Genomic DNA, 227797 nt, shown 5'->3' with positions numbered 1-227797 from the left:
CCGCGCTCGCTCTTTCGCGTTTTCAGTACATAGGGGCCATCGCCAACCTTGTGCACCATGGCGCGACCATCGCGGCCATTAAACGCCGAAAATGTCGATGGCACTTCAATGCCTGCTTTCGCCAAAAACTGGTAGCTCCACAATTTGTCGCGCGCAGCCGCAATTGATGATGCGCCGTTTAGCACATAGCTGCCAAGCAACTCGCATTGACGCACTACTGCCAACCCATGCTGGGTGATCGGCGCGCCAATACGCGGAATAATCGCGTCATAACGCGGCAAAGGCTCACCGCGCAAAAAAAGCCCCGGATTTTGTGCATCCACTTGCAACGTACAGCGTGCAATATCGATCAGATCAACTGAATGGCCTTTTTGCTCGACCGCCTCGACCAGTCTTTGGGTAGAATATGCATTTGGAGCGCAGGTCAAAATGCCGATGCTCAGCTCTTTGCTGGCGCTTTCTTCCAAATGGTGGCCATAAAAATCGCCTTCTGGCACGCCGTTGATGCAAGCGCCAAACGGATCAACCACAATGCGGCCTTCCATGGCAGTGCGACCCAGCAACATGCGATAATTCATGGTTTCACGGTTCGTGAGGCTCAGCTCAATCGGCCAGCTTTGACCCGCCAAATGCAGCTCAACCTGCACGAAGGGGCGCATTTCCGCCATGCCGTTTGAGGAGATAACTTCGCGATAATCAATTAGCGGCGCATTGCACCATACATGTAGCTTTGGATCGTCCGCTGTTGGTTGCACGCCAAAGTGGATGTGCGTCACCCCATCGATCTCGATTTCCTCAAACGCAAAACTGTGCAACGCAGAGGTGCGTGCGCCCGTATCAACCTTAGCCAGAATCGCAGGCAAGCCAATATCGGGCATGCCGATCCATTCTTCCCAACCAACAGCAATTTTGGGTTTCGCGGCTTCCGCCATATACGCGCCTCATCAATGAGTTATCAAAAATGGTCGCTTGCAAAGATGCAGCGTCAGTCCACTAGATCAAACTTAGCGCGCTTCTACAATCCGATAAGTGCAACGCCGCGCACCACTCACAATATGGCTTTCGCGCACCACATCCACCTCTTCGCCCAAAACCTGCTGAAACAGGTTCAATTCCGAGCGACAAAAGCCTTGGCATTTGGTGGCAGCAACGCAAATTGGGCAGTGATTTTCATGTAGAAAATATCCGCCTTCGCATGGCTCAACCTCGGTCATATAGCCTTCGCGCTCGCGCAATTCTGCCAATGCGTTCACTTTGCCCTGCAAATTAGATTCGGCGGCAATTCGGTCCTGATATTGGGCATAGGCACGCTCCTCGCGCACGGCGATCAATTTGTCGATGCCCTCTTTGCCATAGATATCTTCGATCGAACCCAGCAATTCTGTTGTTAAATCAGAGTGACGATCTGGAAATCGGCTATGTCCTTTTTCGGTCAGCTTCCAATATTTCTTCGGGCGGCCCACCGATTCGCGGCGGTCTTCGCCAGCCACTAGGCCCTGCTCCAACAGTTTTTCCATATGCTGCCGCACAGCAACCGGCGTGGTGCCAACGTTTTCAGCCAGATTGACCGCAGTTTGGTCGCCCCTAGATTTCAGCAAATAGAGCAACCGCTCAATCGTTTTGTCTTCGCTTTGTTTCATGCGCTTCCCAATTCGTTCCCGCGATTTAATAAAAAAAGATTTGACTTGTCAAATCACCATTCTAATATAAGAAAAGATTTTACTTATTAAATAGGGCGCGGGCAAATAATGACCAACCAATCTGCCGCAATTCAACATGATAAAGTACGCTTCAGAGACGTACTGACCGAGGGCCGTGCTTTGCTTACGCTCACTTTGGTGGTGGCCATTGGATCTCATGCGGTCAATATGTTTGCGGTGCGCACCGTGTTGCCCACAATTGTGGAAGATATTGGCGGCGCAAAAATCCTTTTTTGGTCAGCAGCGCTGTTTTCGCTTATGGCGATTTTGGGCGGCATGCTCACCATCAACCTCAAATCGCGCATTGGTGCGCGCCTCAGCTTTTATTTGGCCGCTGCGCTGCTGATCATCGGATCGGCCTTTGGCGGCTTCGCCCCCACTTTTGAAATTGTGATTTTAGGCCGTGGCATTCAGGGCTTTGCCAAAGGCATTCTGGTGTCGCTCTCCTATATGGTGCTGGCCGAAACATATAAGGGTAATTTGATGACCCGCATGATCGGCATTTTGGCCATTGTGTGGGCCGTTGCCGCCGCCATTGGCCCTATGGCTGCAGGAATTTTGGAACATTTCTTCACATGGCGCGGCACATTTCTCGTCAATTTTGTCGTCGGCTTAGCCATTGCCATTCAGGCCTATTTCGCTGTGCCCAACGCCGCTAAAGTGCAAAAATCCGCCAAGCCTGATTTCCGCGTATTGCTCCCGCTCATCACCGCCGTCACCATACTCTGCTTCATCGGGCAACTCACGCACCCGCTTGCGATTGCGGGCCTGCTAATCGCCGCCGCTTTTCTGATCTTCATCGGTTTACGCGCTGAACGGCACAGCAAAAGCCGCATGTTGCCCGTGCGCTTGTTTGACCCGCGCAGTCCCGTCGCCGTCGCTTATATGGTCACCATCATGCTCAGCACCTTCGTCACCGCGCACACGCTTTATAACGTGGCCTATGTGCAAACCCTTTGGCAGATCGATTTGACCCTTGCAGGTTATATGACTGCCCTGCCCGCTGCTTTTTGGTCCGTCGGCTCCTGGTCTGTGGCAAGCGTTTCGACTTACCGCGCACAACGCTTATGGATTATGGCAGGGCTTTACGCCATTTGGCTCAGCGTGGCTCTTTCCGCTGCGGCCCTCCACTTTGCCAGCCTGCCCCTATTCCTGCTTTCCCTGACCCTTTTGGGTCTGGGGTTGGGCTGGCAGAACATCTTCATCGAAAAGATCTCCGTGCAATTTGTGCGCGGGCGAGAGCGCGACCGGGCCGCCGCCATGCTGCCCCCTATGGATAATGCTGCGTCTGCCTTTGGCGCTGCATTGGCTGGCTTGGTCGCTCTCAATCTTTCATTGATCAATCCTGATGCGCCCAATGGCCTGTTTTCCGCAAATGAGGTACAATCCTATGCACCATTGATGTCGGCGTTGTTCTTTGTATTGCTCACGCCAATTCTGGTCCTGCCGCATATCTTGCCGAAAACACCACCGCGCAAAATCACTTAGGTTTAGTCTTATGCTCACCACCGCTGAAACAGATTCAAAAGCTGGCATTTTCTCAGCCGCATTTTTGCCCATCACATTGATGAACATTCTGGTGGTCACCTCCCACGCGGTAAATGGCTTCATCACCTCGGTCATCGCCCCCTCCATCGTGGTGGATTTGGGCGGTCGCGAATTGATGTTTTGGCTGTTCGCCCTGTTTCAGGTTGGGTCCATTTGCGCGGGCGTTATGGCGGGCAATTTCAAAATTCGATTTGGGGCAAAACCCATCTTCCTCAGCTCCGCGCTGCTTCTGGCTTTTGGCTCAGTGCTCGGCGGCATTGCCAACAATCTCGCCTTGGTCATCCTCGCCCGCGGCCTGCAAGGCATTGCCGAAGGCATGCTGATCTCGCTAGTCTATGTGGTGATTGCCGACCATTTGCCCTCACGCCTCCTGCCCCGCATCTTTGCGCTGTCCTCAACATTGTGGGCGCTCGCCGCGGCTGCCACCCCGCTCTTTGCTGGGCTGCTGACAGAGTTCGTATCGTGGCGCATCGCGTTTTTGTTCAATCTGCCACTCGTCGTCATTTTGATTTTTTTGTCTTATTTCGCCTTGCCCAAAACCGAACCACAAGGTGAAGCGAAGCCCTTCCCGCTCAAGCGCCTATTGCTGCTGGTCACCGCCTTGTTGATCACCGGCTTTGCCGGGCAAATCACGAACATTGCATGGTTGGGCCTGATCATCCTCGCCTCCACTACTTTGCTGGTGGGCTTTGGCGCGCTCGATCAAAAAGCTGTTGAACGGTTTATGCCGCCAAACCTGTTTTCGTTGAAAACCAATATGGGCCGCAGCTTTGCAATGCTCGGCCTGTTCACCATCGGCGCATCTGGCCGCACCGTCTATATGGTCGCATTGCTCCAATCGATCTGGCTGATGTCACCCATGATGGCGGGCTACGCCACCGCCACTTTGGCCATGACATGGACAATTGCCGCGTGGATCGCCAACCGCATCGAAGATGTAAAACGTCGTGTTGCTTTCATCCGCATGGGCGCCAGCTTCATCTTTGTTGGTGGCGTAATCTCTGCTTATGGCGTTTGGGTGATGAACTTGCCGCTGGCCATTGGTGGGATGATGCTCACTGGCGCTGGCTATGGCTCTTCCAGCCCGCTCATTCGACAAACCATCATCACTCAAGCACCCACCGAACACCGCACGATCGCTTCTGGTGCGATGGCACCTGTTCAATTCACAGGAGCTGTGTTTGGTGCGGCCATTGCTGGATTTTGTGCACTCGCCTTTGGGCTGTTCGATGGCGCAATTGGCGACACGGTGCTCACCGCTCAAGCTGCACAACAAGGCGGCGCGGCTTTATTGTTCGCCTTCACCTTGTTCCCAGCGCTATGCATCCTGATCAGCCTTGGCCTCTCCACAATTCCAGATCATGAAGAGTCCGAAGCATCGGAAAAATCAGAGGCGCTTGCCTAAAAAGTCAGCCACAACCGTCGCGGCAAAAAAGATCACCATAAATGAAAGGATCGTGCCGGGGTTAAATCGGCCATCAATAAAAAACACAAGCAGTCCAAAAATCGCTGCCGCAATCACTGCGTAAAACAGCCGATTCAAAACATGGTGTTTGAAACTTCTTTTTTCTGGCCCACCACTCGGGTCAGACATTTTCGCCCCCATCAAACAGCGTCTTGCCGCGCTCATTGATGATTTGCTCACCCTTGGCAAGGGTTGCTGATTCTGCCAAATCGGCGCTGGTAAGTTTGTCCGCCCGAATAAATTGCACCGCGTCCATATCGCCATTTTCATGGGTGCGTTCAATACGTCCACAAAGCTGATACTCCTGCCCAGCCTTCATCTCGATGGCAACAATGCGCAGCCCTTCATAGGTCCGTTCACCCAATACCTTGGGGCCAGTTCCAGCCTTATCACCACCGCCAAACAGCTTTTTCAAAAAGGACATATTGCACTCCGAAACTTGATTTGACCCTGCTTATAGCACGGCTTTTCCCATGGCCAAACCGTCACATACGCAACATTAACCCGACGCTAATTTTTAACCGTTAGGACTTGCCACACAGTCATTCGACTGCGCCTCATGATCTGATTCAAGAAATTACTGCAACTCATTGGAATTAGATTCAAAATTGCACTTCGGTTCAACTTTGGCCAAGCAAACGCAATCTTCCCAATCAAACTTTTCCTATTTGGTTTCACCATGTCGACCCAATTAACAAAATGATTCAATAAAATCGCGCAACCCACTTCAGCCAAACCATTTTTGAACGTTTGGCATTCAAATCTTGCTCACCTCAAAAAGTGATTCCGTTAAATTCGCAGCACAGAATCTTCGTGAGTCATTTCAAAATCTTACGTTGAAACATCCCTTTTTCCTGCTGTCCTGCGGCGGCTTTTATCGCTCTCGGGCAGCAATGATCAAAGCGAACGCAGCATATGAACATGCCGCTCCACCGCTTTCACACTCAGTTTAAATCCGTGCCCTACGTGAAATTGCTTACTCCCCATATCCAGCAACTCTTCCAGCGCTTTGGCCACTTCAAGTGGCTCTTCCTCAAATGGTGGCCGTTGTGGTCGATCAACTGGCAACAGCCCGCCAAGCGCATAGCCGCTTGCCAACAAGTCGCTAACAAACGCTTGCCCATCGTCCAGCAAAACGGAAATCGAACCAGGTGTATGCCCCGGCGTAAATATCACGCGCCCCTCTAGTCCATAAGGTCGCAGGTCCATTTCGTCATGGTCATGCATCACAATGTCGGGCGAGAAATAAGTATATGGCTCTAACGGCAATCCTCGACGATAAAGATAGCGCCCCACCCATCCGGTTGGGCACAATTTCATTTTCGCCTCTCCGGCACAATATTTGGCTTCCGCTTGGTGGATCACAACAGGTGCACCACTAAGCTCTCGCAGTTTGGCCGCGTTGCCCGCATGGTCAACATGCCCATGGGTAACGATGATAAGTTTCAAATCATCCCACCCCAAACCCATTTTCTTAAGCTGTCCGCCCACCTTACCTTCAGTGCCCGTCATCCCGGTATCCACCAGCACTGCGCCCTTTTGGGTTTGCAGCAAAAAAGCGTTGATCATACCCAATGGCAAAATCGGCACACGTTGTATTTTATAAATCATATCCATCTCCATTTGCTGCCATTTAAGCAGTCAAAAATGGGCTGACAATCCGTTACAAAATTGTGCCCTATAGCCTTTGCACTCAACTCGCATTAAGTTATCGCTCAATGATCAAAGGCGAGACGTGACCATGAAAATCGATCCCCCAGAGCTTTATGCAGATGATGTGCTCAACTGTCCCGTGGCAGCTGCTGTGCAAACATTCTCCGGCAAATGGAAACCGATTTTGCTACACATGCTGGCAGAGCGCAAAATGCACTTCGCACAGATTTCCCGCACTTTGCCCAAAGCCAGCAAAAAGGTTCTCACCGAGCAATTGCGTGAACTCGAGGCCGATGGATTAATCACCCGCACCCCGACAGAAGAACGTCGTGTGCGCGTATTTTATGACCTGTCAGAAAATGGCAAACAGCTCGCGCCCATCCTGTTGCAACTCTACAGTTGGGAAAAATTGCGGCGAATGGCAGAGCTGCACACAGCAGCCTAATCGTGCTCCTCGCACTAACTGGCAAACGCAATCTCAAATTGAAAAGCCACGTTATCGGGGGATCAGCGGACATTCATGGAAGCCGATAGCTTGCCAAACGGCATAAATCTGGCTACGAATAAGACATTACAAATTATTTTTGGGGGAGCTGAAATGCGAAGCATCTTCAGACTAATGTCTTTAATCGTTATGTTGCTGATCCCGGCAACAGCATTCGCCGGAACAGCTCCGCCGACTTATGGTCCCGTAACGGATACAACTGTTTCGATTGGCCTGAGATTTGAGTTTGGTGACGTCGTTAAACCTAGCGTCGTTGGCGCAGTCCGCACCACCAACACAAGCGAAGATAACGTTGTGACCGGCGCCCTTTTTGATGTCGCTGTCCCCTTCGGTCCAGACCAAAACTTTTTGCCGACCATTCGCCTGATGGGCGTATTCGGTAATCCCGATGTTCAAGGTTTGGCTGGCGTTGGTTTCGAATTTGGCGAAAATCAAGGCATCCTGGCAGTTGGCGCCCAAATCAAACATCTTGAAGGTGGCGTACATGTCGGCTTTGATGGAAGCTTCGCCCCCTATGCTGGTGCATCAACCTATGGTGGACCTCCGGAACGCAGCATGACGACCCTTCCACCACCAGGCTAGAAATCGAATTCCGTTGGGCGCACAAGAGTGCGCCCAACTCACCTTCAAGGTTTGAAAATTGAGCGAATTTGGCCAACAAATTCTATATTATCTCTCGCTAGATCAAACGCATTGGATTCTCATAATCGCGTTGATCCTCTTCTTTCTCCCCTTGGAAAGATTTTTCCCCAAAGTTACCCGAAATGTTGCGCTTTCACGCCTTTTTGCCGTTTTAAGTTTGGCCGTTTGCACCCAGCTTACAATTTGGCTTTTCAAGACATATTTTTATGTCGACCTCATAACTTTGTTTCTAAATCTGCAAATATATAGCATTTCAAGAGCTGAGATTCCGACAGCTGCCATCTATTTGATATGCTTTTTGGTGCTCGACCTCACAGTCTATGTGTATCATGTCCTGTCGCACAAGATCTTGCCGCTTTGGAAACTACATTCCATTCATCATGCGGACGAAACTGTGGATGCGTCCACAGGCGTGTTGCACCATCCGTTCGAAACGATTGGCAGCTTTCTTCTCACGCTTGCAATCGCCATCGCATTCGGATTTCCAGTGCTCTCACTGATCATTTATGCGGGCGTCGGCACACTGCACAACATGTTTGCCCACGCCAACATCACCCTGCCTTCCGCATTAGATCGCGTCTTGCGTTTGGTCATCGTCACGCCTGATATGCATCGCACACATCATTCCATTGATATGCGTGAGGGCAACTCCAATTTCGGACAGGTCTTTTCATTTTGGGATCGATTGTTCGGCACTTATATCGCTGTCCCGAAATCCGGCGAAGCAAACCTGATCATGGGGCTACCTGATAGCGAAAAACCTAAATCCTTCACCCTTCATGGATTGCTGCTTCATCCCTTTGCTGGACTGTTCGACGCGAAGAAAAAGCGATCGCAAGCTGGTGGCAAGCGCGCCTAGCTCAATGCTCTCGGTCACGCCTAAAACATGTGGTGCCCGCAAATGCGGGCAGCCAATTTTCTCGCCGTTCCGTCCATAATTCATACTCAGGCACAAACTGGCTGGGTGCATCTAGTGCGCCCAAATGCACTTCAACTTCATCGCCCGTTTGTGCAAAGACAGAGGAGCCGCATTTGGGGCAAAAATGCCGTCCCTCGAATTGGTTACTGCCCCCCGTAATGGTAACCAAGTTCTCTGGATAAACCGCCGCTGCGTAAAATAAGGCCCCGTGATGTTTGCGGCAATCCATGCAATGGCAAATGCCCACCCGATCTGGCTGACCTTGCGCCACAAACCGTACATTGCCACACGCACATCCGCCTTCATACTGGTTCATATGCCATCTCCATTTGCCTGCTTGACCCTCACGCAACGTGATAGTGCATCAACACCATCTCAAACTGAATAGGAGATGTAAAATGCACCCCACTTTGCCAGATGTACCACAAGAATTTATGGGCGAGCCGGAACAGCTTGGTCAATTCAACCAATTCGATCTCTATCCCATGCCCTCATATATTCAGTTGGCCACACCTAACCCCGAGCAACTAGCCAACTGGTTCGTCAAAACCCTAGGATTCGGCATCATGTTCGCCAATCAACCAGATCCTAAAGCTCCCCCAATGTTGGTCCATCTACGCCGACGAAAATATCAAGATATATTGTTGGTCCCCGGTGAGCCGCACCCTACTACCATCATCTATGATGCATCAGGCGAACTCAACGCCCTAGCGCAGCGCATCGAAAAGCACTGGCAACATAGCGGCATCACAACCGAAGGCATGGCACCGCCCATGCTTGAAGTCATCGATCCCGACGGCAACAGATTCACCTTCTTCGACAAACCAAGCGAAGAAGCACAACAGCGCTTCCAAAACCTGTTTGATCAGCCATAGACCCAACCAAACAAAGCCGAGACGCCCCCCGCGCCTCGGCTTAATTGTCACGATCTGGCAACAATACTCGCATTTCTCCACAGCATACGGCTTTCAAGATGACAAAACTGATCATGCTTTTTAGGCTCGGTAAAAACGGAGCACACACAATTGGCATTCACAATTGACGATAAACTGGTCTGCCGCCTGATTGCAGAACAATTTCCGCAACTTAAACACCTGCCAATTCAACCCGTTGAGAGACAAGGGTGGGATAATCGCACCTTCAGACTGGGCGAGGAACTTTCAATACGACTGCCGAGCGAAGAGGGTTACGCTGCCGCCGTTGAAAAAGAGGCTATTGCCCTCACTGCACTTGCGCCACATCTATCTGTTCCCTTGCCCCAAATTTACGCTTTAGGCGAACCGACAGAGTTCTATCCACTTCCTTGGTCTATTCGATATTGGCAAAGTGGCGACACTTTAGACATCGCGCCACCGCAAGACAAAAGTGCATTTGCCGTTCAACTGGCAAATCTGCTGATCGAGCTGCGAAACGCCCCGGCCACTACAACGCTTGAAGCAGGCGCTCATTCATTTTATCGCGGTTGCCACCCGACCATTTATGAAAATGAAGTACACCAAAGCCTAATCCTACTTGAAAGCCAAATTGATACAACAAGTTGCCTTGCCATATGGCAATCATCTACTGGGAGTAAATGGTCACACTCGCCTGTCTGGTTTCATGGTGACATTGCCGTTGGCAATATTTTGATGCGAGATAGCGAGATAAGTGCTCTTATTGATTTCGGCACCTGCGGCGTAGGCGATCCTGCTTGCGACTATGCCATCGCATGGACCTATTTCTCCGAACCAGAGCGCACGCAATTCCAATCCACACTTCAAATTGATCAAGATACATGGCAACGCGCCAAAGCATGGGCTTTATGGAAAAGCCTTGTCACATTGGCAGGCCTATCCAGCCCTGACCAAAACGGTGTCCAAGCGCGCACCTTGAAAGAAATCCTAGACGAGCAAGTCTAAACTTTTGACAATTGCACCGGCTTACTCGGTGCCCGCACGATGATCTTTTTGGCTTCCAGATCAAGCTGAACCGCTTTCAGCCACCAGCCAGCTGTCTTTCCCTCGGGGAATAATGTATCCGGCAGCAATGGCAGCAAAGCTTGCTTTGCATCTGGCACTTTCATGCCGGGCATTTCTGCGGGCAAAACAGCCAACAAAGCGTCGCGCATCGCCATGTATTTTTCTCGATTAACCCGCTCCGTGTAACCGGGCTTGTTCACATTCTCAATTTCAATATTATCATCAGACATCAAGTGCACCTCCGGTTTCAAATTTAGGCGTTTTGAACCCCATCGCCACCCAAGCGGCCAGCAATTTGCCGTAAAATTTCACAGAATGGGTTTTAAGGTTCGGCACATCATTTGGCACGGCGGAGGCATCATCCAAATCGCCAACCATGGTGCGCAGCTCCACCTGTGGGCGCGCATTTTCGGGCCACAAATCCAAATAGATGCTCAACCAGTGCCCGCCTTTCATTTCCATAAAGATTGGCGTATTGCAGCAGCTTGCCACCACCCGGCGAGTGCCGGCTTCGGCGCTTAGCCGAAAGTCTTTCAGCTGATCCGCGCCCGCCAAGATGCGCACGCGATCTTTCCGAAAATCAGCGCAGCCAGTTGCACCATAGCTGGTCAACATATCAGTGAGCCCAGGCAATTTCTGCAAGCGCAGCGCCGCTGCGCGACAACTGGTGCATAAACATTCAGACACGAGAAATGGCTCGCCCTTCACCTCCAATTTCACTTGCCCGCATTTACAATTCAATTGCGTCGAATTGGACATATCGCCTCCCATTATGCCTGATAAAAAAGTCGTTTGATGTAACGTGAAAGGTGATCGAGCGCCTCACGCGCAAGCGCGGGGTCATTGCCTGCTTTTGCCAAAACAAAACCACCTTGAATAACGGTCTGCGTGTGCCGCGCCAAACTTGCAGCAGTCCAATCATCTGCAATGCCATATTGCTCTATGGCTGCTTCAATATCCGCCTCAAGTGTCGCCGCATGGCCGAAAATACTTTTGCCGCAGGCATCGCGAATATCGGGGCAAACATCGTGCACCTCCTGCGCCATGGTGCCCACAAAGCAGGTGAAAGCCCAAAGCTCTCCCTCTATGATCGACTTGCGAAAGTCGACATAAGCCAACACCCGTTCCAACGGGTCTTTATGCTGATGATAAGGCGCAGTTTCAAAAAAGGTGGACGTGGTTTCTGCCCAAAATTCCGCCGCCGCAACACCGAGCGCATCCTTATTCTCAAAGTGATGGAAAAACGCGCCCTTGGTCACGTCCGCAGCTTTGCATACATCCGCCACCGTCGTCGCAGCAAATCCCTTAGCGCGGATCACATCCCGCGCGGCTTCTAACAATCGAGTGCGCGCTTCCCCGCGCTCAGGTGCAAACTTGGTTGGGCGTGGCATTCAAAATACATACCACGCGGTATGTATTTGTCAAATCCCACCTTCCGTGCGTAAAGCCCCCATCCTTCGCCCCAGCCATATGTGACTCAGATCAATGCGTGCTTTATGATGGGATGTAGCATTGCCTGACAGACTCCCACTGCCCCGCAAAACGGTTCAGTGACGAAGCAATGGCCGTTTTCATGGGCTGTTCGGTGTCTGGCAAGACGAAAGGAGCATGAATATGTTCAACAAAATCATCACACCAGTAGACTTGGCGCACATCGATAAACTGGGCCGCGCACTGGATTGCGCAGCGGATTTGGCCAAGCATTATGGCCTGCCCATTATTTATGTGGGCGTAACGTCCTCAGCTCCGGGTGCTATTGCCCACAATCCTGAAGAATATAGCCAAAAGCTGCAAAACTTCGCTGATGGTGAAGTGGAAAAATATGGCGTTGATGCCAGCGCGCATATGGAAAAAGCAAACGATCCATCCATTGAAATTGAAGCAGCGCTGATCAAAGCAATTGATAAAACCGGCGCAGATCTTGTCGTGATGGCAAGCCATGTGCCCGGCGCAGTCGAATATGTTTGGCCGTCAAATGGGGGCAAAGTCGCACAACACGCGAAGTGCTCAGTGATGCTCGTTCGCCCCTGACATGATGGAGCCTATCGTCCGTGGCTGCGATCATAGCCGCTGGGCGAAGGGCTTTGCCAATCCGCGAGCGCGTCAGCCGGTGTTTCATACACTTCGACCAAAAGCGGAAAACATGCGGCTTGGTCTGAGGAATGCTCAGCCGAACAATCGCCGCCCGGACATGTCGAAAGCGCGCCGAGCAGCGGCATTTCGGCAAAAAACTCTAGATAATCGCCGGGCCGCACGGGGCTGGCTTTCATAAAATATTGTCCCGTGTCGCGGGTAAAGCCTGTGCACATAAACACATTAAGCACATCATGCACATGCGCTTCAGCTTCGCGCAGCGGCAAGCCTGTGGCGTCCGCCAATGCACGAGTCAGGTTGGAATGGCAACAATGGTGATATTGGCCGCCTGAAAGCAAATTGTTGGTGTAGGGATCACATCGTGTACCAATCACATCATGAACGGAACCGCCAAATTCGTCCTTGCCATACCAATCAAGCGTATCCGCAACAATTGTTGCCATCGGGCGCAAAGTTGGAAAACTGGACCAAAGCCGATGCCCATCGGTCACATGGGTGCTGTGCAACGCCCGCGTTTTACCTGAATAAAAACGTTCTGTTAGGTCGTTGGCATTCCACAAATTGAGATCGCCGACCTGCGGCCCCTCAACCGACGTAATGCGGAAAAAGCCGCCCGCGGGCACATTAAAGCTCAATGCATCACGCGGCGGTACCACCACTTCATCAATTTTTGTTGCTTGCGCTCTGAACCCTTTATATGCAGCCATGTCAGGCTGCGGCAGAGTTTCAATCGGGTAGCAAATGACCGGTTCAACGGCGCGGCGTGCGGCGGCATCATTCGGCTCTACCATGCTCACTCTCCAATATCGGCAAGAAGACTAAATCGACCATTTACACATAAACAAAAGGCGCCCCTATGGAAATGGAGCGCCTTAAATTCTTTGGTTTGCGATAGCCTAGCCTAGCTATCCAAGAAGCTACGCAGCTTGCGGCTGCGGCTTGGGTGCTTCAGCTTACGTAATGCCTTCGCCTCGATCTGACGAATACGTTCACGCGTCACGCTGAACTGCTGGCCCACTTCTTCAAGCGTGTGGTCAGTGTTCATGCCGATGCCGAAACGCATACGCAACACGCGCTCTTCACGCGGCGTAAGCGAGGCCAAAACCCGTGTTGTGGTTTCACGCAGGTTAGATTGGATCGCAGAATCAATCGGCTGTACCGCATTTGAATCCGGAATAAAGTCGCCCAAATTGCTGTCTTCTTCGTCGCCAATTGGCGTTTCCAAAGAAATCGGCTCTTTCGCGATTTTCAGCACTTTGCGCACCTTATCCAAAGGCATTTGCAGCTTTTCGCTCAACTCCTCTGGTGTTGGCTCCCGGCCAATCTCGTGCAACATCTGACGCGATGTCCGAACGATCTTGTTGATCGTCTCGATCATATGCACCGGAATACGGATCGTGCGCGCCTGGTCAGCAATAGACCGTGTGATCGCCTGACGAATCCACCATGTGGCATAAGTCGAGAATTTATAGCCCCGGCGATATTCAAACTTATCAACCGCCTTCATCAAGCCGATATTGCCCTCTTGAATAAGATCCAAGAATTGCAAACCACGGTTGGTGTATTTCTTCGCAATCGAAATCACGAGGCGCAGGTTCGCCTCAACCATTTCTTTCTTCGCAATGGCAGCTTCGCGCTCACCTTTTTGCACCTTATGAACAATCTTGCGATATTCAGAAATATCCATGCCTGTTTCAGTGGCAAGGTTTTTGATTTCTTCACGCAACTCTTCAATCATGTCGCGCTCAGCCACAGCAAAATTGGTCCAGCCCGGCTTTGGCAAGGTGGAAATAGTATCCACCCAATCAGGGGCCAGTTCATTGCCGTGATATTCGCTCAAAAAGTCTTCGCGCTGAATGCCATAGCTTTCCGCCAAACGCAGCAAGCGGCCTTCAATGCGCACCAAACCTTTATTGATGTCATAAAGTTGCTCAACCAGCGCTTCGATACGGCCATTGTGCAAAGAAAGTGACTTCACTTCCGCAATCACTTCAGCTTTCAGCGTATCTAGCTTTTTCAGTTGCTTGTCTGAAAGGGTGCTTGAAGCCAGTTTTTGCTCAACTTGCTCATCGTGCAACTTGCGCAATTTTGCGTAAGTACTGGCGATAAGATCAAAAGTTTCAACAACTTGTGGCTTTAGCTCAGCTTCCATGGCTGACAATGACAGATTGTTTTCAAACTCATCATCATCGTCATCATCGTCGCCTTCACCATCTTCACCAGACTGGTCTTCAGACTTAGTTTCCTCTTCCGCGGGCTTGTTGTTTTCGCCTTCGCCCGGAATAGTCGGCTCTTCTTTTGCGTCTGGCCCAGCATAGGTCGCTTCAAGGTCGATAATGTCACGCAGCAAAATTTCGCCTTCAGCCAATTGCTCGCGCCAAATAATAATCGCTTGGAAAGTCAAAGGGCTTTCGCACAGCCCTTCGATCATGGTCTCACGACCAGCTTCAATCCGCTTCGCAATCGCAATCTCGCCTTCACGAGACAGCAACTCCACCGTGCCCATTTCGCGCAAATACATGCGCACCGGGTCGTCGGTCCGGTCGGAACCTTCACGCGCATTGGACTTGGACGCAACAGCTGTGCCCGTCGCAACGGTCAATTCCGTGCTGCTGGACTCTTTTTCAGCTTCGCGCTCTTCGGCTTCATCTTCTTCGATCACTGAGATGCCCATCTCAGAAAGCATCGCCATCACGTCTTCAATCTGTTCTGATGAGACCTGATCTGAAGGCAAAACTTCATTCAGCACTTCATAAGTCACATAGCCGCGCTTTTTCGCGGCGCGAATCATTTTTTTGACGGATGATGCTGAAAGATCGAGGAGCGGGCCGTCTTGACCTTCGGCGCTGCCTTCCTGCTTCTCGTTTTCTTTCTTAGCCTTTGTCGCCATTCATTGTTCTCCTGAACGCGGGGATGACAGAATTGCCTGCGTTTATCTCGCTCCGAACAAGGTACGGATATTTGCTCTGCCCTAGCGAATACCCAAATCTCATTTCACATTCGTTACCTTGGAGAGTATTTGAACGTCAAATACGCGAAAACCGCCGAGCGACCCCTCTGCTTTTAAAAAATAAAGCTTAAAGGTTCCGCGTCGAGCGCCCAGATAACGAACCAAACCCTTCGATCAAAGCTTCCGTGCCATCAACACTGGATATTTGGTTCTGTATGTCGCGTAGCCGTTCATAAGATTCTTCACTTGGGTCATTTCCAAGTGCCAATTCGGCCGCTTTCAGTTCTTTATTTAATCGAACTGATTTATAATGCAAGGCCAAAGCGTGATTTAAGCCGATTTCGGCATCACTTTTGTCCGCTTTTTGGTCCACTTGCCAAATGCCCTGGCGGCGCACTTGATCGGTAATGGTGTTCAACACGTCCAACATGCCGCGTTGTTCAATCTGCCCACGCAATGTCTCCGCCAATATGCCGGGATCCATCGCCACGGCATTCATCAGCAAGTCCAGCATTTGGCTGGCTGCCTGGCTGGTCAGCTCCAAATTGGCCAAATCTTCCATGTGATGTTCGGCCAATTCCGGATGGTTGATCAGCCCCAACAAAATCACCGCCTCGCGCGGATGGATGGAGCCAATGCTTGTGCTTTTCAGCCGCTGCATAAGGCTAGAACTTGGGGCGTAGCTTTTGCGGCCATTGGTTTTGATCGAACCATATTCGGAACGGCCAGCATTGTTGTTCCGCCGAAATTGCTGCTTTCCCTGCGGCCGAAAATAGCGATAGAGCATGTCGTTGAAGGCTTGCCCGTAATGTTTCTTTACGGATTGGTCGACAATCTCATTCGCCAAGCCGCGGATGCGCGCTTCAAGCTCAGCCCGCGCCTCCGGCGTCTCCACATTGGCATTCTGTGTTTCACGGTTCCAAATCGCCTGCGAAAGCGGCACAGCACTCGCCAACAAATCCTCAAAACCTTTGCGCCCCTCACTTTTGATCAGATCATCCGGGTCAACACCTTCAGGCAAAGTTACAATTTTTGCGCTCTGCCCCGGCTTCAACATGGGCAACATCACATCCATAGATCGCGCTGCCGCGCGTTGCCCCGCACTATCCCCGTCAAAACACAATATGGGCGTTTGCGTCATTTTCCACAAAAGTCCCAAATGCTCATCGGTCAACGCGGTGCCCAAGGGCGCCACCGCACCATGAAATCCTGCCTGCACACAGGCGATCACATCCATATAGCCTTCAACCACCACAAGCGGCTTGCCATCATGTGCCGCCTGCCGCGCCATTTGGCCGTTATAAAGCGTGCGGCGTTTGTGGAAGAGCTCTGTTTCTGGTGAGTTGAGATATTTCGCCCGCGCTTCCGGCGACATAGCCCGCCCACCAAACGCAACCACGCGGCCACGAAAGTCCTCAATAGGAAACATCAGCCGATTGCGAAATCTGTCAAATGGCACGGCGATATCGTCACCAGCAACCAGCAAGCCACACGCAATCATTTGCTGCGCGGTTACTTGGTTTTGTGCCAAAAACTCCTTAAGCCCGTTCCGGCTGTCCGGTGCAAAACCCAAACGAAACTGTTCTTGGATTTTCGGCGCGACGCCACGCTCATTCAAATAGCCACGCGCCCGCGCGCCGACATTTGCTGCCAGCGCCTGCTCAAAATATTGAGTCGCCAGTTCCATCACATCATAAAGGCTGTTGCGCTTTTTCTGCTGTGCCTCCTGTTGCGGGTCACGTGCGGGCATTTGTACGCCCGCCTGCCCTGCTAAACGCTCCACCGCTTCAGGAAAGCTTAGGCCGCCCTTTTCCACCAGAAAGCGGAAATGGTCACCCGTTACCCCACAGCCAAAGCAGTGATAAATGCCTTTACGATCATCCGCGTGAAAACTAGGTGTCTTTTCTCCATGGAAGGGACAGCAGGCCCAAAAGTCCCCCCGCCCCGGTTGCGACTTGCGCTTGTCCCAGGTTACAAATTCGCCCACCACCTGAGAAATATTCAGGCGTTCGCGAATTTCATCCAAAAACTGATCACTAAAGCGCATATCGACCTATCAATTAAACCACAGGGCAAACATGCCCCCTTGGCCACCCGTCAATTCAGAAAAGCGTTCCAACACATCAATATCAACCACGCGACCCTTTTCCATATAAGGCGCAAACGCAGCCCCATGCACCATCAAAAACAGGTCCAGATCACCCGGCGCAGTCAAAAACTTATTGATATTAATGCCAACTGACGCAGCATTGTGCCCCTCAACTCGCCAAAATGGCACCAACGCATCGCCCGCCAACACAGATTCCAGCTCGTCCAAAACATCTTGCCAGCCTGCAGCCACTTCTGCTGTCACAGGCACACCAAACGCTGACTGTTGGCTCGGGTTGGGCAACCATTCTGCCTGATCATCTTCCTCCAATGCCACTAAGCGCCAAAACTCTTTATTGGCCGCGATCATGGCTTGGAAATGCCCCAATGCCTTTTGCGTCCTCGTCTGATCGGCAGGGCCGTGCAACGCGTTGATGATCACCGCAATCGTATCGATAATATTGTCATCACCAAAAATCGGATCGCGTTTCACTATGCCCAGTTCACGCATGTGCGCCACGCCGTCGGTCACCTTGGTCATCGCTGGCGTGGGATCAACGGAAAGCACCATTTCTGCCATGCCTTGCAACACATGGGTGTAGGCCAACAACCAGCGGCCATCAGCACGGTCAAATTGCACAATCGGCATTTGCCCTTCTTCTGGTGCAGGCACGTTCAGCGCTGCCCCGAGGAAAGCCCTAAGCCCCTCATCATCCGCACGTTGCCCATCTGCGTCTACATCAAACCAGATGTCATCAAGATTGATCACCAATGCAAACTCGTCTTCGCCAAGATCTTCTAAATGACCCTGCGCCGTGGCCAATGCGTCGGCTGCACCAACCAGTGCATTTTCGATAAAGGCAGGATCAAACTTGGCATTCGGGTTCAACCGCAATTGGGTTGTGCCACCCGGCACCAGTGGCAAACGGCCAGAATAATTATTGTAGCGCACCTGCAAAATATGTTCGACAGCCTGCAAAGTGTACAGCGCCCCCAATGCAAATTGTTTGCGATCACCATCTGGCTGCTGTTCAGCAAACGCAACGCCGGCAGATAAGCCGTCAGCTTTGATCACACCGCTCAGCGGGGAAGGTGAGATTTCCTGCGCATAAAGCGGTGAACCGGCCAAACCAAGACTGAGAACTATACCCAAAACAATGTGTCGCATTACTGTCTCCCTGCGGGTCGAAACCGCTCGTACAAAAAATATAAATATTGAAAAAACTATCTAAAGCCCAATGGCGCAGAAAAGCAATTGCCGCGCGTAGCCATGCACAATCAGTTTTGGTCGACCAAAAGCACTTGCTCAAAATGCACAACATCACCCTCAAAGCCGAAAGCCTGTCCGCCATCTTGATCAACGCGGCTCACACCAAATCCGCATTTTTCCAGCACACGAACTGACCCCGGATTGCTCGACAAAGCGTGGGCTGTCACCACATCGAACCCATCATCTTTCAGCTTATCCAGTGCGTGTTGTACCATTTGTGTGGCCAAGCCTTTTCCAACATGACCTTCACCAACGCGATAACCAATGTCAGCCCGCTCGCCATCATATGTGAGATTGAGCCGAGCGATCACCTCGTCTTGCTCGAGCACGACAAAATAGGCGCCTTGCCCCGATTGGGCCTCCTCACAAAGCGCGTTTACCGCATCCAACATGCCTTTATCCGTCAGCATTTTCAGCGGACGCGGCGGCACAAATTGCTCAAAATAATCAGCATTGCTACGTTCAAACCGCAACAATGCTGGCACATGATCTAAATGGATTGGGGTCAACTGAACCGCAAACACCATGTTTTACCCGTTCAGCTTGGCTTTCACTGCTTTTGACGCTTGGCCAAAATCAATCCGTCCCGGATATTTGGCCTTCAACACACCGACAACTTTGCCCATATCTTTAAGGCTCTGTGCACCCGTTTCTTCGATGGCCGCATCGATAGCCGCCTCAACTTCGTCGTCGCTCAAAGGTTTAGGCAAAAAGTCTTGAATCACTTCAATCTCAGCGCGCTCCTGTGCAGCCAATTCTTCACGGTCATTTTCCGCATAAACAGCCGCAGATTCTTCGCGCTGCTTCACCATTTTTTGCAAAATCTGCAAAATTTCAGCGTCGTCTACAGCCTCCTTGCCTTTGCCCCGCGCCTCAATATCCCGATCTTTAATCGCAGCATTAATCAGGCGTAATGTGCCCATCCGTCGTGTTTCGCGGTTTTTCAAGGCATGTTTGAGGGCTTGGTTGATTTGGTCTCGCATGAAGCATCATCTTTAGCTGTTGGAACAAGGCTTGAGTTATACCTAAGGCTAACCTTTATGCCAATGCCTGTTTATAAAAACATCTAAGTCATTGAATTTGTGCGATTAAATCTTTCACGGAATCAGTTGATTTTCTGCGCCTGCTCCCTTAGTGTCCATCCGATCCAGACCAAAAAGGTGCCCATGCGCGCAGCCACGTCTCAGCTGCCCTAAAGTCGCACCCAAAAGGTGGATCGGTTACATTCATAGATCAAAGGGAATGGCCGAAATGTCGGGTTGGCAAGAAACCAAAGCAACAGCGCTGCTTATCTTTCAAGATGGAACAATTGTCGAAGGCCATGGCCTTGGCGCAACGGGTCATGCCGTGGGCGAAGTGTGTTTTAACACCGCCATCACTGGCTACCAGGAAATTCTGACAGATTTGTCCTATGCTGGGCAAATCATCACCTTCACCTTCCCGCACATCGGCAATATCGGTGCCAATGCGGAAGATGTGGAAACAGTGAAAATGGCGTCAGCGCCCGGCGCACGCGGTTGCGTGCTTAAAGCCGACATCACCAACCCATCAAACTATCGTTCTGCCGAACATTTGAATGAGTGGCTCAAAGCCAACAACATTATCGGCATTTCTGGGGTCGACACCCGCGCCCTCACCGCCATGATCCGCGATAAAGGTTTTGCCAACGCCATCATCGCGCATGACCCTGAAGGCAATTTCGACATTGATGTGCTTAAGGCTGAAGCGGCAAAATTCGCTGGCTTGGAACATCTCGACTTGGCCAAAACCGTATCCACAGCCCAAACCTATAAATGGAATGAAAAGACTTGGCAGTGGGACGAAGGCGTTTCTGCTTTGGAAGATGCTGAACATCACATCGTTGCCATCGACTATGGTGCCAAATCAAACATTCTGCGCTGCTTGGTGGATCAAAATGCTGCGGTGACCGTGGTCAACGCGCAAACACCAGCCAAAGACATTCTCGCGCTCAATCCTGACGGCATTTTCCTCTCCAACGGCCCCGGTGATCCGGCGGCCACTGGCGAATATGCTGTGCCCATCATCCAAGAACTGATCGAAAGCGGCTTGCCAATTTTCGGCATCTGCCTTGGCCACCAATTGCTGGGCCTCGCTTTGGGCGCAAAAACGAAAAAAATGCACCAGGGCCACCACGGCGCCAACCACCCGGTTCAAGATTTGACCACCACCAAAGTGGAAATCACCTCTATGAACCACGGCTTCGCTGTGGATGCAGATACATTGCCAGCCAACGTCACAGAAACCCACAAATCTTTGTTTGACGGGTCAAACTGCGGCTTGATGGTCAATGATAAGCCGATCTTCTCCGTGCAATATCACCCAGAAGCATCTCCGGGCCCACACGACAGCCACTATCTGTTCGGCCGCTTTATGGACAATGTGAAATCACACAAAAAAGAAGCAGCCTAACCGCTGCTTCAAAGCCACCCCACGGGCGGCAACACAATTCTAGGCGAGCTGGATTTAAGCCATCCCCTCGCCTATTTTTTTCGGCAAAAGCGCAGCTATGCGCGTCAAAATACTTTCGGCAAACCATTCCGCCGCTTTGCGGAACCGCCATTCAAAGGCCCAAGAGAAGATAAACGCAGCCGCACCCGTTGTCACAATGGCTATCATAAGGCTCGCTGCATACCCCACTTGAGGCGTCAAAGCATTCAGCAGCAAATATCCTAGATTTTCGTGCAGCAAATACCATGAGTAGCTGACCAGCCCAATTTGCGTCAGGCTCGGCGTCACTAGTGGTATATATGGCAATCGCCATCCTTCAGCGTAAGAGCGAAATAGTACGATCAACCAAAATGTAATCAGCACAGGCATCAAAGTTTCCGGGCCGAATAAATAGGGTGAAGTCTCCACTGCCTGGCTAAACACCACCAAACTGGCCACCAGAATTTGCTGCTTAAACGCTCTCGAAAGATACCAACGCCCCTTCGCCAATTGTGCGCCCAAAACGCCAAGGGCAAAGAACGGCAAATATGGTGCAATTAACACCAAGCGCAGCGCGGTGGCTGCTTTGGCGGCAGGGTCAAATGCCAAGCCCAACCAAAAGGCCGCCAACCAGCAAATAGCCAAAATCAAGCTCGCCCGATGGAAAAACTGCAACATCTGGCCGCTATGTTTGATTGCCATCGCACAAAAACCAATCAGCGCATAAAATTGCAACTCTACAGTGATGGACCAGAACGAGCCATTGACCCATTCAAACAAGCCCCCCAGAAACAGCAAATTACCGAGCAAATCGATCCCATCGGGCGCAACGGGCCGAAAATCAAATTGCGGCAACAACGGCAATGGTACGACTTGATCCAGCGCGAACAGCAATATCGCCGCGGCGGCAAAGGCCGGATAGATCCGCGAAAACCGCTTCGCGAAAAACCGCCAAATTGTCGGCGAGCGCTCTAGGGTGTAAAAAATGCAAAATCCAGAAAGGATGAAGAAAAAGTAGACGCCAATCCAGCCAAAAACGATCGGCAAAGCCAAAGGCTCCGTTGCACCAAATGCAGTAACCGGCAAACGCGCTGTGTACTGATATAGGATCACAAGCAAGATGGCCACGGCGCGGAAAATATCCAACGTGACATCGCGTTCGGTGCCACTTGGCAGCGCATTTTGCAAAGGGGAAGCAGGCATTGTCGGTTCCTTCTCAGTCACCGCATATTATCGCCCGCTTCGCCTCCGCTCGCCATCTTTAGCTTTTATTAAGCTTAATCCTTAAACTTTTATCAACCAATGGTATCACAGGCCTGCACATTCCCGGTTTCATAACCGCGCGAGAACCATTCCATCCGCTGGGCAGATGTGCCGTGGCTAAATGTCTTGGGCACCGCAAAGCCTTGGGTGCGTTTTTGCAGCGTATCATCACCAATTTGCTCAGCCGCATTCAGCGCCTCGCGAATGTCGCCACGTTCCAGCAAGTTCTGCTCACCTACATAATTGGCCCAAATCCCCGCATAGCAATCAGCTTGCAGCTCAATCCGCACGGAATAGGCATTCACATCTTCTTGCGCCAACGCCCCCCGCAGGCGGTTAAACTCCGGCAAGGTGCCAATCAATTGCTGCACATGGTGGCCAACTTCGTGCGCCAAAACATAGGCTTGGGCAAAATCGCCCCCCGCACCAAATTGGTCACGCAGCTGTCGGTAAAAATCTGGGTCGAGATAAATCTTCTGGTCCGCCGGGCAATAAAACGGCCCGGTGCGGGCGCTGGCAACGCCACAAGGTGAGCTGGTTTGTCCATCAAACAACACCAGCTTTGGCGCCACATAAGTCAGGTCATTCTGTTCAAAAACGAGCGTCCAAAGATCTTCGGTTTCTGCCAGATTTACCGCCACAAAGTCGAGCAAATCGTCCTGTCCAGCATTGGGCATTGGCAAATTATCGCTTGGCCGCTGACTATAGGTGCTCCCTCCCGAAACATCGCCACTCAACAGGCTGAGCGGGTTGATGCCCATCATCCAGGCGATGCCAAGCACCACCAGCAGCATCACAAGGCCACCACCACCGCCCTTCGCAGCGCGACCGCGTGGCATTGGAATGCGCATACGCGAGCCAGAACGTCCACGACTTCTGCCAGAACGCCCACGCCGATCTTCAACATTGCTGCTTCGCCGCCGACCACGCCATTTCATAATTTTTATCCCCTGATTAACCGGTTCATTTAATTGCCACTTTTTCTCTGCCCTGTCCACTTATCCACCGGGCCAGAATAAATTTTTGACCAAATTGTCAAAAATCATACATCATTCCGTCATCGAAACGTCAAAGGTGCCCGGCAAGAAGGCGCCAGTTTCGATGTGTTTACTTCGCTATTCCATGGAGGGAATAATGTCACACTTTAACTCAATTTCTCGCCGCGCGTTTCTAGCAGGCGCGGCAGGTGCCGGCACCATGATTGCTATGCACCCATTCTCAGCAATGGCCAACAATGCGCAAGCCCATTTGCGTTTGATGGAAACGACAGATATTCACGTCGCCATTCATCCTTACGATTATTATGCTGACCGCCCCAACGACACGATGGGTTTGGCCCGCACAGCAAAACTGATTGAAGACATTCGCGCCGAAGCCACCAACTCCATGTTGGTTGACAATGGCGATTTGATCCAAGGCAACCCGATGGGCGACTATGTGGCCTATGAGCGGGGCTTTAAAGAGGGTGATTTGCACCCAATGATCGCCGCCATGAACACATTGGGCTATGATGTGGCCACCGTCGGCAATCACGAATTTAACTATGGCCTGCCATTCCTTGAAAAAGCATTGGCCGGATCAAGCTTCCCATTCGTCTGTGCCAACGTTGTGATGGGCACCGTGTTGGGCGAAGACCCAACCAAAGACAAAACATTGCTGTCGCCATTCAAAATTCTTGAAAAAGAAGTGATGGATGGCGCAGGTGAAAAGCACACCATCAAAGTCGGCTTTATCGGCTTCTTGCCACCGCAAATTATGGTGTGGGACTTCCAGCACCTGAACGGCAAAGTGATGACCCGCGACATCGTAAAAACGGCCGAAGCTTATGTGCCTTTGATGAAAGAAAAAGGCGCTGACTTGATCGTTGCCCTGTCCCACTCTGGCATTAATGGCGAGCCGCAAACCGACATGATGGGCAACGCCTCGCTTTATCTCGCTGGCGTTGAAGGCATCGATGTTGTGTTCACAGGGCACCACCACAATGTGTTCCCCAGCTCACAATATGATGGCATCGATGGCGTAGACACCGCCAAAGGCACCCTTCAAGGCAAACCTTCTGTGATGCCCGGTTTCTGGGGTTCACACATGGGCTTGATCGATTTGTTAATCGAGAAAAGCGGCAATGAGTGGAAGATCATTTCTCACACGTCAGAAGCACGTCCGATCTATGAGCGTGTTGAGCGCGAAGTGAAACCATTGGTCGAATCTGTGCCTGCCGTTCTGGCATCTGTGCAAAAAACCCATGACGATACGCTTGAATATGTACGGACCGCTGTGGGCGAAACCGAAGCAAAATTGCATTCCTATTTTGCACTGGTTGCCGATGATCCATCTGTGCAAATCGTCTCTCAAGCCCAGCTTTGGTACACCGAGCAAATGATGCGTGGCACTGAGTGGGAAGGCTTGCCGATCCTCTCCGCAGCCGCACCATTTAAAGCTGGCGGTCGTGGCGGCCCGGATTATTACACTGACGTGCCAGTTGGCCCAGTCGCCATCAAAAACGTAGCTGACCTTTATCTCTATCCAAACACCGTGCGTGCGGTGTTGATTGATGGCCGTGGCGTTAAAGAATGGCTTGAGCGTTCGGCGGGCATCTTCAATCAGGTGGAAAAAGGTTCCGCTGATCAACAGCTCATCAATTTGGATTTCCCATCCTACAACTTTGATGTGATCGATGGCGTGACCTACAAAATCGATATTTCACAGCCATCGAAATATCCACCACGTGGCGGCGATGCAATCAATCCTGATGCCTCACGCATTGTCGACCTGCGCTATAATGGCGAACCGATCGATATGGATCAGAAGTTCGTAGTGGCCACCAACAATTACCGCGCATCAGGCGGCGGCAGCTTCCCAGGCTTGGGCGACGATGTGATCATCTTCGTTGGTCCAGATACCAACCGCGACGTGATTGTGCGTTATATTGTTGAAAAAGGCACCATCAATCCAAAGGCCGACAATAACTGGTCTTTGGCACCTTTGGAAAACACCACTGTGCTGTTCGAAACTGGGCCGAAAGCCAAAGAACATGTGGCTGATGTAACCGAGGTGAAAGTGGATTATGTAGGCGAAGCTGAAAACGGTTTCGGCACTTACCGCATCACACTATAAGCAAACTCCCAGACCTTGCTTATGGGCGGCGCTTGTCGGGCGCCGCCTTTTCCTCACAAAATGTTGAACTGAGCCACCCTCCCCGCGCCCATCCAATCGCCATATTTCTACGTAACAATGGCATCATTGCTAGGGAGGCAAACATGACATTTTCTAGACGAGACTTTTTACGCACCGGCGCTGTCGTCGCGGGCGGCATCACATTTATTCCACTCACCGCTTTGGCCGATGGGCACAGCATGCATGAATTCAAAACTGCAAATGGCATGGTCAAAGTGCACCCTGTCAGCCACGCATCTGTGGTGCTGGAAACCCCAGAAGGCGTTATCTATGTGGATACAGTGGGTGACCCCGCACAATATGCAGATTTGCCAAAACCTGACCTTATTTTGATTACCCATGAGCATGGCGACCACTACAACGCGGAAACGCTGGCTGCCCTTAAAGGTGACGAAACACCCTTGATCACCAACCCCGCAGTGTTTGATATGTTGCCAGAAAATCTAAAGTCGAACGCCACACAAATTGGCAATGGCGGCACCACAAGCTTTAAGGCCGTGAACATTGAAGCCATCCCGGCCTACAACACCACAGAAGAGCGGAAAAACTTCCACCCCAAAGGCCGCGACAACGGCTATGTGCTCACAGTAGATGATTTCCGCATCTATATTTCAGGCGACACGGAAGACATTCCCGAAATGCGCGCACTTGAAGAGATTGATCTGGCCTTCATCTGCATGAACTTGCCGTTCACCATGGACGCAAAAGCAGCAGCGTCCGCCGTGGCAGAGTTCAAACCCAAAGTGGTTTATCCTTACCATTATCGTGGCCGCGACAACGGCACTCAAGACCCAGTTGATTTTGCCAACATGGTTGGCGCAGTTGCTGAAGTCAAAATGGGCGATTGGTACTAAACTAATCGAAATCTCTTGCTCCTTGAAACCGCATCCCAAAACATTGGGGTGCGGCTTTTCGTCTATTTTCCGCTCCCAATCTGTCCAACATTATTCCCATAGATTTGCCATACCCGACATTGACGCACCTTATATGTTCACGTATTGTTCCCGCAAAATTTGATTTACTCGTCACAAAAAACCAAATAGAAGGAATGTGTTATGATCGAAGGAAGCTGCTGTTGCGGCGCGGTGAAGTTTGAGCTGAAAAACAAACCGTCCATGCTGGGCACCTGCCATTGCTCCCGCTGCCGCAAGGTTGGGGCTAGCGCCATCATCTTTGTCAAAAAAGAAGATTTGGTATGGGTGCAAGGCAAAGACCAAGTGGCAACCTACACGCCAGAAGCGCCTTATAAATATGAGCGCAATTTCTGCAAAAATTGCGGCACCTCACTGGGCGAAATTCTTTCAAATGACGATAGCTTCCCTATCGCCGCCAATGCAATCGACAGCGAGCTTGATCTGAAAAACCAAATGCACGAATTCGTCGCCGAAAAACCATCATGGTATGAAATTTGCGATGAAGCCGCGCAAAATATGGAGCACCCTGCTTAAGCAGCGTGCCCCAACATCTAAAGGCTGATTTGCGCCACCACCGGATAATGGTCCGATATTTGATAATATTTCGGGCCATCATCACCAATTTGGCGCAAAATATCCGCATCCTTCACCCATTGGCCATGGCCATTTCGGCTATAAAGAATGTGGTCAATCCACACCCGATGATAGGTGTGATTGAAAATCGGATCAGCAAAAGAAGTCGTTGAATTGTCCTCAAAGTTCAATCGCTTCTTGTCTTTCTCGCTCAACCGATCAAACAACGCATTGCCCAACGCCAAATCCGGGTGCCACACAGACCCCATCAGCGTTTCAATCCCACTGGCTTTCAGCTTCATTTCGCTTGTGTCAAATCCCGGCCCATCATTGATGTCGCCACACACAATCAGCGGAATATCTTTGGTTTCATCGTCCCGCAGATAACCGTCCAAAAATTCCATGCGAAATTGCCGACATTGCGCCAACAGCCGCTCGCGATTGGCATCTGCCATCGCCCACCAGCGCGACCATTCATGCGCCGAGAATATCCCCTTGCTTTTAAGGTGCAGCCCCACCAGGCGGAAAATCTCGCCATCGGCCAGCTTGATCTCAGCATAGGCGGGCCGCCGTTCAAACCGGAACCATTCGGGGATTTTGTCGGTGCCAATATCCATCCAAAAGGGTTCACTTGCCTCAAAGATCGCCTCATTATTTTCATCCATGCTGTCAAAAATCCGCATGGGCGTTTGGGCGTCAAATTTATTGCCATCCAACCGCATGGCAATGCCAACACATTGTGATGAACTCCACATATCCGTGCGACCCGGTCCGTTGATCGATTTTGAGCTTTGGATAAAACATTGCCACTCGCCCAATGCCAATTCATCAAACAAAAGCTGCAATTCTTCCGTTTTGTTGGGCCCTTCAACGATCACCATCAAATCCGGATCAATATGCGCAAGCCCCAAGGCAATATCGGCCTTGCGTTTGGCGATGGTCACTTTCTTATCGCGATCAGCAAAATCATCATCATCTTTAAAAACGCTCGGGGCACCATTGCTGCCACCCGTAAAAAGATTATTCAGCCACTCCATATTCCATACGGCAAATTTAATCTCAGCCATGAGATCCCTCCCTGCCAAAGTAAAAATAAAAAACGCACACTAAAATAAAGGCGCATCTTACCAGAAAAATGACGGGGTTAAATAAGGTCCGATGCGGAGGGCGCACCGGACCTTTACGCTCAAACTCTAGGAAGGAGAGTGAAATCTAAAGTGAGCAAATCTCAGAACGGGTGAGAAACCGCTTTTCGCGGCCATTATCAAGCGAGAACATGCCGCCACGGCCGGGCACCACATCGATGATCAAATTTGTGTGCTTCCATGCCTCATATTGATCGCCACCAATATAGAATGGTGCACCACCAATTTCGCCCAACAGCACATCATTATCGCTGATCATCAGATCACCTTGCGCATAGCACATGGGCGATGATCCATCGCAACACCCGCCCGATTGATGAAACATAATCGGGCCGTGATCGCGTTTAATTTCTTCAATCAGCTCCAGCGCTTCAGCTGTTGCCGTCACTTTCTGCTCTGCCATCTTGCACCTCGCAAAAAGGGGGCTGATCTCTCAGCCCCACTTTGTTCGATCAAAAGAAGCCAAGCTTTTGTGGTGCGTAGCTCACCAGCATATTTTTGGTCTGCTGATAATGATCAAGCATTTTGAGATGGTTCTCACGACCAATGCCAGATTGCTTATAGCCACCAAACGCCGCATGAGCTGGGTATGCGTGGTAACAGTTGGTCCACACACGACCCGCCTGAATGGCGCGACCAAAGCGATAGCAAGTGTTCGCATCGCGGCTCCACACGCCAGCACCAAGGCCATAAAGCGTGTCATTGGCAATGGAAAGCGCCTCATCATTGTCCTTAAAGGTCGTCACAGACACAACAGGCCCAAAAATCTCTTCTTGGAAAATGCGCATCTTATTGTCGCCTTTAAACACCGTCGGCTGAACGTAATAACCGTTCTCAAGATCACCGCCCAAATGCGCCTGCGCGCCACCAGCCAACACTTCCGCGCCTTCTTGGCGGCCAATATCGAGATAAGACAAGATCTTCTCAAGCTGTTCAGAAGACGCCTGCGCGCCAATCATGGTGGCCGAATCCAGCGGATTGCCCTGCACAATTGCGTTCACCCGCTTCAAAGCCCGCTCCATAAATTCATCATAAATGTCTTCATGGATCAGCGCACGGCTTGGGCAGGTGCACACTTCGCCTTGGTTCAGCGCAAACATCACAAAGCCTTCAATCGCCTTGTCGAAATAATCATCGTCTTCACGCGTTACGTCTTTAAAGAAGATATTTGGTGATTTGCCGCCCAATTCCAGCGTCACGGGAATAAGGTTCTGGCTGGCATATTGCATGATCAAGCGGCCAGTTGTGGTTTCACCCGTAAAGGCGATCTTGGCGATCCGCTTGCTGGTGGCCAATGGTTTACCGGCTTCAAGGCCAAACCCGTTCACCACATTCACCACGCCTTTAGGCAACACATCCGCAATCAATTCCATCAAGATCAAAATGGACGCCGGGGTTTGCTCGGCCGGTTTCAGCACCACGCAGTTACCCGCCGCCAAAGCTGGCGCCAATTTCCATGTCGCCATCAAAATCGGGAAGTTCCACGGAATGATCTGGCCCACAACGCCCAATGGCTCGTGGAAGTGATAGGCAATCGTATCATTGTCAATTTCAGCAATCGAGCCTTCTTGCGCCCGGATCACACCGCCAAAATAGCGGAAATGGTCAATCGCCAAAGGCAAATCAGCTGCTGTTGTTTCGCGGATCGGCTTGCCATTGTCCCAAGTTTCAGCTTCGGCCAACAGGTCAAGATTTGCTTCCATAATGTCGGCAATCTTGTTCAACATCACGGCGCGCTCAGCTTGGCTTGTGCGACCCCAGGCGTCCTTTGCCGCATGGGCAGCATCCAGCGCAGCTTCAACATCTGCCTCGTTAGACCGGGCAACTTCACACAGCAATTGGCCATTCACTGGCGATGTGTTCTCAAAATATTTGCCAGATTTTGGCTCAACAAATTCACCATTGATGAAGTTGCCATATTTCGCCTTGTAAATACGCGATGCAGACTTGGAAATATCAATCTTGTTCATTCTATCCTCCTCTATGCCCTTTCTCCCAAAAGGGGTGAGGGCCAGCATGTATCGCCCGCAAATAAAGGTCAGCCCATCCGCAACAATGCGCGCCCTTAATCTGTCTCACTTTCGCGACAGATCGGGCCGCAAATCGCCCTAAACGGCACGACACGGCATTTACCCCCCTATTGCGGGTCACACTCTTCTGCTAATCTTCCCGTGGGAGGACTTTGGTAATGGCAACATCGCGTTCACATGCGGAATATGTCCGTTCAATTGTCGAAAAAGATCATAACGCCACACAATCCAGCTTGGCTGCATCTTGGCGTCGGTCCATGCTGCATTATGGCCTAACGCCAGAACAAAGATTGCGTGCTGAGCAAGTCTCCAGCACCCAATTGGGCGAAGCCCTTGGCCAGCTCGACTTTCTGATGCATGTGGCCCGTCCTACCCTTGAAAAGCTGTTTCAAACCGTCAGCCAATCAGGCTGCTGCGTTGTTCTGTCAGATATGGATGGGGTTATCCTCAATGCCCACTCCCAAGCAGGCGACGATATGATGTTCAACCAGTGGGGGCTCACCAAAGGCGCCATTTGGAGCGAAGCCAACCAAGGCACCAACGGCATCGGCACCTGCGCGGCAGAGCAACGCCCGGTGGTTATCCACCGCGACCAACATTTCAAAAGCCAAAACACCATGATGAGCTGCATGGGTGCGCCTGTCTTTGACAATGAAGGCAAAATGATCGCGGTGCTCGACATCTCAAGCTGCCGCAACGACATGACAAGCGGCATCGCCCATGTATTCGGCAAAGTGGTGGCCGACACGGCCCAACGCATCGAGCAAGACTATTTCCGCGCCACCTATAAAGACGCCCGCGTCATCATCGCCCCAACCGAAGATTTGTCCGCCACAGCGCTGTTCGCGGTCGATCAGGACGATCTCGTCATCGGCGCCAACCGTCACGCCCGCCGCGCCTTCGGCGTTGATCAGGCCATGCTGGCCGACCCAACGCCCATTAGCGACATTGTGCACACCAGCGACGCCCGCACCAATCTGCAAAGCGCCGAAAAGTCAGAATTCCGCCGCGCCCTCGCCCGTACCAAAGGCAACGTCTCCCTCGCCGCCAAAGACCTAGGCATCAGCCGCGCCACCATGTACCGCCGCATGCAAAAGTTGGGGCTAACGAGTAATTAAGTAGCACTCGGATGTCTACTTTGAGCCCTTAGTGCCGGTTGCTTCGTTGCGCATTAATGTCTGGCACTAAAGGGCGGACAAATCCTTGGTATAACCAAACTGTGTTATGCCAAGGGTTTGTAGCACAATATTTTTCAACGGTTTCCGTGAAGCGATCGATCGAGCCAAAAACGACCGTTTTGATCAGGGGGGTATCAATGGCGTTTTTGCCATACGCCTTGCAAGATGCTTGCGAAGCTTTCCATGCATTTGAGATTCGGCTATATTCAGCTCGTCCGCGCCATAATTGTAACTATTCGATCTGGGGGCCACAAATGTCTCTTCAAATATTGGTAAAGGAAATCCCCTCCATAGGGGCGTTTTTTGAAAAGCCTTACATGGAGTTTGAATACAAGGGTGAAATGTACCGGCTTGAGGAACTGAGTGGTGGCCACAATGGGTCATCTACCCCACACGAAGCAGCTGTTGGGTGCGATGTCAATCATCCGGTCTGGGATGAGGAGCGTGGCGTTTGGGTTATTCCGCTAGAAAACCACGTAATCAACATAGATATTTCTGTTCAGAAAAGTCTTAAAAGCAATCTACCCGACAGCTCTCCTTTCAGAGAGATGAAAATTTCATCACCAAGGCAAGGCAATAGGGTAACTAAAGGGCTTCTCATTAGCTCTGGTCGCAACAAAGACGGTGGGCCAGTATTCCCGGTTGACTGCGAGTTTCAAGCGTTCATAGATGTGAAGGTCCCAAACCGCCCACTGTTACGGAATGTGAAACCATTTCGTCTTTTGGCTAGAGGATTGGATCAATGGCCTCCCCTCGCAGGCACAACATATGAAAATCTAGACGACGTAGAGCTTTTTCCTGCATTGGTTCCGTTCGCGGATAGGATCATGAAGCCACTAGTGCGAATTCCAAAGGGCGACAAGACTGTTCTGACTGAGGTGTTTGAATTTCGCAATAACGACCGTGTCACTCTGTCAAAAATCGACCGCATTTAACCATTCGTCTGAAAGCGGTCATAGATTTTTCGAAAGCGAACGGCAGCTTTATCCGCAAAGCTGCCATTGCTCTCACCTCTACACCAAAACCTGCTTTTCCACCCCCCGAGTCTCAAATCTGAGACAGTCTGAGGCATAAATTTCACTCCACACCAATCTGCAGCTCAATATCGTTAGTGTCGGCATCTGGTCCGTCCCAACGATGATATACTTCGCGGCAATCATCGATCATGGTGAGGCCATTTTGTTTGATATAGCCCATCATCGGGTCATACCCCTTCGCGGACAAATCTTTAATCGGTCCCGTATAATGGCTGGTCACTGCCGAAATCTGTTCATAGGTATGAATGGTCAGATCACCTTCATAGGCTTCCGCATTGGCGATCGGCAATGCAATGGTCAGGGTGAAAGGTATGCTCATATCTTGAGACATATTTGTATATTGAAACACGGTCGGCCCAACCACTTGCAGTCCAAACCGCGCCACTGCATCCGCGATCAACGCATTTGCCTGTTCCGCTTTTTCCGGAATGGTTGAAATGGTCGCCTCGTTCACCGCGCAAATAGCTTTAAATGCCTCAATCTTTTGCACCTTCATGCCGCCGCTCCTGTTCAATGCAAAATGGCCATATCCATTGCGATTGCCCGCAACTTCGATTACCACTTTATTGAACTCAACCCTGCCCACAAGCCAATTCAGGTCTTTCCATGCCGCAGCTATCCATTCGCCCCGCCATTCGTGACGATATTACAACAATTTTGGCCCTCTCCATCGGCGGCAATGCCCCCGGGCGCACCAATATTGATGATGCAGAGGACGCCCAGAATGATGACTATCAGCGCGCATTCGACCTGATAGAGCAAGACCCGAACAATCTGTTTTTCATCGCAGAATTGGCAGGTGAAAAAGTGGGCTGTATGCAGATCAATTTGTTGCAAGGCTTGGCGGGCCGCGGTCGCATGCGTGCCCAGTTGGAAGGGGTGCACATCCGCGCAGATCATCGTGGCAAAGGCTTAGGCGGTGAAATGATCGAATGGGCCATCGCCTTCGCCAAATCAAAAGGCGCTGGCATGGTGCAGCTCACCTCGTCAAAAAATCGCCCAGATGCCCACCGCTTTTATGAACGCTTGGGCTTTGATCGCTCGCATGAAGGTTTTAAATTGTCGCTCTGATTGCGCTTTATTTTAAAGGATTGAGTTGATGAAACTTTTGGTCTCCCACGCTTCACCCTATGCCCGCAAATGCCGCGTCACAGCGCTTGAAAAAGGGATTATGGGCATCGAAGAAGTGCATGTTAGCCCGCTTGATGAGCCAGAAAAGCTGAATCATCTCAATCCACTAGGCAAAATTCCCTGCTTGATCTACGGCGAAAACAAAACCTTGTTCGACAGCCCGGTGATCTGTGCCTATTTCGATGAATTGGGCGAAGGCCCACGCCTCATGCCGAAAGAAGGCGAAGTCCATTGGGCCATGCGCCGCCATGAGGCATTGTTCGATGGCCTATTGGATAGCGCCCTCAACATTGTGGTAGATTTGCGCAAACCAGAACAGCAACATTCAGAGCAATGGCAGCAACGCTGGGGCTGCGCCATTGATCGGGCCTTGTCCCAAGGTCAAAACGAGCTGGACAAAATTGAAGGCGACATCTCTGCCGCGCAAATCGCATTGAGCTGCGCCATCGGCTATTTAGAGTTTCGCCTCAGCAAACATGATTGGCTCGCACCTTATCCTTATCTGCGCGAATGGTATGAAGCGTTCAATCAACGCCCCTCCATGCAAGCCACCTTGCCGAAGTAAACGCGATGACCCGCAATCAGGCGACATTGATTGGTGCGACATCCATTTTGAACTGGTCATTTTTGGCCCTGTTCACCGCTGCCAGCGGACAAGTCCCGCCCTTTCAATTGTCAGCCATGGCCTTTGCCATCGGCGCGCTGGTGGGCATGGTGCGATGGGTCAAACATCCCCAAGCCGTCCAACAGCTTAAACAACCCGCTTTGGTGTGGCTGCTCGGCATTGGCGGACTGTTTGGCTATCACTTTTTCTATTTCACTTCGCTGCGCAACGCCCCACCTGTAGATGCGGGCCTAATCAATTATCTATGGCCCCTGCTAATCGTCCTGTTTTCTGCGCTGTTGCCGGGCGAAAAGCTTAAACCGCATCATATATTAGGGGCATTGTTGGGCCTCGGCGGCGCGGTGCTTATCGTCACCAAAGGCCGTGGCATCGAAGTCGACCCGCAATATGCCTTTGGCTACGCCATCGGCATTTGCGGCGCGCTCACTTGGTCGAGCTATTCTGTATTGTCTCGACGGGTGGCGCACGTGCCCACAAATGCCGTTTCTGGCTTTTGCTCCGCCACAGCTTTCCTCGCGCTGATCTGCCATCTCTTATGGGAGCAAACCGTTTGGCCCGCCGATCTTGGACAATGGCTTGCTGTGCTCGCCCTTGGCGTGGGCCCTTTGGGCATCGCGTTTTACACCTGGGATTTGGGCATGAAGAAAGGCGACATTCAATTGCTTGGCGCTGGCGCCTATCTCGCCCCGCTCCTTTCAACCCTGATCCTGATTGGCTTTGGCATGGGCGAATTTTCGTGGGCCATCGGTGGTGCATGTGTGCTGATCACCGTCGGCGCCTTGATTGCATCAAAGGATATGATCCTGCGTAAAAAGCCGATTGCACCACCACCGACAGCGGGTCCCCGCCCAAGCTAAATTGTGGCAAGCTGGTCAAAAGTTAAATTATTTAGATTTTTCTCGGCTATAGGGGTTTCCCTTTTGTAATTTTGCGCCTAAAACGCCCGCTTAGCCACATATTTATGAATCGCAACCCGGCGCTTTGGACCCTTGCAAGCCAAAGCGCTGCATGATGCCGAGTGATGCTATGCCAAAACGTGAAGATATCTCCTCCATTCTTATTGTCGGTGCCGGACCCATTATTATTGGTCAGGCCTGCGAATTTGACTATTCAGGCACACAGGCCTGTAAGGCCCTAAAGGCGGAGGGATACCGCATTATTTTGGTCAACTCCAACCCAGCCACCATCATGACCGATCCGGACATGGCAGATGCCACCTATATGGAGCCAATCACCCCCGAAGTGGTGGCCAAAATCATCGAGAAAGAACGCCCCGATGCGATTCTGCCAACGATGGGTGGCCAAACTGCACTGAACTGCGCCTTGTCTTTGCGCAAAATGGGCGTGTTAGAAAAATATAATGTGGAGATGATCGGCGCGACGGCTGAAGCCATCGACAAAGCGGAAGACCGCGAATTGTTCCGCGCCGCTATGGATAAAATTGGGTTGGAAACAGCCAAATCTATGTTGGCCCACAACATCACAGAAGCGTTGGAAGCGCTCGAATTTGTTGGCTTGCCAGCAATTATTCGCCCATCCTTCACCATGGGCGGCACAGGCGGCGGTGTGGCTTATAACCGCGAAGAATATCTCTCCATCATTGAAGCGGGTATTGACGCCTCCCCAACCAACGAAGTGTTGGTGGAAGAAAGCATCATCGGCTGGAAAGAATATGAGATGGAAGTTGTCCGCGATAAAAAGGACAATTGCATCATCATCTGTTCGATCGAAAACATCGACCCAATGGGCGTGCACACAGGCGATAGCATCACCGTGGCCCCGGCGCTCACATTGACAGATAAAGAATACCAAATCATGCGCGACGCCTCATTGGCCGTCCTGCGCGAAATTGGTGTGGAAACTGGCGGCTCAAATGTGCAGTTTGCGGTGAACCCTGCCGATGGCCGTTTGATCGTGATCGAAATGAACCCACGCGTGTCGCGTTCATCTGCTTTGGCATCGAAAGCAACTGGCTTCCCCATCGCGAAAGTCGCCGCACGTTTGGCGGTTGGCTACACGTTGGACGAGCTTGAAAACGACATTACAGGCGGCGCAACCCCGGCCAGCTTCGAACCAAGCATCGATTATGTGGTCACCAAAATTCCACGCTTCGCATTCGAAAAATTCCCTGGTTCAGACCGTCGCCTCACCACAGCCATGAAATCTGTGGGTGAAGCCATGGCCATTGGCCGCACCTTCCAAGAAAGCTTCCAAAAAGCATTGCGCTCTTTGGAAACTGGCCTATCTGGCTTCAACGAAATCGACATTAAAGGCCTAGGCTCTGGCGACGACAAAAACGCCGTGCGTGCCGCTTTGGGCACCCCAACACCAGATCGTATTTTGGTGGTGGCACAAGCCATGCGCTTGGGCTTTGACGATGAGTTTATCTTCCGCGCCTGCGCCATCGACCCATGGGTGCTTGAGCAAATTCGCGGCATCGTTGAGATGGAAGAAAAGGTCAAAGCATACGGGCTGCCCGAATCTGCGACCTTAATGCGCAAGCTGAAAAGCATGGGCTTCTCAGATGCGCGCTTGGCAGACCTATCTGGCAAAAAGCCACGCGAAATCAAAGCCATCCGCGACGAAATGGATATCCACCCGGTTTACAAGCGCATCGACACATGCGCCGCCGAATTCGCTTCGCCGACCGCCTATATGTACTCTACATATGAGACACCTTTTGCAGGCGAATTGGTGAACGAAGCCGAGCCAAGCGACCGCAAAAAGATCGTCATTCTGGGCGGTGGCCCAAACCGGATCGGCCAAGGCATCGAGTTTGACTATTGTTGCTGTCATGCCTCATTCGCTTGTGCGGATGCGGGCTACGAAACCATCATGGTCAATTGTAACCCGGAAACGGTTTCCACCGACTATGACACATCTGACCGCCTCTACTTTGAGCCGCTGACCAAAGAAGATGTGCTGGAAATTCTCCGCACTGAACAATCTAAAGGCACTTTGGCTGGCGTGATCGTTCAATTTGGTGGCCAAACGCCGCTGGGCCTCGCGAACGACATTAAACGCGCAGGCTTCCCAATTCTTGGCACTCAGCCTGAAATGATTGATTTGGCGGAAGATCGGGACCAGTTCAAAAAACTATTGAATGACCTCGAATTGACCCAACCTTCAAACGGCATTGCCCACTCGCTGGAGCAAGCGCGGATCGTGGCGGAAAACATTTCTTATCCGCTGGTTATTCGCCCATCCAACGTGTTGGGTGGCCGGGCCATGGTCATTGCGCACAATTCAGATGAATTTGAAGATTATGTGCAAGGCACCCTAACTGAGTTGGTGCCCCCGCATATTCGCCAAAAATATCCAAACGACAAAACCGGCCAAATCAACTCTGTGTTGGCAGAAGGCCCCTTGTTGTTTGATAGCTATTTGGGCGGCGCCATCGAAATTGATGTGGATGCGCTTTGCGACGGCAAAGATGTGTTTGTTGCAGGCATCATGGAGCATATTGAAGAAGCTGGCGTTCACTCTGGCGACAGTGCTTGCACCTTGCCGCCGCGCTCGCTGGACGAGAAAACCATTGCCGAAATCAAACGCCAAACCAAAGATCTGGCACTGGCGCTTGGCGTGGGTGGCTTGATGAACGTGCAATACGCCCTCAAAGACGGCCAGCTTTATGTGTTGGAAGTAAACCCACGCGCCTCGCGCACGGTGCCTTTTGTGGCGAAAGTGATCGGCTATCCTGTTGCAGCCATCGCGTCACGCATCATGGCTGGCGAAAGCCTCGCCAGCTTCAACCTGACAGAGCGCAAGCTCAAGCATATCGCTGTAAAAGAAGCGGTATTCCCATTTGCACGCTTCCCGGGTGTGGACACAGTGTTGGGCCCAGAAATGCGCTCAACAGGTGAAGTCATCGGCATGGACAATGATTACGCCATCGCCTTCGCGAAAAGCCAGCTCGGCGGCGGCACAAAGGTGCCCAAGTCTGGCACCGTGTTCGTTTCCGTTCGCGATCAAGACAAAGCAGCAATTCTTAGCTCCATCAAAAAGCTTGAAGAAGTTGGCTTTAAAGTCATCGCCACCAGCGGCACCAAGCGGTTCCTCACCGAAAACGGCATTGGCTGTGAAAAGGTCAACAAGGTGCTTGAAGGCCGTCCGCATATTGTCGACGCCATGAAAAATGGTGAAGTGCAATTGGTGATCAACACGACAGAGGGCGCACAGGCATTGCGTGACAGCCGAGATCTGCGCCGGACAGCCCTACTCAATAAGATCCCCTATTACACAACAATTGCAGGGGCGATTGCAGCGGTTGAAGGCATCGTCGCCTATTCAACTGACAATGTGAAGGTCACTTCCGTGCAGGACTTTTTTGCAGCTTAACGCGTTTAACTGCACCGAAAATGTGAGTGGGCAGCCCGACCAATAGGCTGCCCACTTTTTTGCGCGCACAAAACCAACGGCGTGAGATCTTGGGGCTAAGCCCCTTGTAGGGCGCCTGTCAGTGCTATCCATGCCCAAATATAGAGCGGCATGGGCGCAAATCCCCATAGCAACAGCCATGGAGCCAAGAGGAGAAAACGGTGAAATAGTGATTGGCTTTTCATCCGAATACTCCAAAAATGTAAAGCAGTGTGACCACCACCAAAATAGCTTTCCAAAACCAGAATCCAGTTTTTGCAGCCAGAATAAACTGTCGACCAACAGGGTCGCGGCTTAGCGCAATTTGTGGCTCAGCAAAGTGTTTGCGTTCCGAAAACACCACAACAATAAAAATGCCCATCATTAAAACCGTAAGCCCCATAAAGGCATAAACGACATACATCATGACTTCGCTCCCAACTCCGCTTCTGGGTCAAAAAACATGCCCATCATCAAGCTGCGGGCAATGTTGCGGGCGCGGTCTTGAAAAAAGGCTTTTGCTTCCGGGCTTGGTGCCACTTCTTCCAAATTTTCATCAAACAACCGCAACCAAATATCGAAGTGCTGTTTGGTAACGTTTTTCAGCTTGAGATGTGCCGGCATAGGCCGACCATGATATTCGCCTGTTTTTAGCGCAATTGCGCGCCAAAACTGCTTCATCTTCACCAAGTGGGGCCCCCATTGATCTTGAATCACCTGATCAAAAATCGGTCCCAATTCAGAATCATTGCGCACCTTGGTGTAAAATCCATCCACCATTTCAGAGACGAAATCCGCATCAATGCCGTAAGCCTGCACCTGTCGGCGATAATTTTCCCGGTGCACTTCCGCAAAACTCATTTGAAACGCCTTTTCAAAAGATGTATATTAAATGCATCTTTACAACATCAGGCCAAAAACGCAACCTAGAAATTGGCCAAATCGACAAAGTGAGACAATTTGTGCATCTAACGTCGCAAACTGATTATAGCCTTCGCCTGCTTATGTTGCTGGGCATGGTCGCCCCCAATAAGATGACGATATCGCAAGTGGCCGCAATCTTGCGGATCAAGCGAAACCACCTCACCAAAATCGTACATCATCTGGCGAAAAACGAAATTTTGCACACTTCGCGCGGCAAATCTGGCGGCATCAGCTTAAGTGAAGACGCGCACGAAAAAACAATTGCAGAATTGATCCGCATCTCTGAACCAAATTTCTCGCTGGTCGAATGTCTTGATCGAGGGAATTGCGCTTGCGAATTCGCAGGTTATTGTGAGTTGACTGGGCTATTTACTTCCGCCCGAAGTGCGTTTTTCGATGTGCTAAACGATAAAACGCTTGGCGATATTTTGAAAAACAAAAATCAATCATCACCATTACTTAAGAATAGGATTATATCCGAAAGCTTGTAAAATTTTATTCGCATACCCATTCTATTTTGACTTGAAAATGTCACAAATAAATCTTAACGTTCAAAAATCGACTATTGGCCGAACGACCTGGCCGGAGCTACCTCCGCGAACAACACCGTTTCTACCAACATCGATTACAGCCCTGGTGCAATCGATGCATTGGGGAAACTGGCACTAAATTCGCGAAAGGAATACAATATGCCTCAAGGTACCGTTAAATGGTTCAACACCCAAAAAGGCTATGGCTTCATTCAACCTGACGATGGCGGCAACGATGTGTTTGTACACATTTCAGCTGTTCAAAAAGCAGGTATGGCCCAGTTGGACGAAGGCCAAAAAATCTCTTACGAGATTTTGCAGGACAAGCGTTCAGGCAAATCATCAGCTGGTGAGCTAGCTGCTGTATAATTTGGCAATTTGCCAGATTTGTGCCACCATTGACTGATTAGGGTGGCAACACCAAATATGGTCGCGACTTGCCAAAAGCCAGTCGCGATTATAAATCATGATTATGTAATGCGGCTCCACATGAAGGGGCCGATTTTTCGTTTAGCGACCGTTTGCAACAGACCAGTTTGGTCGGGCTTGCCCGGCCAGAACAAGTTTTGTGTAAGCGCAACTAAAAGGATGTGAGCTTTATGGACAAAATCCCCATGACCGTTTCCGGTCACCAGGCCTTGCGCGAAGAACTGGACAATCGTTTGTCAGTTGAACGCCCGCGCATCATCCAAGATATTTCTGAAGCGCGCGCCCATGGTGACTTGTCAGAAAACGCCGAATATCACGCGGCCAAAGAACAACAAAGCCTCAATGAGGGACGCATTCAGGAGCTTGAGAGCATCCTAACGCTTGCAGATGTCATTGATGTGTCAAAGCTGGGCGGCGACACGATTAAATTCGGTGCTACCGTTCTATTGATCGACGAAGACACAGAAGAAGAAAAAACCTACCAGATTGTGGGCGATCCGGAAGCGGATGCCAGCGCTGGGCGAATCTCAATCTCCTCTCCTATCTCCCGTGCCCTGATCGGCAAGGAAGTAGGCGACAGCATTGAAGTGACAGCCCCTGGTGGATCGCGCGCCTATGAGATTCTTGAAGTGAAATACATCTAATCTTTCACGCATCGTGAGACATATTGCCCCGGCTTTCCCGAAAGCCGGGGTTTTCTTTTCTCTTTTTGTGCATGCTGCCTCGCCGCTGCTTGCAACTGGCCACGCCGATACCTAAACTATAACCAACATTAATTCGCGAAGAGAAGGTTGCGCATATGCACGCTCCCGTCATGATCATCGGCTCCGGCCCAGCAGGCTATTCTGCAGCTATTTATGCGGCCCGCGCCATGCTTGAACCCGTTGTGATTCAGGGCATCCAGCCCGGTGGCCAGCTCACCATCACGACTGAAGTTGAAAACTATCCCGGTTTTGCTGAAATGATCCAAGGCCCTTGGCTGATGGAACAAATGAAAGCTCAAGCCGAAGCGATGGGCACAAAAAATGTCACCGACACAATCGTGAATGTGGATCTGGAAAAGCCCCCCTTCACCCTCACCGGTGATAGCGGCACCATTTACACTTGTGATTCATTGATCATCGCCACAGGCGCACAAGCCAAATGGCTGGGCATTCCGTCCGAACAAGCCTTCCAAGGCTTTGGCGTTTCAGCTTGCGCCACCTGCGATGGCTTTTTCTACCGCGACAAACATGTGATCGTGGTTGGCGGCGGCAACACTGCTGTTGAAGAGGCGCTCTTCCTCACCAACTTTGCATCTAAGGTAACCGTTGTACACCGCCGCGATTCTTTCCGCGCGGAAAAGATTTTGCAGCAACGCTTGTTCAAGAACGAGAAAATTGAAGTCCTTTGGGACAGCGAGCTTGAAGAAGTGACAGGCACTGAGGGCATTCCAAAGTCCGTAACGGGTGCCCGCATCAAAAATCGTAACACTGGCGAAGTCACTGAAATGGATGTTGATGGCGTCTTTATTGCCATTGGCCACGCCCCAGCCACCAACTTGTTTGAAGGCAAGTTGGAGATGAAACACGGCGGCTATTTGGTCACCGCACCAGACAGCACAGCCACCAACATTCCCGGCGTTTATGCTGCTGGCGACGTAACCGACGACATCTATCGTCAAGCCGTTACCGCTGCAGGCATGGGCTGCATGGCCGCCTTGGAAGCCGAGAAATTCTTGGCAGAGCAGGAAGTTGCCGAGGCCGCTGAATAATGGCTATTGATTGGGACCGCCTACGGGTTTTTCATGTCGTCGCCGAAGCAGGCAGCTTCACCCATGCGGGGGAGCGTTTGGGCATGAGCCAGTCGGCGGTATCCCGTCAAATCTCCTCCTTGGAGGATAGCCTTGGCCTTAAGCTGTTTATTCGTCATGCCCGCGGGCTGGTGATGACAGAGGTGGGCGAGCAATTGTTCCGCACCGCCCACCGTATGGCTTGGGAATTGCAATCCGTTGAAGCGCAGATGACCGAAAGTCAGGACATGCCGTCCGGCCCACTTTTGGTCACCACCACCGTGGGCTTCGGCTCCACATGGCTCACCTCGCGTATTGACGAATTTTTGGATCGCTATCCAACCATCCAGCTTGAAATCAAATTGAATGATTCCGAATTGGACTTAGCTATGCGTGAGGCGGATGTCGCCATTCGCCTGCACCGTCCAAATCAATCTGAACTCATTCAGCGCAAATTGTTCACGGTGCACTTCCACCTTTATGCCTCCACATCCTATTTGGAAAAGTTTGGCATCCCAAAATGTGTTGAGGACTTGGACAATCACCGCATTGTGACCTTTGGGAATCCCAGCCCGGAATATTTAGGCGACGTGAATTATCTGGAACGTTTGGGTCGACCAGAGAACAATCCGCGCCAACCCATTTTGCGCGTCAACGCGATTTACGGCATGATGCAAGCTGCCCGCGAAGGCATCGGCATCGCCATGCTGCCAGACTATATCACCGAGGGCGAACCGAGCCTGGTACAAGTGCTCGATGATGTAGAAACCCCTGAATTTGAAACATATTTTGTTTATCCACCGGCTTTGAAAGCATCAAAACGCGTCGGCGTATTCCGCGACTTTTTGGTGTCCAAAGCGCGCGACTGGGCCTTCTAATGCAGCCCTCAAATTAACATATGCGCGAAACGCATAGCTGATATGCGCAATTAACAATTGCTAAACAAACGCGCTCTGTGCATAACGCGCCTCAAGAAAAGCGACACACAAAGTTGTTCCTCCTCCCTCAACTTTGTCGCTATTCCCTCCTTGTAAGAGGTTTCCTCTTGAATTCTTTAGCCCCATCTTCGGATGGGGCTTTTTTTTGCCAAAATCACGCCCGCGAGCAGCCATGCATTTTGCGCATACCCCATATGCGCCGAACCCTATTGGCAAAATCAGTCCTATGCGCCATATAGGGGTCATAACGTGATGACAACGTCCTCCTCCTCCCAAGTTGTCAGATCGTTTTTAGGCAGACACCGTCCCTCCTCCCTCGATGTCTGCCCAACTTATTCAAAGACCTCGCCACCTCCTCCCGGCGAGGTCTTTTTTTTGCCCAGTCGCACCCATGCGAAAAGCGCACGGCTCATATGCGCGTTCGCCTCTTGTAAATCGGCCCACGATGGAACATATCCTCACCATAAGAGTTGAGCACGTACCTCCTCCCAACGGGTGAAACTCTTCAGAGCAAGCAAACATTGTCCCTCCTCCCTCGATGTTTGCTGAAAACTTTTAAGGCCTCGTCATTGCGACGGGGCCTTTTTTTGTGCCGCACTTGGCGCACAGACAAACTGCATGCTATGTCCAATGATAATCATAAGAGGGGTGAAGCCGATGCTGTGGTCTGAGATTCTAACCTTTGCGTTTGTCGCAAGCCTGCTTGTTATCTCCCCCGGCCCAAACGGTGTGCTAATCGCCAAAACCGTACCCACCTCGGGTCGCGCTGCGGGCTTTGCCAATGTACTAGGTTTTCTGGTCGCCTTCTATTTGCATGGCGCACTGTCCATACTCGGCATTTCGATCATTTTGGTGAATTCAGCCGTGGCTTTCACAATCATCAAATATGTTGGCGCAGCCTATCTGTGTTGGATCGGCATAAAAGCCCTCTGGGCGGCCTATAAGGGCGTCCAGCCTACACCCGAAGTGAACCCGGCAAAACGCAAGCGCACGCTGTTCAAGGCATTTTGGGAAGGTGTGCTCACCAATGCACTAAACCCCAAAGTGTCCATGTTCTATTTGGCGGCCTTCCCGCAATTTATAAGCCCGGGAGAAACCGCCATCGCCACATCATTTTTGTTGGTCTTCATTCATTCCATGATCAACGCCATCTGGTTCAGCGCCATGGTCCTGCTCTTTTCCGGCCTGTCAAAATTCGCCCGCGGCGGCAATGTGCAACGCTGGCTAAAAGGCATAACCGGCATCGTCTTTGTCGGCTTCGGCCTAAAACTCGCCAGCTTCCGGCCCACTGCATAAGGCCAGCTGCATTAATTCGCAAAAACAATCTGACGCTGCCGAAAGTCCGCCATTCTGAATTTGTTGCAATTGTCTCTAGCTCTCTTGACAGAGACAATCTATTTAGCGACGTCTTCCTTTGGGATTTCGGATGAATCTAGGCATTTCACCGGCCATAATTGACCCAACCGGGTCAATCCAATCAACAACTTCAGCCAAACCGAATTCTTGGATCTGCTGAGTTACTGTCGCGGCCGATTTATAACTGGACGGCAATTCGGAAGCATCAACTTTACCGCCGTGAAAACGGATATCAAGTCCCTGCGTCTCCTCTTCAAGGGCCTGCACAGCCGTCTTAGATCCAAGACGGCGCAAATGCTCTGTACGCGACCAGTTTCTGCCCGCACCATGTGGGCTAAACCCGAGGGAACGATCTGCATCCGTACCACGCACGATCAACACAGGCTCAGCCATATTCATTGGAATAATCGTACGACCACCAGGATCTGCATCGTTCGCAAAATCAAACCATGCAGGCGTGGCACCTTTCCCATGCAAGTACAAATCATCACGCTTAAAGACAAAGTTATGTTCATTCCAAAACCTTTCTCCGGCGTTGCCCCCCGCAGCGTCAATTGTCGCTTGGTGGATGGAGTTATGATTGGATTTTGTCCACTTGCGGATCAGCTGCAGCGCCTCCCAATAGGCTTGCCCTTCTTCAGTGTCCGCAGGAATCCAAGCGTTTTGTTTCAAGGTTTGAGGTGATAATTTGCACCTAAATTTTTCTGCAACAAACATCCCTGCCTTATACAGTTTCGCCCCTGGCCCCCGAGATCCGTGATGTGTGATCAACGCAGTTCTCCCAGTTACCCGAGAGCGACCGACAAATAGGAAGTGATTACCATCACCCTGTGTACCCATATGCTCCTGCGCAGCGCGCACGATTTTCGCATTTTTTAAGAAATGGTTAGTCCGAAACGCGTCTAGCAAGTCTAGTGAAACGGTGAACCGTTGTCCTTGAGCCCGCCCACCGGCGCCGAAGTGCGTAATAGCGGAAGCAGCGTCCAACACTTTTATTGGATCGATATCTCCAAGATCGCTCATCATCAACGAGCAACATATATCAGCGGAGTGCATACCAGGGTGAATGGCATTGCGCGCTGCGACGACGCCACCGACAGGGATGGTACCAACTGGTCCTGCCGGGCAAGCATCTGGCAAAATCGCGCCGCTCACCACTGTGGGCGTGCGCAAAACAGCGCGCATGGTTTCTCGCACCTTCTCAAGATTATTTTGCTCGTCTTCGTCCGTGGGCGTCAAACTTTCAAAAAGCTCAATCGCACCCTCATCATGCAACTCCATCACTCTTGGACTTGCGGGAATCTCAGCATGCAGAGCAGCTTTAATAGCATCCATGTCCATACCATCGTCGCGCATTGTGTTTGCTTGTGCCAAAAGCTTAGGAAATTGTGGCCCGGGGTTATGCCCCCACAATTTCAAATCCTCACCGGTTACCGATGCCATCGCTAAGTTTTTCATTTCGCTTTTCCTATCAATGCTCCCCGTTTTGGGGTGACGTGCAGTATCAATTTCAATAAAGCTGCGGCGCAAACATGTATGCGCCGCAGCTCCTTCCGGGTGCGGATTCACCCGTTTCCTTCTTTCTTGCTCTCTTTTGCCCCACTAGCCTCACATCCATGCCGACAAGATTCCAGATAATTAAAAAAATCAGACAACCAATTGATTTCATAAATAAAAATTGAAAATTGCAATTTTTAACGCCCTAATTTATGATATAAAAATATCAAAAAATATAAAATTAGATCGCATATGAAAAATGTTGTAATTGGCTTCTTGGGCACAAATCTTGACGCTGGCAAACGTAGTCGCTGGAAACCTAGTGTCAGCCTATGCCAGGTAGACGAGTTCCATGTTGATCGGTTTGAGTTGCTACATGACAAAAAGCACTCTCGCTTAGCCAATAGCGTCAAGCGAGAGATCGAAACAGTCTCGCCTGAAACAGAAGTCCTATTGCGTCAAATGGACATGGAAGATCCTTGGGATTTTGAAGAGGTATATGCAAAGCTATACGACTTCGCTCAAGACTATGGATTTGATGAAGACCGCGAACGCTATAGCATCCATCTCACTACGGGGACACACGTTGGGCAGATTTGCTGGTTTCTTCTTTCTGAGTCACGGCATATTCCAGCCGCACTAATCCAAACTGGCCCGCCACGGTCGGATGAACCGCACGGCACCTTCCATCTCATTGATCTAGACCTCAGCCAATATGACGCCCTACAACAACGTTTTGATCAAAAAACTCGTGAATATGGTCAACATCTAAAGGGCGGCATCGAAACCCAAAATGCAGCCTATAATGAGCTTATCGATCGCATTGAACAGATTGCCCCACTTTCAGACGCACCAATTTTACTACAAGGAGAGCCAGGAACTGGCAAAACGGAACTGGCCAGACGCATCTATGCGCTCAAGCTTGAGCGAAGACGAGTAAAGGGCAGCTTCGTTCATGTAAATTGCGCGACCCTAAATGATGGATCAACAATGGCGACTTTGTTTGGACAAAGTCGGAATTTCACGGGACAAGCAGGCACTGAACGATCAGGACTCCTACGCAAAGCCCACAGTGGCGTACTATTTTTGGATAAGATCGATGAACTCAATCTAGAGGGACAAGCTTTATTGCTTCACGCTATAGAATCCGGTCAGTTTTATCCACTGGGATCTGACAGCCTAGTGTCTAGCCAGTTTCACGTCATCGCCAGCGCCTCCAAGTCACTTGCTAACTTGGTGGCCGATGGAGCGTTTCGCTCCGATTTACTGTCCAGATTGAATTTTTGGACATTTTTGCTTCCACCACTGCGCAGTCGGCGCGATGATATAAACGCAAATCTACAATATGAGCTCGTCCGGGCAGAGCAGAAACTTGGCATTCGCGTCGGTTTCAACGCAGACGCATTGGAAGCATGGCTCCGATTTGCCAAGTCGCCAGACGCCCAATGGTCAGGAAACTTTCGTGACTTTGGCGGCGCCATCCTTCGGCTTTGCACACTCGCCCCAAGGGGAAGGATAACCCGCGCACAAGTTGACGACGAGATCGCAGCATTAAGGGACAAATGGAAACGCAGCATCAAAGACAAAAACGCTGAAATCGTTGCTCAGTTCATTGAATATCCAATTGACCCGTTTGATATCCCCCAACTTGCACATGTTATCCAGACCTGTCGCACGTCCCCCACAATGAGCGAAGCAGGGCGAAACTTGTTTTCAGTTTCACGAGAAGATCGATCGACCCGAAATGACTCAGACCGACTTCGCAAATATTTGGCACGTTTTGATCTTACCTGGAAGGACATCGTAGAACGGCAATTATGATTGCGGGATCATTTTGATCGCCGTTCTACGGAGTTAAGTATCTCTATCCCGCTAAACAATCTGACGCTGCCGAAAGTCCGCCATGGCATCCAAAATTGGCTTTGGCCCAAAGCTGATCCGCCGCACCCCAAGTGCCGCCATTTTGGCCATATCGATATTGGGGTCGAGGCTCATAATATTGAGCGGCATATCCACTTCTTGGCAGAGCGTGGCGATCATCGCTTCATCGTCCAAATTGGGCACAAAGAATCCATCCGCACCCGCGCGTTGATAGAGTATGGCGCGGGCAATCGCTTGCTCGGCCAAATGCTCCAAATCATCAGTCGGTTTGGCCTGCATAAATATGTCGGTGCGCGCATTGATAAAGAGAGGAATGCCTAAATCATCCGCCACCTGCCGCACGGTTTGAATGCGGGATGCCTGGTCCTCCAAGCCATAAAGCCCGTCACCGCCGATGACTTGATCTTCAAAATTCACCCCAACAATGCCCGCACGCAAAAGGCGCTCGGTGTTGGCCCGGAGGTTTGGCAGATTCGTCGCATATCCAGCCTCAAAATCTGCCGTTACCGGCACATCCACATGTGCTGCGATACGCCCGACAATCTGCGCCGCAAATGCCAAGGGCATCTCTTCCCCATCGTTAAAGCCATGCGCTTTTGCAATGGCCCAACTGCTGGTGCCCACCGCTGGCGCGCCCGCATCAGCCAAGCTGCCTGCGCCCATAGCGTCCCAAACATTATAAAGCACCAATGGCGCTTCAGCGTGGTGCAAGTCCCGAAATTGTTCTGCTTTATGTTTCTGGCTCATTCTCTGCTCCGGCAAATTGAATGTAATGGCCAAATCACTAGGGCAGAATCAACCTGCTCGCCGCCTCATTTCGGGCGTCTATTCTAAAAACAAGTACCCATGCAAAAACTGCATCCCTCCTATGCACATTAAGGTCTTGTAAATCATAGGGGTCAGGGGCATATACACAGACATAAGAGTTGAGAACGTTACCTCCTCCCAACGAACTCAACTCTCATAAGAACAGCAAACACGTCCCTCCTCCCTCGATGTTTGCTGTACCGATTAAGGCTTCGCATCGCGGGGCCTTTTTTGGTTTTAGGGGAAGATTTTTGTCTGCATTGCACAAAAAAAGGGCCTGCATTTATGCAAGCCCCTTCCCCGTTATCTTTTGCCTTTAATCAGCGATAAAGCGCGTCACCCAAATCATCCATGCCCGTATAAAGGCTGGCCACCTGCTCGGCATAACCATTGAACAATTGTGTCGGCACGCGGTCACCTGTGTGCAACACCCGCTCTGTCGCCTGGCTCCAACGTGGGTGCGGCACTTCCGGGTTCACATTGGCCCAAAAGCCATATTCGCGCGCCTGCAATTGCTCCCAAAAGCTCACAGGCCGCTCATCAGTGAAGGTAAATTTCACAATCGATTTGATGGATTTAAAGCCATATTTCCACGGCAGCGCCAAGCGCAACGGCGCGCCCATCTGATCGGCCACCACTTTACCATAAGCGCCCACCACCAAAAACGCCAAATCATTATTGGCTTCTTCCATGGTTACGCCTTCAACATAAGGCCATGGATACCATGGCTGGGTCTTAATGCCCCGCGCCACCTCTGGGTCATTGAACGTTTCCATCCGCACATATTTGGCATCAGATGTGGGCGCAGCCATCTCCACCAGCTTGCGCAACGGAAAACCGATCCATGGCACAGTCATTGACCAAGCTTCCACACAGCGGTGGCGATAGAGCCGCTCTTCCAGCGTCATCTTGGCCATCAGCTCATCAATATCGATCTTGATCGGTTTTTCCACCATGCCATCAATGGTGATTTCCCATGGCCGTGGCTCCAGCGCTTGTGCGGCGCTGGCAATTTCTTTGTGCGAGCCAAATTCATAGAAATTATTGTAATTGAGATTCACATCTTCTGGCGTCAGGTCGCGGTCCAGTGTAAAGGCCTCATTCTTCGCCGCCTCCAACGCAGCGCGACCTTCCTGCGCAAAGGCCTTAGAAATGCTTAAGCCACCGCTTGCCGCAATCGCGCCAGCAGCTAAGCCCCCAGCCATGATTTGCCGCCGATTGAGAAACACCGCCTCCGGAGTGGCATCAGCTTCCTTGAGTTGCCAGCTTGGCGTTTTGCGAATATGCATAATTCAGTCTCCCATTTGCGCTTTTGCCAGTTAAAACTGGTTTGCGCTCACGGGCAAATGATCAAATGTAAAATCCCCGTGAGGTTGATTGAAATAATTTTTGACCATTTGGTTAAATTATATATGATCGGCCAAAAAGATAAGGTTGGATATGAGCATCATCAATTTCGGGTCAATCAATATTGACTATGTGCACCGCGTGCCCCACTTCCCCCAACCGGGCGAAACATTGGCGGCCACCTCATTTGAAAAAGGCTTGGGCGGCAAAGGTGCCAACCAATCCATCGCCATCGCTCGTGCCAATGGCAGCGTCAAACATTTCGGCGCCATCGGTCAGGATGATGGTTGGGTGCTTGAATTGTTGAAGGATGCTGGTGTCGACATTGAAAAAGTCGCCGTCACCGAAACCCCAACCGGCCATGCCATCATCTATGTAGATGATAGCGGCGAAAACAATATTGTCTTGAATGGCGGAGCCAACCAAAACTTTACTGACGCGGCAATCGACGATGCACTAGCCGATGCTACCTCAAGCGATTGGCTGCTCTTTCAAAACGAAACCAACAATGTCGATCACGCCCTGAAAGTTGCACAGCAGCACGGCATGAAAATCGCTTACGCCGCCGCCCCATTTGACGCCCAACGCGCCGCAAGCATCATCCCCCATGTGGATTTGATCGCGGTCAATGAAATTGAGGCCCAACAATTGGCGCAAGCGTCTGGCAAGCCCATCGATCAGCTTGAGTGCGACTATATTCTGGTCACCAAAGGCGAAAAGGGCGCAGAACTGCGCACGCCATCCGGCACCTTCACCAGCACCAGCTTTAAGGTCGACGCCATCGACACAACCGGCGCGGGCGACACGTTCCTCGGCTTTTTCTTGGCTGAGTTGGATAAAGGCACCGACCCGGAAAAAGCTCTCAAAATCGCAAGCGCTGCCAGCGCCATCCAAGTCACCCGCTTGGGCGCCGCCAACGCCATTCCCACCTATGACGAAGTTCAAAACTTTTTGGAGACCCATTCATGAGCCAACATAAAATCATTCTTGATACGGACCCGGGCATCGACGATGCGATGGCCATCCACCACATCTATGCCGACCCGCGCCTAGAATTGCTGGGCATGACCACCATTTTCGGCAACGTGCCGGTCACCACCGCCACGCGCAACGCTTTGCATTTGGCTGAAATGGTGGGCGCAAAAACCCCTGTGGCTGAGGGCGCAAAAGTGCCGTTGGTGCAAACACCAAACCCACATGCTGATTTTGTGCACGGCGTTGAAGGTTTCGGCGATTACCCGCGCACCAATCCAAAAACAGAAAAAGACCCGCGCAGCGCCGCAGAGTTTCTATGTGAAATGACTGCCGCACAGCCAGGTGAAATCACCATTTGCGCCGTAGGCCCGCTCACCAATTTGGCCCTCGCATTGGAGCATGATCCTGCCATCGCCAAAAATGTGAAAAATGTAGTGATCATGGGCGGCGCAGTTGATGCCCCCGGCAATGTGACCGAATTTGCCGAAGCCAACATTTGGAACGACCCACACGCTGCCCAAAAAGTATTTGACGCTGAGTGGGACGTCACCCTTGTCGGCCTTGATGTAACGCAAAAAATCGTCTGCACTTTGGACGATTTTGCAAAAGTCAGCGAAAGCTCACCAGAAATCGGCAAATTTTTGAGCCAGATTTCCACCTATTACATCAATTTCTATGTGAACAATGTTGGCCTCCAAGGCTGTGCCCTGCACGATCCGGCCGCCATCATCGCATTGACGGACCCTGAACTGTTCACCACCAAACATGTGCCGCTCAACACCATCCCCGATGGCAATGAAGTGGGCAACACCGTGGAATTGGCCGATGGCAACCGCCGCGTACATGTGTGCTCCGCTGCAGACAGCGAAGGCGTGCGCAAAGTGTTCCTCGACACCCTCGCCAACGCCGACGCCCGCAAAGCGGCGCGCCAATAACCAAACAAAAACCCCTCCCCAGATTGGGGAGGGGTTTAAAGATCAATCCACTTGATCGACCAACCTTATTTCAGACCCTTGCAATAGGCTTCAATCCGGTTGCAGGCCTGCTCAAGCTCCGGTAGCGACAAAGCATATGACGCGCGGAAGTGCGGCGACAGGCCATAAGCCCCGCCATGCACGCTGGCCACATTCTGCTCTGCCAAAAGCCCCATCACAAAGTCCTCGTCATTTTCGATCACTTTGCCATCCGAACGGGTTTTGCCGATAAATGCCCCGCATGACGGATAAACGTAAAACGCACCGTCCGGTGTCAGGCAGTCAATGCCGTCGATCTGGTTCAAACGCTCAACAACAAAGTCGCGCCGCGCATTAAACGCCTCGCGCCATTCCGCCAAAAAGCTCTGATCCCCTTCCAGCGCTTCCACGCTGGCCCACTGTGCAATCGAACACGCATTAGAGGTGGATTGCCCCTGCAGCTTGTTCATCGCTTTGATCAACCAGCTCGGCCCAGTGCAATAACCAATCCGCCAGCCGGTCATGGCATAGGCTTTGGAAACGCCATTCATGGTCACCACACGGTCCTGCAAATCCGGCGCAACTTCCGCCATGGTCACAAATTTGGTGTCGCCATAAACAAGGTGCTCATAAATATCATCCATCAACACCAGCACATGCGGATATTTCCGCAACACGTCAGCCAGAGCTTTCATTTCATCTGCGCTATAAACCGCACCGGTCGGGTTGGACGGGCTGTTCAGCAAAAGCCAAACCGTTTTGTCGGTGATCGCATCTTCCAATTGCTGCGGCGTAATTTTAAAGCCCTGTGAGGCGTCCGCCTGCACGATGATCGGCGTTGCCCCGGCCAGGCTGATGATCTCCGGGTAAGATACCCAGAACGGCGCTGGCACAATTGCCTCATCGCCCTCGTCCAATGTCGCCATCAGTGCATTATAAATGATCTGCTTGCCGCCTGTGGCCACAAAGCAATCAGCCGGATCGGTCTTGATATTATTGTCGCGCTCAAATTTGCGAGCAATTGCCGCCTTCAATTCTGGAATACCACTTGCTGCGGTGTAACGGGTCTTGCCCTCATCCATCGCACGGGCAGCTGCATCACGAATCGGCTTAGGCGTATCAAAATCGGGCTCACCAGCGCTCAAAGCGATCACATCATCGCCGGCTGCTTTCTTTTCCAGCGCCAATTGCGAAATCGCCATAGAGGCGGAAGGTTTGATACGACGCAATGCAGCAGAGATTTTTTCCATCTTTTGTGGGCCTTTTATAGATCTTATTTATTTAAGTTACGCCAGAATAAAGCTTTTTAGCTTTGGCGCGAAGTGAGGAGAACTCGCGTTCCGTTCGGGATTGAACCAATTTCGTTGCAGTTTGGCAACGCATATTTTGTTAAGCTTTGTGGCGGTCACAAATAAGTCTAAATTTTTGCCGGAATTTTTCTTATTTCACTCAAAATTCACCCGCACTTCACGCTCATATTCGGTCCTGTTCAAAGGAGCGATGACATGAAGAAGCAATCAAAAATCCTCACTGCCCTTACCGTAGGATTTTCAATTTTCTTGGGTGCAGGTGCAGTTGCCAGTCCAGCCCTAGCGGCATCTGATCATCCTGCTGATCAAGTTGCCCTCGGCATCATCATACCAGCACTCGTGATTTGTCTCGCCATCATCGTTGAACTGTGGCGGACCACTACGGGCCCCAAGCGGCGCACCTCCCCCGTGCGCTCGCATGAAAACAAGAACCGATCCAGCGAATAACTCCCCCTCCAAAGCGGTTTTTGTTTTGGCCAGTCCTTTCGTAAAAGGGCTGGCTTTTTAATGCCTTATCGCCATTTTAGCCCCTTCATTACCAATCTTACCAATTTGTCATCTAATGGAAAACTTCCCGCAAGTTGCAGTTTCTTATCTTCAATCTCGATCAGACGGACACACCGATCGAAAGGAAGATCATCATGAAAAAATTCTCAACTCTCGCCCTCGCTACAGCATTGGTTGGCACCCTCTCTGTTTCTGCTATGGCTCCGGTTGCCGCCTATGCCGACAATCACGGCGACGGCAAACGCGCCGAACAAAAACATAAAGGCAAACATAGCGGCCAACACCGCATGGTTCGCGGCGGCCACGGCTTTTTGGGTATGGTTTGCGCTCCTCAAGGCGCCGAAAAAGCTGGCGAGCGCTTAGACAAAATGGCCGAACGTTTGCAAATCACTGCCGATCAAACAGAAGCGTTCAACGCGCTGAAAGCAGCGGTAACGGAAGCGCAAACCGAAGCGTCGGAAGCATGTGCACCGTTGAAAGAGACCAAGCCAGCCACCCCGGTGGAAGGCATGGAAAAACGCCAGGCCATGATTCAGTTGCAACTTGATGCCATGAGCCAAATCACCCCAGCCTTCGCTGAATTTTACGACAGTTTGAGCGACGAGCAAAAAGCAGAGCTCAACAAAAAGGGCCCAAAAGGCGAGCGTGGCGAACATGGCCCGAAACATCGCGGTGATCAGAACAATGATGATGACGAGGATGACAGCGACGCATAATTACCCGTAAGTAGCGCTGTCGCTGGCGGCCCTAACGTGCCCCTGGGCTGCCAGCACCTCTCCCGCATAATCTCACCCCGGCAGCGCACTTTCTCTCCCATGGGTCGACCACATAAATATTTGTGGGCGACCCATCAATATTTTCAATGGCCCACAGGGCATGTTTCCGGCTTGCCAATCATCCAATCCCCCGATACCAATTTGGTACAACCAAAAGGGGGACGATCATGAATCTGCCAATCAATCCAGCAACATTTCGAGCACACTTTCCTGCATTTGAAGAGGAAAGCCTCAATGGCTGGGCATTTTTCGAAAATGCCGGTGGCTCCTATATGTGCCAGCAGGTGATTGATCGTTACAATCATTATTACACCGCCCATAAATTGCAGCCTTATGGCCAATATCCAGCCTCAAAAGAAGCAGGCAATGAAATGGATGAAGGCCATGATGCCTTGGCCCGTTTGCTCAATGTCGATGTAAGCTGGATTCACTTCGGCCCCTCCACAACCGCCAACACCTACACATTGGCCCATGCATTTGGCCAAATGCTCAAGGCTGGCGATGCGATCATCGTCACCAATCAGGACCATGAAGCCAACACTGGCGCGGTCCGCCGCATGGCTGCCGAAAAAGGGTTGGAAGTGCGCGAGTGGAAGGTCAACCCATCCACAGGGTCGCTCGAATTTGCGACCTTCGAAAATCTGCTCGACGACAAAGTGAAACTCATCACGTTCCCGCACGCCTCCAACATTGTGGGCGAAATCAATCCCGTCGCAGAAGTATGCGCTGCCGCCAAAAAAGTTGGCGCCAAAACCATTGTGGATGGCGTTGCCTATGCACCCCACTCCATGCCTGATCTTTCCGCTTTAGGCGCAGATATTTATCTGTTCTCCACTTACAAAACATTCGGCCCGCACCAAGGCCTGATGGCTGTTGATCCTGCCTTGGCAGAGCAATTGCCCAACCAAGGCCATTTCTTCAATGATGGTTTGCCGCGCAAACGCTTGGTGCCTGCCGGGCCAGACCACGCGCAAATCGCCGCCAGCGCAGGCATCGCCGCCTATTTCGACGACATTGCTGAAGAACTAAATATCGCAGCGCCCAACAAAAATGAGCGCAAATTGTTCAGCGCCCTGCGCGAACAGGAAACAGCCTTGCTGGCTCCATTGATGGATTATCTGAAATCCTCCAATAAAGTGCGCCTTGTCGGCACCGATGATTTGGATGCACGGGTGCCCACCATTTCTATGATTTGCGAAAAGCCGGGCTTGGAACTGGCCCGCGATTTGGCCGAGCATAAAGTCATGGCCGCTGGCGGTCATTTCTATGTATATCGCCTGATGGAAGGCATGGATATCGACCCGAACCATGGCGTCTTGCGCACATCGTTCGTTCATTATACCAATGAGGCCGAAATCCAACAATTGATCAGCGCCCTCGATCAGGTGCTCTAACGAAACTTTCCAAAAAGTAGGACCTTGCTATGCCCCGCTCCTTGGCGACTGTCATTATGCTTATTGCCACCATGGTGTGGGGCTTTGCGTTCATCGCGCAAAAGTCCGCAATGGATTCCATGGGACCACTCACCTTTTTGGCCTCACGCTATTTGCTGGGCGGTATTGTTATTCTGCCTTTGGCGTGGTTCGAGCATAAGCGCCAAGCCGAGCCCATTTCCAAACGCGCCTGGGGATTGATCTTCATCCTAAGCGCCGCCTTCTTCTTGGGCTCTTGGTTGCAGCAAGCGGGCTTGCTCACCGCCACAGTCACCAATGCGGGCTTCCTCACTGGCCTTTATGTGTTCTTCGTGCCGTTCATTCTGACGCTCTTTTTCCGTCAAAAACTGCACTATATCGTGTGGGTTTGCGCCCCGCTGGCCCTCCTCGGCCTGTACTTATTGAATGGTGCCCGCCTCGACAATTTTGTGGTCGGTGATTTCCTAGTGATGAGCAGTGCCATTTTCTGGGCTGTGCATGTGATGCTGCTGGGCTACACTGCGGCCCTCACCAAGCGCCCGATCACCGTGTCCGCTGTCGTCTTTATCCTTGCGGGTCTCTATAGCCTTGGCGGCGGCTTCGCGCTCGAAACCGTTAGCCTTGAAGTGCTGCAATTGGGTTGGAAAGAGATCGTTTATGCGGGTCTGCTCTCAACCGCAGTGGGCTTTACCTTGCAAGCCATCGGCCAGCAACATGTGCCTGCGGCCAATGCCGCCATCATCTTGTCAGGGGAAAGTCTTTTCGCCGCCATTGGCGCCGCCCTTGTATTGGGCGAACGCCTGAGCATGGTCGGCTATATGGGCGCATTTTTGATTTTCCTGGCCATCGTACTGGTGGAAACTGTGCCCATCATACAGGCCAAACGGGAAAAGAAGCACCCGATCGACCCGGTCACCAATCTCGAATTATAGATCAGAAAACTTATCGAGGGTCACTTCCTCGCACCAGATCAGCACACATGCGTCCACTTTCAACTTATCTGGTGAAAGCTGGGTGACGTTGCCGCGAATAGTGTGGCCGCGCAAAGTGATCTTGCCGCGCCATTTGTTTTTCGCGCGCATGGGCAGTTCTGAGAACAAATATGTGCCCAATAGTTGAGTGTTTTCAGCATTCTGATGCTCTGGCTGAATCCAATGCACCAGCCCACACAGTTTGGTGTTGTCATCACCGCAATAGGTGATTTTGTAGCGTGACTCTTTGTTGGCTGGCTGCCAAATGCCCTCAGGCGACATATCCTGAGCTGTGGCCGCACCAGCTGAAAATAGACCAAAAAGGCCAGCAAAAATAACTGTCTTTAAATTGCGCATTGAATGCTCCTTGTTCATGCGCCGCCCGCATAATGTTCAATACATAGGGAACATGGCGCGAATGTGAATAGCCAACGCAAATTTAAAACACTTGTTCCATCAAATAGTGGTTCACAGGTTCCATCTGCTTGCAAATCTCTACCAAGTGCGCGCGTAACTTCTTCTCGTCATTGAAGATTGCTTCATCATATGGCTTTCGTTCATTGCGCACCACCAATCCCTTCAGTTTCAGCCACTCGGCATAAGGCGCCTCGGCATCAAAGCCACGCGGCACTCTTTTCAGCGTTGGCGCGTTCAGCGGCACATTATGCTTCGCCGCCGCCGCAACCGCATCCGCAATCTTCGCGCCATCATCGCTCACAATCTGCGCGCGCATCCGGGCCAACTGGTCCTTATCCAGCGCCCAAAACCCAGCGCCATATCCATAGCCATCTTGATGCAAGGCAATGTGCGTGCCGGGTGATTTGGTTGGATGGTCCCCGGCCCAAAACACCAAATGAATATGCACATTATAAGGTGTCTTATCTTTCGAAAACCGCGTATCGCGATAGATGCGCCGCAGGGAACCATTGATCTTTGGCACGGCTTTTAAGGCTGGGTTCAACGCCGCCAAGTCATCCTGCATCGCCTCGACCATGTCCAACAAAGGCGTCACAATCAGCGATTGATAGTCTTTTTTATGCGCATCAAACCATGCTTTTTCATTGTTTCGCTCTAGATCGCGCAAAAATGTTTGAACCTTTTCAATATTCACCGATCTGTTCCTCCCTGCCGATGCCGTTAAATTATGCTCTAAGACAGGTCGATTGGGAATGTCGGATTTCGACATCAAAGAGGAAATAGGACGGCGCATTTGCCCGGTCACTTTTTCCACACCCTTGTGGATGGACATAAAAGCGTCACATTGCAGACACCAAAATGTAAAAAGCGGCTCTTAAGTTGGTCGCTGTTGGAGATGTACATTCCCGTTTCCAACATAACTGTTGCAATAGCCCCAAAAATTGCAACCGGCGTGCGCCCCCGAAAAGCATGCCATGGGCCGCTCCGCCAGCGGCCTTCTTTTTTGGCCAACCGAAATGTGTCTGGATGGCTTTCCCGGAAATCTGTGGCGAACTGACATTTTCTCGCTGCCGCTGCTTCAAATTCAGCCATTCTGCGTCATAATAAATCTATCGAATCTCAACCGCGCGCCAAAATGGGACCAAGGGCATGGCCAAACTCTATTTTTCTTACGCAGCAATGAATGCGGGTAAATCCACCATTTTGTTGCAGGCCGCCCATAACTACCAAGAGCGCGGCATGAATGCGCGGCTCTACACGTCTGCCCTTTATGCAGAAGGCGGCGTGGGCAAAATCTCTTCCCGCATTGGCTTAGACGTTGAAGCAAATCTTTATCGTGCAGAAGATAATCTGCTTGACCAGATCATCGCTGCCAACAAAGAGAAAAAGGTCGATTGCATCTTTGTCGACGAAGCTCAATTCCTCACTGCTCAGCAAGTTTGGCAATTGGCACGCGTGGCCGACCATATGAACATCCCTGTCATGTGTTATGGCCTGCGTACCGACTTTCAGGGCAAATTGTTCGAGGGTTCTGGCGAGCTTTTGGCCATCGCCGATATTCTGCGCGAGATCCGTACCATTTGCGAATGCGGGCGCAAGGCAACCATGGTGGTGCGTTTTGATGAACATGGCCAGCCGATGCGCGAAGGCGATCAAGTCGCCATCGGCAAGGAGATTTATGTTTCCATGTGCCGCAAGCACTGGGAAGAAAAAATGCGCGATCCAGCCGTGGTGACCGCTTTTCGGCTTGAGCCAAACCCGGCAACGCCGATAACCTTGGATGAAGATGAAGACGATTCCTTGGCCCAATTAGGATAGGTTGCCCCAATGCCTCATCAGGAAGAGCCGAAAGGCGAATTAACGTTGCGCACGGTCGCCATGCCGGCCGATACAAACCCCGCTGGTGATATTTTTGGTGGCTGGGTGTTGAGCCAAATGGATATCGCTGGAGGCATCGCCGCTTCTGAACGCGCCAATTCGCGCGTCGTTACGGTGGCGATTGAGGCCATGACCTTCATTGCGCCTGTCAAAATTGGCGATGTGCTGTGTGTCTATACCGACATCGAAAAAACAGGCACCACATCCATCACTGTCTATATGGAAGCTTGGGCCCGCCGCAACCGCGCGACCGACCGGGTAAAAGTGACGGATGGCACCTTTGTCTATGTCGCATTGGATGCCACAGGCAAACCCAATTCAGTCGACAAATAATCGCGCCACACAGCCCCGGATATCGCCTAGATAAAGCCCTTTTCGGCGGCCTTAGAAGCTTTCAATTTGCCCCCCAACCAACAGTGCCAATACGGTAATTTCAGTATTTTCAGGAAATTTCTGCAAATTTTGGCTTTTATTTCCGCCTCGTCGCCAATCAAAATAAAATCATACAAAACAATACCTTACCTTCCTATCTAGTTCGAATTCCGTCAAAATTAAAAGCGCGAGAGCACCTAAATTCCAAACATGAACGGAATATTAACAGCGCTGTTCAGCAACCATTCAGGCGCCATATCGTTTTATCTCCCATATCAACAAGAAAACCGGATCATTTACGGGAGAGAAAAAATGAGCCTAAGTAAATTTATCAAAACAACAAGCATGGCCCTTGTTGGCGTTACAGTATTTACAAGCGCTGCAATGGCTTTCCCTGCAACTTCAAAAACAGCACTTAATGTGCGTTCTGGCCCTGGCACCAACTACCGCGTAGTTGACGCTCTTTATTCTGGCGAGCGCGTAAATGTAGAGCGCTGCACAAGTTCTCGCTCATGGTGTTATGTCACGCACAGCGGCCCGGATGGCTGGGTTTCTGCTAAATATCTGCAACGCCGCGCTGGTGGCGGTGGCAACCATGGTGGCAACAACAGCAGCGATCCAAACTTCTCAATCGAATTTGGCAGCAACGGCACCTTTACCTTTAGCTTTGGTAATCGTCCGCACCGCCCTCACCGCCCGCAATCAAAGGCATGTTTCTATGAACATACAAGATATCGCGGCCGCAGCTTCTGCTTAAAAGAAGGTGAAAGCGTACGTCGTTTGCGCCACCGCTGGAACGACCAGATCAGCTCAATGCGCGTATTTGGCGATGCAGAAGTGACCGTGTGTAAACATGCTGGCTACCGTGGCCTATGCCGCACAGTTAGCCGCGACATCCCACGTATCGGTCGCCGGTTGAACGACGAAATCTCATCTATCAAAGTCCGGTAAAGGCTTTGAAGATAGCGTGAGCGCTAAGACACCCCCGGTCCGCAAACCGGGGGTGTTTTGTCTAAATTCCGCCCTTTTTTCAGCGTGAGATGAGGAAACCCTTGGAGGGAATAATTATGCGTATTTCAATTTTGCTGGGCGCCCTGCTTTTAGCGCTCGGTGTTTCTGGTGCCGGCTGGCTTGCTGGCCAATCGCTTGAACGCTCGCGCGAACCGGTGCGCACGGTCACCGTTAAGGGCTTGGCGGAACAGCAGGTCAAAGCAGATTTGGGCTTCTGGCCCATCAAATTTGTGGCTACTGGCCCCACGCTAGACGCGGCCCGCGCCGAACTGGAACAAGCAGAACAATCTGTTCGTGGCTTCCTTGGCGAAAACGGCTTTGGCACCGACGATATTCAAGTTCAAAACATCAAAGTGGAAGATCGGTTCACCGGCTATAATGGCGGCAACTATCCTGCTGAAGCCCGCTTTACCCTCACAGAAGATTTGCTGGTCACCACAAATGAAGTAGATCAACTGGCAGATGCCGCCCGAAACATTACAGATTTGTTGCGCGCAGGCGTTGTCTTTTCATCTGATGCATGGTCCGGCGGCCCCTCCTTTGTCTTTACGGGCCTAAACGACCTTAAAGGCGACATGCTAACCGAAGCGACACAAAGAGCACGTGAGTCAGCGCAGCAATTTGCAGTGCAGTCAGAATCCAAAGTTGGCAACATCCAAACCGCCAATCAGGGCGTGTTCCAAATCTTGCCAGCGGTGGACATTCCCAACGATCGACCAGATCGTCAGATCGAGAAAAAAGTGCGCGTGGTCACCACCATCACCTATTTCTTGATCGACTAAATACCAAATTTTCCGGGCGGCGGGCATAGCCCGCCCCTATCCCCAAAACACCTGACTTGCCAAAATGTCGCCCCCGGTGCAAAATTTTAGCGCTGAATGGGGGGCGTCAGCAGGCAATTTGCCATATCTGCCCCTATGTTCTGGGGGACATTATGGACGAAATCACTACAAATATCAGTTGGGTTGCCATTATCGTTGGGGCGGTATTGGCCTTTATCGCGGGCTGGCTTTGGTACTCGCCAATCCTGTTTGGCAAGAAATGGGCAGAAGGCAGCGGCGTTGAATTGAATGATGCGTCAAGCATGCCCATGGGGGCGATGGCCGCGCAAATTATCGGGCTGATTATTGTGGCCTGGTTTGTAGCCGCAATGGCGGCGCAAAACCTGCTGCTCACCACCATCCTGGCCGTTATTAGCTTCACCATTTTGCAATGGTCAGGCAATTCATTTTCCGGCAAATCCAGCTATGCGAAATTGGTAGACGCAGGCTATTGGTTGGTCAGCGTCATCATCATGATCGCTGTGCAAGCAGTGCTATAAAAAAGGGCCCAGTGCTGGGCCCTCTCCAATTCAATCATGTGGCTGCCAACTAATGTTTGGCAGCCGCAGCAGACTCTTTTGCATCAGCGGGCCGGCGTACAAAGAATGCGGCAACCACCGCAAACATATAAATCACCGCGCCACACATGAAGGCCCAGCGAATACCGCTGGTCAAAGCGGGCACCGCTTCCATGCCTGCCTCGCCTGCTATACGGGTTTGGATCGACATTACAGCCACAAACAGGGCCACCCCGGCGGCGCCCGACACTTGTTGAATGCTGCCCAACATGGCGCTACCGTGCGAATATAGCTTCGCAGGAACAGAGCCGAGACCCGAGGTAAATAGCGGCGTAAACACAAGCGCCAAACCAAGGCTCAACACCATATGGCCAATCAAAATGTTATACATGCTTGTTGTTTCGCCAACCTGCGTTAGCGCCCATAGCACTACAGACACCAGCAATGTGCCCGGAATAACCAGCGGGCGCGGGCCATAGCGGTCGTAAAGCCGACCAACGGTGGGGGCCAATAGGCCCATCAACAACCCGCCCGGCATCAGCAACAGTCCGGTTTGCAACGCATCAATGCCCAACACATTTTGAGTATAGATCGGCAACAAGATCACTGTGCCCAACAACACCGCCATGCTGATGGCCAACATGCCAACGCAGATGGCGTAAAGCCGAGATTGGAAAGTTCTGAAATCCAGCAACGCCGCATCTTTTTTCTGCAAAGACAATTGCCGCATGATGAACACCACCATCACGACGACGCCAACAACCAATGGCACCCAGCTTGGCAATCCTGCAATGTCACTGGTGCCTTCGCCGCTCAAGCCAGACAAGCCATAAACAAGGCCGCCAAAGGCGAAAGCAGACAAAATCACCGACAAAATGTCCAGCGGCGCATAGCGCGGCTCAGTCACATTTTTCATATATTTTGAACCAGCCGCCAGAGCCAACAAGGCAATCGGCAGCACCAAAATAAATAACCAACGCCATTCCATATAATTCAGCACAAAGCCCGAAATGGTCGGCCCGATGGCAGGCGCCACTGAGATCACGATCGAAATGTTACCCATGGTTTTGCCTCGGCCTTCAGGCGGCACCAAGGTCATGACGGTTGTCATCAATAAGGGCATCATAATCGCCGTGCCAACCGCCTGGATCACACGACCCGCAATCAACAATTCAAGGCCGGGCGACACCGCGCAAATAAATGTACCCACGCTAAAAATGCTCATCGCCATGATGAAGATGGGTCGCGTATTCATCCGCTGGATCAAAAAGCCCGTCACCGGAATAACCACGGCCATGGTCAGCAAAAATGCGGTGGTCAGCCATTGCACGGCACCAGCCGTTACATCCAGCGCCAGCATGAGGCGTGGGAGTGCAACAGTCATGATGGTTTCATTGAGAAACACCACGAATGTGGACACCAGCAAAAGCGCAATCACCAGCCTATTGCGACCAGAATGGTCAGGCGCAGCGTCAGTTTGGGACATTGCCCCAACATCAGATTGATCAATATCGGTCATGATAGCCTTCTTCGCATACAATGCGTAATGAGGAAAAAGAGTCGGCGGGGCAGCATAAATGCACCCAGCTGCGACATTCTGTCAACCATTGATATGACGAACCAGCATATCAATCGCCGCAATTTTGTCTTTTCAGCTACACAAAAAGCCCTCCAACCGCCGCAAACTCGCCAGCGCCGAGGCAATTTTTTACAATTCTTGCCCTTCTGCTTCGATCGCGCCTTGTTCTCTTTACGTTCCAACTTACATTCCCTATACTGATCCCAACAGACTCGCGGTCCGTATCATCAGCACATCCGCACCAAGGTAGTTTTCATGAGCGACGATAAAAAATCTCAACGGCCCGCCAAGGCCGACTTTTCCATCGATGATTTCATCTCAGAGATTGAAAAAGCAGAAGACATCGAAGCCTCAAAACCCCTGCCCCAGCAGCGCTTGCGAAACAAGCGTGCGCTAGACCGCGCGGATGCAGCAGAGGCGAAGCGAAAAACCACCAAAACATCAAATCCAGATACCAAGACGGGCATGTCGAAACGGTCGCCTAAGTCCAAGGCGAACGCGGTGGAGCGCCCAACAAATTTGGATGGTTTCGCTGAAGCGCCACAGGCGGGCTTCAACCATATCCCTGAGGCGAAGGCTAAAAGCAAAGCCAACGCGAAATCACTCACGGGTTCCACAGGCGGCGTCACCGCCACCGTGCAAGCCCTACAAGATTTGATCGAGCATGGCCGGAAAGAAGTTGAAGGCACAGAAGCGTGGCAGCCCCACCGCCCCACACGCCCGCCAAAGTTAGAAGGCGGCCTACGCTTTGAGTTGGACACAGAGTTTGAAGCGCGAGGCGATCAGCCGACTGCTATCGCAGAGCTTGGCGAAGGCATCATGAATGGCGAAACCGATCAGGTGCTTTTGGGGGTTACAGGTTCAGGCAAAACCTTCACCGTGGCTTCGCTCATCGAGAAGACACAACGCCCGGCGCTGATCCTCGCCCCAAACAAAACCCTCGCCGCACAGCTTTATGGGGAGTTTAAAAGCTTCTTCCCCAACAATGCGGTCGAATATTTTGTGTCCTATTACGATTATTACCAGCCGGAAGCCTATGTGCCACGGACGGACACTTATATCGAAAAAGAATCCACCATCAATGAGCAGATCGACCGAATGCGCCACTCGGCCACCCGCGCCGTGTTGGAACGAGACGATGTGATCATCGTCGCCTCTGTATCTTGCATTTACGGTATTGGCTCGGTGGAGGGCTATACCTCGATGATTGTCGATTTGTCCGAAGGGCAAAAGATCGACCAGCGTGAATTGCTCGCCGAGCTGGTGGCCTTGCAATATAAGCGCAATGAAGCTGCCTTCACCCGCGGCACCTTCCGCGTGCGCGGCGACACCATCGAGATTTTCCCCGCCCACTACGACACTGCCGCATGGCGTGTCACTTTGTGGGGCGACGAAATTGAAGAGATTGTCGAATTTGATCCGCTGACGGGCAAGAAAGGCGCGAAGCTCAAGCACATCCGGCTTTACGCGAACTCTCACTATGTGACGCCGCGTCCAACCCTGACCCAAGCGATCAAGCACATCAAAACAGAACTGCAAGGCCGCCTGCAAGAATTGAACGGCGCTGGCCGTTTTCTTGAAGCGCAGCGCTTAGAGCAGCGGACCCTGTTCGATCTGGAGATGATGGAGGCCACAGGCTCCTGCGCTGGCATTGAAAACTATTCGCGCTATCTGACGGGTCGTAAGCCGGGCGAGCCGCCCCCAACCTTGTTTGAATATCTGCCCGACAACGCCATGCTGTTCGTAGACGAAAGCCACGTCACCGTCGGCCAGCTGGGGGCCATGTATCGTGGCGACTTCCGTCGTAAAGCCACACTGGCCGAATATGGCTTCCGCTTGCCTTCTGCCATGGACAACCGTCCATTGCGCTTTGAAGAATGGAACGCCATGCGGCCACAATCGGTCTATGTGTCAGCTACTCCGGGCAATTGGGAAATGGATCAAACAGGCGGCGTGTTCGCCGAACAGGTCATTCGCCCGACAGGCCTAATTGATCCGCCAGTCGAAATCCGCCCGGCCTCCAATCAGGTTGATGATGTGATCGACGAGGTGAAGAAAGTCGCCAAACAGGGCTACCGCACTTTGCTGACCACACTGACCAAAAAGATGGCCGAAGACCTCACCGAATATATGCATGAGCAAGGCATCAAAGTCCGCTACATGCACTCGGATGTGGACACGGTGGAACGGATTGAAATCATCCGCGACCTGCGCCTTGGCGCTTTCGACGTGTTGGTGGGCATCAACCTGCTGCGTGAGGGCCTCGATATTCCTGAATGTGCGCTGGTCGCTATTCTCGATGCCGATAAGGAAGGCTTCTTGCGGTCCGAAACCTCATTGATCCAAACCATCGGCCGCGCCGCGCGGAATGCCGAAGGCCGCGTTGTGCTTTACGCGGACCGCATCACAGGTTCGATGGAACGGGCGATGGCCGAGACAAATCGTCGGCGCGACAAGCAGTTGGCCTATAATGAAGAGCATGGCATCACGCCACAAACGGTCAAATCGAACATCAAGAACATCATGGAATCTGTCTATGAAGGCGACCGCGTCACCGTGGCCACCGGCAAAGACAAATTCTCCAAAGGTGATGTGCATGTGGGGGACAACCTCGCCGCGACGATTAAAGACCTCGAAGCCAAAATGCGCGACGCCGCCACCAACCTCGAGTTCGAAGAAGCCGCCCGCCTCCGCGATGAGGTCAAGCGCCTGAAAGAAATGGAACTCGACGTCATGGACGACGCTCTAGGCGATTAGGCTTTTAAGGCACCACATAACTGGCCGCCCCGGACTTGATCCGGGGCCAACTGCAAATCGTGCACGGTGAATATTGGCCCCGCATCAAGTGCGGGACTGCACCGGGGTGTGGCCAACGCACACCCGCACCGATCTCCCCCGTCATTGCAAGACTTGATCTTGCAATCCATTTGTGGCCAACGACATGGCAAACTACTGTCATTTTCTCACCCTTCAATCGCGAAGAATAAAAGACCCTGTAACAGCGTCCGCCTCCCAGAACATTGACCACCACACCCCTATAGGCTACTGATTTTATTGAAACTTTTCACAGGAGCCTTTATGCGTTTTCTCGCCACCATCTTACTTGCAAGTCTGGGTCTCGCGACGCCTGCCATCGCCCAAACCTACAGCAGTGGCGACTGGGCCGCCGCCAAAATTGGCCAGGTTTGTTATGTCTTCACCACCCGCTCTGCCCGCGACACATCCGGCGCGTTGGTTTTCCGATTTGAAGACAAAGGCTACAACGCAGGCTTCAGCTATGAATATGCACCTTGGCCCGGCGAAACCGGAGCACCATGGGGCGAAGACGACTATGTCGTGCTAGAGATTGACGGGGAAGCAACATGGCTCGGCGATGAAATGTTCACCGATCTTGGCCCCACCGGCTATAATGCCTCGATGACCAGCGGTTTCGTGTCCGAAATGATCACCGAAATCAACAAAGCGTCAAACTCCGTTGGCTTCGCCATGGAACGCCAATCAGATGGTGAAACCGTTCTTTACGGCCTGTTCTCCGCCGCGGGCTTCGCTGAAAGCATGGCAAATGCTGGCGAAATGTGCCAGTTCAGCCCGAGCGCTTTGCCCACAAGCTAATCATCTAAATCCGGACGGCCCCGCAAATCGTGGGGCCGCCATCTCCATCGCGACAAAACAGTTGACGGCCACACCGTCGCATATCAATTAGGCTCAATCTACATTACAGTAATTCACGAATCCAAGACCACAATTTCTGCTGCCTATTGAGTCCATGACAATTACGCCCCTCTCCATTCTGCGCGACTATTACGGCTATGACGCGTTTCGAGGGCAGCAGGAAGCTGTCATCAATCATGTGGTGGATGGTGGCAACGCCTTTGTGCTCATGCCAACGGGCGCGGGCAAATCGCTGTGCTATCAAATCCCAGCCCTTTGCCGCGACGGCGTGGCGATTGTCGTGTCGCCCTTGATTGCCTTGATGCAAGACCAGATCAACGCCCTTGCACAGATGAACATCAAGGCCGCTGCGATCAACTCAACCATGAGTTTCGAAGAGGTCAGCGCCGTTCGGCAGCAGGTACGCAAGGGCGAAATCGATCTGCTCTATGTTGCCCCCGAACGGCTGATGATGCCCGACTTCTTATCATTTTTGGATAAGTGCAACATCGCCCTGTTCGCCATTGATGAGGCCCACTGCGTCTCCGAATGGGGTCACGATTTCCGCCCGGACTATGCCGCCTTGTCCATGTTGGCCGAACGTTTCCCCAATGTCCCCCGCGTCGCGCTCACCGCAACGGCAGACGCCCAAACGCGTACTGATATTGTAAATCGCTTGTCGCTAGATGACGGGCGCAGCTTTATCGGTGGCTTTGATCGACCGAACATCAATTATGCGATTGCTTTGCGCAATTCCCCCCGCAATCAAATCCTGCGGTTCATTCAAGAAAAGCACCCCGAAGATAGCGGCATCATATATTGCCTTTCCCGCAAGAATGTTGAGGAAATGGCTGCATGGCTTTGCGATCAGGGCATAGAAGCATTGCCCTATCATGCCGGATTGCCCACCGAAGTACGCGCGCAAAATCAGCAAGCCTTTTTGCAGGGCGAACGGATCATTATGGTCGCCACCATCGCCTTCGGCATGGGCATCGACAAACCCGATGTGCGCTTTGTCGTGCACATGAACACTCCGAAAAATATCGAGGCCTATTATCAGGAAACAGGCCGCGCCGGACGCGATGGACAGCCCTCAAATGCGCTGATGCTTTATGGCTTAGAAGATGCGGCCCAGCAGCGCCAATGGATCGAAGCTTCAACCGCGCCCACGGAGCAAAAACGCATTCAGCACCAGAAGCTTGGTGCCTTGTTTGGCCTTTGCGAAACCGCCAAATGCCGCCGCCAGGTGCTGCTTAATTACTTCGACGACAATTGCGATCCCTGCGGCAATTGCGACACCTGCGAACAGCCCCCCGAAACCTTCGATGCGTCCATCCCGGCGCAAAAAGCCATCTCCTGCGTTTATCGCACAGGCGAACGCTTCGGCATCGCCTATCTGATTGATGTGCTGCTCGGCACCGAAAATGACCGCATCACTCAATTTGGCCACGACCAAATCCCCACCTTCGGCATTGGTCAGGATTTGACCAAACCTGAATGGCAAAACGTCTTCCGCCAATTGATCGCCAGCAACCTGCTTTGCCTCAACCCCGAAGGCCATGGCGGCTTTATGATCACCCGCGCCGGACGCGCCTTCATCAAAGAAAAGCCCGCCCTGCCCATGCGGCATTACGTAAAACCCCTGCGCCCCAAACGCACAAGCCGCAACAACGCCGCCGCAAACACCTCTCTCAACACTGAAGATCAATCCCTGCTCAAAACACTAAGGTCCGTGCGCAGCGAGTTGGCCAAAACCAACAAGGTTCCCGCCTACGTCATATTCCACGACCGTACTCTCGTTGAACTGGCCCAAGCCAAACCCACCAACCTCGACGCCATGCTCGAGATAAGCGGCATCGGCAAATCCAAACTCGACCGCTATGGGCAAGTGTTTCTCGATGTAATCGCAAATGAGGGAAGCTCAGCCTAACCACGGCACTGCCTAGTCTCCTCCCCTCGATGGTGAGGGATTAAGGCAGGGTGCTACCGCCAGCGAAATGCAAAGCCGAAAACTCAAATGGATTACCGGATCAAGTCCGGTAATGACGGTAGAGTGTTAAACACATCCAAAGCGTACCGAACCATTTCCTTAAGCACGCAACTCCCCACATGGGCCGCCCCGGACCTGATCCGGGGCCAACAACAGCTTTCGCGATGGCTATTTTGGTCCCGCATCAAGTGCGGGACGGCCCCGAGGAAACATCCGCCGCCCCTCCACGCTCCCCACGTCATTGCAAAACTTGATCTTGCAATCCATTTGCGCTCGGCCAGTTGGCGATTCACCAGCATATTTCTCCGCTGCCGCCTCACCCCGCACCCGTCACCCTCGGGCTTGCCCCGGGGATCTAGGCAAGCACAACTCAAGAAGCGTAACGCCGATAATCTACCTTACCGAACGTCCCATCTGGATTCCCGCCTACGCGGGAATGACGGTCGTGTATTATGACAAACGCTCACCCCAAACGCCGTCACCCTCGGGCCTGACCCGAGGGTCCATGCAGTGCATAGCTCGGTCACGCGCGCCGCAACACGTGTTACGGCATTTCTGCCCCTTCACAAGTTTCGAGTTGATAGTTCCAACGCCCACCCACCTCGACACATCTGACATTAGGTTGCTCCAACCAGAGCCAAAACCTTATTATCATGGCCAAAAACGCCAAAAGTACCAAACACGCAATAAACGGAAACATCCATCGACGAATGAATTTAATCAATATTTTAAATTCCCATTTAAAAAAATAAATCAAGCGCAAATACTCTTTGCACGCAGACGCATTCATCACGATGTGTAATGTAGCGATTGCGCATTATGCTGAAGCGTTGTCGATCCCCCGCCCAATCACCTCAACCGCCCGCTCAATATCTGCATCAGTCGTGCGCCAGGACGAAACCGACAGGCGAAACACGCTTTCGCCCTGCCATTTTGACGGGCCAAACCAAACGTCACCTTCTTCGGTAACGCGTTTCAGCAGTGCTTCATTTTTCGCCGCATCGCCCAGCGTGCACAGCACTTGGTTCAGCACAACGCGATTAAGCACCGTCACACCCTTTGCCCGCAGCCCGTCGGTCAGCATTTGCGCTTGGTTACAATGGCGGGTCACCATCTCGTCCACGCCCTCGCGGCCCAAGCTGCGCAGCGCCGCCCAAATGGGCATGCCCCGGCCCCGACGTGAAAACTCAAGTACGAGGTTCTTCTGCGCATAAGGTTCAGCGGTGGAGTAAACAGCGTCTGAATTCAACGCCGCGGCCAGTTCATCCGCATGGCGGCAAATGGCCATGGCGCCGTCATAAGGCGTGTTCAGCCATTTATGGCCATCGGTGGTCCAGCTATCGGCGAGTTCAATACCTTCGGTCAGCGCCTTTTTGGATGTGCTGGCGCGCGCCCAAAGCCCGAAGGCCCCATCCACGTGCACCCAAGCACCTGCTCTTTGGGCAATGGGGATTATCTCCGCAAAGCGGTCAAATTCACCCGTATTTACTTCACCCGCCTGCAGCACAAGGATGGTTTTGTCGTCTAGCGTCGGCAATTGTTCCGGGATCACCCGGCCAAATTCATCGCAAGGCGCTTCGATCAAACGGTTCAAGCCAAAGCCAAGCAACCGCGCCGCTTTCTTGACGGTGATATGCACCGTCTGCGGCACAACCAATTTGATCTCAGGCGCGCCCATCAGTCCATCTTCATCCACATCCCAGCCCTGCCGCGCCAAAAGCGTTCGGCGCGCAGTCGCCAATACGGACAGACCGCACGCGGTGGCGCTGGTGCCAAAACCAATTTGGCTTTCGCGTGGCAAGTCTAAAATGTCCAACACCCATCTGGTCGCCACCTCTTCAATTTTCGCCATCACGGGCGAGTTCACATAGGAAGAGGCACATTGATCCCAGGCCTGCGCCAGCCGTTCCGCGGCGGCCGCTTCCGGCAGGCTTGCGCCGATCACAAAACCAAAATAGCGACCGCCATTGCTGGTGACACTGGCCGGATCACCATAACGTTGCAACATATTCAGCGTTTCGCCGCTCGCACTCGGCGCCGCGGGCAGTTCTTCATCAAATGCAGCCAAATCATCCAGCGCCTGCTGGGTCGGAAACACCCGCCGTTCTGCAACTGAACGCAAATAATCTGCCGCAAGCCGATCCGCTTCGGCCAAAAGTGCCAATTCTTCTGACATTTCTCTTCCCTGATTTATGCTTTTAAAGTTCGTTTTTAATCCGCTTGGCAATGGCAGCGATGGCCGCTTCCTCGCGCTTATAAAATGTGAATTTTTTGATCCGCGTAGCCTTGATCAGCCCAGCATCGCGCAACAGCGCCAAATGCTGCGACGCAGTGGGCGGGCTCACCCCCAATTTGTCGGCAATATACATCGAGCAAACCCCGTCTTTAATCAGGTCGCCATCAACCTGTGGTGGAAAATTCCCCACCGGGTCTTTCAACCACTCCAAAACTTTCAGTCGCTTCTCATGGGCTAAAGCGTTCGCCACAAACACAAAATCTTCTTCCATAATTCATCAATTAGCAAATTGACTAATTGAGTCAACAAAAAACTTATCCCCGCCCCGCTGGCAGGTGGTATAATGGCCCCACTTTTCGCACCAACGCTTTCCAGCGGCTTGTTGACGGGCAAGGGGGAAGATGAGGTTCGCCTCATGTGGGAAAAGAGCAAGGCACACTTTCGGACGCGAAGGCGTGGCCAACCCAATGAACCTCGCCTGCCACCAAGGGCGTCACTGCAATTGTGATGGAGATAACAGGGTCAGCACTCTGAAGGTTTTTGGGTTTTGGAAAAATCCCTGCTGCGCGAGGTGATGTTTGCCTCACACATAAAACATTGATGACGAGTTGAACATCACCTCGTGCGCCGTAAATGCCCATAATCCGGTGGTTTTCGCCAGCCGGACTTTTGCGGCTGCCATGAATAATTTGTGACAAAGTCGAAGCGCAAATGGGGGGAGTTCCTTTTGCACAAATTCGGCAATTTTGTGCAAACCAATTGATTTATATCAAATTGGCACCCCAAGCCATCAGTTAGATTAAGGGCAAGAGGACGAAGAAGTGCTTCAAAAGCCCTTACTTTTACTAGAACTACAACTGGCAAAACAGTTGGTTTTATTATGGGTTTGGTCAGTCATTGGTGGGCTGGTGCTTGGTGCCTTTATGAGTTTCCTTGCCACCCGGTTTGGAGGGGAAGGCAAAGAAACTGTCGGTCGATAACGGAGTAGATATTGGCTGACAGAACAGACGCAATCCCGGCATAGGCTGGGCGGCATTCATCTCATGCCTCGCAAGGGCCCAGAATATCCGGGTTGCGTCTTTATAAATCGGACAGGTGGTGGGCATGACCTCGCGATCATCCCCTATCTGATCTCTCCGCGAATGCTTCCGCCTGTCCGTATTTTTTTCTGCCGTTCACGCCACCATACGGTGAGCCCCGCCCCCACAGTAATCGTCGCCCCGATTAGGCTGATACCATCGATCAAATCGCCAAAAGCGATAAAGCTGAACACAATCGCCACCGGAAGCATCAAGAAGTTGAAGGGCTGCAAAATGCTCGCGGGCGCTTCGCGCAATGCCATGGTGAACAGCGTATGCGCAATATTGGCGGTGATGATGATAAGCCCCATCAGCAACATGGCGTTTGTGGTCATGATTTCAAAGCTGCGGAAACCCACCGCCGTTGAAAGCACAATGCCCACCAGTGCCATATAGGCCAACGAGGTTGAGGTGCGGTCTTTAGACGAAACCATGCGCGTCAAAATCGTATAGCCGGCAAAGCTGAACACAGCACCCAGCTGGAAGATCACGCCCAAATTGATTTCTTGGAATCCCGGGCGGATCACAATCATGGTGCCGATAAAGCCGGCAACAATCGCGGCCCAACGCACAAACCCCACTTGCTCTCCGAGCAAAGGAATTGCCAACAGGGTCGTCACAATTGGAAACAGCATGAAAATCGCCTGCAAATCGGCCAAGGGCATCAGGCTCAATGCAGCGGAGAAACACCAAATGTCCACAACCAAAAGGGTGGCGCGCGTCAATTGTAGAAATGGTGCTTTGCTTTTTAATGCGGTGCGCAGCGTACCCTCGCGCCATAGCCAAGCGAGAATAAACAACCCAACGCCCCAAAAGCGGATCATCACCACTTGGGTGAAAGGATAGTCAGTCACCAGCATTTTCACCGCCACATCTTGCACACCAAACACAAGAATAGCGATCAATGTAAGGCTAATACCCTTCGCCACATTGGCGTCATTTGGCACCTGAAATACCGACATGTTGAAATTCCTATTCACGACGAGCTTATCCGCGATATAGTCGCGGCGCTCACACTAAGGCAGGACGTTCACGCTAGCAGCGAATTCTCAAAATGCCTATGCCAAATACACATCCGGGGATGACATTTTCAAATGACCCCATCACAAAAGGAAATCTTTTATGCCGCACATTATTGTAGAACATTCGCAAAATTTGGCAGGCGATCAGGACATTGAATCTCTATGTCAGGAGATTTTTGACATGATGGCGGCACACCCAACATTTCCCAACCCAAGCGCAATCAAGGTGCGGGCACTCGGGTACAATCATCGGGTGCAAGCGCTCGAAAATGACCATTTTGTCCACGCCACGATTAAGCTGTTGCCGGGCCGCGACGACGAGACGAAAAAACAATTATCGCAAAATCTGTTGGATTTGTTGATGGAGCGTTTGGGCAACGCTTCCAGCTTTTCCGTTGATGTTGAGGATCTGTCCAGCGCCTACGTAAAAGCAGCGCGCTAGCCGCCGCACCATGATGCGACGGCAAAACTCATTTTATGATGGCTTAGCTGGCCATTTTGTTTTTCACAAAACCAGCGATAGCGGTCAAAACACCACCGCCAACAAGCCCTGCGATGCCGTCGCCTGCAAGGCCCATGCCCGCAAGTGAGTCCAAACCAGGCACTGCGCCAGCAAGTGCAGTGCCGCCTACACCGCCGATCGCCCCGGCGATTGTGTTGCCAATCGGTCCCAGATTCACTTGCTTAAGTGCCTGCGCAATCCCGTTGCCACCAACGCCACCAGCGATAAGTTGAATAATAATAGGTAATAAAGCTTCCATTTTCCCATCCCTCCAATAGAGTTACGGGAGAAGCTTAGCGGCATTTTAAATTAATTAACAGACTGTTAATTGAAAGAAGAAGGACCACTGCACATGCGCCCATTCAAAGCTCTTCTCATCGCCTGTGCCTGCACAATCATCTTCGCAAACTTGGCCTCTGCACAACCCTTTGGGGAAAAGCGCGCCTATTTTAAGGACTGGCTGGCCGCCTGCCGCCCCACAACGGGCTATTGCTCGGCAACAACTTACATCAATCCAAATCCGCCAAGCGGCGCAGTCGCCGATTACATTTTGCGCGTCAGCCGCGAGAAATCGGCCGACAATTGGGAGATTTCACTTTCCACAGTGATCACCCTCCCCACCGACACTAGTTTTGTGGTGATTGAGGATGAGCCCAATATGCTCTATTTCAATCGTCCAGGCAGCTTTGCTGCTTTCGGGGCAATCAATGATTTCTATTTCCTAGGCAATGAAGCCCGGCATCTGCTCAACAAAATGTTGGCAAACAAAACGCTGACCCTCACATTTGATGCGGAGTCGGGTCGCGAAACGCTCGACTTTTCCCTCCGTGGCCTCACAGCCTCCATGCTCTGGATTGATGAGCAGCAGGAAAAAGTGGGCAGCAAGCGCGATGCGGGCTATGGCCCACGCGCAGAGCGGTTGGCTATAGAATTGGCGCCGCCGCCAAAAGACATTCCACAAGCCATTTTGGATATGCATCTTGTCGAGAATGGTTGCGATTTCGCGCCCGACAGCAGCATGTTTTCCTCTTGGGAGAGTATGGCATTAAATCAAAATTTCAGCCTTTTCATGCTGCCCTGCTCCGCTGGCGCCTATAATCTGATTTCGCGCTTCTATGTTTGGAATAGTGCCCAACAAACTGCTGAACAACAATATTTCGTCGACTATAGCGACACGAATGGATGGACATCGACCCCCGACCTCGTAAATGCGTTTCTGGACCCGCATAGCCGCACGGTTACCTCCTTTTCAAAAGGCCGGGGCTTGGGCGACTGCGGCACGGCAGGCACATGGCAATGGGCAGGCTATGGCGTGCAGTTGCGCCAATATTATTATCAACCTATCTGCGGTCTTGATTATGATGAAGATGCAGACCTCACCTTCCCGCAAATCTTTCCAAAGGCTGAGTAATGCGACTATTTCTTCTCACCAGCTTGGCCATGTTGGCCTTCGCTGCCAACTCCTTGCTCAACCGCGCCGCATTGGCTGAGCAAGCGATTGACCCGTATAATTTTACACTGATGCGTCTCGGCTCTGGCGCCATCGCATTGGTGTTGATTGCCATGCTGATGAACCGCAAGTCGGTGAAAGAAATTGCGACGGCAGGAACATGGCGCAGCGCCGCCGCGCTGTTTATCTATGCAATTGGCTTTTCGATTGCCTATCTCTGGCTTGGCGCTGGCATGGGTGCGCTGATCTTGTTTGCCATGGTGCAATTCACCATGCTGGGCGTTGCCATCGTTAAAGGCGACCGCCCTTCCGCCATGGAAATGATCGGGCTTTTATTGGCGTTGGTGGGGTTCGTCGCGTTGGCCAGCCCAGGATTTGACCAAGCGCCAAACTTGCAAGCTGTTAGCCTTATGGCCTGTGCGGGTATCGCATGGGGCGCCTATTCGCTGTGGGGGCGCGGTTCCACCACGCCAACATTGGACACAGCTGGCAATTTCTGGCGAGCATTTCTCATGGGATCAATCATTATTGTGCCCATTCTCATGCTGCAGCTCAGCACCAGTTTGATCAGCGCCAAGGGTATGATATTGGCCATCGCCTCCGGCGCACTCGCATCTGGTGTGGGCTATGCCATTTGGTACACCGCATTACCCGGCCTCAGCCGTACCCGCGCTGGCATCGTACAATTGAGCGTGCCTGCCCTCGCCGCAATAGCTGGCGTTGTGTTTTTGGGTGAACCCCTCACATTTAAATTCGCGGCGCTTACCGTAATGATCTTGGCTGGCGTCGGTTTGGCCACAGTGGCGAAACCAAAAGCTAGTGCACAAAATTCCGGAAAATGAAGCCAAGCGAGATAAAATAGGGTGCGAGCAAAGCGATGATGAAAATTCGCGCCCATAAATTTTTGAAGCGCCACAGCAATAGCCCGGCCAGCAGAATCCCGACGACCAGCTCTACTGCACCAACAATATCGCCATAATGGGCACTTTGGTAATATGAAACTGGAGAATGGAACCGCCAACCAGTGAATGGCCAAAAATGCACATGCGCATCATCTGTATGCACCGGAAAGTCGGCAACAACATGCAACAATGCCCCTGCACCAAACACGCTGACCAAACGCCAGTTCTCAATTTGTTGCGGCATTCGTTTTGCCATCAACCACCCCAAAAGCAGCAAAGCGGCGTAAAGCGGGATCGAGTTTGAAATGGCGGAAAAAGTTTGCCACGGTTCTTGCCAATAAAGCCCATCCGGGCTGCGCCACATATTGCCACGGCCCATGCCCGTAAGCGCCGAAAAAGCCACCATTGCAAACACAGAAAGATCAGGAAAAAAGCCTGCAAAGAAGGCCAGTATATTTTGTCGCTTAGGGGCATCCCGCCGGGACAAAACTGCGCCAGCAATTAACACATGTGTGGTCGTGATCATATCGGCTCAGTTCCGCGCTTGCTCATAAAATTACAATATGCGGAAAACCAAACCGGGGGCCAGTCCGTTAACATAATTGTGAGAAACAAAACGAGGTAATAGCCAAATCAAACAAATTTTGATGAAAAGGTTGGAAACTCGATCCAATACCTTTAAATCTCTTCCACACATACCATATCAAGTGCTCTTGTGTTTTGCGGCACATCTTGTATCTAGCAGTCGCAAATAGTCGTTCAAAAAGGTTGCAATGCCCTATTTTCTGCTCATCTTAGGATTGGCCACGCTGGTTGTAACCGGCGACTTGTTGGTACGTGGCGCCGTTGGTGTTTCAAACCGAATGGGCATCCCCCCATTGGTCATCGGCCTCACGGTTGTGGCGTTCGGTACATCGGCACCGGAATTGGTGGTTTCTATTTCCGCCGCATTGGATGGCGCCTCGGGCCTATCCATTGGTAATGTGGTTGGGTCAAACATCACCAATATTTTGTTGGTTCTTGGCTTTCCAGCGCTGTTTTTCGCAATCGACTGCAAGCAAACAGGTTTGCGACGCTCCACCAGCTTTATGATTTTGGTCTCAGTGCTATTGATCCTGTTGAGCATCGATGGCGTGATCAACCATGTGGATGGCCTCATTTTCCTCGCTCTTTTGGCGGGCTACCTGCTTTATAATGGCTTCGAAGCCAATAAAATGCGCAAGCGCGGCCAAAACATCGAAGAATTGATGGAAGAGATTGACGATGCGCCAGAAGATCCAAAAAAGATCGCGATCTATCTGATTATCGGCATTATCGGCCTGCCCCTTGGCGGCAAGCTCACCACCGATAGCGCATTGGACATTGCGGCCATTATGGGCGTTGCGGACAGTGCCGTTGGTCTGACCATTGTTGCGCTGGGCACATCCTTGCCCGAATTCGCAGCTGGCATGGCAGCCGCACTGCGGCGTCAATCTGCTGTGGCCATCGGCAACGCAGTGGGCTCTAACATTTTCAACATCTTGTCAATCTTGGGCATCACATCATTGATTGTGCCGCTCAAGGTGGGTCCAAACTTCATGGCCTTTGATTATTGGGTCATGCTGTTTATCGCCATTGCTTTGGCGCCGATTGTGTTTATGCATCGGTCCATCGGCAAAATTGAAGGCGGGGTGATGAGCATTGCCTATATTGTTTATCTTGTGGTTGTTTTTCAAATTGGACACCAACTGGCTGAAGGGCTACCCATTGGATAATGCAAAAACAAACCTTTCTGATTACGGGCGCGGCTAACCGCATTGGTGCGGCAATAGCTGAAGGCTTGGCCGTGGACGGTCATAACGTGGTTATCCATTATAACCACTCGGATGATGATGCAGCAGCACTGGCCGAAAAGCTAAATGCGCGGGGCTTAAAAGCCGCCATCGAAGGCGCAGACCTTACGGACCAAGCGCAATATGACACGCTGATCGAACGGGCAAGCAAACATTTCGGCCCACTGACCGGGCTAATCAACAATGCAAGCCTGTTCAAACCAGACAGCATTGACGATTTAATCCACGACCTTTGGCACAAGCATTTTAGCGTGCACGCAGAAGCGGCCATGTTTCTGGCGAAAGATTTCGCGGGACAATTGCCCAAAGATAAGCATGGCTTGATCGTCAACATGATTGATCAACGCGTATGGGCGCTAAAGCCGAGCTTTTTCAGCTATACCTTGTCAAAATCAGTTTTGTGGACCGCAACGCGTACATTGGCACAGGCCTTTGCCCCGCACATTCGGGTGAACGCCATTGGCCCTGGCCCCACTTTGCAGAATGAGCATCAGACCGAAGCCGAGTTCAAAGAAGAGCTGGAAAGCTTGCCGCTCAAAACTGGTCCGGCACTTGATGAAATTGTCGATACAATCCGATATTTCCTCACAGCAAAATCCGTGACAGGGCAAATGATTGCCATGGATGGGGGACAACATCTGATTTGGACCGATATTGGTGAAACAAATTAGAATTTGCGCTATATTTGAGTCGCAATGAACGAAGCTACCGCATCTCCCGGCCCCGACATTATTAAGCGCTTTGTGAAAACCCTGCCCACCGGGCCAGGGGTTTATCGCATGTTGGATGACCAGCAAAATGTGATTTATGTCGGCAAGGCCCGAAACCTGAAAGCGCGCGTGACCAACTACACGCGCTATGAGGGCAATTCGGTGCGCATTGGGCGCATGATCGCCGCCACGCGCTCCATGGAGTTTGTCACCACAAACACCGAGAGTGAGGCGCTGCTTCTCGAAGCCAACATGATCAAGCGCTTGCGGCCGCGTTACAATGTATTGTTACGCGACGACAAAAGCTTTCCCTATATATTGCTGGCTACCGAACATGAGGCCGCTGAGCTGACCAAGCACCGCGGCGTGCGGCGCAAAAAGGGACATTATTTCGGCCCGTTCGCATCGGTAACCGCGGTGAACCGCACCATTACCTCGTTGCAAAAAGCATTCCTGCTGCGCAACTGCTCCGACAGCTATTATCAAGGCCGCACCCGCCCCTGCCTGCAACATCAGATCAAACGCTGCGCCGCCCCTTGCACAGGCGAAATCTCGATCAAAGATTATCAACAACTGGTGCAGGACGCGGTGGATTTCCTATCTGGCAAATCCAAAAGCGTGCAGGCGCAATTGTCAAAAGAGATGCAAATTGCTTCTGAAAATCTGGACTTTGAACGCGCGGCGCTGCTCCGCGACCGGATTTCGGCTTTGGCGCTGATCCAATCGCAAGGTGACATGAGCGCACAAAGCTTTGCGGAAGGCGATATTTTCGCCATTCACCAAGAAGCAGGTCGGTTCTGCATTCAAGTCTTCTTCTTCCGTGCCCACCAAAACTGGGGCAACCGTGCCTATTATCCCCGGGCGGACAAGAGCCTTGAGGAGGCGGAAGTGCTGGAAGCCTTTGTGGCGCAATTCTATGAAAGCCGCACGCCGCCTAAAGCTGTGCTTTTGTCTCACCCAGTTGAGAACCCTAAACTGCTGCAAGAAGCGCTGAGCATCCGGGCTGACCGCAAGATTGATGTGCAAACCCCACAGCGCGGCGAAAAACGGCAGCTGGTGGAACATGCCCTCGACAATGCGCGGCAGGCTTTGGGCAGGCAATTGGCCGAAAGCGCGTCGCAAACCAGCCTCCTTGACGGCATGGCTAAAACCTTTGGTTTGGATGAGCCGCCTAAACGCATTGAAACTTATGATAACTCGCATATTCAAGGTGCACACGCCGTTGGCGCGATGGTTGTGGCCGGTCGCGAAGGCCTATCCAAAAAGCACTACCGCACCTTCAACATCAAATCCGAAGAGCTGACGCCCGGCGACGATTTCGGCATGATGAATGAAGTACTGACCCGCCGCTTCAAACGGCTGGTGAGTGAATATGAAAAACCAGACGAAGATTTGCTGAAAGATCCAAGCAACATGCCGGATTGGCCAGACGTGCTGCTGATCGACGGCGGCAAGGGCCAATTGAGCGCAGTGCGCAAGGTGTTAGAGCAATTCGATTTGCCGCAAAAAGTGACGCTGATCGGCATCGCCAAAGGCGAGGAACGCAATGCTGGCCGCGAAACCTTTTTCATTGAAGGGCGCGAACCCTTTATGCTGCCAGCGCGCGATCCGGTACTCTATTATGTGCAGCGCCTGCGCGATGAAGCGCACCGCTTTGCCATCGGCACCCACCGCGCCAAACGCTCCAAAGCCATCGTCAAAAATCCGCTGGATGAGATTGAAGGCATTGGCCCGAGCCGCAAACGCAATTTGCTCAATCATTTTGGGTCAGCCAAGTCTGTCGGCCGCGCTGCGCTTTCCGATTTGCAGTCGGTGCCCGGCATTTCAAAACAAATGGCGCAAACCATTTACGATCATTTCAATAGGTCATAAACTCGGCCAAAATCTCGGCATAAAGGCGATAATATGAATTTGCCCAATCTCTTGACCATATCCCGCATTGTCGCAATCCCTGCGATTATCTGGCTGGTCTTTATCGATCACTATATTGCCCGCCAAGTGGCCTTTATCCTTTATGTTGTTGCTTGCCTCACCGACTATCTTGACGGCTATCTGGCCCGCAAAATGAACATTGTGTCGGACCTTGGGCGCATGCTCGACCCAATTGCCGACAAGCTGCTGGTCGGCACACTGCTGATCGCTTTCGCCTATACAGGCGAGTTCGACCAACAACAAACATGGCTCGCCATTGCTATTATGTTCCGTGAAATCGCTGTGGCGGGTTTGCGCGAATATTTGGGCAATGCGCAAATCACCGTGCATGTCTCCAAGCTGGCCAAATATAAGACCACCGTGCAACTCGTCGCGCTGGCGACTTTCATGGTGGTGCCGCTGGTGCCCAATGTTGATTCCGCTGCAAACGGCCTTATGTGGCTGGCGGCCCTGTTGACCGTTTATACAGGCTATGAATATTTCGCAGGCGCCTGGCCAAAGCTAACCGACAAAACGGTGATGAAATGATCATCCGATATTTTGCCTGGATTCGCGAACGGTTGAACCGAGACACGCAAGAAATCGACTTGCCGAACGAGGTAAAAACTGTCGAGGATTTGCTGCAGCATCTGCGCAAAACTGACGAAGATTTTGCAGCAGTCGTGACACCGGAAACAACCATCCGCATCGCACTTGATGACGAGCTTGTGGAGCTGGATACGCGAATAGGTGCTACCAAAGAAGCCTCGATTTTCCCACCCATGACAGGTGGCTAATGTCAGTCAAAGTCACCATTCAAGCCGAAATGTTTGATGCAGGCGCGCTGATCAATCAATTCACACACAATCTGCCCGAGGCAGGCGCGGTGGCGACCTTTACGGGCTTGGTGCGTTCCACGCCAGACAAGCCGATTGAGGCGCTGATTTTGGAACACCATCCCAACATGGCGCAGAAACAGATTGAACGTTTTGCGCGGGACGCGAAGACGCGTTTCGACCTGCTGGCCATTGATGTTGTGCACCGTTTTGGCGAAATGGAGGTGGGCGAACCTATTGTGCAAGTGATGGCAGCAAGCCATCACCGCCAAGCCGCGTTTGACGGAGCCAATTATGTGATGGATTGGCTGAAAACCGACGCGCCTTTTTGGAAAAAGGAAGTGGGGCCGCATGGCACCGATTGGGTAGATGCCCGCGAGACGGACGAAACCGCCAAAGAAAAATGGACAAAATAAAACGCCGCCTCAAATGAAGCGGCGTTTTGCAATTTGATAAAGGCTGACTTATTCAGCAGCTGCCTTTTTCGGCTGCACCGCGTCGGCATAAGCCTCAATCATTTTTTGGCAGATGTCGCGCTTTTCAAAAATTGTGCCTTCGATCTCGGCAACAGGGGTAACCTCTGCTGCGGAACCAGTGAGGAAGCACTCTTCAAAATCACCAATTTCTTCTGGCTTGATGATGCGCTCAATCACATTGATGCCCTGCTCTTTCGCAAGTGCAATCACGGTGCGACGGGTAATGCCGTCCAAGAAGCAATCTGGAATTGGCGTGTGGATTTCACCATCTTTGATGAAGAACACATTGGCACCAGTCGCTTCAGCCACATAGCCGCGATAGTCGCGCATCAATGCGTCTGAATAGCCTTTGGCTTCCGCTGCGTGCTTTGACAAGGTGCAGATCATATAAAGACCCGCTGCCTTTGAAGCGAAAGGCGCTGAATCTGGTGCCGGGCGCTGCCAGTCTGACCAAGCCAGACGAACGCCTTTCAGCTTCTCTTCCATTGAGAACAGGCTCGGCCATTCCCAAGCGGCGATGGCCAAGTGAACTGGGTTGCTGTGCGCGCCAAGGCCAAGCTCGTGCGAGCCGCGCCATGCAACAGGGCGCATATAAGCGTTGGTGAGATTGTTCTTTTCCAACACTTCGCGACAAGCCGCATCAATCTCGTCAGCAGAATATGGAATTTCGAAATCCAAAATATTGGCTGACTTGCGCAAACGCTCTGAGTGCTCATGCAATTTGAACACTTCGCCATTATACGCCCGCTGTCCTTCAAACACGCTCGAAGCGTAGTGCAAAGCATGTGTCAACACATGCACCTTGCACTCTTTCCATTCGCGCATTTCCCCATCAAACCAGATCCAACCATCGCGTTGGTCTAAAGGTACACCGGCCATTTTCTTCTCCCTAACATCGGCTTTTGGCCCGAAATTTTGTCTGATTGTACATCTGCCCGGCCATAAGAAGGCGTTTTTTGCATTTGGCAAGCTGCCGATCTTGGCAAATGGCCCAAGCTTTGGGATAAGTGTAAATCAAACTGTGAACAGGGTGAAGCATGACAGCCAACAAAATAAATGTCAACAAGGCTGACATAAATTCCGCTATGGAAAATGCGTCTAAAGATAAAATGGATGCCATGCCCCTTGATTTAATGGGGCTTTTATTCTTCGCCTATCGCGATTTTGTGCATGAAGCAGACGAGCTTTTGTCGCGCCAAGGCTTCGGCCGTGCCCATCACCGTGTGCTATATTTTGTAAATTTGCGCCCTGGGATGACCGTCGCTGATCTGCTCGATCTTCTCAAAATCACAAAGCAAAGCCTCGCGCGTGTGCTGCGCCAATTGATCGACAATGGCTATATCGAGCAACGCACCGGGAAAAAGGATCGGCGCAAACGATTGCTCTATCCAACCGATCAAGGCGCGGAGTTTTTCACCACCCTTTCCGCCAACCAATCCCACCGGATGCGCGAAGCGCTAGACAAGCTACCGCCAGAAACCAAAGAGACCGTGGCGCAATTTTTTGTTGAAATGATTGATCCGGAAGATCACGGAAAGCTGAAAAATCTGAACATCATCCAGAATTAGATCAGGCGACTTTTCCCTTTGGCCGATAGACTTGGTGCTGCCCGCGCCCGGCGCGTTTCGCGCCATAAAGGGCCAAATCAGCTTCGGCACGCAAGCGTTCAACATCAATGCCTTTGCCGTGGCCCAAGGTGATGCCAATGCTTACATCACAACAGATCGGCTGCCCGCCATAATAGAACGGCACTCGCAAAGAGGTATTCAAATTTTCCGCCAGCTTCTCGGCTTGAGTCAAACTGGAAAAGCGTGTTGAAACAATGGCAAACTCGTCGCCACCCAAACGCGCCACAAAGTCACTATCATCAATATTTTCACGAATAGATTGACCAATATGCCGCAACGCCGCATCGCCCGCATTGTGTCCCACATTGTCGTTGATCTGCTTGAAATAATCGAGATCAACAAAAAACAAGGTCAAAGGCTTACGCGCGTCATGTGGTGCATCAAGGCGTGACTTAAGCTCCTCATCAAAATAGCGGCGATTGGGCAGACCAGTCAGCGGATCGTGACGAGATTCATAAGCGAGCCCCTTCTCCAAGGCTCGCATTTCAGTAATATCTTCATGGGTGCCAATCCAACCACCAAGCGGCGTAGGTGAATGAACCGATTTGATGATGCGACCATCACTCATTTCAGTTTCGGAGACAAACTCCTCCCCGGCCCGCACATGTTGCATAATATGGTGGAGCAAATTATCTGCCTTATCATGGAAATCGCCATTATTTTTCTGGATCGTCAACAAATTCCCAAAGGACGCGCCCTCATAAACTTGCGCGTGCTCCATGCCAAACATGTTCACATATTTGTCGTTCCAAACGGTCAATTTGTAATCTTTGTTGAAACAAGAAACGCCTTGGTTCATATGAGCCAGCGTTACGGACAACCGCATATTGCTGTTTTCGATCTGCCGCCGCGATTGCGCAAGATTACAAATGGCGACAGAAATGGCATAGGACGGCAACACCGCAAGTAAGGTGAGGAACTGAGCTTCAAACACCTGCTCACGAATGCGCAAGCCCGTGCTGCTCGCCGGTAGCCATCCAAAGATTGCCGTGAGTGACACAACGACAACCAAAACCGACCCTACTGCCGCAACTTTGAATGGCTTGCCTTGCAACGCCAATAAACAGCTTGGCGCCATAAAGGCCAAAGCCACGGGCAGCTGGAGTGCATAAAGCCCAATGAGACCAAATATCGTGCAGGACAACAATATAGCCAGATATTTCAAAGAGGGCAGAAGGGTGTTGCGATCAAAGGATATGCGAAACTTTTGCGGCCAGCCAGCAGACAACAATGGCAGCAAAACAATGATGGAGCTAACCATGTCACCAGCCCACCAGTAGGTCAGGCTTTTGAAGAACGGCAGCCCAATGCCCAAGTGTATTGTCGTTGCGCCGATCAATGCGCCGGGCAACCCCAATAGGACCAATACAGCAAGAAACTGCATAAAACTCTTTGGGGTATCAATTGGCGTCTGATCCAGATTCAGCGCCCACAATCCGAAAGTGACCAGCAAAATTTCGATACTGTTCGCAAGCGGCAATCCAAACATGATCGCCATCGGATCGCCAAACGCCAGTTGCATGGTTATGTTGGCCAGAAACCCACCCAACAAGACCGCAGGCAAATTGCTCAAACCATAAATCAGACACAGCGAAACCATCGCTGCATTGGCGGGCCAAAACACAGCGACATCATGTGATAGGCGCGCAAGGCTGATGCCTGCGGTCGCCAACACTGAAAACAATAAAAACGAAGCGAAGAACATTTTTCCGCTTCTTACTGTCTGCAATGCGATCAAATCTCGCTCCTCTAGCTCGCCGACTTGCAGTTTGCCTACAAGACACAAGCTAAAGTAGTGACGAAAAGATTGATCACAGGTTACCAAAACCCTAGAAAACACGGCATTTTAGTCAAATTATTATGAAAAATGACAAAAATTGCAGGTCTGATGTTCAAAGCGTTTTGGTATGTATCAGTTTTTTGGGATACAAATGTGTGCGACGGTTTACATCAAGCGTTGGCCGTTTGGGACCTTTTTATCAGTCGCAGCCAGCACAATATCACCGTTTTCGTCCGCAAACCCCAAGGTCAGCACTTCAGACTTTAGCGGCCCGATTTGACGTGGCGGGAAATTGACAACAGCCATGACCTGACGGCCCACCAAATCATCAGCATTGTAATGCACGGTGATCTGCGCAGATGATTTTTTCACGCCCAATTCATCACCAAAATCAATCAGCATAATATGAGCTGGTTTGCGCGCCTCTGGAAAGGGACGCACCTCGACAATAGTGCCAGTGCGAATGTCCACTTTCATAAAATCGTCAAAGCCGATTTCATCTGCAATCTTACTCATCTTCCCCCAACTCCCTCGCACGCGCGGTCGCGGCTTTAACTGTTTTTTCCATCAGCGGCACAAGGCCGTCCTCGGCCATCAACACCTGCAGCCCGGCATATGTGGTGCCATTGGGCGAAGTCACATTCTCCCGCAACTGTGCAGCACTGGTTTGTGAATCATAGTCCAACAGACTTGCCGCGCCGACAATTGTTTGCCGCGCAAAGCGCATGGCCATTTCAGGCGTCATGCCATTGGCTTCCGCCGCTTCGGCCAACGCTTCAACCATATGGAACACATAAGCAGGGCCAGACCCGGCAACGCCCGTGACTTTATTGATGTCATCTTCTTCATTCAACCAGACGACATCACCAGATGCTTCCAGCAAATTGTCGGCCACCATACGGTCTTGTGGATCGACAGCCTTGTTGGAAAACACACCTGTAATGCCTTTGCCGATTTGTGCAGGTGTGTTCGGCATCGCGCGTATGACTTTGGCACAGCCAGACAGTTTCTCCATTTTGGCAATGGAAATGCCCGCCATCACTGAAATCAGCACGGTCTGATCGCCTATCGCAGGCTTGATGGAGGCCAAAACCTCGTCAGCCACCTGTGGCTTTACGGCGAGCAAGATAACTTGCGCATCCTTGTCCGGTACGGATTGATAAACCGTCAGCCCAACTGTTGAAGCCTTGTTGCGCACCGCAGAAGAGGGATTGGGATCGACCAGAATGAGACGATCAGGCGAAAGGCCAGCGTCAAGCCAGCCATCTGCCATAGCCATACCCATCTTGCCAGCGCCAACAAGAACAACCGGACCGACTTCAGACAACATTTATGCTTCACCCACTGTTTCAAAAATGACATGCGAGAGCGCTTCAGCAGCAGGCTTGCCGGCCCACACAACAAATTGAAACGCCTGATAATATTGATCACAGCTTTCGATGGCGGAGTTGAGCAAAGCTTCGCACTGGGATGGTGACACTTCAGCTCCGCCGCTCAAAAGATGCGCGTTACGGAACAACACCATATTTTCTTTGCTCCAAATGTCAAAGTGGCCGATCCACAATTGCTCGTTAATCTGCGTGATCAACTGCTTCACCTCAGCGCGCCGCGCCTCGGGCACCTTCAAATCAAAAGCGCATGCAATGTGGAGTGATTCCAGATTTTCCATCCAGGAGAATGAGACGTGATAATCCGTCCAACTGCCTTTGACTGAGATCGAAATCTCGTCAGCATCTTGTCGTTCAAACACCCAATCATTGATGCCAGCAATGTGCTCAATAATATCCACCGGGTGCACCACCCGGTCGTGTTCCATCTCTAATAGCGACATAATGCGCCTCGCAAAAAGCTCGTGTTGCAGGGGGCAAACGCAGCGTCCACCCAATTTAGATACGCAAAGATACTCAAGATATTTGGGTCGTTTTCTGGACCCACGCGCTGGTTAGGTGCGTCGCTTTTGCGAATCTACCGCGTTACAACAAAGCCTAGCACCGACCATCAAATGCGAAACCCGACAATTGGAGAATCCCACATCATTCTTTGTTGATGATCGGCCCGAGATGGTTAATGAGACGTTAATATGCGTCACTTATCCACCGGAAACCCGGTTCAAATTGACACAAATCTGTTACTTTTTGAGGGCGTCAATATCCTTACGAAGCTGCTCAATTTCTTCGTTTTGCGCGGCCAATTGGGCTTTCACGGCCTCAAATTCCTCGCGCTTGACCAAATCCAGGTCATTCACAACGCGCTCCATTTGAGACTTCACTGCTGTTTCGATTTCCCGCCGCACACCGTCGGCCACACCTGCTGCATCATTCATCAATTTGCTCAAATCGTCGAAAAATTTATTGCCTTCACGCATATTTGTACCTGCCTTTCAAAAAGGGTACGTCAGTTCTATATACCGTCTATGTAAGCACGCAATCGCTGCTTGACCAGCCCCCAAAGGGGCGGCAAGCTGTCGCCAATCGCTGATTTGGGCTTATGCCACAACATTGAAACAAAAATAGGAACGTGAACGAACGTGCCCTTCCCCAATATTGATCCCATCGCTTTTTCAATCGGCCCGCTGGCCATCCGCTGGTATGCCCTCGCCTATCTCGTCGGCATCGGCTTTGCTTTCTTTTATGGCCGACAATTGATCAAACAAAAGCCAATTTGGCATCAATCAACACCGCCGATGACCGCCACACAACTCACAGACTTTGTGTTTTGGGCCATCATCGGCGTGATTCTGGGTGGCCGCATTGCCTATGTCTTGTTCTATTCGATCCTGGTGGGCGGCGATTATTATTTGCAAAACCCATTGTCCATCTTCGCCGTTTGGGAAGGCGGCATGTCCTTCCATGGCGGCCTGATCGGCGTCGCCCTCGCCGCAGTTTTCTTTGCGCGACATATCAAGCAAAACCCATTGTCGGCGCTGGATTTGATGGCGGCCATTGCACCAATCGGCCTTTTGCTGGGACGCATCGCCAACTTTATCAATGGCGAACTTTATGGCCGCGTCACCACCATGCCCTGGGGCGTGGTGTTTCCGGATGGGGGCCCCAATCCCCGTCATCCCAGCCAACTTTATGAAGGACTTCTGGAAGGACTGCTGTGCTTCATCATCCTGCGCATCGCGACCCACAATCTCACCGCCTTGCGCAAACCCGGCTTGGTGGCCGGACTGTTTGCAGTGATCTACGCGCTGTCGCGCATTCTGGTGGAATTTGTCCGCGAACCTGACGCGCATATCGGCCTTTTGCCTTATGGGTTAACCATGGGCATGGCGCTGTCCATCCCCGTAGGGTTGATTGGCCTTGCCCTTATGATAAATGCGGGCCGGACCAAAAAAGGAGGCCGCGCCATATGAATGATCACCTCAGCCTATCCGACCTGATCAATGTGCAAATCAAAGCACAAGGCCCCATGTCGCTATCGACCTATATGAATTTATGCCTCACCCACCCCACGATGGGATATTACCGCAAAAGCGATCCGCTCGGTCGCAGCGGCGACTTCATCACGGCGCCAGAGATCAGCCAAATGTTTGGCGAAATGCTGGGCGTGTGGGTGGCGCAAATTTGGCAACAACTCGACAAGCCCAACAAAATGACCTTGGTGGAGCTTGGCCCCGGTCGCGGAACGTTGATGGCCGACATGGTTCGCATTTTTAATAGCGTGCCCGGCCTAATGGATGCGCTGAACATTCAATTGCTGGAAACCAATCCGGTACTGAAACAACAACAGGCCGAAAACATCAAAGGCGCAAACCTCAATTGGGTGGAGGAAATCCACCACTTGAAAGATGCCGCGGGACCAATGGTGGTGATCGCCAATGAGTTTTTTGATGCCCTGCCCATCAAACAATTCCAGTTCACCAATGGCAATTGGTTTGAACGGTTGGTTGGGCTTCAAGATGGCGATCGCGTTTGGGGCCTGTCCCCCACCCCCATGCCTGCAGAAGCTTTTCCACAAAAACTGGGGCGGCCAGCAGAAAATGCCATTTGGGAAATGGCCTACCCTGCTCAAAAGAATATGGAAGAGCTGGGCGCGCTGGTCGCCGACAAAACAGGCGCCATCCTTGCCATCGATTATGGCTATGCTGAAACACAAACGGGCGAAACCCTGCAAGCGCTAGAGAAACACCAAATGGTCAACCCGCTTTCCCATCCCGGCGATGCTGACCTGACCAGTCATGTCGATTTCGAAGCGCTGACAGAAAAACTGGACCGCGAGACGCTCAATATTTGCCCCCTCATCACCCAAGGCGAGTTTTTGAAATCTATGGGGATCGAAATGCGGGCAAAGGCGATTATGGATCACATTCCTGATGCAAAACAGAAGGTAGAAAATGATCTGGACCGTCTTATTGGCGACAAACAAATGGGCCAACTTTTCAAGGTGCAAGCCATAGGATCCAAAAATATGGTACCCTACCCCTTCGCGGCTAGCTAAAGACAAGTGAGGCAGGCTGATGACCAAATTTGCGCTTGAAGCAGACCATTTAAGTTTCGATGGCATTTCCCATGGCTTTTTCGGCCGTGCGGGCGGCGTGTCACCCGCACCGTTCGACAGCCTAAACGTCTCCGTCATGCAAGGCGATAGCGCCGAGAACGTGACGCAAAACCTAGAAATCATCGCCAAGGAACTGAATGTTGAACCCACCCGCTTCGGCCTGCTGAAACAAGTCCATTCCATCGATGTCGTGAATTTCGATGGCGACGCCGATTGGACCAATCGTCCGGTTGCGGATGGCATCGTCAGCAATGTGCCCGGCACCGCCATCGGCATTCAAACAGCGGACTGCGGACCGGTGCTGTTCTGCGACCCTGACAACAAGGTGATCGGCGCTTGCCATGCGGGCTGGAAAGGCGCTGTGGGCGGCATTGTGCACCGCACGCTAGACGCGATGGAAGAATTGGGCGCCAACCGCCACAAAATCCACGCTGTGCTCGGCCCCTGCATCCACCCGGAAAACTATGAGGTGGGCGATGAATTCAAGCAAACTGTGCTGAAAGATTGGCCGGAGCTTGAAGGACACTTTCCCTACCCGCCCGGCGCGGTGAAACCACACTTTGATCTGCCCGGCACCATCATGCATCAGCTCGAATCGGCCCACCTGCACACAGCCGCACATCTGGACATTTGCACATATGCGAACAATGAGGCCTACTTCTCCCACCGTAAGGCCACCCATATGAGCACAAAAACCGGACGCCAACTCTCTGCCATTGCAATTTTGTGACAAAAATTAAGCAAAACGCACGATTCAACTTTCGACTGTGTTGAACCCATCGCCAAAGGGGGATAAGCAAAGTTGTGTAACGGGCGTGGATCAGAATTATCTCAAAGGGCATGGGCAAATGAAACTGGTAACAGGGAACTCCAACCTTCCGCTGGCCAAGGCAGTCTCCGAATATTTAGAGACGCCTTTAACCGATTGTGTGGTCACCAAATTCGCTGACAAAGAAATCTTTGTTGAAGTCAACGAAAATGTGCGGGGGGAGGATGTTTTCGTCATCCAATCTACTTCCTATCCCGCAAATGACAATTTGATGGAATTGCTGATTGTGATGGACGCGTTGCGACGCTCCTCCGCACGGCGCATCACCGCTGTATTGCCGTATTTCGGCTATGCGCGGCAAGACCGGAAATCAGCACCGCGGACACCGATTTCCGCCAAACTGGTTTCAAACTTGATCACTGAAGCAGGCGCCAACCGGGTTTTGACACTCGACTTGCACGCCAACCAAATCCAAGGTTTCTTCGATCTCCCAACAGACAACCTAACTTCAGCACCTGTGATGGTACGCGACATCAAAAAACACTATGACACGGAAAAGGTCATGGTTGTTTCCCCTGATGTGGGCGGCGTTGTGCGGGCGCGGAACGTGGCTCGTCGCATTGGCGCACCTTTGGCGATCGTTGATAAACGTCGGCCAAAAGCTGGTGTGTCTGAAGTGATGAACGTGATCGGCGATGTTGAAGGCCATTCTTGCATCATGATCGACGACATTGTGGACAGCGGCGGCACCCTGTGCAACGCGGCGGAAGCGCTGTTGGAAAAAGGCGCGAAGGAAGTTTCAGCTTACATCACGCATGGCGTTCTATCTGGCACAGCTTGTGAACGCGTGGGTAAATCCAAACTGAAAGAGCTTGTGATCTCCGATTCCATTTTGGAAACTGACGAAGAGCGGGCCACCAAAAATATTCGCCGTTTCTCAGTGGCTGAATTGATGGGCGAGGCAATTGCCCGCACCGCTTCTGAGCAATCTGTTTCGTCGCTTTTCGACTAAGAAAATTCAAGCGATTTGCTGATTTTAGGGGCGCAATCACTGCGCCCCTTCTTTTTTGCCCATTTGCGCGAAGATTCTTCGCCCTACCCCATTGCCCAAATGCGATAAACCCAGTATACACCGGGCCTTGAAACGCCGCGTGCACCCCTGGAGGACGTCGGCGTGCATTCAGAACATGGGGTTCTGATGCATCAAACTTTTTGGAGAATATCCATGAGCGCTGAGCTTAAGGCTAAGGTGCGGGACCGGGTTGGCAAGGGGGCCTCTCGTGCACTGCGTCGTGAAGGCCAAGTTCCTGCCGTTATTTACGGTGACAACAAATCCCCGCTATCAATCACAGTAACCTACAAAGATGCGATGAAACGCATCCAAATGGGCGGTTTTCTGTCTCAAGTGATCACAGTTGACGTGGACGGCGAAAACCACCGCGTTATTCCTCGTGATTATCAGCTTGAACCAGTTCGTGATTTCTTGGTGCATATCGACTTCTTGCGTGTGTCTAAATCTTCCGTCTTGAACGTTGAAGTTCCAGTACACTTTACCAATGAAGAAACGAGCCCAGGCTTGAAACGCGGCGGTGTATTGAACGTTGTGCGCCACACTGTTGAATTGAGCTGCCCTGCAGACAGCATTCCAGAATTCTTGGAAATCGACCTCGGGTCTGCTGAAGTTGGCGACAGCTTGCACATCTCAACAGTTGCGTTGCCAAAAGGTGTTACCCCGGTCATCACTGATCGTGACTTCACCATTGCGACAATTGCGGCACCTTCTGCCCTCAAATCTGAGGAAAATGAAGATGACGCAGAAGTCGTTGCACCAGACGAAGTGCCAGCCACTGAAGTCAAAAGCGACGACGAATAAGACTTTTGATGTGAGGCGGCATCCTGTCGCCTCACCTCTTTATTGGTAGTTTTATGCGCTTAATTGTCGGTCTCGGAAATCCCGGAAATAAATACGCCAAAAACCGCCACAATGTCGGTTTTATGGCTGTGGAAGAGATCGCAAGCCGACACCATTCCCCCCCTTTTAAGAAAAAGTTCAATGGCCTGTTCACCGAGAGCGTGATTGATGGGCAAAAGGTTGGGCTATTGCTGCCCCAAACCTTTATGAACAAATCTGGCGACAGCGTCATCGCCGCCATGAGCTTTTATAAACTTAGCCCTGAAGACATTTTTGTGCTCTATGACGAGCTGGATTTGGCACCGGGCAAGGTGCGGGTGAAAAAGGGCGGCGGCAATGGCGGCCATAACGGCATTCGGTCAATCGAAAGCCATTTGGGCAAAGATTTCAATCGCGTGCGCATCGGCATCGGCCACCCGGGCCATAAAGATCGCGTACACGCTTATGTGCTGGGTGACTTCGCCAAGGCCGACCATCAAGAATGGCTGGACGCTTTGCTGGATGAGTTTGGCCGCAATGCAGATTGCCTTGCCAAAGGCGACGGCCCAAACCTGATGAACAAATTGGCGCTGGCGGCACAAGCCAACCAAAGCGCCGAACCGGCTAAAGAGCCAAAGGCCGAAGCAGCCAAGCCCAAAGGGCAAAGCCATATTCGCCAAGCGCGGCAAAGCAAAAAACCAAATGTGCCCGAAAAGGGCCCCATGGCTGACATGCTGAAAAAGCTGTTCGGCAAAGGAGAGAATTAAGATGGGTTTCAAATGCGGCATTGTGGGCCTGCCCAACGTAGGTAAATCCACACTTTTCAACGCCCTTACTCGCACAGCAGCGGCACAAGCGGCCAACTTCCCTTTCTGCACCATTGAACCCAATGTGGGCGAAGTTAGCGTGCCAGACGAACGCTTGGACAAAATCGCCGCCATCGGCAAATCTGCAGAAATCATCCCAACGCGTCTGAGCTTTGTGGACATTGCAGGCCTGGTAAAAGGTGCAGCGCAGGGCGAAGGTTTGGGCAACCAGTTTTTGGCCAATATCCGCGAAGTCGACGCCATCGCCTATGTGCTGCGGTGCTTTGAAAATGACGATATTGTGCACGTTTCCGGCAGGATCGATCCGCTGACTGATGCGGAAGTGGTGGAAACCGAATTGATGCTTGCCGACATGGAAAGCCTTGAAAAGCGCATTCCAAACTTGGAGAAAAAACTGCGCGGCCAAGATAAGGACGCCAAAGCAACGATTGAGCTGATCAATCGTGCGCTCGACGTTTTGCGCGACGGCAAACCTGCGCGCCACGTAGAAATCAGCGACGATGAGAAAAAAGCGTTTAAAGAGCTGAACCTGCTCACCTCGAAGCCCGCGCTTTATATCTGCAATGTGGATGAAGATTCAGCGGCTGAAGGCAATGAACTCACCAAAAAGGTTGAGGAATATGCCAAAGCACAAAATGCGCGCATGGTCATCATTTCTGCCGAGATCGAATCTCAGCTCAGCCAGTTGGATGATGAGGAACAGGCAGAGTTTTTGGAAAGCCTGGGACTGGAAGAACCGGGGCTAAACCGCATTATTCGCGAAGGATACAAGCTGCTGAACCTTCAAACCTACTTCACTGTAGGCCCGAAGGAAGCCCGCGCGTGGACCATCACCGAAGGCACCAAGGCCCCACAAGCGGCCGGTGTGATCCACACCGACTTTGAACGTGGCTTTATTCGCGCTCAAACCATCGCCTATGAAGACTTTATTGCCCTCGGCGGTGAAGCCGCGGCCAAAGAGGCAGGCAAAGCCCGCGACGAAGGCAAAGAATATGTGGTGAAGGACGGCGATATCATGCTGTTCAAATTCAACACCTAGGGCAGTTTCACAGCGTGCGACGATTTGCGCCCCGGGTGATCTTTTCACTCGGGGTATTTTGATATTTTCGGGTTGCCGTTATCGTAAATTGATGTACCATCGCGTCAACTTAACCAAACACACAAATGTGACTTTGATGAAGCTAAAAGATCGCCTGCATTTCGAAGACCTTGAAGAAGGCACTATAATCCAGCTTGGGCAGCATACCATCACCAAAGATGAAATCATCAACTTTGCCAAAGAATTTGACCCGCTGCCTTTTCATTTGGACGAGGAAGTCGCGAAAAAGTCGCTGCTGGGCGGCCTCGCCTCATCTGGCTGGCAAACGGCGGGCTTAACTTTGCGGATGCTGGTCGACGAGTTCTTAGGCAAAATTGCTTCCATGGGCGGCCTTGGTTTTGAAAATCTCAAATGGAAAAAGCCACTCATGATGGGTGATACACTAACCGGAAAAGTCACCATCGCTTCGCTACGTCGCTCCCAATCACACCCTGAAAAAGCTGTGATGGTGCTTGATTTCGATATGCGCAACCAAAAGAACCAGCAAGTGATGACCATGAGCCTGGCCAATCTTGTTGCCGTGCGGCACCCGGAAGAAACCATAGAGGGAGAAAACGCATGACCCTTTGGTTTGAAGATATCGTTCCCGGCACACGCTGGGAACTGGGCAGCCATACCTTTAGCGAAGAAGAGATCATCAAATTCGCCAAGATCTATGATCCGCAATATTTCCACACTGATCCGGAAGCGGCGAAGGACGGCCCATTCGGCGGGCTGGTTGCTTCTGGTTGGCACACGGTTTCTATCGGCCATAAAATCATGGTCGACTATCTCTATACCCACGACGATATGATGCGGGCCAATGGGGAAGAACCAGGCGTTTCTGGTCCCTCGCCCGGCGTCAACAAAATGCAGTTTAAAGCGCCAGTACGCCCCGGCGACGAAATCCGCTTTAAAATCACTGTGCAAACCAAACGCAAATCCAATTCATTGCCGGGATGGGGAGTTTTGCTCAACATCATCGAGGCATACAACCAGGAAAATGAACTGGTTTACCGCTCGGAAATCGCCAGCTTCTCGAAACTACGCAATTTCAAACCCGGCTTGCGCCTACGCCTTGGCATGGCGATGGCTGCGATGCCAATACTCGGCAAAATGATCCGCCGCAAATAACCGCCTCTTGACGGAAGGGCGAAGATTATGCATCTTCGCCCTATCCAACCATGAGGTGACGCCTAAAATGATCTGCTAAGATTTTCCGACGCGACCAATGTTTTTGCGCCTGAGTGCTTGCTTTAAAGCGCGATGCGAACATATGGACACGACGAAAATCTGAATGATCAATGGACGACTTTCCTCGAGTCCACGCGTCTTATTTTTCCAATTTACATTAGAAGGTTGCGCTCATTTCAGCGCACCGAACACCTATATTTTCACTCATGGAGAGCGACATGATTTTAATTCCGACAATTCATCAGCAATCAACAAATTTACCGACCCGCGCAGGCCAACAGCCGCGCGATCTGATGGAAGGAATAGTGCATGAAAGCGCCCTTTACACACGCCAACCCCAAAGGGGGCAAGGCACCGAAAAACGCCCTTAATTTCTCCAATAATCAACCGCCATTTGCAGGCAAAGGCCCAAAAGGACATCTGCCCAAACCGGCGGCCAAGAAGCTACCGAAAAGCTTGAATGATTTATTGAGGAAATAAGACCTGCCCTGCGCGGAACATTCGCGCAGGGTCCCATCAAGGCGAAGTAATGAGTTTCAGCCCAGCAGCGCCAAAAACAATGGCCATAAGCCCATCAATACCGCGCTTGGTGCGTTGATAGACCCGCACCGCATGTGGGGTGGAAAACAAATAGGCATAGCTGTAGTTGAGCGTCATTGAACAGGTGCCCGCCATCGCAAAAATGAGAAAACTGGTCCACCAAGGCGCATTGGGCCACATGCCCATGGTGATCACCGCGCCCCACGCAAACACCGCTTTAGGATTGGTCAAATGCAGGGCAATACCGCCAACGAACAAGCTTGAGAGGGATTGGCGGCGAGGCGCAGCCATTTCGCCCTCTATCGGCGTTCTAAAGCTCAAAAATGACTTATAGGCGAGATATAAGAGATAGAACCCACCCACAAGCTTGAGCACAAACAAAAGATGCGCGACCTGCTGCAATGCGGCCACCAAACCAGCGGCAGCAAGTACACCCCAAAAGAACGACCCCACAATGATGCCACTGGCACGCGCAAAACCTGCTTTGCGCCCCAGAGACGCGGATGTTTGGCAAACCGAAAGGGTTGCCGGACCGGGACTGCCGCTGGCCAGCACAAACACGCCAAGCGCCAACAAAAGTTGCGGCAGGTGGTCAATGATCTCTTGCAAGATCAGTCGCCTTCAAATTCAATCAAGAAATGCGTATTGATGTTTTGTGCGCGAATTTTCTCGGCCCCGCCCAGATCAGGCAAATCGATCACAAAGGCCGCATCTTCCAGCACGGCGCCCGACCTACGGATCAGCGAGATCGCGGCGATGGCCGTGCCACCGGTGGCCACCAGATCATCTACCAGCAACACCTTGTCGCCTTCCTTCACCGCGCCAGCATGCATTTCAATGGTGTCCACACCATATTCCAATGCATAATTTTGACCGATGGTCTCACCCGGCAGTTTGCCAGCCTTGCGGATCGGCACGAAGCCTACACCCAGTTCAATAGCCAAGCCAGCACCAAAGATAAAACCACGCGCCTCAATGCCCGCAACATGGGTGATGCCCTTTTCGCGGAAAGGAGCAGCGAGCTGTTTGATGCTCTCGCGGAAACCTTCCGGGTGCTCAATCAAAGAGGTGATATCGCGAAACTGCACCCCAGCTTTTGGGTAATCTGGAATGGTGCGGATAAGGGTTTTCAGGTCCATAATGCTAGCGCCTTTTTCGGTTTAGCTCATTCAATTTCAAACTGACCGATAGCTTTTCTAACAGGCTGTCTGGCGCAATACCACCTTGAAACCAATTTTTTGAACAAACAATAAAAAGCCCGACCAAAAGGCCGGGCTCTTAAATTCAATATGCAAGGTTGGACCTAGTGATCCACTTTGCTCCAAAGCTTACGCTTCACCATGTACATCATGCCAGCGAACAGGAACAAGAACATGATAACGTTAAAGCCGAGAGCTTTACGTGAAGTCATGTCTGGCTCTGCCAGCCACATCATGAAGGCTGCAACGTCTTTGGCGTATTGATCAACTGTTTCAGGTGCTGCACCTTCATAGTCAACCATTTCGTCATAGATCGGCTGCGCCATGGCCAAAGTACCGCCAGTACCATGGAAATGATCGTTCCAATAAGTGCCTGGACCAACTTCTACGCCTTCTGGCGCCTCATTGTAGCCAACCAAAAGATTGTAGATATAGTCAGCACCGCCCTCTTGGTAGGCAGTGAAATAGTTGCCAATCCAGTTCGGGAACTTTTGCGGTACGTTACGTGCTTTCGCCAACACTGAGAAATCAGGAGGCATCACGCCGCCATTGGCATCTTTCGCATCTTGCACAGTTTCAAATGGGCTTGGCCATTTGTCAGCAGGCACACCGGAACGTTCGCCATCAATATGCTCAGGATCCTGAATAGTGTAGCTGGCAGCAAGTGCTTTAACTTGCTCCTCAGAATATTCAGTACCACCTTCTTTGCTCAACATACGGAAGCTGAAAAGCTCCGCGCCGTGACAAGATGAACATACTTCTTGGAACACTTGGAAACCGCGCTGCAATTGCGCTTTATCGTAAGTGCCGAATACACCGCCAAAAGTCCAATCAATCAGCTTGGCTTCAGGGCCGTGATGTTCGCCCCCACCAGCGGCATAAGCGCCGCCAGCGACCAAACCAGAAGCAGCGATCAGAGCTGCACCGATGAGTGAATTCAGTTTTTTCATCATCTCAACTCCTATTCTGCAGCTTCTGTTTTGTGTTTTGCCAACACGCTTTCAGAAATGCTTGCAGGCAATGGCAATGTGGTTTCAACCCGAGGCAAGAAAGGCAGAATGATCAAGAAGTAAGCGAAATAATAGAATGTCGCTGTTTTAGACAAGATCACATATACGCCTTCAGCTGGTTGCGCACCGAGGTAAGTCAACCCAATGAAGTTCACAATCCAGATCCAGTAGAACCATTTAAACATCGGACGGAAGGCACCTGAGCGCACTTTCGAACGGTCCAACCAAGGCACCACGAACCAAATTGCAATCGAACCAAACATCGCGATAACGCCGCCAAGTTTACTGTCGATCGGACCGATGTTGAAGTCGATCGCACGCAAGATCGCGTAGAATGGCAAGAAGTACCATTCAGGCACAATGTGCGGTGGCGTGACTTGCGGATCAGCCGGGATGTAGTTGTCTGGGTGGCCCAAAATGTCTGGTGCGAAGAAAACGAACCATGCAAATGGGATCATGAACACTACGATCGCGAACAGATCTTTCATGGTCAAATAAGGGTGGAACGGCACGGTATCCGCTTTTGTTTTCACTTCCACGCCAGTCGGGTTGTTGTTGCCCGGCACGTGCAATGCCCAGATGTGCAGGCCAACAACACCAGCAATCATAAATGGCAGCAAATAGTGGAGTGAGAAGAAGCGGTTCAATGTCGCGTTATCTACCGCAAAGGCGCCGCGCAAGAACACCATCAAGCTCTCGCCAACCAAAGGAATGGCTGAGAAGAAGTTGGTGATCACAGTCGCTGCCCAGAAGCTCATTTGGCCCCAAGGTAGAACGTAACCCATGAAGGCTGTTGCCATCATCAACAAGAAGATCACAACGCCCAAAATCCATAGCACTTCGCGTGGGGCTTTATATGAACCATAATAAAGGCCACGGAAAATGTGGATATAAACAGCGAGGAAGAAGAAGGATGCGCCATTGGCGTGTGCCGCCTGAATGAGACGTCCCCAGTTCACATCGCGACGGATATGCTCAACAGAGTTGAAAGCAAGATCAGCATGCGGTGTGTAGTGCATCGCAAGGATCACGCCTGTCAAAATCTGAATGACCAAGAAGATGGCCAAGATGCCACCAAAGGTCCAGAAATAGTTCAGATTCTTTGGTGATGGAAAATCAACAAATGAATCATAGCCCAAACGGATGATGGGCAAACGCTCATCCATCCATTTTTCAAAACCGGTTTTCGGTTCATATGTGCTTTTATGTGACATAAATGCCCCCCTTAACCGATCTGAACGACTGTGTCGGACAAGAATTCATATTCTGGCACGACAAGGTTCTTCGGTGCTGGACCCTTACGAATACGGCCTGCCGTATCATAGTGCGAACCGTGGCATGGGCAGAACCAGCCATCATATTCGCCAGATTCGCCTACCGGCACACACCCAAGGTGCGTACAGTTCGCGATCATGATCAGCCATTCTTCATGGCCTTCTTTCACGCGCTGCGCATCTGTTTCAGGATCCTTCAATGCGTCCAAAGGAACGGCGCGCGCTTCTTCGATCTCAGTTTCAGTCCGGTGACGAACAAATACCGGGAAACCCCGCCATTTGATTGTAACCGACTGCCCAACCTCAACAGAGGACAGGTCAAACTCGATCGACGCCAACGCCAAAACGGAAGCATCTGGATTCATTTGGTCAATGAGGGGCCATGCCACTGCGGCCGCGCCTACAGCGCCCACGGCACCCGTTGCAACATAGAGAAAATCTCTTCTGTTTGGTTCTTTTTCGCTTTGTGTAGCCAAGGTCTTTGATCCCTACCTAAGATCGTTGGTCCGCCCTAAAAATTCCAATATCCGCCATTAAAGCACAACAAATACCAGAATCGCCCCCACTTGAACCCCAAGTGAAGCGGAAATCGAGTTCTTTTTGCACTCATTGCGCCGCTTGTCCAGCCTTTGAGCATATTCATTGGGGAAAGTGCGACACTATACCGTAAAAAATGCACATTTTCCGTCAGTTGGGCTATGGATAGCTTAGATGCAAAGCACAAAGGTAGCCAAATGAGTTTGAATTATCCCATCGTCGCGATGGCGCATTACAATCAATGGCAAAACAACAATCTGATCGACGCCGCTGATAGCGTCAGTGAAGAAGATCGACAGCGCGATCTTGGCGCATTTTTCGCCTCGATCGAAAAAACCTTCAACCACATTCTATGGGGCGACAAAATTTGGCTTTCGCGGTTCGGTGATTTTTCGCCACCAAGAACCACCACCTTGACCGACAGTCTTTCAGAAGGCGGCACGTGGCAGGAGTTTAAAGCCGAGCGCCGCGCGCTTGATCAAAAAACGATTGAATGGGCAACTGAGTTTGATATAGCCAAACTGCCCAACGAAATTACTTGGTTTTCGAAGGCCATCAATCAGGAAATTTCTCGCCCAACGGCGATTTTGGTGCCGCATTTGTTTAATCACCAAACCCACCATCGCGGCCAGATTCACGCGATGCTCACTCGGCTGGGGCAAAAACCTTCCGACACCGACATTCCATTCATGCCAAATGTTGAAAATCTACTATGACAATTTCACTTGCTCTTTATCAGCCAGATATTCCCCAAAATGCCGGTACATTGATGCGCTTGGGCGCGTGCTTGAACATTGAAGTGCACCTTATCCACCCCACCGGTTTTCTGTTTTCACAAAAAGCATTTCGCCGCGCCGGGATGGATTATCTCGATCGGGTCGATCTAAAAGAGCATAACAGTTTTGAGGCATTCAACGCGTGGCGGCAGGTGCAAGAAAAACGCCTTGTGCTTTTGACCACGAAATCATCGGAGCGTCACGCTGATGCCAAATTCACATCCGATGATATTTTGATGGTGGGGCGCGAAAGCGCTGGCGTGCCAGATCAGGTGGCCGATGCCAGCGACCTCAATGTGCGCATCCCCATGCGGCAAGATACCCGCTCGCTTAATGTTGCTATTGCGGGGGCAATCGTATTAAGCGAGGCAGCAAGACAAACAAACCTATGGGCGGATCTAGTATGACCAGCATTGATCTTGATGAAAAAAAAGAAAAAGCAAGCGCCTGGTTTAAGAAGCTGCGCGATGAAATTTGCTTTGAATTTGAAAATCTAGAAGACGAGCTGGCCGCGCCTTTGCGCAAAGCCCCAGCCGGGCGCTTTGAGCGCAAAAAGTGGGAACGGATCGACCAAACCACCAACCAGCCCGGTGGTGGCGGCGAAATGTCGATGATGCATGGCCGCGTGTTTGAAAAAGTCGGCGTACACATTTCCACCGTGCATGGCGAGTTTAGCGAAGATTTCGCCAAAGGCATGCCCGGCACCGAGAATAGTCGAAAATTTTGGGCCAGCGGCATTTCGCTGATCGCACATTTGCAAAACCCCCACGTACCCGCTGTGCACATGAACACCCGCATGGTGGCCACTGAAGAATGGTGGTTTGGCGGCGGCGCAGATTTGACGCCGGTCTTATTGGATCGTCGAAATCAGGAAGACCCGGATTCAAAAGAGTTCCACGCTGCCATGAAAGCGGCATGCGACGCCCACGCCTGTGCGGACTATGACAAATATAAGCAATGGTGCGACGATTATTTCTTCCTGCCCCACCGCAATGAACCACGCGGCATTGGCGGCATTTTCTATGATCGCCATAATTCTGGCAGTTGGGATGATGATTTTGCGTTCACCCAAGATGTGGGCAAGGCATTCAAAAAGATCTATCCCGAACTGGTGCGCCGCAATTTTAACATGCCGTGGACCGATGAAGAGCGGGAAGAACAATTGGTGCGCCGTGGCCGCTATGTTGAGTTCAATCTGCTCTATGACCGCGGCACCACCTTCGGCCTAAAAACAGGCGGCAACGTGGAATCCATCCTTTCTTCCATGCCCCCAGCGGTGAAGTGGCCATAAATTTTTAAAAGTTTTTTTCCTCCGCTGTCGAAATAGCGAACGCTCAGTCGACATGATAATATAAGCGCAATCAAGCGCGTGATGAGGAAGGAAAAATTATGCAGTTTATGGCACTTATTTACTCAGCAGATGGGGCAGAACAAAACTATCCCGGCGGGCCAGAAAAAATGATGGCGGACTATTATGCCTATACTGAGGAAGTGAAAAAAGCTGGCGTGATGGTGGCCGGCGATGCGCTGCAACCCACCAGCACCGCGACTTCTATTCGCGAGCGTGACGGCAAAGCCAGCCTGACCGATGGTCCCTTTGCCGAAACCAAGGAGCAACTGGGCGGCTATTATCTACTCGAGTGCAAGGATTTGGACGAAGCCATCAAATGGGCAGGCAAAATCCCCACCGCAAAATATGGCACCATTGAAGTGCGCCCAGTGATGATCTGGGACCAGTGACCCCAATAGAAGTTGAACTGACCCGGATTGTGCGCGCCAATTCGGGTCGGATCTTGTCGGCGCTGATCAAAGTCACGCAGGATTTTACGCTGGCGCAAGACGCCTTGCAAGATGCGATTGTGCAAGCCATTGCCCAATGGCCAGAAAGCGGCCCGCCTCAAAATGGCGGCGCCTGGCTTTATACCAGCGCCCGACGGCGCGCGATCGACCGCATCCGCAAAGAGCAGCGCCACCATGCTGACACAACCCAACAGATTTTGACCGATTTGCACGACGATCAACCCGACATTGCTGAATGGGAACAAGACATTCCTGATGAGCGCTTGCGGCTTATCTTCACCTGTTGCCACCCGGCGCTCAATATGGATGCGCAAGTGGCGCTGACCCTGCGCACCCTTGGCGGGCTAAGCGTACGCGAGATTGCCCGCGCCTTTCTGGCGAGTGAAACCACCATCGGGCAGCGCATCACCCGCGCTAAGCAAAAGATAAAATCCGCCAATATTCCTTATGAAGTCCCTGAGCAAGCAGACATTCAAGCGCGGCGCACCGGTGTGCTCACCACCCTCTATTTGATTTTTAATGAAAGCTACACTGCTTATGAAGGGCAAAGCCTGACCCGCGAAGATTTAGCAAATGAAGCTATTCGGCTTTGCGCCATTTTAAACAATCTCGATCCCAATCCAGAAACCGCAGGGCTGCTCTGCCTGATGCGCCTTACCCATGCACGCCGTGCTGCTAGATTGGATAGGGACGGTCAATTTGTGCCACTTGAAAAGCAAGATCGCACCCTTTGGGACCACGATGAAATTAAACAGGCGCACGCACAGCTATTGGAGGTGTTTGCCAAGGGCCAGTTTGGTCCTTTTCAACTGCAAGCGGCGATCAGCGCCTTGCATTGCTTGGCAATCAGTTGGGCCGAGACCGACTGGCAGCAAATATATGCGCTTTATGGAGCGCTTGCCGCCTATGATCCATCCCCAGTTGTGCACCTCAATCAATCCGTCGCCCTCGCCAATATGGGTGGGCTGAATAAAGCATTGGAGCAGCTCAATAGCTTGGAAGCGGATTTGGCCAATTATCAACCGTTTTACGCGGCACGAGCCGAAATTTTATCCCGCTGCGGCAAAGAAAAAGACGCACAGCTCGACTATGACCGCGCAATCAAATTAAGCCAAAACCAAGTTGAAAAGAGGTTTTTATTTCAAAAGAAAAACGCCCTCGCCGCTTCACTTAAAAATAACAATTAGAAACCGGCCTTTAATGAGCTGCTAATGGATAGAAGCGGATAATTGGGAAAGCCCTAAGGTTCGCGCATATCGCTGTATAAACACAGTCAGATGTGGCCCGGTGCGTGTTCTTAAATCTATTTAGACGAACTGCTGCGCAAACTGGTCGTTAACACTTCATTCACCATAATATAGGGGCAGATATTCGATTTGGACATGTCCCATGAAAGCTCAACTCTATGGCACGCGGGTGCCGCTCTATAAAGCCAACCAGATGTGGCGACAGGCACGCGCAAAACATATCCAGCGCGATTTAGAGGCAAATCAGCTGCTGACCAGCCAGATTTTCAACAATATGTTCAACTTCACCTACGGGCAAAATTCGATGATCATCAAACAGGCCGCGCAGCGCACGCTGAAGTCTGTTTAGATCAACCCATCAGACTTGGCTTTTGCCAACAAGGCTGCTTGATCAGGCTGAAAATCTTCATCCACCCAAAACTGCTCCAACACGTTCAAAATCTTGCCCATCTCAGCACCGGGCTCCACCCCCTGCGCAATAAGGTCTTTGCCGCCTAGGGGAAAGACAGGCGATGTCCAAGCCTGTGCCCGCTCCATATGCTGATGCAGCGCACCAATTTTGGCCATCAGTTCCATATTTTGATCCTGCTTCAGCTTTTGCCGCAATCCAGCCAAGTCCAAGCAAATCCGATCCAAAATGGCCGTTTGATCGCCCCAATAGAGCGATTTATCAACGTCCTTCGCACTTGTCTCCGGCGCAATAGGTGGCTGCATAGCCCACTTTTGCAATCGCGCTGCTTCGTCATTGGAAAGCTTTAAACGTTCCGCGAGCTGCTTCACCTTATCTGCTTGCGGTGGAATGATAGAAATGAGCCGAAACAGCGGATCAATCTTCCACTCCAACTCCTGTTCTGCCGCGACGATGCCGTGAATAGCATCCATGCCCCACTTCTCGCCTTCAGGCAGCACAAGCGCCAAAATGCCAGTGGTGCGCATCCACAAAAGCGCTCGCGATGGATCGGGCGCGGCAAGAATTTTCTTAAACTCCGCCCAAACCCGTTCCGCCGAAAGGCGCTTCACGCCATCTTTCAGCTTCGCAGCGGATTTCAGCCCACCAGCTTCTGGCCGACCTGATCCGTAATAAGCGAAGAAGCGGAAAAACCGCAAAATGCGCAAATAATCCTCTTCAATCCGCGCGGCGGCGTCGCCAATAAAATGCACATTGCGATCCAGACAATCCTGCACTCCGTGCAACGGATCATAAAGCGAGCCATCAGCCAGCACATAAAGCGCGTTCATGGTAAAATCGCGCCGCTTCGCATCCTCTTCCCAATCTGTGCCAAAAGCCACTTTCGCATGGCGACCATTGGTGGCCACATCCTGCCGCAATGTGGTGACCTCGATGGTTTCATCGTCGAAGACCAAGGTGATTGTGCCATGCTCAATGCCCGTAGGAATGGCTTTAATGCCAGCCTTGGCCGCACGGTCCAAAACTTCGTCAGGCGTGAAAATGCTGGCCATATCCACGTCACTTGCCGGATCACCCAGAATGGTGTTGCGCACAATGCCGCCCACGGCGCGTACATGACCTCGATCGCCGTCGAGCAATTCAAATGCCGCGCGTACAGCTGGACGCTTGAGCCAGCTTGCTTGCCTCACGCGCTCAAGTGCCTCATTTAATTCAGTCATTCATCTTCCTTTGAGGTCAACACGAGATCGCGGAACATGCGTGTCATCGACGCGGTGATGCCCCAAATGGCACGATCCTGATAGTCGATACGCCATGTTTCCCGCTGCGCTTCATCCCCACGAACAAAGCGGATCTTCGAATAATGATTGGCCGGAATTAGATGCGGCAACGGCACTTCAAAAAAGCTGGCCACTTCATCTGGATTGGCCACAAAAGGCTTGCGCGGCTTGATGGTGGCAACCACTGGTGTGATCAGATAGTTGGTGCCAGACAAATAGTTGGGCAAGAACCCCAACACATCAACATCGTCCTGATTGAGATCGACCTCTTCCTCAGCCTCGCGCAGCGCGGTCATCACGGGGTCCCTATCCCCCTCTTCCACGCGACCACCGGGAAACGCAATTTGGCCCGCATGGGCCCGCAAATGGGAAGAGCGCTCGATGTAAAGCACATGACTCAACGGCCCACGCTCCACCAACCCAATCAAAACCGCTGAGGGTTTTGGATCGCGCTTGGCATGAAGCGGCGGCACACCATCAACCTTGTGGCAGCCAATATCTTTGCTGCCATCTGGCTGATCCAACAGCCGATGCTTGATCTGCGCCAACAATGTTTCGTCTTGCATAAAGACTATTCCGAAATCGAATTCCTACTTGTCACCGCTCCAAAATGAGATTGGACCAGTGAGTCCTTTCTTCACTTTAGCACTTTTGACAACCGCCAACACCCGCATTGGGTCCACTGGCGCAGGAAAATCGATTTTTTGCGGCGAGATGGGTTCAAAACCCAAAGGCTCATAATAAGCCCGATCACCCACCAGCAGCACAAATTTGCATCCGGGCTGCTCAAGCGCCTTTTGAGTCACATGCAATGTGAGCAAACGCCCCGCCCCCATGCGCCGCCGATGCGGATCAGTGACCAAAGGGCCAAGCAAATAGCCATTCATGCCAGACAGATTGATGGGCGACATTTTTACATTTGCAACAGAAACACCTTCATGCTCCGCCACAAAGCTCAAATTCTCATCCACACCAAACCGCTCGCGAATGCGAAACGCCGCGCGCGCAAACCGTCCTGGGCCAAAACAAATTTGATGCAAATGCTCGACCCAATCTGCATCGGCCACGGTTTCGTGACGAATATCCAACTGATGCATATTTTGAGCAAGCTGAGGGGAAAGCTGAGACGCAGATAGAGTGTGGGTCATGATTTTTGATCTTTTCGAAAATTAAGGCAGCACAAAGGGTAACGGGGCTTTACAGCACTCGTCGCTCTCGTCGCAGCAATAGAAAAGTCAAAATCTGTTTCATAATTCTCATAAACACCGAATTGACTATATTGTCGAGACATATTTTACAAAAAATGCATCAAACTAATCATTATGAAGCATATATATGTGCATTTTGCGCAAATATTGCACATTTTGTAAGCTCGCCAAATTGTTCCAAAACTGATTGTTCACCAAAAAAGGGTTTGTTGCGGAAGCTTTATACCTATTTTACCACTCAGACGAACAAACAATAGGGGTTTTAAATGGGTCTCTTGATCGATGGCGAATGGTCTACCCAATGGTATGACACCAAAAGCAATGGCGGCAAATTTAAGCGTAGCGCGGCGGCGTTCCGCAATTGGGTAACCAAGGATGGCAGCGCCGGGCCAAGCGGCGAAGGCGGCTTCGAAGCGGAGAGCGGCCGCTACCATCTATATGTGTCTCTCGCCTGCCCGTGGGCGCACCGCACCCTGATTTTCCGTAAGCTGAAAGACCTAACTGATCATATCGATGTAACAGTTGTGGATGCCAAGATGCCAGATGAACATGGCTGGACCATCCCTGAAGGTGCTGACCCGGTGAACAATGCCGAAACCATGTGGCAGGTCTATGTGGCGGCCAAAAGCGATTATACAGGCCGCGTGACCGTGCCTGTGCTTTGGGACAAAAAGCGCAAAACCATTGTGTCAAATGAAAGCGCGGAAATCATCCGCATGTTCAACAGCGCGTTTAATGACATCACCGGCAACAATGACGATTATTACCCTGAAGCGCTGCACAGCGAAATTGATGAAGTAAACGAGCGCGTTTATCACACCGTGAATAACGGCGTTTACAAATCAGGCTTCGCCACCACCCAAGAAGCCTATGATGAAGCGGTGACCGAATTGTTTGATAGCCTTGAATGGCTGGAAGACAAATTGGGCAAGCAGAAATATTTGGCAGGTGACCAAATCACCGAAGCCGATTGGCGGCTATTTACGACCTTGGTTCGGTTTGATCCGGTTTATCACGGCCACTTTAAGTGTAACATCAAGCGGATCGCGGATTACCCGAACATCACGCGCTTGGTGCATGAGTTGATTGAGGTTCCAGAGGTGAAAGACACCATCAATATGGACCACATCAAAACCCATTATTATTGGAGCCACACCAGCATCAATCCACATCGGATCGTGCCAAAAGGGCCTGAAATCAACTTCTAGCCTACCACTTGTCTGATGGCGTCGTGGCGGTGAAAAACTCCCCAACCCGCCGCCGCGCGCCATCATTCATTTCCTGTGGCAATTCCTGATGATGAAACCAGCCCAACTCCACAATCTCTGCATTGGGGGTAAAGGCATGAACTTCATCAAATTCAGTGGCGACAAAAAAACAAACATGGTCGCGAATGGTGAGGCCACCATTGTCATTGTGAAAAACACCCTGCAATTTGGGGGCACCTTTGACTTGAAAGCCTGTCTCTTCGAAACATTCGCGCATGGCAGCTTCTAACGCAGTTTCCCCCGGCTCAACACCGCCACCCGGAAATTGCCAGCCCCGCACATAGGATTGACGCACTAGCAAAACCTTGTCGCCATCGACCAACATGATGCGCGCGCCAAAGGTCATCCGGCGCCACATGCCGATCAATGCGAGATAAATGCGCATTCGCCAACGGGGCAGTAATTTTTGTTGCATTCAAGCCTCCTTCACGCCGTGACCTTTAAACATCATTGAATGAAATTTGTGCAAACGCCCCTTTTTTTACCCCGCAACTTTCGCCATAGTGCCTGCAACCGCAGGGAGCCAAACTAATTTATGACGACCATCGCCCACATTTCTGATGTGCATTTGCCCTATCATGAAAAAATCACCCTGCCGCAACTACTCAATAAGCGCATCACTGGCTATTTAAACTGGAAGCTTAATCGCGGCCATGCCATTGAAAACACCGCGCTTAAATCGCTCATGGCGCACCTTAAAACCCAGCAATATGACCATTTGGCGATTACCGGCGATCTGATCAATTTGTCACTGGAGCAAGAATTTGCGCTGGGGCAACAATGGCTAAAAACCATTGAGCCGCCAAGCCGCGCCATGCTGATCCCGGGCAATCATGATATTTATGTGCCGTCTGGCAAAAGCTATATGGCGCATTATTGGCATGAATATATGGAAGGCGAGCAAGCGGACGAGCGTCACCCCTTCCCCTTTTGGCGACAGGTGAATGATGTGGCACTGATTGGCTGCAACAGCGCGATCGCCACCCCACCATTTTTCGCAAACGGCACTTTTTCACGCCGGCAAGAAAAGCTGCTTGAAAAGCTGTTGATCAAAACCAAGGAAATGGGGCTGTTCCGCATAGTGATGATCCACCACCCGCCGCATGATGATGTGATGAACATCTGGCGGCGCGGCCTAACCAACCGCCATCGTTTTAAGCGCGTGATCAAGAAACACGGTGCAGACCTTATTTTGCACGGTCATTTGCATAAATCTGAAATCAAATCATTGCCCGGGCCTGAAGGCGAAATTCCGCTGATCGGCATCGCCTCTGCTTCAATGGGTCCAAATGCCGGCCAACCGCCAGCGCGCTATAATTTATATAAAATTGAAAAATTGAACGAAAAGTTTTCCTGCACGTTACATGAATATGGCTATCACCGCTTTGGCGATGAGATCGAAAAACGCTCTGAACTGGTGCTGACCTAACGTCTTGAACTTGTTTTTAACATAATTCTGGTGATCCTTTGCGCATGGACATTTTCATCATTGATTCCGCCGAGTTTATTGCGGAAACGGGCGAAGCCCGCTTCCATTATCGGCTGGACGATCACGCATTTACCGAACGGTTGGAGCTTGGCGTTGGCTTTGATCTTGAACGCGCTCAAAGCAATGATTTTGCGCATCTTTTAGCTCTTGCTGCAGCTATTTTAGGCGTTTCCTATTTCAAGTTGAAAGCGCCAAAGCAAATTGATCTAACTGCACTTAATCTGACCGCAGATGATCAAGTGCTGATCAAAGATGTTTATGAAAATGGCCTAGGCGAATTTTACACGCGCAATGATTTAAAACGCTTCGGGCAAATCCAATATGATTTTGCCCCAGCATATGAAGCGCCGCACGATTTAGACTGGCCCGCAAAATCGCTTGTGTTGATTGGTGGCGGTAAGGATAGCTTGGTGTCGGTTGATTTGCTCACCCGCGCGAACATTCCGTTCACCCCATTTGCGGTGAACCCGAAAGGGCCAATCCTGTCCTCAACAGATCAAATTGAACAAAGCCCAATCTTTGTGCGCCGCTATTTAGCTGCAAACTTGTTTGAGCTAAACGACCAACCCGGACATTACAATGGGCATGTGCCCTCCACCGCGATCAATTCAGCCATCGCCGCAATGATCGCGGCGCTTTATGGCTATAATGAAATCATCCTGTCGAATGAACGGTCTGCCAGCGAAGGCAATGTGGAATTTGACGGACGCGAAGTGAACCACCAACATTCGAAAAGCTTCGATTTTGAGCAATTGATTGCCAAAAGCTTTGCCACAGCCAGCCACAAAAGACTGGGCTACTTTTCCATGCTGCGCCCCTTCTCAGAAGTGCGCATCGGCCAGCTGTTCGCGCGGACGGAAAAGTTTGATCAGCATTTTTCAAGCTGCAACGAAAATTTCAAGCAAAACCAAGATGGCCCCAAACGTTGGTGCACCAACTGTCCAAAATGTCATTTTGTGTCGCTGATCTTGGCGCCCTTCATGTCACCGGAACGCTTGACCAACATTGTTGGCAAAAATGTGCTTGATGATGACGCAAAGCTCCATGCTTTTCGTGAACTGTCCGGCCTCTCCGGCCACAAGCCTTGGGAATGTGTTGGCGAGATCTTGGAAGCTGCTGCATCTCTTTGGCATTTGGCGCATCAAGACGCATGGCAAAGTGCGGCGATTGTGAAAGTTTTGAAGCCTGAACTGGAAGCTTTTTACGGCGCGCCTGCGCTAGAAAGCGCGTGGGATGAATTGCTTCAAGATGCGAACACGCATAATGTGCCAGAAAAATATCAATTGAACGAGATTGCCCGTGCAAGCTGATCAATATTTCGACCGCGCCGTTTTGCTCTATGGCGCTGGCATTGAAGCCAAATCCACCCGCGACTTTCTTTCAGAATTTGCCCCCAATGTTAAAGTCTATGTCACCGCTGATCAGGGTGACATTTTCTTGCCAGATAGCACCATCATCGCGCCAAGTGAAATCGAAACACTGTGCGAAAAAGGCGAAATTGGCACCATTATCCGCTCGGCTGGCGTGTCAATTTACAAACCAGAAATTCAGGCCGCAAAAGAGCTTGGGGTGGAGATCACCACCAACATCAATTTGTGGGACAAGTTTAAGCGCAATGGTGCAAAGCTGGTGGCTGTAACCGGCACCAAGGGCAAAAGCACCACGGTGAAACTGACCGAGACCATGCTCGCTTGCGCCGGAATCGATGCGCGGCTGGGCGGCAATTTTGGCGTTGCACCGCTTGATCTAGATGATCACGACATCATCGTGATGGAGCTTTCATCTTACCAGGTGGCAGACTTAACGGCGCAACCGGATTTTGTAGGCTTCACCAATCTATTTCCCGAGCATGTGCATTGGCACAATCATTCGCTGCAGCAATATTTCCATGACAAATTGAACCTATTGCGCCGCGAAGGGCCCTATGCGTACGCGCTGGGCGCACAAGCTGCGGTGAACCAAAAGGTGCAGGATGCTCTACCGAAATATGCACACGAGCTGGCCGCGCCAAGCGCAGAGTTGGTGGCCGCGTTGCATGCCACCATGCGCAAATCTCGCCTCAAAGGCCCGCACAATGCGGACAATATGATCATCGCGGCCAAATTGGCCTTGGGCTTAGGGGCCAGCGAAGAAGGCATTTTGAAAGGGCTGGAAACCTTTGCGCCTCCGGCCCATCGGCTGGAAGAGCACAAAATCGGCGACCATCTGTTCGTGGACGATTCCATCGCCACCACACCAGAAGCGACCATGGCGGCCATTGCCTCTTACCCTGACGAAAAGATTGCCTTGCTGGTCGGTGGTTATGACCGCGATCAAAACTACGAAGAATTGGCCCGCACCGTCGCCAGCAGCAATGTGACCACCCTTTGCTGTTTGCCCACCACAGGCGAGCGCATGCAAGCAGCCATGGACAAAGTTGATCACCAAATTGATGTGTTTGCTGCAGAAGGCTTGGCAGATGCGATGGAAGGGCTGAAGCGCCGCGACGGGTTCGACACCATCATCCTTTCGCCTGCCGCTCCATCCTTCAATCAATATGAAAATTACATCGCCCGCGGCAATCATTTTATCCAGCTCGCAAATGAGATTTTTAAATAGGATCAGGCGATTTTATGCCCCAAGGCTATATCTATCTGGCCATTGCCATTATCGGCGAAGTGATCGCGACATCGGCATTGAAAGCGGCTAACGGGTTCTCCGAAACCGTACCTTCAATTCTCGTTGTCATTGGTTATGGCGTCGCCTTTTATTATCTAAGCCTGTCCCTTAAAACCATTCCGCTGGGCATTTCCTATGCTATTTGGTCTGGTGTGGGCGTTGTTGCCGTGTCCATCATCGGCTGGGTTTATTACAAACAAGCACTCGACATTGCCGCCCTCATTGGCATGGCCATGATTTTGGGCGGTGTGTTGGTGATCCACCTGTTCTCCAATTCTGCCGCGCACTAAACAGCCTCAAAAGAAATTTTGTTTTTTGAAACAAATCGGAATTGCGTCTCGTAACTACCTTATCCAATGAGGGAACCAAGGAGACGATAATGACATTTTCAAAAACAATCCTAACCGCCGCCACGGCCGCAGCGCTGATGCTTACGGCATCAACTGCTTTCGCTGATGGTCACAGCAAAATTGGTGTGATGGCCGAAGATCAGGATGTATCTGGCGGCACAGTGAGCGCTTCTGAAATTGTTGCAGGAGAAAACGGCTACCTTGTGGTGCACCGCACTGGCGACGACATGAAGCCTGGCCCGGTTGTGGGCTATTCGCCGATCAAAAAAGGCAAGAACATGGATGTGACCGCCATTTTGACCGAAGAAGTGATGTCTGGCGACAAGCTTATGCTGATGATCCACTCAGAAGCTGGTGGCATGGAAACGGGCGTATTTGAATATACACTCGGCGCCAAAGAAGACGGCCCAATCCGCATGGATGGCGATTTGGTGATGGCTGTTATTTCTGCAAAATAACTCACCGAGAAAAACATGATAAGGCCGCCAAGCACTATGTTTGGCGGCCTTTTTCGTGCGCAAAGTCTAGTCGAAATTCAAATCAATATAGCCTTCAGCCCAGTTGTTTTGATTTGCGGTGCCGTCCATGCTGATAAAGGTCGGCATCATCTCATCAGCCCGCGTGACGTGATAGCAAAACTCGCCCCACCCTTCGGCAGACCAATCTTCACAATATTTGCCAACACCCTCATCATCCGAAACTGACCATGGAATGTTTCTGATTTTGTCGTTCTTCACCACCACAACGGCAATCCCGTCTGGATGGTTGTTTTGCTTATATTCGGTAACGCCGTCAGGAAAGGTGCCCCAAATGGAATTGCCAGACATAAGCGCTTCCAATTCTGATGCATTGAGTTTGGCTGCGTCGGCCTGCGCCGAACCAATTGCGCTGGCCAAAACCAGCAATGATGCCGCTGCCAATTTAGTGTGATGAAAGCTCATAATTCCTCCCAGAGCAGTTTTCACTTCATGCACATCGAGGTGCACTACTACGTTCTGGCGCAATTCCCGCTGGTCAGCTGTGAATATTCGTGCCAAAATTTTTCATGGGAGAAAGCGACACAGCACAAAATGTGAACCAACCAATGGGCGAAGCCTATAGCGCCTATTGGAATAAATGGCTGCACCAAGGCGCTGCGCTGGCCCGCGCGCACTTCGACCTCACCGCAAGTTTTGCGGCGTCACCTATCGCGATTTTTGACCAACTTTACGAACAATATGGCGGCCAAGCGGTTTTCAATCTCGCCCGGCGCGACAGTCAAATGGCAGGCTTCGACGTCCAATCGCTTCTTTTTTCAAGCGCACCAAACGTAGAAACTTTGGTGCGACGCTGGCAAAAAGTGGCACAAGCGCAAGCAAGCATTCGATTTGGCGCACCGCAATCTTTGCCCGACTTTGTGCAAACAATGCCAAATGGCGAAATCATCTTAAGCCCCAGCCACATTCGCCCAGCAAATCTCTCGCGATTTGGCACCGCCATGCTCACTGGGGTCACCGCCCACGCCCTTAGCCGATTTACGCCCGAACGAGTCGAAATATTAGAGTGCAGCAAAGCTGGACGCTCGCGCACCCTGTCGCCCCAGTTTGGTCAGTCACAAATGGACTTCGATCCCACGAGCGACATCATATTGCGGTTTCCGACCAGCAAATCTGACGCGAAGTCGGTCAAGGCTGCAAGTCCATATCTTCAGCTCAATCATCTGTTTAATCATCAAGCAAACCCATTTTTTCGCCAACTGATCCAACATCTGGACCAGCAACAGGGCGGACATTTGAATATTGAAATATGTGCCCAGCTTATGGGCACCTCCGTGCGTACCCTTTCCCGCCGCCTTGCTCTATTCGACATGAATTATGGGCGATTGACCCGATTTGTGCGACTGCGCAAAGCTGTGCGTCTGCTCCATGCAGGTCATGTGCAGATGGATGATGTGGCATTTGCCGCCAATTATGCAGATCGCCATCATATGGCACGAGATTTCAGACAAATGATCCAACTTTCGCCAAGTCTGTTGCGCGATCTTTTCGCTGAATCCACACGAAATCGGTAAATCTAAACACAAATTTTACCAAAGCACTCGATCAAAAAATAGATAAAGCACTGTAATTATTGTCATTTAATCAGTTAGCTAAATATTTATCTAGTTTATTGGCAATTGAACAATGCGCGCTTCCTAAACTCTTATTGTTCGCAATCATGCGAAACGCATTGGGAGTGAGAAAATGGAAGCAATTGCTTTGGCATTCACATCAGCAATGATCTCTTGGGGCTTGTTCACCTTGTACCCAGAACAGGAAGCACGCGTTAAAGCCAAACGTCGGCAATAGCGCAAAATTTGAAATTTTGTCAGGGGGCAAAAATGAAAACACTAATCGCAGCAACAGTCGCTTTTCTGTTGGTATCCGCAGGCTTTGCGTTGGACATTACGGTCTCAACATCTGAAGCACAGGCCGCTTATCCAACAAGCGTGAACAGCCAGATTACGGATTAGAACGATGCAACCACACCACAAAATGTTGGCATCGCAATTGTTCGCAGCTGCCATTTTGATCGGTCTCATCACGATGGCTTCAACACCGCTCGCGCTGTTTGAACGTCAATCTGAACCACAATATGCCATGATACGCTAGGGTGCGAACCCGCTAGGCTCAGATGAGGAATTTTATGTCCGTGAGTGCAGAAGGACTTCGGTCCTAAAACGGCAGTTCTTTAAAAGGACTGCCGTTATTTTTTGACCTCTTCCAACTCGATCAAGGTGCCATCAAAGTCCTTCGGGTGCAAAAATAACACTGGCAGACCGTGTGCCCCGATCTTTGGCTCGCCATCGCCCAAAACCCGCGCGCCCTCATCAGACAATTTTTGTGCCGAAGCGCGGATATCTTCCACCTCAAAACACATATGGTGCATGCCGCCGGAGGGATTCTTTTCGAGGAAAGCGGCAATCGGCGAGTTCTCACCCAAGGGATGCAGCAGCTCCACTTTGGTATTGGGCAATTTCACAAACACCACCGTCACGCCATGCTCAGGCAATTCTTGCGGCTCGGACACAGCCGCGCCCAACTGATCCCGATATTTCGCTGTAGCAGCGTCCAAATCTGGCACCGCAATCGCGATATGATTGAGATTACCGATCATGGCTCGTTCCTCAATTTACCCTCAATCCGGCTCATCACCGCATTCGCGGCATCCAGCACATTGGTGCCGGGGCCAAAAATATCGGACACGCCAGCGTCACGCAGCGCTTGATAATCCTGCTCTGGGATCACCCCACCCGCGAAAACGGAAATATGCTCTGCACCTTTTTCACGCAGCAGATCGACCAGTTCTGGGATCAGGGTTTTATGGCCAGCCGCCAATGAAGAAGCGCCGATGGCATCTACCTTCAAATCGATGGCTTTCTCAGCCACCTCAGGAGGTGTTTCGAACAGTTCCCCAATATGCACATCAAAGCCCATATCCGCGAACGCCGTGGCGATGACTTTGGCGCCGCGATCATGACCATCCTGCCCCATTTTGCCGATATAGATGGCAGGCTTCCGCGACTGGCACGTCTCAAATTCAGCAATGCGCTTGGTGATCGCTTGATATTCCGGATCGCCTGCATATTGTTCGCTATAAACGCCCGAAATCACCTTGGTGGTGGGGCGATGGCGGCCAAACACCTCTTCCATCGCGTCAGAAATTTCGCCCAATGTGGCGCGGGCACGGGCCGCGTCGATTGCGGCCGCCAGCAAATTGCCTTCACGCGTTTCCGCCACCTGACGCAGGGTCACAAGTGCTTTATCGCAGGCGTCTTGGTTTCGGTTGGCGCGAATGCGCTGCAAAGCGTCAACCTGCTCGGCACGCACTTTCTTATTGTCGATGTCGAGAATGTCGAGATCATCTTCTTTATCAAGACGATAACGGTTGACCCCAACAATTACGTCTTCGCCCTTATCCACGCGAGTTTGGCGAATGGCAGCGGCGCGTTCAATCTCAAGCTTGGGCAAGCCTTCTTGCACCGCCTTGGTCATGCCACCTTTTTCTTCGATCTCGGCGATCATCTCGCCCGCTTTTGCCACCATGTCAGCGGTAAGGCGCTCGACATAATAGGAGCCGCCCAGCGGATCTACCACGTCGGTCACGCGGGTTTCATGGTCCAAAATCAACTGGGTATTGCGGGCAATGCGCGAGGAAAATTCGGTCGGCAGCGCAATTGCCTCGTCAAACGAATTGGTGTGCAGGCTTTGGGTGCCGCCCAAAATCGCGGCCATCGCTTCATAGGCCGTGCGCACAATATTGTTGTAGGGGTCCTGCTCGGTCAGCGATACGCCAGAGGTTTGGCAGTGGGTGCGCAACATCATAGAACGCGGGTTCTTCGCGCCGAGATCTTTCATGATGTCAGCCCAAAGGGTCCGCGCCGCGCGCAGCTTCGCTACCTCGGAAAAGAAATTCATACCGATGCCGAAAAAGAACGACAGTCGCCCGGCAAAGGCGTCAATATCCAACCCCCGCGCCTGCGCCGCGCGGACATATTCCATGCCATCAGCCAGCGTATAAGCCAGTTCCTGCACGGCGGTCGCGCCCGCTTCATGCATATGATAGCCGGAGATGGAAATGGAGTTGAATTTCGGCATAAATTCAGCCGTGTGCGCAATAATATCCGCAATGATCCGCATGGAGGGCTCCGGCGGATAGATAAAGGTGTTGCGCACCATAAATTCTTTCAAAATGTCATTTTGAATGGTGCCGGAGAGCTTATCCTGGCTCACGCCCTGCTCTTCCGCGGCCACCACAAACATGGCCAGCACCGGGATCACCGCACCATTCATGGTCATCGATACAGACATTTCGTCGAGCGGAATGCCGTCAAACAGCACTTTCATGTCTTCAACGCTGTCGATGGCCACGCCGGCCTTGCCCACATCGCCCACCACACGCTCATGATCGCTGTCATAACCCCGGTGGGTGGCCAGATCGAATGCCACGGAAAGGCCTTTTTGGCCCTTTTCCAGCGCCTGCCGATAAAAGCGGTTACTCTCTTTCGCCGTGGAAAAGCCAGCATATTGCCGGATGGTCCAGGGGCGGTTGGCATACATGGTGGCGCGCACACCGCGGGTGAACGGTGCTTCGCCGGGCATCGCCTCGGCGGCGCGATCGGGCAGATCGTCGGCGAAATAGGCGGGCTTGATCGGCACGCCACCATAATCGGTTTCCAGATCAGCCGGTTCGCGCCCGCGCAATTCTTTTTCGGCCAGGGCCTGCCATTTTTTATAGGTCTCGTTGGAGAGGGTCATTGGTCTTCAAACTCCATGATCACATCATCCACCGCCAACACCGCGCCGACATCTGCCGCGATTTTGGAAACCACGGCTTTCTTCTCCGCCCGCAGCACATTTTCCATTTTCATGGCTTCAACAATGGCCAGTGGCTGGCCTTCCTGCACCTCGTCGCCCTCGGCGACTTCAAGCCGCACCACCTGCCCCGGCATTGGGCACAGCAAGAATTTGGACATGTCCGGCGGCATTTTCACGGGCATATGCACCATCAAATCGGCCACATGCGGCTCAAACACCTGCACATTCATGTCCGCCCCGCGATAGCGCACCCGAAAGCCCGTGGCCTTGCGCGTGACTTGCGCGACAATATGATCGTCGCCCACCCGTGCGCGGATCAGCGTTTCGCCTGGCCCCCAATCGGTTTCAATACGCATCAGCGTTTCAAAATCATCCTCGCGATCGCGCCAGATGACGGCTTCTTCCAGCACGTCAAAGTCAAACCGCTCTTCGCCAATCATCACGGAGCGGGCCACATCTTTGATGGACAGGTCCAGCGTATCCGCTTCGGCAAACCCGCGATGTTGGCTGTGAAAGCCAATATAGGCGGCCAACCCGGCGATGTTTTTCTTGGCCGCATTGCCCAGTTCAACGCCGTTGAACCCTTCGGGGAATTCTTCGGCGATATAGCCCGTGGTGAGGCGACCTTCTTTAAAGCGGTCCCGCTCCATCACGGCGGAGAGGAACGGGATATTGTGGCCAATGCCTTCCACCTCAAACGCATCCAGCGCGTCAGACATGGCAGAAATAGCAGCGGCCCGATCTGGCGCCCAGGTGCACAATTTGGCAATCATCGGATCGTAGAAGGTGGAGATTTCTCCCCCATCAAACACCCCGGTATCGTTGCGCACCACAAGGTCTTCAGATTCAAATTCTGACGGCGGGCGATAGGTCGTCAATCGTCCAATGGAAGGCAGGAAATTGCGATAGGGGTCTTCGGCATATAGTCGAGACTCAATTGCCCACCCATTGAGCGTGACCTCATCCTGAGCGATCGACAATTTCTCGCCCGCCGCAACGCGGAGCATTTGCTCCACTAGGTCAATCCCTGTGATCAATTCGGTGACAGGGTGTTCCACCTGCAACCGCGTATTCATCTCAAGGAAATAGAAATTCTTGTCGCCATCCACGATGAATTCCACCGTGCCCGCGCTGGCATAGCCAACCGCCTTGGCCAAGGCCACAGACTGGTCGCCCATTTTCTTGCGCGTTAGCGCATCTAAAAATGGCGATGGCGCTTCTTCAATCACCTTCTGGTTGCGGCGCTGAATGGAACATTCGCGCTCGCCCAGATAAATGCAATTGCCATGCTTGTCGGCCAAGACCTGAATTTCAATATGGCGCGGGTCGGTGACAAACTTTTCGATAAAGATGCGATCATCGCCAAAGCTAGACGCGGCTTCTGATTTGGAGCGCTCAAAACCTTCGCGGGCTTCAGCGTCGTTCCACGCAATCCGCATGCCCTTCCCCCCACCGCCAGCGGAGGCCTTGATCATCACCGGATAACCAATCTCATTTGAGATTTTCACCGCTTCATCCGTGTCTTCAATCAGGCCCATATAGCCCGGTACGGTGGACACATCGGCTTCCTTGGCGATCTTTTTGGAGGTAATCTTGTCCCCCATCGCCTCAATGGCTTTCGGCGGCGGCCCAATAAAGACAATGCCCGCCTTTTCAAGGCTCTCGCAGAACTTGGCGTTCTCACTCAAAAAACCATAGCCCGGATGCACCGCTTCTGCGCCGGTTTCTTTACAGGCCGCGATAATCTTATCGCCCAACAAATAGCTTTCCGATGCCGGCGATCCTCCAATATGCACCGCCTCATCCGCCATGCTCACATGCAGCGATTCCCGGTCCGCATCCGAATAAACCGCAACGGTTTTGATGCCCATTTTCTTGGCCGTTTTAATCACCCGACAGGCAATCTCGCCCCGGTTGGCTATGAGTATCTTTGAGAAGATTATCTTTGTTTCTCCGTTTACCTCGGCATCGCCAATTGCGACGAAGCGTCTGTTATTTCGTCATTGTCGGACTTGATCCGACAATCCATGCAGCTTTGGACATTCCCAACGGATCCTCGGGTCAAGCCCGAGGATGACAGGGGTTACATTCATCAATCCGGCCGCTTGCAGATAAAATCAATCTCCACTAGCGCATGCAGCGCCAGGCCGGTGACCCCGATGGTCGTGCGCGCCGGGCGCCGTTCTTTGGGGAAAAAGCTCTGATAGGTTTCATTGAACTGGGCATAGTCCCGATAAAAATCCGTGAGATAGCACCGCGCCATCATCACATGCTCCAGCCCCATATCAATGCCCCCCAAAACAATTTTGAGGTTGTCCATCACCCGCACCGTCTGCGCTTCAATTCCATCCGGCAAAGGCGCATCCGGCGCATCAGGAAATGTTGGCATCTGCCCGGTGACAAACACCCAACCATTCGCCTCGGTCGCGTGGGAGAATGGCGCCACTGGTCGTGGGCCGTCTGAAATCATGTGGAATAGTGGATCAGTCATTTTAGAGTTCCTATTTTAATTTGGGCGCCGAAAAAACATGGGAAGTCGCATATTTCTGCAGTTCGTTTGCCAGTGCCATACCCAAGAACCAAAATTGCCCCGCTACCTCTGCCTGTTCAAAGTGAAGCGCGGCATTAGGGTCTAATCCAGTTTTTTTACATAGCTCTTCAAACACTGAGTTTTTTTCGAAAATCAATCTCATCTCATTTATCTGACAAACTCCGAATTTTTGCATGTAGAGCGGCTCGAGTTGTTCTGAAAACTGCTTCAGAGAGGTCATAGGTTCGTGTGCAAATTTATTGCGAATTTTCCTAAGCAAATTGACTGCATCCAAAACTCGTTGCGGCAACTGCATCGCGCGCAGCATAAGACACTTGGTCGCAAATCCAACATTCTCGCCATTGAAGGCCAAAACATCGCCAAGCAACTTATCGATGGCACGTTCCACCTCAAATGTAACTCTTAATACGATTGCCACTTCATCGTCCGCCACAAGTGCTTCCACGATGTTTTGATCAACGAGTTTGTAGAATTGTTCATCCAACAGCCCTAACCTCCCCTACAACGGAATATTGTCGTGCTTTTTGATCGGCATCGACTGTTGCTTGTTTTTCAGGCTTTCAAATGCGCGCGCCACTCGGCGTCTTGTGTTGTGGGGCATGATCACATCGTCGATAAAGCCGCGCTCGGCTGCCACGAAGGGGTTGGCGAAGCGGTCTTCGTAATCTTTGGTGCGCTTGGCGATTTTCTCCTGATCGCCCAGCTCGGAGCGATAGAGAATTTCCGTCGCGCCCTTCGCGCCCATTACCGCGATTTCCGCACTCGGCCATGCGTAATTCACGTCCGCGCGAATATGCTTTGAGGCCATCACATCATAGGCGCCGCCATAGGCTTTGCGGGTGATGACGGTGACTTTCGGCACCGTCGCTTCCGCATAGGCGAACAGCAGTTTCGCGCCATGCTTGATGATGCCGCCATATTCCTGTGCGGTACCGGGCAAGAAGCCAGGCACATCAACAAGGGTGAGGATCGGAATATTAAAGCTATCGCAAAAGCGCACGAAACGTGCTGCCTTTTTGGAGGAGTTGATGTCGAGACACCCGGCCAACACCAGCGGCTGGTTGGCCACCACGCCGACGGACTGGCCGTTCAGCCGCATAAAGCCCGTAACAATGTTGCCCGCATGATCTTTTTGCAGTTCCAAAAACTCGCCTTCATCAGCGATTTTATGGATCACCTCTTTCATATCATAAGGCTTGTTGGGGCTATCTGGAATAATGGTATCAAGGCTCATTTCTGGCCGATCCACCACATCATTCACATCCACCTTTGGCGCTTTTTCCTGCGCATTCAACGGCAAATAATCAAATAGTCGACGGACCTCCAACAATGTTTCCACATCATTGTCGAAGGCCGCGTCGGCCACGGAGGAAATCTTAGTGTGCGTGCTCGCACCACCCAGCTCTTCTTGGGTCACCGTTTCATTGGTCACGGTTTTCACCACGTCCGGCCCCGTTACAAACATATAGCTTGTATCCTTCACCATATAGATGAAGTCGGTCATCGCCGGTGAGTACACCGCGCCGCCCGCACAGGGCCCCATAATCACAGAGATTTGCGGCACTGCGCCAGAGGCCATCACATTGCGCAAGAACACATCGGCATAACCGCCAAGGGAGGCCACGCCTTCCTGAATACGCGCGCCGCCACTGTCGTTCAGCCCAATCACCGGCGCGCCATTTTGCACCGCCAGCTCCATGATTTTACAGATTTTCTGCGCATGGGTTTCAGACAAGGAACCACCAAACACGGTAAAATCTTGTGAAAACACATAGGTGAGCCGCCCATTGATAGTGCCCCACCCGGTCACCACCCCATCGCCGGGAATGATGTTTTCTTCCATGCCAAAATCGGTGCAGCGATGGGTGACAAACATGTCATATTCTTCAAAGCTGCCCGGATCGAGCAAAACGGAAAGCCGCTCCCGCGCGGTGAGCTTACCCTTGCCATGTTGTGTATCAATCCGGCGCTGCCCGCCCCCAAGCCGCGCCCCGGCCCGCTTTTGTTCAAGCTGCTCGATAATGTCCTGCATGTATCAGCCCCTACGAAAGAAATTAAAATCGCGATCTTTTGTACAGCCTGCCAAATGCAAACGCGACTTTAAAGGGCTGAAAGTGTAAAGAAGAACACCTTTTTAACATTGCAAATTGTAAATTTGTGAATTTTGTGTAATTCTTGTGGAGAGGTATTTGCGGCCGTGCCATTCGCCTCTGCCGTCATTCCCGCGTAGGCGGGAATCTAGATGTGAATGTAGAAAGTGAAATCGTTGACGATTTGCGCTTTGGCCACTCTTGCCTGGATTACCGGGTCAAGCCCGGTAATGACGGAGGGGATGTGGTGCGCGACACACAAAAACACCACCGCATGGCACCAATAGGCGGGGGTGCCGGGGACGGGAGCGCAGCGACCGGTGGCGGCAAGAAAGGAACACGATGGCACAACGAAAAATCTTCGCGGGCGTCAAACTCCGCGCCCTTCGGGAACAGCAAAAGTTGACCCAGGCCGAGTTCGCCACACGGCTGGATATATCAACCTCCTACATCAACCAGCTCGAAAACAACCAACGGCCCGTCACCGCCGCGATCATGTTGTCGCTGGCGGAGAATTTTAATGTCGATGTGACCAGCCTGTTGGCTGACAAATCAGACCGGCTAATCATTGATCTAAAAGAGATTTTTGCGGACCCGCTTTTTGCCGATAACCCGCCCGGCTTGCAGGAACTGAAATCCCTTGCCACCAACACGCCGCAAACCGCTCATGCCTTTATGCGGCTATATGAAGCCTATCGGAAATCCAATGAGCGGATGGCCGGGGTGGACGATGTGTTGATGCGTGAGCAGGCAGGCAATTTACAGACCTCATATGAAGAGGTGCGCGACTTCTTCCATTATGCCGACAATTATATCGACCCACTGGACCGCGCGGCGGAAGATTTGGCTGGTGAGCAAGCCCTTGATGGCCACGACAAATTGGAACGGCTCGTCAAATATTGCGAGCGGGTGCATGATTTGACGGTTGAATTTGTTATGCCGAACAAACGCGACATGATCCGGCAATTTGACCGGACGCGGCGCGTGATCCGGCTCAACACCACCTTGGACAAGTCAACCCAATTTTTCCAACTCGCCAACCAATTGGCGCTGCTGGAACAAACCTCGCTGATCAACCAAATCTTGACCGACGCCAATTTCAAGCGCGACGAAGCCCGCGCCATCTGCCGCATCGGGTTGGCCAATTATTATGCGGGCGCGCTGCTGATGCCCTATAATCAGTTTTTGAAAGAGGCGCAGGCCGTGCGCTATGACATCGAAATCATGGCCCAGCGCTTTGGCGCCAGTCTGGAGCAAGTCGCCCACCGCCTTTCCACATTGCAACGCCCACAATTGCGCGGCATTCCGTTTTTCTTTGCGCGGGTGGATCAGGCAGGCACCATCACCAAGCGCCACTCGGCCACCGCGCTGCAATTTGCCCGGTTCGGCGGCGCCTGCCCCTTGTGGAATGTGCACCGCGCCTTTGAGTCGCCGCAGCGGATCATCCGCCAGCGCGCCGAAACGCCAGATGGCAAACGCTATTTATGCCTTGCTTGGGCCAGTGAAAAACGTGCCGGAGGCTTTCGCCAACCCACCCGCCGCTATGCCTATGCGCTGGGGTGCGAAATCGACCATGCCAGCGAGCTGATCTATTCCGACGATCTGGATATTGGCGAAGATGCCGCGTTTGACCCCATCGGCGTTTCCTGCCGCACCTGCGAACGTCGCAACTGCACCCAAAGATCCGTGCCGCCCATCGCCGCCGAAATCTCCATCACCCCAGATGAGCGCAGCGTGGTGCCCTACAAAATTAACTAGCACCCAGATGATTAGGTGCAACGCACAACCTAAAATGGCAAAAATCGACATAGAAGCGTCAAATTTTGTTGCAAACCCAACAAAATTCTGGCAGCATAATCAAACGGAATATGGTTCTTGGAAACGCGAGAACTACCAGATGATTCAATGGGTTAAAACCTTTTCGCACTTGCCAAAAGCATAGCCTCGCGTTCTGAGATTAAACCACGCCCGCCAAAAACTGTTCTTTATGCAGAATGTCGACTTCTGGATGGTTTGGTGCGTCCGCACTCCCCAAAACTGGACATAAAAAAGCGCCCTCCTATGGTGAAGGGCGCTCGATTAACTTGCTATTTTACGTATTTATGAGCTTCTGGAAATCGCTTGCCTTTTACGATCTCGCTTATACGTCCAGGGTTAACGTCAAATTTTGCTGCAATGCGATTTTGAAAATGACCCTGCTTACGCAATTTCAGTATTTCAATTGCATCTTTTAATGTGAGCGATTTGCTCGGCGTATTAGGAGGAAGCATTATTCCAATCCTTTTCGTTGCGCCAAGCACAGTTGTCAGACACACATTTTTGTGCTTAGTGTGCCTCCATCGATTGTGACATGCCGTGCTCGGCTCGTTGCAATAAAGGCTCAAGCAGGTGCAACTGCTTGGGCCACTTTTATAGGTAAATTTTTCTCTCTTTTTTGCAACACATTTGTTTTAGCAACTTGGCCAGATGAAGCGAAGTTATCCACAACCCCAAAAGAAAAATTACGGTTTTCGTTATTAATAGTAGCCACAGCGGCTATTTTTGTGCATTGTTTAAGTACATGCATTCAATGCTTGACATTCGTTTAACATGCTATTTCAATAACTTACTGCGACATACTGAACTAGGCTCCTCAACCTAAACTTTTGGCTCGAAGTCAAGTTTGTTTTTTCAAATTATCTTTAAATTTCCTGTGGTTATCGTGTATTCAGCGCGATTTTCTCGCACATTTCGTGTCTTCTGCGAATCGCAAACACAAAAAAAGCGCGGGAACTTGCCCGCGCTGTCTTTTTCGATGCTTCAGAACTTAAACCTGAATATCAACCAGTCGCCCGGTGCCATCGGCAGGTGGCGCTTTGGTTTCGTCGGTTTTCTTTTCGGCGAATTCTTCAGCCGCCGTTTTCTTCGCTTCTAGCTGTTCCACCTCACCCTTTTCTTTAGTGGTGGGGGCTGGCGGATCAGACCGTACATATTGCACAGGCTGGCTAACCGCTGAAATTGAACTCATTCTGCGTCTCCTTCGATCAGCATGGGTTGTTTGCCTTCGTGAAAAGACAAGTCTCCACCGCGAAGCCTACGCGGTGCCAAATAAGGAGCCATTAGAAGTTTGGGTAAAATTAGCTGAAAACTTTATTGAACGATTTCCCCGCCCCGCTCCACCGCTCACCTTCGGCGAGAACGACCATTTTCTCCTCCAAAAAACTGCGGAAAGCCCGCACCCTCGTCGGCATCAAACGACGATCGGCATAGACCATAAAGACGTGCCGCATCTCGGTTTCAAATTCAGGCAGCAGCGATACCAAACGCCCATCTTGCAAGGGCTCTCGCATATAAAAGAGCGGACCATACATGATGCCTAAACCTTTAACTGCCGCATCCACCACCGTACGGATGGAATTGATGCTATAGCGCGGCGCAGGAAAAATCACATGGCGCTGGCCATCTTTGAGAAAGCTCCAATCCTTCTGTGGATCTGAGGTGAGCAAATCCAACTGATGTAGATCTTGTGGCACATTGGGCTTGCCTTTCGCCGCGATGTAGCTTGGCGCCGCGGCGACACACATTTGCGTATCAAACAATTTTCGCTGCACCAAACTAGGCTGAGTGGGCGGCACCACCACCAAAGACAAATCGAGCTGATCTTCCACAAAATGCTGATCGGAAATGGCAAACTTGATCTGAATATCCACCAGCGGATGCAGCGCCAAAAACTCAAGCGACCAATCGTGCAGATAGTCAATCGCCATACTTTCAGGACAAGAAATGCGGATCGAACCGGAAAGCACATCTGCCCGATCATTCAAGGCAGATATCTGCTCTTGAAGCTGCGAGAAATCCTCGCCAAGCGAGTTGAAATAGCGCTCCCCATCAATTGTGAGCTTGAATTGCTTGGCATGGCGATGCACCAATTTGTGCCCCACCTGCTCTTCTAATTGCGCCAAATGGCGCGACAATGTGGGGGCAGAAACATTCAGTTTTTGTGCGGCTTTGGTGAGGCTTCCCTCACGCACAATCTCGCAAAAATGATGCAGCGCATTCAAATCCAATGATTTCATTTTTGAAACTTAAGCTTCCAGTTTTCGATATTTATATATCAAATATGAAAACATATATTCTTTTCATCACCAAGAAAAAAAGGTTTTGAGATGAACAAGCTTCCCGCAAAATTTCGCCAACCAATTGTTGGCCTCGGCATCATGTTGGTGATGCTATCCAGCCTGCCCGCCATTTTGGTGTCGCAAAACTTGCCGCCGCAAGCGGATTTCGGCACGGCATATTTCAACGCGATCAGCCAGATGGCGCCCTACGCCGTGCCCCTGGCGATCGGCTCGGCCATACTTTTCAACCTGTTGGCCAACTTCTTTGTTGAGAAAGTCCAGTAAGTTGAACAGGCAAGAGTGACAACGCGTCGCCCTTGCCTTTCTGCCCAATACGGGATAGCGCTAAAGCACAAATTGTCTGACAAGGCGAGCATATGGCTGACGCGCAAAAAACCGATCCGCAACATAAATGGCACGAAGATATTCAGGCCGTATTGCTGGGCACTTTATTGGTCGCTTTAGGCGTCAATATGTACAAAACCGCCATGTTGGGCACGGGTGGCATCAATGGTTTGGCTTTGCTTTTGTCTTACGGCACGCCACTTGAATTTGGCTTGCTGTTCTTTGTGCTGAACCTACCCTTTTATTGGTTCGCCTATATCCGCATCGGCCCGGCCTTCACGATCAAAACTTTCGCCTCTGTTGGCCTTGTATCGCTGTTCGCGCAACTCACCCCCCAATGGATCAGCTTTGATATGCTGAACCCGATCTATGCCAGCGTCATCGGCGGCGGCATTATTGGGGTTGGGCTTTTGATCCTTTTCCGCCACAAATCTGGTCTCGGCGGCGTCAATATTTTGGCGGTCTATTTGCAAGATCGCTATGGCATTCGCGCTGGCTATTTGCAAATGGGCGTGGACGCGGCAATCCTATGCGGCTCATTCTTCATTTTGAGCTGGCAACAGGTCTTGCTATCGATCTTGGGGGCCGTGGTGCTCAATTTGGTGATTGCCACAAACTTCCGGCCCGGCCGCTATGTCGGCTTTTCCGGCGCGTTCTTCGCCCAAAGCAAAAAGAAAGACTAGGGTCAGGAATTAGGCCTCACCTTCATAGAGCGGCAAGCTCACGCGAAAACACGCACCCTTGTCCTCACCTTTAACCAACTCGATCTTGCCCTGCATCCGCGCGACAATTTGCGATGAAATGGCAAGCCCCAAGCCCGAGCCCGTTTGCCCGCTGCTCGCCCCGCGCTGACCGCGGGCAAATTTTTCAAAAACGCGCCGCCGATCTTTGCCTGCAATGCCCGGCCCATTGTCCTGAAAATCAATCAAGATCCGCTTGCCATATTTGCGGAAACGCACCTCAACAAAGGGGTGTTCATCCTCATTATATTTGATGGCATTGGTGATCAAATTGATGAAGACCTGCGCCAAACGGTCGGCATGGCCCAACACAATGGCTTCCTCCGGCACATCATGACGGCGAATTTGCATATTCTTTTGCCGCGCCAGACTTTCACAAACGGAAACGGCGCGGTCCATCGCAGTCACCACATCAACTGGCACATTGGTCCAAACTTTTTCGCCACGCTCCAGCGCACTCAAATCCAAAATCTCATCCAGCAATTGAGTTAAGCGCAGGCTTTCCGTGTGAATGGTCGACAAGAAACGTTGCCGCTCATGTTCATCCAAATCATCCGGCTCCAGCAAAATCTCAGAAAATGAACGGATCGAGGTCATCGGCGTGCGCACCTCGTGGCTCACTTGTGACAAAAACTCGTCCTTTTGCTGGTCCAGCTCACGCAGCTTGGCGTTGGCGTCTTGCAACTTTTCTGCCGTCAGGCGCAGCTCTTCGGACTTTTGCTCCAATTGCTGGGAATATTCGATCACTTGCTGAGTTTCATCGGCAATTTTCATCACCTCCTGCAACGAAATGCTATCGCCGGACACAACCTGCGAAATCATTACGTGGGCAGAGGCGGCACCAATCGAACCTGCAAGTTCTTTTTCGAGCAGTGCAATAAATTCTGGCGTGGGTTCAAGATTGGTTCGGTCGCGCCCTTGCTCCCGCGCAAAGCTATCAAACACTGAACCAGCCCGCCCCGCGCCCAACACACGCTGCGCCACGAAGAACAAATCATTTGTGGCGGCAGAGGTGCGCATAAAGCGGGTTTCAATGCCCGGCATCCGCCGAAACGCATCCACAAACAATGCGCTTTGAATGCGCTCCAAAACGGACTGCGAGGTCGAGAGCGACACCACAATTAACGCAACTGTGTTGGCGAACAAGCTCCAAAACACAGAATGTACCAGCGGGTCCATCCCGGTAAGGCCAAACAGGGCCTGTGGCTTGAGGAAGGCAATTCCATAGGGTCCATGCTGCACCCACTGCGCCACCCACATGCTGGATTCTTCAAAGCTAGGGATGAACATGGAATATGCCCATACCACAAAGCCGATAAACAGGCCGGCGCCCGCGCCTTTGGCCGTCGCATCGCGCCAAAACAGGGCCGCCACAATGGCGGGCAAGGTCTGTGCCACGCCCGCAAATGAAATGAGGCCAATGCGCGCCAAAGCGCCCGACCCATTTGTTAGCCAGAAATAGAGAAAGCCCAACCCCAAAATCACGCAAATGGAAATGCGTCGACTGGTGAGCAAAAGGTCGGTTACCCCGCCGCCTTCTTCATCATCGCTGCGGCCAGGCAAACGCAAGGCGATGGGCACCACAATATGGTTGGACACCATGATCGAAAGCGCAATCGAGGCGATGATAATCATCGATGTGGCAGACGAAAACCCACCAATAAATGCGAACAATGCTAAGCCCTCTTGCCCAAAATTAAGCGGCAAGGTGAGAACGAACATGTCCGGGTCACTGCCGGGTGGCAGCATCGCCGTGCCCACGATAGCGATGGGCAAAGTGAAAATACTCATGGCAAACAGATAAAGCGGAAACGCCCAACTGGCCGTGCGCAAATGGTTCTCGTTAGAGTTTTCCACCACCGTGATTTGGAACTGACGCGGCAAACAAATGATAGCTGCTGCGGAAAGAATGATCATCGCCACCCAGCGCGAATTAAACCCGCCATATTCAAAGGCGTTGATCTGCGCAGCGTCTGCCCGTGCAAACACATCCGGAAACCCGTCGCCCAACCCAAACACCACGAATATGCCAATGGATAAAAGCGCAATCAGCTTGATGATCGCCTCAAAGGCAATCGCCGCCACCACCCCATGATGCTGCTCTTTGGCATCCACATTTCGTGTACCGAACAGGATGGTAAAAATCGCCATCGCCACGGCAACGCCGAGGGCAAGGCGCACATCATCCACATTCAAGCCGGACTGATCGACATTGTCGCCCAAGGTCATCACATTGAGGCTCGATGTAATCGCTTTAAGTTGCAAGGCGATATATGGCGTGGTGCCGATCACAGCAATCAATGTCACCAACACGGCCAGCCGAGAGCTCTTGCCAAAGCGAGACGAAATCAAGTCGGCAAGTGAAGTAATACGCTGGGTGCGCCCTACCCGCACCAATTTGCGCAAGCCGAACCACCAGCCCACAAACACCAATGTTGGACCAAGATAAATGGTGAAAATTTCATAGCCTGTGCGCGCGGCAGAGCCAACGGCCCCATAAAAGGTCCAGCTGGTGCAATAAACGGAAATGGCCAGCGTATAAATAAGCGGCGAACGCAAAAACTTGCCAGCCTCGCCCTTCGCCCATCGCTCGCTGAAATAAGCCAGCGCAAACAGCAGCACCACATAACCAAGGGCAATCAAAATGATCAGGTTGGTCGCAATCATAAATCGCGATCCCGGTCGAGTCGCTCTGTCCGCGCCGGCGGGTCATCCCGCGGCAACCTGCGCGACAACACAAAGGCCGAAACAATCATGAACAGCCAAACGCCAAACAGATAAGTGAAGATGATCGGCAAACCAAAGACGCCGCCACCACGGTCAAACAAATGGACGATTGGGGGCATAATCAAGATAACGCCGAAGATCGGCAAGAAAAAGCCAAAGCCTTCACTGCGCCGGCGGTTTGCCATCAATCCACACCCTGTTTGTCGCCAATCAGGTCACGCACCGCGCCCACAACGTCGCTATTGGCATAGGGCTTGGTCACAAAGCTATTTGCCCCCAACTCCTCTGCAATGCGTCGATCCTGCGCTTGCCCCTTCGCGGTCAACATCAAAACAGGCAAATTCGCAGTTTGCTCATCCTGCCGCAGCAATTTGAGCACCTCAAAGCCAGACTTTTTCGGCAACATCACATCAAGCACCACAATGCGCGGTTTGATATCGCGCACAGCGCGCAGTGCCGCTTCGCCGTCCTGAGCTGATTGCGTCGACCAACCCGCGCGACGCAAGATAAAGTCAAGCGAGTCCAATATGCTGGGCTCGTCCTCGACGATTAGGACATCAATGGTCACAAATTCCTCCTCCTCGCATCCAGACCTCCCAATCGGGATGCTCCCGAAACATAAGGCGAAAATTACGTCTCGCCAATATCGAAATTCATTTCTGTTAAGGGCATGCGCACTGTATGCACACCGCCCGCTCCCGTAAACATCTCTTCTTGCCGACTTTCACAAGACCGCCGAATACACATGCGGCAGGTCGGCCCGACAGGCACATCCACCTGTGGATTATCCAAACTCATGCCTTTGCCATAAACCGTCTGATCAGCGTAAAGCACGTCACACACCAGCATCACTGATGTATAAAGCGGGCGCGATTGAAATCGATCCGCGCGCTTGGCAAAAGACTTGGCCAGCATCAAATAGCGCCCACCATCAGGATAGCTCACTGTTTGACGCACAACCTCGTTCGGATGCCGAAACGCATCAAACAAGGTCCATAACGGACAGCCATGGCCCGCATTGGGCCAAGCCATCCCCGGCAATGGGAAATGTTTGGACAGACGACCGGACGGGTCTGCCCGCAAAAAGCCAAATGGAATGCCCTCCGCACCGGGTTGGCGCAGCGTGACCAAGCGGTGCGCCACTTGCTCAAAGCTGGCTGCATAGCGTTGGCTCAAATAGTCAATATCGTATGAGCTTTGTTCAGCCTCGCGCAAAAAATCCTCATAAGGAAAAATCAATGCCCCTGCCAAATAGGACCCGAGCGCCCGCACCGCCAGTCGGCGTGACGCGGGCGTGCTCAAGCGCTCATCATTCACCAAGGCCATAAGTTGTTTGCGTGCCTTAAGCTCCCCATATAAACGCGCCAACTGAAATTGCCGCGTGGCCAAGGTGGCACTGCCCTGAAACCACAAAATCTTGTCCTTTGCATCAAACCGATATTGCATGGGAAACCCAGTTTCCGACCGCGCCAACTGTGCCACCCGCTTCACTTCAATGCCAAACTCGGCCCGCAATTGAGTGATTAAATCAGCCTCTACAACGCTGCCGCGCTGCGCAAACCCCGCGCGCAACTCCACAGCCTTCGCCTCCAATGTGGGGAAATAGTTCTTCTGCTCTACAATCAGATCATCGAGCTCACGCGCTGGGGTTAGCGACCGATTGCGCCCTGCCTCTCCCTCAAACTGATCGATCAAAGTTTGCGCCACGTCGGAAAGCGCCCTGCTCTCGCGTGACACCATGGTGTGGAAGCGCTGTTGCTCCGACGCCTCAAGGTCAGGCACGTCGGTTAAGATTTCCGCCGAAGAGCGCACTGCTGTAATTTGTGACAACATTTGGTGCAAAAGTTCTGCCAATAAAGGATCAGATTTCAGCCGATTGGAATAGGCATCCGCTTCGGCCACCGCCTCGGCAAATGCACGATAAGTTTGATGCAAGGCGCGCGCCGCACGCGGGTTGGTGGCCACCAAATCCCGCGCCTCATCAGCGCCCATTTTGAGTGATTCTAGCGCAGGGTCCGTGAATATCTCTTCTAGCGCACTGAGCAATCTTTGCTCATTTTCACCAGTCAGCTCATCCAGCGCGATGTCTAATTTCGACGCAATTGTCTGTAAAAGCGTGCCACCAACATCTCGTTTATTGGCCTCAATCAAGTTCAAATAACTTGGCGATATGCCCAACATTTTCGCAAAATTGCTCTGCGAGTAACCCAAAGATTTCCGTTGGTTACGGATTTTCAATCCAATCGGCGCCCGCATGTTCAAAGCCCCTTCGCCACAGGCGCTTGTAAATTAATTTACAAGCATTTGTAAAAATAAGTACACAATTTTACAAAATTTTCCTTATATTACAAGCGTCTATTGAAAAATTTTCAAAACTACCTCTTAATCAGCACCGATGCAGCGCATGGGAGTTCATTTAATGGAAGCGCGCATCAATTCAAAGGAGGAGAATAATGACTGAACGCAAGGACGGCCCTTCACGCCGTCGAGTTCTTAAGGGCGCCGCTGCTGGTCTTGTGACCGCAGGTGTAGCCCCAACCATCATCACCAGTGCCTACGCCCAAGAATATCGCAACAAGCCAACTGGCGACAGCGTGACCCTTGGCTTTAACGTGCCGCAAACCGGTGCATATGCTGACGAAGGCGCTGACGAGCTGCGTGCTTTCGAATTGGCCGTTGAACATTTGAACGGCGAAGGCGATGGCGGCATGTTGAATACAATGCAACCTTCATCGCTAACCGGCAGTGGCATTTTGGGCAAAAAAGTTGCCTATGTAACGGGTGACACGCAAACCAAATCTGACGCGGCGCGGGCTTCTGCCAAGCGGATGATTGAAAAAGATGGCGCCCTGATGATTTCAGGCGGTTCATCTTCAGGTGTGGCGATTGCGGTGCAAGGCCTTTGTCAGGAAATGGGCACCATCTTTATGGCTGGCTTGACCCACTCCAACGACACCACAGGTAAAGATAAGCGTCGCTATGGTTTCCGGCACTTCTTTAACGCCTATATGTCTGGTGCTGCTTTGGGCCCCGTTTTGGGCGAAGAATATGGCACGGACCGCCGCGCCTATCACCTAACAGCCGACTATACTTGGGGCTGGACACAAGAAGAATCCATGAAAAATGCCACAGAGGCATTGGGTTGGGAAACTGTTGAAACAGTGAAAACCCCTGTGGGCGCTGGTGACTTCTCTCAATATATCACTCCTGTTTTGAATTCAGGCGCTGACGTATTGATCTTGAACCACTATGGCCGCGACATGGTGAACTCACTCACCCAAGCGGTTCAGTTCGGTCTGCGTGACCGTCAAGCCAATGGCAAGGATTTCCAAATCGTTGTGCCATTGTTCTCACGCTTGATGGCGCAAGGTGCGGGCGACAACATTAAAGGCATTTTGGGGTCAACCAACTGGAACTGGTCACTACAAGACGCTGGTTCACAGGCCTTTGTGAAATCGTTTGGTGCGAAATATGGCTTCCCACCCTCAATGGCGGCCCATACTTGCTACGTTCAGACATTGCTCTATGCCGATGCATGTGAGCGTGCTGGCACCTTCAATCCACCAGATGTGATTAGAGCTTTGGAAGGTCACAAGTTCGACGGTATGGGCAATGGCGCTACCGAATATCGTGCAGAAGATCACCAGTGCTTTAAAGACGTATTGGTTGTGCGCGGTAGCGAGAACCCAACATCTCAGTTCGATTTGCTCAATGTGGTTAAACAAGTTCCACGTTCACAAGTTGAATATGATGCCTCCATCTTTGGCGGCGAGTTGGGACCATACGAAGTCTCTATGTAAACATAGAAAATTGGTTTGTCGGGGCGGAATAACCGCCCCGGCTTTCGGGGCTTTTGTCGGTGGGGGAGTAACCACATGGACGCTATATTTCTTCAGTTTCTAAACGGTCTAGATAAAGGCGGCGCCTATGCGCTGATCGCTCTGGGCCTCACCCTTGTTTTTGGCACGTTGGGCGTGGTGAACTTCGCTCACGGGGCCCTATTTATGCTCGGCGCTTTTTGTGCGGTCACCCTGCGCAAATTGTTGACCCTTGAGCAAGTTGTGCTGGACACAGAAAACTTAACCGCCTGGGGCACTCCCTCCGAAGTCCGCACGCCCTATGTGGAAACATGGTTTGGCGATTTTGGCGCGCAGCTCGTAAATTATTCCGTACCGCTGGCCATCTTATTGGCCATACCCGTTATGCTGGTGGTGGGCGTTGTGATGGAGCGCGGCTTGATCAAGCATTTCTATCGTCGTCCACATGCTGAGCAGATTCTGGTGACCTTCGGGTTGGCCATCGTCCTGCAAGAAATCATCAAACATTATTTCGGCGCCAACCCAATCCCGCAGCCTATGCCTTCAAATCTGGCTGGCGCGGCAGATATTGGCGTGATGTTGGGCATGGACCCAAATGTGATTGTTTATCCATGGTGGCGCCTTGTTTATTTCGCCTTTTCCGTGGTGGTCATCGGTGGCGTATTTGCCTTCCTGCAGTTCACCACCTTCGGCATGGTGGTGCGCGCTGGCATGGCCGACCGCGAAACCGTGGGCCTGATCGGCATCGATATCGACAAGCGTTTCACCGCTATGTTTGGCTTGGCCGCGGTTGTGGCGGGCGTGGCTGGCGTGATGTACACCCCGCTGTTGCCGCCTGATTATCACTTGGGCATGGACTTTTTGGTGCTGACCTTTGTGGTTGTGGTTGTTGGTGGCATGGGCTCATTACCCGGCGCGGTTGCCGCAGGCTTTATGCTCGGCATTCTACAAAGCTTCGCTTCAATGACCGAAGTGAAAGCCATTATTCCAGGCATTGACCAAATCATCATATATCTTGTTGCCGTGATCATTCTGCTGGTGCGTCCGCGCGGGCTGTTGGGTCGCAAAGGCGTGATGGAAAGCTAGGGGAGAATTACAATGAACTTTCAAGGCATCTTTTCCATGTCACGCAAAGACCTGACCACCTTGGTGATCTTTTCCATCGTGGTGCTGGCCCTGCCCATCTGGCTACAACCTTTTGGCGCAGCCTATCCCGACCTGATGCAAAAATTCGCCATCTTCGGGATCTTGGCCATCGGCTTCAATGTGCTGTTTGGCCTTACAGGCTATCTCAGCTTTGGCCACGCCGCATTCTTGGGCGTCGGCTCATACACGGCAGTGTGGACATTTAAACTGTTCTCAATGAACCCAATTCCCGCATTGCTCTTTGCTGTGATCCTATCTGGCCTATTCGCGCTATTGATCGGCTATGTTAGCTTGCGTCGCTCTGGGATCTATTTCTCGATCCTCACCCTCGCCTTTGCGCAAATGTCCTATAATCTGGCCTACTCAGTGCTGACCCCAATCACCAATGGTGAAACCGGCCTGCAACTGGAAGCCAGCGACCCTCGGATTTTGGACAGCATGTTTGTGAGCGAGCAAGCAGGCTTGCCCGTCTCAAACTTCTTCGGCATCGAAATGTCTGGCATTCCTGGTTTTTATTTCTGTGCGATCTTCTTGATCCTCGGGTTCTTTATTACCCAACGCATCTTCGCCTCACCATTCGGCATGATGCTGCGCGGCATTAAATCCAACCAGACCCGGATGAACTATACCGGTTTTAACACCCGCCCATACACCCTGACTGCCTTTGTGATCTCTGGCATGTATGCGGGCTTGGCAGGTGGTTTGATGGCGGTGACCGACCCTCTGGCAGGTGCCGAGCGCATGCAATGGACGGCGTCTGGTGAAATTGTGTTGATGACCATCCTCGGCGGCGTAGGCACGCTTGTCGGCCCAGTGGTTGGCGCTTGGTTGATCAAATATTTTGAGAACATCTTCTCAAGCTTCAACGAAAATGTGCTGCACAATTTGTTCGCCTTTATGCCCGATGGCCTCGAAAATATCGTGGTGGAAATCACCTCAATGTTTGTCGGCGAAGGCTGGCACCTCACTCTCGGGCTGGTGTTCGTTCTAGTCGTAACCTTCTTGCCTGGCGGCATGATGGAAGGCTTTAGACGCATCACATCCATGTTTGGCGGTGGCGGCGGAGATGGCAAAAAGGCCAAATCCGATGACACCCAAACGCAACCAGCCGAATAGCAAAGGAGCACATATTATGACGACCACGAATGAAAATGTCGTTCTTCACGTTGCCGATGTGCACAAAACCTTTGGCGGGTTGCACGCACTCAGCGACATTGACCTTCAAATCGAAGAAGGCAAAACACACGCCATCATCGGCCCCAACGGCGCCGGAAAATCCACTCTCCTCAACGTTGTGGTGGGCCGCTTGGCCCCCACACGTGGCGCGGTGGTGTTCGATGGACAAGTGCTAACTGGCAAACAACCCCACGAGATCAACCAAGTCGGTGTTGCGCGGGTGTTCCAAACACCAGAAATATTTCCGGACCTGTCCGTGCTGCAAAATGTGATGGCCCCAGCCTTTGCCAAGCGCGATGGCTCCTTCACCCTAAACTTCCTCTCCTCCTTAGATGACGAGACGGAAATTCGGGAAGAAGCTGAGCACATGCTGGAAGATGTTGGCTTGATCGATCAAAAGGAAATGCATGCGGGCTCACTTTCACGCGGCGACAAGCGGCGGATGGAGCTGGCCATGTGCCTGATGCAGCACCCCAAACTATTATTGTTGGACGAGCCAACCGCGGGCATGTCTCGCCACGATACCAACACCACCATCGAGCTTTTAAAGAAAATCAAAGAGCGCGGCATGACCAAAGTGATCATTGAGCACGACATGCACGTGGTGTTCTCGCTGGCCGACAAAATCTCGGTGCTTGCAGGCGGGCGGATTATCGCCGAAGGTACACCTGAAGAAGTGCGCAACAACCCCAAAGTACAAGAAGCGTATTTGGGAGGGGCTCACTAATGAATGCAATGACAACGGAAAGCAATATGATGAGCGATGCACAACCAAAACAAAAAGAGGCACAGCCTTTTCTGTCGGTAAAAGATGTGCATGCCTATTATGGTGAAAGCTACATCGTGCAAGGCGTTAGCCTTGACTTGCCGAAAGGCGAGATTTTGGCTTTGCTGGGCCGCAACGGCGCGGGCAAAACTTCAACATTGCGCACCTTGGCGCGGGTAGACGACCCGCAATTGACCCAAGGCGAGATTTGGCTCGATGGCCAGCCACTGCACAAAATGCGCGCCCACGAAGCCGCGCAGGCCGGCTTGCAATTGGTGCCCGAAGATCGGCGGATCATTCAAGGCCTTACGGTTGAGGAAAACCTCACCTTGGCGCAAGTGGCACCTGGGCATGGCTGGACCGTTGACCAAGTATATGAGCGTTTCCCGCGACTGGCTGAACGCCGCAATCAGGAAGGCGTGACCCTTTCTGGTGGCGAACAGCAAATGCTGGCCATTGGCCGCGCATTGGTCCGGGATGTCAAACTCTTGCTGCTGGACGAACCTTATGAAGGTTTGGCACCGGTGATCGTGCAAGAGATTGAAAAGATCCTGTTGGAAATTAAAAAACTCGGGATCACTACCATTATCGTTGAGCAGAATGCGGTTGCCGCACTCAAGCTCGCCGATAAGGCTGTTATCTTCGACACAGGCGAAGTTGTGTTTAGCGGCTCTGCCAAAGAAGTGTTGGATAACGAGCAATTGCGTCACGAATATCTCGCCATCTAGGCGGGCTATTCAAACGCAAATGGGCGACCGGGAGCGATAGGGTCCGGCCACCATTTTGAAGAAGTGTAACTTTTGAAATGGGCATTGCTGAGCATAGCTTGGCAATGAGAGGGAAGAATATGTCCGGCAAAACCTATCCGGTGTTTGAAGATTGGGCGCAAAATGCGCTGATCACCAAAGATAAATATGAACAGATGTACGCGCAATCGGTGAATGACCCCGATGGCTTTTGGGCTGAACAAGCCAAACGGCTAGATTGGATCAAAGCGCCGACCGTCATCAAAAATACCAGCTTTGATCCTGTTTCGATCAAATGGTTTGAAGATGGTGTGCTCAACATTGCCCACAATTGTGTGGACCGCCACCTCGAAACACGCGGCGATCAAGTGGCCTTTTATTGGGAGCCCGATCATCCAGATCAGCCCGCGCAAGTGATCACTTACACCAAGCTGCATGAACGTGTGTGCCGCTTTGCCAATGTGTTGAAAGATATGGGCGTGAAAAAGGGGGATCGCGTAACCCTTTATCTGCCCATGATTCCAGAAATCACGTATGCCATGTTGGCCTGTGCCCGCATCGGCGCGGTGCACTCCGTGGTGTTTGCGGGCTTTTCGCCCGAAGCATTGGCCGGACGGATCAATGATTGTGACAGCACTATTGTCATAACCGCTGATGAAGGTCGCCGCGGTGGCCGCACCATCCCGTTGAAGAAGAATGTCGACGATGCCCTGCCACACGCGCTTGGCGTTGAAAAAGTGCTTGTGGTGGAACATACTGGCGCGGAGATCACCATGAAAGGTGGCCGCGATGTGTGGTGGCACGAAGCTGCCGCTGGTGCGGACGAGTTTTGCGATATTGAACCCATGGGCGCCGAAGACCCATTGTTCATTCTTTACACCTCCGGCTCAACAGGCAAACCGAAAGGCGTTGTCCACACGGGCGGCGGTTACCTGACTTACATTTCCCTCGCCCACAAAGCGGTGTTCAACTACGAAGATGGCGACATTTTCTGGTGCGGTGCTGATTTGGGCTGGGTGACGGGCCACAGCTTCACGCTTTATGCGCCGCTTTCCAACGGCGCAACATCGGTGATGTATGAAGGCGTGCCGAACTATCCTGACGCATCGCGTTTTTGGCAGATCATCGACAAATATCAGGTCAACCAGTTCTATACCGCCCCAACAGCTATCCGGGCCCTGATGGGAGCTGGCGACGATTTTGTGACCAAAACCAGTCGCACATCGCTCAAGCTTTTGGGCACAGCGGGCGAGCCAATCAACCCCGAGGCCTGGGAATGGTATTTCCATGTGGTGGGCGAAGGACGCTGCCCCATTGTCGACACCTGGTGGCAAACCGAAACCGGCGGCTGCATGATCACCCCATTCCCCGGTGCAACAGAGATGAAGCCGGGTGCGGCGACAACACCATTTTTTGGCATCAAACCGCAACTGGTGGATAATGATGGCAATGTGCTGGACGGCGAAGCCGAAGGCAATCTGTGTATTCTCGACAGCTGGCCCGCCCAAGCCCGCACCATCTATGGCGATCATCAGCGCTTCGTGGACACCTATTTCACCACCTATAAGGGGAAATATTTCACCTCAGATGGCTGCAAACGCGACGGCGATGGCGAATATTGGATCACCGGGCGTGTAGACGACGTGTTGAACGTTTCGGGCCACCGCATGGGCACAGCCGAAGTGGAAAGCGCATTGGTATCGCACGACATGGTGTCTGAGGCCGCGGTGGTGGGCTATCCCCATGACGTGAAGGGCCAAGGTATTTATGTCTATGTGACGTTGATGGCAGGCGTGGAGCAGAGCGATGACCTCGCCAAAGACTTGCGCCAGTGGGTGCGCAAGGAAATTGGCCCCATCGCCACCCCCGACCTACTGCAATTCGCGCCCGACTTGCCCAAAACACGTTCTGGCAAAATCATGCGGCGCATTTTGCGCAAAATTGCGGAAGACAACTTTTCAAATCTTGGCGACATTTCAACGCTGGCAGACCCGTCCGTGGTCGACACGCTGATCAATGATCGCCAAAACAGATCGGCCTAAAACTACTGTCCCCACATTGTTTTGGCCGTATATGGGGCGCTTCCTTCAATTGGAGCGCCCCTCAATTTTATCAACTGAATACGTCAGACCATTCTGGGTGTCGGCTATATTGTGCTTTCACAAAGGGACAGAGCGGTACAATCTTAAAGCCGTTTTCACGTGCATCGGCCACCAAATAAGCCACCAAAGCCTTGCCAACACCTTTCCCCTTTAGCGCTTCGGGCACGCCCGTATGATCCGCAATAATACCTGTCTTGCTATATCGCGAATAGGTGAGTTCTGCCTCATGCCCATCCACAATCGCGACATAGCGTCCGCGCGTTTCACCATCTTCTTTGTCGATTTTAATGGTCATCAGTCTGCCTCAAAACCGATCTCTTTGTGGCTGCCATCGCAGAACGGTTTGTTCTTCGAGGCCCCACAGCGGCACATCGCGAACTTTTCGCCACACGCAATGCGACGACCAGAGCCAGAAACCACCTCAAGATTGCCAGACACCATCAATGGCCCGTTTTTAACAGGATTGAGTTTCACCTCACCCCCGCGATCATCAGCGAATTTATCCGCATCAGCTTTTGGCGCCACTTCGCCAGTCGCTTGAAACGCATCAATGTGGCTATTGTCGCAAAATGGTTTGTTTTTTGACTTGCCGCATCGACAAATCACTGCGCGGTTCATCTTTTCCTGCCCCGCAATTTCGAGACGACCACGATATTCAACAGGCCCATTTTCCCACAATTTTGCCGTGTTGATCGGCTGCACACTTTCCGAAATATCCAACTTTTTGGCTTGATATTTCAGCGCGCCAGAGGGGCAGCTTTCGACGACTTTTGCAATATCAGTCGCCGCCGCATGGTCAGGAAACATCCACTGCCCCTTTGCGCTGGTGTCGAAAACTTTAGGCAACCCCAAAACACATCGACGGGCATGAATGCACTTCTTCCCGTCGAACTCGATACGAATGTCGTCATTTTCCGCTACGCCCATTGTAACCTCCCTGTGCATTGAACATGCATCAGTTTGGTCTTTGAACGCGCCTAGCGCAATGATCCCATATTCACTATTTCGTCAATACTGAATTCGTCGGCGACACGCCCTACACTGCTTTGGAATGGCGGGCTGTGCCTTGACCGAAGTAGATGTCGAATTTGGCAGCAATGGCACGCACAAATGGCTTACCACGGCCAATCACAGCAAATTGGCGCTCATCATTCTCAATAAAACCGTCGCGATCTTGCGCCGCAATCACATTTGCTTCGCGCAAAACCTGCCGTGCAGGCTCGCCAAATCGCGCCACCAACTCAGCCTTATCAAATGAGAACTGACACATCAGCTGTTCGATCACATGGCCACGCATACGGTCGTCTTCATTCAACACATAGCCTTTGCCGACAGCCAATTCGCCATTGTCGATCATCGCCTGATATTGGCCCGTGGGCACCACATTTTGAATATAACCATTGCGGTTTTGACCAATCGCTGACCCACCAAAGCCGATCATCGCGTCTGCCGGGTCGACGGTATACCCTTGGAAATTGCGGCGCAAAGTGCCATCGCGTGCGGCAATCGCCATCTTATCATGCGGCAATGCAAAATGGTCAAAACCAACCCGGTCATATCCGGCATCCACAAGCGCATCAGCCGCTTTCATCGCATGTTCAAATCGCTCAATCGTGTCCGGCAATGCATCTTCGTCGATCATTTTCTGATGAGTTTTCATCCAAGGCACATGGGCATAGCCAAACAGGGCAATCCGATCTGGCTGCAAAAAGGCTGTTTTCGCAACCGTATCCATCAAACGCTCGGTGGTTTGGTGCGGCAAGCCATACAGCACATCCAGATTTATGGATTGAATGCCATGTGCGCGCAACGCGTTGACCACATCGCGGGTCACTTCAAAGCTTTGCGGGCGGTTGATCGCCTTTTGCACCACGTCAGAAAAGTCCTGCACGCCAATGCTGGCGCGGGTGAGGCCGAAGTCGACCATGCCTTTAATTTGATCCGGCGTCACATCGCTTGGGTCAATCTCAATGGAGATTTCCGCATCATCAGTAAAATCGAAATGGGTGCGCAGCACATCGCGCAATTTGGCAAAATCATCCGCTTGCAACAAGGTGGGCGAGCCGCCGCCCAGATGTAGCGAGACAACTTGCAAGCGATGCGGCAATTTAGCCGCCACCATTTCAATCTCTTTATAAAGCCGCTTCAAATAAGCCTGCACTGGCGCATATTTGAGAGTTTGCTTTGTGTTACAGCCGCAAAACCAGCACAAGCGATCACAAAAAGGAATGTGAATATACACTGAAAGCTTATCTTCAGCCTCAAAGCCAGAAAGCCACTGCGCATACACCGCATTATTCACCTCATCAGTGAAGTGCGGCGCAGTAGGATATGAAGTATAGCGCGGCACTGGCGCCGCATATTTTTCAATAAGTACGTGGTCCATTTGAGTCCCCTATTCTGTGCCCCTAATCTAGCGGAGAGAAAAATTCCTTCCTTGATCAAGGTCAAAAAGGGTGCAACAAAACAAACTTCAAATTATGCGCCGTTTCGAGCCGCAACTAAGAATTTCGATTAGGGGATATATATGACCGACCAGCCGCAAAAGATTTTTGATGGCCATAACGACATTTTGCTAAAATTGCTGGATGAATGCCAACAAGACCCTGTGCGCGGCTTCTTCACACCGCGCGACGGGCAACATATCGACCTGCAATCTGCGCAAGATGGCGGCTTTGCCGGTGGCCTTTTTGCCATGTTCATTCCCCCCGAAGATGGCAAAACATATGAAAAAGCACCAAGCCAAACCTATGCCATTGGTGAAACCAACAAAATGATCCGCCTGCTGCGCGATATTCAGGAAGCCTCAGATGGCCAAGTGAAAATCTGTAAGAGCGTAGACGAGATTGAAGATGCGTTCGCCAGCAACCAAATGGCACCCGTGTTGCACATTGAAGGTGCAGAAGCGGTGATGCCCGATTTGTCCAACTTGGAAAATCTATATAAGGAGGGCTTGCGCTCGCTTGGACCTGTTTGGAGCCGCGAGAATGACTTCGCTTATGGCGTGCCGTTCAAGTTTCCTGCATCGCCGGACACTGGCCCAGGCTTAAAAGAAGCGGGTGTTGAACTGGTGAAAGCCTGCAATCAACTCGGCATCGCGATCGATCTAAGCCACATCAATGAAAAAGGCTTTTGGGACGTGGCCAAGCATAGCGACAAGCCATTGATCGCCAGCCATTCAAACGCCCACGCGCTGTGCCAATCCACCCGCAACTTGCTGGACACACAGCTCGACGCGATAAAGGAAAGTGGCGGCATTGCCGGGCTCAATTTCGGCACCATCTTCTTGAATCCCAAAGGCGTGGCCGACAGCACAGTACCGCTTGCCACCATGGTGAATCAGATCAAATATATGGTCGACAAAATGGGCATCGATCATGTCGGCATTGGCTCGGACTATGATGGCACTGGGGTTCCCAACGATGTGAACAGCACCGCCAAATTGCCAAATTTGGTGAACGCACTGCGTGACGGCGGATTTAGCCAAGACGAGTTGGACAAAATCACCCACAAAAACTGGTTCCGCGTGCTGCGCGCCACTTGGGGCGAATAAGCGCGCGCGCATTTTGATCAAAAGGCGCAGCCCTTAAATGGGTGTGCGCCTTTTTTGTGAGCCCTGCACATGGATCGGCTTTGGTTCAACCGGGCCACCAACACGCACAGGACGCGGCGCAAAGCGCCCCAAAGTCGCAATCCGATCATACATTACAATTGCCCCTGCAGTGGCCACGTTAAGGCAAAAGCTGGTGGGTATTTTGATGATGTGATCGCATTTTTCCATAATTTCCTGCGAAAGCGATGCGCGCTCCGGCCCCAAAATATAGGCCGCCTGCGTCGGATGCCGAAAGCTAGGCAGTTCAATGGCGTCGTCGGTCAGCTCAATCCCCACCAATTGGCAACGATCTGGCAGCGTGATGTCGCTTGATTTATCCCACGCATAATAGGGCATATTGGTCAGCGAGCGCGACGTATCAGAGACCATATCATCAAGATCAAGGCGCGACGCTGCAACCGTAAAGCAAAAGCTCGCACCAAACCCGTGTCCGGTGCGCGCCAAATTTCCAAAATTTTTGATCTTCGAGATCTTCTCCGCCCCAATGGCAAAATAACCACGCATAATCTCACCCTTTTATTGGAAAAGGGGTTTAAACGCTTTCTTCTGCATTGGGAAGATCAGCAGAGTCATCTGCGGTTTGCGGATCAGTGAATTTCACAAATTTAATCAAAATCAGCGCGATTGCGCCAATGACAAACGCCAAGATGCCGCCTGCAATAAATGGGACACCCAGTTCAAAAATTGACGCCAAAGTGGCCCCAATAAACGGCGCGCCCAACATCGCGACAATGCTGGCTGTCTCATTTACAGCCGTAACACGTCCCATCTTATCTGGTGGTGTTTCGAGCTGAAGCACCGTGCGCAAAGGCACAAAAGTCCCCGCGCCAATAACACCAACTGTGAAGAATGCTCCAACAAATGCATAGCTCGGAATTGCCCAACCATTGATCGCAATGAGGCCCAAACCAGCAGTGAACAAAGACACGATCATCATTGACGGGCCAATGATCAAATAAGGATGAATCTGCTTTTTAATGCTGCCAATGGCCAGCGCACCTGCAACGCCCCCCGCGCCAACGGCGGCGACGGACAGACCGAGAATGTTCTCGCCAAACCCAAGCTCACGTGTCATAGGCCCGATCAAGGTGTCGTGCAAGAAAATAGCAAAAAAGCCCATCGCGCCCAAGCCAATTGTGACCCAAAGTGCTGGCTTGGCCAGAACCACTTTGAAGCCTTCGGCGGCTTCTGAGAACATGGATTTCTTTGCTTCCCCATCTTCCAGCTTTTTCACTTCGCGAATATTGCTCGGCAGCGTCACCAAAATCAAAAGCGCACAAAGGGAAATGGCCCCATTGACCACAAACACCATTTGCGGACTGATGATCAGCAAAAGCGCACCGCCAACTGCCGGGCCAGCCACTTTTGACATCTGATTGATGATATGGCTGAAGCCATTGGTCGACATCAGCTCTTCACGCTCCGACAAAGCTTGAATGGCAACCTGTTTTGCGGGAGAAAAGAAACTATCCACCACGCCCCGCACAGCGACCAAGGCGAGCATGATTTCCGGTTGCCCGGCAAAGGCCAAAGCAAAAGTGGTCATCGCCCGCCCCAGATTGGACAGCACCATCACCATGCGAATGTCTAAACGATCCACCAGTGCACCGGAAAACGGGCCGATAAAGACATAGGGCAATGTGAGAGCAACGATAAACCAGGCGAAATAAACTGGGTCGACCTGCCACGCATAGGTAAATAAAGATATTATCGCCACATAATCCAGCCAATCGGCAAAGTCCGCTGGCAATTGCGCGGCCAGTATACGCCGCATGTGCTTATTCTTAGGTAACTTCATTAAGTCCTCTCCCATCTATACCCATATAGATAGAGAAAACCAAATTCGGTTCAACCCGAAATTCAAATATAATTACCGTTTAGTACTCAAGTTTTATCTTGGCGAATTGCATATATCTGCCCCAACCTTGTGAGCCGGTCAGGGCAGAGAAAGATTAGGCAAGTTGCTCGATATGCTGCAATGTCGCGAGTGAACCAAGACATGCGGCGACTGCCTCTCGGCCTTTATTTTCCGCATCATTAGAACTGCGTACCACGGCCTGTTCCTGAGTATAAGTGGTCAAAATACCAAAGCAAATCGGCACTTCAGTTTCCAAACTTGCCTCAACAATACCCATGGTGGCACCCAAAGAGATGAACTCAAAATGCGCTGTATCGCCTTTGATAACGCAGCCCAAACAAACCACACCATCATATTGACCAGACTTGGCGAGCTTCTTTGCAATCAGCGGCATTTCAAACGCGCCCGGCGCATCAAAAATATCGGATTCGGCTAACTTCAATCCGGCATCCGCCAGCTCAAGCCGCGCCCCATCCAACAGGCCATGCGTGACTTTGGGATTAAACTGACTCACCACAATCGCCACGCGGGCATTGTCGATGATCGTTGTTTTGCCACGGCTTTTAACTTGCTCAGTCATATTAGATTTTTTCCGGTAGATTATGGTTTAGTTTTTCGCGTTTTGTGGAGAGATAGGCAGCATTTTGCGCAGTTTCACCCACTTGCAAGGGACGCACTTCATTCAATCCAATACCCATATTCTCCAGTGCTTTCGCCTTGGCCGGGTTATTGGACAGCAGGCTGATCTTGTTCAGCCCCAAATCTTTCAAAATGGCCGCTGCAATATCAAATTGACGCGCATCAACAGGCAAGCCAAGCGCACGGTTGGCATCGACTGTGTCCATGCCTTTATCTTGCAACTGATAGGCACGAACCTTGTTGCCAAGACCAATGCCTCGCCCCTCATGGCCACGCAGATAAACCACCACACCGCCATCAGGATGGGCATCGATTTCCGCCATCGCTGCTTGCAATTGCGGCCCGCAATCGCATCGCTTGGACCCGAAAGCATCGCCCGTCAAACATTCAGAATGCACCCGCACTAAAGGGTTATCGCCCAAAGGCTGGCTAAGCAGCGCCACATGCTCTTCGCCACTGCTCACTTCACGATAAGCGACGATTTCGAAATCATTTGCGGCATGGTGGGTGGGCAACTGGCTTTCAGCCACACGCGACACCAATCGCTTTTCATTGCGCGCAGGGCCGCCCAAATGAGCAACAAGTTCGGCGATGGAAAGCATCGGCAAATCATGGCGTTCGGCAAAGCCTTCAAGCTCTTCCCCCTTCGCCATGTGGCCATCTTCACCCATCACTTCGCAGATCACTGCCGCAGGTGTAAGACCTGCCAATTGCATCAAATCCACAGATGCTTCGGTATGGCCGTTGCGCACACGACATCCGCCGTCAGCCGCCCGCAGTGGGAACACATGGCCAGGTGAAACAATCTCACCCGGCAGCACACCAGACTTGATGGCCGTCAAAATGGTTTGCGACCGATCATAAGCGGAAATGCCCGTGGTGATGCCTTCACGCGCTTCGATCGACACGGTGAATGCCGTTGAACGGTTGGCCCGATTTTGCTTGACCATCGGCGGCAAGCCAAGCTTGTCGATTTGCTCACCCAGCATGGGCAAACAGATCAAGCCGCAACCTTCCTTGGCCATAAACCGAATGGTTTCAGGCGTGGCAAACTGTGCTGCCACCACCAAATCGCCTTCATTTTCGCGGTCTTCATCGTCGGTGAGAACGATCATGCCGCCATTTTTCAAATGCTCTACTGCGCGTTGTAACCGAGACATAGCCGCTCCACATATTTTGCAATAACATCATTTTCCACATGGATTTGATCACCCACCTGCCGTGATTGCAGATTGGTGTGGGTCCATGTGTGGGGAATAATGGTCAACCCAATCCGCGCACCGTCCGCATGATCTTCAAGTGTATTGATGGTCAGGCTGATCCCATCCAACGAGATGGAACCTTTCTCAACACAATATCGACCCAAGGATTGCGGCAGTTCCAGCTCAATCAGATGCGCGCCCGCCTTCTCCTCAATGGAAGAAAGGGTGGCAATGCCATCCACATGGCCTTGCACCAAATGGCCGGAAAGCTTTGTTTCCAGCGCGACCGCGCGCTCCAAATTGACCAAATCGCCGACTTGCAAAGCACCTATTGACGTCCGGTCCAAACTTTCAGGGCTGACGTAGAACTCTGCCACGCCAGTTGCATCAAACGTTACCACAGTGAGGCACACGCCATTTACGGCAACGCTTTCGCCCAAGGCCAAATCATCGTAGCTCGTATTGATCTCAAATATGCGCGCACCATCCTCATCACGCAGGGCTTTGATCTTTCCAAGGCGATCAATGATTCCCGAAAACATCGGCGTCTCCTTTATATGTTTTGCCGTTCAATGCGGCTTCGGCATAGGTCGCGCGGATCACGTCCGCATCCGATTGCCGTTGAATGGTGATGTCCAATTGAACTAGATTTTGGTCCCGGCAAGCTGCCGCTAAACTCGGCCCGGCTTCCACCAAAACTTCCATGCATCCACGCTGGCCCAACGCGACGAGGGCCGCTTTCAAATCGGTTGCAATGGTGGGTGAAAAACCTCGACTACGTGCAGCGGCCAGGTAGGTTTGGTCAACACGCCCGCGCCGATCAAGAATGACCAATGGGCGGCGCTTACCTTCAAAATCTTCAACACGCCGAACGGTAAAATGCGGATCGTCGGCCAGCACGGTGCCCGAGCCTGTAATGATTGCATCCGCACGGCGGCGCAGCTTGTGGGCAAATTTAAGGGAAGATGGCCGCGTGAACGTTTTCTCACCAGCAGGTGGGATCATGCTGCCTTGAGCATCCTCCGCCACTTTCAAAGTAACAAAGGGCATTTGGGTGCGGGCATAGTGCAAAAACGGCGCAATCAAACGTTGGCAATCCAAGTCAAAGTCTTGCGCCCAACGCTCCTGAATGTCTGAAAGAAAGTGCACCTCGATGCCGACTTCGCGCAGTTTGCCTGCACCGCCGCCAACAACGCGTGGATTTGAATCTTTCGCGCCGATCCAAACCTCTTTCACACCAGCGTCAATCAACCCATCAACGCAGGGTGGCGTACGGCCATAATGAGCACACGGTTCTAACGTGACGACAGCGGTGTGGGGTTTCACCCCCGGGGGTAACTCCGCAAGCGCGGCACGCTCTGCATGTGGACCACCGGCAGCCTGATGTGCGCCGATAGACAAAATGCCCCCATCCGCATCCAGCAAAGCACAACCCACTGGCGGATTGGGCGCTGTTGCGCCTTCAAAAAGCCGCGCAGCTTTCAAGGCATAGCGAAATGCCTGCCCAACGGGCGTAAACTCTGATGTTGTTTTAACGATTGGTTCTAAATCCATTCGCCCACCTCACATTCATGATAGGGCGAAACACGTGCCAGACGACACGAACGGCATACGCCAAGGCGCACGTCCGCTAAGACAATAGGCGCAATCACCCATTACGGGCGTTGCCTGTCTTTGTTCTCTCACATCCGGACTTTAACCGTCGGCTCCGGAATTACACCGGATCTGCTAGACCCTTCTGGCAGGAGCCAAAAGGCGCTCGCGGGCTGATGGATTTCTCCAATTACCGCCGGTGGGGAATTTCACCCCGCCCCGAGAACAGCCGCACTGCGGCCAATGGCGAAGAACCTACGCCATTTCTTAACAAACGTAAAGACAACAGATTTAGCGCTTTAGTCGAACAATCTATGCGAAGGTAACAGGTTGACGCAAAATGGTTTTTAGCTTTTCCGGCGCGACGCGTCGGGGATCATTCAGATAAATCTCATGATGTTTCATATGCATCTTCAACCCGTGTTCGGGAATAAATTCATGATGTATTTTGTGCAGAATCGGGCCCTCATCATCATAAGAACCCACGTGTAAAACCTGAACACAATCACCCTCATGATAGGTTTCAAGCCGTACTTTGCGCAGCAATGCCTCACTGGTTGGCGGCTCTTTCTTTTTGGCGTTTTTCGCGATGGTCTGCGCCCTTACTTGCTCCAAATGATCTGCGGTCAGCCAATCAGGCTGGCGGATCATCATGGTCCACAACCATTGATCTTTTTGGCGGGTGATAAAGGTGTCCATATCTTCTGCCCACCAAAGCCCCTGCAATGGCCCCACCACAAAATCTTTTTCAAATTCGGTTTTCGACAGAAACTTTAGGCCATAGCTCAACCCATAAAGCGCGGCCAATGAGGTCGGATAGCTCTCCCCCACCGGGCCACCATCCCCATCAATCATCAAATAATTCATGGGTGGCACATCCAGCCGATCAATACGCCCGGCTTTGCCAGAATAAAAAGCCTTATCGCTTTTCTTAAATTCGAGTTTTTCCATGATCAGTCCTCCGCCAACGGCATATAAATATCCGTCAGCAAATCGGCGGGGGCCACTTCGCGTGGATTATTGAGATAATCCTCAACGCAAGGCGCATCGCGCAACTCAACCCCTTGATTGTTCAACCATGTGCCATAAAGCCACCGATAAGCATACGGCATCTCCGCATAGGCACCGCGATAGTGCAGCACCGCATAGCGCCCACCTTCAATTGTACGTTTCTCAAAATGATCCGGCATTTCAACTTCGCCATCAAATACAGCCCCTGCGAACGAGCGTAACTGCGGCTCCGGCACACTGTCCGGATCATCATAATAGGTTGCCATGGAGTGGTTGAGACGCGGCAACAAGCCTGCCTGCCCCACCCAACCAAACACAAGATCAAACGCGCGCCCAATGTGCATATAGCTGCCCTGATGCGGCAGGCCAATCATGGTCATTGGCTCAATCGTTTTGATTTCTACGGGGTACAAATGCCCTTCTCCCTGTTCAATAGCCGCTTGCAATTTCACATGTGCACCTGCACGACGATATTGCGCTGGCGGCTTGCCATAAGTTTGCGTGAAAGCCCGAGAAAAGGCAGCCAAGCTGGAATAGCCTGACCGTTCAGAAATCTCCTCAATTGAGATTTTGCTTTGTGCCAATTGCCCCGCTGCGCGATGCAACCGCAACCGCTTCACAGTGGCCGCAATTGTTTCGCCTTGAATCGCACGATAAACCCGATGCCAATGATAAGGCGACATACACGCCACATCAGCCAGAAGCTGCAAATCAATCGGCTCGTCCAAATGGTCATAAATATAATTGACCACCCGATCGATCCGCTTACGATAGCTAAGCTGCTGTTGGCTCATTTGCATTCTGATCTTTTCCTTTTGACTGGCTCGGGTTACAAGCAAACACAAACGCACTTGATAAATCTTGCGCATTTTGAAATTTGGCTCAACGCGCGGCACTTTCGACCAGAGGGAATACACATGTCGACTTATTTCTATTTTGCATATGGCTCAAACCTTTTAAATGAGCGGTTGCAGAATAGGTGCCCAACGGCCCGCCCTGTCGCCACCGCCTTCGCGCCCAGTTACAGCGTGAATTTCGGCAAGGTCGGTCATGATGACCATGGTGGATCTGGCAAAGGCACCATCTTCAAGACCAATAATGAAGCTGACCGGGTATATGGCGTGGTCTATGAAATGCACATGGAAGAAGCTTCCATCTTGGACCGGATTGAAGGCATTCACCTGACCCTGCCAACCACCTATATTCGCGACGCAAATTTCTTGGTGCAAACTAATCATGGCGACCAATTCCAAACAGTCACCTATATTGCAGAACCAGACACCGCACCGCCAAAACCATACACATGGTATTGGGCGCTTTGCCTTTCTGGGGCCATGCAAAACAACTTGCCGCAACATCATCAGGACCATTTGGCAAGCTTTGACCACATGCCCGATCCCGATCCACAACGCCCCGGCAAACTGGAAGCAGAAATGCTACTCAAAAAGAGTGGTTTTGATCACCTACTGACGGCTGAAAGCGTCTAGGGCAAAGCCATTCATGCGCCCACCGCTGGACTACCAACCGCCCAAAGACCCTTTGAGGGTCATATTCGAAGACGATGATTTGCTGGTGGTGGACAAGCCCTCTGGCCTGCTCACCGTGCCGGGCAAAGCGGAAAATCTGTGGGATTGCCTGGAATATCGTGCGAAGCAATATTGCGCAGATGCACGGATTATCCACCGTCTAGATATGGATACTTCCGGCATTGTGATTTTGGCAAAAAATGCCAATGCCCACCGCCATATCGGGTTGCAATTTGAACGCCGACACACCAGAAAGATTTATCAAGCACTGGCGTGGGGCCATGCGGAAAAGGACGAAGGATTAGTTGACCTTCCCTTGCGTTGCGACTGGCCCAACCGCCCGCTACAATTGGTCGACTTCGCCAAAGGCAAAGCCGCCCAAACACGTTATGAAGTTTTAGAACGCAACGAACGCACCAGTCGATTTGACTTGTTCCCAATAACCGGCCGCTCTCACCAATTGCGGGTGCATCTGCTCGCACTCGGCCATCCCATATTGGGCGATAATTTTTATGCACCTTTATTCGTGCAAGCAGCCCACGACCGCCTTTGCCTGCACGCCCGCTTTCTGGAAGTGCATCACCCCAACGGGGGCGAACGCATTAGCTTTGAATGTGATGTCCCGTTTTAGGCCATTTGATCCGCACGCCTTTCAGCTGCAACAATCTTCGCTTCTGTCAGCCGTGACAATGCATAGAGCAACAGCAACAAGCAAATGAAAGCGGCGACCAGAAATGCGCTGCGCAATGCCCACTCTCGGCCCAAAAAAGGCTCTGCCCATTGCACAACTAAACCGCCCAGCAGCGTGCCAATCGGCATCATCCCCCACCCGAAAAAGCGGTAAACGGCATTCACCCGCCCCAACAAAGCATCCGGGATAACACGTTGCCTGAATGAAACTGTGTGGATGTTCCAACCGACAGTGCCAACCCCGCCAATAAAGATCACAAACCATGCAAACCAAAAACCGTTGGCCAAACCAACAGCAAGATTTTCGAGCACCATTAGACCCATGGCAATGAGCAGGACTTGGCGCATACGCAGCCACTTGCCCAGCCATGGTACCGCAAAGCTGCCCACCACGCCGCCGAGAGCGCCTGCAGTGAGCAATAAGCCATAGCCAGCGGCACCCAATTTCAAGACTTCCTGTGCAAACAACACATAGATGGCAATGCCCATCATAAAAGCAGCATTCACCCCGCCCAAGATAAACGCCAAATCACGCAGCAACGGAAAGCGCCACAGCCAGCCAACCCCTTCTTTCAATTCAGTCATAAAGTGACTTGAAGCAGTGTCGGCCTTGACCTGTCGCACCGGGGCGGCAATCCAAAGCATCATGATGGCGGCAAAGAGAAAGGCAATGGCATTGGTCGCAAGCGGCATAAAAATCGCAACGGCGATAAGAAAGCCTGCCAATGGTGGGCCAGCCAACCCGTTGAGCACCATTTCTACAGCCGAAAACCGCCCATTGGCCGCTTCCAATTGATCGCGCGCCACAATGCTGGGCAATATGGTTTGCCCCGCATTATCGCGTAGCACCTCGCAGACGCCCAAAATCAGCGCAGCCGCATAAAGCGACATCAACAAAAACCAATTCGTAGTGCCGTCGCTGATTTCCCCCAGCAGCCCCCACTGTACAAAAATTGCGGCAAGCAACCCTGTAACCAAGAACCGAACCAAATCCATGCTGATCATGATTTTGCGGCGGTCGAACCGATCTGTGATCACCCCAGCAGGTAGAGAAAAGAAAAACCACGGACTGCGCAAGAACACGGCGACCAAAGCAATGAGCAATGGGTCTCTCGTCAATAAAGATGCGATCCACGGAAAGGCAACAAGCGCAACGCCGTCGGCCAGATTAGAGGCCCCGGCAGCGAACCAAAGCTTTGCAAAATTTCGATTTATCAGCACTAGGCAGAAAATTCTTTGAGTAATTTATTCATTTCAGTTGGATGAGACAGTATGCGCACAGATTTATCAAGTTGAAAAAGCTTGTTCTTAATCTTCGGTGCCCGTTTACGACGAAAGGTCAGCACATAGTTGAGAAATTGAAAGTCAAGCTTCTCAGTGCATCCCGGCGCCAGATCTGGCCGCGTCTGTCCTTTATAATTCCAATACCGTTTGAGCACGCGCCAAACGCAAAGCCATGTGGGAAAATCAAGAAAGATGATCAGATCGGCACGAGGCAAACGAATATCATGGGTTTTGCTATAATTCCCGTCCATCACCCATCGATCCTCTGCACAAAGGGCGGCGACGGTGGCGCGCCAATCATCATGACCTGGCTCCACCCAACCGGGCGAGAAATAATGCTGATCCATATGAACGACAGGCAGGTCAAGCACGGCACCAAGCTTGCGCGCCAAGGTGGATTTACCCGAACCGGAACACCCTAAAATCGCGATACGTTGCATCAACCCCTCCCCCAGAAAAGGAGGCGGGTTTAAACCATCGCCTATTTATTGGCAAGTTGAACCACGGATTTGAAGCGTGGTTGATCTTGTGGCACCAGATTAACAACCTTATAGCCCCGCGCTTCCATATCTTTGAGCAATTGCGGCAGCATTTTCACGGTGCGATGATGAATATCGTGGAACAACACAATGCCCCGACCAGCTTTCGCCATACGTGCCAAGGTGCGTTCGCGCACTTGATCCGGGCTATCGCTGAAATAGTCTTTTGAATCTACGCCCACATCCATAATCACATAGCCGGAATTTTTAACAGCGGTGCGGAGCTGCGCATTTTGCGCCAGATAGGGAAAGCGGAAAAACGGCGCAGGGGTTTTGTTAATCGGCGAAAGGGCCGCCACAACGGGACGCTGGCCGCGTTCAATTTCAGCTAAAGCAGCCGCAACATTCAACTTGGTCAAATCGCCATGGGAATGCGTGTGCAACCCGATTGTGTGGCCACGCTTTGCCACCTCACGCACCAAACCGGGGTGAGATTGCGCAGCGCGTCCCAACATCAAAAACATGGCTTTGACGTCGTGTTCATCTAAAACATCGAGGATTTTTTCGGTTTTCCCAGGGCGTGGGCCATCATCAAAAGTCAAAACAAACTCGCCTTTGGCCAGTTGAATATCCTTTTGCATAGAAACTGAAAGGGTTCGCCCCTCAAGGGCTTGACCGCTCCTCCGCAATTCAAGGTGCGGCGCTATGGACGCCGTTCTTATGGGATCCGTTTCAGGATTAGAATTGCCGGTCAACAGTGTGCGCGCGATCTGCTCTTTTTCGTCGGCTTTTGCGGGCATCTCTTGAGTATATGCAGAGCGACTAGTCGTCGGTCCGCTTTTAGGTGGCTTTGCACATCCACCAAGCATGGCAATAACTGCCAAGCCAACAACCACACCACGCAACTGAACCATCACTCGAACCCAAAATCATGAAATCACACAATTTTTAGTGGGTTTATGGTTAATATTGCGTTGCTATTGGCTTAGATTTGAACGGTTTCGTTCAATACAACCACATCATTTGCTTCAATTGCCGTCATCAATTTCTCAAATGCACGGCGCTCAATCACATACATCTGATCGCCTGAAGGCGTATATATGATTTGCTTCTCAACGCGCGCAAGCGCGTCAAGTAGACTATTATGTTCCATTTCGATGGCCTCGTCGTCGAATATCAAAAATAGGTCTAGGGAAAAATGTCGTCAATTTCGATCAACAAAATTTTTATATCAGAGTAAAAAAATTTTACTAGCAGAATAATTTATATTCTATAGCAAAATTCAAAGATGTGACAAAAATGTAACGAACCTACAGTTACGGTTACATATAGCTGTTCAGACAAAGCTATGATGAAACTAAACTACATCTTTCATGCTTCAGTGTAGCCAATCTTTTTGCTACATAGTTGTTCCCTATTGCATGCGCCAGCCGTATGCCCCCGAAATTGGAGGAAATTATGACGCGTCGCCAACGCTTGGAAACTCTTTTTGCGCAAGCCGCTGGCTATATCGACCAGCAAACAGGCGGCGTGGTGCCTGCAATTCAGCCCTCCACAACATTTGTGCGGGATGAGCAATATGCTCTGCTGCGCGACAACAACATCTATGCCCGCGACGATAATGATATTGTGCGGCTGGCAGAGAAGATTTTGGCCACAGCTGAAAACGCGCAAGATGCGTTGGTGTTTCCCACAGGCATGGCCTCCATCGCTGCCCTGTTCCGCACTATTCGCGCTGGCCAAACCATAATCATGCAATCGCAAATTTATTGGGGCACCACCAAATGGGCGCGAGAGTTTTGCGAACGCCGCGACGTCAAACTGATTGAGCAAGACACCAGCAAAACAGACGAAACCATTGCATTGATCGCGACTGAAAAGCCTGCGCTGGTCTTTATAGAAACACCATCAAACCCTTGGCTGCGCATCACCGACATCCGCGCGCTCGCCGAAGCGACGAAACAAGTAGACGCCATATTGGCAGTCGATTCCACAGCGGCCGGCCCTGCCATTTCCAACCCGCTGGATCTGGGTGCAAATATTGTGATGCATTCCGGCACCAAAAGCATCAATGGTCATTCTGACGTCCTGGCAGGTGTGTTGGCCGTGGACGATGAAACGTGCTCAATCTGGCAAGACATCAAAGTGGACCGCCACGATGCCGGTGCAGTGATTGGCAGCTTTGAAGCCTATTTGCTGATCCGCGGGATGCGGACCTTGCCATTGCGCATGGAACGCATGAGTGAAAATGCCATGGCTGTGGCGAACTATTTGAACAATCATGATCAAGTGGATCATGTGTTCTACCCGGGGCTTAAAAGCCAGGAGGCGCACGACCTGGCCAAATCACAAATGCAAAATGGCTTTGGGCCTCTTCTCTCCTTCACGGTGAAAGGCGACAAGCAACGCGCACTTGATGTTGTGGGCAAAATGAAGCTGTTCAAACGCGCCACATCTTTGGGCGGCGTGGAAAGCTTGGTGGAGCACCGCTATACGATTGAAAGCACTACCGGCATTCCAGAAACGTTGCTGCGCCTTTCTGTCGGCATTGAGCATATCGACGATCTGATTGCAGATCTCGAAACCGCGCTCAGCTAAGCCGATTGCGCCAATAGCTGCTGCGGCGTGCGACCAACCAAAGCAGAGAAGGCTTTGGTGAAGTGCGCCTGATCAAAATAACCAAGGCGATGTGCCAGCTCTGTCAAAGAGCGCTCTTCGCCTTGATTGATGGCGTCCACCGCCTCAATCATCCGATAGCGATCAATTACCCACTTGGGCGACACGCCAATATATTGCGCAAACAACCGCTGCAATTGCCGTGCATTTAGGCCGGATTTCGTGGCCAATTCCGACATGCGCGTCAAATCGGCATCTGCCTCAACCATTTGCACCAAATCGTGCACCTGTTTGGCTTTAGCATCTTCATCAGCTTCAATGGCCGCAAAATGCTGATCCAGCCTTTCTGCCATGTCAGCGGGTTTATCCAAGGCAACAAACTCTGCCTCCAAGGCGCGCAAATCCACGCCCAATGGCGATAGGTTGACCTCATGGCGATCTGTTAGCGTGGCGATGGGTTGCTGCCAAAGCTCATATAAATAGCCGGGCCGAAACTTGAGGCCAATCACGCGCCCCTTTCCTGAGAGTTCATAAAAGAAGCGGTTTGTTTGCACCCCAAATAGGCCAGAGCCCGCTTGCGGGTCTAAAACCAAATGTGCACTCGGGTGTGGCAAATTCTCTTGCCGGTAAACAGGCCGATCTCCCCGATCCCACTCAATCACCCAATAATTTTCAACCCAACGCCCAGCTTCAGCCGAAGGCGCAATGCGCGTCAGGTCAAATTCAGCCATTGAAACATGTTTGGCAATCAAGCCACGGGCCGGGCCAAGATTGGGATCAGATTTTTCCATCAGCTTGTCGCGAAATTACAATTCATCATCAACAGACTTTGCCAAGCTAGGGCCAGATCAACAAGGAAAAACAGCATGAAACTTACGGGCACCTATAGCCATCAATCTTGGGATGAAACCGTGGTCGAGCAGATCAACGACCAACAAAAATTCAGCGAAGCACTGGTGAAAGAAGAGTTTGAAGGCGATCTGCAAGGCAAAGCCAGCATCAAAATGCAGCTCTTTTATTGCGATGAAGGCACCGCAACCTATCATGGGTTTCGCCTGTTTAACGGCAGCCTAAATGGCGAACCGGGCACGCTGACCATTTTGGAAACCGGCACTTGGGCGGCGGACAAAGCCACAACACATTGGCAAATTGTTGAAGGTTCCGGCACGGGCGAATTTGAAGGCGCAACTGGCCAAGGCGGCTATGAAGCGGGACACACCAATAAGGTCAATTGGCACTTGGATATATCGCTTTAGGCCTCATCCTTTGGCGTCAGATAGACCGACAGAAAATAGCAGCTGGCGAAAATCAGCGCCGCCCCCGCCCATTGCAACGGCGTGGGCACATGCGAAAACAGAACGAGGCCCAACAGGGCAGCCCACACCACGCTGGTATTGTCGGTGATCGCAAAAACGCCAACCGGCAATTGCTTCAGCGCAATAACAGACCAGTACCCCGCAAAGGCGCCAACCACGCAAGTTGCAGCCAATATGCCCCACTGGTCAGCGCTCAAAGGTACATATTGCGCAAGGCCCGGAGACAGGATAAGCGCGGCCAAGGAAAGCTGAATAAATGACATCAATATCGGGCCTTCCTTTTGCGTATGAAACTTAAGAAAAGCCAATAAGGTTGCTTCCAAAATTGGCACTGCAATAAGCGCCAAGAGCGGCAAAAGCGAGAGGCTGATCTGCGCAGAGAACAAGCCTTCGCTGACCAAAAACAGCAAAGCCCCGAGCAGCCCCACCAACAAGGCCACGGCAATTTTGCCATCAAATTTTTCGTTGAAAAACACCCCACCATAAAGCGTGCTGATCAACTGCCCGGTCAACGCGAAGGCGGCGACGGTGACAAGGGCAAAGTTGGCGAGTGCAAAATACATGCATAGCGTCACCAGAGCGGCTCCCGCCGCCCGCAACAGATGCAAGCGCCATTGCACACCAGCAAAATGAAGATGCTGCCCCCAAAGGGCAACGACGAAAAAGATCAACGCACTGCCCAGCGTACGCAGAAACGCCACCTGCCCCACAGGCAGGCTAACCACCAGCACCTTCACCAGCGCATCCATCACGGCAAAGGCAAACATGGCCAAAAGCGCCAACCCCAAAGCGGAAGGCTTTATGCGGTGGAGCAACTTGCTCATCGTTTCGGTGTGCGCCGCACTTGTTTGCGCGCAGCAAGCAGACAGGCAACAATGATCATAAAGGCGCCAATCCACGTGGTAAGCGCAGGCACTTCAGCAAAAAAGATAAAGCCAAACAGCGCGGCCCAGAGCAAGGCGGTATTTTCAGTGAGTACAAACACAGAGGCGGGCAAATGTTTGAGCGCCGACACAAACATCAAAAAGCCAAACGCCCCCAAAACACCAACGCCAACCAAGCGGGCGCCCACTTCAACATTGGGTATTTCAAACTGGAAAATCACAAACGGCAAAACACAAATACCGACGAAAGCGGCCTGCAGAAATGTAATCGCAATCGCATCCGCTTGCTTGGTTTGATTTTTCATCACCACCACTCCAAGTGCATAGGCGGCAGGCGCAAAGATCGTCGCAATCCAAGCAAATGTATCATCGCTCAAGGCAATATCGTCACTGCCGCCGCCCAACACAATCACCATGGCCCCAGCAAAGCCCAAAATGGTGCCGAATACGAGCGTTTTGCTGACTTCTTCCTTGAGGAAGATCACGCCCATCAAGCTGACCATCAATGGCGCAGACATGAAAACCGATGTCACCAACACCAGCGGCAATTTGCCGATTGCGTAAAAGAAAGAGTAAGCCGTGGCCCCCACCAACATGGCGCGCAAAAAGTGCCCGGGCAATTGCGCTTTTGTGGGAAAACGTGATCGCTTCGCCAGCACCAACCCACCAAGAATGAGCGCGGCCACAGCCTGACGGAAAAACAGGATTTGGATGGTGGTCACATCTGCGGACAAAGCCTTGATGTTCACATCCATAAAGCTCAAAACAGCGATGGCAGCCACTGCCAAAAGCAGTGCGCGAGGGGTCGATAATTCCATGTTGGCCAACTATAAAAAGAACTGCAGCCCTAATGGTTAGACCAATTTCTAAAAAGCGGCAAGGGAGACTATCCCTCAATTTCCTCGCGCATCATTTCAATCTCAAGCCACTCTTCTCCCGCCGCGTCCAGCTTTTGCTGTGTTGCACCCAGCTCTTCGGTTAGCTTTTGGAACTTTTCAGGCGACTTTGCATAAAGTTCCGGATCGGCCAACTCGCCATTTAATTTCGCAACTTTGGCTTCAAGCTCTTCCATCAGTTTGGGCAAGGTTTCCAGTGCATGTTTATGCTTGAAGCTCAGCTTCTTCTGCGGTTTAGGCGCGGCGGATGCTGTATTGGATTTTGGCTTGTCCTTTTTGGGCTTATCTTCGCGCTTGCGTTGTCCAACCCCATGGCCGCGCAGGGCCACCATGTCAGAATATCCCCCTGCGTATTCATGCCAATGACCACCGCCTTCATGCACCAAAATGGACGTGGCCACGCGGTCCAAAAAGTCACGGTCGTGGCTGACGACGATCACCGTACCATGATAATCGGCCAGCATTTCCTGCAGCAAATCTAGCGTTTCCAAATCCAAATCATTGGTCGGTTCGTCAAGGATCAACAGGTTGGATGGTTGCGCCATGGCTTTGGCCAGCAACACCCGCGCCCGCTCGCCACCTGACAATTTGCCCACCGCAGTGCCTGCTTGCTCCGGCGAGAACAGGAAATCCTTCATATAGCCGACCACATGCTTGGTCTGATCGCCAATGACAATATTGTCACTGCCGCCGCCCGTTAGGCTATCTTTCAGGCTGGTTTCAGGATCAAGCTGGGCCCGCTTCTGGTCCAGCACCGCAATTTCGAGCTTGGTGCCCAATTGCACCTCGCCTTCATCTGGCGTCAGCTCACCTGTGATCAGTTTGATCAATGTGGATTTGCCTGCGCCATTCGGCCCGACAATGCCCAACCGGTCGCCGCGCATCACGCGCAGCGTGAAGTCTTTCACGATGGTCAGATCGCCAAAGTTCTTCGACACATTTTTCACATCGGCAACAATGGCACCGGACTGTTGGCCTTCCGTAGCCTGCATCTTCACATTGCCTGTCGCCCCGCGATGGTCGGCACGTTTCTGTCGCAGATCGGCGAGCTCCGACATGCGGCGCACATTGCGTTTGCGCCGCGCAGTCACGCCATAGCGTACCCAATGCTCCTCGCGCACAATCTGCCGATCCAGCTTGTGCTGTTCCAACTCTTCCTGCGCCAGCAGCTCATCTCGCCATTGCTCAAAATGAGCAAAGCCTTGGCTGGTTTGGCGGGTGCGTCCACGGTCCAGCCATACGGTGGATTGGGTCAAATCTGAAAGGAAGCGTCTATCGTGCGAAATGATCACCATCGCCGATTTCATGCTTTTCAATTCATCTTGCAGCCACTCAATGGCAGGCAAATCCAAATGGTTAGTTGGCTCGTCCAGCAGCAATACATCTGGCTCCGGTGCCAATGTACGGGCAAGCGCCGCGCGGCGTGCCTCGCCGCCTGAAAGACCTTTTGGCGATGCCTCAGGATCAAGCCCCAACTCACCGAGCAAATAGGGCGCACGATATTGATCGTCGCCATCCACCAGACCATCCTGCACATAATCCAACACAGTGTCGTAAGCACTTAAATCTGGCTCTTGTTGCAAATAGCGCCAGGTCACCCCCGGCTGCACAAAGCGCGTGCCGCTATCCGCTTCAACATCGCCTGCCAATATCTTGAGCAAGGTCGACTTGCCAGACCCGTTGCGGCCCACCAACGCAATGCGCTCGCCCGGCGCCACAAATAGCTCCGCCCCTTCCAAAAGCGGGGTACCGCCAAAGGTGAGAAAAATATCTTGAAGTGAAAGAACTGCGCTGGCCATATTGTGTCTACATTCCTGTTTAGGCTCTACTACCATTGATTGACACAATTACAATGGCCAATTGATGCCGCATCAAACGCAAAGGCAGATTTATGAGTGACAATTTAGAGCAATACATTATTGAGGCCGACGAACTGGCCGAAAAGCTAGGGCAAGAAAATCTTGTGATTTTTGATGCCTCCATGCATCTACCCAACGCCAACCGCGACGCTGCAAAAGAATTTGAAGAATGGCACATCCCCGGCGCTTTGTTCTATTCGATCAAAGAACTTTCTGATCCAAATTCCAGCCTTTCACACACCATGCCCAGCGCCCATTTCTTCGAAGCGCAAATGCAAAAGCTGGGCGTAAATAATGACGATGAAATCATAGTTTATGACACACAAGGCTTGTTCTCTGCCGCTCGCGCCTGGTGGATGCTAACCCAAATGGGCGCGCAAAATGTACGCATTCTCAATGGCGGCTTTCCATTTTGGGACCAAAAGGGACTGCCAACGGAAGGCGGCAAATCCGCCCCAAAAGAAGCAGGCAATTTTTCCGCCAAGTTCGATGTGCACAAAGTAGCGCCGTTCGATGAGTTGCTGGAGCTGGTGAACAAAGGCGACCAAAGCTGCAATATTCTCGATGCGCGCGGCCCCGGCCGCTTTAAAGGCGAAACTGACGAGCCGCGAGAAGGCATGCGCGCCGGCCATATGCCCGGCGCAGAAAATCTGCACTATGCAAGATTTTTAGATGACGACGGCAGGCTGCTGCCAAAGGCCGAGCTCGCCCGCATCGTGAACGAGAAATTCGACAGCACCAAACCCACGATCGCCACGTGTGGCTCTGGCGTCACCGCCTGTGTGATCCTGCTGGTGCTCGAAATTTTGGGCCACAAAAACACCCGGCTTTATGATGGCTCTTGGTCCGAATGGGGCGCACGCCCGGAAACACCAATCGTGAAGGGCTAGACAAGCGCACCAAGAATCTATATTGCAAATGTTTATAAAACAAACTTTTGCAATATAGGCGCATGTCACTCACCGATTTAGAACAAAGATTATTGGCCGCGATCACCGCGCACCCCTATGCCAGCCAGAAAGAACTGGGCGAGCAATTGGGCGTGGCACGAGCAACTGTGGCTAATTATATTGAGCGCCTGCAGGCCAAGGGCTTCATCTTGGGTCGCGCCTATATTGTGGCGCAACAGCAAAGCATTTTATGCATTGGCGGCGCGGTGATGGACCGGGTGCTTAAGCTCAAGGAGCCCGGCATTTTGGAAACATCCAACCCGGCCAGCGCAGAGGAAACCCGCGGCGGCGTAGCCCGCAATGTAGCGGAAAATCTAGCGCGGTTGGGTGAAGCCACCAAACTGCTGTCTATTGTTGGCGACGACGGTGCGGCAGATGCGCTGATAAGCGCCACAGCAGAAAGCGGCGTTGATTTAAGCCACATGGTGCGCAGCACCAATGGCACCACCGGCACCTACACCGCGATCATGCAGCCGAATGGCAGCCTATATCTCGGCGTGGCCGATATGGACATTTTCAACCAGATGGATGCCCAATTTATCCAATCCAATATTGGATTGGTGAGCGGTGCAGCGCTGGTATTTGCCGACACAAACTTGCCTGCAGACGGGTTGGCAAAGCTGATCACCCATTGCCGCGATCAACAGATCCAACTGGCCATCGACAGCGTGTCTATTCCCAAGTTCAAACGCTTGCCGCAAGATTTGTCTGGCGTCAGCTATCTCTTCTGCAACAAAGATGAAGCGGCAGCGACCACTGGTGAACAAGAGCCGCACGCCATATTGGATGCATTGCTCGCCCGCGGCGCGACACACGCCATTATGACCGATGGCGCAAATGGCGTTTATCTGGCGGCAAAAAGCGATCAACCCAACAATATGCAGCACCTTGCCGTGCCTGCCGCCGAAATTGTGGACGTTTCAGGCGCGGGCGATGCCTTTGTGGCGGGCACGCTGCATGGCCTTAATCAACAACGCCCGCTCAGCCAAGCGGCCCAGTTTGGCATTGGCGCGGCGCAACACACCTTAAAATCCACCTTGCGCAACAGCCCCGACCTCTCCCATGCGGCGGTTGAAACATTCGCACAGCAGCATATTCAATAAGGATTCCTCCCATGAATTTTGATCTTCAATTTGGCGCACATGTTGCCGAAGCCCTCCGCAACGACACCCCAATCGTGGCACTTGAAACCACCGTGGTAACCCACGGCATGGCCTATCCCAGCAATCTCGAAACTGCCTTGGCCATGGAAAACGCCGTGAAAGAAGCGGGCGCCTGTCCGGCGACTTTGGGCATTGTGAACGGGCAAGTCACCGTTGGCCTGTCTGAAGAGCAGCTCAAGGATTTCGCCACAAGTGAACGCGGATCAATCGCCAAATGCTCGCGCCGCGACTTCGCGCCCCTGTTGGGCAAAAAACAGTCTGGCTCGCTCACCGTGGCGGGCACCATGATCGTGGCCGCAGCGGCAAAGATCGATATTTTTGCCACCGGCGGCATTGGCGGCGTACATCGCGGCCACCCATATGACGTATCTGCAGACCTCACCGAACTGGGCAAAACCCCGGTTGCCGTGGTGTGCGCTGGCGCCAAGTCAATCCTCGACCTACCGCTGACATTAGAAGTGCTGGAAACCCAAGGCGTACCAATCGTCGGTTATCAAACCGCGAACCTGCCCGCCTTCTACACCCGCGATAGCGGCATGGCCCTGCCCCACAGTGTGGAGAATGTGAACGAAGCTGCCGCCACCTTTAATGCTTGGCGAGACTTGGGCGCGGATAGCGGCTTGCTGTTCACCAACCCGGTGCCGGAAGCCGACGCCTTGAGCAATGATGAGATGGAAACCATTATCGATAAAGCCATCGCCGAAGCTGACGCCAATGGCGTGAAAGGCGCGGCTGTGACGCCATTTGTTTTGGGTAAAGTGGTGGAATTGAGCGGTGGCCGTTCACTCAAAGCCAACATTGCGCTATTGATCAACAATGCGAAGCTGGCCGGGGAGATTGCCATCGCCGCAACGGGATAGAAAAATGGGGCCAAATGCTTGTGAATGATCAGCAAAATCTAAAAGCTATCAGCCCTATTTTGAAATATTCATTGATCACAGGCGTTGCCCTTTTGCTGGGGCTGCGCCTTTTCTTTTGGCTCAGCGGCAACATGGTGGCCGACGAAGCCTATTATTGGATGTGGTCGCAACATCCGGCCATTTCCTATTATGACCATCCGCCGCTGAATGCGTGGATTCTTTGGCTTGCCTCAAAACTGTTCGGCTGGAACGTGCTGGCGCTGCGCATTGGTCCCATCCTAACTTTTCTGGCAGACATTTGGATCTTGTGGGCCATCTCCAAACAGATCAGCGACCAGCCAAAACAGCATTTTGCGCTCACGCTGACCCTGTTTTTAGCCACCCCAATTTTCCTCACCATGACCATGCTGGCGCTGCCCGACCATTTGATGGTGATGCTGTTGCTCTTGGCCTTGCTGTGCTTCATCAAATTCTTCAAAGCGATGGAAATGGGCGCACATGTTTGGACCTGGCTCTATGCAGCTTGTATATGCGTGGGCTTGGCCACATTGGCAAAATATAACGCGGTGCTGCTGGGCGCTGGAGCGTTTCTTTATGCCCTCACCAACAAACACGCCCGCTCTATATTTAAACACTGGCAAAGCTACGCCGCCTTCGCGCTTTTCCTGTTGGTGGTTGGTCCCGAAATTTATTGGAACATCAACACCAACGCTTCATCCATCACCTTTATTCTGCGCGACCGCCATGCGGGCCTGCCCACAGAGAACAATTTTAGCGGCCTGATCGGCTATTTGGGCGGGATGATCGGGTTCCTTTCCCCCTTCCTGCTGTGGCCGCTGGCCAAAAGCCTTTGGCCAACCAGCAAAAACATCCCGCAGCTTGGGTTGGCACGGTGTATCTTTTGGGTCTCAACCCTCTTGTTTTTGGCGCTGTCGCTCACCACTGACATCATGTTCCATTGGAACCTAGTGGCCTATATCGCCATCCTGCCGTTCCTGGCCCACTTTATCCGTTGGGGCTGGCTGCTGTTTTCCCATATCGCCTATGGTGTCCTGCTGGCCGCGATCATCGCGTATAATTTCGGGGCGCTGCCGATCCGCACTTATTTCAGCACTGCAGATTATTTCTCGGCACGATCTTTCGGTTGGAAAGAAACAGCGGAATGGGTTGAAGAACTACGCTTGGTGCACGAGCCAGATTTTATTGTCGGTACGCACTACACGATCAGCTCACCGCTGGGCTTTGCCTTGCAAAATCCAGATGTAACGGACCTTGGTGCTGCCCATTCGCAATTCCGCTATTGGTTTGCCGCACCGAAACATCTGGGTGACAATGCACTCATCATCACTCATTCAGGCAAGGGGTTAGGCGCAGAGCTTGAAACGCGGTTTGAGCAAGTGGAACTGCTCGATACAATCGAGATTTATCGCCAAGGCTATCTAGTGGAAAAGCGACAAGCCTACTTAGCGACAGGCTTTAAAAATTAGGCAAAGAAAATGGGTGCCCAACTTGCGTTAAAAGCACCCATTAAAGTTGAAAGCGTGGCTACTCCTAGCGCGCTTTGATCGGGTCACGCCATGCAATGGCTTTGCTGGCGGGGTAGCACCCCACCGCGACCTTCTTAGAATAGTTGCCAGAGATAATTTTCACTTGGCCGTTTGAGCATTTGCCCATCACCACGCCCACATGGTTGCGCATCACCATGATCGAGCCGACTTTGGCCGTTTTCGTGTTCTTACCATAGGACGCAAAATCGCGAGCGCGGTTTGAGCCGCGGGAAGAAAATCCAGCGCGCGCCAAAATCTGGTCCATATAGCAAGCGCACCATTTAGAGGGGCACCCTTTAGGACGTCGCTGTCCCAAATCTTTTTCCATCAGTTTGATCAAAGGGGTAGCCTGAACTGGCGCAGCCGCAACAACGGGCAACGCAAGCGCAATCGCAGCAATCGCCGCGCGAATAGTCATCTTCATCATGTAGTTTGTTCACCAAGTGGGCCGCAGAGCGCCCTTTATCCAATCGTTAGTCCAACGCACCAACCAGCGGGCACGCACGAGAGAAACCGCGCCTGAACGCGAGAGCCCGCCATCTGACGCCCGAATGTGTCAAAAATGTGGACCCCTTGACGGTGCGGCGCAAAACAGATCGAATGAGTAAAAATTCCTTCCTTTCGCGCAACAATCGAGGCCTTTATGCAACAATATGATGTGATCGTGGTGGGCCTAGGCGCTATGGGTAGCGCTGCCACTTACCAATTGGCAAAAATGGGTGCAAAAACGCTAGGGCTTGATCGGTACACGCCGCCCCATATTCACGGGTCTACCCACGGGGAAAGCCGCCTCACCCGCCAAGCCATCGGCGAAGGCTTTGCTTATGTTACCTTCGTGTTGCGGTCCCATGAGATTTGGCGCGAAATCGAAGCCGAAACGGGCGACGATCTGTTGCATCAAATTGGCGCCCTGATGATCTCGAGCGACCAAGCCGCCGAGACCAATGCTAAAAAAGGCTTTCTGGACACAACTGAAGCGGCGGCAAAGAAATTCAATATTGAACATGAACTGCTGTCACCAAATGACGTGCGCAATCGCTTTCCCAACTTTTTAATCAGCGACAACGAACGCGCCTATTATGAACCCGGCGCCGGATATTTACGCGCCGAGCAATGCGTCGACAGCCAACTTAAACTGGCGAAAAAGCATGGGGCGGATCTGCAATATGGCACGGTGGTGGAGCAAATCCTCCCCCAACGCGACGGCACAGTGAAAGTGCGCACTTCAACTGAGGAATATGACGCTGCCAAAGTGATCCTAAGCGCCGGACCATGGGTTAGGTCTTTCCTTTCCGAGAAATGGCACAATATTTTCCAACCCACGCGCCAGGTGTTGCATTGGTTGGACATTGAACCTGACCATCAGGCCGCATGGAAAAACAGCCCAGCATTCGCTTGGCCCCATGGCGAAAAACCCGACGATTTCTTTTATGGCATGCCTTCTTTAGCGGCGGCACATCAGTTTAAAATGGCCTCAGAATTTTACGGCGAACCCACCGCGCCAGAGGAAACCAATCGCGATGTGTCCAAGGCGGAGCAAGACGCCTTTTATGCACGCCATCCACAAAATCGATTGCTGGGCTTAAACCCGAACGTCGTGCGATCCGCAACGTGCCTCTATACCGCCGCGCCTGACGGCCATTTTATTATGGATGATCATCCTGAAATGGAAAATGTGTTTCTGGTGTCACCCTGCTCTGGCCATGGTTTCAAACATAGCGCCGCCATTGGCGAGATGTTGGCACAGCTCATGACAAAGGGCGAAACGTCCTTTGACATTTCGCCCTTCTCATTGTCGCGATTTAGCGTCGCTTAGCTGGTAAACATGCGCGTGATGTAAAACCCTGCGGCGGCCGATGTCGCCGTAAGGGTCGCGCCCCAAATCATGTCTACAATTGCCACAGAAATTGGCCAGTTTTTCAGCGTTGCAAAATTGGTCATGTCGTACGTGCCGTAAGCCAGCAAACCGAGCAACGCACCTGAGATTAAGGCAGGCACAACCGAGCCTGCTTTCAATGCCGGTAGCACAGCAAAATAAACAATGCCGACAACATAGAAAATGTAGAACACGCCGGCGGCGGCAAAGTTAGGACTGTCCGCCATCAAATGGCTAATGCGCTCAAAGTAAAAAGTGCGCGCAACATAGCTGAGCCAGACGAAATCGATCCCCAAAAATACGATCAGCGTAGCGATGTAAGCAATAATGTTGGTCATGTGAATGCTCCTATTGCGCTAACTACGCCAATAACAGCCCCAATGGATCACAGTTGGGCGGAATATTCCTTAGATATATTCAAATTAATTTGGTGATCCATTTCACAAGGCCCAGCGTTTCTTAGATAGAAATTTATCAAGCGGAACCGGACTTTATGACTAAACTAAACATCGCCGTCGTCGGCTCAGGCATATCAGGGCTTAGCGCCGCTTGGCTTTTGTCCAAGAACCACAATGTCACGCTTTATGAAGCGAATGACTATTTGGGCGGCCACTCGAACACGGTGGATGCGCCAGTGCCTGAAGGCGATATTCCGGTTGATACAGGTTTCATTGTTTATAATGAACCGAACTACCCAAACCTTTCAGCGTTGTTTGATCATTTCAACATCGCAACCAAGCGTACAGATATGAGCTTTTCCTTCACGATGAATGGCGGGAAATACGAATATTCAGGCTCTGGCCTAAATGGTTTTTTTGGCCAACGCCGCAACGTGGCCAACCCAATGCATTGGAGCCAGCTGGCTGACATCTTGCGCTTCTTCAAATCCGCACGCGAACGCATCTCGTCTTACGCCAGCGAAATCTCATTGGGTGATTTTCTCGCCCGCGAAGGATATGACCGCCCGTTTATCGAAAATCACATCATTCCCATGGGCGCCGCCATTTGGTCTACAAAAGCCAAGGCGATGATGGATTATCCAGCGCAGACCTTCATCAATTTCTACCACAATCACGCGCTGATGAAGGCTTATCAAAAGCCAAACTGGCGCACCGTGATTGGCGGAAGCCGCGAATATGTGAAAGCAATGATGGCGGATGCGAACATTGAAGTGCACCTGTCCACGCCGATCAAAAAGATCATGCGTCACCCCGGCTATGTGCATATTGAAGACGGAAATGGCGTGCTGCGCCCGTTTGATCATGTGGTGATGGCTGGCCATGCCGACCAGAGCCTAGAATTGCTCGACGACGCATCATATGAAGAGCAAAATTTGCTTTCCTATTTCCCTTATCAGCCCAACACAGCTGTGCTGCACACGGATGATGCTTGGATGCCGAAGCGCAAGCGCCTTTGGTCCTGCTGGAATTATTTAAAGCAAACCATAAATGGTGAAGACGAGCTTTGCGTCACCTATTGGATGAACGAATTGCAGCATTTGGAAACCAAAACCAATCTGTTTGTGACCCTAAATCCGACACGCAATATCCACCCCAAAGCAATCATCAAAAGCTTTGACTATATGCACCCCGTATTCGACAGCAATTCGATCGAGGCGCAAAAAGAGCTTTGGCAATTGCAAGGCAAAAACCGCACCTGGTTCTGCGGCGCCTATTTCGGCTACGGCTTCCATGAAGATGGCATTCAATCGGGCTTGGCTGTTGCCGAGCAATTGGGCGGCATGAACCGCCCTTGGCAAGTGGAAAACCCTTCGGGCCGCATTAATGTGACCCCGGTGATGCCGAGAGAGGCAGCCGAATAATGGAAAGCGCAATTTATGATGCCGAAGTGACGCACAAGCGGCTCCGCCCGGTGGAGCATAAATTGCGCTATGGCGTGTTTAACCTATTTGTTGAAGTAGACGATCTGGATCGCACAGCGGAGCAGCTAAAACTGTTCAGCCACAATCGACTTAATCTGGTGTCCATCCACGATAAAGACTTTGGCGATGGCACTGGCCAAAACTTGATGGGCTATTTGCAAAACCTCACCGAGCAAGCTGGTGTTGAAACAGAAAAGCTTCGTTTCTTCATGCTCACCTACCCGCGTATTCTCAATTTTGCCTTTAACCCCATCACCACCTATTACGGCGTGCGCCGCGGCAAAATCAAAGTGATGATTTATGAGGTGCGCAACACTTTCGCCCAACGCCACACCTATGTGATCCCGGCCGGCGAAAGTGAAGATGGCGTTGTTTGGCAGGATTGTGAGAAACAATTCTATGTGTCACCCTTTAACAATGTGGAAGGCAGCTATCGTTTCCATGTGACCAAGCCAGGTGACGACCTGACCCTTGGCGTTGCCCTTAAGGACAAAGAGGGCGCGCTGCTCAATGCCTATCTGCGCGGCAAGCAAAAACCACTAACCGACTTTCAATTGATCAAATCACTCGGCCGCACGGGCTGGATGACCATGAAAGTGGTATTTGGGATCAATTATGAAGCGTTCAAACTGTGGGTGAAAGGCTTGCGCCCAAAGCCCAAACCGGACGCTCCTAAGCGCGCGATTGCAATCTTCAAAAAACCGCATAACGTTAAATAGGTCTGCTTAGATCGATGCCTTGATGCGCCGCATCAGGAACAGATAGAGCCAGTTCGGCGCGACACGCAGCATTTTCATCAACAGCGTAAATCCAAACGGAAATGAGATTTCAAACTTCCCTTTGTCCAAACCCTTATAGATTGCATCTGCGGCTTCTTCAGCTGTGATGATACCGGGCATCGGAAAAGGGTTGTCCTGCGTCAGCGGCGTGTCCACAAAACCAGGATTGATGCTGCTCACACCAATATTGTGCGGCTCAAGCTCCACCTTCAAAATCTCAGCAAGATTGATCAAAGCTGCCTTGGTGGGGCTATAGGCGATAGAACGCGGCAGGCCTCGATAGCCCGCGACAGATGCAATGATGGAGATATGGCCTGCACCCCGCTCAATCATCATGGGAATCAGCTTGTGGACGGCATTGATCGTGCCAAAATAATTAACCTCCATGCCGGTACGGATGGGGCCAATTTCCATTTGATCGCTGTCCATGATGCTCCACGCGCCAGCGCCCAACACAACATGATCGATTGGCGCACGCGCCGCGATCATATCAATGGCTGCAGCCATCACAGATTGGTCCGTCACGTCCAGCGGAAAGGCGCGAATGTTCTGGCCTTCAGCCTCCAGCTCTTGCAGCTTTTCTTCTGACCGCGCGGAAACAGAAACCAGCGCCCCGTCAGCATCTAGCTTTTTCGCCAGCGCGCGGCCAATGCCTGTGCTGGCGCCCGTGATCCATACATGTTTGCCATTAAAGGACATAAGTCACCTAAATGCGCACGAAGGGCTGCATCAACCGCACGATAAAGTCTTTAAACCGTGTTGGTGTTTCTGTTGCCACAAGGCAAATGCAAGCCTCGCCCGGCTCCACAATCGGCTGGTGTTCAATATCTTCATCTAGGTCCGCCACATCGCCTGGGCCGAAAACGCCCAGCTTATCGCGATAGGCACCAGAAAGGATCAATGTCATCTCCGCGCCACCATGCCCATGTTCCGGCACAGCCATACCCGGTGAAATATTCAACATATAAAGCGAAGATTCGCCTTTCTTGCCCATTTGAATTTCATGCTTGCGCACGCCCGGGGCCACCAAGCGCCAGCGCACATCATCCAAATGATCACCGATCAAACCACGCAACGGCAAAGGCACATTGCTTTCTGGATCAGCGTTCCGGCTCAGATCCACTTCAATCTGCTCTTGGTCACCTGCATCCAATCGCGCCATCATTTTATCAAATGCATCTTCAGCAACAGGCGCTTGTGCCACATGATCCATCATATGGCCGCCAATTTCTTCTGCATCGCGCACTGCTTTGCGACATTGGTCACACATGGCCAAATGGGCCGCCACAACAATGGTGAACGCGCTATCTAAATCGCCACTTGCATAACGCAACAAGGTCGCATCATCGAGATGGTGGTGGGTAATCATCGCACCGCCTCCAACTTAGATTTCATTTTACCGTAAGCGAGCCGCATCCGGGATTTCACCGTGCCCAATGGCAAACTGAGCTTTTCCGCAATTTCACTTTGCGACATGTCTTCTATAAACCCTAATTCTATGATCTGCCGTTGATCTTCGGGCAAATCGGCCAGCGCTTCGCTAACCCGCTCTGCCCGCTCGGTTTCAAACATATTGTCTTCGCCCGAGGCGACATCACTTTCCAGTTCGATTTCATAAACATCGTCATAGGGTCTTGAAGATGCACGGCGAAGCAAATCAATCCGTGCGTTCCGCGCGACAGTAAACACCCATGCATTCACCGATCCACGCTCTGGGGCATAAAGCTTGGCTTTACGCCACACGGTCATCATCACGTCTTGCATTAAATCTTCGGCTTGGCTTTCATTGCTGCCAGCCTTCAAAAGCACTGCCTTCACCCTTGGGGCAAAGTATGAGAATAAGAACTGAAAGGCTTCCCGATCCTGCGTGGTTGCAACACGCACCATCGCTTGCTTCAAAAGCGTAGGATCATCCACCCTGTCTTCATCTTCGTCATTGTGTGCCAAATTTAACGCCGATCGCATATTTGGACCCTTTGTGACTGTTTCTACCTCCATTAACGGACAAAATAGAAATTCGGTTCACATCTCGGGTCAAAAAAGAATTTAACAATATTCTTGGTAGCTTAACCGATCAAAGCCGCTTGTACATCCTTTTGCCAACCAAGATATTTCTTCTCCCCATCAATAATCACAGGCCGTTTCATCAAACTTGGGTTTTCAACCAGCAAATCCAATGGCTCCCGCCCGCGCTCAACTTCGCTCAATCCACGCCATGTGGTGGACTTTTTGTTGACCAGCTTGTCAGCCCCAAACGCACCGAGAAACGCAGCCAATTTATCACGAGACAATGGCTCTTTCTTCACATCATAAAATGCCACATCACGCCCCTCCGCTTCCAACGCCTTAAGCGCCTTGCGGCAAGTGTCACAATTTTTCAATCCATAGAGCTTGGTCATCGTTATTCCTTTTCAAACGCATCACGCCAACTTGGCAAAACTGAACCGTCGTACCCTTTATGCGGTTCGCCATGCCAAAGCGCATTTAAAATTGCATGTTCGGTTGCCTCAACACCGGCCATAAAAATCTTATCCATATAACGGTCCGCAACCCGCTGCTGGGTCACAAGCGTGTCACATTCTAAGCTACGGGGATTTTGGGTGGAAAAGGCCAAGGCAATGTCACCACTTTGATGACCGAAATGGCTACCCAACCGTCCAAGCGCCGCACCAGCGCGGCGTGACAGGCGGGTTAGCTGCAAACTATCCATGGGTAAATCTGTTGCCATCACAATGATGATCGACCCCTTATCCGCGCTATCTTCGCCGCGATAATGAGCGGGCCTTTGCCCGAACACGCGCAAGCTGGACCTTTGGCCAAAGTTGGACAGCACAAAAGCGCCCAATGTAAAGCTTTGCCCACCAAGATCAACCAAGCGCGATGCGCTGCCAATGCCGCCCGCAAAGCCGAACGTGCACATGCCCGTACCTGCGCCAACTGTGCCTTGCGCAAAGTCAGTATCGGCCTGCCCCATTGCTGTTTCCACCAACGCCTCATCAATACCCACCGCCTGAATATCATTGACGCGGCCATCATTACATTCGAACACCACCGGATTCACCGTTGGTCCTTGCCGCCCGATTTGCGGATTGTGAGCGATGGCATGTTTGATCAAAGCCTGCGTGCCCGTGCCAACCCCGAAAGTGTTGGTGAACAATATTGGCGTTTCAATCTCGCCCAATTCAGCCACCTGCACCAGCCCGACCGATTTGCCAAACCCATTGATCACCGCGCAACCAGCAGGCAGCTTATGGGCATAAACATTGCCCTCCATCGGCAAAAGCGCCGTTACCCCGGTGCGGGCAGAACCGCGCATGTTCTGGGCATGACCGACCTTAATTCCACCCACATCACAAATTGTGTTTTTAGGCCCGGAGGGCAATTGCCAATAACCTTGTGCGTGCTGTTCAAAAGGGCCGTACATTCTTCAAAACTTTCGACATATTGGTTGCACCAAAATTAGTGACATGCCACTCTCCGGCTGACTAGTCCTAGAACTGCTTTTCCAAAATAGATTGCACCAAGATGTACGAGAATCTCAAAACCCAAAATATCGACAATATCGCTGATTTTATTGATTTACGGTCTGACACAGTAACCAAACCAGACGCGCAATTGCGCGAGGTGATGGCCGCTGCCGATGTGGGTGATGATGTTTATGGTGACGATCCAAATGTGAACGCGCTGCAACAGGAAATGGCGGACAAACTAGGCAAAGAGGCCGGGCTATTTCTCCCATCTTCCACCCAGTCAAATCTGGTGGCGATGCTCACCCACAATGCACGTGGCGACGAAATTCTAGTGGGGCGCAAATATCATATTTTCAAATATGAAGCAGGCGGCGCGGCAGTGCTGGGCGGGCTAACATATGATCCCCTGCCCGTGCAGGAAGATGGTGGCCTGAACCCCGACGATATTCATGCAGCCATCAAGCCAGACGACACCCATTTCCCCAACAGCAAAACACTGGTTTTGGAAAACACTAATTCGGGCCAAGCCATCAGCATGGAGCGCACAAAGGCCGCCATTGACGCTGGTCGCGCCCATGATTTGAACCTGCACCTTGATGGCGCACGTATGTTCAATGCCTGTGTAAAGCTCGGCGTAGACGCGGCAGCCATGGCCGCCCCGTTTGACAGCATCAATATCTGCCTGTCCAAAGGCTTGGGCGCGCCAGTTGGTGCAGTTTTGGTGGGCAGTAATGATTTTATCAAGCAAGCACAACGCTGGCGCAAAATGCTAGGCGGCGGCATGCGTCAAGCTGGCATCATCGCCGCAGCGGGTCGCTTTGCGCTGCACAATTATGTTGATGATTTGGCTGAAGATCACCGCCGCACAAAAGTGCTCGCCGACGCGCTGAATGAAACCGGACGCTATGATGTGACTTATCAAGACAATCAAACCAACATGCTGTTTGTGCACCTAGATAAGGAACGCGCCAAAAAGCTGGGCGCACATATGCGCGACAATAAAATCATCATCTCAGCAGGCACAGAAAGCCGGATCGTGTTGCACCGCAATATTGACGACAATCAGCTCGATCAAATCATTTCTGCCTTCAAAAGCTTCAACGGGTAAATATGACGACTGCGCCACTCACCAATCTTTGGCAAGCCACCGCGAACGCCCCAACATTTGCGCAAACGCACGATGCACAAAGCGTTGACCTCGCCATTATTGGCGGTGGTTTTTCCGGTTGCTCTGCTGCCCTTGAAGCAGCAAAAGCCGGGCTGAGCGTCATCTTGTTGGAAGCCGAAACCATTGGCTTTGGCGGCTCCGGCCGCAATGTTGGACTGGTGAATGCTGGATTGTGGACTCCACCGCAGGAAGTGGAAGACACGCTTGGCAAAGCGGCTGGCGAAAAGCTAAACACTGCTCTTGCTGGTGCGCCAGCGCTCGTATTTGACTTGATTGATCAACACCAGATTGAATGCGACGCGGTGCGCAACGGCACGCTGCATTGTGCCCAAAGCTATTATCACAAGAAGGATTTGGACAAGCGACTTGACCAGCTTTCAGCGCGTGGCGCGCCTGTGCAAATGCTGGACGAAGCGGAAACGCAGAAGCGGCTAGGCTCGACCCATTTTGTGGCCAGCCTATTTGATCCCCGCGCAGGCACCATCCATCCGCTCAAATTTGCCCAAGGATTGGCCAAGGCAGCTCAGGATGCAGGTGCAAAAATTGTGGAACATTGCCCGGCCACTGCCGTGCAGCAAAATGGCGCGTGGCGTGTGGCCACCGCACAAGGCGAGTTCACCGCCAAATATGTGATCATCGCCACCAATGCGTACGATCATAAGCATGTGCGCCACCCGAAAAATCAATTCTCGACAGTGCAGTTCTTCCAATCTGCCACTGCCCCACTGAGTGACGACCAAGCCGCACATATCCTGCCGAACCGTGAGGGCACATGGGATTGCGCGACGGTGATGACCAGCCTGCGGCTCGACGCCGAAAATCGCCTGATCCTCGGCGCAATCGGCAGTTTGGACCATGCCACCGCGCCGTTCCACAAAATGTGGGGTCGACAAAAACTGCGTGACCTCTATCCAGATTTGCCAGACATGCCATTCACCCACCAATGGTGCGGCAAGATCGCGATGACGTCAGACCATTTACCTAAAATCATGGATTTTGACGGCAAGGGATACGCCCCATTCGGCTATTCTGGTCGCGGCATCGGCCCCGGCACTTTGTTTGGCACCCAAATGGTCAAGGCCCTGATAAATCAGGATGAAAGCCTGCTGCCGCTGGCACCTATCGAGCAATATGATGAGCCAATGACTGCCGCAAAGTCGACCTATTACGAATGTGGCGCAGCAGCTATGCATGCCGGCTATCCAGTTCTAAAACATGCAAAAATTGGCTAAAGTCAATTTATACACAAGCAAATAGGAATAGTTTCCGCTTTCTTAGAACTATTCTAACTTGTTGATTTTTCTCTTGTTTTTATAAATATGATCAGATAACTCATATTAAATCCACACCAGACAAGCTGGCGTGGCCCGAGATTTATCCGACCAAAGGAGGCCGGGATTTGGCCCCGGCAAACATGATGAAAAGACTTGCAATCATTTCCGCTGCTGCCTTGATGACAGCGGCACCAACATTCGCCTTGGCCCATGATGAAGACCATGGCGTTGTGGAAACATATGCCAATATTGCCCACGCAACATTTGAAGATAGCCTGTTCACGGCAAAGGGCCTTCAAGAAGCGATTGACGCCTTTCTGGCCGCGCCGACAGAAGAAAATCTGCAAGCCGCGAAAGACGCTTGGTTGGCGGCCCGCGTGCCCTACCAACAAACAGAAGCCTATCGCTTCGGCAATGCCATCGTGGACGATTGGGAAGGCCGCGTGAACGCTTGGCCCTTGGATGAAGGCTTGATCGACTATGTCGACGCCAGCGCCTATGGCTTGGAAAGCGACACCAACCCATTATTCAACGCCAACATCATCGCCAACAAGACCATCAATATTAATGGCGAAACGCTGACCGTTGATGAGATCACACCTGAATTTTTGGGCGAAAAACTGCACGAAGCTGGCGGCGTTGAAGCCAATGTGGCAACAGGCTACCACGCCATTGAATTTTTGCTTTGGGGCCAAGATTTGAACGGTACTGACGCTGGCACAGGTAACCGCGCAGCAACCGACTTCTCATTGGACAATTGCACCAATGACAATTGCGACCGTCGTCGCCAATATCTTGATGCCACGTCTGATCTGTTGGTGACCGATCTAGAAGAGATGGTGGCCAATTGGGAACAAGGTGGCGCTGCCCGCGCAGCACTGGAAGAAAAGTCCGAAGCCGAAGTGTTGAACACAATTCTGACCGGTCTTGGCTCGCTCTCTTATGGTGAATTGGCAGGCGAACGCATGAAGCTTGGCCTTTTGCTCAATGATCCAGAAGAAGAGCATGATTGCTTCTCAGACAACACCCACAATTCTCACTATTATGACGCCAAAGGCATCCAAAATGTCTATCTTGGCCGCTATGAGCGCCTTGATGGCACAGTGGTTGAAGGCACTTCAGTTGCGCATTATGTGAGCCACGCTGATGAAGCCGTAGCAGACGAGTTGCGCGCTGATATCGCCGCCACAATGGATGCTTTCACCGCCATGGTGGAACGCGCCAACACCGAAGCCTATGACCAGATGATTGGCGAAGGCAATGAAGAAGGCAACAAAGTGGTGCAAGACGCCATTGATGCCTTGGTGAAGCAAACCCGCTCGATTGAACGCGCCGTTGCTGCTTTGAAGCTGGAAGGCGTTGAACTGGAAGGTTCAGACAGCTTGGACAATCCAGACGCAGTTTTTGAATAAAGATAAACTGCCGGTGCGGGGTGGCCCGCATCGGCCCACAATGGATTTGCTCCATGAAGCCCTTTTTGGCATTCACCCTGCTCTCATTGATACTCGTGCCACATGCGAATGCGCAATCTATACCGAAATATGATTGGGCGAAGGATGATGTCGAACGCGCAAAACTACTGCGCGTCACCACACCTACTGTCGATTTTACCAAAGCCGAGCCTTTTGAAGCCAATCCCGGTGGCGCAACGTCAACTGACAAGATTGACGGGCGCGAACGGCTAAGCCAACCCAGCGCCAATTTACCCGCTGAAAAACGCATGGACTTCACCTTAGGCGAGGCCCTGTTCGACAAATTCTGGGTCGCCGCCCCCAGCTCCACAAAAGCATCTGACGGCCTAGGCCCCTTGTTCAATGCCCGCGCCTGCCAATCCTGCCACATTCGCAATGGCCGCGGCCGCTTGCCCGAAAGTGACGCAGAACAACCTGTCGGCTTGGCCATCAAATTAATCGACACGGCCCGACAAATGGGTGACCCCACCTATGGCAACCAACTGCAACTTTTCGCCTCCGGCAAAGTGAAACCGGAAGCCAAAGTCTCCATTTCTTACCGCGTCGAGACAATCGAATTGCATGATGGTGAGCAGATCACGCTGCACCACCCCGAATATATCATCAGCGACTTAAGCCATGGCCCAATCGCCGAACAGTCGGAGATTTCACCGCGTATCGCACCACCCTTGATCGGCATGGGCCTGATCGACCAAATCGCCGCCAACGATATTCTGGCGCAGGCTGACCCGGACGATAAAAACCAAGACGGTATTTCAGGCGAAGCCAAATTGAAGAGCAACGGTTTGGGCCGCTTCGGCCACCGTGCAGATGCCACGACATTGGTGGAACAAGTCGCCAGCGCCTTCTTTGTGGATATGGGTCTTTCCAACCCTTGGCATCAACAAGATTGGGGGGACTGCACCTCCGCACAAACCACCTGCCGCGAGGCACCCGGCGGCACCCAGCCCAATCTTGGCGCACATGAAATTCCGCAAAATGTGCTGGACCTGACCGCTTTCTATACGGGCAATCTGGCCGTACCAAAGCGCTCCGCAACCGAAGACCCTGCGATTTTGAAAGGGAAACGAGCATTCTATGAGGCCGGATGTGTAAGCTGCCACACGCCGAAATATGTGACCAAGCGCAGCGCTCTAGACGACAGCAACAGCTTCCAACTGATCTGGCCCTATTCAGATTTTCTGCTCCACGATATGGGCGACATGCTCGCTGATCGCACGCAAAAAGGCGAATTGGGCAACAGCGAATGGCGCACGCCACCACTTTGGGACATTGGCCACACAAAAGCGGTTGCTGATCAAGAACGATATCTGCATGATGGCCGTGCCCGCAGCTTGAAAGAAGCGATTTTGTTTCATGGCGGCGAGGCAGAAACGGCAAAGCAAAACTTTATGGCGCTCAACCGCACCACACGCGATAATCTCATCCAATTTCTGAAGTCACTATGATGAAAAATGCCATCAAATTCGCCACCTTGTCCCTGACACTTCTATTTGCGCAAAACGCCACGGCAGAAGAATCGAGCGCCCTGCTCACCGATTATCTGGTGCCTGCCTATCAACAGCTCGCTGCCAAGGCCGATACGCAGATCGATGTGATGGAAGCTTTGTGCCAATCCCCTTCGGAGGCCAATCTTCAAGCTGCCCGCGATGGTTTTTCGGCGCTGGTGACCGCCTATGCCTATGCAGAACCTGTGCGGTTCGGCCCGATCACCCAAAATGATCGGCTGGAACGGCTTTATTTCTGGCCCGACCGGAAATCGACCGGGCTGAAGCAGGTGCAAAAAGCGCTGGTGGGCGAAGATGAAAGCGTGTTGAGCGTTGAAAGCTTGAAAGACAAAAGCGTGGCACTGCAAGGATTGAACGCTTTGGAATATGTGCTGCATGGCGCACTGGCAGACAAGCTGACATCTGATACCAACAGCCACGCCTGTCGCTATGGCGAAACCATCGCCCAAAATATGTGGGCCATGGCCGACCAAATGGTGGTTGAACTCGTGGCAGATGATGGGCTGATTGCGCAATTTGAAAACCCACACGAAGGCTCCGCACTGTTTCGAACAGAAGAAGATGTGCTGCGCATCAGCTTTAAAACATTCTCGCACTTCCCCGAAATCATCAGCGCCACCCGCCTGAATGAGTGGGCCGAAGAAAATCCCAACCTCAACGTGTTGCCCCTCCGCCGCGCCGCACTCAGCATGAACTTGGTGCTGGCCGATATTGAAGGCCTTGCCGACGCGTTCGATGCATTTTCCGGGCACTATGACGAAGATGATGTGCTGGCCATCGCGCTCAACGCCTATCGCTTTGAACTTAACAACGCTCTGCGCACCGCGAAAGAATTAGCAGAACACAGCAATCAAGAGATTTTAGTAGATGAAGCTCTGCGGAAAAAGGTCGACTATTTGCGCCTTGTGCTGCACTCCTTGCGCGATATCGCCAACGATCAAATCGCACCGGAACTTGGCCTAGTGGTGGGCTTTTCGTCTTTGGATGGCGACTAATGTTACGCCGCGATTTCCTGAAAATCTCCGGGGCAACTTTTCTCGGCAGCCTCGCTTTGCCCGCGCGGGAAGTGTTGGCACAATCCGAGCAAATCTTTGCCTCATGCGTCGCTTTTCCTAATGGCCAATTCGGCGCAGTTTTACTGAATGAACAGGGCAAGCTGATCTCAAAAATTGACCTTCCTGCCCGCGGCCACGACATTGCCCTCTCCGCGCAGAAGGACAAGCTGATCGTGTTCGCCCGCCGCCCCGGCACCTTTGCTATCCTGTTCGATGTAAACGGCAAGATTTTGGGCGAAATCTCCAGCATTGAAGGCCGGCATTTTTACGGTCATGGCGCGTTCAGCGCCGATGGACGCCTGTTTTATGCCACCGAAAATGATTTTGAAGCGGCCCGCGGCGTGATCGGCATTTATGATTTGACGGCCAACCCTATTAAACGCATTGGCGAATTTGACGCTGGTGGCGTCGGCCCGCATGATCTGCTGCTTGATCCAAAGTCCAGCCATTTGATCATCGCCAATGGTGGCATTGAAACCCACCCGGATTTTGCGCGCGCAAAACTCAATCTGGCCACCATGCGCGCGAATATTGCATGGCTCAATCCAAATACTGGCGAACTGATGGCGCGCTATTTCGCACCCGACCAATTGCAAAAATTGTCGCTGCGCCACATGGCGCTGGGGCACAATGGCAATGTTTGGATTGCAGGACAATATCAGCGCGACGGTGAATTAGCCGAAAGCCTGCTCGCGAAGGCAAGCCCTGAAAATGGCCTTCAATTCATCATGATGCCAGAAGATGACCTTGCTGCACTGCGCAATTATATCGGCTCAGTTGCCGCAAGCGCCGATGGCGAGCATATTGCCATCACCTCACCGAAGGGCGGCTGCGCTTACATTCTGGATGGAAATGGCAACATCATTGACCGCCGGAAAGAAACAGATATTTGTGGCGTCGACTATGGCCGCAACACATTTCAATTCTCGTCAGGCTTAGGCCATTTTGGTGATCAGACATTGGATGATCTGCGTTTCGACAATCATTTGGTTGCGCTCTAGCTGGTGCTGCCTATTGACCCTGGATCAGGTCCGAGGATGTCAAGAGTGTGGAATTTCTACACACTACACTAGGCAATCCCGGCCGTGAGCCGGGATCAAACTACTTTCGCCAGAAGCCGATCCAACGCTTGCAAAAAGTTCGACCGATCCTTGGCATCGAACGGCCTGTTATAGCCTTTGCTTTCGCCGGTCTCGCGCAAATGCTGGTTGAGCTCACGCATACTCAACGCCATGCCGATATTGTGCGCATCAAATTCTTTGCCCGTCGGCCCCAATGCTCGCGCCTGTTTCTCCAAACAACGACTGGCCAAGGGAATATCTGCGGTGATCACAATCTCGCCCGCGCCAATATGCTCGGCAATCCAATCATCCGCCGCATCTGCCCCATGAGGCACAATCACATTCTGGATCATCGGATCACGCGACGGGCGAAGCCCGCCATTGGACACAATGGTGACGGGCACTTGAAATCGTTCGGCGACTTTCAGCACCTCGGCTTTCACCGGGCAGGCGTCGCCATCAACATAGATTCTCAATGGTCCGCAAACGCCTGATCATAGGCATCCACCAAGGCAACCGCGCGCGTATGAACGATCTTGGCGCCCTCGCCCGGCTTATAAAGCCCACCGCCAATGCCTGCGCCATCAACGCCCGCTTGCACCCAAACGTCAAAGTTTTCAGCATCAACGCCGCCAACAGCATAAACTGGCATTTTCGGCGGCAAAACCGCCTTCATGGCCTTCACGCCGCTCGGGCCAATCACTGAAGCGGGGAAGATCTTCAATCCATCCGCGCCTGCCTGAATGGCCGCGAAACATTCACTTGGCGTCAACACGCCGGGGAATGATTGCAAACCAGCCCGCTTAGTTGCGCGGATTACTTCGACATCGCAGTTTGGCGACACCACAAATTGGCCCTCAAACGAAACCAGATCATCAACATCTTGCTCGGTCAGCACAGTGCCCGCTCCGATCAATGCTTTACCATCAAACGCTTTGCGCATTTTGGAGATGCTTTCCCATGGGCGTGGCGAGTTAAGTGGCACCTCAATCATGGTGAGGCCTGCGTCCACCAAAGCGGCAGTCACGTCCACAGCTTCTTCCGGCGTAATGCCCCTCAAAATCGCAATCAATTGGCGATGGCTCATGACGCCACTCCTTCTTTCTGTGCTTTCGCAACCAAATTCAGTCCGCGTACGGTGAAATTTTCATCCACATCGCACAGCGGTTCAATGCCAAATTCTTTAAATGCAGCTTGATAAATGCTCATCAATTTCACGCCGCCAACAATCGCCACTTGTCCCGTGGCAAAACTGTCCATGCCCGATTTGATCTCCATGCCCATCAACAAACCAGACAACATGGCCCGCGCTTCAACAGGCGTCAGCCCGGTCAACAAGCTCTTGGCCCGCAAGCCAAACACCATGTTGGTGAAATCCTGCGGTGCGGCCATTGCATCTTTGACGCCATTTAGGAATGCATCATCATCCCATCCCTCCTCAGCAACGCTTAGGCGCACCACGGATTGCTGCGACAACAGATTAAACATCTCACCCGTCATATAGGTTTTAAACCCGGTGACTTGCGCAGACTTAATTTCCGCCCACTTTGAATGGGTGCCGGGCAAAATGATGGTGCCTTCAAAATCAGGATATTTTTCCAACAGGCCGAATATCTGGGTTTCTTCGCCGCGCATCACATCAGCCGGAACGTTTTGGCAAAGACCGGGCACAATCTGCACCTCAATGCGCGGATCGCTGGTCGCCACCTTGGTAAGCTTTAAGGCCCGATGCACATCAAACGGCACCTGCCCATACGTGGCTTCTTGCCAGCCACCACGCGCACCAACCATGCCGCACGCATAGATCGGCAAAACTCGCTCAGCCGAAAGCCAAGGCGCAATCAAATCCAATAATGTTGGTTCAAACTCTTCGGGCTTTAGCTTGCCCATACCTTTGTCGCTGGCCACATCATCCACAATGCGCCCATTCGCACCAATAGCATAGGCACGAACATTAGATGTACCCCAGTCCAAAGCGATAAATTCAATTGCAGCGGTCATAAACAACTCCCCTGCACGTTATGCAACACTGAAAAAAATTTTCAAAGTCAAAAACAGAATATTCCGTTCACCCAAAAATTTAGGCCGCCCGCCTTCCCGAAGGAAAACGAGCGGCCCGCTCACGACAAATCCAGGGAGGGATTAGTCTTTTTCTACGAGACGGTAGTACACAAAGTCAGATGTGGCACCGTTCACATACCCGTCAACATTTTCGCCCATCGCAACTTGGTAAGAAGCTTGGAACATAATGATGATTGGGGATTTCTCTTGAACGCGCTTCTGCAGTTCAACGTACATTGCTTCACGTTTTGCAGGATCGCTTTCGGTCAAAGCCGCTTTAGTCATCTCGTTCAACTCAGCAGGTACGGCCCATGCGTTACGCCATGTTGTGGTCGCAGCATATGAATCGTCTGAGTTGTCAGAGTTGTAAGCAAAAGCTTTTGCGTTTGAGTGTGGGTCCATAAAGTCTGGGCCCCAATACAAAAGCATGGCTTCGTGGCTACGCTCACGATATTTCGTGATCACTTGTGAGCCTGTGCCCGGAATGATCTCGAAATTGATGCCGGCGTCTGCAAAGCTTGCTTGCAAAGACTGGGCCATATCAGTGAATGGCGCCGCATTGATCACGTCCAAATCAACGGTGATTGGTGTTTCAATACCGGCATCTTCCAAGATTTGCTTGGCTTTTGCAGGGTCATAGCTATATGGCGTTTCGTCATATGAGCCAGGGAAGCCTTTAGGCCAGAATGCCTGGTGAACTTCCATTTGACCTTTAATGATTGAATTGGTCATGCCTTCATAATCAACCAAGTAACGGGCAGCTTCCCACACCGCTTCAGGTGTCAGGCTGTCTGTTTTTTGGTTGAATGACAAGAAGTGCACGGCAGCTTGTGGGAAAGTTTCAACTTTCACATCGCCGTCCAAACCTTCAACTTGATCAGGTGTCAAGTTGCGGGCCATGTCCACATCGCCAGACTGAAGCAACAATTGCTGTGTCGCGCTTTCAGCAACGTGACGCAACAACACTGATTTCATCTTAGGCGCACCCTTGAAGTAATCAGGATTTGCTTCCAAACGCACCAACTCTGCTGGGCGATATAGGCCCAATTTGAACGGGCCGGAGCCAGCTGAATTTGAGTTCAACCAAGCATTGCCCATGTCGCCATCAACTTCATTGGCCATAACCAACTCTTTGTCGACAACTGAAGCAGGGCGTGCAGCCAAAACGTTCATCACGAAAGCAGGTGAAAAATCGCCTGAATATTTAACGGTCACAGTGCCGTCGCCTGCAGTCACCATCTCGTCCACATTCTCAGCAGTCCAGCCAAGTTGCGCCAAGATGAAGGCAGGTGTCAGGTTCAATTTGATCACGCGACCCAATGAAAACGCCACATCTTCAGCGCGAACTGGGTTGCCAGAGTGGAACACAGCGCCATCACGCAAAGTGAACACGATGGTTTTGTTGTCCGCATCGATTTCCCAGCTTTCCGCTAGGCCATCAGCCAAAACGGTGGGGTCTTCGGCATCATATTGCACCAGACGGTCGTAGATGTTGGTGACCAACTCGCCTGACGTAAATTCGTAGGCCTGCGCCGGATCGATCGCAACAATATCATCGATATTTTGTGCCACAACCAAGGCATTGTCAGGTGTTGCAGCTTGGGCTGCGCCAGCTGCCATTGGCAGGGTAAAGGCCGCTGCCAACATTAAGGACTTGAGTATTTTCACTTCCGTTTCCTCCTTTTGGTCTTTGCATCGTTGGATGCAAATCCGGTTTACTTTTTCGCCAAGCTCAGTTCACGAAAAAGGGTCAATGTGCCGGTCCAAATGATTTTTGCAGGTTCGTCAAATGGGTTAGACCAGCTATGTGGAAGCCCGCCCCGAAAATGCAGGCTATCGCCAACGCCCAGCACATAACGGGTATCGGCTAACATCTGCTCAATTCGGCCTTCCAGCATATAAATGATTTCCTCACCCTCATGCGACGCCACCTCGGACTCATAGCCGGGCGGAATCGTCAAAATGAGGGAAGAAAGCTCGTTTGCAGGGTGCTCAACCGCCAGTTTTTCATAAACAACTGACGAGTCACCAATGTGAAATTTTGCGCGAGTGTCTTTGCGGGTGATCGCGTTGGTGGCTTTTGGCATAGAAATGAAATGCTCAATTTCCAACCCAAGCGCCAAAGCAATTTGGCCCAATGTGGCCAAACTAGGCACCGCGTTCTCGCGCTCAACTTGACTAAGATAGCCAGCTGAAACCCCGGCCCGCTCGCCCAATTGCGTCAAAGTAAGCTTCATTCTGCGACGTTGTTCGCGAATCAAACCTCCAACCGCAAATGTTTGTGGTGCTGCGATATTCAAGCTCGGCCTCCCTTTTCCAAGCGCATTCCATTAATAAAGTTATATACTATCAAAATAATTTTTGTATAGATAAAAAATGTTTGATTTTGGACTTTCTTCTATGCAAGTTTAGAAAAATTCCGAAATTCTGGGGGAGTGTATCCGTGTCTCAAACCGACACAGTCGATATTTCAGCGCAAAGCTGGACCAACAATATCTGGCTCAAAAGGCTGTTGACGATCTCACAATTTGTATTTGTGTTGATCCTCACATTTTTGGGCCTTTTAGCCATCACCTTCTTTATTGGCCGCGTGATCCCTATTGATCCCGTCTTGGCCATTGTTGGCGATCGTGCCACCCAAGAACTCTATGATGCCACACGCGAGGCAATGGGGCTAGACCAACCTTTGGTGGTTCAGTTCTTCACCTATGTGTTTGATGTGTTTCGCGGCGACCTTGGCAATTCTGCATCCACAGGCCGTTTGGTGATCGAAGATTTGAAGCGGGTCTTCCCCGCAACGCTCGAAATGGCCACCATCGGCATCATTATCGGCGTTGTGCTCGGCGTTCCAATGGGCGTTTTGTCTGCTGCTAATGAAGGCAAATGGGTGGACCAAGTGTTCCGCGTGCTCGGCCTTGTTGGCTATTCCGTACCCGCCTTTTGGCTTGGCCTGGTTGGCCTCGCCATCTTTTATGGCAATTTGGGCTGGGTCGCAGGCCCGGGCCGTATTGGCATTTTCTATGAAGGCATTGTGACCCCAGTAACGGGCCTAATCCTTGTGGACAGCTTGCTCCAAGGCGAATGGGAAATCTTTTACGATGCCATTCACCATTTGGTACTGCCAGCCTCGATCCTCGGCTTTTTCTCCCTCGCCTATATTGCGCGAATGACCCGCTCTTTCATGCTGGATCAACTCAGCCAAGAGTTTGTCACCACCGCTCGGGTTAAGGGCGTACCTGAATATAAGGTTATTTGGAAACACGCATTTCTGCCCATCCGTGTGCCGCTGATCACTGTGATCGGCCTTTCATATGCAGGCCTGCTGGAAGGGTCCGTGATGATTGAAACAGTATTCTCGTGGCCCGGCATTGGTAACTATCTCACCGTAGCTCTGCTCAACGCAGATATGAATGCCGTCTTGGGCGCGACATTGGTGATTGGCGCCGTGTTTATTTTCATCAACAAGATCTCAGACGTGCTGTACCGCGTCCTTGATCCAAGAAGCCGGTAAGGAGCCATAGTATGAGCAATATGACTGAATGGCTTTTGTCCGACAGCCCCACATCCAAAGGCCAAGCTTTCGCGGGCCGCGCTTGGCGCATGTGGCTTTCACTTTTGGGCAACCCGCTTGCAATTACGGGCCTGATCATTGTGGTGGTCTTGGTGTTGATGGCAGCCTTCGCGCCTCTCATCGCGCCCTATTCCCCCATTGGGCAAGACCTTGAAAATCGCCTCCTTCCCCCAAGTTGGGAACATTGGATGGGCACAGACGAGTTGGGCCGCGATATCTTCTCACGCGTGGTCTATGGCTCTCGCCTCACATTGATGATTGTGTTGCTGGTTGCCGCCATCTCCGCCCCGATTGGGTTGGTGATCGGGGCCATCTCCGGCTATTTCGGCGGTTGGGTTGATAAAGTGATGATGGGCATCACCGACATCTTCTTGTCCATGCCGAAATTGATCATGGCACTAGCCTTTGTGGCGGCACTTGGGCCCGGCATCGAAAATGCCATCATCGCGATTGCCATCACCGCATGGCCAGCCTATGCGCGGATTGCACGCGCTGAAACGCTGACCTTCCGCAATGCTGAGTTTATTGATGCGATCAAATTGCAAGGCGCTTCACCTGCACGCATCATCATCAACCATGTTCTGCCTCTTTGCACATCTTCGATGATCGTGCGGGTAACGCTGGACATGGCCGGCATTATTTTGACTGCGGCGGGCCTGGGCTTTTTGGGCCTCGGCGCGCAACCCCCATTGCCAGAATGGGGCGCCATGATTTCTCGTGGCCGTAACTTCATTCTGGATCAATGGTGGGTGGCCACCATGCCCGGCTTTGCCATCATTGTCGTGTCACTCGGCTTCTGCTTCTTGGGCGATGGCCTGCGTGACATTCTCGACCCTAAAAATGAGGGCAAATCATGAGCCAGAAACTGCTTGAAATCGAAGACTTGCGCGTCACCTTCCCCACACACCAAGGGGATGTGGACGTGGTCAAAGGCGTCAGCTTTGATCTGGGTCGTGAACGCTTGGCAATTGTGGGCGAGAGCGGCTCGGGCAAATCAATGACAGGCCGTTCGATCCTCAAATTGATCCGTTCTCCGGGTCGGGTAACCACCAAGAAGTTCATGTTCGATGGCATTGATCTTTCCAAGCAATCGGAGCGGCAAATGCGCAAACTGCGCGGCGCCCGCATTTCTATGGTGATGCAGGATCCGAAGTTCTCGTTGAACCCGGTGCTGACAATTGAAGATCAAATTGCAGAAGCGTTGCGCACCCACCAAAAGCTGACCCGTAAAGAGTTGGATGAGAAGGTGCTGCACATGCTGGATCAAGTGCGCATCAATGATCCGGCACGCGTGGCCAAGCTTTATCCGCATGAAGTGTCAGGCGGCATGGGCCAACGCATCATGATTGCCATGATGCTGATTCCAGAGCCGGACCTGCTGATTGCCGATGAACCAACTTCAGCGCTCGACGTGTCGGTGCAAGCACAGGTGCTCGATCTGATCGACAATCTGATCCAAGAAAAAGGCATGGGCCTTATTCTGATCAGCCACGATTTGAACCTCGTTGCCAATTATGCTGACCGTGTGCTGGTGATGAACTCTGGTGAGATTGTGGAACAATGCAATGCCAGCGAGCTCCACAAAGCCACCCACCCTTACACCCAAGGACTGTTGAACGCGATGCCGCGCATTGACGAAACGCGCGAGGAGCTACCAACCCTTGATCGAACCCAATGGGCTGCAACATGAGTGCAATTGAACTGAACAATCTCAATATCGCTTATTCCTCCGTGCAAGTGGTGCATAGCGCCAGCCTGACGGTAAATGAAGGCGAAAGCTTTGCGCTGGTGGGCGAATCTGGTTCTGGCAAATCCACAATTCTGAAAGCCATTTGCGGCTTGAATGATGAATGGACAGGCGAGATCAAACTCTATGGTGAAAAAGTCGATCCGCGCAAACGCGCCGATATTTCGCGTATTTCGCAAATGGTTTTTCAAGACCCCTACGGTTCTCTGCACCCGCGTAAAACCGTAGATACGACGCTGAGTGAACCATTGGCCATTCACGGCATTAAAGATAATGGCGACCGCATCATTGAGATGCTGGATGCTGTTGGGTTGGACCAGCGCTACCGCTTCCGCTTCCCGCACCAAATGTCTGGCGGTCAACGCCAGCGCGTAGCCATCGCGCGTGCTTTGATGCTGAAACCAAAATTAATGCTTTTGGACGAGCCGACATCGGCACTCGATGTATCCGTACAGGCTGAGATTTTGAATTTGCTGAAGCAATTGCGTGCATCTCAAAACCTCACCTTCTTGCTCGTAACGCACGACCTGCCCGTGGTTTCCTTCCTTTGCGACCGTTTGGCCGTGATGAAAAAAGGGAAGATTGTGGAAATCGCGACGCGTGACCAATTGGCAAAAGGCGCGTTTGACGATCCCTATTCGCAAGAGCTTTACCACGCCAGCAAGCATGAACATGTGGCCTAAGCGCTAGACACCAAAAAGGCGGCTCTCAAGCCGCCTTTTATTTGCCATTTCAAATGCTTTAAAATTCCTGCCAGTCTGGATCAATATCCACCGCCGCATTGCCTTGATAGGCAGGGGCAGCAGCCGCTTTCGGCGCAGGCGAATCTGCAGCCTTTTTGGGTGCCGCTGCACTATGAGCAGGCCGACTGCTCATGCCACCATCATCCAGCTTGAACACAGCCACGATGCGATCCAGCTCATCAGCCTGACCTTCCGTTTGCTCAATCGCCGCATTGGTCTGTTCCACCAAAGCCGCATTGTGTTGGGTGGTTTCATCCATGTCGCGAACCGCCTGATTGATCTCGCCAATAGAACTGGCCTGTGCCTTGCTCTTATCAGCGATCGACACCATCAAATCATTATTTGAACGCGCAGCTTCCAACATGGATTCGAGATTTGTCGCCGCCTCGGCCACCAATTTCGAACCATCCCCCACTTCAGCAACAGATTGCTCAATCAACTTCTTCACATCGGCGGATGCATTTGCAGCCGATTGCGCCAAACGCCGAACCTCAACAGCCACAACGGCAAAGCCCTTGCCCGCTTCACCAGCGCGGGCCGCTTCAACCGAAGCGTTCAAGGCCAACAGGTTGGTTTGGAACGCAATATCATCGATCATGCCAATGATCTTTGAGATTTCATTAGACGACGTTGTGATCCGCTGCATGGCTTCATTGGCCTGCCGCATCACTTCACCGCCCTCTTCCGCTGTTTGGCGCACTTTTTCAGCATTTGTGCTGGCGTCCGAGGCTTCTTGCGCATTCTCCAAAACGGTGTTGGACAATTGCTCCATCGCCGCAGACGTTTCTTCAATAGTCGCCGCCTGACGTGTTGTCCGATCAGACAGATCATTCGCACCAGACAAGATTTCACTTGTTGCGACCTTCAATTGACGTGATGTGCCACGCAAGCGTGAAATTACATCAGCCAACTTGTCGCCCACCTCATTAGTGTCGTTTTTCAACTGCAAAAACGCACCATGATATTCGCCTTGAACCCGCTGTGTCAGATCTGTATTGGCCAACGCTGCCAACACACGTCCAACCTCTGTGATGCCCTGATCAACCGTTTCCACAAGGCTATTCACGCCATGCGCAAGATTATTCAATTCCGCATCCGGGAATTCCTTATCCACACGCATTGAGAAATCACCTGTCACAGCCGCATCCACCACGTCACCAAACGACGCGCCCAATTCGCGCATCATCTCCGCCCGTTCGCGAATGCGATTATCAGCAGCGATTTTCTCTTCTTCCGTCATTTCGGTAATACGGTGGCCATTGGCGCGGAACACCTCAACGGCGCGAGCCATGTCACCAATTTCATCGTCCCGGTCATCAAAACCCACTTCAACATCATAGTCGCCATCGGCAATTTCTTTCATGCCTTTGGTCATGGATTTCAGCGGGCCTGTGATCACTTTTTGGAACACAAGGAAAATCACGCCAACAGCGGCCAACGCCGCAATAATGGTCGCAATCACAGCATCGCGTCGGCTAGCGTTAAGCGGCGCAAACACAACGCCCTTATCCACCACAACGCCCACATACCAATCAACAGCTGGCAAATTGGCAATCTTGTTGAAGCCGATAAAGCTTGGCGACCCGGCATCATCAACATCTTGGATGCTGCCATCAAACGCCAATGCATCCGACCCAAAAACATCGGTGACAGGCTGGCCAATATAGTCCGCATTTGAATGGATAATTACATTGCCATCACCAGAGGCCAAGAAGGCATAAGTGCCATTATGATTCACATCGGCCAACATGTCAGCAATTGTATTGATGGTGAAGTCGCCGCCAATAACGCCTTTAATCTTGCTGCCTTCCAATACGGGAGACGCAACAGTCACGGTCAAATTGCCTGTCGAGGCGTCTTGGTATGGCTCGGTCAACGCCGTTGCCTGATTGCTGGCCACATCCTGATACCAAGGACGCTTGCGCGGATCATAATCTGCAGGCAAGTCCTGTGGCGGATGGATCATGAAATTGCCTGTCGCATCCTCACCAAAATAAACCGCGTTAAATTTGTCTTCCAAAATCTTATATTTAAGCTCGCCTGTCGCGTCTGTTTCTGCATCAAGCGACGCAATTTTTTCCGCCTGCAATTCAACCAACAGCGTGCGTTCTTCAAACCACGCTGAAACACGATCACTCATGCTTTCGCCAACCGAGGCAATTTCCTCACGCATCGTCGCTTCTGCTTGCGCGCTTCGATTAACATCGAGAAATACGGCAAATGCAGTAAAACAAACAACGACGACACCGACAGTTGCGAGCATTGCTTTTGTTGCAACACCTAATTTCATGCTGGCACACTCCAATAAATTAACGTCTTGCGCGCTATTGCGCCGCAAAACTCTACAAATTGAATAGTTACATAGCTTTGTTAAGATATAATTGCTTGATCAGCCCGGCTTTAGTGACCCTAAGGCGCTTAAAATAGCTAACAGCGATAAGTTTTCTTGTGAAAAATAAGCAAATATACCGATGATGGAAAAACAAGCGATCGACTATTGTCGCATCGAGTTGATTGCCAAAGATAAACATCAGTTACAAATTTAAGAAATCAGATTCCAAGCATATATCAGCGTTTCGACATATGTAGACAAGAAGAAAAAATTCACTACGAATAATTTAGCTCACTAAATTTATCATGATAATTTTTTATTCTTAGATACCGTCACACCTGCTTATTCATGGCATGTGATGTCCGCCACAAATACCTCAAGAACTGCCCAACTCAACTTGAACGAACCCATCTAAATTATTGAATATAATAACAAATTTTTGATAAGAATCCTCAATTGGCAGGGCTATCCCCATTGACAAAGAAATGCTGATCAATTGGTATATAATTAATGTCAAATACAACTGGGTTAACTGAGTGGCATTGGATGAACTCTCACATTTGCTGAACGCGCCGTTGGAAAAATTCAATTCGCTCGACGAGGCGCACCATTGTCTTAAATATTGGGCCGATTGTTTTGAAGTAAGCCACATGGCCTATCTCGCCACCGATTTGTCAGACCTTAATCCACACACCGCCTGCTTGGTTAGCACCTACCCCCAAAAATGGATCGAACGCTACAAAGAGCAAAATTACATTTTAGTCGATCCGATCGTGCACAAAGCAAGGGAGCAAAATCGCCCCTTCTTATGGGCAGAATGTACCTGCGATGATGAAGTGGTGGTCAAATTTTTCAGCGACGCGCGCAAACATGGCATGGGCGAACATGGCCTCACCATTCCCATTCACGGCGCTCGGGCTGATAAGGCAATCTTCTCAATCGCTTCAAACGCACGTATCAAGGAATGGTCCGAATATTGCACCCGACATATGGGCAATCTGATCCTCTTCTCCTTGCAATTTCATATGGCAGCAATCGATGTACGCGGTGCCCTGCTCAATCGACCAAAACTTAAATCGCGCGAAATCGAAATCCTTTATTGGATTGCCGAGGGGAAAACCGCTTGGGAAACAAGCAAGATCCTCAATATATCCGAAAAAACTGTAGAGCATGGGCTCAAGCAAATCCGGGGCAAGTTCAATGCCACCAATACAACCCATGCGATCAGCCTCGCCTTTCGCTTGGGCGTTTTGCAATAAATGTCGCGTCGGCGTAGTATATCCAAATTCGGACTTTAAAACGCCTGAATTGCAAGACAAATTTGCGCTTCAGAACCCAAAACTTACATCAATCATAAAGACAAAACTCTATGCAAATCTGCGCCCTGCTGAACAAAGATGGCGGCACCCTCAAGACCATTGATGTTGAAGAATTTGCTCGTGACATTGAACAAAAGTTTCGGGCGCATGACCATGAGATTGAAGTCTCTATCATAGCGGGCGATCAATTGATCGACACGCTGGCGCAGCTTGCTGAAAATAATGAGTGTGATGTGGTTTTGGCTGGCGGTGGCGATGGCACCATTTCCGCCGCCGCCCAATATTGCTGGCAAAACACAAAAACGCTCGGCGTGATCCCAGCCGGCACCATGAACTTATTTGCGCGTTCCCTTGGCATTCCTTTGAACTTGGACGATGCGATCGATGCTTTGGCCGACGCCAGCAAAAAACAGGTCGATATCGCCACTGCAAATGACGAATTGTTTTTGCACCAATTGTCGGTGGGGCTACACCCGAAAATTGTGAAAATGCGCGATCAGGAACAGCACCAATCGCGGTTCCAGAAAATCTATGGCAGCATCCGCGCCGCATTGACAACATTCAGCCGCCCGCCGCGCTACCAAATTGATGTTAAAATCGATGGTGAATCGGCAAGAGAGCATTTGAGCTTAATTGCTGTGTCCAACAATAAATATGGCCGTGGCCATATGCCATATGCAGATTTTCCGCAGCAAGGCGAATTGGGGATTTACACGGCCCGCCCCCTCTCCACACAAGCCAACTTAAAGCTAGCGTCGGATTTGATATTGGGCACATGGGATGCCAATCCGGATTTGAAAGAACGCACCGCGCAAAAGGTGACCGTCAGCTTCCCAGACGGCAAAAAACACCCCGAAGTCACAATTGATGGCGAGCTGGTTGAGGATCAAAAGCGCTTTGAGATTCAAATTCATCCCAAAGCGCTAAGTGTTTTAGCACCGCCGCCACCGCAACCGTTTAATCTGTTTGGCTAGATTGCCAATCCAACATATTGGCCATCAAACGATAGGCACCGGGCACCAACTTATCGAGCTGATGATGCAAAATTAGGCTGGTGTGAATATGGCGACCTTTACCAAACGCGCCGACCAACAGGCTACCATCCAGCGGGTTCTCCCCTGCATCATTCATGGACAATAAGGGCGTGTAAGCATCATCCCAGGACGAGGCAAAATATAGCCCGCGCTCTTTGTGCCAGCCCGCCCAATCTTCGTCGCCAATCTTGTTTGGTCCGGCAAACAGAGCGTGATCTGGCTGAAGATAGCGCACTTCCGCATCTTGATCCGTCACACGCCAACGCAATGAAGGCTTGCCGATTTCCAGCGGGGCGAGCGGCACACGATCCTTATCCCAATTGTCCCATGGCCGATGATAAAGTGTAATCAGATTGCCGCCTTGACGCACCCAATCGTGCAGCGCTTCAACGTTGTCCAACAAGGCAGGCCGAGTGCGGAACGCAAACACACCGATGATAATGCTGTCAAAATCGCCAAAACGACCAGCGGCCAAAGTGTCGTCATCAATGGTAACGACATCAACGCCGAACTGGCTGAGCCAATATTGCACGCGATCGCTGCCGCCCCCCACATAGCCAATACGCCCCTTTGGCAACTCGGCATCCAAAACACGCAGTGAAATTTGTGCATCTTCTGCTCTCACAAGCGGGCCAGTGTGTGGATATTGCATTCGCCGCACAAAGGAGGCAGGCTTACCATCAAGCTGAACAGGCAATTCATATAGCCCGGCATCTACATCGGCCTGCGCAGAGAGCAAAAAGCCATCATCATTGCGTGTCGCATTAAACTGCTGCGAGGTCTCAAGCGTCAAAGCGCCATCAACACGACCATAGAGTTCAACTTGCTTCTCCGCCAACGAACGCTTGTTGATCAAAAGAGCTTTGGGCTCCAGCGCCACTTCATTTGCGGGTAAAACATTCAGGCGTTGCAAAGGATCAATATCCATTTGCATATTAACGCCCTCCAATGTCCACATCAGACGCAGGAACACATTTTCGTTGCCACGCAAAGGGGACCAGATATCTGGCAGTGGGTCGCTTGGCGCGGCATCATCTGGCACCGTAACGTCAAATTGCTTCGGCCCCACCTCTTCGACTTTCCACCCTTGAGGCACTTCAAGATGTGCACCAACCGCAAAGTCACTATCCAACTCCAAGTTAAATCGAACAGTCTCACCTGGGCGCGCAGAGATTTTTTCCGGCAAAAGACTTGCGCGTATTGGAGAGGCCCAATAAAGCGCGCGCTGCAATTGCAGCTCTTTCGCCCGCAGCCGATGTATCACTTCTGCTTTTGCACTATCCGGGCAAATCCGCATTGCATCGCGCACAGATTCGAGCGCCGCCAATAAAGACGTGTTCATGGTCTTCGTATTTGGCCATGCTTTTATCGCTGCATCAATGGCGCTTTGCGCCGTGAACAGTGGCGATCCCAAAACCATCGCACCCGCATATTCAGCCAAATCATTTAGCGTACGCGGCAATCCATCAAAAATGCTCTCTTCGTTAGCAGGTTCGCCTTCAGCCACCCAAGCAAGATGGAGCGGCCATTTCTTTTGCTTACCGGGCGCAACCCAAGTGCCCATACCTTGGGTTTGGTGGAACGCACGAGAAACCTGCCCCAATTGGGCATAATCCATACCGATGATGAGATCTTGGCCACTCCCCTCGATCTCAACAGTTTGCGGCGGCGGTGGCAAATCATCATCATATGCATCCCCCGCGCCAGACCAAGCGGGCAAATAGAGCTTTTTCACTTGCCAAACGGGCAAGTTTTGCTCTGGAAATGCCTTTGGATCTGCCGCAAGCTTAACGGCCTTGTAGGCGCTTTGCGTCATCGCACGGTGATGCCCGTGCTGCCCCGGCACATCCAAAAAAGTCACCGTCGCAATATCAGGGCGCTCCGTCCGCAATATCCAAACGAAGCGCTCCAAAGTGCGTTCTTCGCCCCAATATTTCAGGGTCTCTTCGCCCGTTTTCGAAAAGCCAAAATCAGCCAACGGATCACCCGGATATTGGCACAGCCAATATTGCGTCATGTCCAAAATGTCCGCCGCGCGCTCCATTTCTCGGGTCCGCACAACCCCAAGATCAACGCCCGTTTCGGTACCAATTGCATTTTGCCCGCCTTCCCCACGGGTCGAACAGGCATGAGACAAATTTATGCCCTCACGATAAATCAGCGCTGCCAGCATGGTTGAAATCTCATCGTCTGGGTGCGCGCCCGTATTCATGAAGGAAACGCAGGATTTGAGCGGCAATAATGCGCGCCACAACTGCACAGAACGCGGCTGTGCAAAGGCGTTCAACAATCGATCAGCATCTTGCTTGGACATAACTCTTCCTTCAGGTTCAATATGAATTTGTGTGTGGCGTAATCGTTTGGTGGATCACCATCGCACCTGCGCCCAACGCCGCAGTCAGCCGCCCCGAAAAGCCGCGCATCACCCGTGGGCATTTGCGTTCTTCCCGGTTCGCCACAGAGCCATTTGGTAAATTCAGGCGATCAATCAACGCGTTAATCACAGCGTCGGGCAGCGCCCCGCCAAGGATAATCGTTTGGGGGTCAAAAATGTTCTCAAGCGTGCCAATTGCGTGCGCCAAATGTTGTGCGGCAACATCAAGCCAAGCCAAAAAATGCTCATTGCCGTCCGCAACCAAACGCGCAAAATCTTCACCAGAATTAGCTTCGATGCCAAATTGTGCCAAATGCTGTCGCGCCGCAAAGCGGCTGGCATAGGTTTCCAAACAGCCTTTATTGCCACAAGGACAATCGCGCCCGTTGATCTGGGTGACGATATGGCCAATTTCACCAGCGTTACCAAATGCACCGCGCATCACATGGCCCTTCGAAATCACGCCAAGGCCGATACCCGTGCCGAAATAGACATAACAAAAATCATCCATTTCGCTGGCAACCCCGGCCACGCGCTCACAAACAGCCGCAGCTGTCGCATCATTTTCGATCAGCACTGGATACCCAATTTCCGCTTCAAAAGCTGCCTGCGGATCTATATCTTCCCAATCTGGCAAAACGGCCTCACCCGCACTTGAAATCGCAGTGTCACCAAATGGACCGGGCATCACGACACCCACGCCCAGCAAACTTGCTGGGTCAAACTTAACCGTCGAAAGTGCCAACCGCACTTGATCGCCCACCGCCTTAATAGCCGGGTCGGGATGCGCATCTATCAGCGGCATCCGCTCGAAATAGATTTGCTCGCCTGAAAGATTGAGCGCCGCGACGATGATCGCATCGGGCCGCAGTTCCGCGCCGATGGCAAACGCCCCTTCGGGATTGAAACGATATTGCAAGGCTGGCTTGCCGCGCACACCGGTTTTATGCCCATCCGGCATCAGCAATTTTTGCTGTTCTAAATCTGCAGTGATGTTGGACACCGCCTGAATGCTCAGGCCGCAGCTTCGCGCAATTTCCGCCCGCCCTGCAGGCTCGTTCGCACGCACATAGTCGAGCACAACTTTTTGGTTGTGGTCGCGATTGCGCAGCGCATTGCCGCCAATAATGCCTGTTGTGCTCTTCGATGCCATAAATTCAAATTATTTACTCAATTAACTTGAGTTAAGTATTGATTTGTTTTCGCAAATGGTCAACACTTACCAACAGTCTCGAGCAAAAAAACCTCAGTTCCGCGCATTAAAATAAATGCAAGACACTGAAAAATAATAATAAAATTAAAACTTGAGCAAAACCTTTAGTGGAGGGACTTAAAAATGAAATCATGGAAGAACAAGCTTCTGGGCTTTGCCTCAGGGGCGATTTTTGCCCTCAGCGCCGGATCATCCTGGGCTGTGGAAATCGAATATTGGCAATATTTTTTCGAAGCGCGTGTGAATGCAATTGATACGCTCATTGAAAAATTTGAAGCCGAAAACCCGGACATCACAGTCAAGCAAACCACCTTCCCTTATGCGGATTATCGCACAAAGGTTGCGGCGGCTATTCCTGCTGGTGAAGGTCCGGATGTTGTGCAGCTATTTTATGGCTGGCTCAACGACTATGTTGAAGCTGAGTTGATCACCCCATTGCCAGCCGACATGTTCCCGCCTGAAATGATTGAGGAAGAATTCTTCCCAATGGTTCAGGCGATGAAACGTGACGGACAATATATGGCATTGCCAACCGCTGTTCGGTCTTTAGCTCTGTTCTACAATGAGCGCTTGTTTGACGAAGCGGGTGTTGAAAACCCACCAGCAACTTTGGACGAGTTGGTGGAAATCGCCAAAAAACTCACCAAAAAAGACGGTTCTGGCAACATCACGCAAGTAGGCATCACCACAGGCATGAACGCACAGGATCACCATTGGTGGCGCGAAGTGTTGACTCGTCAGTTTGGCGGCGACCCTTATGCCGACAATTACCGCGATGTGAACTATGACGATGATGGCAGCGGCGCTGCAGCCATGAAATGGTACACCGACCTGCAAAATGTGCATGGTGTAACCCAGGCTGGCTTTATGGACGAGCCACAAGCTGCCTTTAAGGCGGGTCGTGCGGGTATGCACATTGACGGTTCATTCCGCATCGGTGCGCTTGAAAAGACTCGCGGCTTGAAATGGGGCGTGGCAGAATTGCCAGCAGGCCCAGACGGCATCAAATCCAACTATTCAAGCTATTGGGTAAATGCTGTCACGTCGAAAGCTCAAGGCGAAAAAGCTGAAGCAGCCAAGAAATTCATGGCCTTCATCACTTCAGATGAAGCAATGCAAATCTGGTTGGACACTGTGGGCGAATTGCCTGCGAAGCCATCAGCTGCTTTGACAGATGAAAACAAAGCCAACCCTGTGTTCGGCCCATTCATCGAAGGCTTGGGATATGCGAAAACAACCATTTTCGCCAACGAATCTGCCCAACGCCAAGTGTTGATGGATGCAACACAACGTATTTTCCTTGAAGGACAATCTGCTGAAGATGCAATCGCTATCGCCGCAGAAGAAGAACAAAAAATCCTCGACGAATATTACGAAGAATAAACTGATCGAGGGGGCGACAAAGGTCGCCCCTTCACCTATCGGGGGGAGTATTTATGGGCTGGTACGCCAATTTAACAATCAAACAAAAACAGGTCGTATGGGCATGGACATTTCTGTCGCTCCCCATCCTGTTTTACTGTGTGATCCGTTTTTACCCAACGCTAAACGCCATTACCCTATCATTTCAGGAATGGAACCTGTTGAGTGATCGGGAATGGGTCGGCCTTGAAAACTATTTCAAGCTGTTTGCAGATCCAGTGTTCTGGAAAGTGTTCAAAAACACCTTCGTCTATTTGTTGATCGGCACACCTGTTAGCTTGGTCCTCTCATTTGTCGTGGCCTACCATTTGGATAAGGTCCGCTTTATGCATGGCACCATTCGCGCCCTGTATTTTCTGCCCTTTATGACTTCTGCCGTGGCCATGGCTTGGCTTTGGCGCTGGTTCTACCAACCTGTGCCCATCGGCCTGTTTAACAATGCGCTGGCCAGCGTTGGCATTCCACAATTCCCCTTCCTGTCTTCCACCACTTGGGCCCTTCCATCAATTTTGGCACCAGCGGTTTGGGCAGGCTTGGGCTTCCAAATCATCATCTTTATGGCGGGCCTGCGGGCAATTCCACAAACTTATTATGAGGCAGCGCACATTGATGGCGTTGGCCCATGGACGATTCTGTGGCGCATCACGCTGCCGCTGCTAAAACCAACCATCGTGTTTTTGGTGGTGCTCAGCTCCATCGGTTTCCTGCGGATTTTCGATCAGGTCTTCAACATGACCACCAACAATCCGGGCGGTCCGCTTAACTCGACCAAGCCGCTGGTGTTGATGATTTACGAAACAGCCTTCTCCTCGTTCGATATGGGCTATGCAGCCGCACAAACCGTTGTGTTGTTCGTCATTCTATTGGCCGTTAGCCTCACGCAACTTTACATTATGAGGGACAAATAAGATGACCGATATTTCCGGCGTTAAAGTCACCACAGATGCCCTCGACAAGCCAAAGCGCGTGAACCGCAAGCAAGATCCAGTTGCCATTTTGCGTTGGATATTGCTCATGGGCGGCGGCATTTTGATGGTGCTTCCCATCGTTTATATGATCTCAACCTCGCTGAAATGGCCGCACGAGATCTATGAACTCTCCATCATCCCCAAAGAACCAACCTTGGATAACTATTCCTATGTGTTGGAAGATGGCCGCTTCTATATGTGGTTCATCAATTCGATGATCATCGCGGTGATCACCACGGTTTCCGCCGTGCTGTTTGATGCGCTTGTTGGCTACACATTATGTAAATTTGAGTTCCGTGGCCGAATGATCGTGTTCATCGCCATTCTCTCCACCTTGATGATCCCAACTGAAATGCTGGTGATCCCCTGGTATTTGATGGCAAAGAACTTCGGCTGGCTCGACACCTATTGGGGCATCATGTTCCCCGGCATCATGACCGCATTTGGCACATTTTTGATGAAACAATTCTTTGAGACTGTGCCCGACGATTTCTTGGAAGCCGCACGCATTGATGGGCTAAACGAGTTCCAGATCTGGTGGCGCGTGGCTATGCCCATGGTCAAACCCGCTCTTGCAGCGCTTGCCATCTTTGTGTTCCTCGGCAACTGGACAGCCTTTATCTGGCCGCTGATCGTCACCAATTCACCGGAGCTTTATACGCTGCCCGTGGGCCTCACCACCTTTAGCGTTGAGCAATCAGTGCAGTGGGAGCTGATCATGACGGGTGCCGCCTTGGCGACCTTGCCGACCTTGATCGTTTTCCTAATCTTCCAGCGCTTCATCATTCGCGGCGTTGTTATGGCGGGGCTTAAAGGATGAGTGACAATTCAACCTTTCCGCATCCTGTCTATAAAGACACGGTTTTGGCACCGCTTTTTGAAGGTGCCAAAGCCCACCATGTTGATGCGTTTCGCATGATCAACCAGGCACATCTGGTGATGCTGGTGGATGAAGGGATTTTGACCGAAGAAACCGGACAAAAGATTGCCAATGCACTTCGCACAATCGACAAGGAAATTGATGTCAGCACCCTCACCTACACGGGCGAAGTGGAGGACTATTTCTTCCTTGTTGAAGCGGAGCTGAAAAAACGGATTGGCCCCGATTTAGCTGGGGCGTTGCACACTGCACGCAGCCGCAACGACATGGACCACACTGTGTTCAAACTGGGTCTGCAAAAGCGTGCAGACCAGTTGCTTCAATCGCTCCACGGGCTGGTGAATGCCATGCACGAAACCGCAGCGCGTGAGAAGGAAACGCTGATTGTGGCTTACACCCATGGGCAACCGGCGCAGCCCAGCACGTTTGGACATTATCTGTTGGCGGCGTCTGAAGTGTTGCTCCGCGATTTAGATCGCCTAATGCTGGCCCGCCAGCAAATTGAAAAATGCCCCATGGGCGCAGCGGCCATCACCACATCTGGCTTCCCGATCAGTCGTCAGCATGTTGCGGAGTTGCTTGGATTTGCAGAGCCATTGGAAAATGCCTATGGCTGCATCGCCAGCGTGGATTACATCACTGGCCTTTATAGTGCGATCAAACTGATCTTCGTGCATTTGGGCCGCGTCGTCCAAGATTTCCAATTCTGGAGTGCGTTTGAAGTTGGCCAACTTTATGTGCCCAACGCTTTGGTACAGATCAGCTCGATCATGCCGCAAAAACGCAACCCGGTACCGATTGAGCATATGCGCCATCTATGTTCGGTCACCGCAGGGCGTTGCGACATGATGGTCAACACCATGCACAACACGCCTTTCACAGACATGAATGATAGTGAAGGCGAAGTGCAACAAGCGGGCTATGCCACATTTGAGAGCGGCGGGCGCGCCATTGACTTGCTGGCCGCCTTTATTCCAGCACTTTCGATCAATGAAGATCGTGTGGCCAAAACCAGCGACGCTGCCTGTATCACCATCACCGAACTGGCCGACACTTTGGTGCGCGAAGAAAGCCTCTCATTCCGCCAAGCGCATGAGATTGCGGCAGCAACCGCAAAGAAAGTCATCACCGAAGGCAAATCCTTGGCGGACGCGTATGATGATTTTCATGCAGCGTTTGAGGCGATGACGGAGCGCGAAACGCACCTAAATGAAGCAGCCTATCAACAAGCAGTATCTGCTCGCCATTTCGTCAATGTGCGCAAGCGGTTTGGCGGCCCAGCGCCAACAGCGATTGAAGCATCGCTTGAGCGACAAGCAGAACATTTCGATCAGCTCAAATCTGACTTTGAGCAAATCCAAACAAGAAAAAATAAAGCGGCCCAAATGCGTGAAAAAGCATTCGGTGCCCTGCTCAACAATCGGGGGGAATGATTGTGGCAACAGTTAAACTTAAAGACCTGACCAAAGCCTATGGCAAAGCAGAAGTATTGCATGGCATCAATTTGGACGTAAAAGACGGCGAGTTTGTTGTTTTGGTTGGCCCTTCTGGCTGCGGCAAATCCACAACGCTGCGCATGTTGGCCGGGCTAGAAGAGATCACATCTGGCGAGGTGAGCATTGGCGACAAAACCGTCAATAATTTGGAACCTAAAGATCGCAACATCGCGATGGTGTTCCAAAACTACGCCATCTATCCCCATATGAGTGTGCGCAAAAATATCGGTTTCGGGCTGCATACGTCCAAAATGAGCAAACCAGATAAAGAAAAGCGGATCGACGAAGTCGCCGCCATTTTGGGCATGACAGAACTCCTAGAGCGCAAACCCTCGCAGCTCTCCGGTGGGCAACGCCAGCGGGTGGCCATCGGCCGCGCCATGGTGCGTGACCCATCGGTTTTTCTTTTCGATGAACCCCTGTCCAACTTGGATGCGCAATTGCGCACCCAAATGCGGCTGGAAATCAAAAAGCTGCACCAACGTGTCGGCACCACCATCATTTTCGTGACCCACGATCAGGTCGAAGCCATGACCTTGGCCGACCGAATTGTGATCATGAAGGATGGACACATCCAACAAGTGGGCACCCCATCAGAGGTGTTCCAAAATCCAAAAAACATGTTTGTGGCGCAATTTATCGGCGCGCCATCCATGAACATGCTTCAAGGCAAGGTAGAAGGCTCCAGCGTCAAACTGAGCGCCGGGCCGACCCTCGAACTGCCCATTCAAACCGACATAAAAGACATCACCGTCGGCATTCGCCCAAGCGCACTCACCACAGCCAAGGAAGGGCAAACACCATTGATGGAGGGCACTGTTTCTTTGGTTGAGCCTTTGGGCACCGAAACTCTGCTTTACCTCGATGTGGGCGGCGAAGAAGTCATCGCTTCTGCACCAGGGCGCGTTCATCCGCAACCGGGCGACAAAATTTCCTTGTTCGCTGAAGCTGAAGAAATCAGTTTGTTTGACACCAAGACGCAAGAGGCGATTGCGTGATCAACAGAACCGACAAAGGCATACTTTGCGTAGGACGCGTTTATTGCGATCTCGTGTTCGCAGGCATGCCGCATATGCCGCGCTTGGGCGAAGAAGTCTACGCCGAAAGCTTCAGCGCCCATGCCGGCGGCGGCGCCTATATCACTGCGGCCTATCTTACAGCGGCTGAACAAAAGGCGGAGCTTTGTGCCTATCTGCCCCATGGGCCTATGGGCACCTATGTGCAACAGGATTTAGAGCAATCTGGCGTCAGCGGCCATTACGCTCAAATTGCCGATGAGAGCTGGGGCACCCAGCTCACGGTGGCCATGGCCCTAAACGATGACCGCGCATTCTTGACACGACGGGGCGGTGCGCCCATTCCCGATAGCTTTGATCGAGCCCTCGCCGATCCAAATATTGGCCATGTGCACATTGCCGAACTGGCCACCCTACTGGAAGCACCCTTCATCCTCGAAAAAGCAAAGGCAGCAGGCCTCACCATTTCGCTGGATTGTGCGTGGGATGAACAGGCGATGGATGCTGGCGAAGTGCGCAACCTTATTGAACAAGTCGATCTGTTTTTACCCAATCTATCTGAGTTTCGACGCGTCTTTGACGTGACCGGAGAAATTGAATTCTTTGCGTCGGAATTGAACAATTGGAAGACCAAAGTGGTGGTGAAACGCGGCGCGGATGGCGCAACCTTGTTTCATTTGGGTCAGCACCTATCCGCCCCGGCGCAACATTGCACAATTGTTGATCCAACGGGCGCGGGCGATGCCTTTAATGCGGGTTTTCTCACCGCTTGGCTCGCTGGCAAGTCGGATCAAGACGCATTGGCCGAAGGCAACCGCTTTGCCGCCTCTTCTATCGGCTCCATCGGCGGTGCGACAGGTGCCAAACTGATCAAAATGTCTGCCAGCTAGACAGGGTCAAAGCATCCAGCTAAGGCTAAGCTAATCAAGTTGGAGGCCCCATGGCTTATTTGCATCGTTTTTTGATCACGTTCGGCTTTTTGCTCTTTGGCATGTTTATGTGGGTCATTCTGCCCAACACACTTGGCTTGATCGTCTTTATCATGTGTGGCTTTGTTGGTGCCATGGTCGGCACCATCATTTTCAAAAAGCAAGCCAGCGAGCAACAGATTAAAGAAGATCTGCAAAACCGCTTGAACAATGACTAATAAAAAAGCGCGGCCCCGAGGGACCGCGCCAACATGCCGCTGAAAATTCAGCATGCGCTCAATTTCTAATCATCCGCCACTTCAGTTTCAAACTCTGACGGCAGTGTAATTTCCAACAATTCACAATCGTCAGAACAATTGCGATAGGCCGCTTTCATGAAAGGCGGCACCACAAACGCATCGCCTGCCACCAGATCATAAGGCTCTTCGCCATCCACCATTAGGGTCATGCTGCCTTCTTTGACGAAGGTGAACAGAATATCCGTATTGTGGCTGGTGCGCGGCGCCACTTCGCCTTTGATGGGCCGCGCCACTTGCACGCCAGCCACGCCTTTGGTCGCCTCGCCAATGCCCGTATCCCGCGCTTCAAATCCGGGAATGCGCCATGGCTTCCAAGTGGCTTCCGCCACTTTGTCATAAACAAATTTGGTGCCTTGCCATTCACGGTCCGGGTCACCTTTTTCCGTCGGCAAAGTCATCTCATGATCAATGGTAGTCACATGGTCGGCGGGCACGCCAATCTCAACCACTTCCACATTGTCTGAGGCTTCCATCACCCGGTGGCGAATTTCCGGCGGTTGGATCACGCAATCGCCTGCGGTGAGATGTATCTTCGGCCCTTGCCCCTCATAAAGCACATCAACCCAGCCGCGATAACAGAAGATCAATTGGAATCCGACCGTGTGATAATGCACCATATCCGGCACCGGCCCGCCATCTGGAATGCGGATGTGCGACGCAATGATGGAGCCGCCCAACCGATCCGGGATCAAATCGCGATAACGCATACCCGCGCGGCCAATCACCCAGCTGTCGCTATCCTTCAAGCGCCGTACCAAAAAGCTATGTTGCGTTTCCGGCTGCACCAAAGGCGGGTTGGCATCGATAATTTCAATCTGCGTGCCGTTTGGCGCAGTCAGCTTGGTTTCGCCTGCGGCAAACTTGTCAGGATCATCACAATTTAAGCGCAAACTATACACCGTGCTGGTCGCATCGCGATCTAATCGGATAGAAACCCCATGGCCAGAGATCACCGCAACGCTGGGATCATCCGCTGGAAAAATCTTGTCCAATCGAAAGCCCAATCGCTTCAAGAAAAATGGCAAATCCTTTTTCAAATCCGGTGTCGACAGCACGATTTCTGCGCCTTTCACCAAATCCGGCTTGGTTTGCAATTCTGCATTTTGTGGATCCATGACCATCTCCTCCCTATTGATGTTCAAGGCACGCTTTCACCAGCATCACCTCGGTCTCATGGCATGTTTTGAGCTTGTGCCAGCGGAAATCGTCCATACCAGCCTGTCGCCAGACCATAAGCGAGAAAACGCTCTGGTCAGCGCCGAGGCCCATAGACGGGCCGGGCAAAATGCGGGCGCTGATCCGGGCTGTAAAAGGACCGGCTTCCGTGGCAGATAGCAAATAATGCACCATATGAAACGCGGGCTCGTAGGCGACTTTGACGTAGATTTCGCTTCGATCAAATAGGCTTTTGCCTTTGGTCACGCCATCACCAAGCGTTTCAATTTCCCATGTGCCGAAGGTCCATTGGTCCAGATTTTGCGGCGACGCCACAAAATCCACCACCTTGTCATGGGGCACATCAATCACGATGGAGGTGATATGGCTATCAAGAATGCTCATTGATAAAGCCTTCTGACTTGCCATCAATATTGGTCACCACCAAAATCTTTGCTGGGCAATCGCCCCCCGCCACATAGGCGTGGGCCATGCTGCCATCAAAATAAATGCTGTCGCCCTCATTGAGCAAAGTGGGGGAGTAAAAGTCGGTATAAAAGACCAACTGACCTTCCAGCACATAGAGAAATTCCTCCCCCGCGTGGCTGGCCAATCCGCCCGCCTCTTCCAGCGACTTTTTGGTCACCGTATTGACGGCTGGGTGCATCTTCTTGTTTGCCAGATCGGTGGACAACACTTCCGCCACATAGCGTGCAGTTTCAATCGGCGGCTGCTCACCGGCCCGCGAAATCGACCGCACACCGGTGCGCATAGGCTGCGCCGCGGCCTCAAAAAAGGCTGTGATATCTACATCCAGCGCCTGGCTGAGAATATAGAGATTGTGCGCACTCACCGGCGTTTGCTCATTTTCCACCCGCGACAAAGTCGCCTCGGATATGCTGGTGATCCGCGCCAACTCGCTCAAGGAATATTTCTTGGCTTTGCGGAAGGCTTTAACCTGCGCGCCAACTTTCAAATCTTCAAAATTTGGCTTACGTGAGGGGTCAGTCGCCATTCTTTTGCTCCTTTTCGTCCGGGTGGCCGAATCCGCCACCGCCGGGCAATTCTACCACTAGGCTGTCACCTGCGGGAACCAGATGAATGCCTTTGCCTTTCAAAGCAGATCCTGACCCCAAATAGGCCTTACCCAACGCCCCCGGCTCGCCGCCTTCACGGCCCGCTGCCGCATTGTGCAACCGATCAAACGTGGCCGCCGAAATGGTGAATGGCGCCGCCTCGCGGTTCGCAACTTCAATCACCTGCCCATGGCCGCCGCGATATTTGCCCTTGCCGCCACTGTCGCGCAAAATCCGCTTGCGTTTGAACCATAAGGGGCACTGGCTTTCTGTGATCTCCACCGGAATTGACCCCACACCAGAGGGAAACGCCATCGCGTTCAACCCGTCCTTGCCGGGCCGACCGCCAATACCACCAATCGCCACATTCATCACATTAAAGCGGCGCGTGTCCTTCAACGCGCTCGGCAATGCGTGGCCATGGGCCGACGCCATCGCCAGCACCCAAATGCTGCCCGCGCTTTCGGCCTGAACCCGGTTCGGCAACGCCTGTGCGAGGCAACCAAACACTGCATCAGGCAGCATTTGGCCGATCACATGGCGGGCCGTAACCGGGCTGGGAGATACCGGGTCGACGCAAGTCCCCGGTTCGCTAATAAGATCAAAACAGCCCAGCGAGCCCGCATTGTTCGGCACATCCGGTGCGATCACGGCTTTCAGCCCAAACACCACATAGGCTTGGCTATAGGTGCGCGGCGAGTTGATTCCATAATTAGACGCAGGTGAACTGCCCGACAGATCAATGGTGATCTGGTCACCTTCTACCCGCAATTCGGTTTTGATGGTGATAGGGCTTTCATACCCATCCAGCGGCAAATCATAATGATAAACACCATCCGGCACCTCGCTGATCGCCTTTTGCGTCGCGGCTTTGGAGGTCTCCAGAATATGCGCAGCCAAATCATTCAGCCCGTCGATCTGGAACTCTTCCATCATCTCCACCAGCCGATTGACGCCCGTATCATTGGCGCTGATCAGCGACATCAAGTCGCCTCGCACTTCCACTGGATTGCGGGTATTGGCCAAAATCACGCTGAGCAAATCTTCGTTGAGCTGCCCTTCACGCCGCAAATACATATGTGGCACCAGAGTGCCCTCTTCATAAATAGAGGTCGCATCTGCGGAAAAGCCCACACCACCCACATCGATGACGTGGCAGGTCGAAGCGAAAAGCCCGATTGCCTTGCCGTTGTAAAAGGCAGGTGTCACCACCACAAAGTCAAACAAATGCCCGGTGCCCATCCATGGGTCGTTGCTCACCAACACATCGCCGGGTTTCAGCGTTTCAATGGGAAAGCGCTCCAAGAAATGCACCACGGCATTGGCCATGGTGTTCACATGCCCCGGTGTACCCGTCACCGCTTGCGCCAACATCGCCCCGTTTAAATCATAAACCCCGGCAGACAGATCACCCGCCTCCCGCGCCACTGCCCCAAAAGCAGTGCGCAGCAAGGATTGCGCTTGTTCTTCCACCACAGAAATCAGGCGGTTCCACATCACTTGGGTGCGAATAGCGTCATGAGCGTTCTGGCGCATTAGACAGCCTCCTTACGGGTCAAAATGATGTAGCTATGGGCGTCAATCTCCGCATCAAATTGCGAGGTGACGATGGTTGAAGTCTCATGCTCAGCGATGATGGCTGGACCGGCAATCTTCGCGCCCACGGGCAAGTCAAACCGCCAATAGACAGGCGTTTCCAACATCGTACCCTGCGCCCCGTCAAACAATTCGCGATGACTGCGCGGGGCAATCTCCGCCGCCTCACCTTCACCGAAGGTGGGCGACACCCCATCATCAATTTCGCACAATACGGTCACAGACCAGGTGACGATCTCGCTCGGCACATTGTCCAAGGTCACGCCGTAAATGGCGCGATATTGCGTTTCGAATTGATCGTGAATCCATTGAGCATCTGCGATGTCCAGCGTGCCTTCAGGCAACACAACTTGCAGCTCATGTCCCTGCCCTTGATATCGGATGTCTACCACACGCTGCACCTGCACTTTGCGATCTCCAGCGGCAGGGCGTACAATATTGCCCGCCTCGCGCGCCATATCCTCAATCATCTCATTGGCGCGCTTCATATCCGGATGGTCCAACACCATCGGGAAGCTGCGCGTCACTTCATAGGAGATCGGTGCCCGCAAGAAGCCAATAGCAGAGCCAACCCCGGCCCCAGCAGGCACAATCATTTTGTTGATCGACAGCTTCTCCGCCAGTCGGCAAAGGTGCAGCGGTGCCCCGCCGCCAAATGCAATCATGGTGCTGGCGGCAATATCGCGGCCACGCTCAATGGCGTGCACCCGCGCCGCATTGGCCATGTTCTCTTCTACAATTTCCACCACACCAGCAGCTGGCCAAAATTCGTCCAACCCCAATGGCGCACCAATCTGTTGACCCAACGCGTCCTTCGCTGCATCCGGATAAAGCGGCAGCTTGCCGCCTGCGAAATAGGCCGGGTCAATTTTGCCGAGCACCAAATTGGCATCCGTCACCGTTGCCAATTCGCCGCCACGACCATAACTGACTGGCCCAGGTTCAGACCCAGCACTATCCGGCCCCACCTTTATGCGCTGCATGGCATCGATCCGCGCGATGGACCCACCACCCGCGCCAATTTCCACCATCTCAATCACCGGAATACGCACGGGCCAGCCGGACCCTTTTGTGTCGCGATAGGTCCGGGCAATCTCAAAATGCCGCGCCCGCTCAGGCACCGCGTCAGCAATTAGGCAAATCTTGGCCGTGGTGCCGCCCATATCGAACGACAAGACATTGTCCAAATCACATTGCTTGGCGATATGGCTGGCCAAAATCGCGCCACCTGCCGGCCCGGATTCCACCAACCGAATGGGGAACCGTGAAGCACTTTCCAGAGTTGTCAGGCCACCGCCGGACATCATTAAAAATAGCGGCGCATCAATACCAAGGTCAGAAAGCTCTTTCGCCAACCGCGTGAGATAGCCTTCTATCTGCGGTCGCACCGAGGCGTTGGCGCATGTGGTTGAAAAGCGCTCATATTCGCGGATTTCCGGGCAAACCTCGTGGGAGACACAGATTGTCACCCCCTCGCCCAGTTCACGCAGCACGATGTCTCGCGCACGCTTTTCGTGATCACTATGGGCATAGGCATGCAAAAAGCCGATAGCAACGGCCTCAACTTTGACAGCACGCAATTCGGCACAGATTGCCACCAGCTCATCTTCGTCCAACGCAGAGAGAATTGACCCGTCTTGCGCTAAACGTTCCGTCACGCCAAACCGCAGCTCCGCAGGCACAATAGCGGGCGGCATATCGATCATCAAATCATAATGGTCAAAGCGCTTTTCGTAGCCCAGCTCCAGCACATCTTCGAAACCTTTGGTGGTGATCAGCGCCGTTTTAGCCACTTTGCGTTCAATCAGTGCGTTGGTGGCCAAGGTTGTGCCATGCACAAAAACGTCAATATCTTGCGGGGCGACCGCAGCTTGGTCCAGCACGACGCGCACACCATCCAAAAGCCCCAGCTCTGGATTTTGCACATTGGTCAGCACTTTAGCGCTATGGCGCACGTCCCCCAGCTCCAGCACGACATCCGTAAAAGTGCCGCCAATATCTACCGCCAGCCGGACAGATTCTTCGCCTCGCATATGCGCCTCTTCCTCCTGAGCAACCACCTCAAAGCAGCCACTCCTCCCATAAAATCTATTTATTTCATATTTGAAAGATTTTGCAAATGCAACCGCAAAATCGGAAGTTTAGCATTGCTCACATTCACCTGCGACAATTTGTTCATACTTAAACTATTGAAATACAACAGATATTTTTATTCATACATATTTTATGTTTAAAATTATTCGCTTCATATGTGAAATTTGGTTGACAGGTTATTTCAAGTATGAAACTTTTTTAGGCAAGGGGAGCGAGAGAGAAATGCAAGATTTGTCTGAATTGACACAACGCGCATCAGAGTTGGACAGCAAAGACCCAATCGCGCACATCGTTGAAGAATATGAGCAACCTAAAGGTTGGATCTTCTTTGACTCCAATTCTGTCGGCCCTGTGCCTAAAACAGCTCGCCCTGCAGCCGATGCATTAATTGACGACTGGATTGCTTTGCGTCGCCGCGGATGGGCGGAACGCGATTGGGTGGATATGCCTGCCATTTTGGGTGACCTATTGGCCCCAATGATTGGCGCCCCAAAAGGCGCAACCATCGTGTGCGACAACACCACCATCAATCTTTATAAAGCAACAGGCCATGCGCTTGCGATCAACCAAGATCGCACCATCATCCTGACGCAAAAAGACAATTTCCCCACTGACATTCATGTGGTGCAGGGCTTTGAACGCGCCAACCCAAATTTGGAAGTGCGCTATGTCGAGACAGAAGAAGAAGCTCTTGCGGCCCTCTCTGGCGACGTCGCCGTGTGCACATTCAGCCATGTTGGCTATAAGTCTGGCCAGCGCTGGAACATGGAAAAGTTCAACAAAGCCGCTCAAGCCTTAGGCGTACTCACCATTTGGGACGTATCCCACTCTGCAGGGGCAGTTCCGGTTTTGGCGGAAGAGAGCAACGCTGATTACATTGTCGGTTGCGGCTACAAATATCTCAGCACAGGCCCTGGCGGCCCCGCCTTTATTTATGTACGGCCAGACCTAAGTGAGAAAGCTTGGCCACCTGTTTGCGGCTGGATGGGCCACGCCGATATCTATGCTTTTGCTGGCGATTATGAGCCGCATGACGGCATCAAGCGCTTCATATCTGGAACGCCGATGGTAGGCGCCAATCAGATCGCCCATTGCGCCGCGCAAATTTACAACAAATTTAGCCCCAAAGACATTTGGGCGCGCCATGAAAGCCTCAGCAACTTCTTCATTGAAGCACTACAGCAAAGCTGCGGGCCGCTAGGCGTCAAAATCGCATCACCTCTGGATTATGATCAACGTGGGGGGCATGTTACCTTTACCGCGCCGGGGGCTGGTCATGTGGTGGAGGCACTGATTGACGCGAAAGTGATTTCATCATTTCGCAAGCCCGATGCGATCCGGTTTGGTTTGAGCCCGGTTTCATTGACTCACGCGCAAATCGCGGAGTCGGTGGGTCGGCTTCAAAAAATCCTCAAAGAGGAGATCTGGCGAGATCCCAAATACGCGCATGTCTCTGTTTAACGGTCGCGTGTGAAATAAAAAGAACAAAGCGCACCAAAACAAAGACTTAACAAAAGGGAGAAGGACATTGAAAAAACCAATTTTGGCCGTCGCATTGTCGGCCTTACTTGCAGCCCAAGCAGGCTTTGCCGCGGCTGAAGACGTAAAAGTTGGCACCGTTATGGGCATCACTGGCCCCTTGGCTAACTTTATTCCACCTATTCTGAACGCCGCCAAATTGGCCGAAGCTGATGTGAATGCAGGCGGCGGCATTTTGGGCGGCGGCAAATTCGAACTTGTCGTTGCTGATGGCCAAGCCGCAGCCCAGCCTTCGGTTGATGCGGCCACTAAGCTTGTGAACCTCGAAAATGTGGCGGCCGTTATGGGCGCCCTTTCATCAGGCGCCACCATCGCAGCCGCCAACGCGGTCACCATTCCAAATGGTGTGTTGCAAGTATCACCAACAGCCACCTCACCGGCTATGACCGACATGGACGATGGTGACTTTGTTTATCGTATCGTGCCAAGCGACAACTATCAGGGTGAAGTACTCGCCAAGATCGTCTTGGATGAGGGCATTGAACGCGTTGCTGTAGCCTATGTGAACAACGATTACGGCGTGGGCATTGCGGGCACCTTCAAAGAAAACTTTGAAAAACTCGGCGGCACCATCACCGGCTATGAAAAGCACGAAGATAAGAAAAACTCTTATCGCGGCGAATTGGCAACTTTGGCCAATGGCGACCCGCAAGCGCTTGTTTTGATTGCCTATGCGGGCGGCAGCGGCGCAAAGATTGTAAAACAATCTCTTGAAGCTGGCCTATTTGACCGCTTCATCGGCACAGATGGTTTGCGCGACGATCTGTTGATCGAGCAAGTGGGTGCAGAAGCTTTGGCCACCTCATTCTTCTCAGCGCCAACATCCCCTGCCGAAAACCCTGCGGGTGAAGCACTACATAAGCGCTTTGACGAAACATATGGCGAAGGTTCAGACAAGCCATTTGTTGATCAATCTTATGATGCAACCATGCTGATCGCTTTGGCCATCGAGAAGGCTGGCACAACAGACCGCACCGCCATTAAAGATGCGCTGCGCTTTGTGGCCAATGCCCCGGGCGAAATTGTTGGCCCAGGCGAATGGGAAAAAGCTGTAAAGCTTTTGGCTGAAGGCAAAGACATCAACTATGAAGGCGCCGCTGGTAGCCATGAATTTGACGATAACGGTGACGTTGCCGGCTTCATCGGCAAGTTCGTAGTTGAAGGTGATAGCTACAAGCAAATCGCCATCTTCGAATAGTCAAACGCTTTGGTGCTCGCAGCCCCCTCTGCTGCGGGCACGCTAAGGTCAGGACAAATCCATGATCGCTTTTGAGAACATCACCATGCGCTTTGGCGGCGTTGCCGCAGTGGATCAATGCAGCTTTGAAATCCCAAGCGGCAAGATCACCGGACTAATCGGCCCCAACGGCGCAGGAAAAACCACCGCCTTCAACGTGATCGCCGGGCACTTGCAGCCCACTTCCGGCCGCATCCTTTTAGAGGGTGAAGACATCACCACCCTTCCAGCGCATAAGCGGCAAGCCAAGGGCATTGCCCGCACCTTTCAATTGGCGCACGAATTTCACCGCATGACCGTGGTTGAAAATCTGATGGTGGCGGCCAAAAACGAGCTGGGCGAGAACATTTTAAATGCCATATTCCGCCCCGGCCAATGCAAGGCGCAAGAACAAGCGGCCTATGACCGCGCCATGGAAACGCTGCAATTCCTCGAAATTGAACAGCTAAAAAACCAGCTGGCAGGCGACCTTTCCGGCGGCCAAAAGAAACTGCTGGAACTTGGCCGAGCGCTGATGCAGCACCCGAAAATCATTTTACTTGATGAGATTGGCGCGGGCGTAAACCGCACCCTTTTGGGCAAGATTGCCGAAAAGATCATCCAGCTCAACAAGGAGCATGGCTACACATTTTGCTTGATTGAGCATGATTTGGACTATGTTTCTCGCCTCTGCGACACCGTGATTGTGATGGCGCAAGGCACCCTGCTCACCACAGGCACCGTTGATGAAGTGCGCAAAGATGAGCGCGTGATTGAAGCCTATTTCGGTGGCGGAAAATATCAGGAAGCCGTATGAGCAACAAAATTCTCGATGTGCAAAACCTCACTGCGGGCTATGGCAAGCAAGCGATCATTGAAAACATCAATACCAATGTGAGCGACCAGCAAATCGTTGTGATTGTTGGCCCTAACGGTGCGGGCAAATCGACTTTGCTGAAATCCGTTTTTGGGCTCAATAACCGCATGGACGGGGATATAACATTTCACGGCCAGTCGATTTTCACAGCCAAAACATCCGAGCTGGTGCCCATGGGCATTTCCGCCGTGCCGCAATCGCACAATGTGTTCCCCACCCTTACGGTAGAAGAAAATCTTGATGTCGGCACTTTCGCCGCCCCACCGCCGGATAAAAAAGCGACCAAAGCCAAAATCCTCGACCTGTTTCCCGATCTAAAAGACAAGCTAGGTCAGCAAGCGGGCGAACTCTCTGGCGGACAACGGCAAATGGTGGCTGTGGGCCGCGCGTTGATGAGCGAACCGAAACTGATCCTGCTCGACGAACCAACAGCGGGCCTGTCGCCCGCATATTTGGAAGTGATTTTCGATTTGCTGCTGCAAGTGCGCGATAGCGGCGTGGCCATTTTAATGGTGGAGCAGAATGCCAAACAGGCGCTACGCATCGCCGACTATGCCTATGTGCTGGTCAACGGCAGAAATGCCTATGAAGGCACTGGCGCAGAATTGCTGCAGGACGACGAAGTGCGCAAATCATTCTTGGGCGGAGGTGCGCCACAATGATGGATTTCATCAATTTCTATCTCATTCCCGGCATCACGCTTGGCTCCATTTATGCTTTGGGTGCTGTTGGCGTTTCCATGATCTTCGGCATTTTGCGCTTTGCCCATTTTGCCCATGGCGATTTGATGACCGTTGGGGCCTATTTCGCTCTCTCCGCCGTTTGGCTGTTGGGCATTCCCGCCCTCGCCGCCATTCCGATTGCGGTGGCACTAACCTGCTTGGTCGCCCTTTTCGCGGATCGTGCCTTTTATAAGCCCCTGCGGCAATTGCCGACCATATACACGGTGATCGCCTCGTTCGGCGTAGCGCTGATTTTCCGCTCCGTAATCCAACTTTTGTGGGGCACCGAAAGCCAAGTCTATTCCGTGGGCTTCCAAAAGCCGATTGTGCTATTTGATAGTTTGCGCATCGCCACTCGCCACATTCAGATCATCGCAGCCACTGCGGTTATCACCGTTGCGCTCAACTGGTTTTTGCACCACACGCAAATGGGCAAAACCATGCGTGCCGTGTCCGACGATCCGGCTTTGGCCAGCGTCGCCGGGCTCGACCCGGAGAAGACTATCCGTTGGACATGGATTATCGGCGCGGGCCTTGCCGCCATTGCAGGCGTATTTGTGGGCCTCGACACTGATGTGCACACCATGATGGGGTGGAACCTGTTGCTGCCCATGTTCGCCGCCGCGCTGCTGGGCGGCATCGGCAAGCCATTGGGTGCCATCGCAGGCGGCCTAATCATCGGCATCGCCGAAGAAATCTGCACCTACCCCATTTTGGGCGAGAGCCTGATTTCGCCAAGCTACAAAAGCGCAGTCGCCTTCGTGATCATGCTGTTGATCCTGATTTTCCGCCCCCGTGGCCTATTTAAAGGGAGGCTCCTCTAATGGAACTGAGTGGTATGCTTTTTTACCTGGTCTCTTTCTTGATCATGGGCGGCATTTATTCGGTGATCTGCCTGGCCCTCAATATGCAATGGGGCTTTGGCGGCCTATTCAACGCAGGCATCGCTGGTTTTTACGCAGTCGGCGCTTATTCAGCCGCCATCATCACCTCCGCCAATTCAGCCAACCATGTGGGCGGGTTTGACCTGCCAATCGTGGTCGGCCTCGTCGTCGCTGGCATCCTATCAGGCATTGTCGGCTGGGCTATCGCCCGTATATGCGTACGGTTAAAAGCGGACTATCTGGCCATGGCCTCCATCGGTATCGCCGAGATTATCCGCTTGGCCGTGATCAATGAAGAGTGGCTCACCAATGGCAGCCTTGGCGTGTCGCGCATTCCGCGTCCATTGGAAGATTTCTTCACGGGCCGCGAAAGCGAAATGGTGTTTTTTATCTTCGTTTGGATCATTGTCGCCATCACCTTTTGGGTCGCCCATCGCCTTTATAAAAGCCCGTGGGGCCGCGTCATGCGGGCTATCCGCGACAATGAAGCCGCGGCGGAATCCGTAGGTAAAGATGTGCAATCTTTCCGCATCCAAAGCTTTGTGATCGGCGCGATTTTTATGGGCGTCGCCGGAGCGTTGAGTGCACATTATTTCAAATTCTTTAGCCCGGACGCCACCGAGCCCTTGCTCATCACTTTCCTCGCGTGGGTCATGTTGATTGCGGGCGGCAGCGGCAACAATAAGGGCGCAGTTGCGGGGGCATTGATCATTTGGGCCATCTGGTCGATGACCGAGATCATCACCCAGCAATTGCCGCCAGATTGGGCCACCCGCTCATCCTATATCCGCATGTTGCTGATCGGGCTGTTCCTGCAGTTTGTGCTGCAACGCTTCCGCGCAGGGCTGTTTCCAGAAAAAGCGCCGAAGCTGAATGTGAAGAGCCATGGCTGAACGTAGCTTCACCAAAGAGGTTGAAAAACTGCGCCTTGGCGATGGCGACACTTTTCGCGGCGAAGGCATTTTGGCGATCACCAAAGCCCTGCTGGAAAATGGCGTCGGCTATGTGGGCGGTTATCAAGGTGCCCCAATCAGCCATTTGATGGATGTGTTCGCCGACGCTGAAGATTTGCTCAGCGAACTCGGCGTACGCTTCGAAGCCAGCGCCTCGGAAGCCACCGCCGCCGCCATGCTCGCTGCATCGGTGCATTATCCCATTCGCGGCGCGGTCACGTTTAAATCAACCGTCGGCACCAATGTGGCGTCAGACGCCTTGGCCAATCTCGCCTCTGGCGGGGTTACAGGCGGCGCGCTGGTCATTGTCGGCGAGGATTATGGCGAAGGCTCCTCCATCATGCAGGAGCGCAGCCATCCCTTTGCACAAAAAAGCCAGATCTGGCTACTCGATCCACGCCCCAACCTTCCGTCAATTGTGGACGCGGTGGGGCATGGCTTTGCCCTCTCCGAGGCCAGCAATACCCCGGTGATGCTGGAAGTGCGTATTCGCGCCTGCCATGTGCACGGGCATTTTGACACCAAAAACAATGTGCCGCCATCCTTCACCGTGCGCGATGCGTTGGAAAATCCAAAGCGCAAAACCGACCGGATTGTGCTGCCGCCTGCCTCCTATCTGCATGAGAAGGAAAAGGTGGAGCAACGCCTGCCCGCTGCCATCGATTATATCCAACAGCACAAGCTCAACGAGCATTTTGGTCCCAACCAGGGCGACATCGGCATCATTATGCAGGGCGGCATGTATAACAATGTAATGCGGGCCTTGCAGCGCATGGGGCTGGCCGATCTGTACGGCGACAGCAAAGTGCCGCTCTATGTGGTGAATGTCACCTACCCGCTGGTGCCGGACGAAGTGGTGAATTTTTGCGCTGACAAAAAGGCGGTGCTGATGGTGGAAGAAGGGCAACCGGCCTGCCTTGAAGAAGCCGTTGCGGCTCTACTGTTCAAACACAAAATCAACACCGATTTGGCGGGCAAAGGCGTGCTGCCGCTGGCCGGTGAATTGACGGGCCAAGTGATGTTAGACGGCCTGCGCAGCTTTATCACCAGCCTCTCCCCGCATCTGGTCAATGATCAAGACCGTGCACCAAATGAGCCACAACTTCTGCCGCAGCCGGAGCTGGACGACACGGTGCCCCCACGCCCGCCGGGATTTTGCACGGGCTGCCCTGAACGCCCGATTTTCGCGGCCACCAAACTGGTGGAGGAAGAACTCGGCCCGCACCACATCTCATCAGATATTGGCTGCCACCTCTTTTCCATCATGCCGCCCTTTGAAATTGGCGGCACGACGATGGGCTACGGCCTCGGCCCCGCCTCATCCTCGGCACTCAATGCCAAAGGCGCGCGCCGTTCGATCAGCTTTGTCGGCGACGGCGGCTTTTGGCACAATGGCCTAACCTCCTCTATCGGCAATGCCTCGTTCAACGCGCATGACGGTGTGACCGTGATTGTCGACAATTACTATTCCGCCGCCACTGGCGGACAGGATATCTTGTCGTCCCGCGCCAACAATAAATCCCGCAACACCAACAACCCCATCGCCAAAGCGGTCAAAGGCATGGGCGTGAAGTGGGTGCGCGAAATCGACAACACCTATGATGTGGGCAAAATGCGCGAGACGCTGAAAGAGGCGCTCACCACAGATGTGACGGGGCCGAAGGTCATCGTCGCCTCCTCAGAATGCATGCTCAACCGTCAACGGCGGGAGCGTCCACTGAAGGCAAAGGCGATTGCCGAAGGGCAAACCATCACCCAGCCAAAATTCGGCGTTGATGAGGACATATGCACCGGCGACCATGCCTGCATGCGCCTCTCCGGCTGCCCATCGCTCACAGTCAAAAAGCTAGATGATCCCCTGCGCGATGATCCTGTCGCCCATATTGATCAATCCTGTGTCGGCTGCGGTAATTGCGGCGAAGTAGCAGATGCGGCCATTCTCTGCCCTTCATTCTATAAGGCGGAACGCATCCACAATCCGGGCAAGGCCCATAAAATCTGGCGCAAGCTCTCCAGCAATTTTATGAGCTGGTTGCAAGCGCGGCGCGACCGCAAATCATTGCGTTTCGAGGCATAATCTATGGCGCAAGATCAAATCATAAAACTGGCCATTCTCGCCGTAGGCGGCCAAGGCGGCGGCGTGCTCACCAATTGGATCGTGGATCTGGCCGAGCAGAATGGATGGGTCGCCCAATCCACCGCCGTGGCCGGCGTGGCCCAGCGCACCGGCGCCACCATCTATTATGTGGAAATGGCCCCACAACAGGCCAAACGCCCGATCTTCTCTCTTGCCCCAAGCGTCGGCGATGTTGATATTCTGATCGCGGCGGAACTGATGGAAGTCGGCCGCGCCATCCAACGCGGCTTTGTCAGCCCCAACCGCACTTGCCTAATTGGCTCCAGCCACCGTCTGCACGCTGTGTCTGAAAAAATCAATCCAGGCGACGGGCGCGCTGAAGATCAGGTCATATTCGATGCCGCCCACAAATCTGCGCAGTCCGTGCTGCTACACAATTATGATCGCCTGGCCATTCAGAACGGTTCCTATATCTCAGCCAGCCTGTTCGGCGCCCTCGCCGCATCCAAAGCACTACCATTCACGCCCGAACAATTTGAAGCCATTCTCGAACAATCTGGTCGCGCCGCAGCCCGAAGCATCGCCGCCTTCAATGCGGCGCTGAAAGCCGAACCGCTTAACGCGCCAGAACGGGCACAGCAAGCCACTCCCCCTGCCAAAGCGCAGGGCCCCCAAAAGCTGCTCGGCAAATGGAATGCCCTGCAGCAGCGCATCGCACAGTTGCCAAATGAATGCCAAAACATGGCGTTGGCGGGCCTCAAAAAGTCTATTGAATTTCAGGACGTGGCTTATGGCGAGCACTATCTGACAAAGCTTGAGCAATTCGCACAGCACATTCCAACCGACCGCCCAGATATTCTGACTGAACTAGCCAAGCATTTGGCCAATGCCATGGCCTATGATGATTTGATCCGTGTCGCCGACCTAAAAACCCGACGGCAGCGCCTCAGCCGTATAGAAAGCGAAGTCCAGCTTCAATCTGCGGACGGGTTGAAACTAACGGAATATTTTCACCCGCGCGCCGAAGAGATTTGCGGCCTGATGCCGCCAAAGCTGGGCCGCTGGTTTGAGGAAAGCCCCAGCCGCTTCGCTTGGCTGGACCGCCGCGTCAATAAAGGTCGCCGCATCCGCAGCAACGGGTTCTGGGGTTTCAGCACGCTCTACTTGCTGGGTGGCCTGAAATGGTGGCGCAAACATACGCTGCGCGATCAGATCGAACGCGACCACCGCGCGGCGTGGCTGACAGAAATTGAACGGCCCCTTGCCGACCATCCTGACCTTGCACTTGAGCTCATCAAATGCCGCCGCCTGATTAAGGGCTATAGCGACACTCACCACCGTTCATTGAGCAAGTTTGCCCGTATCTTCGAAAATTTGCCACTGGTGATCAATTTGCCAGATGCTGCAGATTGGGTTCGCCGTTGGCGCGATGCAGCACTAATGGACGAAAATGGCGACGCCCTAGATGGGGCCATCAAAACGGTCGGCGTCACCTTGAAACAACAAAATGAAATTTAGTAAAATTTCGTTGAGTTTTGTAAAATTATAGTTTGTCGCACCAAACTATCTTTTAGGCCGCCCAAAACCATATGACGAACGCAAGTAAACTCAGGGGTTGTTGGCGCTATATTTTAGGTTCCACCTTTGAAAATGGCGTCAGTTCAGCCGCGTCGAAGATTGGCGCCACATCTTCCTGCCCGCCGTCCAACATTGCAGCAATACGTTCGAGCGAAGCGATCAGCATGGATTGCTCCCAATCCGACAACTCCTCAAACTCCTGCTCAAACCGCTCATGAATGCCGTCCGGTGACTGGCTAAGTGCTGCAAGGCCCGCTTCTGTAAGCGATAGCCACACTTGACGCTTGTCGGTTTCGCCGCGTTTGCGCTCGATCAGCCCCCGCGCTTCTAGCTTATGCACCAAACCTGTGGTTGTGGCCTGCGTAATGCCCATGGACTGGGCAATCTGCCCAGCACTGCGCTCACCGCCCTCATCCAAAAGGCGCAACAAAACCAGCTGCGAAGGGGTAATACCCGAAGCACGCATCAGTGTTTTCGAATTTGTATCAGCCGCCCGCAAGATTCGCCGGATCGAACTCAAAACTGACTTTGTTCTCTCTTCCACACCGCCCTCATACGCAAACAAGACAGGAAAGTTTAGCCTAATCTTTACTATCCACCAAGACATAAAATAAGTTTGCAAAAACAAATTATATGCCTGTTGACTTCCGATTTTTCTTATTACGATCAAAGGGTTTCAGCCACACAATTTTGTCATAATCGCCGGAAAACGCATGATTTTCCAACTTTTCACGGAACTTTTCGCTGACCTAGCGGTTGACATTTAGTTAGTACAAGCTAAATAAACGGCGAATTTGAATTTTCACAACACACGGATTGTTGAAAAATGAAAACAAACATCACCAAAGCACGCCCAATATTTCGCAAGCCAACGGCTAACGATGGGTCTGTCGTTTGGGACATCGTGAAAAACTCAGGCAAGCTGGATGAGAACTCAATCTACTGTAACTTGCTGCAGTGCACCCACTTTGCGGGCACATGCGCGATCGCTGAAGTAGATGGAAAACCAATGGGCTGGATTTCAGCCTACATCCCTCCCCAGTCACCTGACACACTGTTTGTTTGGCAGGTTTGCGTGGCGGAAGAAGCTCGCGGGCTCGGCATCGCCAAACAACTGATCCACACCGTGCTGAAGCGTGACGTGTGTGAAGATGTGAGAAAAATTGAAAGCACCATCACCAAAGACAATGACGCGAGCTGGGCCCTGTTTGGCGCGATCGCTGACAATTTTGGTGCCGACTTAGACAAGAAAGTGATGTTTGACGAAGAGAAGCATTTGGACGGCCAAGGCGCGACTGAGCACTTGGTTTCAATTGCACCCGTTAAACAAAATCACCCTGTGCTGCGCTCGGTTGCTTAACGCACCGCTGCGCCCACACAAAATTAATGAATCCGAAGGACCGACAATGACCAATAGTGAACAAAATGACCTGCTCGTGTTTGAACGTCGCGAAAGTGCAGTGCGCAGTTATTGCCGCGCCTTTCCAAAAATGTTCGACCGCGCGGTCAATGCGAAAATCTTTGGCGCTGACGAGAAAGAATATATCGACTTTCTGGCAGGCTGCGCCTCGCTCAACTATGGCCACAATGATCCAGATATGAAGCAAGCGCTGATTGACTTCATCAGCCGCGACGGCATCGCCCATGGTTTGGACATGCACACCAACGCAAAGCGCGACTTCCTGCAAGCATTCCACCGCCACATTTTGGCACCGCGTAACATGGACTATCGCACCATGTTTACCGGCCCAACTGGCGCAAATGCTGTTGAGGCAGCATTGAAACTCGCACGCAAGGTAACTGGCCGCACCAACGTGATTTCATTCACCAATGGCTTCCACGGCATGACTTTGGGCGCCTTGGCCACAACCGGCAATGCTGGCAAACGTGGCGGCGCTGGCATGGACCTTTCTGGTGTGCACCGCGCGCCATTTGATGGCTATTTTGGCGACAATGTAGACACGGCCGAGCAGCTCGACATCCTATTAAGCGACAGCTCCGCTGGCATTGATGCACCTGCGGCTATTTTGGTTGAAGCGGTGCAAGGCGAAGGCGGCTTGAACGTTGCGTCAAAAGAGTGGATGCAAAAGATGCAGGCCATCGCCAAAAAACATGGCGCCCTGTTCATCGTTGATGACATTCAGGCAGGTTGCGGCCGCACAGGCACCTTCTTCTCATTCGAAGAAATGGACATTGAGCCCGATATCATCACCATGGCAAAGTCACTGTCTGGCATGGGCTTACCGTTCGCGGTTACCCTGTTCAAGCCAGAACTTGATATTTGGAAGCCAGGCGAGCACAACGGCACATTCCGGGGCAACAACCACGCATTCATCACTGCAAAAGTGGCGATCGAGAAGTTTTGGGCTGATGACAGCTTCCAAGCAGAAATTCAGGAAAAATCTGAATATCTCGAACAGCGCCTGCAATCCATCGCCGACAAATATGGCTTTGGCCTTAAAGGCCGCGGCATGATGATGGGCATTGATTGTGGCAACGGTGATGACGCAGCAGACATTTGCGAACATGCATTTGAAAATGGCGTGATCGTAGAAACCTCTGGCAGCGACGACGAAATCGTGAAGATTTTGGCGCCCCTCACCATTGAAAAAGATACCTTCGCCAAGGGCCTCGACATCATCGAGACCGCATTTGACTGCACCCTTGTCGAAAAGAACCAACGCTCAGCAGCGGAGTAAATAATGATTGTACGCGATTTGAATAAAGCACGTGAAACGGACCGACTGATCTCTACCGAAGGGTGGGACAGCACACGGTTGTTGTTGGCTGATGATAATATGGGCTTCTCGTTCCATGTGACCCGCATCAAAGCCGGCACGTCTCACGTGTTCCACTATAAGCATCACCTCGAAGCTGTTTTCTGCATTGAAGGCGAAGGCCAAATCAAAGATCTGGCCACAGGTGAAGTGCACGAAATCAAGCCCGGCGTGATCTACGCTTTGGATAAAAATGACAAGCACGAACTGTCAGCCAAAAGCCAAATCACATTCGCCTGCACATTCAATCCGCCTGTAACCGGCAATGAAGTGCACCGTGAAGACGGCTCTTACGCACCTGCAGCGGAGGTTGCAGCCGAGTAAAACGCAAGCTTTTGATCTAACGAATAGGAGCGAGCAATGAGCAGTGCAGCAATTAAACCAATAGAACAAGAAGACGATTACGTTACCCGCTTGGCCAATGATGAACGTTGGCTTGAGCGGAAAGACCCGGTTGTATGGTCCGAATGGCGCCCCGGCGCACCTTTGGCTCTGGACCAGGTTGAACAGTTTGAGCGTGATGGCTTTCTCGTACTCGAGAATATCTTTTTGCCTGGTGAAATTGATGCGCTGATTGAAGAGAGTGCTCGCCTACGTTCGGATGGATCAAAGCTGGCGCAAGAAAGCCTTGTGACCGAACCCGGCACAAATGACGTGCGCACAATCTTCGATCTGGACTTGCAAAGCGAAGTCTTTTCTCGTTTGGCCAAAGATGTGCGTATCGCTGAACCTGTTCGGTTCCTGCTTGATGACGAAATCTATGTGCATCAGTCTCGGCTAAATTTTAAGCCGGGCCTTACGGGCAAAGAATTCTACTGGCATTCAGACTTTGAAACATGGCACGCCGAAGATGGCATGCCACGCATGCGCGCCATTTCGGCGTCTGTTTTGTTGACTGACAATGATGCCTTGAACGGCCCACTCATGCTGATGCCCGGCTCTCACAACACATTTGTTGCCTGTGCTGGCCAAACGCCGGAAGATAACCACAAAAGCTCTCTCAAGGAGCAAAAAGTCGGAGTACCTTCCGCAAATGCACTTTCACAGATGTCGCAAAAACATGGCATTGAATATGCCGCGGGCAAAAAAGGCACGGTGATCTTGTTTGATTGCAACACCATGCACGGCTCAAACGGCAACATAACCCCCTTCCCACGCTCAAACGCTTTCTTTGTTTACAATGCGTGGTCAAACCAGCTTGAGGCACCTTTTGGTGCGGACGAGCCAAGACCAAATTTCTTGGGCCGTCGCAAACCAAAAGAACCGCTGACCCTGCGTGAAGGGCACCTTGAATCGGCGGAATAGCCGCCATTGATGCGGCGCAAAAGACCAGCGTCCAAATAAGGAGTAACCATGCCGAACCACACAGTTGAGAAAATCGGCGGTACATCTATGTCGCGTACCCACGAACTATTGAAAAACGTTCTAATGGGAGAGCGCAAAGGTGACGCACTCTATAACCGCATTTTTGTGGTGTCTGCCTATGGCGGCATCACCAACGACCTGCTTGAGCATAAGAAGTCTGGCGCGCCGGGCGTTTATGCCCTGTTTTCCAGCGCAGAAAGCGATTGGGCCTGGGGCGACGCTTTGGACAAACTGTCTAAGCGCATGCAAGAAATAAATGCCGAGATTTTTGAGGATCAACAAGCACTTGGCGCAGCGAACGCATTTGTGCGCGAGCGCGTTGAAGGCGTTCGCTCTTGCTTGATCGATTTGCACCGCCTTTGCTCATACGGCCATTTCCGTCTCGACAATCATTTGTTGACTGTGCGTGAAATGCTGTCAGCACTCGGCGAGGTGCACTCAGCCTACAACACAGCATTACTGCTGCAGCAAAATGGCGTGAATGCCCGCATGGTCGATTTGTCTGGCTGGCGCGATGAAGAGCAATATAGCTTGGATGACAACATCAAAAATGCCTTCAAAGACATTGATGTCAGCAAAGAGCTGCCGATCGTAACTGGCTATGCGCAGTCTAAAGAAGCGCTGATGAAAACTTACGACCGTGGATATAGCGAAGTGACGCTTTCACGCATTGCAGTGATCACCGAAGCCAAAGAAGCGATCATCCACAAAGAGTTCCACCTGTCATCTGCCGACCCTAAAGTGGTGGGCGAAGATGCGGTGCAAGTGATTGGCGACACCAACTATGATGTTGCAGACCAGCTTTCCAATATGGGCATGGAAGCCATTCACCCTTCTGCGGCCAAGGGCTTGCGGCAGGCAAACATTCCATTGCGCATCAAAAACTCTTTCGAGCCTGAACATCCTGGCACAACCATCAATGCCACCGATCAGGGCAAAAATGCTGGCGTCGAAATCATCACTGGCCTCGACAATGTCATCGCGTTTGAATTTTTCGAACAGGATATGGTGGGTGTTAAAGGATATGACACACGCATTTTGGACGCACTAACGCGCCATAAAGTGCAGATCATTTCTAAAACATCAAATGCCAACACCATCACGCACTTCCTGAAAGGGTCGTTGAAAAACATTAAGCGTGTTGAAGTTGACCTGTCTAAGGAGTTCCCAGCTGCCGAGATCAGCTCACGCAAAGTGGCCTTTATCTCCGCCATTGGCCGTAACCTCAAAGGCTGCGACGTGGGCGCAAAGGCAATCTTGGCTTTGGCAAAAGCTGGCATCACACCGCTCAGCATGCAGGACTTGCTGCGCAAGGTGGATGTGCAAATCATTGTTGATCGCTCAGATTATGAAAGCTCAATCAAGATTTTGCATGAAGCGCTGGTCGAAAAGACTGAAGCGCTGGGTAAAAAGCTCGCCGCCTAGGCAGTTGCCAATATAACCGGATCTTTAAAACCGCCCCAAGGGGCGGTTTTTTTTTGCGCCTAAATACCTACAGATCTTAATTTTTTAGAAAAATTAAATGGTGACGGGAACCAAGTTTGGCCCGAGACGTTGTTTAGGCAGCAGACAAGGAGCGACATGATGACAGACAACAATGAAAAAGAAACAGTAGTCGTTTCGAATTCATCATCCAATCCGCTTGGTGTTTTTCTCGCGATCATCCTAGCGGCAGCCGTAATTTTTGTCGGATATCTGGCATATAGCGGCTACTTCAGTAATGAACAAAGCGTCTCAGTTGAACTGAAAGTTCCTGATGAGCTAACGCCAAGCGAATAACAAAAAAACGACCTCCAAGAATTGGACCAATTGAGAAGCACTCCCCTCCCCCAACCAGCCCTTGCTTCACAATTGGTCCATTTTTTGCCTAAATATTATCACAATATAATTAGGAACATTTCCAAGTAATTCCCGTTTCTCCCTTGATTTTAAAATACTGATCAAGGCCATACTCGAGAAAAAAATGGGAATTATATCTCCAATACAAATCTCACACATAAAATCAGTTGCTAGATCAACATCAGCGAAGCTTTGCCCAAACTATTAAACGTTTGAATCCGCAGATGTATTTGGCTCCTGCTCGGCTATGCCCCAATAAATATGGACATTTTCAAAAAATAAATAAAAAACGAAAAATCATTCGGAACAAAAATATTATTCAAGTGTTATCCAATCAACGCCTAACAATTACAAATATAAAAGGCGTATATATAAATAAAGGAGTGAAGCATGACTAAGAAACTATTTGCAACAACTGCACTCGTGACACTACTTTCAGCACCTGCCCATGCAGATGGTCTGAATCTGGGTCTAGACACAAATGTTGATGCAGGCGTCGAAGTCAGCTCAGACGAA

General features: G+C 51.9%; 233 protein-coding genes and 1 riboswitch (2 of these 234 cut by a window edge). Of the genes, 128 read left to right on the top strand and 105 right to left on the bottom strand.

The genetic code is table 11. From position 1 onward, the window contains the following. Together ACP15Y_RS09400 and ACP15Y_RS09395 are read right to left on the bottom strand one after the other, a co-directional pair. Nucleotides 1-932, bottom strand: the 5' portion of a protein-coding gene (locus tag ACP15Y_RS09400; protein ID WP_424982808.1) for a RimK family alpha-L-glutamate ligase. 472 nt of this gene lie to the left of the window's left edge; the window shows 932 of its 1404 coding nt (coding positions 1-932); it begins with the start codon at nt 930-932; its stop codon lies off the left edge, out of view. A gap of 72 nt (nt 933-1004) precedes the next feature. Further along, a complete protein-coding gene (locus ACP15Y_RS09395; RefSeq protein WP_424982807.1) occupies nt 1005-1640 on the bottom strand; it encodes a helix-turn-helix transcriptional regulator in 636 nt (211 codons plus the stop codon). Between the two features lie 108 nt (nt 1641-1748). Here ACP15Y_RS09395 and ACP15Y_RS09390 point away from each other — a divergent pair, with 108 nt between their 5' ends. Both ACP15Y_RS09390 and ACP15Y_RS09385 read left to right on the top strand, forming a co-directional pair. Continuing rightward, entirely contained in the window at nt 1749-3188 is a 1440-nt protein-coding gene (locus ACP15Y_RS09390; protein WP_424982805.1) for an MFS transporter, read from the top strand. 10 nt (nt 3189-3198) lie between these two features. Then, on the top strand, nt 3199-4653 hold the full coding sequence (locus ACP15Y_RS09385; RefSeq protein WP_424982804.1) for an MFS transporter: 1455 nt from the start codon (nt 3199-3201) through the stop codon (nt 4651-4653). On the opposite strand, the gene ACP15Y_RS09380 is transcribed toward ACP15Y_RS09385, so the two are convergent. The 3 genes from ACP15Y_RS09380 to ACP15Y_RS09370 all read right to left on the bottom strand — a co-directional run bounded on the left by ACP15Y_RS09380 (nt 4636) and on the right by ACP15Y_RS09370 (nt 6324). Next, nucleotides 4636-4842 (bottom strand): hypothetical protein, encoded by a 207-nt coding sequence (locus ACP15Y_RS09380; protein WP_424982803.1) that lies wholly within the window; start codon nt 4840-4842, stop codon nt 4636-4638. The genes ACP15Y_RS09385 and ACP15Y_RS09380 overlap by 18 nt on opposite strands. Then, on the bottom strand, nt 4835-5137 hold the full coding sequence (locus ACP15Y_RS09375; protein WP_424982802.1) for an HlyU family transcriptional regulator: 303 nt from the start codon (nt 5135-5137) through the stop codon (nt 4835-4837). Before ACP15Y_RS09375 ends, ACP15Y_RS09380 begins: the two co-directional genes overlap by 8 nt. Nucleotides 5138-5610: 473 nt before the next feature. Continuing rightward, on the bottom strand, nt 5611-6324 hold the full coding sequence (locus ACP15Y_RS09370; RefSeq protein ID WP_424982801.1) for an MBL fold metallo-hydrolase: 714 nt from the start codon (nt 6322-6324) through the stop codon (nt 5611-5613). Nucleotides 6325-6454: 130 nt separating this feature from the next. Between ACP15Y_RS09370 and ACP15Y_RS09365 the strand changes: the two genes are divergently transcribed. The 3 genes from ACP15Y_RS09365 (at nt 6455) to ACP15Y_RS09355 (ending at nt 8372) form a co-directional block, all read left to right on the top strand. Further along, on the top strand, nt 6455-6811 hold the full coding sequence (locus tag ACP15Y_RS09365) for a winged helix-turn-helix transcriptional regulator (RefSeq protein WP_424982800.1): 357 nt from the start codon (nt 6455-6457) through the stop codon (nt 6809-6811). 153 nt (nt 6812-6964) lie between these two features. Beyond that, nucleotides 6965-7453, top strand: coding sequence for a hypothetical protein (locus tag ACP15Y_RS09360; protein WP_424982799.1), 489 nt, complete (start codon nt 6965-6967; stop codon nt 7451-7453). A gap of 58 nt (nt 7454-7511) precedes the next feature. Continuing rightward, the gene (locus ACP15Y_RS09355; RefSeq protein ID WP_424982798.1) at nt 7512-8372 is read left to right on the top strand and encodes a sterol desaturase family protein; all 861 of its coding nucleotides are present in this window, start codon (nt 7512-7514) and stop codon (nt 8370-8372) included. A gap of 1 nt (nt 8373) precedes the next feature. On the opposite strand, the gene ACP15Y_RS09350 is transcribed toward ACP15Y_RS09355, so the two are convergent. Beyond that, on the bottom strand, nt 8374-8748 hold the full coding sequence (locus ACP15Y_RS09350; protein WP_424982797.1) for a GFA family protein: 375 nt from the start codon (nt 8746-8748) through the stop codon (nt 8374-8376). An 82-nt stretch (nt 8749-8830) separates the two neighbouring features. Between ACP15Y_RS09350 and ACP15Y_RS09345 the strand changes: the two genes are divergently transcribed. Together ACP15Y_RS09345 and ACP15Y_RS09340 are read left to right on the top strand one after the other, a co-directional pair. Next, nucleotides 8831-9307, top strand: a complete 477-nt coding sequence (locus tag ACP15Y_RS09345; protein WP_424982796.1) for a VOC family protein — start codon at nt 8831-8833, stop codon at nt 9305-9307. 150 nt (nt 9308-9457) lie between these two features. Beyond that, entirely contained in the window at nt 9458-10330 is an 873-nt protein-coding gene (locus tag ACP15Y_RS09340; RefSeq protein WP_424982795.1) for an aminoglycoside phosphotransferase family protein, read from the top strand. On the opposite strand, the gene ACP15Y_RS09335 is transcribed toward ACP15Y_RS09340, so the two are convergent. Genes ACP15Y_RS09335 through ACP15Y_RS09325 form a run of 3 tightly spaced genes read right to left on the bottom strand, consistent with a single transcriptional unit; the run spans nt 10327 to nt 11781 of the window. Beyond that, entirely contained in the window at nt 10327-10620 is a 294-nt protein-coding gene (locus ACP15Y_RS09335; RefSeq protein ID WP_424982794.1) for a DUF6958 family protein, read from the bottom strand. The two genes, ACP15Y_RS09340 and ACP15Y_RS09335, sit on opposite strands and share 4 nt — an antisense overlap. Further along, nucleotides 10613-11149 (bottom strand): GFA family protein, encoded by a 537-nt coding sequence (locus ACP15Y_RS09330; RefSeq protein ID WP_424982793.1) that lies wholly within the window; start codon nt 11147-11149, stop codon nt 10613-10615. Before ACP15Y_RS09330 ends, ACP15Y_RS09335 begins: the two co-directional genes overlap by 8 nt. Before the next feature lie 11 nt (nt 11150-11160). Further along, complete coding sequence (locus ACP15Y_RS09325) at nt 11161-11781, bottom strand: TetR/AcrR family transcriptional regulator (RefSeq protein ID WP_424982792.1); 621 nt, start codon at nt 11779-11781, stop codon at nt 11161-11163. Nucleotides 11782-12004: 223 nt separating this feature from the next. Here ACP15Y_RS09325 and ACP15Y_RS09320 point away from each other — a divergent pair, with 223 nt between their 5' ends. After that, the gene (locus ACP15Y_RS09320; protein WP_424982791.1) at nt 12005-12421 is read left to right on the top strand and encodes a universal stress protein; all 417 of its coding nucleotides are present in this window, start codon (nt 12005-12007) and stop codon (nt 12419-12421) included. A gap of 11 nt (nt 12422-12432) precedes the next feature. On the opposite strand, the gene ACP15Y_RS09315 is transcribed toward ACP15Y_RS09320, so the two are convergent. From ACP15Y_RS09315 to ACP15Y_RS09290, 6 genes are all read right to left on the bottom strand, one after another. Next, the gene (locus tag ACP15Y_RS09315) at nt 12433-13275 is read right to left on the bottom strand and encodes an urea carboxylase-associated family protein (RefSeq protein ID WP_424982790.1); all 843 of its coding nucleotides are present in this window, start codon (nt 13273-13275) and stop codon (nt 12433-12435) included. Between the two features lie 110 nt (nt 13276-13385). After that, the gene (rpoD, locus tag ACP15Y_RS09310; RefSeq protein WP_424982789.1) at nt 13386-15374 is read right to left on the bottom strand and encodes an RNA polymerase sigma factor RpoD; all 1989 of its coding nucleotides are present in this window, start codon (nt 15372-15374) and stop codon (nt 13386-13388) included. 187 nt (nt 15375-15561) lie between these two features. Further along, the gene (gene dnaG / locus ACP15Y_RS09305) at nt 15562-17481 is read right to left on the bottom strand and encodes a DNA primase (protein ID WP_424982788.1); all 1920 of its coding nucleotides are present in this window, start codon (nt 17479-17481) and stop codon (nt 15562-15564) included. A gap of 9 nt (nt 17482-17490) precedes the next feature. Next, nucleotides 17491-18690 (bottom strand): hypothetical protein, encoded by a 1200-nt coding sequence (locus ACP15Y_RS09300; protein ID WP_424982787.1) that lies wholly within the window; start codon nt 18688-18690, stop codon nt 17491-17493. A gap of 110 nt (nt 18691-18800) precedes the next feature. Next, a complete protein-coding gene (locus tag ACP15Y_RS09295; protein WP_424982786.1) occupies nt 18801-19319 on the bottom strand; it encodes a GNAT family N-acetyltransferase in 519 nt (172 codons plus the stop codon). 3 nt (nt 19320-19322) lie between these two features. Next, the gene (locus tag ACP15Y_RS09290) at nt 19323-19775 is read right to left on the bottom strand and encodes a GatB/YqeY domain-containing protein (RefSeq protein ID WP_424982785.1); all 453 of its coding nucleotides are present in this window, start codon (nt 19773-19775) and stop codon (nt 19323-19325) included. A gap of 259 nt (nt 19776-20034) precedes the next feature. On the opposite strand from ACP15Y_RS09290, the gene carA reads away from it, so the two are divergent. Then, nucleotides 20035-21222, top strand: coding sequence for a glutamine-hydrolyzing carbamoyl-phosphate synthase small subunit (carA, locus tag ACP15Y_RS09285; protein ID WP_424982784.1), 1188 nt, complete (start codon nt 20035-20037; stop codon nt 21220-21222). Between the two features lie 54 nt (nt 21223-21276). Here carA and ACP15Y_RS09280 read toward each other — a convergent pair whose 3' ends face one another. Then, the gene (locus ACP15Y_RS09280) at nt 21277-22443 is read right to left on the bottom strand and encodes an acyltransferase family protein (RefSeq protein WP_424982783.1); all 1167 of its coding nucleotides are present in this window, start codon (nt 22441-22443) and stop codon (nt 21277-21279) included. 92 nt (nt 22444-22535) lie between these two features. Beyond that, nucleotides 22536-23441, bottom strand: a complete 906-nt coding sequence (gene ypfJ / locus ACP15Y_RS09275) for a KPN_02809 family neutral zinc metallopeptidase (RefSeq protein ID WP_424982782.1) — start codon at nt 23439-23441, stop codon at nt 22536-22538. Between the two features lie 196 nt (nt 23442-23637). On the opposite strand from ypfJ, the gene ACP15Y_RS09270 reads away from it, so the two are divergent. From ACP15Y_RS09270 to ACP15Y_RS09260, 3 genes are all read left to right on the top strand, one after another. Next, complete coding sequence (locus ACP15Y_RS09270) at nt 23638-25617, top strand: bifunctional 2',3'-cyclic-nucleotide 2'-phosphodiesterase/3'-nucleotidase (RefSeq protein ID WP_424982780.1); 1980 nt, start codon at nt 23638-23640, stop codon at nt 25615-25617. Nucleotides 25618-25760: 143 nt separating this feature from the next. Continuing rightward, entirely contained in the window at nt 25761-26531 is a 771-nt protein-coding gene (locus tag ACP15Y_RS09265; RefSeq protein WP_424982779.1) for an MBL fold metallo-hydrolase, read from the top strand. A gap of 201 nt (nt 26532-26732) precedes the next feature. Further along, the gene (locus ACP15Y_RS09260; RefSeq protein ID WP_424982778.1) at nt 26733-27125 is read left to right on the top strand and encodes a GFA family protein; all 393 of its coding nucleotides are present in this window, start codon (nt 26733-26735) and stop codon (nt 27123-27125) included. A 17-nt stretch (nt 27126-27142) separates the two neighbouring features. On the opposite strand, the gene ACP15Y_RS09255 is transcribed toward ACP15Y_RS09260, so the two are convergent. The 3 genes from ACP15Y_RS09255 to adh form a co-directional block, all read right to left on the bottom strand. Then, nucleotides 27143-28231, bottom strand: coding sequence for an endonuclease/exonuclease/phosphatase family protein (locus ACP15Y_RS09255; RefSeq protein WP_424982777.1), 1089 nt, complete (start codon nt 28229-28231; stop codon nt 27143-27145). A gap of 145 nt (nt 28232-28376) precedes the next feature. Then, nucleotides 28377-28712 (bottom strand): DUF779 domain-containing protein, encoded by a 336-nt coding sequence (locus ACP15Y_RS09250; RefSeq protein WP_133571543.1) that lies wholly within the window; start codon nt 28710-28712, stop codon nt 28377-28379. Nucleotides 28713-28761: 49 nt separating this feature from the next. Continuing rightward, nucleotides 28762-30279 carry an aldehyde dehydrogenase gene (gene adh, locus ACP15Y_RS09245; RefSeq protein ID WP_424982776.1) on the bottom strand — a complete coding sequence of 506 codons (1518 nt, stop codon included), beginning with the start codon at nt 30277-30279 and terminating at the stop codon, nt 28762-28764. A gap of 218 nt (nt 30280-30497) precedes the next feature. On the opposite strand from adh, the gene ACP15Y_RS09240 reads away from it, so the two are divergent. Together ACP15Y_RS09240 and ACP15Y_RS09235 are read left to right on the top strand one after the other, a co-directional pair. Continuing rightward, nucleotides 30498-31457 (top strand): GAF domain-containing protein, encoded by a 960-nt coding sequence (locus tag ACP15Y_RS09240; RefSeq protein WP_133571545.1) that lies wholly within the window; start codon nt 30498-30500, stop codon nt 31455-31457. Nucleotides 31458-31654: 197 nt separating this feature from the next. Continuing rightward, the gene (locus ACP15Y_RS09235) at nt 31655-32452 is read left to right on the top strand and encodes a hypothetical protein (protein ID WP_424982775.1); all 798 of its coding nucleotides are present in this window, start codon (nt 31655-31657) and stop codon (nt 32450-32452) included. A gap of 142 nt (nt 32453-32594) precedes the next feature. Here the strand turns inward: ACP15Y_RS09235 and ACP15Y_RS09230 are convergent, their stop codons facing one another. After that, on the bottom strand, nt 32595-33050 hold the full coding sequence (locus tag ACP15Y_RS09230) for a hypothetical protein (protein ID WP_424982774.1): 456 nt from the start codon (nt 33048-33050) through the stop codon (nt 32595-32597). A gap of 110 nt (nt 33051-33160) precedes the next feature. On the opposite strand from ACP15Y_RS09230, the gene ACP15Y_RS09225 reads away from it, so the two are divergent. The 4 genes from ACP15Y_RS09225 (at nt 33161) to carB (ending at nt 38648) form a co-directional block, all read left to right on the top strand. Further along, nucleotides 33161-33625 (top strand): GNAT family N-acetyltransferase, encoded by a 465-nt coding sequence (locus tag ACP15Y_RS09225; protein WP_424982773.1) that lies wholly within the window; start codon nt 33161-33163, stop codon nt 33623-33625. 28 nt (nt 33626-33653) lie between these two features. Then, the gene (locus tag ACP15Y_RS09220; protein WP_424982772.1) at nt 33654-34250 is read left to right on the top strand and encodes a glutathione S-transferase N-terminal domain-containing protein; all 597 of its coding nucleotides are present in this window, start codon (nt 33654-33656) and stop codon (nt 34248-34250) included. 5 nt (nt 34251-34255) lie between these two features. Further along, the gene (locus ACP15Y_RS09215; RefSeq protein WP_424982771.1) at nt 34256-35167 is read left to right on the top strand and encodes a DMT family transporter; all 912 of its coding nucleotides are present in this window, start codon (nt 34256-34258) and stop codon (nt 35165-35167) included. A gap of 169 nt (nt 35168-35336) precedes the next feature. Next, nucleotides 35337-38648: a carbamoyl-phosphate synthase large subunit gene (gene carB / locus ACP15Y_RS09210; protein WP_424982770.1), complete on the top strand. Its 3312-nt coding sequence runs from the start codon at nt 35337-35339 to the stop codon at nt 38646-38648. Between the two features lie 220 nt (nt 38649-38868). Here the strand turns inward: carB and ACP15Y_RS09205 are convergent, their stop codons facing one another. Both ACP15Y_RS09205 and ACP15Y_RS09200 read right to left on the bottom strand, forming a co-directional pair. Continuing rightward, the gene (locus tag ACP15Y_RS09205) at nt 38869-39093 is read right to left on the bottom strand and encodes a hypothetical protein (protein WP_424982769.1); all 225 of its coding nucleotides are present in this window, start codon (nt 39091-39093) and stop codon (nt 38869-38871) included. Further along, nucleotides 39090-39527 (bottom strand): group III truncated hemoglobin, encoded by a 438-nt coding sequence (locus ACP15Y_RS09200; RefSeq protein WP_424982768.1) that lies wholly within the window; start codon nt 39525-39527, stop codon nt 39090-39092. Before ACP15Y_RS09200 ends, ACP15Y_RS09205 begins: the two co-directional genes overlap by 4 nt. Before the next feature lie 101 nt (nt 39528-39628). Between ACP15Y_RS09200 and ACP15Y_RS09195 the strand changes: the two genes are divergently transcribed. From ACP15Y_RS09195 to ACP15Y_RS09170, 6 genes are all read left to right on the top strand, one after another. Beyond that, nucleotides 39629-40081, top strand: a complete 453-nt coding sequence (locus tag ACP15Y_RS09195; protein WP_424982767.1) for an RrF2 family transcriptional regulator — start codon at nt 39629-39631, stop codon at nt 40079-40081. A 198-nt stretch (nt 40082-40279) separates the two neighbouring features. After that, complete coding sequence (locus tag ACP15Y_RS09190; protein WP_424982766.1) at nt 40280-40489, top strand: cold-shock protein; 210 nt, start codon at nt 40280-40282, stop codon at nt 40487-40489. Between the two features lie 230 nt (nt 40490-40719). Next, complete coding sequence (greA, locus tag ACP15Y_RS09185) at nt 40720-41193, top strand: transcription elongation factor GreA (protein WP_424982765.1); 474 nt, start codon at nt 40720-40722, stop codon at nt 41191-41193. A gap of 155 nt (nt 41194-41348) precedes the next feature. Beyond that, nucleotides 41349-42302, top strand: coding sequence for a thioredoxin-disulfide reductase (gene trxB / locus ACP15Y_RS09180; RefSeq protein WP_424982764.1), 954 nt, complete (start codon nt 41349-41351; stop codon nt 42300-42302). After that, nucleotides 42302-43198, top strand: a complete 897-nt coding sequence (locus ACP15Y_RS09175; RefSeq protein ID WP_424982763.1) for a LysR family transcriptional regulator — start codon at nt 42302-42304, stop codon at nt 43196-43198. The genes trxB and ACP15Y_RS09175 overlap by 1 nt, the downstream gene beginning before the upstream one ends. A 717-nt stretch (nt 43199-43915) precedes the next feature. Beyond that, complete coding sequence (locus tag ACP15Y_RS09170) at nt 43916-44554, top strand: LysE family translocator (protein ID WP_424982762.1); 639 nt, start codon at nt 43916-43918, stop codon at nt 44552-44554. Between the two features lie 102 nt (nt 44555-44656). Here ACP15Y_RS09170 and ACP15Y_RS09165 read toward each other — a convergent pair whose 3' ends face one another. Further along, nucleotides 44657-46183: an RtcB family protein gene (locus ACP15Y_RS09165; RefSeq protein WP_424982761.1), complete on the bottom strand. Its 1527-nt coding sequence runs from the start codon at nt 46181-46183 to the stop codon at nt 44657-44659. Nucleotides 46184-46363: 180 nt separating this feature from the next. Between ACP15Y_RS09165 and ACP15Y_RS09160 the strand changes: the two genes are divergently transcribed. Beyond that, nucleotides 46364-47932, top strand: a complete 1569-nt coding sequence (locus ACP15Y_RS09160; protein ID WP_424982760.1) for an RNA repair transcriptional activator RtcR family protein — start codon at nt 46364-46366, stop codon at nt 47930-47932. A 51-nt stretch (nt 47933-47983) separates the two neighbouring features. Here the strand turns inward: ACP15Y_RS09160 and ACP15Y_RS09155 are convergent, their stop codons facing one another. Continuing rightward, nucleotides 47984-48739 carry an isocitrate lyase/PEP mutase family protein gene (locus tag ACP15Y_RS09155; protein WP_424982759.1) on the bottom strand — a complete coding sequence of 252 codons (756 nt, stop codon included), beginning with the start codon at nt 48737-48739 and terminating at the stop codon, nt 47984-47986. 380 nt (nt 48740-49119) lie between these two features. Further along, the gene (gene msrP / locus ACP15Y_RS09150) at nt 49120-50088 is read right to left on the bottom strand and encodes a protein-methionine-sulfoxide reductase catalytic subunit MsrP (RefSeq protein ID WP_424982758.1); all 969 of its coding nucleotides are present in this window, start codon (nt 50086-50088) and stop codon (nt 49120-49122) included. A gap of 151 nt (nt 50089-50239) precedes the next feature. On the opposite strand from msrP, the gene ACP15Y_RS09145 reads away from it, so the two are divergent. Together ACP15Y_RS09145 and ACP15Y_RS09140 are read left to right on the top strand one after the other, a co-directional pair. Continuing rightward, a complete protein-coding gene (locus ACP15Y_RS09145; protein ID WP_424982757.1) occupies nt 50240-51115 on the top strand; it encodes a ribokinase in 876 nt (291 codons plus the stop codon). Then, nucleotides 51112-52056, top strand: a complete 945-nt coding sequence (locus tag ACP15Y_RS09140; RefSeq protein ID WP_424982756.1) for a nucleoside hydrolase — start codon at nt 51112-51114, stop codon at nt 52054-52056. Before ACP15Y_RS09145 ends, ACP15Y_RS09140 begins: the two co-directional genes overlap by 4 nt. A gap of 65 nt (nt 52057-52121) precedes the next feature. On the opposite strand, the gene ACP15Y_RS09135 is transcribed toward ACP15Y_RS09140, so the two are convergent. Further along, on the bottom strand, nt 52122-53324 hold the full coding sequence (locus tag ACP15Y_RS09135; protein WP_424982755.1) for a pyridoxal phosphate-dependent aminotransferase: 1203 nt from the start codon (nt 53322-53324) through the stop codon (nt 52122-52124). A gap of 255 nt (nt 53325-53579) precedes the next feature. On the opposite strand from ACP15Y_RS09135, the gene ACP15Y_RS09130 reads away from it, so the two are divergent. The 4 genes from ACP15Y_RS09130 (at nt 53580) to ACP15Y_RS09115 (ending at nt 57011) form a co-directional block, all read left to right on the top strand. Beyond that, nucleotides 53580-53831 (top strand): hypothetical protein, encoded by a 252-nt coding sequence (locus ACP15Y_RS09130; protein ID WP_424982754.1) that lies wholly within the window; start codon nt 53580-53582, stop codon nt 53829-53831. A gap of 194 nt (nt 53832-54025) precedes the next feature. Continuing rightward, nucleotides 54026-54607, top strand: a complete 582-nt coding sequence (locus ACP15Y_RS09125; RefSeq protein ID WP_424982753.1) for a Spy/CpxP family protein refolding chaperone — start codon at nt 54026-54028, stop codon at nt 54605-54607. A 227-nt stretch (nt 54608-54834) separates the two neighbouring features. Further along, on the top strand, nt 54835-56061 hold the full coding sequence (locus ACP15Y_RS09120) for an aminotransferase class V-fold PLP-dependent enzyme (RefSeq protein ID WP_424982752.1): 1227 nt from the start codon (nt 54835-54837) through the stop codon (nt 56059-56061). Between the two features lie 29 nt (nt 56062-56090). Next, nucleotides 56091-57011: a DMT family transporter gene (locus ACP15Y_RS09115; protein ID WP_133571568.1), complete on the top strand. Its 921-nt coding sequence runs from the start codon at nt 56091-56093 to the stop codon at nt 57009-57011. On the opposite strand, the gene ACP15Y_RS09110 is transcribed toward ACP15Y_RS09115, so the two are convergent. From ACP15Y_RS09110 to ACP15Y_RS09100, 3 genes are all read right to left on the bottom strand, one after another. Continuing rightward, nucleotides 57006-57407, bottom strand: coding sequence for a DUF2147 domain-containing protein (locus tag ACP15Y_RS09110; protein ID WP_424982751.1), 402 nt, complete (start codon nt 57405-57407; stop codon nt 57006-57008). The genes ACP15Y_RS09115 and ACP15Y_RS09110 overlap by 6 nt on opposite strands. Before the next feature lie 82 nt (nt 57408-57489). Further along, complete coding sequence (locus tag ACP15Y_RS09105; protein ID WP_424982750.1) at nt 57490-58299, bottom strand: DUF2461 domain-containing protein; 810 nt, start codon at nt 58297-58299, stop codon at nt 57490-57492. Beyond that, nucleotides 58269-58559 (bottom strand): hypothetical protein, encoded by a 291-nt coding sequence (locus ACP15Y_RS09100; protein ID WP_424982749.1) that lies wholly within the window; start codon nt 58557-58559, stop codon nt 58269-58271. Before ACP15Y_RS09100 ends, ACP15Y_RS09105 begins: the two co-directional genes overlap by 31 nt. 57 nt (nt 58560-58616) lie before the next feature. Here ACP15Y_RS09100 and ACP15Y_RS09095 point away from each other — a divergent pair, with 57 nt between their 5' ends. The 5 genes from ACP15Y_RS09095 to ACP15Y_RS09075 all read left to right on the top strand — a co-directional run bounded on the left by ACP15Y_RS09095 (nt 58617) and on the right by ACP15Y_RS09075 (nt 62049). After that, the gene (locus ACP15Y_RS09095) at nt 58617-59285 is read left to right on the top strand and encodes a thymidine kinase (protein ID WP_424982748.1); all 669 of its coding nucleotides are present in this window, start codon (nt 58617-58619) and stop codon (nt 59283-59285) included. 9 nt (nt 59286-59294) lie between these two features. Next, nucleotides 59295-59678: an acyl-CoA thioesterase gene (locus ACP15Y_RS09090; RefSeq protein ID WP_424982747.1), complete on the top strand. Its 384-nt coding sequence runs from the start codon at nt 59295-59297 to the stop codon at nt 59676-59678. Nucleotides 59679-60029: 351 nt separating this feature from the next. Then, nucleotides 60030-60668, top strand: a complete 639-nt coding sequence (locus ACP15Y_RS09085; RefSeq protein ID WP_424982746.1) for an SH3 domain-containing protein — start codon at nt 60030-60032, stop codon at nt 60666-60668. Nucleotides 60669-60784: 116 nt separating this feature from the next. Further along, a complete protein-coding gene (locus tag ACP15Y_RS09080; protein WP_424982745.1) occupies nt 60785-61510 on the top strand; it encodes an SIMPL domain-containing protein in 726 nt (241 codons plus the stop codon). A gap of 152 nt (nt 61511-61662) precedes the next feature. Next, nucleotides 61663-62049 carry a DUF1761 domain-containing protein gene (locus ACP15Y_RS09075; protein WP_424982744.1) on the top strand — a complete coding sequence of 129 codons (387 nt, stop codon included), beginning with the start codon at nt 61663-61665 and terminating at the stop codon, nt 62047-62049. Between the two features lie 49 nt (nt 62050-62098). Here ACP15Y_RS09075 and ACP15Y_RS09070 read toward each other — a convergent pair whose 3' ends face one another. Then, nucleotides 62099-63586: an MDR family MFS transporter gene (locus tag ACP15Y_RS09070; protein WP_424982743.1), complete on the bottom strand. Its 1488-nt coding sequence runs from the start codon at nt 63584-63586 to the stop codon at nt 62099-62101. Nucleotides 63587-63901: 315 nt separating this feature from the next. Here ACP15Y_RS09070 and uvrB point away from each other — a divergent pair, with 315 nt between their 5' ends. From uvrB to recQ, 3 genes are all read left to right on the top strand, one after another. After that, nucleotides 63902-66403 (top strand): excinuclease ABC subunit UvrB, encoded by a 2502-nt coding sequence (gene uvrB / locus ACP15Y_RS09065; protein ID WP_424982742.1) that lies wholly within the window; start codon nt 63902-63904, stop codon nt 66401-66403. A 321-nt stretch (nt 66404-66724) separates the two neighbouring features. After that, nucleotides 66725-67258: a hypothetical protein gene (locus ACP15Y_RS09060; RefSeq protein WP_424982741.1), complete on the top strand. Its 534-nt coding sequence runs from the start codon at nt 66725-66727 to the stop codon at nt 67256-67258. A gap of 154 nt (nt 67259-67412) precedes the next feature. After that, a complete protein-coding gene (gene recQ, locus ACP15Y_RS09055; protein ID WP_424982740.1) occupies nt 67413-69227 on the top strand; it encodes a DNA helicase RecQ in 1815 nt (604 codons plus the stop codon). An 877-nt stretch (nt 69228-70104) separates the two neighbouring features. Here the strand turns inward: recQ and ACP15Y_RS09050 are convergent. From ACP15Y_RS09050 to ACP15Y_RS09040, 3 genes are all read right to left on the bottom strand, one after another. Next, nucleotides 70105-71463, bottom strand: coding sequence for a pyridoxal phosphate-dependent decarboxylase family protein (locus ACP15Y_RS09050; protein ID WP_424982739.1), 1359 nt, complete (start codon nt 71461-71463; stop codon nt 70105-70107). Nucleotides 71464-71485: 22 nt separating this feature from the next. Continuing rightward, nucleotides 71486-71794 carry an ArsR/SmtB family transcription factor gene (locus tag ACP15Y_RS09045; RefSeq protein ID WP_424982738.1) on the bottom strand — a complete coding sequence of 103 codons (309 nt, stop codon included), beginning with the start codon at nt 71792-71794 and terminating at the stop codon, nt 71486-71488. An 852-nt stretch (nt 71795-72646) separates the two neighbouring features. Beyond that, nucleotides 72647-73564 (bottom strand): DMT family transporter, encoded by a 918-nt coding sequence (locus ACP15Y_RS09040; RefSeq protein WP_424982737.1) that lies wholly within the window; start codon nt 73562-73564, stop codon nt 72647-72649. Between the two features lie 160 nt (nt 73565-73724). On the opposite strand from ACP15Y_RS09040, the gene ACP15Y_RS09035 reads away from it, so the two are divergent. Further along, nucleotides 73725-74066, top strand: coding sequence for a 5-carboxymethyl-2-hydroxymuconate Delta-isomerase (locus tag ACP15Y_RS09035; RefSeq protein WP_424982736.1), 342 nt, complete (start codon nt 73725-73727; stop codon nt 74064-74066). Between the two features lie 43 nt (nt 74067-74109). On the opposite strand, the gene ACP15Y_RS09030 is transcribed toward ACP15Y_RS09035, so the two are convergent. Further along, entirely contained in the window at nt 74110-74385 is a 276-nt protein-coding gene (locus ACP15Y_RS09030; protein ID WP_424982735.1) for a hypothetical protein, read from the bottom strand. Between the two features lie 93 nt (nt 74386-74478). On the opposite strand from ACP15Y_RS09030, the gene ACP15Y_RS09025 reads away from it, so the two are divergent. Together ACP15Y_RS09025 and ACP15Y_RS09020 are read left to right on the top strand one after the other, a co-directional pair. Continuing rightward, nucleotides 74479-75537 (top strand): DUF1176 domain-containing protein, encoded by a 1059-nt coding sequence (locus tag ACP15Y_RS09025; RefSeq protein ID WP_424982734.1) that lies wholly within the window; start codon nt 74479-74481, stop codon nt 75535-75537. Further along, a complete protein-coding gene (locus ACP15Y_RS09020) occupies nt 75537-76418 on the top strand; it encodes a DMT family transporter (protein WP_424982733.1) in 882 nt (293 codons plus the stop codon). Before ACP15Y_RS09025 ends, ACP15Y_RS09020 begins: the two co-directional genes overlap by 1 nt. Here the strand turns inward: ACP15Y_RS09020 and ACP15Y_RS09015 are convergent. Beyond that, entirely contained in the window at nt 76393-77004 is a 612-nt protein-coding gene (locus ACP15Y_RS09015; RefSeq protein WP_424982732.1) for a hypothetical protein, read from the bottom strand. The genes ACP15Y_RS09020 and ACP15Y_RS09015 overlap by 26 nt on opposite strands. Before the next feature lie 247 nt (nt 77005-77251). Here ACP15Y_RS09015 and ACP15Y_RS09010 point away from each other — a divergent pair, with 247 nt between their 5' ends. The 6 genes from ACP15Y_RS09010 to ACP15Y_RS08985 are packed head-to-tail and all read left to right on the top strand — an operon-like array spanning nt 77252 to nt 82183. Continuing rightward, nucleotides 77252-78232 (top strand): calcium/sodium antiporter, encoded by a 981-nt coding sequence (locus tag ACP15Y_RS09010; RefSeq protein ID WP_424982731.1) that lies wholly within the window; start codon nt 77252-77254, stop codon nt 78230-78232. After that, nucleotides 78232-78981: an SDR family oxidoreductase gene (locus tag ACP15Y_RS09005; RefSeq protein ID WP_424982730.1), complete on the top strand. Its 750-nt coding sequence runs from the start codon at nt 78232-78234 to the stop codon at nt 78979-78981. Before ACP15Y_RS09010 ends, ACP15Y_RS09005 begins: the two co-directional genes overlap by 1 nt. Nucleotides 78982-79005: 24 nt before the next feature. Continuing rightward, nucleotides 79006-80892 carry an excinuclease ABC subunit UvrC gene (gene uvrC / locus ACP15Y_RS09000; protein ID WP_424982728.1) on the top strand — a complete coding sequence of 629 codons (1887 nt, stop codon included), beginning with the start codon at nt 79006-79008 and terminating at the stop codon, nt 80890-80892. 33 nt (nt 80893-80925) lie between these two features. Continuing rightward, entirely contained in the window at nt 80926-81480 is a 555-nt protein-coding gene (pgsA, locus tag ACP15Y_RS08995; protein WP_424982727.1) for a CDP-diacylglycerol--glycerol-3-phosphate 3-phosphatidyltransferase, read from the top strand. Continuing rightward, entirely contained in the window at nt 81477-81728 is a 252-nt protein-coding gene (locus ACP15Y_RS08990; protein WP_424982726.1) for a MoaD/ThiS family protein, read from the top strand. The genes pgsA and ACP15Y_RS08990 overlap by 4 nt, the downstream gene beginning before the upstream one ends. Beyond that, nucleotides 81728-82183 (top strand): molybdenum cofactor biosynthesis protein MoaE, encoded by a 456-nt coding sequence (locus ACP15Y_RS08985; protein WP_424982725.1) that lies wholly within the window; start codon nt 81728-81730, stop codon nt 82181-82183. Before ACP15Y_RS08990 ends, ACP15Y_RS08985 begins: the two co-directional genes overlap by 1 nt. 48 nt (nt 82184-82231) lie before the next feature. On the opposite strand, the gene ACP15Y_RS08980 is transcribed toward ACP15Y_RS08985, so the two are convergent. Continuing rightward, nucleotides 82232-83122 carry a branched-chain amino acid aminotransferase gene (locus ACP15Y_RS08980; RefSeq protein ID WP_424982724.1) on the bottom strand — a complete coding sequence of 297 codons (891 nt, stop codon included), beginning with the start codon at nt 83120-83122 and terminating at the stop codon, nt 82232-82234. A 158-nt stretch (nt 83123-83280) separates the two neighbouring features. Between ACP15Y_RS08980 and ACP15Y_RS08975 the strand changes: the two genes are divergently transcribed. Next, nucleotides 83281-83811 carry a MarR family winged helix-turn-helix transcriptional regulator gene (locus ACP15Y_RS08975; RefSeq protein ID WP_424982723.1) on the top strand — a complete coding sequence of 177 codons (531 nt, stop codon included), beginning with the start codon at nt 83281-83283 and terminating at the stop codon, nt 83809-83811. Between the two features lies 1 nt (nt 83812). On the opposite strand, the gene ACP15Y_RS08970 is transcribed toward ACP15Y_RS08975, so the two are convergent. From ACP15Y_RS08970 to ACP15Y_RS08950, 5 genes are all read right to left on the bottom strand, one after another. Beyond that, nucleotides 83813-85576, bottom strand: a complete 1764-nt coding sequence (locus ACP15Y_RS08970; protein WP_424982721.1) for a diguanylate cyclase domain-containing protein — start codon at nt 85574-85576, stop codon at nt 83813-83815. Between the two features lie 240 nt (nt 85577-85816). Further along, nucleotides 85817-86158 carry a tRNA-binding protein gene (locus tag ACP15Y_RS08965; RefSeq protein WP_424983087.1) on the bottom strand — a complete coding sequence of 114 codons (342 nt, stop codon included), beginning with the start codon at nt 86156-86158 and terminating at the stop codon, nt 85817-85819. 1 nt (nt 86159) lies between these two features. Further along, nucleotides 86160-86981: a pyrroline-5-carboxylate reductase gene (gene proC / locus ACP15Y_RS08960; protein ID WP_424982720.1), complete on the bottom strand. Its 822-nt coding sequence runs from the start codon at nt 86979-86981 to the stop codon at nt 86160-86162. Continuing rightward, nucleotides 86982-87482 carry a YbjN domain-containing protein gene (locus ACP15Y_RS08955; protein WP_424982719.1) on the bottom strand — a complete coding sequence of 167 codons (501 nt, stop codon included), beginning with the start codon at nt 87480-87482 and terminating at the stop codon, nt 86982-86984. 297 nt (nt 87483-87779) lie between these two features. After that, nucleotides 87780-88016, bottom strand: coding sequence for an accessory factor UbiK family protein (locus ACP15Y_RS08950; protein ID WP_424982718.1), 237 nt, complete (start codon nt 88014-88016; stop codon nt 87780-87782). 162 nt (nt 88017-88178) lie between these two features. On the opposite strand from ACP15Y_RS08950, the gene lgt reads away from it, so the two are divergent. The 9 genes from lgt (at nt 88179) to ACP15Y_RS08905 (ending at nt 95853) form a co-directional block, all read left to right on the top strand. Beyond that, nucleotides 88179-89009 carry a prolipoprotein diacylglyceryl transferase gene (gene lgt / locus ACP15Y_RS08945; RefSeq protein WP_424982717.1) on the top strand — a complete coding sequence of 277 codons (831 nt, stop codon included), beginning with the start codon at nt 88179-88181 and terminating at the stop codon, nt 89007-89009. Further along, nucleotides 89006-90094: a class I SAM-dependent methyltransferase gene (locus ACP15Y_RS08940; protein ID WP_424982716.1), complete on the top strand. Its 1089-nt coding sequence runs from the start codon at nt 89006-89008 to the stop codon at nt 90092-90094. Before lgt ends, ACP15Y_RS08940 begins: the two co-directional genes overlap by 4 nt. Nucleotides 90095-90113: 19 nt before the next feature. After that, a complete protein-coding gene (gene pgeF / locus ACP15Y_RS08935) occupies nt 90114-90884 on the top strand; it encodes a peptidoglycan editing factor PgeF (RefSeq protein ID WP_424982715.1) in 771 nt (256 codons plus the stop codon). Nucleotides 90885-91002: 118 nt separating this feature from the next. Continuing rightward, nucleotides 91003-91935 carry a ribose-phosphate pyrophosphokinase gene (locus ACP15Y_RS08930; protein WP_424982714.1) on the top strand — a complete coding sequence of 311 codons (933 nt, stop codon included), beginning with the start codon at nt 91003-91005 and terminating at the stop codon, nt 91933-91935. A gap of 213 nt (nt 91936-92148) precedes the next feature. Then, the gene (locus tag ACP15Y_RS08925; RefSeq protein WP_424982713.1) at nt 92149-92796 is read left to right on the top strand and encodes a 50S ribosomal protein L25/general stress protein Ctc; all 648 of its coding nucleotides are present in this window, start codon (nt 92149-92151) and stop codon (nt 92794-92796) included. 53 nt (nt 92797-92849) lie between these two features. Next, nucleotides 92850-93581, top strand: coding sequence for an aminoacyl-tRNA hydrolase (pth, locus tag ACP15Y_RS08920; RefSeq protein ID WP_424982712.1), 732 nt, complete (start codon nt 92850-92852; stop codon nt 93579-93581). A 1-nt stretch (nt 93582) separates the two neighbouring features. Then, the gene (gene ychF, locus ACP15Y_RS08915; protein ID WP_424982711.1) at nt 93583-94680 is read left to right on the top strand and encodes a redox-regulated ATPase YchF; all 1098 of its coding nucleotides are present in this window, start codon (nt 93583-93585) and stop codon (nt 94678-94680) included. A gap of 136 nt (nt 94681-94816) precedes the next feature. Then, nucleotides 94817-95302, top strand: a complete 486-nt coding sequence (locus ACP15Y_RS08910; RefSeq protein WP_424982710.1) for a MaoC family dehydratase — start codon at nt 94817-94819, stop codon at nt 95300-95302. Next, nucleotides 95299-95853 (top strand): MaoC family dehydratase, encoded by a 555-nt coding sequence (locus ACP15Y_RS08905; RefSeq protein WP_424982709.1) that lies wholly within the window; start codon nt 95299-95301, stop codon nt 95851-95853. The genes ACP15Y_RS08910 and ACP15Y_RS08905 overlap by 4 nt, the downstream gene beginning before the upstream one ends. A gap of 576 nt (nt 95854-96429) precedes the next feature. On the opposite strand, the gene ACP15Y_RS08900 is transcribed toward ACP15Y_RS08905, so the two are convergent. The 5 genes from ACP15Y_RS08900 to petA form a co-directional block, all read right to left on the bottom strand. Beyond that, the gene (locus tag ACP15Y_RS08900; protein ID WP_424982708.1) at nt 96430-97062 is read right to left on the bottom strand and encodes a LysE family translocator; all 633 of its coding nucleotides are present in this window, start codon (nt 97060-97062) and stop codon (nt 96430-96432) included. Between the two features lie 2 nt (nt 97063-97064). Then, nucleotides 97065-97592 carry an adenine phosphoribosyltransferase gene (locus tag ACP15Y_RS08895; protein ID WP_424982707.1) on the bottom strand — a complete coding sequence of 176 codons (528 nt, stop codon included), beginning with the start codon at nt 97590-97592 and terminating at the stop codon, nt 97065-97067. 164 nt (nt 97593-97756) lie between these two features. Continuing rightward, nucleotides 97757-98605: a cytochrome c1 gene (locus ACP15Y_RS08890; protein WP_424982706.1), complete on the bottom strand. Its 849-nt coding sequence runs from the start codon at nt 98603-98605 to the stop codon at nt 97757-97759. Between the two features lie 8 nt (nt 98606-98613). Continuing rightward, complete coding sequence (locus ACP15Y_RS08885; protein ID WP_424982705.1) at nt 98614-99876, bottom strand: cytochrome b; 1263 nt, start codon at nt 99874-99876, stop codon at nt 98614-98616. A gap of 11 nt (nt 99877-99887) precedes the next feature. Beyond that, on the bottom strand, nt 99888-100412 hold the full coding sequence (gene petA / locus ACP15Y_RS08880) for a ubiquinol-cytochrome c reductase iron-sulfur subunit (RefSeq protein ID WP_424982704.1): 525 nt from the start codon (nt 100410-100412) through the stop codon (nt 99888-99890). A gap of 258 nt (nt 100413-100670) precedes the next feature. On the opposite strand from petA, the gene ACP15Y_RS08875 reads away from it, so the two are divergent. From ACP15Y_RS08875 to ACP15Y_RS08850, 6 genes are all read left to right on the top strand, one after another. After that, a complete protein-coding gene (locus ACP15Y_RS08875) occupies nt 100671-101189 on the top strand; it encodes a DinB family protein (protein WP_424982703.1) in 519 nt (172 codons plus the stop codon). Further along, nucleotides 101186-101656: a tRNA (cytidine(34)-2'-O)-methyltransferase gene (locus ACP15Y_RS08870; RefSeq protein WP_424982702.1), complete on the top strand. Its 471-nt coding sequence runs from the start codon at nt 101186-101188 to the stop codon at nt 101654-101656. Before ACP15Y_RS08875 ends, ACP15Y_RS08870 begins: the two co-directional genes overlap by 4 nt. Beyond that, nucleotides 101653-102540 (top strand): oxygen-dependent coproporphyrinogen oxidase, encoded by an 888-nt coding sequence (gene hemF, locus ACP15Y_RS08865; RefSeq protein ID WP_424982701.1) that lies wholly within the window; start codon nt 101653-101655, stop codon nt 102538-102540. Before ACP15Y_RS08870 ends, hemF begins: the two co-directional genes overlap by 4 nt. Nucleotides 102541-102638: 98 nt before the next feature. Further along, on the top strand, nt 102639-102989 hold the full coding sequence (locus ACP15Y_RS08860; protein ID WP_027835103.1) for a YciI family protein: 351 nt from the start codon (nt 102639-102641) through the stop codon (nt 102987-102989). Further along, entirely contained in the window at nt 102986-104236 is a 1251-nt protein-coding gene (locus ACP15Y_RS08855; protein ID WP_424982700.1) for an RNA polymerase sigma factor, read from the top strand. The genes ACP15Y_RS08860 and ACP15Y_RS08855 overlap by 4 nt, the downstream gene beginning before the upstream one ends. Before the next feature lie 202 nt (nt 104237-104438). Further along, complete coding sequence (locus ACP15Y_RS08850) at nt 104439-104645, top strand: hypothetical protein (RefSeq protein ID WP_424982699.1); 207 nt, start codon at nt 104439-104441, stop codon at nt 104643-104645. Here ACP15Y_RS08850 and ACP15Y_RS08845 read toward each other — a convergent pair. Genes ACP15Y_RS08845 through ACP15Y_RS08835 form a run of 3 tightly spaced genes read right to left on the bottom strand, consistent with a single transcriptional unit; the run spans nt 104642 to nt 107133 of the window. Then, nucleotides 104642-105925 carry a CCA tRNA nucleotidyltransferase gene (locus tag ACP15Y_RS08845; RefSeq protein ID WP_424982698.1) on the bottom strand — a complete coding sequence of 428 codons (1284 nt, stop codon included), beginning with the start codon at nt 105923-105925 and terminating at the stop codon, nt 104642-104644. The genes ACP15Y_RS08850 and ACP15Y_RS08845 overlap by 4 nt on opposite strands. After that, nucleotides 105922-106551 carry a CoA pyrophosphatase gene (locus ACP15Y_RS08840; RefSeq protein ID WP_424982697.1) on the bottom strand — a complete coding sequence of 210 codons (630 nt, stop codon included), beginning with the start codon at nt 106549-106551 and terminating at the stop codon, nt 105922-105924. Before ACP15Y_RS08840 ends, ACP15Y_RS08845 begins: the two co-directional genes overlap by 4 nt. 24 nt (nt 106552-106575) lie before the next feature. Beyond that, entirely contained in the window at nt 106576-107133 is a 558-nt protein-coding gene (locus ACP15Y_RS08835) for a GNAT family N-acetyltransferase (protein WP_424982696.1), read from the bottom strand. Between the two features lie 326 nt (nt 107134-107459). On the opposite strand from ACP15Y_RS08835, the gene ACP15Y_RS08830 reads away from it, so the two are divergent. Then, nucleotides 107460-108401 carry a glutathione S-transferase family protein gene (locus ACP15Y_RS08830; RefSeq protein WP_424982695.1) on the top strand — a complete coding sequence of 314 codons (942 nt, stop codon included), beginning with the start codon at nt 107460-107462 and terminating at the stop codon, nt 108399-108401. Nucleotide 108402: 1 nt separating this feature from the next. Here the strand turns inward: ACP15Y_RS08830 and ACP15Y_RS08825 are convergent, their stop codons facing one another. Continuing rightward, entirely contained in the window at nt 108403-108876 is a 474-nt protein-coding gene (locus tag ACP15Y_RS08825) for an NUDIX domain-containing protein (RefSeq protein WP_424982694.1), read from the bottom strand. Nucleotides 108877-108996: 120 nt separating this feature from the next. Between ACP15Y_RS08825 and ACP15Y_RS08820 the strand changes: the two genes are divergently transcribed. The 5 genes from ACP15Y_RS08820 to ACP15Y_RS08800 all read left to right on the top strand — a co-directional run bounded on the left by ACP15Y_RS08820 (nt 108997) and on the right by ACP15Y_RS08800 (nt 113416). Then, complete coding sequence (locus ACP15Y_RS08820; RefSeq protein ID WP_424982693.1) at nt 108997-109890, top strand: metallophosphoesterase family protein; 894 nt, start codon at nt 108997-108999, stop codon at nt 109888-109890. A gap of 44 nt (nt 109891-109934) precedes the next feature. Next, nucleotides 109935-111260 (top strand): hypothetical protein, encoded by a 1326-nt coding sequence (locus tag ACP15Y_RS08815; protein ID WP_424982692.1) that lies wholly within the window; start codon nt 109935-109937, stop codon nt 111258-111260. Further along, on the top strand, nt 111250-112548 hold the full coding sequence (gene murD / locus ACP15Y_RS08810) for a UDP-N-acetylmuramoyl-L-alanine--D-glutamate ligase (RefSeq protein ID WP_424982691.1): 1299 nt from the start codon (nt 111250-111252) through the stop codon (nt 112546-112548). Before ACP15Y_RS08815 ends, murD begins: the two co-directional genes overlap by 11 nt. Nucleotides 112549-112562: 14 nt before the next feature. Continuing rightward, nucleotides 112563-112898, top strand: a complete 336-nt coding sequence (locus ACP15Y_RS08805) for a DMT family transporter (RefSeq protein ID WP_424982690.1) — start codon at nt 112563-112565, stop codon at nt 112896-112898. An 89-nt stretch (nt 112899-112987) separates the two neighbouring features. Next, nucleotides 112988-113416 carry a DUF7282 domain-containing protein gene (locus ACP15Y_RS08800; RefSeq protein WP_424982689.1) on the top strand — a complete coding sequence of 143 codons (429 nt, stop codon included), beginning with the start codon at nt 112988-112990 and terminating at the stop codon, nt 113414-113416. Nucleotides 113417-113482: 66 nt separating this feature from the next. On the opposite strand, the gene ACP15Y_RS08795 is transcribed toward ACP15Y_RS08800, so the two are convergent. After that, a complete protein-coding gene (locus ACP15Y_RS08795; protein ID WP_424982688.1) occupies nt 113483-113899 on the bottom strand; it encodes a hypothetical protein in 417 nt (138 codons plus the stop codon). Nucleotides 113900-113988: 89 nt separating this feature from the next. Here ACP15Y_RS08795 and ACP15Y_RS08790 point away from each other — a divergent pair, with 89 nt between their 5' ends. The 3 genes from ACP15Y_RS08790 (at nt 113989) to ACP15Y_RS08780 (ending at nt 115588) form a co-directional block, all read left to right on the top strand. Beyond that, nucleotides 113989-115008 (top strand): helix-turn-helix domain-containing protein, encoded by a 1020-nt coding sequence (locus tag ACP15Y_RS08790; protein WP_424982687.1) that lies wholly within the window; start codon nt 113989-113991, stop codon nt 115006-115008. A 309-nt stretch (nt 115009-115317) separates the two neighbouring features. Next, nucleotides 115318-115449 carry a hypothetical protein gene (locus tag ACP15Y_RS08785; protein ID WP_281275860.1) on the top strand — a complete coding sequence of 44 codons (132 nt, stop codon included), beginning with the start codon at nt 115318-115320 and terminating at the stop codon, nt 115447-115449. A 4-nt stretch (nt 115450-115453) separates the two neighbouring features. Further along, nucleotides 115454-115588, top strand: coding sequence for a hypothetical protein (locus ACP15Y_RS08780; protein WP_424982686.1), 135 nt, complete (start codon nt 115454-115456; stop codon nt 115586-115588). A 94-nt stretch (nt 115589-115682) separates the two neighbouring features. Here ACP15Y_RS08780 and mce read toward each other — a convergent pair whose 3' ends face one another. The 6 genes from mce to ACP15Y_RS08750 all read right to left on the bottom strand — a co-directional run bounded on the left by mce (nt 115683) and on the right by ACP15Y_RS08750 (nt 122877). Then, nucleotides 115683-116093 carry a methylmalonyl-CoA epimerase gene (gene mce / locus ACP15Y_RS08775; RefSeq protein WP_424982685.1) on the bottom strand — a complete coding sequence of 137 codons (411 nt, stop codon included), beginning with the start codon at nt 116091-116093 and terminating at the stop codon, nt 115683-115685. Next, complete coding sequence (gene scpA / locus ACP15Y_RS08770) at nt 116090-118234, bottom strand: methylmalonyl-CoA mutase (protein ID WP_424982684.1); 2145 nt, start codon at nt 118232-118234, stop codon at nt 116090-116092. The genes mce and scpA overlap by 4 nt, the downstream gene beginning before the upstream one ends. Beyond that, complete coding sequence (locus ACP15Y_RS08765) at nt 118231-120234, bottom strand: acetyl-CoA carboxylase biotin carboxylase subunit (RefSeq protein ID WP_424983086.1); 2004 nt, start codon at nt 120232-120234, stop codon at nt 118231-118233. The genes scpA and ACP15Y_RS08765 overlap by 4 nt, the downstream gene beginning before the upstream one ends. Nucleotides 120235-120386: 152 nt before the next feature. After that, a complete protein-coding gene (locus ACP15Y_RS08760) occupies nt 120387-120785 on the bottom strand; it encodes a RidA family protein (RefSeq protein WP_424982683.1) in 399 nt (132 codons plus the stop codon). 10 nt (nt 120786-120795) lie between these two features. After that, entirely contained in the window at nt 120796-121329 is a 534-nt protein-coding gene (locus ACP15Y_RS08755; RefSeq protein ID WP_424982682.1) for a hypothetical protein, read from the bottom strand. 15 nt (nt 121330-121344) lie between these two features. Then, nucleotides 121345-122877: an acyl-CoA carboxylase subunit beta gene (locus ACP15Y_RS08750; protein WP_424982681.1), complete on the bottom strand. Its 1533-nt coding sequence runs from the start codon at nt 122875-122877 to the stop codon at nt 121345-121347. A 400-nt stretch (nt 122878-123277) separates the two neighbouring features. On the opposite strand from ACP15Y_RS08750, the gene ACP15Y_RS08745 reads away from it, so the two are divergent. Then, on the top strand, nt 123278-124693 hold the full coding sequence (locus ACP15Y_RS08745) for a helix-turn-helix domain-containing protein (RefSeq protein WP_424982680.1): 1416 nt from the start codon (nt 123278-123280) through the stop codon (nt 124691-124693). A gap of 622 nt (nt 124694-125315) precedes the next feature. Here ACP15Y_RS08745 and ACP15Y_RS08740 read toward each other — a convergent pair. The 3 genes from ACP15Y_RS08740 to ACP15Y_RS08730 form a co-directional block, all read right to left on the bottom strand. Continuing rightward, complete coding sequence (locus tag ACP15Y_RS08740; RefSeq protein ID WP_424982679.1) at nt 125316-125501, bottom strand: hypothetical protein; 186 nt, start codon at nt 125499-125501, stop codon at nt 125316-125318. Nucleotides 125502-125741: 240 nt separating this feature from the next. After that, nucleotides 125742-125942 carry a hypothetical protein gene (locus tag ACP15Y_RS08735; RefSeq protein WP_424982678.1) on the bottom strand — a complete coding sequence of 67 codons (201 nt, stop codon included), beginning with the start codon at nt 125940-125942 and terminating at the stop codon, nt 125742-125744. A gap of 109 nt (nt 125943-126051) precedes the next feature. Further along, a complete protein-coding gene (locus ACP15Y_RS08730) occupies nt 126052-126990 on the bottom strand; it encodes a LysR family transcriptional regulator (RefSeq protein ID WP_424982677.1) in 939 nt (312 codons plus the stop codon). Between the two features lie 90 nt (nt 126991-127080). On the opposite strand from ACP15Y_RS08730, the gene ACP15Y_RS08725 reads away from it, so the two are divergent. Then, on the top strand, nt 127081-127317 hold the full coding sequence (locus tag ACP15Y_RS08725; RefSeq protein ID WP_424982675.1) for a hypothetical protein: 237 nt from the start codon (nt 127081-127083) through the stop codon (nt 127315-127317). Nucleotides 127318-127409: 92 nt separating this feature from the next. Then, nucleotides 127410-128060 (top strand): YitT family protein, encoded by a 651-nt coding sequence (locus ACP15Y_RS08720; protein WP_424982674.1) that lies wholly within the window; start codon nt 127410-127412, stop codon nt 128058-128060. 9 nt (nt 128061-128069) lie between these two features. Here the strand turns inward: ACP15Y_RS08720 and ACP15Y_RS08715 are convergent, their stop codons facing one another. From ACP15Y_RS08715 to ACP15Y_RS08700, 4 genes are all read right to left on the bottom strand, one after another. Next, nucleotides 128070-130784 carry an ATP-binding protein gene (locus ACP15Y_RS08715; protein ID WP_424982673.1) on the bottom strand — a complete coding sequence of 905 codons (2715 nt, stop codon included), beginning with the start codon at nt 130782-130784 and terminating at the stop codon, nt 128070-128072. Further along, complete coding sequence (locus ACP15Y_RS08710) at nt 130781-131029, bottom strand: hypothetical protein (RefSeq protein ID WP_424982672.1); 249 nt, start codon at nt 131027-131029, stop codon at nt 130781-130783. Before ACP15Y_RS08710 ends, ACP15Y_RS08715 begins: the two co-directional genes overlap by 4 nt. After that, nucleotides 131029-131412 (bottom strand): response regulator transcription factor, encoded by a 384-nt coding sequence (locus ACP15Y_RS08705; RefSeq protein ID WP_424982671.1) that lies wholly within the window; start codon nt 131410-131412, stop codon nt 131029-131031. Before ACP15Y_RS08705 ends, ACP15Y_RS08710 begins: the two co-directional genes overlap by 1 nt. A gap of 62 nt (nt 131413-131474) precedes the next feature. Continuing rightward, nucleotides 131475-133100: a helix-turn-helix domain-containing protein gene (locus ACP15Y_RS08700; RefSeq protein WP_424982670.1), complete on the bottom strand. Its 1626-nt coding sequence runs from the start codon at nt 133098-133100 to the stop codon at nt 131475-131477. Nucleotides 133101-133297: 197 nt separating this feature from the next. Here ACP15Y_RS08700 and ACP15Y_RS08695 point away from each other — a divergent pair, with 197 nt between their 5' ends. The 6 genes from ACP15Y_RS08695 (at nt 133298) to acs (ending at nt 140538) form a co-directional block, all read left to right on the top strand. Next, nucleotides 133298-134644, top strand: coding sequence for a substrate-binding protein (locus tag ACP15Y_RS08695; protein WP_424982669.1), 1347 nt, complete (start codon nt 133298-133300; stop codon nt 134642-134644). Nucleotides 134645-134719: 75 nt separating this feature from the next. After that, on the top strand, nt 134720-135748 hold the full coding sequence (locus tag ACP15Y_RS08690) for a branched-chain amino acid ABC transporter permease (protein WP_424982668.1): 1029 nt from the start codon (nt 134720-134722) through the stop codon (nt 135746-135748). A gap of 12 nt (nt 135749-135760) precedes the next feature. Further along, nucleotides 135761-136924 carry a branched-chain amino acid ABC transporter permease gene (locus ACP15Y_RS08685; RefSeq protein ID WP_424982667.1) on the top strand — a complete coding sequence of 388 codons (1164 nt, stop codon included), beginning with the start codon at nt 135761-135763 and terminating at the stop codon, nt 136922-136924. Between the two features lie 16 nt (nt 136925-136940). After that, the gene (locus tag ACP15Y_RS08680; protein WP_424982666.1) at nt 136941-137711 is read left to right on the top strand and encodes an ABC transporter ATP-binding protein; all 771 of its coding nucleotides are present in this window, start codon (nt 136941-136943) and stop codon (nt 137709-137711) included. Next, nucleotides 137711-138478 (top strand): ABC transporter ATP-binding protein, encoded by a 768-nt coding sequence (locus ACP15Y_RS08675; protein WP_424982665.1) that lies wholly within the window; start codon nt 137711-137713, stop codon nt 138476-138478. The genes ACP15Y_RS08680 and ACP15Y_RS08675 overlap by 1 nt, the downstream gene beginning before the upstream one ends. A gap of 119 nt (nt 138479-138597) precedes the next feature. After that, on the top strand, nt 138598-140538 hold the full coding sequence (gene acs, locus ACP15Y_RS08670) for an acetate--CoA ligase (protein WP_424982664.1): 1941 nt from the start codon (nt 138598-138600) through the stop codon (nt 140536-140538). 70 nt (nt 140539-140608) lie between these two features. On the opposite strand, the gene ACP15Y_RS08665 is transcribed toward acs, so the two are convergent. The 3 genes from ACP15Y_RS08665 to hemN form a co-directional block, all read right to left on the bottom strand. Further along, nucleotides 140609-140893, bottom strand: a complete 285-nt coding sequence (locus ACP15Y_RS08665; RefSeq protein ID WP_424982663.1) for a GNAT family N-acetyltransferase — start codon at nt 140891-140893, stop codon at nt 140609-140611. Next, nucleotides 140893-141525, bottom strand: coding sequence for a CDGSH iron-sulfur domain-containing protein (locus ACP15Y_RS08660; RefSeq protein WP_424982662.1), 633 nt, complete (start codon nt 141523-141525; stop codon nt 140893-140895). Before ACP15Y_RS08660 ends, ACP15Y_RS08665 begins: the two co-directional genes overlap by 1 nt. A 109-nt stretch (nt 141526-141634) precedes the next feature. Beyond that, a complete protein-coding gene (gene hemN, locus ACP15Y_RS08655) occupies nt 141635-142984 on the bottom strand; it encodes an oxygen-independent coproporphyrinogen III oxidase (protein ID WP_424982661.1) in 1350 nt (449 codons plus the stop codon). Between the two features lie 141 nt (nt 142985-143125). On the opposite strand from hemN, the gene ACP15Y_RS08650 reads away from it, so the two are divergent. Then, on the top strand, nt 143126-144151 hold the full coding sequence (locus ACP15Y_RS08650; protein ID WP_424982660.1) for a dipeptidase: 1026 nt from the start codon (nt 143126-143128) through the stop codon (nt 144149-144151). A gap of 33 nt (nt 144152-144184) precedes the next feature. Here ACP15Y_RS08650 and ACP15Y_RS08645 read toward each other — a convergent pair whose 3' ends face one another. The 8 genes from ACP15Y_RS08645 to ACP15Y_RS08610 all read right to left on the bottom strand — a co-directional run bounded on the left by ACP15Y_RS08645 (nt 144185) and on the right by ACP15Y_RS08610 (nt 151314). Continuing rightward, nucleotides 144185-144715, bottom strand: coding sequence for an RNA methyltransferase (locus tag ACP15Y_RS08645; protein ID WP_424982659.1), 531 nt, complete (start codon nt 144713-144715; stop codon nt 144185-144187). A gap of 28 nt (nt 144716-144743) precedes the next feature. Then, a complete protein-coding gene (locus ACP15Y_RS08640) occupies nt 144744-146009 on the bottom strand; it encodes an MFS transporter (protein ID WP_424982658.1) in 1266 nt (421 codons plus the stop codon). 154 nt (nt 146010-146163) lie between these two features. Next, on the bottom strand, nt 146164-146649 hold the full coding sequence (gene ribH / locus ACP15Y_RS08635; protein WP_424982657.1) for a 6,7-dimethyl-8-ribityllumazine synthase: 486 nt from the start codon (nt 146647-146649) through the stop codon (nt 146164-146166). 1 nt (nt 146650) lies between these two features. Continuing rightward, nucleotides 146651-147868, bottom strand: a complete 1218-nt coding sequence (gene ribB / locus ACP15Y_RS08630; protein WP_424982656.1) for a 3,4-dihydroxy-2-butanone-4-phosphate synthase — start codon at nt 147866-147868, stop codon at nt 146651-146653. After that, nucleotides 147844-148452 (bottom strand): riboflavin synthase, encoded by a 609-nt coding sequence (locus ACP15Y_RS08625; RefSeq protein ID WP_424982655.1) that lies wholly within the window; start codon nt 148450-148452, stop codon nt 147844-147846. Before ACP15Y_RS08625 ends, ribB begins: the two co-directional genes overlap by 25 nt. Beyond that, entirely contained in the window at nt 148433-149464 is a 1032-nt protein-coding gene (gene ribD / locus ACP15Y_RS08620; RefSeq protein WP_424982654.1) for a bifunctional diaminohydroxyphosphoribosylaminopyrimidine deaminase/5-amino-6-(5-phosphoribosylamino)uracil reductase RibD, read from the bottom strand. Before ribD ends, ACP15Y_RS08625 begins: the two co-directional genes overlap by 20 nt. A 118-nt stretch (nt 149465-149582) precedes the next feature. After that, nucleotides 149583-149734: riboswitch (FMN riboswitch) on the bottom strand. A gap of 81 nt (nt 149735-149815) precedes the next feature. Then, nucleotides 149816-150454, bottom strand: a complete 639-nt coding sequence (locus tag ACP15Y_RS08615) for a GyrI-like domain-containing protein (protein WP_424982653.1) — start codon at nt 150452-150454, stop codon at nt 149816-149818. Between the two features lie 2 nt (nt 150455-150456). Beyond that, nucleotides 150457-151314, bottom strand: coding sequence for an AraC family transcriptional regulator (locus ACP15Y_RS08610; RefSeq protein WP_424982652.1), 858 nt, complete (start codon nt 151312-151314; stop codon nt 150457-150459). Between the two features lie 117 nt (nt 151315-151431). Between ACP15Y_RS08610 and ACP15Y_RS08605 the strand changes: the two genes are divergently transcribed. Continuing rightward, nucleotides 151432-152001: a gamma-glutamylcyclotransferase family protein gene (locus ACP15Y_RS08605; RefSeq protein ID WP_424982651.1), complete on the top strand. Its 570-nt coding sequence runs from the start codon at nt 151432-151434 to the stop codon at nt 151999-152001. A 13-nt stretch (nt 152002-152014) separates the two neighbouring features. Beyond that, nucleotides 152015-152671, top strand: coding sequence for a pseudouridine synthase (locus ACP15Y_RS08600; RefSeq protein ID WP_424982650.1), 657 nt, complete (start codon nt 152015-152017; stop codon nt 152669-152671). On the opposite strand, the gene ACP15Y_RS08595 is transcribed toward ACP15Y_RS08600, so the two are convergent. The 4 genes from ACP15Y_RS08595 to ACP15Y_RS08580 all read right to left on the bottom strand — a co-directional run bounded on the left by ACP15Y_RS08595 (nt 152668) and on the right by ACP15Y_RS08580 (nt 155646). Next, nucleotides 152668-153951 (bottom strand): MFS transporter, encoded by a 1284-nt coding sequence (locus tag ACP15Y_RS08595; protein ID WP_424982649.1) that lies wholly within the window; start codon nt 153949-153951, stop codon nt 152668-152670. The genes ACP15Y_RS08600 and ACP15Y_RS08595 overlap by 4 nt on opposite strands. Next, a complete protein-coding gene (locus ACP15Y_RS08590; protein WP_424982648.1) occupies nt 153951-154454 on the bottom strand; it encodes a topology modulation protein in 504 nt (167 codons plus the stop codon). The genes ACP15Y_RS08595 and ACP15Y_RS08590 overlap by 1 nt, the downstream gene beginning before the upstream one ends. 41 nt (nt 154455-154495) lie before the next feature. Continuing rightward, nucleotides 154496-155407, bottom strand: a complete 912-nt coding sequence (locus ACP15Y_RS08585; protein WP_424982647.1) for a polysaccharide deacetylase family protein — start codon at nt 155405-155407, stop codon at nt 154496-154498. 71 nt (nt 155408-155478) lie between these two features. Beyond that, the gene (locus ACP15Y_RS08580; protein WP_424982646.1) at nt 155479-155646 is read right to left on the bottom strand and encodes a hypothetical protein; all 168 of its coding nucleotides are present in this window, start codon (nt 155644-155646) and stop codon (nt 155479-155481) included. A gap of 305 nt (nt 155647-155951) precedes the next feature. Between ACP15Y_RS08580 and ACP15Y_RS08575 the strand changes: the two genes are divergently transcribed. Then, entirely contained in the window at nt 155952-157091 is a 1140-nt protein-coding gene (locus ACP15Y_RS08575) for a trans-sulfuration enzyme family protein (protein ID WP_424982645.1), read from the top strand. Here the strand turns inward: ACP15Y_RS08575 and ACP15Y_RS08570 are convergent. Then, on the bottom strand, nt 157088-157900 hold the full coding sequence (locus ACP15Y_RS08570; protein ID WP_424982644.1) for an AraC family transcriptional regulator: 813 nt from the start codon (nt 157898-157900) through the stop codon (nt 157088-157090). The two genes, ACP15Y_RS08575 and ACP15Y_RS08570, sit on opposite strands and share 4 nt — an antisense overlap. Before the next feature lie 75 nt (nt 157901-157975). Between ACP15Y_RS08570 and ACP15Y_RS08565 the strand changes: the two genes are divergently transcribed. After that, the gene (locus ACP15Y_RS08565) at nt 157976-158365 is read left to right on the top strand and encodes a DUF3224 domain-containing protein (RefSeq protein WP_424982643.1); all 390 of its coding nucleotides are present in this window, start codon (nt 157976-157978) and stop codon (nt 158363-158365) included. On the opposite strand, the gene ACP15Y_RS08560 is transcribed toward ACP15Y_RS08565, so the two are convergent. The 3 genes from ACP15Y_RS08560 to ACP15Y_RS08550 form a co-directional block, all read right to left on the bottom strand. Continuing rightward, a complete protein-coding gene (locus ACP15Y_RS08560; protein WP_424982642.1) occupies nt 158362-159249 on the bottom strand; it encodes a DMT family transporter in 888 nt (295 codons plus the stop codon). The genes ACP15Y_RS08565 and ACP15Y_RS08560 overlap by 4 nt on opposite strands. Further along, nucleotides 159246-160127, bottom strand: coding sequence for a DMT family transporter (locus ACP15Y_RS08555; RefSeq protein ID WP_424982641.1), 882 nt, complete (start codon nt 160125-160127; stop codon nt 159246-159248). The genes ACP15Y_RS08560 and ACP15Y_RS08555 overlap by 4 nt, the downstream gene beginning before the upstream one ends. 68 nt (nt 160128-160195) lie before the next feature. Continuing rightward, nucleotides 160196-162004 carry an ABC-F family ATP-binding cassette domain-containing protein gene (locus ACP15Y_RS08550; protein WP_424982640.1) on the bottom strand — a complete coding sequence of 603 codons (1809 nt, stop codon included), beginning with the start codon at nt 162002-162004 and terminating at the stop codon, nt 160196-160198. A 92-nt stretch (nt 162005-162096) separates the two neighbouring features. Here ACP15Y_RS08550 and sseA point away from each other — a divergent pair, with 92 nt between their 5' ends. The 4 genes from sseA to ACP15Y_RS08530 all read left to right on the top strand — a co-directional run bounded on the left by sseA (nt 162097) and on the right by ACP15Y_RS08530 (nt 166524). After that, entirely contained in the window at nt 162097-162954 is an 858-nt protein-coding gene (gene sseA / locus ACP15Y_RS08545) for a 3-mercaptopyruvate sulfurtransferase (RefSeq protein WP_424982639.1), read from the top strand. A 62-nt stretch (nt 162955-163016) separates the two neighbouring features. Next, the gene (locus ACP15Y_RS08540; protein ID WP_424982638.1) at nt 163017-164117 is read left to right on the top strand and encodes a PfkB family carbohydrate kinase; all 1101 of its coding nucleotides are present in this window, start codon (nt 163017-163019) and stop codon (nt 164115-164117) included. An 11-nt stretch (nt 164118-164128) separates the two neighbouring features. Continuing rightward, nucleotides 164129-165037: a pseudouridine-5'-phosphate glycosidase gene (locus tag ACP15Y_RS08535; RefSeq protein ID WP_424982637.1), complete on the top strand. Its 909-nt coding sequence runs from the start codon at nt 164129-164131 to the stop codon at nt 165035-165037. 14 nt (nt 165038-165051) lie between these two features. Beyond that, the gene (locus tag ACP15Y_RS08530) at nt 165052-166524 is read left to right on the top strand and encodes a glycosyltransferase family 39 protein (RefSeq protein ID WP_424982636.1); all 1473 of its coding nucleotides are present in this window, start codon (nt 165052-165054) and stop codon (nt 166522-166524) included. Nucleotides 166525-166588: 64 nt separating this feature from the next. Here the strand turns inward: ACP15Y_RS08530 and ACP15Y_RS08525 are convergent, their stop codons facing one another. Beyond that, complete coding sequence (locus ACP15Y_RS08525; RefSeq protein ID WP_424982635.1) at nt 166589-167011, bottom strand: CHAP domain-containing protein; 423 nt, start codon at nt 167009-167011, stop codon at nt 166589-166591. Nucleotides 167012-167227: 216 nt separating this feature from the next. On the opposite strand from ACP15Y_RS08525, the gene solA reads away from it, so the two are divergent. Continuing rightward, nucleotides 167228-168400 carry an N-methyl-L-tryptophan oxidase gene (gene solA, locus ACP15Y_RS08520; RefSeq protein WP_424982634.1) on the top strand — a complete coding sequence of 391 codons (1173 nt, stop codon included), beginning with the start codon at nt 167228-167230 and terminating at the stop codon, nt 168398-168400. Here the strand turns inward: solA and ACP15Y_RS08515 are convergent. Continuing rightward, on the bottom strand, nt 168397-168798 hold the full coding sequence (locus tag ACP15Y_RS08515) for a DUF2177 family protein (RefSeq protein WP_424982633.1): 402 nt from the start codon (nt 168796-168798) through the stop codon (nt 168397-168399). The genes solA and ACP15Y_RS08515 overlap by 4 nt on opposite strands. Before the next feature lie 155 nt (nt 168799-168953). On the opposite strand from ACP15Y_RS08515, the gene ACP15Y_RS08510 reads away from it, so the two are divergent. After that, nucleotides 168954-170282 (top strand): NAD(P)/FAD-dependent oxidoreductase, encoded by a 1329-nt coding sequence (locus ACP15Y_RS08510; protein WP_424982632.1) that lies wholly within the window; start codon nt 168954-168956, stop codon nt 170280-170282. Then, the gene (locus ACP15Y_RS08505; RefSeq protein WP_424982631.1) at nt 170282-171061 is read left to right on the top strand and encodes a DUF1365 domain-containing protein; all 780 of its coding nucleotides are present in this window, start codon (nt 170282-170284) and stop codon (nt 171059-171061) included. The genes ACP15Y_RS08510 and ACP15Y_RS08505 overlap by 1 nt, the downstream gene beginning before the upstream one ends. Nucleotides 171062-171067: 6 nt before the next feature. Here ACP15Y_RS08505 and ACP15Y_RS08500 read toward each other — a convergent pair whose 3' ends face one another. From ACP15Y_RS08500 to ACP15Y_RS08480, 5 genes are all read right to left on the bottom strand, one after another. Next, nucleotides 171068-171820 carry an SDR family NAD(P)-dependent oxidoreductase gene (locus ACP15Y_RS08500; protein ID WP_424982630.1) on the bottom strand — a complete coding sequence of 251 codons (753 nt, stop codon included), beginning with the start codon at nt 171818-171820 and terminating at the stop codon, nt 171068-171070. Between the two features lie 7 nt (nt 171821-171827). After that, nucleotides 171828-172490: a ChrR family anti-sigma-E factor gene (locus ACP15Y_RS08495; RefSeq protein ID WP_424982629.1), complete on the bottom strand. Its 663-nt coding sequence runs from the start codon at nt 172488-172490 to the stop codon at nt 171828-171830. Beyond that, on the bottom strand, nt 172487-173086 hold the full coding sequence (locus tag ACP15Y_RS08490) for a sigma-70 family RNA polymerase sigma factor (protein WP_424982628.1): 600 nt from the start codon (nt 173084-173086) through the stop codon (nt 172487-172489). Before ACP15Y_RS08490 ends, ACP15Y_RS08495 begins: the two co-directional genes overlap by 4 nt. 101 nt (nt 173087-173187) lie before the next feature. Further along, nucleotides 173188-173520 carry an arsenate reductase family protein gene (locus tag ACP15Y_RS08485; RefSeq protein WP_424982627.1) on the bottom strand — a complete coding sequence of 111 codons (333 nt, stop codon included), beginning with the start codon at nt 173518-173520 and terminating at the stop codon, nt 173188-173190. Nucleotides 173521-173522: 2 nt separating this feature from the next. Then, nucleotides 173523-174545, bottom strand: a complete 1023-nt coding sequence (locus tag ACP15Y_RS08480) for a P1 family peptidase (RefSeq protein WP_424982626.1) — start codon at nt 174543-174545, stop codon at nt 173523-173525. A 101-nt stretch (nt 174546-174646) separates the two neighbouring features. On the opposite strand from ACP15Y_RS08480, the gene ltaE reads away from it, so the two are divergent. The 6 genes from ltaE (at nt 174647) to ACP15Y_RS08450 (ending at nt 182069) form a co-directional block, all read left to right on the top strand. Next, nucleotides 174647-175699 (top strand): low-specificity L-threonine aldolase, encoded by a 1053-nt coding sequence (ltaE, locus tag ACP15Y_RS08475; RefSeq protein ID WP_424982625.1) that lies wholly within the window; start codon nt 174647-174649, stop codon nt 175697-175699. Nucleotides 175700-175701: 2 nt separating this feature from the next. Further along, nucleotides 175702-176991: an NAD(P)/FAD-dependent oxidoreductase gene (locus ACP15Y_RS08470; protein WP_424982624.1), complete on the top strand. Its 1290-nt coding sequence runs from the start codon at nt 175702-175704 to the stop codon at nt 176989-176991. Between the two features lie 185 nt (nt 176992-177176). Continuing rightward, nucleotides 177177-178445, top strand: a complete 1269-nt coding sequence (locus ACP15Y_RS08465) for an imelysin family protein (protein ID WP_424983085.1) — start codon at nt 177177-177179, stop codon at nt 178443-178445. A gap of 53 nt (nt 178446-178498) precedes the next feature. Then, entirely contained in the window at nt 178499-179953 is a 1455-nt protein-coding gene (locus ACP15Y_RS08460; protein ID WP_424982623.1) for a di-heme oxidoredictase family protein, read from the top strand. After that, the gene (locus tag ACP15Y_RS08455) at nt 179950-181008 is read left to right on the top strand and encodes an imelysin family protein (RefSeq protein ID WP_424982622.1); all 1059 of its coding nucleotides are present in this window, start codon (nt 179950-179952) and stop codon (nt 181006-181008) included. The genes ACP15Y_RS08460 and ACP15Y_RS08455 overlap by 4 nt, the downstream gene beginning before the upstream one ends. Then, a complete protein-coding gene (locus ACP15Y_RS08450) occupies nt 181008-182069 on the top strand; it encodes a DUF1513 domain-containing protein (protein WP_424982621.1) in 1062 nt (353 codons plus the stop codon). The genes ACP15Y_RS08455 and ACP15Y_RS08450 overlap by 1 nt, the downstream gene beginning before the upstream one ends. Before the next feature lie 95 nt (nt 182070-182164). Here the strand turns inward: ACP15Y_RS08450 and ACP15Y_RS08445 are convergent, their stop codons facing one another. The 5 genes from ACP15Y_RS08445 to ACP15Y_RS08425 all read right to left on the bottom strand — a co-directional run bounded on the left by ACP15Y_RS08445 (nt 182165) and on the right by ACP15Y_RS08425 (nt 186490). Continuing rightward, nucleotides 182165-182605 carry a YaiI/YqxD family protein gene (locus tag ACP15Y_RS08445; RefSeq protein WP_424982620.1) on the bottom strand — a complete coding sequence of 147 codons (441 nt, stop codon included), beginning with the start codon at nt 182603-182605 and terminating at the stop codon, nt 182165-182167. Then, nucleotides 182602-183216: a 2-dehydro-3-deoxy-6-phosphogalactonate aldolase gene (locus ACP15Y_RS08440; RefSeq protein ID WP_424982619.1), complete on the bottom strand. Its 615-nt coding sequence runs from the start codon at nt 183214-183216 to the stop codon at nt 182602-182604. The genes ACP15Y_RS08445 and ACP15Y_RS08440 overlap by 4 nt, the downstream gene beginning before the upstream one ends. Then, nucleotides 183213-184130: a 2-dehydro-3-deoxygalactonokinase gene (locus ACP15Y_RS08435; protein ID WP_424982618.1), complete on the bottom strand. Its 918-nt coding sequence runs from the start codon at nt 184128-184130 to the stop codon at nt 183213-183215. The genes ACP15Y_RS08440 and ACP15Y_RS08435 overlap by 4 nt, the downstream gene beginning before the upstream one ends. Before the next feature lie 141 nt (nt 184131-184271). Next, nucleotides 184272-185837 carry an ABC transporter substrate-binding protein gene (locus tag ACP15Y_RS08430; RefSeq protein ID WP_424983084.1) on the bottom strand — a complete coding sequence of 522 codons (1566 nt, stop codon included), beginning with the start codon at nt 185835-185837 and terminating at the stop codon, nt 184272-184274. 68 nt (nt 185838-185905) lie between these two features. Beyond that, entirely contained in the window at nt 185906-186490 is a 585-nt protein-coding gene (locus tag ACP15Y_RS08425) for a cupin domain-containing protein (protein ID WP_424982617.1), read from the bottom strand. 194 nt (nt 186491-186684) lie between these two features. On the opposite strand from ACP15Y_RS08425, the gene ACP15Y_RS08420 reads away from it, so the two are divergent. From ACP15Y_RS08420 to ACP15Y_RS08405, 4 genes are read left to right on the top strand one after another with little or no spacing between them, the layout of a single operon-like run. Beyond that, a complete protein-coding gene (locus tag ACP15Y_RS08420) occupies nt 186685-187701 on the top strand; it encodes an ABC transporter permease (RefSeq protein ID WP_424983083.1) in 1017 nt (338 codons plus the stop codon). Nucleotides 187702-187721: 20 nt separating this feature from the next. Beyond that, nucleotides 187722-188618, top strand: coding sequence for a nickel transporter permease (gene nikC / locus ACP15Y_RS08415; protein ID WP_424983082.1), 897 nt, complete (start codon nt 187722-187724; stop codon nt 188616-188618). Further along, nucleotides 188615-189451, top strand: coding sequence for an ABC transporter ATP-binding protein (locus ACP15Y_RS08410; protein ID WP_424982616.1), 837 nt, complete (start codon nt 188615-188617; stop codon nt 189449-189451). Before nikC ends, ACP15Y_RS08410 begins: the two co-directional genes overlap by 4 nt. After that, nucleotides 189448-190191: an ABC transporter ATP-binding protein gene (locus ACP15Y_RS08405; protein WP_424982615.1), complete on the top strand. Its 744-nt coding sequence runs from the start codon at nt 189448-189450 to the stop codon at nt 190189-190191. Before ACP15Y_RS08410 ends, ACP15Y_RS08405 begins: the two co-directional genes overlap by 4 nt. Before the next feature lie 58 nt (nt 190192-190249). Here ACP15Y_RS08405 and ACP15Y_RS08400 read toward each other — a convergent pair whose 3' ends face one another. Continuing rightward, complete coding sequence (locus ACP15Y_RS08400; RefSeq protein ID WP_424982614.1) at nt 190250-192541, bottom strand: methyl-accepting chemotaxis protein; 2292 nt, start codon at nt 192539-192541, stop codon at nt 190250-190252. A 578-nt stretch (nt 192542-193119) separates the two neighbouring features. Here ACP15Y_RS08400 and ACP15Y_RS08395 point away from each other — a divergent pair. Both ACP15Y_RS08395 and ACP15Y_RS08390 read left to right on the top strand, forming a co-directional pair. Beyond that, nucleotides 193120-193842, top strand: coding sequence for a helix-turn-helix transcriptional regulator (locus ACP15Y_RS08395; protein ID WP_424982613.1), 723 nt, complete (start codon nt 193120-193122; stop codon nt 193840-193842). Nucleotides 193843-193952: 110 nt separating this feature from the next. After that, nucleotides 193953-194876: a diacylglycerol/lipid kinase family protein gene (locus ACP15Y_RS08390; RefSeq protein ID WP_424982612.1), complete on the top strand. Its 924-nt coding sequence runs from the start codon at nt 193953-193955 to the stop codon at nt 194874-194876. On the opposite strand, the gene ACP15Y_RS08385 is transcribed toward ACP15Y_RS08390, so the two are convergent. Together ACP15Y_RS08385 and ACP15Y_RS08380 are read right to left on the bottom strand one after the other, a co-directional pair. Beyond that, nucleotides 194860-197250 (bottom strand): PIG-L family deacetylase, encoded by a 2391-nt coding sequence (locus ACP15Y_RS08385; RefSeq protein ID WP_424982611.1) that lies wholly within the window; start codon nt 197248-197250, stop codon nt 194860-194862. The genes ACP15Y_RS08390 and ACP15Y_RS08385 overlap by 17 nt on opposite strands. Nucleotides 197251-197266: 16 nt before the next feature. Then, a complete protein-coding gene (locus tag ACP15Y_RS08380) occupies nt 197267-198463 on the bottom strand; it encodes an ROK family transcriptional regulator (protein ID WP_424982610.1) in 1197 nt (398 codons plus the stop codon). A 183-nt stretch (nt 198464-198646) separates the two neighbouring features. Between ACP15Y_RS08380 and ACP15Y_RS08375 the strand changes: the two genes are divergently transcribed. Genes ACP15Y_RS08375 through ACP15Y_RS08345 form a run of 7 tightly spaced genes read left to right on the top strand, consistent with a single transcriptional unit; the run spans nt 198647 to nt 205452 of the window. Then, the gene (locus ACP15Y_RS08375) at nt 198647-199906 is read left to right on the top strand and encodes an extracellular solute-binding protein (RefSeq protein WP_424982609.1); all 1260 of its coding nucleotides are present in this window, start codon (nt 198647-198649) and stop codon (nt 199904-199906) included. A gap of 53 nt (nt 199907-199959) precedes the next feature. After that, the gene (locus tag ACP15Y_RS08370) at nt 199960-200853 is read left to right on the top strand and encodes a carbohydrate ABC transporter permease (RefSeq protein ID WP_424982608.1); all 894 of its coding nucleotides are present in this window, start codon (nt 199960-199962) and stop codon (nt 200851-200853) included. A 1-nt stretch (nt 200854) separates the two neighbouring features. After that, nucleotides 200855-201733, top strand: coding sequence for a carbohydrate ABC transporter permease (locus ACP15Y_RS08365; protein WP_424982607.1), 879 nt, complete (start codon nt 200855-200857; stop codon nt 201731-201733). Then, nucleotides 201730-203226 (top strand): argininosuccinate lyase, encoded by a 1497-nt coding sequence (gene argH, locus ACP15Y_RS08360; RefSeq protein ID WP_424982606.1) that lies wholly within the window; start codon nt 201730-201732, stop codon nt 203224-203226. The genes ACP15Y_RS08365 and argH overlap by 4 nt, the downstream gene beginning before the upstream one ends. A gap of 2 nt (nt 203227-203228) precedes the next feature. Continuing rightward, on the top strand, nt 203229-204287 hold the full coding sequence (locus ACP15Y_RS08355) for an ABC transporter ATP-binding protein (RefSeq protein WP_424982605.1): 1059 nt from the start codon (nt 203229-203231) through the stop codon (nt 204285-204287). Next, nucleotides 204284-205195 (top strand): carbohydrate kinase family protein, encoded by a 912-nt coding sequence (locus ACP15Y_RS08350; RefSeq protein WP_424982604.1) that lies wholly within the window; start codon nt 204284-204286, stop codon nt 205193-205195. Before ACP15Y_RS08355 ends, ACP15Y_RS08350 begins: the two co-directional genes overlap by 4 nt. A gap of 50 nt (nt 205196-205245) precedes the next feature. Continuing rightward, nucleotides 205246-205452: a hypothetical protein gene (locus ACP15Y_RS08345; protein WP_424982603.1), complete on the top strand. Its 207-nt coding sequence runs from the start codon at nt 205246-205248 to the stop codon at nt 205450-205452. Nucleotides 205453-205517: 65 nt separating this feature from the next. On the opposite strand, the gene ACP15Y_RS08340 is transcribed toward ACP15Y_RS08345, so the two are convergent. Genes ACP15Y_RS08340 through ACP15Y_RS08320 form a run of 5 tightly spaced genes read right to left on the bottom strand, consistent with a single transcriptional unit; the run spans nt 205518 to nt 211393 of the window. Continuing rightward, nucleotides 205518-206648, bottom strand: coding sequence for a cupin domain-containing protein (locus ACP15Y_RS08340; RefSeq protein ID WP_424982602.1), 1131 nt, complete (start codon nt 206646-206648; stop codon nt 205518-205520). Between the two features lie 13 nt (nt 206649-206661). Next, nucleotides 206662-207093, bottom strand: coding sequence for a hypothetical protein (locus ACP15Y_RS08335; RefSeq protein WP_424982601.1), 432 nt, complete (start codon nt 207091-207093; stop codon nt 206662-206664). Continuing rightward, nucleotides 207080-207703, bottom strand: a complete 624-nt coding sequence (locus ACP15Y_RS08330) for a helix-turn-helix domain-containing protein (protein ID WP_424982600.1) — start codon at nt 207701-207703, stop codon at nt 207080-207082. Before ACP15Y_RS08330 ends, ACP15Y_RS08335 begins: the two co-directional genes overlap by 14 nt. Beyond that, a complete protein-coding gene (locus ACP15Y_RS08325) occupies nt 207693-209300 on the bottom strand; it encodes a hydantoinase B/oxoprolinase family protein (protein ID WP_424982599.1) in 1608 nt (535 codons plus the stop codon). The genes ACP15Y_RS08330 and ACP15Y_RS08325 overlap by 11 nt, the downstream gene beginning before the upstream one ends. Continuing rightward, complete coding sequence (locus tag ACP15Y_RS08320; RefSeq protein ID WP_424982598.1) at nt 209300-211393, bottom strand: hydantoinase/oxoprolinase family protein; 2094 nt, start codon at nt 211391-211393, stop codon at nt 209300-209302. The genes ACP15Y_RS08325 and ACP15Y_RS08320 overlap by 1 nt, the downstream gene beginning before the upstream one ends. Before the next feature lie 283 nt (nt 211394-211676). Between ACP15Y_RS08320 and ACP15Y_RS08315 the strand changes: the two genes are divergently transcribed. The 8 genes from ACP15Y_RS08315 to ACP15Y_RS08280 all read left to right on the top strand — a co-directional run bounded on the left by ACP15Y_RS08315 (nt 211677) and on the right by ACP15Y_RS08280 (nt 221240). After that, nucleotides 211677-212915: an aminotransferase class V-fold PLP-dependent enzyme gene (locus ACP15Y_RS08315; RefSeq protein ID WP_424982597.1), complete on the top strand. Its 1239-nt coding sequence runs from the start codon at nt 211677-211679 to the stop codon at nt 212913-212915. 67 nt (nt 212916-212982) lie between these two features. Further along, nucleotides 212983-214191: an ABC transporter substrate-binding protein gene (locus ACP15Y_RS08310; protein WP_424982596.1), complete on the top strand. Its 1209-nt coding sequence runs from the start codon at nt 212983-212985 to the stop codon at nt 214189-214191. 61 nt (nt 214192-214252) lie between these two features. Then, nucleotides 214253-215026: an ABC transporter ATP-binding protein gene (locus ACP15Y_RS08305; RefSeq protein WP_424982595.1), complete on the top strand. Its 774-nt coding sequence runs from the start codon at nt 214253-214255 to the stop codon at nt 215024-215026. Next, nucleotides 215023-215748: an ABC transporter ATP-binding protein gene (locus ACP15Y_RS08300; RefSeq protein ID WP_424982594.1), complete on the top strand. Its 726-nt coding sequence runs from the start codon at nt 215023-215025 to the stop codon at nt 215746-215748. The genes ACP15Y_RS08305 and ACP15Y_RS08300 overlap by 4 nt, the downstream gene beginning before the upstream one ends. Next, on the top strand, nt 215745-216632 hold the full coding sequence (locus tag ACP15Y_RS08295; protein WP_424982593.1) for a branched-chain amino acid ABC transporter permease: 888 nt from the start codon (nt 215745-215747) through the stop codon (nt 216630-216632). Before ACP15Y_RS08300 ends, ACP15Y_RS08295 begins: the two co-directional genes overlap by 4 nt. 14 nt (nt 216633-216646) lie before the next feature. Then, complete coding sequence (locus tag ACP15Y_RS08290) at nt 216647-217585, top strand: branched-chain amino acid ABC transporter permease (protein ID WP_424982592.1); 939 nt, start codon at nt 216647-216649, stop codon at nt 217583-217585. Then, entirely contained in the window at nt 217578-219722 is a 2145-nt protein-coding gene (locus tag ACP15Y_RS08285) for a thiamine pyrophosphate-dependent enzyme (RefSeq protein ID WP_424982591.1), read from the top strand. The genes ACP15Y_RS08290 and ACP15Y_RS08285 overlap by 8 nt, the downstream gene beginning before the upstream one ends. 3 nt (nt 219723-219725) lie before the next feature. Beyond that, on the top strand, nt 219726-221240 hold the full coding sequence (locus tag ACP15Y_RS08280) for an indolepyruvate oxidoreductase subunit beta family protein (protein WP_424982590.1): 1515 nt from the start codon (nt 219726-219728) through the stop codon (nt 221238-221240). 106 nt (nt 221241-221346) lie between these two features. Here ACP15Y_RS08280 and ACP15Y_RS08275 read toward each other — a convergent pair whose 3' ends face one another. After that, nucleotides 221347-221766 (bottom strand): MarR family winged helix-turn-helix transcriptional regulator, encoded by a 420-nt coding sequence (locus ACP15Y_RS08275; protein ID WP_424982589.1) that lies wholly within the window; start codon nt 221764-221766, stop codon nt 221347-221349. Nucleotides 221767-222126: 360 nt separating this feature from the next. Here ACP15Y_RS08275 and ectA point away from each other — a divergent pair, with 360 nt between their 5' ends. From ectA to ACP15Y_RS08240, 7 genes are all read left to right on the top strand, one after another. Next, nucleotides 222127-222660, top strand: coding sequence for a diaminobutyrate acetyltransferase (gene ectA, locus ACP15Y_RS08270; RefSeq protein WP_424982588.1), 534 nt, complete (start codon nt 222127-222129; stop codon nt 222658-222660). Nucleotides 222661-222706: 46 nt separating this feature from the next. Then, nucleotides 222707-223999 (top strand): diaminobutyrate--2-oxoglutarate transaminase, encoded by a 1293-nt coding sequence (gene ectB / locus ACP15Y_RS08265; RefSeq protein WP_424982587.1) that lies wholly within the window; start codon nt 222707-222709, stop codon nt 223997-223999. 3 nt (nt 224000-224002) lie between these two features. Next, nucleotides 224003-224401 (top strand): ectoine synthase, encoded by a 399-nt coding sequence (locus tag ACP15Y_RS08260; RefSeq protein WP_424982586.1) that lies wholly within the window; start codon nt 224003-224005, stop codon nt 224399-224401. 36 nt (nt 224402-224437) lie between these two features. Then, entirely contained in the window at nt 224438-225382 is a 945-nt protein-coding gene (gene thpD / locus ACP15Y_RS08255; protein ID WP_424982585.1) for an ectoine hydroxylase, read from the top strand. 48 nt (nt 225383-225430) lie between these two features. Next, nucleotides 225431-226867 carry an aspartate kinase gene (locus ACP15Y_RS08250; RefSeq protein WP_424982584.1) on the top strand — a complete coding sequence of 479 codons (1437 nt, stop codon included), beginning with the start codon at nt 225431-225433 and terminating at the stop codon, nt 226865-226867. A gap of 159 nt (nt 226868-227026) precedes the next feature. Next, complete coding sequence (locus tag ACP15Y_RS08245; RefSeq protein WP_424982583.1) at nt 227027-227221, top strand: hypothetical protein; 195 nt, start codon at nt 227027-227029, stop codon at nt 227219-227221. 450 nt (nt 227222-227671) lie between these two features. Next, on the top strand, nt 227672-227797 hold the start of the coding sequence (locus ACP15Y_RS08240; RefSeq protein ID WP_424982582.1) for a PRC-barrel domain-containing protein. The gene runs 525 nt beyond the window's last position; the window shows 126 of its 651 coding nt (coding positions 1-126); it begins with the start codon at nt 227672-227674; the stop codon falls past the right edge of the window.

The sequence above is a fragment of the Maritalea sp. S77 genome (assembly GCF_049801075.1).
In the GTDB taxonomy this organism is placed as follows: Bacteria; Pseudomonadota; Alphaproteobacteria; order Rhizobiales; family Devosiaceae; genus Maritalea.
This window is presented reverse-complemented; position numbering and strand designations above follow the sequence as displayed.

Coding starts and splice junctions, on each gene's coding strand:
- ACP15Y_RS09395 (WP_424982807.1), bottom strand. CDS start 1,640: ATGAAACAAAGCGAAGACAAAACGATTGAGCGGTTGCTCTATTTGCTG.
- ACP15Y_RS09390 (WP_424982805.1), top strand. CDS start 1,749: ATGACCAACCAATCTGCCGCAATTCAACATGATAAAGTACGCTTCAGA.
- ACP15Y_RS09385 (WP_424982804.1), top strand. CDS start 3,199: ATGCTCACCACCGCTGAAACAGATTCAAAAGCTGGCATTTTCTCAGCC.
- ACP15Y_RS09380 (WP_424982803.1), bottom strand. CDS start 4,842: ATGTCTGACCCGAGTGGTGGGCCAGAAAAAAGAAGTTTCAAACACCAT.
- ACP15Y_RS09375 (WP_424982802.1), bottom strand. CDS start 5,137: ATGTCCTTTTTGAAAAAGCTGTTTGGCGGTGGTGATAAGGCTGGAACT.
- ACP15Y_RS09370 (WP_424982801.1), bottom strand. CDS start 6,324: ATGATTTATAAAATACAACGTGTGCCGATTTTGCCATTGGGTATGATC.
- ACP15Y_RS09365 (WP_424982800.1), top strand. CDS start 6,455: ATGAAAATCGATCCCCCAGAGCTTTATGCAGATGATGTGCTCAACTGT.
- ACP15Y_RS09360 (WP_424982799.1), top strand. CDS start 6,965: ATGCGAAGCATCTTCAGACTAATGTCTTTAATCGTTATGTTGCTGATC.
- ACP15Y_RS09350 (WP_424982797.1), bottom strand. CDS start 8,748: ATGAACCAGTATGAAGGCGGATGTGCGTGTGGCAATGTACGGTTTGTG.
- ACP15Y_RS09345 (WP_424982796.1), top strand. CDS start 8,831: ATGCACCCCACTTTGCCAGATGTACCACAAGAATTTATGGGCGAGCCG.
- ACP15Y_RS09335 (WP_424982794.1), bottom strand. CDS start 10,620: ATGTCTGATGATAATATTGAAATTGAGAATGTGAACAAGCCCGGTTAC.
- ACP15Y_RS09330 (WP_424982793.1), bottom strand. CDS start 11,149: ATGTCCAATTCGACGCAATTGAATTGTAAATGCGGGCAAGTGAAATTG.
- ACP15Y_RS09325 (WP_424982792.1), bottom strand. CDS start 11,781: ATGCCACGCCCAACCAAGTTTGCACCTGAGCGCGGGGAAGCGCGCACT.
- ACP15Y_RS09320 (WP_424982791.1), top strand. CDS start 12,005: ATGTTCAACAAAATCATCACACCAGTAGACTTGGCGCACATCGATAAA.
- ACP15Y_RS09315 (WP_424982790.1), bottom strand. CDS start 13,275: ATGGTAGAGCCGAATGATGCCGCCGCACGCCGCGCCGTTGAACCGGTC.
- rpoD (WP_424982789.1), bottom strand. CDS start 15,374: ATGGCGACAAAGGCTAAGAAAGAAAACGAGAAGCAGGAAGGCAGCGCC.
- dnaG (WP_424982788.1), bottom strand. CDS start 17,481: ATGCGCTTTAGTGATCAGTTTTTGGATGAAATTCGCGAACGCCTGAAT.
- ACP15Y_RS09300 (WP_424982787.1), bottom strand. CDS start 18,690: ATGCGACACATTGTTTTGGGTATAGTTCTCAGTCTTGGTTTGGCCGGT.
- ACP15Y_RS09295 (WP_424982786.1), bottom strand. CDS start 19,319: ATGGTGTTTGCGGTTCAGTTGACCCCAATCCATTTAGATCATGTGCCA.
- ACP15Y_RS09290 (WP_424982785.1), bottom strand. CDS start 19,775: ATGCGAGACCAAATCAACCAAGCCCTCAAACATGCCTTGAAAAACCGC.
- carA (WP_424982784.1), top strand. CDS start 20,035: ATGGCCGAAATGTCGGGTTGGCAAGAAACCAAAGCAACAGCGCTGCTT.
- ACP15Y_RS09280 (WP_424982783.1), bottom strand. CDS start 22,443: ATGCCTGCTTCCCCTTTGCAAAATGCGCTGCCAAGTGGCACCGAACGC.
- ypfJ (WP_424982782.1), bottom strand. CDS start 23,441: ATGAAATGGCGTGGTCGGCGGCGAAGCAGCAATGTTGAAGATCGGCGT.
- ACP15Y_RS09270 (WP_424982780.1), top strand. CDS start 23,638: ATGTCACACTTTAACTCAATTTCTCGCCGCGCGTTTCTAGCAGGCGCG.
- ACP15Y_RS09265 (WP_424982779.1), top strand. CDS start 25,761: ATGACATTTTCTAGACGAGACTTTTTACGCACCGGCGCTGTCGTCGCG.
- ACP15Y_RS09260 (WP_424982778.1), top strand. CDS start 26,733: ATGATCGAAGGAAGCTGCTGTTGCGGCGCGGTGAAGTTTGAGCTGAAA.
- ACP15Y_RS09255 (WP_424982777.1), bottom strand. CDS start 28,231: ATGGCTGAGATTAAATTTGCCGTATGGAATATGGAGTGGCTGAATAAT.
- ACP15Y_RS09250 (WP_133571543.1), bottom strand. CDS start 28,712: ATGGCAGAGCAGAAAGTGACGGCAACAGCTGAAGCGCTGGAGCTGATT.
- adh (WP_424982776.1), bottom strand. CDS start 30,279: ATGAACAAGATTGATATTTCCAAGTCTGCATCGCGTATTTACAAGGCG.
- ACP15Y_RS09240 (WP_133571545.1), top strand. CDS start 30,498: ATGGCAACATCGCGTTCACATGCGGAATATGTCCGTTCAATTGTCGAA.
- ACP15Y_RS09235 (WP_424982775.1), top strand. CDS start 31,655: ATGGCGTTTTTGCCATACGCCTTGCAAGATGCTTGCGAAGCTTTCCAT.
- ACP15Y_RS09230 (WP_424982774.1), bottom strand. CDS start 33,050: ATGAAGGTGCAAAAGATTGAGGCATTTAAAGCTATTTGCGCGGTGAAC.
- ACP15Y_RS09225 (WP_424982773.1), top strand. CDS start 33,161: ATGCCGCAGCTATCCATTCGCCCCGCCATTCGTGACGATATTACAACA.
- ACP15Y_RS09220 (WP_424982772.1), top strand. CDS start 33,654: ATGAAACTTTTGGTCTCCCACGCTTCACCCTATGCCCGCAAATGCCGC.
- ACP15Y_RS09215 (WP_424982771.1), top strand. CDS start 34,256: ATGACCCGCAATCAGGCGACATTGATTGGTGCGACATCCATTTTGAAC.
- carB (WP_424982770.1), top strand. CDS start 35,337: ATGCCAAAACGTGAAGATATCTCCTCCATTCTTATTGTCGGTGCCGGA.
- ACP15Y_RS09205 (WP_424982769.1), bottom strand. CDS start 39,093: ATGATGTATGTCGTTTATGCCTTTATGGGGCTTACGGTTTTAATGATG.
- ACP15Y_RS09200 (WP_424982768.1), bottom strand. CDS start 39,527: ATGAGTTTTGCGGAAGTGCACCGGGAAAATTATCGCCGACAGGTGCAG.
- ACP15Y_RS09190 (WP_424982766.1), top strand. CDS start 40,280: ATGCCTCAAGGTACCGTTAAATGGTTCAACACCCAAAAAGGCTATGGC.
- greA (WP_424982765.1), top strand. CDS start 40,720: ATGGACAAAATCCCCATGACCGTTTCCGGTCACCAGGCCTTGCGCGAA.
- trxB (WP_424982764.1), top strand. CDS start 41,349: ATGCACGCTCCCGTCATGATCATCGGCTCCGGCCCAGCAGGCTATTCT.
- ACP15Y_RS09175 (WP_424982763.1), top strand. CDS start 42,302: ATGGCTATTGATTGGGACCGCCTACGGGTTTTTCATGTCGTCGCCGAA.
- ACP15Y_RS09170 (WP_424982762.1), top strand. CDS start 43,916: ATGCTGTGGTCTGAGATTCTAACCTTTGCGTTTGTCGCAAGCCTGCTT.
- ACP15Y_RS09160 (WP_424982760.1), top strand. CDS start 46,364: ATGAAAAATGTTGTAATTGGCTTCTTGGGCACAAATCTTGACGCTGGC.
- ACP15Y_RS09155 (WP_424982759.1), bottom strand. CDS start 48,739: ATGAGCCAGAAACATAAAGCAGAACAATTTCGGGACTTGCACCACGCT.
- msrP (WP_424982758.1), bottom strand. CDS start 50,088: ATGCATATTCGCAAAACGCCAAGCTGGCAACTCAAGGAAGCTGATGCC.
- ACP15Y_RS09145 (WP_424982757.1), top strand. CDS start 50,240: ATGAGCATCATCAATTTCGGGTCAATCAATATTGACTATGTGCACCGC.
- ACP15Y_RS09140 (WP_424982756.1), top strand. CDS start 51,112: ATGAGCCAACATAAAATCATTCTTGATACGGACCCGGGCATCGACGAT.
- ACP15Y_RS09135 (WP_424982755.1), bottom strand. CDS start 53,324: ATGGAAAAAATCTCTGCTGCATTGCGTCGTATCAAACCTTCCGCCTCT.
- ACP15Y_RS09130 (WP_424982754.1), top strand. CDS start 53,580: ATGAAGAAGCAATCAAAAATCCTCACTGCCCTTACCGTAGGATTTTCA.
- ACP15Y_RS09125 (WP_424982753.1), top strand. CDS start 54,026: ATGAAAAAATTCTCAACTCTCGCCCTCGCTACAGCATTGGTTGGCACC.
- ACP15Y_RS09120 (WP_424982752.1), top strand. CDS start 54,835: ATGAATCTGCCAATCAATCCAGCAACATTTCGAGCACACTTTCCTGCA.
- ACP15Y_RS09115 (WP_133571568.1), top strand. CDS start 56,091: ATGCCCCGCTCCTTGGCGACTGTCATTATGCTTATTGCCACCATGGTG.
- ACP15Y_RS09110 (WP_424982751.1), bottom strand. CDS start 57,407: ATGCGCAATTTAAAGACAGTTATTTTTGCTGGCCTTTTTGGTCTATTT.
- ACP15Y_RS09105 (WP_424982750.1), bottom strand. CDS start 58,299: ATGTCCATCCACAAGGGTGTGGAAAAAGTGACCGGGCAAATGCGCCGT.
- ACP15Y_RS09100 (WP_424982749.1), bottom strand. CDS start 58,559: ATGGCTGAATTTGAAGCAGCGGCAGCGAGAAAATGTCAGTTCGCCACA.
- ACP15Y_RS09095 (WP_424982748.1), top strand. CDS start 58,617: ATGGCCAAACTCTATTTTTCTTACGCAGCAATGAATGCGGGTAAATCC.
- ACP15Y_RS09090 (WP_424982747.1), top strand. CDS start 59,295: ATGCCTCATCAGGAAGAGCCGAAAGGCGAATTAACGTTGCGCACGGTC.
- ACP15Y_RS09085 (WP_424982746.1), top strand. CDS start 60,030: ATGAGCCTAAGTAAATTTATCAAAACAACAAGCATGGCCCTTGTTGGC.
- ACP15Y_RS09080 (WP_424982745.1), top strand. CDS start 60,785: ATGCGTATTTCAATTTTGCTGGGCGCCCTGCTTTTAGCGCTCGGTGTT.
- ACP15Y_RS09075 (WP_424982744.1), top strand. CDS start 61,663: ATGGACGAAATCACTACAAATATCAGTTGGGTTGCCATTATCGTTGGG.
- ACP15Y_RS09070 (WP_424982743.1), bottom strand. CDS start 63,586: ATGACCGATATTGATCAATCTGATGTTGGGGCAATGTCCCAAACTGAC.
- uvrB (WP_424982742.1), top strand. CDS start 63,902: ATGAGCGACGATAAAAAATCTCAACGGCCCGCCAAGGCCGACTTTTCC.
- ACP15Y_RS09060 (WP_424982741.1), top strand. CDS start 66,725: ATGCGTTTTCTCGCCACCATCTTACTTGCAAGTCTGGGTCTCGCGACG.
- recQ (WP_424982740.1), top strand. CDS start 67,413: ATGACAATTACGCCCCTCTCCATTCTGCGCGACTATTACGGCTATGAC.
- ACP15Y_RS09050 (WP_424982739.1), bottom strand. CDS start 71,463: ATGTCAGAAGAATTGGCACTTTTGGCCGAAGCGGATCGGCTTGCGGCA.
- ACP15Y_RS09045 (WP_424982738.1), bottom strand. CDS start 71,794: ATGGAAGAAGATTTTGTGTTTGTGGCGAACGCTTTAGCCCATGAGAAG.
- ACP15Y_RS09040 (WP_424982737.1), bottom strand. CDS start 73,564: ATGTCGGTATTTCAGGTGCCAAATGACGCCAATGTGGCGAAGGGTATT.
- ACP15Y_RS09035 (WP_424982736.1), top strand. CDS start 73,725: ATGCCGCACATTATTGTAGAACATTCGCAAAATTTGGCAGGCGATCAG.
- ACP15Y_RS09030 (WP_424982735.1), bottom strand. CDS start 74,385: ATGGAAGCTTTATTACCTATTATTATTCAACTTATCGCTGGTGGCGTT.
- ACP15Y_RS09025 (WP_424982734.1), top strand. CDS start 74,479: ATGCGCCCATTCAAAGCTCTTCTCATCGCCTGTGCCTGCACAATCATC.
- ACP15Y_RS09020 (WP_424982733.1), top strand. CDS start 75,537: ATGCGACTATTTCTTCTCACCAGCTTGGCCATGTTGGCCTTCGCTGCC.
- ACP15Y_RS09015 (WP_424982732.1), bottom strand. CDS start 77,004: ATGATCACGACCACACATGTGTTAATTGCTGGCGCAGTTTTGTCCCGG.
- ACP15Y_RS09010 (WP_424982731.1), top strand. CDS start 77,252: ATGCCCTATTTTCTGCTCATCTTAGGATTGGCCACGCTGGTTGTAACC.
- ACP15Y_RS09005 (WP_424982730.1), top strand. CDS start 78,232: ATGCAAAAACAAACCTTTCTGATTACGGGCGCGGCTAACCGCATTGGT.
- uvrC (WP_424982728.1), top strand. CDS start 79,006: ATGAACGAAGCTACCGCATCTCCCGGCCCCGACATTATTAAGCGCTTT.
- pgsA (WP_424982727.1), top strand. CDS start 80,926: ATGAATTTGCCCAATCTCTTGACCATATCCCGCATTGTCGCAATCCCT.
- ACP15Y_RS08990 (WP_424982726.1), top strand. CDS start 81,477: ATGATCATCCGATATTTTGCCTGGATTCGCGAACGGTTGAACCGAGAC.
- ACP15Y_RS08985 (WP_424982725.1), top strand. CDS start 81,728: ATGTCAGTCAAAGTCACCATTCAAGCCGAAATGTTTGATGCAGGCGCG.
- ACP15Y_RS08980 (WP_424982724.1), bottom strand. CDS start 83,122: ATGGCCGGTGTACCTTTAGACCAACGCGATGGTTGGATCTGGTTTGAT.
- ACP15Y_RS08975 (WP_424982723.1), top strand. CDS start 83,281: ATGACAGCCAACAAAATAAATGTCAACAAGGCTGACATAAATTCCGCT.
- ACP15Y_RS08970 (WP_424982721.1), bottom strand. CDS start 85,576: ATGTTCTTCGCTTCGTTTTTATTGTTTTCAGTGTTGGCGACCGCAGGC.
- proC (WP_424982720.1), bottom strand. CDS start 86,981: ATGTTGTCTGAAGTCGGTCCGGTTGTTCTTGTTGGCGCTGGCAAGATG.
- ACP15Y_RS08955 (WP_424982719.1), bottom strand. CDS start 87,482: ATGTCGCTATTAGAGATGGAACACGACCGGGTGGTGCACCCGGTGGAT.
- ACP15Y_RS08950 (WP_424982718.1), bottom strand. CDS start 88,016: ATGCGTGAAGGCAATAAATTTTTCGACGATTTGAGCAAATTGATGAAT.
- ACP15Y_RS08940 (WP_424982716.1), top strand. CDS start 89,006: ATGAATGATCACCTCAGCCTATCCGACCTGATCAATGTGCAAATCAAA.
- pgeF (WP_424982715.1), top strand. CDS start 90,114: ATGACCAAATTTGCGCTTGAAGCAGACCATTTAAGTTTCGATGGCATT.
- ACP15Y_RS08930 (WP_424982714.1), top strand. CDS start 91,003: ATGAAACTGGTAACAGGGAACTCCAACCTTCCGCTGGCCAAGGCAGTC.
- ACP15Y_RS08925 (WP_424982713.1), top strand. CDS start 92,149: ATGAGCGCTGAGCTTAAGGCTAAGGTGCGGGACCGGGTTGGCAAGGGG.
- pth (WP_424982712.1), top strand. CDS start 92,850: ATGCGCTTAATTGTCGGTCTCGGAAATCCCGGAAATAAATACGCCAAA.
- ychF (WP_424982711.1), top strand. CDS start 93,583: ATGGGTTTCAAATGCGGCATTGTGGGCCTGCCCAACGTAGGTAAATCC.
- ACP15Y_RS08910 (WP_424982710.1), top strand. CDS start 94,817: ATGAAGCTAAAAGATCGCCTGCATTTCGAAGACCTTGAAGAAGGCACT.
- ACP15Y_RS08905 (WP_424982709.1), top strand. CDS start 95,299: ATGACCCTTTGGTTTGAAGATATCGTTCCCGGCACACGCTGGGAACTG.
- ACP15Y_RS08895 (WP_424982707.1), bottom strand. CDS start 97,592: ATGGACCTGAAAACCCTTATCCGCACCATTCCAGATTACCCAAAAGCT.
- ACP15Y_RS08890 (WP_424982706.1), bottom strand. CDS start 98,605: ATGATGAAAAAACTGAATTCACTCATCGGTGCAGCTCTGATCGCTGCT.
- ACP15Y_RS08885 (WP_424982705.1), bottom strand. CDS start 99,876: ATGTCACATAAAAGCACATATGAACCGAAAACCGGTTTTGAAAAATGG.
- ACP15Y_RS08875 (WP_424982703.1), top strand. CDS start 100,671: ATGAGTTTGAATTATCCCATCGTCGCGATGGCGCATTACAATCAATGG.
- ACP15Y_RS08870 (WP_424982702.1), top strand. CDS start 101,186: ATGACAATTTCACTTGCTCTTTATCAGCCAGATATTCCCCAAAATGCC.
- hemF (WP_424982701.1), top strand. CDS start 101,653: ATGACCAGCATTGATCTTGATGAAAAAAAAGAAAAAGCAAGCGCCTGG.
- ACP15Y_RS08860 (WP_027835103.1), top strand. CDS start 102,639: ATGCAGTTTATGGCACTTATTTACTCAGCAGATGGGGCAGAACAAAAC.
- ACP15Y_RS08850 (WP_424982699.1), top strand. CDS start 104,439: ATGAAAGCTCAACTCTATGGCACGCGGGTGCCGCTCTATAAAGCCAAC.
- ACP15Y_RS08845 (WP_424982698.1), bottom strand. CDS start 105,925: ATGACTGAATTAAATGAGGCACTTGAGCGCGTGAGGCAAGCAAGCTGG.
- ACP15Y_RS08840 (WP_424982697.1), bottom strand. CDS start 106,551: ATGCAAGACGAAACATTGTTGGCGCAGATCAAGCATCGGCTGTTGGAT.
- ACP15Y_RS08835 (WP_424982696.1), bottom strand. CDS start 107,133: ATGACCCACACTCTATCTGCGTCTCAGCTTTCCCCTCAGCTTGCTCAA.
- ACP15Y_RS08830 (WP_424982695.1), top strand. CDS start 107,460: ATGGGTCTCTTGATCGATGGCGAATGGTCTACCCAATGGTATGACACC.
- ACP15Y_RS08825 (WP_424982694.1), bottom strand. CDS start 108,876: ATGCAACAAAAATTACTGCCCCGTTGGCGAATGCGCATTTATCTCGCA.
- ACP15Y_RS08820 (WP_424982693.1), top strand. CDS start 108,997: ATGACGACCATCGCCCACATTTCTGATGTGCATTTGCCCTATCATGAA.
- ACP15Y_RS08815 (WP_424982692.1), top strand. CDS start 109,935: ATGGACATTTTCATCATTGATTCCGCCGAGTTTATTGCGGAAACGGGC.
- ACP15Y_RS08805 (WP_424982690.1), top strand. CDS start 112,563: ATGCCCCAAGGCTATATCTATCTGGCCATTGCCATTATCGGCGAAGTG.
- ACP15Y_RS08800 (WP_424982689.1), top strand. CDS start 112,988: ATGACATTTTCAAAAACAATCCTAACCGCCGCCACGGCCGCAGCGCTG.
- ACP15Y_RS08795 (WP_424982688.1), bottom strand. CDS start 113,899: ATGAGCTTTCATCACACTAAATTGGCAGCGGCATCATTGCTGGTTTTG.
- ACP15Y_RS08785 (WP_281275860.1), top strand. CDS start 115,318: ATGAAAACACTAATCGCAGCAACAGTCGCTTTTCTGTTGGTATCCGCA.
- ACP15Y_RS08780 (WP_424982686.1), top strand. CDS start 115,454: ATGCAACCACACCACAAAATGTTGGCATCGCAATTGTTCGCAGCTGCC.
- mce (WP_424982685.1), bottom strand. CDS start 116,093: ATGATCGGTAATCTCAATCATATCGCGATTGCGGTGCCAGATTTGGAC.
- scpA (WP_424982684.1), bottom strand. CDS start 118,234: ATGACCCTCTCCAACGAGACCTATAAAAAATGGCAGGCCCTGGCCGAA.
- ACP15Y_RS08760 (WP_424982683.1), bottom strand. CDS start 120,785: ATGACTGATCCACTATTCCACATGATTTCAGACGGCCCACGACCAGTG.
- ACP15Y_RS08750 (WP_424982681.1), bottom strand. CDS start 122,877: ATGCAGGACATTATCGAGCAGCTTGAACAAAAGCGGGCCGGGGCGCGG.
- ACP15Y_RS08745 (WP_424982680.1), top strand. CDS start 123,278: ATGGCACAACGAAAAATCTTCGCGGGCGTCAAACTCCGCGCCCTTCGG.
- ACP15Y_RS08740 (WP_424982679.1), bottom strand. CDS start 125,501: ATGCATGTACTTAAACAATGCACAAAAATAGCCGCTGTGGCTACTATT.
- ACP15Y_RS08735 (WP_424982678.1), bottom strand. CDS start 125,942: ATGAGTTCAATTTCAGCGGTTAGCCAGCCTGTGCAATATGTACGGTCT.
- ACP15Y_RS08730 (WP_424982677.1), bottom strand. CDS start 126,990: ATGAAATCATTGGATTTGAATGCGCTGCATCATTTTTGCGAGATTGTG.
- ACP15Y_RS08725 (WP_424982675.1), top strand. CDS start 127,081: ATGAACAAGCTTCCCGCAAAATTTCGCCAACCAATTGTTGGCCTCGGC.
- ACP15Y_RS08720 (WP_424982674.1), top strand. CDS start 127,410: ATGGCTGACGCGCAAAAAACCGATCCGCAACATAAATGGCACGAAGAT.
- ACP15Y_RS08715 (WP_424982673.1), bottom strand. CDS start 130,784: ATGATTGCGACCAACCTGATCATTTTGATTGCCCTTGGTTATGTGGTG.
- ACP15Y_RS08710 (WP_424982672.1), bottom strand. CDS start 131,029: ATGGCAAACCGCCGGCGCAGTGAAGGCTTTGGCTTTTTCTTGCCGATC.
- ACP15Y_RS08700 (WP_424982670.1), bottom strand. CDS start 133,100: ATGCGGGCGCCGATTGGATTGAAAATCCGTAACCAACGGAAATCTTTG.
- ACP15Y_RS08695 (WP_424982669.1), top strand. CDS start 133,298: ATGACTGAACGCAAGGACGGCCCTTCACGCCGTCGAGTTCTTAAGGGC.
- ACP15Y_RS08690 (WP_424982668.1), top strand. CDS start 134,720: ATGGACGCTATATTTCTTCAGTTTCTAAACGGTCTAGATAAAGGCGGC.
- ACP15Y_RS08685 (WP_424982667.1), top strand. CDS start 135,761: ATGAACTTTCAAGGCATCTTTTCCATGTCACGCAAAGACCTGACCACC.
- ACP15Y_RS08680 (WP_424982666.1), top strand. CDS start 136,941: ATGACGACCACGAATGAAAATGTCGTTCTTCACGTTGCCGATGTGCAC.
- ACP15Y_RS08675 (WP_424982665.1), top strand. CDS start 137,711: ATGAATGCAATGACAACGGAAAGCAATATGATGAGCGATGCACAACCA.
- acs (WP_424982664.1), top strand. CDS start 138,598: ATGTCCGGCAAAACCTATCCGGTGTTTGAAGATTGGGCGCAAAATGCG.
- ACP15Y_RS08665 (WP_424982663.1), bottom strand. CDS start 140,893: ATGACCATTAAAATCGACAAAGAAGATGGTGAAACGCGCGGACGCTAT.
- ACP15Y_RS08660 (WP_424982662.1), bottom strand. CDS start 141,525: ATGGGCGTAGCGGAAAATGACGACATTCGTATCGAGTTCGACGGGAAG.
- hemN (WP_424982661.1), bottom strand. CDS start 142,984: ATGGACCACGTACTTATTGAAAAATATGCGGCGCCAGTGCCGCGCTAT.
- ACP15Y_RS08650 (WP_424982660.1), top strand. CDS start 143,126: ATGACCGACCAGCCGCAAAAGATTTTTGATGGCCATAACGACATTTTG.
- ACP15Y_RS08645 (WP_424982659.1), bottom strand. CDS start 144,715: ATGCGTGGTTATTTTGCCATTGGGGCGGAGAAGATCTCGAAGATCAAA.
- ACP15Y_RS08640 (WP_424982658.1), bottom strand. CDS start 146,009: ATGAAGTTACCTAAGAATAAGCACATGCGGCGTATACTGGCCGCGCAA.
- ribH (WP_424982657.1), bottom strand. CDS start 146,649: ATGACTGAGCAAGTTAAAAGCCGTGGCAAAACAACGATCATCGACAAT.
- ribB (WP_424982656.1), bottom strand. CDS start 147,868: ATGTCTCGGTTACAACGCGCAGTAGAGCATTTGAAAAATGGCGGCATG.
- ACP15Y_RS08625 (WP_424982655.1), bottom strand. CDS start 148,452: ATGTTTTCGGGAATCATTGATCGCCTTGGAAAGATCAAAGCCCTGCGT.
- ribD (WP_424982654.1), bottom strand. CDS start 149,464: ATGGATTTAGAACCAATCGTTAAAACAACATCAGAGTTTACGCCCGTT.
- ACP15Y_RS08615 (WP_424982653.1), bottom strand. CDS start 150,454: ATGGAAAAACTCGAATTTAAGAAAAGCGATAAGGCTTTTTATTCTGGC.
- ACP15Y_RS08610 (WP_424982652.1), bottom strand. CDS start 151,314: ATGCAAATGAGCCAACAGCAGCTTAGCTATCGTAAGCGGATCGATCGG.
- ACP15Y_RS08605 (WP_424982651.1), top strand. CDS start 151,432: ATGTCGACTTATTTCTATTTTGCATATGGCTCAAACCTTTTAAATGAG.
- ACP15Y_RS08600 (WP_424982650.1), top strand. CDS start 152,015: ATGCGCCCACCGCTGGACTACCAACCGCCCAAAGACCCTTTGAGGGTC.
- ACP15Y_RS08590 (WP_424982648.1), bottom strand. CDS start 154,454: ATGCAACGTATCGCGATTTTAGGGTGTTCCGGTTCGGGTAAATCCACC.
- ACP15Y_RS08585 (WP_424982647.1), bottom strand. CDS start 155,407: ATGGTTCAGTTGCGTGGTGTGGTTGTTGGCTTGGCAGTTATTGCCATG.
- ACP15Y_RS08580 (WP_424982646.1), bottom strand. CDS start 155,646: ATGGAACATAATAGTCTACTTGACGCGCTTGCGCGCGTTGAGAAGCAA.
- ACP15Y_RS08575 (WP_424982645.1), top strand. CDS start 155,952: ATGACGCGTCGCCAACGCTTGGAAACTCTTTTTGCGCAAGCCGCTGGC.
- ACP15Y_RS08570 (WP_424982644.1), bottom strand. CDS start 157,900: ATGGAAAAATCTGATCCCAATCTTGGCCCGGCCCGTGGCTTGATTGCC.
- ACP15Y_RS08565 (WP_424982643.1), top strand. CDS start 157,976: ATGAAACTTACGGGCACCTATAGCCATCAATCTTGGGATGAAACCGTG.
- ACP15Y_RS08560 (WP_424982642.1), bottom strand. CDS start 159,249: ATGAGCAAGTTGCTCCACCGCATAAAGCCTTCCGCTTTGGGGTTGGCG.
- ACP15Y_RS08555 (WP_424982641.1), bottom strand. CDS start 160,127: ATGGAATTATCGACCCCTCGCGCACTGCTTTTGGCAGTGGCTGCCATC.
- ACP15Y_RS08550 (WP_424982640.1), bottom strand. CDS start 162,004: ATGGCCAGCGCAGTTCTTTCACTTCAAGATATTTTTCTCACCTTTGGC.
- sseA (WP_424982639.1), top strand. CDS start 162,097: ATGAGTGACAATTTAGAGCAATACATTATTGAGGCCGACGAACTGGCC.
- ACP15Y_RS08540 (WP_424982638.1), top strand. CDS start 163,017: ATGTCACTCACCGATTTAGAACAAAGATTATTGGCCGCGATCACCGCG.
- ACP15Y_RS08535 (WP_424982637.1), top strand. CDS start 164,129: ATGAATTTTGATCTTCAATTTGGCGCACATGTTGCCGAAGCCCTCCGC.
- ACP15Y_RS08530 (WP_424982636.1), top strand. CDS start 165,052: ATGCTTGTGAATGATCAGCAAAATCTAAAAGCTATCAGCCCTATTTTG.
- ACP15Y_RS08525 (WP_424982635.1), bottom strand. CDS start 167,011: ATGATGAAGATGACTATTCGCGCGGCGATTGCTGCGATTGCGCTTGCG.
- solA (WP_424982634.1), top strand. CDS start 167,228: ATGCAACAATATGATGTGATCGTGGTGGGCCTAGGCGCTATGGGTAGC.
- ACP15Y_RS08515 (WP_424982633.1), bottom strand. CDS start 168,798: ATGACCAACATTATTGCTTACATCGCTACGCTGATCGTATTTTTGGGG.
- ACP15Y_RS08510 (WP_424982632.1), top strand. CDS start 168,954: ATGACTAAACTAAACATCGCCGTCGTCGGCTCAGGCATATCAGGGCTT.
- ACP15Y_RS08505 (WP_424982631.1), top strand. CDS start 170,282: ATGGAAAGCGCAATTTATGATGCCGAAGTGACGCACAAGCGGCTCCGC.
- ACP15Y_RS08500 (WP_424982630.1), bottom strand. CDS start 171,820: ATGTCCTTTAATGGCAAACATGTATGGATCACGGGCGCCAGCACAGGC.
- ACP15Y_RS08495 (WP_424982629.1), bottom strand. CDS start 172,490: ATGATTACCCACCACCATCTCGATGATGCGACCTTGTTGCGTTATGCA.
- ACP15Y_RS08490 (WP_424982628.1), bottom strand. CDS start 173,086: ATGCGATCGGCGTTAAATTTGGCACACAATGACGAAGATGAAGACAGG.
- ACP15Y_RS08485 (WP_424982627.1), bottom strand. CDS start 173,520: ATGACCAAGCTCTATGGATTGAAAAATTGTGACACTTGCCGCAAGGCG.
- ACP15Y_RS08480 (WP_424982626.1), bottom strand. CDS start 174,545: ATGTACGGCCCTTTTGAACAGCACGCACAAGGTTATTGGCAATTGCCC.
- ltaE (WP_424982625.1), top strand. CDS start 174,647: ATGTACGAGAATCTCAAAACCCAAAATATCGACAATATCGCTGATTTT.
- ACP15Y_RS08470 (WP_424982624.1), top strand. CDS start 175,702: ATGACGACTGCGCCACTCACCAATCTTTGGCAAGCCACCGCGAACGCC.
- ACP15Y_RS08465 (WP_424983085.1), top strand. CDS start 177,177: ATGAAAAGACTTGCAATCATTTCCGCTGCTGCCTTGATGACAGCGGCA.
- ACP15Y_RS08460 (WP_424982623.1), top strand. CDS start 178,499: ATGAAGCCCTTTTTGGCATTCACCCTGCTCTCATTGATACTCGTGCCA.
- ACP15Y_RS08455 (WP_424982622.1), top strand. CDS start 179,950: ATGATGAAAAATGCCATCAAATTCGCCACCTTGTCCCTGACACTTCTA.
- ACP15Y_RS08450 (WP_424982621.1), top strand. CDS start 181,008: ATGTTACGCCGCGATTTCCTGAAAATCTCCGGGGCAACTTTTCTCGGC.
- ACP15Y_RS08440 (WP_424982619.1), bottom strand. CDS start 183,216: ATGAGCCATCGCCAATTGATTGCGATTTTGAGGGGCATTACGCCGGAA.
- ACP15Y_RS08435 (WP_424982618.1), bottom strand. CDS start 184,130: ATGACCGCTGCAATTGAATTTATCGCTTTGGACTGGGGTACATCTAAT.
- ACP15Y_RS08430 (WP_424983084.1), bottom strand. CDS start 185,837: ATGTTGGCAGCGGCCTTTACCCTGCCAATGGCAGCTGGCGCAGCCCAA.
- nikC (WP_424983082.1), top strand. CDS start 187,722: ATGACTGAATGGCTTTTGTCCGACAGCCCCACATCCAAAGGCCAAGCT.
- ACP15Y_RS08410 (WP_424982616.1), top strand. CDS start 188,615: ATGAGCCAGAAACTGCTTGAAATCGAAGACTTGCGCGTCACCTTCCCC.
- ACP15Y_RS08405 (WP_424982615.1), top strand. CDS start 189,448: ATGAGTGCAATTGAACTGAACAATCTCAATATCGCTTATTCCTCCGTG.
- ACP15Y_RS08400 (WP_424982614.1), bottom strand. CDS start 192,541: ATGAAATTAGGTGTTGCAACAAAAGCAATGCTCGCAACTGTCGGTGTC.
- ACP15Y_RS08390 (WP_424982612.1), top strand. CDS start 193,953: ATGCAAATCTGCGCCCTGCTGAACAAAGATGGCGGCACCCTCAAGACC.
- ACP15Y_RS08385 (WP_424982611.1), bottom strand. CDS start 197,250: ATGTCCAAGCAAGATGCTGATCGATTGTTGAACGCCTTTGCACAGCCG.
- ACP15Y_RS08380 (WP_424982610.1), bottom strand. CDS start 198,463: ATGGCATCGAAGAGCACAACAGGCATTATTGGCGGCAATGCGCTGCGC.
- ACP15Y_RS08375 (WP_424982609.1), top strand. CDS start 198,647: ATGAAATCATGGAAGAACAAGCTTCTGGGCTTTGCCTCAGGGGCGATT.
- ACP15Y_RS08370 (WP_424982608.1), top strand. CDS start 199,960: ATGGGCTGGTACGCCAATTTAACAATCAAACAAAAACAGGTCGTATGG.
- ACP15Y_RS08365 (WP_424982607.1), top strand. CDS start 200,855: ATGACCGATATTTCCGGCGTTAAAGTCACCACAGATGCCCTCGACAAG.
- argH (WP_424982606.1), top strand. CDS start 201,730: ATGAGTGACAATTCAACCTTTCCGCATCCTGTCTATAAAGACACGGTT.
- ACP15Y_RS08345 (WP_424982603.1), top strand. CDS start 205,246: ATGGCTTATTTGCATCGTTTTTTGATCACGTTCGGCTTTTTGCTCTTT.
- ACP15Y_RS08340 (WP_424982602.1), bottom strand. CDS start 206,648: ATGGATCCACAAAATGCAGAATTGCAAACCAAGCCGGATTTGGTGAAA.
- ACP15Y_RS08335 (WP_424982601.1), bottom strand. CDS start 207,093: ATGAGCATTCTTGATAGCCATATCACCTCCATCGTGATTGATGTGCCC.
- ACP15Y_RS08330 (WP_424982600.1), bottom strand. CDS start 207,703: ATGGCGACTGACCCCTCACGTAAGCCAAATTTTGAAGATTTGAAAGTT.
- ACP15Y_RS08325 (WP_424982599.1), bottom strand. CDS start 209,300: ATGCGCCAGAACGCTCATGACGCTATTCGCACCCAAGTGATGTGGAAC.
- ACP15Y_RS08320 (WP_424982598.1), bottom strand. CDS start 211,393: ATGCGAGGCGAAGAATCTGTCCGGCTGGCGGTAGATATTGGCGGCACT.
- ACP15Y_RS08315 (WP_424982597.1), top strand. CDS start 211,677: ATGCAAGATTTGTCTGAATTGACACAACGCGCATCAGAGTTGGACAGC.
- ACP15Y_RS08305 (WP_424982595.1), top strand. CDS start 214,253: ATGATCGCTTTTGAGAACATCACCATGCGCTTTGGCGGCGTTGCCGCA.
- ACP15Y_RS08300 (WP_424982594.1), top strand. CDS start 215,023: ATGAGCAACAAAATTCTCGATGTGCAAAACCTCACTGCGGGCTATGGC.
- ACP15Y_RS08295 (WP_424982593.1), top strand. CDS start 215,745: ATGATGGATTTCATCAATTTCTATCTCATTCCCGGCATCACGCTTGGC.
- ACP15Y_RS08290 (WP_424982592.1), top strand. CDS start 216,647: ATGCTTTTTTACCTGGTCTCTTTCTTGATCATGGGCGGCATTTATTCG.
- ACP15Y_RS08285 (WP_424982591.1), top strand. CDS start 217,578: ATGGCTGAACGTAGCTTCACCAAAGAGGTTGAAAAACTGCGCCTTGGC.
- ACP15Y_RS08280 (WP_424982590.1), top strand. CDS start 219,726: ATGGCGCAAGATCAAATCATAAAACTGGCCATTCTCGCCGTAGGCGGC.
- ACP15Y_RS08275 (WP_424982589.1), bottom strand. CDS start 221,766: ATGCGTGCTTCGGGTATTACCCCTTCGCAGCTGGTTTTGTTGCGCCTT.
- ectA (WP_424982588.1), top strand. CDS start 222,127: ATGAAAACAAACATCACCAAAGCACGCCCAATATTTCGCAAGCCAACG.
- ectB (WP_424982587.1), top strand. CDS start 222,707: ATGACCAATAGTGAACAAAATGACCTGCTCGTGTTTGAACGTCGCGAA.
- ACP15Y_RS08260 (WP_424982586.1), top strand. CDS start 224,003: ATGATTGTACGCGATTTGAATAAAGCACGTGAAACGGACCGACTGATC.
- thpD (WP_424982585.1), top strand. CDS start 224,438: ATGAGCAGTGCAGCAATTAAACCAATAGAACAAGAAGACGATTACGTT.
- ACP15Y_RS08250 (WP_424982584.1), top strand. CDS start 225,431: ATGCCGAACCACACAGTTGAGAAAATCGGCGGTACATCTATGTCGCGT.
- ACP15Y_RS08245 (WP_424982583.1), top strand. CDS start 227,027: ATGACAGACAACAATGAAAAAGAAACAGTAGTCGTTTCGAATTCATCA.